Origin of the sequence: Methylobacterium oxalidis, from assembly GCF_007992195.1 — a bacterium.
GTDB classification, from domain to species: domain Bacteria; phylum Pseudomonadota; class Alphaproteobacteria; order Rhizobiales; family Beijerinckiaceae; genus Methylobacterium; species Methylobacterium oxalidis.
This window is the reverse complement of record NZ_BJZU01000003.1, coordinates 1-218755: the sequence shown is the minus strand read 5'-3', so window position 1 is coordinate 218755 and position 218755 is coordinate 1. Positions and strand designations below refer to the sequence as shown.

Here is a 218755-nt window from a genome sequence, read left to right as displayed (position 1 = left end):
CCCTAGCACTGGATGTGGTTGGGGCAGCGCCGAAGCGTCTAGGCCGAGATCTTTTGTTCGGCGCGAGGGCAGGGGGGTTCTCGGGCTGGTCGAAAGCGAAGCGGGAACTCGATGCACGGATCGTAGCGAGCGGCCACAAGGTTCGGCCCTGGCGCCTTCACGATCTCCGCCGCACCGCCGCAACTCGCATGGCAGGCCTCGGCACCCAGCCCCACGTGATCGAGGCCGTCTTAAACCACATCAGCGGCCACAGGGCAGGGGTCGCTGGAATCTACAACCGTGCGACATACGCAGCCGAGAAGCGGGCTGCACTTGATGCCTGGGCGGAGCACATCAAGAAGCTTTGCCAGTGAGAGGACCTGTCGCATTCATGCGGCAGACAAACTCATAACGCCTCATTACATGCATTGAGCCCTAACAAGTTCTGCCCAACGCAGAACCGGAGACGGACTCAATGAACTTGAACGAACTTCCATTAGAGTTGGCGCGCTCGCGCGTCCTGTGCACCGAGGACGCAGCAGCTTACTGCGGCCTCGACATTCAGATGATCCGCAAGATGCTGAAGGCTGAGAAGTTCCCGAAGCCGCTGAAGCTCTCTGAGCGCAAGCAGGGCTGGCGCCTTGGCGATCTTCAAGCCTGGGTCGACAGCCAAGCCGAACTTTCCTGATTCGCATCAACTTCCGCAAATACGAACGGACAATCTCATGAATTCTGACAACGCAATCATCGTCCGCGCCCTCCTCGAAGCTCTCGAGAATGCTGAGGGCACTCCCTTCGGCCAGCCGGGCGAGGCCGCTGAGTACCGCCGCGTGTTGGCCGAGCATTTCGCAGCGGAATCTGCACTGCCGCTGGCACGCTACGACGAGGCGAAAGCGCGACGGGACGCCAAGGCGGAGGACGATGCGTTGAAGCGCGCTGAGTACATTCTCCGCCGCCGCCGCGATCCCAACTCCCCGATCGACCGCGAATTGGAAATCGATCTCGCGATCCCCTTCTAATGACAACGGCCGATGCAGCGGGCGAGCAAAGCTCCCCCTCCCGCTGCGTCGGCCGGTTCATCAGGCCAGGAATCCACGCCCGTGCAAAACATAGGTGTGGAGGCGCAGCACCTCCGTGCGCGATGTCAGATTCGGCCCTAGGGACGATTTAGTCACAGATCCTGACGCCGTGGTTCTGGTGTCGTAGGCGCCCTGAGATGGAAGTGTTTGCGGTCGCCTGTGACTGCCTCAGCGAGCTCGTCGATCGCGTCGAGGATGCCGGACGTCGCTTTGTAGAGCGGGGAGTGGATCGGCGCCTTCGTGAGCACGCGGATGCACTCCTTCCGCCAGCTCTCGGCCTTATCGAGCAGGTCGCGCTGTTCCGCCCCAACGAGGATTCGGTTGCGGCCCACTGCTCACCTCGCTCCCGGTCGAACAAAGCGGGAACGTCGATGAGCAGCCAAGGTTGCGTCGACGAAGCTGGTACGTCGCGAGGCTCTCGAGAAGACCGCGAGTCCGGCGCGAGACTAAGGCCGACAACCCAGCGCCAGAGGGGGAGTAGACCTCGCCGAGCGACAAGATGAAGCCGCCCAGCCTCAACGACAGCGAACGAGCCGGTGTTCGAGTCGTCACGAAATCATGAATACGCAGACGGTTCGGACGCGCCTGCTCCTGCAACCGCGTTCGACCTGGAGCTGCCGTACCGCCTTCAGTTAAGAGAGGCAGCCTAATTCCCCCGCCGGAACACGGCGAAGAACTCGAAGGTGTTGCGTAGGGTCGGGTAGACGCGCTCGAGGCGCAGCTTGATGAACTCGCGCTCGTACAACTCGTTCATCAGCCGGCGGAAGCTGTCGGGCGTGAACATCCAGTAGTGGACGTCGATGTAGGTCTCGAGCGCGGTCGCCGCCTCCTCAAGGCAGTAGCCGAACACCTCCGGCCGCTCCTCGAGGGTCGGGCGCCCGTGATCGTGCATCCAGTGCCGCACCGGATCGTTGTGGGCTGTGGCGAGCCGGTGCTCCAGAACCTTCGTCGGGCAGGCGCGACGCCGCCTCTCAAGGTGGGCGCCGAGCACGTCGATGAGCCGCGACTCCGGGTTGTAGTGGTCGAAGCAGTAGCGCTTGTCCGGCACGATCATGAAGTAGCGCCCGCCCGGCTCGATCCGCTCGTAGGCCTGCTGCATGTGCGTGATGAGATCGGGCTGGTGCTCGATGCAGTGACTGCTGAACAGGTTGGCGAAGGTCCGCGGCACCGAGGAGAGATCGCCGTCGGGATGGAAGTAGTCGATCTCGAGCGGGTGCTTGAGCCGCTCCTCCCAATATTCCCGCTCGTAGGGGATGCTCGTCAGGTGACGGGCCCGCTCGAGCATCTGCTCGCCGTTGAGGACGTCAAAATAGGAGACGTCGTGGCGCGGTCTCGTCAGGCACGGAGACAGGAAAGGACCGACCTCCAGAACCGAGGACATGGTCGGGATCAGGTCTAAGAAATCCCGCCGACTGCCGATTGTCGACTGGCGAAGACCTTCCGGATTGCCATATTTCTCAAAGTACCAATTCGAGAAGCGCTTCCCGACCCGGAGCGTGCGCAGAAACTTGGCCAGTCTCGGCCGGTTGCCGAGAAATATGCTCTGGTCAAACTCCTCCGGAAGGTGAAAGGTCGCGTCCATTACGTAGCCGTCCCATACATCCGCGATAGCCCAGGCTGGTCAGGGCTCCCAAAGAGTGTATGAAAACATACATGGCCGATTCGCTGCCTAGTGCGTGTGACCGTTTTGCATCACTTCTCGCAGGGTCGTGTTGCTGATCTTTTTCCGGCAGCAATCGCCGGGTCGGCCGCCCGTGTTGAGTGCGGGACCCCGGTGGCTACAAGTCCGTAGCGACCGGCATCTCTCTGCGGAGCTTTTTGATCACTCGTTGAGCCGGAACCCTGTCCTTGCACAAACAAGGTCGGTCTTGGCGCGCCACGTGGTGTGGTGGCCCACCGGCCGGAGGATGGTGTGAGATGAACCTCAACGAATTGCCGCTGGAGATCGCACGCTTACGCGTGCTCGGCACCAAGGATGCCGCCTATTGCGGCTTAAACTATGGAATGTGGCTCCGCTTGTCGAAGTCAGGAGAGGCCCCGCAGCCAATCAAGCTGACGGACCGAAAATACGGCTGGCGCCTGGAAGATCTTCAAGCGTGGGTCGAGAAGCAGGCGGAGTCCGCGCAATGACGAAGCACATCCCCGAGGTGCATTTTCTTGGTCAGGGGCGCCAAGCCGTCGCCATCGATTTGGAAACTGCTCTGAACTCAGATGATCTGGATCTAGAGGCGCCTGAACATTCGTGGACGGATGTTGTACAAGCCCGCGCTCTTTTGACCGCAGCTTTGTTTTGCGAGAGTGATTGCTGCAAAAACGAGTACAAGAAATTCGAGGCGGTCGCTTATCGCTCGATCCTGATGAGCCGCTATGAGCAGATAGCAAAAGGATTATTCGAGGAGAGCGAGTACCGGCCGTCGGAACCCGGTCTGCAGCGACTAGCATCTCTTCCTGAAGGTGGATCGATGCCCTTCTAGGTGAGTGCGAGTCGCAAATAACCTGTGACGCTTAATGGAAGAGCCGACCGATAGCAGGCGAGCAATGCTCCCCCTCCGGCTACCGATCGGCTCACCATGATCAGGAGTCCTGAAGTACGAAAAACATAGTTGTGACGGCGCGGCGCCGCCGTGCGCAATGTCACCGCACGAGAAGCCAGCAGAATTGCTGCCATCTCCGCACCATCGAGCGGGCTGGACGGCTCCAGATCGCGGGCGAAATTAATTCACGAAAAAATCCCGTAAATTCGGAATTTCCTGCCGTCAGCAGAGGGGAGAGCCCGGCCGGGAAATTCGGATTTCGGCGGCAGACCGCGGATTATTCGGGAATTTCTCGAGTGCCGGTTTCGCGCCCGAATGGTCGCCCCGCGGCTGTCTCGCTGGCTGGGCACGACCAACGCGAAGGGCACGAGCTGGCGCCCATGATGATCCTGGCGAGGGCAGCCGATCCCACGTCACGTCGACCTCACACAGAGGGGAAAGCACCCCATCACCAAGGGAGAGACACCACACAGCTCACCCACCACCTGGCTCCCATCTCCCGCAGCTCGGGGCCTCCGATCGACGTCCTGCGCCTCGGAGCTCACCTGTCACACTCACAAGGTGGAAAGCCTGCCACATGCGCCTGCCGTCCCCACAAAAGCACGCAATTTAATTTCGCCCAATCAGATTGCGGACAACCATCTCCGCCTCGGCCTCCGAGGTGCTGGTGAGGGGCCTCGCTGGTGGAGGGAGGTGGCTCCGAGGTGCCGGTTCCGACCTACGAGGTTCGTGCAGGCTGGCCCCTGGTCGGCGCATGGTCCTCGAGGGAACCTGTCGACGAGATGGAAGCGGATCGGCGGCCTCGCCAGATGCCCCCACCCGGAGATCGATCCAGATCTGGATGGATGCGAGCGGCGGCCCCTCCCGATGCAAACTCGAAAGGGAGTTCACATCCGGCCAGCCTGATGACCCCTGCTCAAAGTTGAGCATGCATCCGCTCAGCCTGCAGCTCGTTGCTCGGCGATCATCCGCGGTGGGAAAGCGCGTCCCGCCCGGCGACCGGAGTGAAGCCTCGAGCAGGGGCGAAACGTGCCGTGGGTCATATCCGGAGGCGGTCGGACGCCTCGACGGCTTGAATCTACGGCGCCAACTGATACGCGCCACTCAGGTCGCAGCATCATCGCAGTCTGTGAGGCCGAGCAATGCTCCTGCCGATCAGCACCGAGCTCACCGATAGAACATTTCGGCAACACTAGAAACCGCGTCGCCCTTATGGTACAGGCGCGCGGCGAGGTACGGAATCGTTCCGTACACGGATAGACCCAGGAGCGGGATACACGGCCGAATCACCCAGAGCAAGGGAAAAGTTCAGCCGAGATCCACAAACCACAGGAGAAGAGACAACACCCCGCCCCGCGCTTCAACTGCCAGGGAGATCCGCGGAACGGGGTGCCTCAAGATGTCATGAACGAGACGGCATGTAACACGAATCAGCCCGAATCACAAGGGCCCCCAAAGACAAATACGACCTCCGCCGAGCCCGCTGCGGCGAAGGCCAGCCGAGCGAAGGCCTACCGCCTGGGCACGCTCAAGCGCGCGATCCCCGCGATGGCCGCGCTCTACCGTGCGGGGGTCCAGCCAGAGAACCGCACCGAGTGCGTCACCCTCTACATCGGAGCCTCCGTCGAGCGGGCGCAGCTCACCGGGGAGCTGGGCGTCCTCGATCAGGAGCGCATCCACGAAGCCGCCGCCCTGTTCGGTGCCGATCCTGATCTGATCCGCATGCTCTGGGACCGCGCGGCGACGGAGGCCAACGCCAGCCGGGAGGCCTGCCGGACCGCGGCGCAGCCCCGTTTCGAGGCCGGGCATCTCTCCGTCATCGCGCACCGGCCGCTGGTCGACCTCGCCGCGGTTGCGCGGGCCTACGAGAAGACCGAGGCCCGTGACCGCATGCTGTTCGGGCGGAAGTCGATCCCCGGTGCGCCAATGGTCAACGGCAAGTGGCCCATGACGAAGCGCATTCACACCGGCATCCCACCCTGGACGCCCGAGACAGGCACGGCCGAGTACGTGCGGGAGATCCCTGACGGCCCCGGCACCGACCGCTTCACGACGGCCGAGCGCAAGCAGCTCGCGGTCGAGCTGGACGTGAAGACCAAGACGGTACGCGAGAAGGAGCGGGATCTCGACCCGGAGGCCTTCGACGCCTGGGTCGCCAAGCGCCGCAAGGCCACCGCCACCAAGGCGAAGAACGAGGCCGAGAAGAAGGCCCGCGCCGGCCGCCGCAAGCGCAAGCCGGAGATCGCCGCTGCCGTGCGGGCCTACGCCAAGGCCTGCGGGCGCAGCGAGCGGCATGCGTGGCGCCTGTGCCAGGGCATGACGAAGGATGAGATCCTGGCCCTGATCCCGCGCCGGGAGCTGGCCGAGATCGGCCGTCTCGACCGTGTCAGTGATCGCCCCGAAACGCCGGTTTCCGTGTCACGTTCGGTGTCACGTGTCAGTGATAATGTCAGCGATAAGGACCCCGAAAACGTCGCGTTTTTCCATAATTCCACACCTACAGGAGGCCGTAAGACCATGTCACGAACCGGTGCAGCCAAGGCACCAGATGCCGGTGTCACGAAACGCAAGCCGAAGCGTCACGCCAAGCCGCTGCATCCGTGCGAGCGGGCGGCGCTGGCCGCGCACTACCTGGAGCTGACGGGCAAGACCCTGACGGACGAGCTGGTGCGGCAGTGGCGCTGCCGCCGCACGCTGAAGGGCAAGCTGGCCGCAGCCCTCGAGTGGATCGAGGATGATGCCGCCGCGATGTCGGGCGACCCGACCCAGGACGCGCAGCTCGTCGAGACCAGCAACGTGATTCCCTTCCCCGGCCCGAAGTCCAAGGAGGTCGCGCCGCAGCCGATCGAGGCCCAGCGGGAGCCGATCGAGATCCCGTTCTAGCGTCGAGCGACATCACCTTGCGCCGGGGGCAGTGGGAGCTGCCTCCGGTCGAGACCGGCACCACCGTCCGAGATGATCGACGAGGACGAGAGCTGAGGTGAGGCCGCCGCCTTCCCGACGAGCAAGCGACCGTCACCAGCCGCTTCAAGTTCCGGCCCTGGTCCAGCCCGCTCGACATCAGCCCTCACTCGATCCCTCGTCGATCAAACCAACCGGACAGCTCCGGACCCGAGACCAGCCAGCACAGCGCCCGGGACATCGACCAGAGTGAGGCGCTTCGGCATCGGCGACCGCCGACGCCTACGAGCCCAACGACACGCGAGACCGCCGCGAGCTGTTGCTCCATCGCCTGACGGCGAAATGATGCTTGCTGATTTGCGCCCGTGGGGGCGCCCCAGAGCCCCGCTAGCGGCCGACAGCACGGTTCCGGCACCCGAGCACCAGCTGAGCCACCCGTGCCCGTCCTGGGCCGGATTGCGATGCCGTGCCGTCCGGTGCACGACGACGACCAGGCGCCGGCGCTGCCGCAAGTATTCGTCGACAGCCCCACGACAGTCCAAAAGTGATGTAACGAGTTGATATTACAAGCGTTTCCGGGATAGCGATTTGCATGTGGTAGAAGGTTGTGGTAGAACGCTGGGCATGAAACACGCGTACACACACCTCACCCAAGACTACCTTGCCCAGATCCTCCAGTATGACCCCGATACTGGCGTTCTGACATGGCTCAAACGCCCGCTGGAACAATTCAAAAAGACGTCAACTGCCAACAGCTGGAACGCCAAATACGCTGGCAAGCCCGCCCTGACGGCAATCGGCGCGCACGGATACAAGCAGGGCAAGATCGACGGCCAGACCATTCTGGCCCATCGGGCCATCTGGACGCTCATGACTGACGAGAGGCCGCCGATGATCGATCACCGTGACGGCGTGAAGACCAACAACACCTTCAAAAACCTGCGTCCGGCCAGCAAGGTTGAGAATGCCCGCAATCAACGCGGGCGGAACTGCCGTCAACTCCCGAAGGGGGTCGAAGTCTGCCGCGTGGAACGCTACCGGGCCCGGGCCCGCCTTGCCGGCAAGAAAGTCCACCTCGGAATCCACGACACCGTCGAAGAAGCCCGGCTCGCCTACATCAACTTTGCCATCGAGGCGCACGGGGAGTTTTACAACCCTGACGCCGGGGTTTCCCTTCTCAAGACCGCCTGACCTTCCACCACGAGCTGGCCGGACGCCGCGAGCAAGCGGCCAGCACCACCCACCCAGCACCGGGCGAGCTGAGCCCTCCGCGGTCTCTTAGGTGGATCTCGCCCTCGCCGGATGAGCGCGACGGGTCACCTCTAGCTCGTCCCCTCGTCGCTGCAGTCTTTGTAAGTCGAGCCGGCCTGTCCAGACAGCTGCCGGGATGTCTCTGAGTAATTTCCGAGGTGGAGATCGGCTGGCTTCGAGTTGACAAGACTGACTGAAAACGCTAAGCGTATTTGTATCGCTCGAATTGCGATCCTAGCCGCCGCCCATCGGGTCTGGCGGCTTTTTCGTGTCTGCCCCGACATCGCCGAACCCATAACCCCGCCGCGACTGCGCGCCGGGGCTTCTCGTCATGTCCAAACTACAGGAACCGTAATGGCAGCCCTCCTGCCTGAGATTGCCACCACGAAGCTGCCGAAGGGCAGCAACGCCGCCATCGCGCGCGCCGCAGCCCTCTACGACATCAGCCCTTCGCAGTACGTCCGCGCCTGTGTGTGGAACCAACTGCGCGCCGATGGGCTCAGCACCCGCGCCCTCGACACTGTCTCACCCCGCCTCGCCCAGCTGGCCAAGGCTCACGAGGGAGCCGAGGTATGAGCACCGCCCTCACCATTACGCTCGACGAGAACGATTTCCTCGCCCTCGACGCCATCGCCTACGCGGAGAGTCTGGACCCTGCGAGCTACGTGCGCTTGCTCGTCATGGCCGACCTCGCTGCCCGGCTAAGCGCCCAGGCCAATGATCTCGGCGACCTGTACGCTTTCGAGAGCCGCGCCGACCACGACCTCGCCGACCTGCCGTTCGGGGGCCTGTGATGAGTGCCGGCCGCACCATCATCACCTTGGATCTGCCGGACTCGCTCGCCGGCTCCATCGAGGCCCGCGCCGGCCGGGCCGGCATGACCGCCAGCTCCTGGCTTTCAGACCAGCTCGAAACAGCCTTCGGCTCCGGCATCCTCGTTCGCGAGTCCGAGATGAGCCTCGCCCCCCGCAAGCACCGCAAGCGCCGCAGCAAGGCGAGCCGGGAGCGCCACCGGGCCCGCGAGACAGCCCAGAGCGAGGCCTGACATGCGAGACCCCGAAGCCCTGACCGGTCGCGCAGCCCGCGAACGTGCCCGCCTTGAAGCCGCCGAGGAAGCCGCCTGGGCCGCCGCGCCGAAGCCCTCCGCTCCGGTGGAGACTCTGGCCGAGCCGGAGCCCAAGCCCGCAAAACCGTCCCGCCCGAGCGCTGTCCTGAAGCTGAAGTACCAGCGACTCATCCACGAGCGCCGCGCCGCCCTGAAACGCGTGCGCTGGATCATGGATCAGATATCTGCCGAGACGGAGAAGGTCCGCGACATCGAGGACCAGATCGCTCGCGTCCAGGACCAGCTTGCAGGCTTGGAGGACAGCGGAGAACGCGGCCTCACGAGCGACTTCCTCAGCGAGACCCCCAAGCCGAACCGCAAGCCCAAACCCAAGCACCTACGCACGCTCTCAGCCGAGGCCGAAGCCCAGCTCTACCTGGACGAGAGCTTCGCCCCGTTTGTGCGCGTCTGAACCCAGAGACGACCCACCATGACCGAACTCCAGAACAAGGCCGAAGCGCTGGCCGCGATGGCTGCCGCCGTACGCGAAGCTGCGCCTCTGCCCGAAGCACACGCCGAAGTCTCGAAGATCCTCAACGAGCGAGTCCACGTCGCGGACGACGGCTCGACCACCGTCTACGACACGGACGGCAAGTCCCTCATGTTCGACGAGGCGAACGGCTACGCCAACGCCACCCCCGCGACCCTGATGCGGGAGCTGCGCCAGAGCCGGCCCGATCTCTTCGTGAAGACCACGGCTCTGTCCTCGTCGACGAAACCGAGCGGACCCGTCGCTCACGTCAACGGCCGTTTCGCTCCGAAGCACGAGCTGCCGGCGCATGACACCGGCAAGCCGAACCTGACCAAGCTGATGGCCAGCGCCAAAGCCGGCAACGCCGCCGCCCTCGCCCAGCTCCAAGCCCTCACGACCAAGAGCCGATGATGTTCAACAACTCCGCATACCAGACCCACAACGTTCCAGCCGGTGCTATCCCGCAGCGTGGCTGGAAAGCCCGCCGCGCCAACGCCGAGGACCGCCGCGCCGAACGGCTCGACGATCTCAACGACCCTTATCGTCAGGCCATCCGCCGCTGCCGTCACCTGCGCTCGCTCATGCAGTACGTGAAAGCGGACGCCGCAGCCGCCTGGAACGCCGAGAACGGCCCGGTGCCCTGCCCGATCACCGGCAAGCCCGCCGCCATGCACCCCCAAAAGGCCGCCGCCCTCGCTGCCTTCCTCGAGGCCCAGGGCTGGGGTTCCGATCCCATGGCGCCGATCACCCCAACCCGTCCCCTCGCCGAGATCGAGGCTGCGATGAGCGGTGGACTCCTGGCCGAGATCGCCGAGGCTGACGTGGCGCTCGCCGAGCTGGAAGGCCGAGACCCCGCGGTGCCTGCGCCGGCCCCGGTTGCCGCTGCGCCGGCCGCCGAGACCAAGCGCGGACCCAGCCGCTCCCACAAGCCGGAGCCGACCTTCTCCCGCGAGGCCGACGAGGACGCGGACAACGCCTACATCGAGGACTGAGTGATGGTCGGCACCACGTACATCACGAAGCTCTACGATCGGCTCGATAAGATCGCCTTCGACCGCTACGGCACCACGGACGGGGATCTGGTCAACTTCATCATCGACCAGAACCCCGGCCTGGAGCGCCAGGACTTCCTTCTGGAACCCGGTCTCACCATCAACCTGCCGGACCTGCCGGCCAGCATGACGGCGACCATCGAGACCGCACCCGGCCAGATCTTTCTCTGGTCCTGAACGAGCTTCGCGCACCGAGCGGTCAAACCCGGTGCGCGACGGTGGGGCCGGTGCCCTGGGGATGCGCCGCCGGCGCCGCCATCCTCTCAGGCTTTCGCCAGGACGCGTTGCACCTGCACGGCCTGCCACTGGCCTCCGCGAGCGGTCGGGATGCCTTGGGCGTTCAGGGCCGCCGCGATGCCGCTGGCGCTGGTGACACCGGACGCCTGGATCTCGGCGAGGACGTCAGACAGCAGGCCAGCCCGGTCCTTCGCCTTGGCCTGCCGAACCGCAACGGACTTGGCGCGGCCTTCATCCGTCAGGACGCCACCCTCGCCCGGCCGGCGCCCCATCTTGACGCCTCGAGCCTTCGCAGCCTGGAGCGCGGCCTTGGTGCGGGCCGAGATCATCTGCGCCTCGTGCTCAGCGACGGCGGCCAGAATGTGGACCGTCAGCCGGTTGGCCTGCGGGAAGTCCACAGCGGTGAACTCGACGCCCGACTCCATGAGGGCCGAGACGAACGCCACGTTGCGGGCCAGACGATCCAGCTTGGCGATGATCAGCGTCGCGCCGTGGAGCCGGCAGAGCTTCAAGGCTTCGGCGAGCTTCGGCCGATCGTTGCGTTTGCCGCTCTCGACCTCGACCACCTCGGCGACGAGGCTCCAGCTCCCGCCGTTCAGGTAGGACCGCACCGCCGCCTGCTGGGCCTCGAGCCCGAGACCGCTGCGACCCTGCCGGGCGGTGGAGACGCGGTAGTAGGCAACGAAACGACCCTGTGCCATGTCTCGGCCCTCCTTTACGAGACTGGAAACCGACGGTTTCACTAATGTAACAGGCATCGAGGCCGGCACAAGCGGCATCTTCGGGGGTGTCCTCAAAAATGAGGAGACCCAGGGCAGACGCCTCCTTCGGGCGGGGTGTCTCCAGATTTGGAGGGACCCATCGCAGCCGCCTTCCCTGTAGGGTGTCCCCAGATTTGGGGAGACCCCCAGCTCGACCCTCGGCGCGAGGCTCCGGCCCTTAGCTGCCGGCGCTCACCCCCACAACGCGAAACCCCCGCCACTCAGGACGGGGGTCTCGGATTGCTCTCAATGTCTCTGAGCTGAAATCTCAGCTGAGTGCCTGGGCGGCTCAGCCCTCGAGGCCCGCAACCGTCTCGACCGCCAGCACATCGTCGAGGAAGGCGTCGATCATCGCTCGGAGCGCGTCCGCCGATCCCGCCAACACGTCGCTCCCGTGCTCCCGGACGTACTCCAGCACCCGCACCTTGAAGTCCTCGGCCTCGTTCACGAGCGCATTGGCCTTGCTGATCGCTGTCATGGGGCGACTCCCTGTGTTGCTCCGGCTGCAGCCTGGGACAGCGCACACCGCACCGTCAACAAGTATCTGTACGTAGACCGGGGTTGAGGAAGTCTAATTCGACCGGTTGGCCAGAGACTTCGGTTTTTTTGTGGGAGATCGCCCCCGGCCTCGACTAGACCATTTTGGTTGCGCAAAAACAAAATGACCCTTTAGCATTCGAGCCATGCTTGCACGAATTCAAGCGAGCCCCCTTGTTACTTTTGGACCCGGTAACAAAAAATACAAAAGGGGCCTTTTCCATCTCATCACCATCACAACCCAGAACAACCGCGATGCTCACCTGACGAGGTAGAGCAACAGGAACATCATGTCTGAAAACCTAAACCTGAAAATGCACCTGGAGGCGCGGGACGATGCCTCGCCCGCTATTCGCCGCCTCGTGCAGGAATTCAAGGCGCTCGAGACGCAGGCCAAGCGCACCTTCGCAGCCTTCTCCAAGGCGCCGGATCTCGGCCTCGGCAAGATCGAGAAGGCGCTGCAGGGCCAGGCGCAGGCCTTCGCCAAGGTGGAGGCCGCTGCGACCCGCATGTTCTCGCAGGGCACGCGTGAGTCCAGCATCGCCGAGAAGGCTCGAAAGAGCACGATCCGGGACCTCGAGGAGCAGATCCGGCTCACCGACCGTCTGGCCCGTGCTCAATCCTCGGCGAACCGACAGGTCGAAGCCGGGCGCCGGGCCGGTGGCGCAGCTCGTGGCGGTGGCTACGGGGGCGGCTCCAGCTTCCGAGCGGCGGCGGGAAGCGCCCGCAGCATCATCAACACGACCGGCCTCGCTACCACCATCGCGGCGGCTGTCACGGCTTCCGTCACGAAAGGCATTCTGCAGGCGGCCAAGAGCCTCGACACCGCCGTCACCGAGGCGGCTGTGCACGTCTTCAACGAGGACGGAGTCGCGGCCTCGCTGGCGAAGGCGCAGGCCATGCGCGGGAAGGCCATCGGCAAGGCCATCAACCTCGGCATGAAACCCGCAGAATACGTGCAAGGCCTGACGGAGGGCTCACAGGCCGGCATCTCCGATAAGTACCTAGACAAGGCCACCGAGTACGGCGTGAAGCTGTCCAAGCTTCTCGGCACCACCCTGCCCGAGACGATGGAGTCGATGGGCAAGGCGCTCTACTCGCTCGAGGGCCTGGGCCGGATCAAGAACGCCGACGACATCCGCAAGACCTTCAACATGATCGCGGGCCTCGCTGGCCAGACCGCGGCCACCCGGCGCGAGATGGTGAGCTTCGCCAGGACCGGCATGGGTGCCGGCGCCAAGCTGGGCATGTCCTCGGCCGGCACGCTGGCCTTCGGTGCCGCGGCGACCTCTGCCGGTGCCCAGGGCAACCAGGCCTCGCGAGCGCTCTCCGAGATCGCGGGCCGCCTGCCGAAGCTCTCGCTCGAGGCGCGCAACATGCGCCGCAAGGGCAATTTGCAGCCGTCCGACATCGAATTCCTCAACGCTCCGCGCGAGCTAGGCTTCGGCTCCTACGAGGACATCGAGCGCCGGATGCGGGCCGACCCCGACCACTTCCTGTTTCAGCTCCTGGGCTCGTTCAACAAGGTCCAAGACCCAGCCAAGCGGGAGCGGCTTCGCTCCAAGATGCTGGGCAACACGTTCGGCCCGCTATTCGCCAACCTCGGAAACACCGCCGGGCAGAACCTGGGCATGGTGGATCAGGCCAAGAAACTCGAGTCACAGTCCGAAGACGTAGACTATATCACCACGGCCTGGAAGAAGTGGACGTCGGCGCTTGAATTTATGATCAGTCAAATCTCGTCGACGTTTGAGGCGTTGAAAGACGAGATCGGCGACGCTTTGAAGCCGTTTGTCTCTGAGTTCCGCGACTACTTCGTCAACCTGCAGGGATCGTTCGCGAACCTCAAGAGCGTGGTGCAGGCGAGTCTTCGCGGCCTGATCCAGGGCCTGGGCGGCAAGGACGGCTCCCTCGCGGATCTCCTGCGGCAATGGATCGGCGACCCCGGCAAGGCCGGCTTTGACGCATCGAAGTTCCGAGACTTCTTTGCTGGCTTCGGCGAAGGCGTCCGCAGCGTGATCGAGTCCTTCAAGAGCATCGCCACGATGTTTACGGGCGGTGGAGACCCGGCGGCGATGGGTAAGCTCGCCGGCCAGATCCTAGCGCTGTCCGCCGCGCTGGTCGTTCTGAGTCCGGTCCTGGGCACGTTGTCGGCAATCACCTCGCTGGTCACGACTCTGGGCACCCTCGCCGCGGTTGCATCCGGTGGCGCTCTCGCGGCTGGTGTCGCTGCCTTCGCAGCTGCCGTTTCAGCGTTCCTCCTGCTACGCGACCCGAAGAAGGCCATCGTCGACGGCGGCAAACCGGACGGCCAGTGGAACGTGGATGAACTCCTGCCGGGAGTGAAGCCCGAGACCGGCAACAAGGTTCGCGCCTGGGTCGACCCGCCGGCAAAGCCCAAGGCTCCCCAGGCTCCGAAGTACCTCGACGGCTCCACGCCTGTCTGGAAGCAATCGGCTACGGGCGACTGGCACGGCCTGATCCAGAAGGCCTCGCTCTCGGAGAGCGTCGAGGACCTCTCGGAGAACGTGAAGCGGCTGGGCGGTGTGATCCAGCTTGCAGCCCTGTCCTCGCCCGGCTCTGTCGGCTCCGGCTTCACGGGCGGCGGCGCGGCCGGTTCCTACGGCGGATCGGTCGGCGGTGGGGCTCGAGGCTTCGCCAGCTCCGGCGCCTCGGCGATGATCACCAACAAGCCCGGCGCTGCCCTGCCTGGTGGCGCTCTCGGCCGGCGCGGCATCATCGGCGGGCGCAGCGACACCACGCCGGGCGCCGGTCCTGGCGCTGACGTTCCGATCGCCACCCACGGCACCATAGCGGGCCTCGGCAAGCTCGGGACGAGCCAGTACGCCAACATCCTGGGCAAGCGCGAGTCGGGCAACCGCTACGGCATCCGCAACTCCTACGGCTACTCCGGTCGCTATCAGATGGGGGCCGGCGCACTGCAGGAGACGGGCTACTTCCGCTCCGGCCGCAACGGCGACCTGAACAACCCGGCGCTCTGGACCGACAAGGCGCGCGCCGCGGGGGTCAACAACCTCCAGGACTTCCTCGCCAACAAGAACGGCATCCAGGACAAGCAGTTCGTCGAGTACACGAACAAGCATTACCGGGAGCTGGTCGCGGCGGGGGTGATCAAGCCCGGCATGGCCCCGAACGAAGTCGCCGGCTGGCTCGCCGCCGCCCACCTCAAAGGCGTCGGCAGCAAGAAGCGCATGAACGGCGCCATCGGCCTCTACTACGGCCACGACAACTTCGACGCCAACGGCACCTCGGCCTCGTCCTACAAGCGGATGATGGCGGGCATCCGGGGCGGCGACGGTCCGGTCGCAGCCGGCAGCACGACGGCCGGAGACGGCGCAAAGCGCGCGCTCGGCGATGGATTTACCTCGACGGGTTGGCAGAAGCGTGGCCCGTCAATGTCGCCGCCGACGGCAGACGGCCTCGCATCGTCGGTATCGAACACCCCGGCAGGCCGGATGGGTGACGCGATGATGCTCCGCAATCAGCAGCCTGTCGTCGTGCACCAGACCATCCACGGCGGGCAGCACTCGCCCGAGGAGCTGGCGAACCTCGTGCAGCGCCGTCTCAACGAGTCGACACAGCAGCGCTACCACGACACGGATTACAGCATCGCCTAAATCGAGACCGACACCACACGAAGCAAACGGGGCCGCTCCACACCGGGGCGGCCCTTTTTCTATTGATCGAAGGGTCACATGGTAAATACATACACGCCTGTCTATCGTATCGACCGCAACGGCGAGGACATCACGGGCAATTTCAACGACCGCTGCATATCCCTCGAAGTTCGTCTCGCAGCGGGATACGGTGAAGGAGACACTCTCACAATCACCCTCGATGATCGAGACTGGAAAATTTCCAAGCCTACCAACGGCGAGACTTTGAGCATCTATCTCGGGTATAAGGAAACTGGCTTTTCCTATATTGGCACATTCGAGATCAACTCGATTAGCTATGCATGGGCGCCAAAGACCATCTCCATCCACGGGACGTCCGTGAGCTTCATGAACGCGGCCAAGGCTCCGGCCGTGAAGGCGTATGACAGCAAGACACTCGGCGAGATCGTCAGGGACATCGCCAAGAGCGCCGGAGTAGAAGCCGCCGTCTCGCCTGAGCTGGACAGCGTCAAGATCCCCTTCCGCAACTCGTTCGTGTCACCGCTGCACCTTTTGCAGGAGTTGGAACGCACTTTCGGGGCGGTGGCGAAGTTCGGAGAGGGCAAGCTGAGCTTCACGCCGCGGGACACGGGCGATACCGCGTCGGGCCAGGAAACGCCGCTCGTGGTGTTGAACCCCTCGGATATCGCGAGCCTCGAGCTACGCGAGACGAGCCGCGGCAGTCATTCCAAGGTGAAAGCTGCATTCTTCGACAAGACGGAAAATATCAAGAAGTATGTAGAGTCGGCCTCGCCATTCTCTAGTGACGAAAATAGCCCGATCTACACCCTAGGCCCCGTGTTCAACTCGCAGGTTGAGGCGCAAGCCGCGGCCACGTCGAAGATGTCTGACCTTCTGCGTGGTTACGTCGATGGCGGGATCGTGCTGTCGCGCGGCGATCCCTTCATCCGGGATCAGAGCCGCGTATATATCCAGGGCGCCCGCGACGGGATCAACGGCTCATACATCGCCGACATGGTCAGGCACAGCTTCACAACGGCCAACGGCCTCAACACGAGCATGCACATCCACTCGAACGGCACGGGTAACGACTATGGAAGCATCGCCAATGCCGATACCGCAACGCCGTCGACCCCACTTCCCGGCATGCCGACCACGACGCCGCGGACGGGTTCAAGCACCACGACGCCGGATACCGGCCTGAACGGGATCACGCCGGGCAACAACCGGGGAGGGGCGTTTTCATGATCATCCTGGCCCCGGCACCGTGCCCTGGACGCAGCCGCAGAACGCCACGAAAGATCGCGGTGAGTTTAAGTACGTGTGAGCTCACAATCGGCTTGACGCCGTAAGCGAGGCAGCACATCACTGGCGATGTGATGTCGCACGTACCGACCAAATTTGTTGCACCTGACCTTCTGGAGGCAGCTTCGAGCTGGTCGCCGGCGTATTTCACGGGTGCTGCCGCGGTCGCTCTGCGAGCCAGCCTGACCGGTCAAGTGATCAGCGATCTAGGCGGCTGCGTCCTGGAAGGATGGCGTGCGAGCGAGACCCCAGGTGCTCTCGCATACGACCCCCGAGCCGTTACAACGCCGGTCTACCGCCAGACCAACATCGGTCGGCTCCGCTTGCATCTCGGGGCGCAGCACTGGGAGGCGCCGCAGATCACCGGTCGGTGGTGCATCCAGCCGGACGACATCGTCCTGAACAAGGTCGCTCCGATTCGCGCCGCATTCGTGTCGCCGAACGCGAAGCGCCACCCCGTCGATGGCAATTCACTCATCGTCCGCGGGCTCTCGCGCACCCAGGCGGCTTGGGTGGCGCTCTGTCTAAACCAGCCCGGCTACGAGCAGCTCCTGCTCATCGAGGCCGGTGTGCTCCAGCGAGTAGGACTCAGAGCACTCGCGTCGCTGCGCGTGCCTCCAGTGCCGCCGCAGATGGATGGGCTCTCGGCTCGTTTGAGCGATGCGTTGGACGCGCAGATGTTGGTCAGTGAAGCGCTCCATCGCACCCGTGCTGAGGCCAACGAGGCGACGAGCGCCGCCCCAACGCAAGCGCATGATCTCGGAATGGGTGTGTTCTTCACGCCTGATTTGGTGACGATCGACAGCTGGCTGCCTTTTGCCACCGCTTTGCGCTCAGAGCAGGCGGCACTCGATGAGCAGCTCGGCTGGATGGCCATCGGGGAGCTATCGTCGTCGAGCGATCGCACGCGATTGCCTTGTGCTCCCGATGGCGCGCAGGTCCTGCGGCTCCGTGACGTCGGCGATGACCTCTTCGTTGCGTCCGGCGACGCGGGTGACGAGCCCCTCCTGAGCCGCACGCTGGGGAAGCCGCTCGTGCCCGGCGAAGTGTTGCTCTCGACGCTCGGCAGCAGCTTCCGCGCCGCGTATGTCGACGATGACGCTCCCAAGAACACCTTCCCCGTCGACGGTTGGGTGCGCCTGCGCTTCCGCGAGACGCCGGCGGCGTGGGCTCTACTGCTCTCTACTGACGCGCTCCGCTCGCAGGCTGCACGCCTCACGGTGGGCTCGGTGCAGCAGTTCGTCCCGCCCGACGCGCTCCGCTCGCTGCGTGTCCCAGTGCCGACGCGCGAGGTTCGCGAGCGCTGGCAACGCGCGGTTGAACGGCATCACTCCCAGCGACGCTCACTAGACCGAGAGTGGTCGGTGCTCATGAGAGAGCTTTCAGCCGCGATAGACGTGGTCCACCAGCCCTTCGCCACGGCCCGCTCGCGTGCGAACGAGGTCGTCCAATGATGCTGCGCCACGCAGAAGAGCTACTCTCGTTGCTTAAGCGGAAGGCCCTCGTTCTCGACGAGGTGCACGAGCATGTCCGACTTCTGGGAGGCTCTTGGACGCGTGATCAGCTCGAGCTCTTTCTGCTCTGTGCCTCTAGCGTGACGCGCGATGACTCGGGAGTCTTTCAGGCCGTCGCCGCCAGCGCGGATGACGCCCTTCAAACCGCCATCGTAGAAGCTGTGCGCTCGTTCGCCGGGAAGCCGGTGCCTGCCGGCCAGGTGCGCGCGCGGCTACCCCAACACTTCGTGACGTCTGACGAGCAGGTGCTCGCTGTCGCGAGGCACACCACTGGGCTCGAAGTCTTCGGCCCCAAACTCATTCGACCTACCCGGTAAGAGTCAGGTGAAAACGCATGGCACGCCCGAAGAAGGCCTCAACTGAGAATGCAGCAACCGGGACAACCGTCGTTTCGGAGGCAGGCAACCTCCTCAAGTCGATGGTCCACTCACTCGCGAGCGCGGGCTTCGACCAATCGCTCGAACTTAAGGCTACGGAGCCCGGCATGTCTGCCGCTGTCGTCTGGGGGCGCCACGAAGGCGTCGAGACCCCGCGCATCCTAGCGCTTGTGCTGCCAGCTGGCGCGTGGGGCCGGGCCAATGCCGACGAGGTTCAGGTGCTCTCATACTCGCTGCCGTCGCCCGAGACCGTAGCCGACCAGTATCCCCAATTCGCTATCGTTCGTGATGCCGAGGGAAAACTCGAGTCGTTCTTCGACCTGGCGTACCCGCCGCATCAGATCGATAAGCTCCCGAGCCTCAGCGAGATCGTTGACTACAAGCGCATCAAAGCCGACCCCACCTACCGATGGTCGTTGCGCATGTATGACCGCTTGATGAAGGGCTTTAACGCCCTGCACGAGCGCATTTACCAGACGCACAAAGACCGGGTGAACGGCAAGAATGACATCATCGAGGAGGTAGCGAAGCTACTTTTCCTCGAGTCGTTCCGTCTGCACCACGAGGGCGCTCTCACTTTCGACCACGAAGGCAAGAAGATTGACCTGAAGGAGGTCTTCACGTCCGCGCACGTCAAGGCAAATGGCGCGAAGGCGGTTGCTGAGATCCAATCGGCGTTCGAGCACTTCAAGGCGCACCCTGACTACGTCGTCACGGACGACGCAGGCGAGAAGCACCCCATCTTCGACAAGAACGCTCACCTTCGGCTCGCACAGCCGGGCAATTACGATGCAGTGCTCTCACTCATCCAGGACCTTGGCCAGGTCACCGACAATCAGGGCAATGTCGTGAAGAAGCAGGGCACGTTAGCCGACATCGCGGCCGACGTGCTCGGCCGCGCGTTCGACGTGTTCCTGCGCGCCAACTTCGAGTCCAAGGGCGGACTCGGCATCTACCTTACCCCCGCGCCCGTGAAACAGGCGATGCTGGCGCTTGCCTTTCACGACATCAAGGAGGGCACCGAGGATGCCGCGAGCCTTGTAGCACGGGACGGCAAGGGGCGCCCCGGGTTCCGATTCTGTGACCCGGCGTGTGGTAGCGGCGGCTTCCTTTCGGTGGCGCTCAGCCACCTGCGGCGCACGCTCGACGAGATTGGAGGCAAGGCCACGGCGACTGACGAGGCGCGCAAGAAGCTCTTCGCCGAGATGTGCGAGTACAGCTTCGTAGGCGCTGATTCGTCGCCACAGATGGTGATGCTCGCGCGCGTGAATATGGCGCTGCTCGGCGCGCCCAGGGCCCGCATATTCTATACGCAAAACTCGCTGACCAGCCCCCAGCTTGAGCCCGGCACCTTCGACCTCATTTGCACCAACCCGCCGTTCGGTACGCCGAAGTTCAACAAGGGGCAGGATGAGGCGAAGAGGGCGCACGAGGAGGCGATGGCGAGGATCCTCGCGACCTTCCGCTCGGACCTTACTCCGCGCGACGGGCGCGCCGGAGGCTTTGACTACTCGCCAACCGTGACCGGTCTCGCAATGGGCGGTTCGCCGAACAGCAAGAGAGTCTGGAAGGAGGCATCGACCAACACCGATCCGGCGGTGCTCTTCATCGACCGCTGCCTGCAGCTGCTCAAGCCGGGTGGGCGCCTGCTTATAGTCTTGCCCGACGGCGTGCTCTGCAACTCCGGCGACCGCTACGTGCGCGAGTACATCATGGGCACGAAGGACGAGGCCTCGGGCGAGTTCCACGGCGGCAAAGCCGTCGTGAAGGGTGTCATCAGCCTGCCTGCCGACGCCTTCAAGCTCTCGGGCACGGGTGCCAAGACCAGCGTGCTCTACGTGCAGAAGCGCCACGCGCGCAAGGATGACTCTGAGAAGTTCCAGGACGAGCCGCAGAGTGACGTGTTCATGGCCGTCGCCGAGACACTCGGCTATATCGTAAAGAACAACGTCGAGGACTACAGTGCAGGCGTCCAGAACGATTTGGCTGCTATTGTCGGCGCGTACGTGCGGGGGGAGTAAATGTCGGTCGACGAACGACGAGAGACTTTCCACGTTAACCGCATCGCTTCAAGCGATCTAGACGAACGGCTTCTGGCACAGGCTTACCGTCCCGACCTCGTTGCCGCAGTCCGCACGCTTGTAATGAAGGGGGCGAAGCCTCTCTCCAGTGCTCTTGATGGTCGGCTGACTCAGGGACGAACGCCCGAGTACGGCGATGATGGCGAGGCTTGCATTAAGACGAGAAATATCGTCGGGGGATTGGTTGACACCTCCCGCGTCGACCGGGTCAGCTCCAAGTTCGCATCCAACAACAGAGATAGTTGCATCAGCAATGAGACAGTGCTGATGAACCGCTCGGGCGCGGGCAGCATCGGAAGGGTTTCGATCTATCTTGGCGCAATTGGTGTCTTCACAAACGAAGAGCTTTTTAGATTTCGCGTCGTAGCGCCTCACGATCCTGCGTTCATAACTATGTTCTTCGGAACGTCACTCGGCGAGCGTGTTCTCGAACGGGGAGTGAATGGTAGCACCGGACAGCTGAAGCTCGTGCAGGAGCACGTTGAAAGTGTCCCGATTTTGCTGCCGCACCCCGCCGCGCAGCGCTACATCGGCGACAAGGTCCGGCAAGCTGAGCGGCTACGCGAGCGCGCTCGCCGTCTCGAGGCCGAGTTCTGCAACGCCGTTGCCGTTGCGCTGCCTTCGACGTCGGCGACAGCGGGCAAAACTAGCCGCGTGGAGACCAGCGAGCTTGGACGCAACCTAAACCCCGGGGCGTACACGCCGGACCGTCGTGCAGTCCGGGCCGCTATTCGGGGCGCGGGCGGCCGGTCGCTCGACACGTTTGCTGGGGTCGAGAGCCCCACGACAGACAGCTACATCCGTACCACTGCGTATCTCGGGCTTGATGCAATCGACTCGGCAACCTGTAGGCTCAAGCCCTCAACCGCCGAAGCTGAGGCAGTCGTGGGAACGGCGCGCCTTCTTCGTGAAGGTCCGGCGCTATCGCGCTTGCGCCCTTACCTCAACAAAGTCACGTACATCCCACCCTCACTCGCCGGCGGCATCGGCTCGACCGAGTTGCTCCTCGTTCGACCGAAAGCAGGTGTCAATGGCTGGTTCCTCTATGGGGTGCTGAAGCTCGAATCGAGCGTTCGCCAGCTCAACCCCGTGGCGAATGGCTCGACTCATCCCCGTGTCAATCGCGAAGACGTGCTCGATCTCCTCGTACCGTGGCGGGACGATCACGAAGCGCTCGGGGCGAAGCTTCAAACAGCGCAGACCTGTTACTTCGCGAGTTCGGCGCTGACTGCGACCGCGACGGCGCTAGTCGAGCGCCTCATCGACGGCCGAATTACCGAAGCCGACGTAGTCGTCGCCCAGAAGGCACTCGACGGCGGAGATCGAAGTGCTGACCGCGAGATCCTAATGGCGCTCCGCCGAAGTGATGCACCCGACGGCAAGCTGATCATCTCCGACATCGACATCCTCTACCCACTGCTCGACGAGTCGGAGGACAATGACGCATGACCCTCCCGGCCTTCCAGGGGCGCACGCTCGCGCGTTTGGTCGACGACGTGCAAACCCTGCTCGCACAGGGCGAAGCGCCGTCGTCGCCGCTGCGTGCTCTGGAGGTTGTGCGCGCGACGGGTTTGTGGTGCGAGCACGGGGAGCTCGCGGTCGCGAGCCCAGCGATCGTTGCGCTCGTCGACCGGCTGCCGCGCCCCGCAGAGGCATTGACCGCCGTGTTTTCGCTCGTGCCCGAGGTGCGTGAAGCGTGGCTGCGCATCGTGCGGGCGCGCCTCGCCGAGATGGGCGAGCGGCGCGACGTCGCGGCACTGACCGAAGCGGTGACGAACGCAGGCGCACTGGCTGTCGAGTTGGTTCGCGTGAAGACGCCATCGCTTATTCCAACAGCGTTCGGCGAGTTGGAGCGCGCCATCCTACCTGCTCCGGCGCACGAGGCTGCAGCTTTCCCAGTTCTGCTCCGCGCACTGGCCGCGACGACCGCGCTGCAGCCGGACACAACCGCGGCGATGCTGCCCGACATTGCGTTTGACGATCCATCAACGGCATGGCGCGAAGGCCGCCTGTTGCGCCTGCCCACGTCGACCGACGCATCGACGCCGACAGCAGTCTTGAGTGGCGCGCTGGACGGGCACATCGACGACGTCGACGCGATGCGTTGGGCGCTTCATCACCCGTGGGCCTTCCTGCTCGCGCAGATGACTTTCACCAAGGAGGCATGGGAGGCCGAGCGGGTGTCGGGTGGCATCGCCTTCGAGCTCGAACCTGCGCACGCCTCGCTGTTCCAGAGCCCACCATGCGTGGAGGTGGTCGTGAGCTTGCCGAGCGGGGAGGAGGTTCGCTGTGGCTCGCTCGGCGAGCTGACCCAGCGCATTCTAGCCCAGCTCGGCGTGACAGTGCTCGGCCATCGCGTGACGGCAAGCGCCCTGGATGATCGGCTGGCGCTCGTCATAGACGCTGTGCAACAGCACGATGTCTGGCGCTTCGAGCATGGCTCCGGCGCGCGGCGACCGGCATACACCGTTCACCCGGCGTTTTCAGACGCGTGCTATCGCGCCCTTGGCAGCCGTGCCTTCTACCGGCTCGGCTCGCCGGTAACGGCAGCGATCCGGCGCACCGCCGAGGGTTGGGCCCGCGAGCGCATCGTACGCGCTGGCACGGTTGTCGGTGAAGGAGTGGGCGCATGACGCGCACGCTTCACCTGGAACGCCCTGCCTTCTGGACTGAAAGCAGCGATCCCGAATCGTGGTTTCGCGCGCTCGACGCCGTAGCAGCTGCCGTGGACCAGGGGCCGCAGTCCGGAACACCGCGCACTGTCGCGGAGCGCTGCCTTGTTGGCATAACCGCATGGCGCGGAGCGGCCGGACTTTTCGGAGCCTTCCACCGCGGCGGCGTTGTTCGGCTGCCCGGAGTAGGTCTGATTTCGTGCGATAGCGCAGGCCAGTGGGCTCTGAACGACGAGGCACAGGTCCTCTTGCGCCATTGGAAGGAAGACCCGTTGCTCGGGCTCGAGCTCTTGGCGGCGCACCTCGTGCGCGAGAGCCCGTGGCTGCGGCTGCTACTTCTTCGCTTGCAGAGCTGCGACTGGGCTCTTGCGGGCTGGGCCAAGGTGCGCAGCCACCGTGCGGGCCTCAAGGCGGGCGTCTCGCTGCTGCTTCATGCGCAGACAGAACCCGAACGCTGGTTCGAAGGGCTTGAGTCGCGAGTGGCGGCGCGCTGGCTCGCGCGCTTGCAATGCGAGTCCCTTGGCTACACCCCCGAAGTGCTCCTTAGCAAGAAGGGTAAGGACGACCTCTCGCTCACGCCGCTTACCGCGCCGCTGCTTCTGCTCGAATCGGTGGGGTGGCTCACGCGCACCGGCGAACTTCGCCTGCCGAGCGAAGTGCAAGCGGACCTTACCGGCACATTGACGCCAGCGCAGGCGCTTACCCAGCTGAGCAGCGGACGCGCCGATGTGCGCGGCTTCGTCGCCGTCGAGCCGGTGCTTCGCGATCTACTTGCCACCTTCGGCGCGAACCCGCGCGACGTGGACTTCCCACGGTGGATGGACACGCTCATCGACCAGGCCATGCAGCACGGGGCGCTGGAGGTGCTCGCTGCCGAGCCCGGTCAGGCTAGGCATGGTCGTGGCCTACATGCAGATCCGACACGCAAGCTCGTGCGCTGGATCGTCCATCCCGAATTCAGCGACGCCTTCCAGAAAGCATGGGACGCGCTTGAGACGACACCGGAGCTGACTTGATGATCGACAAGGCGAAGCACCAGTGGGCCGCGACTGGCGTCTCGAGCTACCCGCTCACGCACCCCATCGTAGGCCAGGGACGGTTCTTCGAGGCGTTTCGGCACTTCATCCATCTCGTCGACGACGAGGCTGAGAAGTTTGCCCACGTCTTCGCGGTCATCGCGCAGTGGGGCGTCGGAAAATCTCGTCTCGGCTACGAGCTGGTGGCGCAGATCAACGACACCTCTCGCGGCTGGTGGGTACGCGGCGACGATGGCGCCCTTCAGAAGGCTCACCTCTTCCACGACGACAAGGATCGCGACCAGTACCTCGGGCTCTACATCCGCTACAGCCAAGTCGCGAACGATTATAATAACGTGGACAACTGGTTTGCCTACGGTCTTTACAAAGCGCTCTTGCCACTGGCTCGCAGTTCGTTCGACGGCTCGATCCAGGGGCAGATCGCCAAGGAGGCAAGCGATAGGCTGACCGTCGCGGGCTTCGATGCGAAGAAACTCGCCGACGCGCTTGAGGCCACGAAGAACTACTCCGACGCAACACTCTACGAGGATCCCGAGCTAGCGGCTCGGCTCTGCCAAGCCGCCTATTCCTACCTGCAGTCGCTCGGCGTCAAGTACGTACTGGTGGTGCTTGACGAGCTCGAGACGGCCGCCGAAGCAGCGACGTTTGGGCTCGACTCGACCGATATCAAGCACCTCGACGGTCGCGCTATCAAACTGATGGGCAAGGCCATCAAGGAGGAGGATCCGCGCCGCAAGCTCCCGTGGCTTCGCTATGTGGCCCTCTGCTCGCCGGCCATCGGCGACGAGTTGCGGGAAATCCAGTCAACCGCGCGCCGCTTCGAGCTCACTGAGCTATCGTCGAACGCGTTCTCCGACGTGAGCGACTTCGTGCAAACGCTGGAGAGCGACGAGCGACTAGCCGAGTCGTACCCGCAAGGCCTGGTCGAGGCGGCCTACGCCATGAGCGCTGGCAACTTTGGCTGGTTCAACGTCGTCATGGCCAGCATCGACGAGCGTCTGCGCGATAAGCGCGCGCGCGGCGAAACGGACGCGCCGACAGTTGGAGCGATCTTCGACGAACTGGTGCGTGTGTCGGACCGTGTGCAGCGGCACGTGCTCGATCACCATGCGCTCGACATGCTGAAGGTCGACAAGGCGCAGCTCGCACACGCGCGCAACCTTCTGTATGGACAGCTGCCGGTATCCTTCGACAGCTACGCGCCCGAAACGCGCATCGCGCTGCTCACCGCGAAGAACGAGTACGACGAGCCCATCGCCACTCTGTTCCGTCGCGTCGAATGGGACGAACTCGACGCCGCTGAGGCGCTGCGTGTTTCCAAGTTCACGCGCGACCGCAGTATGTGGCGTCTGGGCGGCGTCGATCAGCCCCTCGATCTGCGACAACTGCTGTCCAACCTCGGCACCTACGCTATCCACGAGACGAAGGGGCGCCGTCGCAACGACGGGAAGCACACACTGGTGGTCCCGCTACGCCAATCCGATTTCGTTCACCTTGTATCGCTCCTGTATCCGCACGCCGCTGCTGAAGACGCCGCCCGTGCGCTGTGGCGCCACTTCCTTGGCGACGACCTCGCGCCGGATACCTCGACGCACGTAGGCCCCAGCGTCGAGATGATTGAGCGCCTCGACCTGCGCCACCGTAAACAAGGGCAATCATCGCTCATCTTCCGCGACCCCGACCAAAACACCGCGCACGAGAAGGCGCTGTCTATGATGCGCACGCAGTCCGAGCGTGAGCATGCCCAACAGGTGCTCGTGGGTGCGATGCGCGTCATTGACCAGCACTGGGCCTACGACGCTGCACACGCTGGAATCCGCGACGACTCGCTACGGGTCATCGCCACGTTGCCGGTCACGAAGGGCAAGCAGTTGGGTGGGCTCGTGACGTATGACGGGCTCAAACTGCATCCGAGGGGGCGCGTGCTCTTCGCTTGGGTGAAGAACGACGAGGAGCTGGAGCGCCTCTGCGAGGCAGCGAGCGTTCAGTTCAGCGAGCAGGGTCGCACACCTGTCGTCGCATTCACGTCGTCGCGCGCACTCGTCGACCGAATGAGCAATCCGTCGAGTGCTACGCTCAAGGGCGCCAAGAGCTACCTCTTGCTCTATCAACTCACCTCGACCGAGGAGCACATCCTTCACCAGATCGGTTTGCCCACAAAGGCTTGCGTCGACTTCCGCCTCGACGGCCACGGCTTCACCACAGCCTTTAACAACCGTCTGCAGAGCCTCCTTCGTCCGTTCAACGAGGAGGTCGGACGCTTTCGCCGGGAACTCAACGAGCTTGGTCGGATTGCGTGGCCGCTCCGATCTTCGGGCAAGCTGAAGGAGACAGAGCAGGACCTGCTCATCCAGGCGTGGCGCATCCTCGCCATTGAGAAGCCTGCGCCGGCCACGCTTGCGCACCTTGATGAGAAGTCACGCGTCGACATTGATGCGCTGAAGACATTGCTTGCCAAGCTTGGCGTTACCCTGAAGGCCCGCGCGGCGGGCTACACCGATAGCGAGCGCGCGGGTCTCTTCTCACGCGTCGATGACTCTGCTGAGGCGCAGTTCCCACCATTCCTTGTCAGTACAATTGACCGTGTGCTGGACTACGATTGGAATTTCGCACTTGCCGAGAAAGAGTGGTTTTGGGGCTACACGTGGGAAGGCGTGAAGCCCAAGGACACTTACTTCGAGTGGATGTCCATCTTGTGCGAACTGGGCTTCGCGAAGCCGCAGCCCGGGGCGAATACCAACGACGTCTACACCCCGATCACGCGCGCCGAGCTGCGGGGCGCGATCCAGGAGGCCCATAACTGGCTCAAGAATGACTACGCACAGCTTGTCTCAGAGATGGGAGAGATGTTCGGAAGTGGGCGAGTGAAAGATCTTTTCGCGCCTGAAGGAACTACTGTAGCGCCTGGAACAAAAACACTTACAGCCCGCAAGAAGCTCACTGAGAGCACCTCCGACCTCGACGCACTCGACAGGACAGAGACGAAGACGGCGACAGTCGATAACTATCGCATCGCTGCTCAGAGGCGTCTGCGCATCCTCGGCACTGTCGATTGGGTCTACCGGCGCGATGAATTCCTGGCGATTCAGCAGGACGCTAATGTCAAGACGCTTGACTTCGAGTCCGACGCTGTTCCGCTCTGGCAGCGTATCCGTCGCGCGTCGCTGTTCGTCGATTTCGTGCGGCGCACGGAGACTCGCATTCGTTCGAGAACAATGTCGATGGCGGACGAGATGCGCCTCGACGTAAAATCCCTGCAGGGCTTCCCCATCGCGCTGTTCACTCTTTCTCTCGAGAAGATCGGTCACATTCTGGACGGAGCGCTCGCGACAGCCGCGATGCCGGGCGCGACCGAGTTGGTGCAGGCCAACCAGCCAGGCACGCTCCGGCAGAATCTGCGTGACCTGAAGGTCGCCGACGCGACGGCGCAGCTCGAGAAACTCGCACACGAGGTAGGGATCGATCTAGCGACCTGGGTCGAGCTGCCACTCGTGCAATGTGACGGCCAGATTACCGGCACGTTCCGCGAGCTCAAGTCGGTTTACGAGAAGCTGCAGGCTGATTTCCTCAGCGCCAATGAGCGCATCTCCAAACTTGATACTGTGCTGAAGGGAGAACCGACTGATTTCCGTTATCCAAAGAGCGCACTGACGCTCGACAAGCTCCGGGGGCGCCTAGCATTCATCAAAAGCACGCTGAATGATGTCAAAGGAGAGGAGGTCGATCGGCTTCGCTCAGAGTTCGATGGTCCGGCTCAGTTAGGTAATTTTCAGCCCCTCATGTCACGCGCACGCGGCCTACTTGACGAGCCGCGCAACTCGCTCTCAAATCTTCTTGGGAACGTGATTACGATTGAGAACGCCATCGCCGAATATCGCAGGCGGCTCGTCGAGAGTGCAGAGCTTCAGAAGGTCCATCGGGGGCTCGAAGCACTCGCCCAGGCGACTGGAGCTGCATCGCCGAATCCCCTCTCGCTGAAGGAGGTGGAGGACGTGGGCGCGCTTGCTATGGCGCAGAAGCTCGAGCGCGCTCGCGTCCAGGAGAGCGCTGTTGAGGGGGGAAAGCTGCTCGGCGACGCCGGCATTAGCTTCGAACGCTGGTGCGCCATCGTGGGCGCTCTCGACGCTGGCCATGATCCGGCACTCGAGCCGCAGGAGGCCGAAGCTCTCGTGAAGCGAAACCTCGTGCAGCGCACATATCGGCTCAGGTTGAAGTTATGACTGTCCCTGTGCTCCTGCATGGCACTCTTGCCGCTCACCGCCGAGGAAAGATCCTGCGAGAGGCTATCGCAGCTCAGGAAGCATCGGTGCTCCCCGACGGCCGCGGCGTGCTCGTGGCGTTCGCTGATGCATTTCAAGAAGCCGACGCAAGTGAGCAATCACGCCTCGTCGAGTGGACGCGCGCGCCGGGGCACATGCTACTGCTCGTGCCTCCGTTCGCCCCTGGTATGTGCGAGCTCCCCGTGCCGTGGTGTGCCGAACGACTGGAGAGCGCGCCTCGAGGCGGTGAGGGGCTCGGCACGGTGCTCGCCTCTGAGGTCACGCACAGGCTCGAAGGCAAGCTGCAGACGCCCTCGGTGCCGGGTGCCACCTGGAGCGACCTCAGTGTGTGTGTGGGTACGTACCGCCTCCACCCAGCCGCGGGACTGTTTGCTGTGACCTGCCTTCCGTTGTGGTCATTGGCAGCGCTGGATGTGCCGGACAAGTTGGAATGCTGGATTGAGAGCTTGGTCCAGCTGGCGGGAGAAGAAAAGCCAACCGGTATTGTCACTCATAGCCCGCTATCTCCTGACCACTACGGGCTGCTCGTCTTCCTTCTCAGCAAGCCATTCTCTGACGAGGAGCAGGCCATCGCTGCACTGCGCTCCTCGTCCGTCTTCCAGTACTCGTCTGAGCGGGGGCGGGATCTATTGAGCGAGCTGCAGCTTCGAGGCCTAGTTGCAGGCGCTGTGCCAACGAGCGAGGCAACTGGGCTTGTGATGCAAAGCCCTTATGCGTCCTACGTCATCGGGCTTCGCGAGGCGTCCCTATGAAGACCAACCGAACCCTGGCGCAGACGCTTGCCGTGCAGACGCAGGTACACCTGCCGGGCACTATTGGGCGGTTGCTCAAACAGATCCGCGATCTCGAGCGCGTCGCGCCACTTTTCGTCAAGGCAGGTCTCGTACGTGCTGTCGAACGCCCGAACCCGATCGACACCAGAGCATCGGGCATCGCCACTCACGCCTCCACGACGAGGACAATCGGCGGGTTTCTATACGCAGCTGCGGCAGCACGATGCGATCTGCTCGTCGAGCACAATGCCGTCTCGACCGCGGGCCAAGACAGCGCGTGCGAGATCGACGACATTAACTACGAGAACCAGTCGAAGCGCCTCGCGCTGTCTGCAATGCGGCAGGCTTACGAGCTTGCTGAACGCGCGGTCGCTGAAGAACGCTCACGACTGATCTTCCTCGATACTCCGCTGGTCATGGACCGAGGCATGGTCCCGCCCTCCGATCGCTCCAGCGACAAGGGTTACCAGGCGGCCTACAGAGCTACGCACGATATCATTGAGACGTTCTGGGCTCGGTATCGCGCGCGGCTCTTCCCGTGGAATCCGAGCGGTCCCGTCATTATCGGTCTCGCCTCACAGCGTTTCGGCGCCATCGTTCAGTCGGCGCAGCAAGACCTGCGGCTCCAGGCTGGCCGCAGCCAGATTTTGCCGACCGAGAGGATCGACAGAGACCAGTTCGCTGCGCTCGAGGGGGCGCGCGAGGCGATCCTGGGTGTCGGCGAGCGGCGTTTCGTGCATGGCATTCTCGGCAGCTTCACGAGGACGGCGGCCTTTCGCATGAATGTGCATGCCCCGCGTATGGAGCCCGGCCCCGTCGTTGACCTCGGAATCATCGGTCTTCACTTCCGCGCTGGGCAGACGACGGAGCCGCGCCTGATGCAGCTTGTTGGCGACGCACCCGACTGGACTAGCGAGTCGATCAACGAGGTCGTTGGGCTAACGATGGCCCTCACCGCAGTTGGCGGTACCGCCTCGGCCCCGCTGCCTGTCCAGTTGGCCGAACGCGAGCTGGGCGCCCTCAGTCCGTTCCTCGAACACTACGGCCGAAGCGTCGCAAGTGAGCTCAAGCGGCGCGAGATCGAGAGCATCTGGCTCTCGAATTTTGACCTCGCGACGTAAGGAGCACGATTGATGACGACCCACATCCTTGGCCGACTCGTCGGTAACACTGGCGATCCAACAAACCTTTCCATGGTGCTCAACTCGTCCTTCGCCGGAAGGCGCGGTGAGTTCGTGCGCGTGCGGCATCGCGAGCAGGAAGATGCGGCGCAGACCGACGTACTCGCGCGCATCGTGAGCATCAGCCGCAGCAACGTCCTCTACAACTCGGGGCTCGGGCAGGCCGTGACAGAGTTAGAGCTGCTGCCCGGTGCGCATGTCACGGGCGAGCAGATCCTCGGCAAGCTCGAAGCGATCGGCTACAAAGACCCGGACAGCGGGCAGATCAAGATGCCGCGCCGTGCTCTCGACCCCGGTTCGCCGGTCGAGCCTGTAGACTTCCAGTTCCTCAGCGCATTCTACGAGTTTCAGGAGCACTCCAGCCTGCACATCGGCAACCTCGTCGGCTACGAACGGGGCGCCTCGGCCGTGCCCGTATACCTCGAGGTGAACCGCTTGGTGACAGAGCACCTCGCCGTCCTTGCGATGACCGGATCGGGCAAGTCGTACACCGTGGGCCGTATCATTGAGCGGCTCGTCGCCATTAACAATGGTACCGTCGTCGTCTTCGACCCGCACGGTGAATACGGCCGCGCACTTGCAGGTGCGCAGCTCCATTTCAACGATCGGACCGATGAACTCGACGATCAGCGCGACCGGGTGGCACTGCCTGCAATCCGCGACGCGTTCAAACGGCTGCGCGAGGCCGGCGCGGGCATCTCGGTCTACAGCCCACAGAACCCGTCATTCCGGCAGAAGTACGCGGGCGCCAACCAAGAGCTGGCGCTGCAATTCGATCGCTTCGAGATGGACGACATCAGCGAGATCCTGCCGGGGCTCACGGAGCCGCAGCAGCGCGTGCTTGACGTGGCTATCCGCTACTGGGTCTCTCAAGAGCGTACTATGCCGCGAGATATCAACCGGCTGCGCCATTATCTCGGCGACGGGATCGATGACGTCCGTCAGTGGGACGAACTTAGCCCGGCCGAGGCGACGGCCCTGAATGGTCGGAGCGCGGCGGTCGCGTCGATGAAGCTCTCGCGCGTGCTTCAGGAAGCGCAGAGCTTTTATCACTCAGGCCTTCCGGCAGCGACGGACATCTACGAGATGATCGGCAGACCGACGGACCGCAAGGGCCGCCTCGTGATTGTCGACCTACAGGGCCTCAGCGACACGGCGAAGCAAGTCATTACGGCGCTCATCTCGAGCGAGATTCTTCGGGTGGCTTCGAGCAAGACTGACCGCATCCGCCCCTCCTTCCTTGTCTACGAAGAGGCACACAACTTCGCGCCGGCGGGCGAGTCCGCAGTAAGCCATCGGATCATCAAGAAAATCGCTGGCGAGGGACGAAAATTTGGCGTTGGCTTCGCGGTTGTGAGCCAGCGCCCGTCAAAGCTTGATCCCGACGTTACCTCGCAGTGCAACACTCTGATCGCAATGCGCCTGAAGAATCCGGACGACCAGCGATTTATCGCGAAGACCTCTGACATGGTGAGCGCAGCAGACCTCGATCAGCTTCCTGGGCTGTCGACTGGCGAGGCGCTCATTTGCGGACGCTCGATCCCCGCGCCGCTTCTCGTCCGTGTCGGCACGAAGGCATTGGTCCACGGCGGCGAGTCGCCGGAGGTGCTGAACATCTGGGGGAGGTTTGGTGGTTGAGCTCAATGTCGCGGAGAGTCGACTGACCATTGAAGCTGCGACCTCTCATCTGCCGATGTGGACCGAATGGGGCGTGCACGATGCCGGCCACCTCGTTCACAGCCTCGGCTGCACCTTCCTAACCGCTGTAGGCCGCGATCTCGGATTCGCGTCAGTTTCTGAGGTGCCGGCACCGCGCGAACGCGCGCTCGCTCACGTCGAAGAGGATGTACGATCTGACTCCGTGTGGTTCGACCGCCAAACGCGCCTTGTGTCGCTGCTGGCAGAGTTCGAGCGCTACTCGGGCAAGCAGAAGGATCTCAGTCCAAAGGTCGAGACCCTGCTTCTCGCGCAGCAGAGGTGGGGCTGTGAGAGCGCGACGCTGCTCTTGGCCTACTGGAGCGTCGGGATCGTGACGCTGCCCGACCATGACAACCTGCGTAACATTGTGCGAGGCGGTTTTCGTGCCGCGGGAGGCGTACGCGTTCCGGGAAACCCGGTCGCGCGGCTCCTCTTCTACCAGTTCGTTGTTCGTGTCGGACAGGATGGACGGCTGCGGCTCGAGCACATTCTTCGGCGAGGCCACTGATGACGAGCAAGTTCTTCGTCCCACGCGCCGACCGTCGCCTCGGCGGACGCTACGAGCTGATCGAGTGTCTCGGCGACGGCTCTTACGGCTGGGTGTGGCGGGCCCAGCGCCTCACTGACGGTGCCATCGTTGCGGTGAAGATCCCAAAGGCACAAGGAAAGCGAAACGAGGAGTTGGCTGAAGGCTCCCCGCTCATAGAGCAGTTGCCGCACCCATGCGTGGTCGACGTTTACTGGATGGGCCGCGTACCCCCAGAGCGAGAGTGGTACGTGATCGAGATGGAGTACTTCCCCTCCATCACACTAGCCCAGCTGCTCGACAAGGGCGAGGAAGGCTTTGTGGCGAGCTACGACAAGCTGCTCGGTGTCTTCGAGCAGGTACTTGAGGGATGTGCTCACCTGCATCGCCTGGGCATGTCCCACGGCGACATCAAGCCACAGAACATTCTCGTCTCCGCTGACCGCGCGAAGCTTACCGACTTCGGTTCGAGCGTCCTGCCCGAGGACATGTACGCGCGCACGAGAGAAAACGGGGGCACCATCCTGTACTCCGCGCCAGAGAGTGTAGGAGCGACGATGTTGTCGAAAAATCGAACCTCCGGCTTCCTGTGCGACGTCTACAGCCTCGGCGTACTGCTCTACCATCTCGTAACAGCGCGGCTACCGCACGACACGTTGAGCCAGGTCGCTCGTCATGTTCCCTTCCCGCGTGCACGCGAGGTCAACTCGTCGGTGTCGCAGCCGCTCGACGATTACATTGATCGCTGCCTGAAGCTTGCGCCGGAGGAACGATGGCCCAACATCGACGCTATGCTGGACGCGTTTCGCGCGGTGAGGCGCGCCCAGCTTCAGTTCACTCCAACGCGCATGCTGGCCATACCCCAGGCATTGCGGGAGGATTGGTCCACACAGGCCGTGCGCCTGGTCGAAGCAGGAGACTACCGCGACGCGGAGCTCGTCGCGCGCGCAGAGTTTGAGTCCACGAGAGATGCCCAGGCCTTCCTTCTCATGGTTCAGGCGTCGTACCAGGAGGGCCGGTACTTCGATTGCATTCGCGACCTCGAGGCACGCCCTGATGTCGTGGACTCACCGACTTCCACAGGAGCCGAGCTGCGGCGCCTGGCGCTCTCGACCTATTTGGAAGTCGGCCAGGTGGATCGTGCCCGGGTCTTTGTGGCGCGATGCCTGGCCGAAACGCCCGACGCGCCGGATCTGCTCCTGAAGCATGCGTCGATCCTCGCCCTCGATGCGAAGTACGAGGACGCCGCCGAGCAGCTCATGGATCTAAACCGAAGGATACCGGGAAAACCTGCGATCCTCCGGCGCCTCGTCGCCGTGTTCGAGCAGCTCCGCGATACCGGTAAGGCCGCGGCTTTCCTGCGCGCCTATCAAAAGGCGGCACCCGACGACCCATGGGCAGCCTCGAAGGCCGAGCACTTCCGCGCATTAGGGCTTGCTTGAGGCCGCCAAGTTGACAACTTGCTGGGCAACCTCATCGATACTCGGAGCATATACCTGACCCGGCGGCCCGGCCAACAAGCACGCCACATACTGTGCTGGATACCACAACGTTGTTTTTGGTCCGATTCTGCAGGGGTTCAGTGCGCAGATGCGTTTCTCGAGTAACATCCTCGACGACCTTCTGCGAAAGGTCTATCCAAAGCTTCTCGCCAGCAAGACTCTCATTAAGCCTTCACGGGGCGATGCCCTCGAGTTGGCAGGCGTCTTACTTGAACTAAAAAATCCACGGGCCCGTATCAGTCGGAGCGAAACGCGCGGACGACCATTCAGCTGTTTGGGTGAGCTATGCTGGTATCTCTCAGGGAGCGATAGCCTCGACTTTATCCGCCACTATGTGCCAGCCTATGAGGAAGAGACGGAGGACGGAAGCACAGTTCACGGCGCATACGGCCCAAGGATATTCAACCAGAGAGGTCACAACCAACTTAAAAATGTGGTCGATTTGCTCACAGAGCACCCAGATTCTCGACGTGCCGTAATCCAGTTATTTAATGCCGAGGATATTTCACGTAGACACAAAGAAATTCCATGTACCTGCACGCTGCAGTTTCTGGTACGCGACCGGTGCCTCCATCTATTTGTCACAATGCGCTCAAACGATGCTCACAAGGGCTTGGCTCACGATGTGTTTTGCTTCACGATGATTCAAGAAATTGTGGCCGTTACTTTAGGGTGCAAACTCGGGACATATAAGCATTTCGCCGGCAGCTTGCATCTTTACGAGGAAGATTGGTCGGCCGCTCGGCAGTACCTTACCGAGGGCATTCAATCGACGGTTTCCATGCCATCCATGCCCGCAGGAGACCCTTGGTCTTCGCTTTCGAAGCTGCTGAAGCTGGAAGCAGGTATTCGCAACGGAACGGCTTTACAGCCAGATTGGTGGGATATCGATTCGTACTGGGCTGACCTCGCGCGTCTGCTACAAATCTTTGCAGCCACTGGCGACAAGTCTAATATTGACGCTATCGAATCAAAGATGGCTTTTGACCGTTATACACCTTACATCCGAGCTCGGAAGACGATGAAGCGCCGTTCCACGCGGCGGCCAACTTAGTTTTCCATCCTTTCCTTTCGCTTCTCATCCCGTGGGTGCTCTGCGTGTGGCCGAAATACGAAAAAATCGCGAAACGGTTAAAGACCGCCCTCCAAGAATTTTCAGCAACGGAGCATCCGCTTCCAGGGATCGCTGCCGCAGCAGCAGCGGAAACACTAGCCCTGCAGATGGTGGCGAGCCTGCGGCGCCTCGACTACACCCAGCACCTGCGAAAGCGGCATATCAGCCCGGATCGCGCTGATCCCTCAAGTCCGCTCTTCGATCCCGAGCGGGGCTCAATGTACCTTGCCAGCCAAGGGCAGTTCGATGAGGCGTTTTGGCTCCTCTTTCTTTCTGCCCACTTCGGCAAGCACCGGAAGCACGGTTGGCTCCGGGTGAAGGAGGTCTACTCCGGATTGGGATCAGGACAGTGGACCTGGGCCCGTATCAGCAAAGATCCCGGATCCTTCCGAATTTGGCTGACGGCGCACGCGCACAAGATCGGTGGAGGTTTCAGCAACCATCGCAAGTATGAGAGCCTTCGGGCAGACTCGAAGAAGGGAACCGCGTCGGTTATCGAGAGCTACGTCGAGTGGGTCGGGCCTCATCGATCGCATGCAAAGATGGTTAGGGATCTGGTTCAGGCCGGTGGAAATGACCCTCATAGCATCTTCGATCATTTCTACAGATCGATGAAGGTCTTGCGCTTCGGACGGCTCGGAAAATTCGACTTTTTGGCCTTGGTTGGTCGGCTTGATCTCGCCCCGATTGAGCCAGGCTCGGCGTACCTCATCGGAGCAACGGGGCCATTAAAGGGAGCACGGCTTCTCTTCGGCGGCACGCCGGATGCAAATATCTCTGAGAAGGTTCTCGAAGAGCGGCTTCGTGCTCTTGATGCCAAGCTAAAAGTTGGCATGCAAGTGATGGAAGACTCGCTGTGCAACTGGCAGAAGAGTCCGAAGAAGTTTATTCACTTTTTGGGATGATCTAAGGCTCTTTCGATCTGTTCCCAAGTGTACCTTCTCTTCAGCCAGGAGAACTGCTTGTAGTCTAACATCCCCATTTTCTGGAGCTGACCCACAACAATTCCAGGCGCTATGCTGAGCGAAACTGCAAAGCGCATGATCTCCTCGGAGCGCGCTCGAAGGTCCGCCATCGCTTCGGTGCGCTCTGGGGGGATCAGCACGCCTGCAGAGAACGCGTCAGCCTCAGTCTCCTTCTCCGTATTTTCGGACTCATCACCGTCCACATACGTATGCTCGGGGCCGTGCAGCAGGAGATGGCCAGCCTCGTGAAAGAACGTGAACCAAAAATGGTCATCCGATAGGTGGCGAAAGCTCAGAATTATCATTGCCTTGTCAGGGCTAATGAAGCGCGTCGCTCCGCTGGCTCGACATCCTGATGGAGCTCGGACGATCACCACCGCGACCCCGGCTCGAGCGCAGATAGATTGAAGCCGCGGAAGGAAGTAGGCCGGCTCCTTGGCCCTGGTAAGCTTCCTGACGGCTTCTAGGCTGGAGCGAAATGTATCCGCGTCCCAGCGAGCGCAGGGCACCATAGCTGCCTGCAACTCGCCCTGACGGAGCCAAGCGGCGACGGCACCCAGCTTTGACTCGTACGCTGGTGAGGTTCGGAAGGAGAACGAGTTGCCGAAAGACGTATAGCGTTCGTACCACTCCTGCGGGCTGACCACGTCGAAGAACGATAACGTGGTCTTGGTCGCTTCGTGAGTGTCGGCCGGCTTCTTGATCCAGCCTGCGTCGGCCATGTTCTTGAGCGGAATTGCCTTCAGCCAAGCTTTAATCTCATCGCGTGGCGCGGAAGTGGCCGCCGTCTCGAGCATTCGTTCGAATTGCGATTGGCGTGCCTTCCAAAACGAAACCGACCCTCCGACACTCGCCGCCAGAAGCGCTGCAATGTCTTCGTCGATCGCTGCAGTCCCGGCTAGAAGGCCATGAACCAACGACGTGTCGCATCCCATCCGCTCCGCAACCATCCCTGCCGACAGCGCGCGGCGCGCCATCAGGGCAGACAGCGTATCGCCGGGCTTCGAAAACCAGTCAGCTTGGAAAGCTGCGTCAGCCATGGACGGGCTCGATTCCGGTGATTCTGATGCGAGACACGTTAGCCCAGTCAGTAGCGCCACACGGCAATTTCGGTGTTTTGACGTGGGAAGCGCAGAAGATGATGTCGTAGCCGGCCTGCAGGCGAATGGAACGCTCGGTCGGCGTACGATCGAGGATTTCCCCTGGAAAGAGAGTGGACAGCATTTCGACGTCGTCGGACGCAACCAGATCGGCGAGACGCTGTTCCAGTTCACGCGCGGCAGCCTGACCGATCGCCGCTGTCGCGGCCCGCCGGCGTTCGCAGATGCTGCGCAGCTCAAACGTCTCGAAGGCGAGTTCCAACTGCTCAGAGCCCGGCTCGCCGCCCGGATTGGCGCAAGAGACCGCTACCGGCGCTCAGGCGGCCAAGAGGCCGACCGAGAACGTCATTCCGCGTCCGGATCACGTCGGGCAGGCTCCGAGTTCACAGGATTGTGACCGGCACCTGCCAAGCTAGCCCGGTGCTTACGGATGCTTACAACCGCACAAATTCCGTAAGCAAGGAATTTCAGCAGACTCTGCTAAGTTATTGAAAAAATTGGCGCGCCCGAAAGGATTCGAACCTCTGACCCCCAGATTCGTAGTCTGGTGCTCTATCCAGCTGAGCTACGGGCGCGCTGCGGGCGGGGCTGCGTGCGCTGCCCGGCCGATGAGGGGGGTGTTTAGTGGCTCGTCCGGACCTTGGCAAGCCCCTGCCGGAGCCTTCCGCGCGGCTTCGGATCGGTTCGTCTCGCGCTCACATGACCGAAGAGGTTCGCCCCTCGAAACGGGTCCCCGACGCCGTGCACGACGGGTGTCGCGGCACGGTGATCGAGCGGCTCCGCGGGTCTGCCGGGACAGGTTTCCCGCACCGGCACCGCCGTCAGCGCACCGGTCCGGTGCCGCTTGAACAAAATCTAGGCTCCCCGGCGGGCGCGGAGCACTGGAAATTTGAGACAGGGCCCGCATTATCTCTCAGGCCCTGTGGAAGAATCCTGCCGGTAGCTGGCCCCGCCAAGCCAGGTATCATGGTATGCAGGGCGGCCCGGCCGGAGCGCACCGACGCCTCCGTGCCGTGCCGGCGTGGGCGAACGGCATGGTGTGAATGGTGAACGCGCCGAAGGACAATGCGGGCATGCTCTGGGACTCGCTCCTGCTCGACAACCAGCTCTGCTACGCGCTCTACGCGGCCGCGCACCGCATGACGAAATCCTATCGCCCGCTCCTCGACCGGCTCGGCCTGACCTACCCGCAGTACCTGGTGCTGCTCGTCCTCTGGGAGACCGAGGGGGTCACGGTGTCAGAGATCGGGCGGCGCCTGCGGCTCGATTCCGGGACGCTCACGCCCGTCCTGAAGCGGCTGGAGGTTGCGGGCCTCCTGGTTCGCAACCGGCGCCAGAGCGACGAGCGCGAGGTCGAGATCGGCCTGACGCCCCGCGGACGCTCGCTCCGGGCCGAGGCGGTGCACGTGCGCCAGTCCGTGATGTGCCAGCTGAACCTCACGGAGCCTGAGATCCAGGCGATGCGGGCGGATCTCAATCACCTGATCGAGAACCTGTCGGCGAACGGCTGAGAGCCGGAAGCGCGGCGGCGGTGGCGGGCAGAGCAGGGCGCGGGGCCGCGCGCGACGATCGTCCCGAAAATTCGCTTTGCCGGTTAACTTTCTTCTTGAGAGGCTCCGGCCGGAGCGCATATGGCGACGGGAGAACGGTGACCGGCTTCGCCCCGGCCGCGCGTGACGGTTCGTGCCGGGCCGGTCGCCGAGGTTCCGGCAGCGTTCCCCATCCGAGTTGCGAGGAGGCCCCGATCATCCCGACGCCGTCGAATGTGCCGAGAGGAAGGACGCCGCATCCGCCGGGATCCGGCTCCGTCGGCGCGTGGCTGGCTGCGTACCCGCGATGATGTCGTATCCGGGGGAATCCGAGCGCACCACTCAGCGCCAGATCGGCGCGCTCCCGTTCCGCAAGGGGGCGGACGGCAGCTTCTCGGTGCTGCTCGTGACCTCGCGGGAGAGCCGGCGCTGGGTCATCCCGAAGGGTTGGCCGATGAAGGGCCGGAAGCCCTTCGAGGCCGCGGCGCGGGAGGCCTACGAGGAAGCCGGCGTGATCGGGCATATCGGGAAGCGGCCGCTCGGCTTCTTCATCTACGAGAAGCGCCTGAAGAACCGCGACTTCGTTCTCTGCCAGGTCAAGGTCTTCCCGCTCGAGGTGCGCAAGCAGCTCAAGCGCTGGCCCGAGCAGAACGAGCGCGAGCAGCGCTGGTTCACTCCTCCGGACGCGGCGGACGCCGTCGCCGAGGCGGGCCTCGCCGCCATCATCCGCGCGGCCCTCAAGCGTGACGACTTCAAGCCCGGTTGAGGCATTCCCGCCCGCATGCACGAAGATCGCGTCACTCCGGCGCCCGGCCGATTGCCAAGCCGCCCACGATCCGCTAATGCCCCTCCCGGTCGGACGGGGACGCGCCAGCGCGATCCTCCGAACCGCTCGCTGCGGTAGCTCAGTGGTAGAGCACCTCATTGGTAATGAGGAGGTCGAGAGTTCAATCCTCTCTCGCAGCACCAGCCCGACCACGGCGCCTACACTCTCGTGAAGATCCGTCGCCGCGCCGCGGACGCGTGCCCCCGCGAGGGTTGATCCCGGTCGCCTCCGGTATGGCTCAGCGCGGCGGGTAGGTATGCTCCTCGGCGGGGAAGCGGCCGCTGCGGACCTCCTCCGCGTAGGCTTCTACCGCCGCCTCGATGTGGGCGCGCAGCGAGCCGAACGCCTTCACGAATTTCGGCGCGCGGTCGCTCAAGCCCAGCATGTCCTCGAGGACCAGGATCTGGCCGTCGCACTGGGCCGAGGCGCCGATGCCGATCGTGGCGGCGGTGACGGCGCCCGAGGCGGCGATCGCGCGCGCCACCGGCTCGACGATGCCCTCCATCACGATCGCGAAGGCGCCCGCATCGCTGATGGCGCGGGCATCCTCCAGGAGGCGCGCCTCGTCGCCCGGGGCGCGGCCCTGCACGCGGAAGCCCCCCATCGTGTTCACGGACTGGGGGGTGAGCCCGATATGGCCCATCACCGGGACGCCGCGCCGGGTCAGGAAGGCCACCGTCTCGGCGAAATGCGCGCCGCCCTCCAGCTTGATCGCGCCGGCGCCCGTCTCCTTCAGCACCCGTGCCGCGCTGTGGAAGGCCTGTTCGGGGCTCGCCTCGTAGGAACCGAACGGCATGTCGACGACGACGAGCGCCTTCGTGGTCCCGCGCATCACCGCCTGCGCCTGCAGGATCATCATCTCGAGGGTCACCGGCAGCGTCGATTCCAGCCCGTGCATGACCATGCCGAGGGAATCGCCCACGAGGATCACGTCGCAGTGCCGGTCGAGGATGCTGGCGGTGTGGGCGTGGTAGGCGGTCAGCGCGATGATCTTGCGCCCGTCGGCCTTGAACCTGGCAAGGTCGACGGCGCGCACGCGCCGGGACTGCACGACCTGGGACATCGACTCGAACCCTCGTTCACGCGCGGCGGAGGTGCCGGCGGCCTCCGGCCCCGCGTCGGCAGGCCGTCATCGACGGCCGCCCGCGCCCCCTCGCGACGGCTTATACCCCGCGCGCGCCCGGAAATCTTGCCGGCGCGCGCGAGAACGGTGCGCAGGGTGACAGACCGCGCAGGGGATCAAGCGATGAGATGGCGCAGGGGCGGAAATGCCGCCCGGGAGGGCCTGCGGCATTCGTTGCGGCGACGGCGTTTGGCCTGTCGTCCCGCGGCCCTTTCCGGGCGTTTCCTCCCTAGACGTCGGGCCGCTCCCGGGCGTTGCCTTTTTTCTGCCACAACCGAGGCAGTGTCAATCGAAAGGATCGGATCGCCGGCCTTCAAGATGCTGGTCTCTTAAGCGAAAGCGGCGGAATCCGCGGATCGGGTCGGGGGCGTCAGTAGCGCGTCGTCAGCGCGTTGAGCCAGTCGGGCGAGGCCTCCACGAGCACGGCCTCGGCGCGCTTGTCGAGGCCCGTCAGGACGGCCGCGCCCGCCAGGATCAGGAGGATCCCCAGCGCCGCCTTGAGCCCCGTGCCGGCCCGCATCAGGCGCGCGCGCCAGGCGCCGAGAACCTCCCGCGAGAGAAGGCCGAGGGCGAGCAGCGGGAGCGCGGCCCCGAGGCCGAACACGGCCATGATGGCGGCGACCCGGGGCAGGTCCCGCCCCTGCGCCGCGAGCAGCGAGGCCGCGCCGAGGGTCGGTCCGACGCAGGGACTCCACACCGCCCCGAGGAGCAGGCCGAGGCAGAACTGGCCGCCGGGGCCCTCCGTCGAGAAGCCGCCGAAGCGCGCCTCCGTCCAGTCGCTCACCGGCCCGGCCGCCACGGCGAACCGGGTCTGGAGCGCCGGCAGCGTCAGGACGAGCCCGAGGGCGACCATCAGGCCGGCGGCGGCCTCGCGGAAGAGGTCGCCATCGAGCCCCATCGCGAAACCCACCGTCGCCACGAACAGCCCGATCGCCACGAAGGAGAGAGCAAGGCCGGCGGCAAGCGCGGCCGGTCCGAGGCGGTGCTCGGTCGCGGCGGCGCCGAGCACCAGCGGCAGCAGCGGCAGCACGCAGGGCGAGAGCACGGTGAGGAGCCCCGCGAGGAAGGCGAGGGCGAGGCTGCCGGTCATGGCGTCGGTCCGTTCAGGCCGGGACCCGCCTCAGAGCGTCTTCTCGAGCAGGCTCTCGATCCACTCGGGCTGCGTCTCGCCGACGGAGCGCCCGACCTCGGCCGCTCCCTTGAAGGCGATCAGCGTGCTCTGCTGGCGGGCGTCGAAGCGCCGGAGCAGATCCTTCTGCGTGTCGAAATCGATCTCGAAGACGGCGAGCCTCTTGAAGCGCGGGTCGTCGGCGAGCTTGGCGAGGATGGGCTTCTGCGTGCGGCAGATCGGGCACCAGGGTGCGGCGACCGCGACGAGGATCGGCCGCCCCTCCGCCTGCGCGGCCGCGAAGGCCTCGGCCGAGAAGGGCTGGCCGGCCTCGGCCGTGCCGGGCCCGGCGAGCGCTGCCGCGGCGGCGAGGAACAGGAGGGCGCGTCGGGTCTGCATGCTCGCCTCGTCCGGCCCGGTCAGCGCTGCGGCTCGGCGGCGCGGGCCGCCCAGGCCGGGTCCTGCCGCAGCACGGTGGTGTCGTGCCTGTCCTGCCAGCCCTCGACGCCCTCGGGGAACCAGTGGACGCGGGTGTAGCCCTTCTCGACGAGGCGCTTGCCCGCGTTCCAGCTCCCCCAGCACTCCGGGTGGCAGAAGGTGACGACGGGCTTCGACCTGTCGCCGCCCGTCAGCTCATCGACGCGCCGGAAGAACAGCGCCTCGTCAGCGGGCGGCAGCGGCGCGGCGCCCGCGTTCGGCAGCCAGACGGCGCCGGGAATGGAGCGGTGGGCGGGCAGCCAGGGGCGGTTGGCCGGGAAGCCCTCGGGCTTCCGGTCCATGATCCCGACGTCGATGAGCACGGGCTGCTCGGCCATCAGCGCGTCGAGGGCGCCGATGTCGAGGATCGTGGCGCCCTTGAGCGTCGTCGGCGTGTAGCCGTGCTGTGGCCCGGTCCAGAGCCCGGCGGGCTCCGGCACGTTGACCGGCGAGTCGGCCGGCGTCGCCGCCGCGAGCGCGAGAGCGGCGAAGGCCGCCGCGCCGAGGCGCCGCGCGGGGGAGGGCGGTCGGGTGCCGGCCACGACGCGCGGCCTCAGTTGCTGGGCGATGGCGCGGTGAAGCTGTGCTGCCACTGCCCGCCCTGGTTGTCGGTCGCCGCCACCTTGATCGGCCCGCTGCCCTTCGGCACGAAGGCGAAGTTGATCACGGGGTTCGACGAGATCGAGATGTCGCCGTCCATCGTGAAGACGTTGGCGTCGCCGTAGCTGACGGTGAGCTTGTTGATGTAGCGGGCGGGCGTGTAGTCGCGCGTCACCTGATTCATCTGCATCCCGGAGAAGTTCGGGTGGCGGATCATCAGGGTGGCCTCGACGGGCTTGCCGCTCTGCGCGTCGCCCGAGAACTTCATCTTCATGTCGCCCATGCCGCGCATGGCCTCCTCGTCGCTCATGCCCATCGGGGCCGAGCATCCGCCCGAGGCCTTCACGAACTTGGCCGCCTCGTAGAGCTGGCCGTCCGTGGTCTCGGCCACGGCGTGCACGTTGGTGTAGTTGTTGATGCGCACCCGCAGCTTCAGCTCGCCCGGGTCGGCCGCCGGGCCGAAGGTGAAGTGGGCGGCGTAGGGCGACGGGTTGTCGTCGATGATGAAGTGCACGCCCTTGATCCTGTCCTTCTCGGGCATGGTCAGGGTGATCGGCACCAGGGCCGCGTCCATCGCGCGGGCGGGCGCATCGACCTTGATGAGCGACTCCGTAGGCTCGATCTTGCGGTCGCCGAAGATCGAGGTCGCGATCTCGGTCCAGCGCGCCTGACGCTCGGCATCGGTGTCGGAGGCGCCGGCAGCGAAGCCGGCGGCGGGCACGAGGGCGAGGCCCGTCGAGACGGCGAGCCCGAGGGCGAGCGAGCGAAGGGTCTTCATGGCGTTTCTCCTGCGTCCTGATGTGGCCCCGGATCTATTCCCACTCAAGTTCCTTGAAGGCCTGCGTGACGTTCCGGCCGTTGTAGGCGTCGAACAGGACCCAGCGATCGCGCTCGGATTGGGCGACGGTCTGCACCGCCTTCTCGATCGGCACGTCCTCGGCGATGGCCTTTCGGGTCTCGTCGCGCAGGAGCCCGAGATAGCGCGTGAGGTCGGCGAGCGCGGGCGCCAGATCGACGCTCGCCGGGCCGTGGCCGGGTACGGCCCGCGCCGCGCCCGTCGCCTTCAGCCGCTCCGCCTCCCTGAGCCAGCCGAGAAGGCTGCCGTCGAGGGAGGGGACCCGGTTCACGAACAAGAGGTCGGCCGGGAAGAGCAGGCCGCTTGCCGTGTCGATCATCGAGAGGTCGCAGTTCGTGTGCGCGGTGCCGTGCGCCGTCAGGCGCAGGGTGCGGTCACCGAGGTCGATCTCGGCCCCGTCCGTCACGGCCTGCGTCGGGTAGACGACGCTGCCGGCCTTCTCCGGTCCCAGGATGTCGACGAGGCGCTGGCGGTAATAGTCGCCGCGCGCGTCGAGCGCCGCGCGCAGGGCGTGATGCCCGATGAAGGCCGGCTTGTCCTCGGCGAAGGCCGCGGCCCCGAAGCAATGGTCCGGGTGGACGTGGGTGAGCACGACGTGGCGGATCGGCTTCTCGGTCCGCTTGCGGATCTCGGCGCGCAGCCACGCTCCGTCCGCGAGGCTTCCGCCGGATTCCGTGACGAGCACGCCGTCGCGCCCGACGATGAAGCCGATGTTGGCGATGGCGTCGTCGTTCCGCGCGCTCGCCTCCTCGTGCGGCCCGCACCGCACGTAGATGCCGGGCCCGACCTCGCGCATCTCGAATGTCTCGGCCGCGGCGCGCCCGAGGGTCGGCAGGCAGCACAGGCAGAGGCCGCCGAACACCGCCTCGCGCCGGGAGAGGAGGCCCGTCATCGGTGCGCGACCGAGAGAGCCGGAGCCCGAGGAGCCGGTGCCCGGACGGGTTCGGCGTGCGGTTCCGCCGTGCTCGGCGTCATGCCTGTTCCTTCCGGCCCTTCTCACCAACCATTTAGTAGGTAGATTTCTGCGCGCGTCAATGGGATAACGCCCTCGTGATGGCGGCTGCGGCCGAGAGTTGGCGGACCATGAGAGACACGCGCGCGGAACTCCTGGCCGAGGCCGAGACGCTGGTTCGGGGGCGCGGCTACTCGGGCTTCAGCTACGCCGATCTCAGCGAGGCGGTGGGGATCCGCAAGGCGAGCATCCACCATCATTTCCGCACCAAGGAGGATCTCGGTTTCGCGCTGATGGGCGCCTACGAGGCGCGCTACGACGCCGCGCTCGACGCGATCCTGGCCGGGCATCCGGACGCCGTGGCCCGCATCGAGGCCTACGGGCGCCTCTATCTCGGCGGGGTGGAGCAGGGGCTCGGCTGCCTCTGCGCCGCCCTGGCCACCGAGGGGGAGGCGCTGCCCGAGCGGCTGCGCGCGGCCGTCGTCGGCTTCTTCGACCGGCACATCGCCTGGCTGGAAGCGGTGCTGCGGCAGGGGCAGGCCGAGGGCAGCGTCCGGGCGGCGCTCGATCCCGCCGCGCAGGCCCGGTTCGTCGTCGCGACGCTCGAAGGGGCCCTCATGATGGAGCGTCTGCTCGGCGGGCCCCGCGCCTTCGCGGGCACGCTCGCGGCGCTCTGCGCGAGCCTGCGCTGAGGCTCAGTCGGCGGCTTCCGCCCGGAAGCGGGCGTAGCCCTTCGCGCGCAGGTCGCAGGCCGGGCAGGTGCCGCAGCCGTATCCCCAGGCGTGGCGCGCGCCGCGCTCACCGAGGTAGCAGGTATGGGTGTCCTCGACGACGAGGTCGACGAGCGCCCGGCCGCCGAGCCTCTCCGCGAGCCGCCACGTCTCCGCCTTGTCGATCCACATGAGCGGCGTCTCAAGGAGGAAGCGCCGCTCCATGCCGAGGTTGAGCGCCACTTGGAGCGCCTTGACGGTGTCGTCCCGGCAGTCGGGATAGCCCGAGTAGTCGGTCTCGCACATGCCGCCGACGATGCGGCGCAGGCCCCGCCGGTAGGCCAGAGCCGCCGCGAAGGTCAGGAACACGAGGTTGCGGCCCGGCACGAAGGTGTTGGGCAGCCCGCCCGCCTCGTAGCCGATCTCCGCCTCGCGGGTCAGCGCCGTCTCCGAGACGGCGCCGAGCGCGTCGAGCGAGAGCGTGTGGTCGGGCCCGAGGCGAGCCCCCCAGGCGGGCTCGATCCGCGCGAGGCCCCCCCGCAGCCGGTCGCGGCAGGCGAGTTCGACCCGGTGGCGCTGGCCGTAATCGAAGCCCAGCGTTTCCACGCGAGGGAAGCGGTCGAGCGCCCAGGCGAGGCAGGTGGTGGAATCCTGTCCCCCAGAGAACAGCACCAGCGCCCCGTCGCCGCCCGCGTCCATGTCTCAGTCGCCCTCGTACTCGGCCCAGGACATCGGGGTCTCGCAGACCTTCACCCGCGACAGGCCCGGCAGGCCGCCCTTCGTTCGATGCCAGATCCAGGCCGCGATGTTCTCGGCGGTCGGGTTCTCCAGCCCCTCGATCTCGTTGAGGGTGTGGTGGTCGAGCCGGGCGAGGATCGGCGCGAAGACCCGCTCCATGTCGTAGAAGTCGACGATCCAGCCCGTGTGCGGGTCGACCTCACCCTCGACGGTCAGTTCCACCCGGTAGGAGTGCCCGTGCATCCGATGGCAGCGGTGCGTCTCGGGCACGTTCGGCAGCCGGTGCGCCGCCTCGAAGGTGAAGGCTTGGGTGATCTTCATCTCGTGTCTTCTGCGTGGGTCCGGCCGGGCGCGGCGCGCTCAGGGGATACCGATCATCTTGTGCGTCTGCAGCGACAGCCGCCAGCGGGCGTCCGACCGGCAATAGGCCACCGCGGCCCGCGTGTTCGCCGCGGCCTGCGGCCCGTCCATAGGCTGGAGCCAGCGGTGGGGGAAGTCGAGGCCCGCGAGGTCGGCCGGGTCGAGCCCCGCCTGCGGGAAGACGAGCTTCAGCTCGTGCCCGCTCGTCTGGACGAGGGCGTTGCCCGCCTTGGGGCTGACGCAGATCCAGTCGAGGCCGGGCGGCGCGGCGAGCGTGCCGTTGGTCTCGACCGCGATGGCGAAGCCGCGGGCGTGCACGGCGGCGATCAGCGCCGCGTCGAGCTGCAGCAGCGGCTCGCCGCCCGTGAAGACGACGAAGCGCCCGTGGGCGCCGCCCTCCCAGGTGTGCGCGATTCTCCCGGCGAGGTCGTCGGCGCCCGCGAAACGGCCGCCGCCGGGCCCGTCCATCCCGACGAAGTCCGTGTCGCAGAAGGTGCAGGCCGCCCCCGCGCGATCCTCCTCGCGCCCAGACCACAGGTTGCATCCGGCGAAGCGGCAGAACACGGCGGCACGGCCCGCCTGCGCGCCCTCGCCCTGCAGCGTGTGGAAGAGTTCCTTGACCGCGTACGCCATGGTCTCGTTCTGGAAGGTCCGGCGGCTGTCCGCGGGCCGAGAAAACGCCAATCGCGCCCTGCACATAGGCCGAGACCGGGCGGGATGCCAGCGATGAGCCATGCGCGGGCGCCGGAGCAAACCTGTGGAGGGCGGCGCCCGCCATCCTCTCGCCACGGATCACGCGTTGAAGTCGCGTCCTGGACGGCGCACGCTCGGAGAGCGGGTGGCCTGGGCGGCCCGCAGCCGGCCCCTGCCCACTCGCCGAAGCTTGGCCGTCGTCCTAGCTACCCTGCCGAACGGCGCCGGGCTTCGAGCCCGCGCCGGCCCCTCTCGAGACAGGCCCGATGCCGAACCGAATGCTGACCCGCTTCGTCCGAGGTGTGATCGTCGCGGCGAGCCTCGTCGGGGCGGGTGCCGCCCACGCCGTCACGGCGCCGATGCTCGTGGTCGATGCCGATTCGGGCAAGGTCATCTTCGCGCAAGGCGCGACCGACCCCTGGTACCCCGCCTCGGTCACCAAGCTGATGACCGCCTACGTCGCCCTCGACCTCGTGCGCCAGGGCAAGGTCTCGCTGGACACGCTGCTCACGATCTCGCCCGCCGCGGCGGCCGAGCCGCCCTCCAAGATGGGCTTCAAGCCGGGCACCCAGATCACCCTCGACAACGCCCTCAAGATCATCATGGTCAAGTCGGCCAACGACGTGGCCTGGGCGATCGGCGAGAATCTCGGCGGCTCCGTCGACACCTTCGCCGAGATGATGAACGAGACCGCGCGCCGCATCGGCATGCGCGAGAGCCGCTGGGCGAACCCGAACGGCCTGCCCGACCCCCGCCAGTGGACCTCCGCCCGCGACATGGCGGTGCTCGGCCGCGCGCTCCTGCGCGACTTCCCCGACTCGCGCGGCCTGTTCTCGATCAGCGCCATCCAGTTCGGCCGCTCCGTGATGGCGAACCACAACGGCCTCTTGGGCCGCTACGCCGGCGCCGACGGCATGAAGACCGGCTTCATCTGCTCGGGCGGCTTCAACGTGGTGGCGAGCGCCACCCGCAACGGCCGCCGAATCATCACGGTGGTGATGGGCCAGCCCTCGGCACGGGAGCGCGACCTGAAGGCGGCGGACCTGTTCGATTACGGGTTCGGGCAGACGCCTGGCTGGACGAGCCAGAGCCTCGACGCGCTGCCGCCCTCCAGCATCGCCGCGCCGCCGGACATGCGTCCCTACATCTGCGACAAGCGCAAGCCGATGCCGGTGGACGAGGGCCAGAGCGCCATCACCGCGAGCGCCGCGGCCGCCGGCGCCAGCGCCGACAACGCGAACGCGCAGCTGATGAGCGCGGCGGCGCCTCCGTCCTCCGCGCTCGCCTTCGCCACGCTCAACAGCGCGGCGCTCCGGGCCCGCTCCCTGCCGCCCCGCGCGCCGCTCCAGCCCGTCCTCGTCTGGATCGGCCGCGATCCGGCCGAGAGCCAGATCATGCTGAACGAGCAGGAGGAGGCGGAGAAGGCGCAGCGCCTCGCCGCGCGCGCCGCGAAGCAGGAGGCGGCGAAGGCCAAGCGGGAGGCCGCGCTCGCCGCGAAGGCGGCCGCCCGCGCCGAGGCCAAGGCCAAGGCGGACGTGAAGCCGGACACCAAGGCGGAGGCCAGGGCCGAGGCGAAGCCTGCCCGGGCGGAGCCGAAGCAGGCCGAGCGCAGGCAGCCCGCGCGCGGCGGCGCCGTGCCGAAGGCCGCCACGGCCTACACCTCCGTCGAGACGAAGCCCGCCATCCCGCAGGCCAAGGGCGGCACGAAGCCCCTTGCGGCGAAGCCCGCGGCCGCGAAGCCCCCGGCCGACAAGCCCGCGCAGACGGCGCAGAAGTCGCCCGCCAAGCCCGCGCCGAAGGCGAAGGCGAAGGAGTGATCCCGGGCCGCGCTCCGCGCTGAGCGCGCAGCCCGCCGCGCTTGCGGCGCCTGCCCGCCGCCGCTAGGCCGGTGCGATGACCGACGATCCCCGGCGCCCGGCGCCGATCCCGCTCACGGTTCTCACCGGCTTCCTGGGGGCGGGCAAGACCACGCTTCTCAACCGGCTCCTGCGCGATCCCGCCTTCGCGGACACGCTCGTCATCGTCAACGAGTTCGGCGAGGTCGGCCTCGATCACCTGCTGATCGAGATGGTCGACGACGACATGGTCCTGCTCGGTGCGGGCTGCCTCTGCTGCACGGTGCGGGGCGACCTGATCGGGGCGCTGGAGGACCTCCTGCGCCGGCGCGACAACGGGCGGATCCGTCCCTTCCGCCGCGTCGTCATCGAGACGACGGGCCTCGCCGACCCGGCCCCGATCCTCCACGCGCTGATCTACCATCCGTATCTCGTCCTGCGCTATCGCCTGCAGTCGGTCGTCACGGTGGTGGATGCGGTGAACGGCGCCGCGACGCTCGACGCGCACCCTGAGGCGCTGCGGCAGGTGGCGGTGGCGGACCGGATCGTCCTGACGAAGGCCGACCTCGACCCGGCGGCGGCGGCGGGCCTGCGCGCCCGCCTGCGCGCCCTGAACCCCGCCGCCGCGATCAATCCGCCGGACGTGCCGGCCTCGGACCTCCTGGGGGGGCCCTTCGGCCTCGAGGGCCGGGCCGGCGACCTGCGCGCCTGGCTCGGCGAGGCGGTGCCCGACGTCGCGGCGGAAGCCGCGCACGGCTCCGACGTGAACCGCCACGACGCCGCGATCCGCGCCTTCTCGCTGACCAGCGACCGGCCCGTGTCCCGCGCCGCGCTCGAGATGTTCCTCGACCTGCTGCGCTCCAGCCAGGGAGCGAAGCTCCTGCGCCTCAAGGGGATCGTGGCGGTCGCCGACGATCCGGAGCGGCCGCTCGTCCTGCACGGCGTGCAGCACGTCCTGCACGCGCCGATCAGCCTGCCCGCCTGGCCCGACGACGACCGGCGCTCCCGCCTCGTCCTCATCGTGCGCGACCTCGATCCGGCCTTCGTGGGCCGGCTCTGGGACGCCTTCCTCGGCCGGCCGCGGGTCGACGCGCCGGACGCCGCCGCCCTCACCGACAACCCCCTCGCCATCCCGGGCGGCTGATCCGGAACGGGGCGGGCGCCGCGGCACCGTCCTTGTTCCGTCAGGCCCGGCGGCGCCGCTCGGGCGCCGGATCGTCCCGGATCGGGACGGTGGGCGGGATCGGAACGTAACGATGGCGCAACGTTTCACGGTGATCGCGGGCGGCCTGCTCGCGGCGGAGCCTGCCGCGGCCGATTCCGTCGAGCGAGCGCCGGCCGAGCGGCACTGGCGCATCGACCTGCGGGCGGCCGACTCGATCGATGCGGCGGCGGTCGCCGCGTGGCGGGCCCTTCTGACCCGCAGCGGCGCGGCCGGCGCCGCCTTCTGCGACCCCGACTACCTCCTGCCCGCCGCCAAGCACCAGAGCGGCGGCCGCGCCCTCGTCTTCGCCTGGTCGCGGCGCGGGGACGGGCCCGAGTCGCTGAGGGCCGTGCTGCCGCTCGCGTTCGGCCATCCGCTGTGGCGCGGCGGGCGCGTGACGCCCTGGTCGCCTCCGGGCCTGTCGCTGAAGCCCGCCCACCTCGTCGAGGCGGGCTGCGCCGCGGAGATCGGCGCGGCGCTCGACGCCCGGCTCCGCCCGGACGGGAGACGGCTCGCCTTCGATCTCGCGGAGAGCGCGGGGCTGCCGGCGCCGTGCCTGCGCTTCGAGCTGCTGCCCGGCCGCGCGCAGCGCCCGGCCCGCCGCGCGGTTCCCTCCGGGAGCCTCGTCGGGGTGCGCCCCGCCGATTTCCGCCCGGAGGAGGTGGAGACGATCTCCGAGCCGGCGCGCATCCGCGATGCCGTCGAGAGCTTCCTGGCCCTCGACGCGCGCACGGCCGGCCGGCCGATCGTCGCCGACCCGTCGGAGGCCGCGATGGTGCGCGTGGTGACGCGGCTCTTCGCCCGCCGCAGGGCCGTGCGCGTCGAACTTGCCCGCCGCTCCGGCGAGATCGTCGCCGGCAGCCTGCGCCTGGGTGACGGTCGGCGCGCCGCGCTCTGGCGCAGCGCCCCGGCCGTCACGGTCAGAGAGGGCGGGGAGGGGCGCTGAGTCGCCCCTACTCGTCCTCGCCGAACTTGTCGGCGAGCAGCGCCTCGATCGCGTCGAGGCAGGTCTCGGCGTCCGCGCCGACCGCCGTCACGGCGATGGAGGTGCCCTGTGCGGCGCCGAGCGTCAGAAGGCCCATGATCGAGCGCCCGCCCACCGTCTCGCCGGCGCGCGTCACCGCCACCGTCGCGTCGAAGCGCTCCACCATCTGCACGAACTTCGCGGAGGCCCGGGCGTGCAGGCCGCGCCGGTTGATGATCGGCAGGATGCGCAGGAAGCCGCCCTCGGGAACCGGCGGCCGCTCCTCGTCGTCGGCGTAAGTCTCGGTCATCGGGTTCGTGCGGTCCCTCGTGTCCTGCCGGGTCTCGTGCCCGAACAGGGCCATCTGGTCCGACGCGCGGACTTGTCGAGTCCGGATTCCAACGCGTGCTTCGGAAGACTACTTCCCGGCCAGGACGCGGGAGGCGACGTTGATGTACTTGCGCCCGGCTTCCTGCGCGTGGAGGACGGCGTCGCCGAGGGATTCCTCGTCGCGGACGCTGGCGAGCTTGATCAGCATCGGCAGGTTGATGCCGGCGACCACCTCGACCGCGCCGCCGTTCATGCAGGAGAGGGCGAGATTCGACGGGGTGCCGCCGAACATGTCGGTGAGAACCACCACGCCGTTTCCGGAGTTCACCCTGCCGACCGCCGACATGATGTCCCGGCGCCGGAGCTCCATGTCGTCCTCGGGCCCGATCGTGATGGTCTCGATCTGCTTCTGCGGGCCGACCACGTGCTCCAGAGCGGCCTTGAACTCGGTCGCCAGCAACCCGTGGGTGACGAGCACCATTCCAATCATCGACGCGTTTTCCGACGCCTAGCCAGCGAGGCCGCCATTTTGTGCACCGCACGACGATGCGCAAGGCGGTCGCGACGTTTTGCTCGAAACGACATCACGATCATGCCATGCAAGTCGCCACGGCGCTACGGGGCGCCTAAAACGGTGCGCCCCTCCGTTCACGAGTGCGACCGCGAAGCCACGGCCAGCGCCGCCAGAACGTGGGCAGGCCCCTGACCGGTGGAGCGAAGCGGCGCGCCGAGTATCACGCGTTGCAGAGCAACGCCAAGTAAAACTGCAGGCTCCGCAGGTTCCGGCAGGCGAGGCACCGCGTCTACGCAATCGACCACGAGTCGCAGCACGGCCGCCCGCACGGCCGGGACCTCCCGGAGACCGATCCCGCGAATCTCGATCCGTCCGGCGATGGCCGGGTGCGGCCGGGCGACGAGCCGCCCGTGCCGCAGCGCGACGCGGACGCGATCGTCCCCGACGAGGGCCGCGTGCAGCCCGTCGCGGGACGCGCGGTCGAGGAGGCCGAAGGCGAGGGTCGATTTGCCCGAGCCGGCCTCGCCGCGAATCAGGATGCCCGCGTCCCGGATCACCACGCAGGTGGCGTGAAGCGTCGCCGACGTCGCGGGCCCGCCGGCGGCGCGCGCCGTCACGCGGCGGCGGCCTGCCGGGAGGCGATCGGCAGGCGCACGACGAAGCGGGCGCCGCGCACGGTCGGCTGGCCGTCCTCGTCGGCGGGGCCGGGGCGGTTCTCCGCCCGGATGGTGCCGCGGTGGGCCTGCACGATCTGGCGGGAGATCGAGAGGCCGAGGCCGGAGTTCTGGCCGAAGCCCTGCTCGGGCCGGTCGGTGTAGAAGCGCTCGAAGATCCGCTCGATGGCGTGCTCGGGTATGCCCGGCCCCTCGTCCTCGCAGATCATCTCGACCTCGTTGCGCACGCGCCGGAGCGCGACCCGGACCTTGGCGTCCGAGGGCGAGAAGGAGCGGGCATTGTCGAGGAGGTTGTTGACCACCTGCCCGAGGCGGCTGTCGTGGCCGATGATCGTGAAGGGGTTCTCCTCGGCGGCCGGCGCGTCGATGTCGAGCTGGATCATCGCGTCCTTCGGGCGCCGCCGCTCGTTGGCCACGGAGACGACGGTGGTCAGGAGCTTGCGCATGTCCACCCGCTTCGCCTCGGCGCGGGCGAGCTCCGCGTCGAGGCGCGAGGCGTCCGAGATGTCGCTGATCAGGCGGTCGAGACGCTTCACGTCGTGCTGGATGATCTCCATGAGGCGCCCGCGCGACTCGTCGGTCTTTGCGAGCGGCAGGGTCTCGACGGCGCTGCGCAGGGAGGTGAGCGGGTTCTTCAGCTCGTGGCTGACGTCGGCCGCGAAGCTCTCGATGGCGTCGATGCGCCGGTAGAGCGCCTGGGTCATGTCGCGCAGGGCGCCGGAGAGATGGCCGATCTCGTCGGTGCGGTAGGTGAAGTCGGGGATCTCCTGGCGCGACTTGATGCCCATGCGCACCTTCTCGGCCGCGTCGGCGAGGCGGCGCACCGGGCCGGCGATGGCGCCCGCCAGCAGGATCGACAGCACGACCATCACCAGGGCCGCGACGAGGAAGACCTGGAGCAGGCCGAACCGCTCGGAGGCGATGACCCGGTCGATGGCGTCGCCCTGCGTCGACAGCATCAGGGCGCCGCGGACCGAGCCGGCGCGCTGGATCGGCACGGCCACGGAGACGATCGTCTCGCCGAGCTCGTTCCGGCGCACGATGTTGCCGCGCCCGCCGCCGAGCGCCGCCTGGACCTCGCGCAGCGAGCGGCCGTTCTGCGGGCCGACCTCCTCCTGAGCCCGGGTGCGGTCGCCCACGAGGCCGAACACCTTGCCCTGCACCCAGTCGAACGCCTGCTCGATCAGGCTGCGCTTGTGCGGGCGGATCGGCGCGGGCTCCGGCCGGCTGATGTCGCCGCGGGCGTAGAGGGAGCGGGTGTCGAAGAGGAGGCCGCCCTCCTCGTCGTAGACGCGGGCGCGGTTGCCGGTGGGCGTCACGAGCCGGCGCAGGAGCGGCGCGACCCGCTCCGGGTTGAGCGAGAAGGCGAGGGGCGCCGGGTTGTCCTCCGCGGAGCCGCCCTCGCCGGCCTGCTGCTGCAGGAGCTTGTCCGGGTCGATGCGGATCGTGTCCGTGTCGACGGAGGCCGAGGCCGCGATGGCGCCGGCGATGATCTCGCTCTGGATCAGCAGGCTCTGGACGCGCGCCTGGATCAGCCCCTGCCGGAACTGGTTCAGGTAGAGGAAGCCGAGCAGCAGGACGATGAGCCCGACGAGGTTGAGGACGACGATGCGCCGCGTCAGGCTCGACGAGGCGCGCTGACCGACCGCGTGCCAGAGGGCGCTCGGCCACGTGAGCGGGCCGCGGCGCTCGCCGTCTTCGTCCTGGCTTCGCACGGTGTTCCCGAAGAGGGGTGAGAGCATGATGAGCGGGGTCGCGGGGCGTCTGCCGGCCTCAGCTCTCCTTGAAGCGGTAGCCGACGCCGTAGAGCGTCTCGATCATGTCGAAGTTCGTGTCGACGACCTTGAACTTCTTGCGCAGCCGCTTGATGTGGCTGTCGATGGTGCGGTCGTCCACGTAGACCTGATCGTCGTAGGCCGCGTCCATCAGGGCGTTGCGGCTCTTCACGACGCCGGGGCGCTGCGCCAGCGCCTGCAGGATCAGGAACTCCGTGACGGTCAGCGTCACCGGCTCGCCCTTCCAGGTGCAGGTGTGGCGCTCCGGGTCCATCATCAGCAGGCCGCGCTCCAGCGAGCGGGCGGCGGCGTCCGCCTCGCGGGCCGGCGCGCCCGGGCCCTCCTTGGGGGCGAAGCGGCGCAGCACGGCCTTCACCCGCTCCACGAGGAGGCGCTGCGAGAACGGCTTATGGATGAAGTCGTCGGCGCCCATCTTGAGGCCGAACAATTCGTCGATCTCCTCGTCCTTCGAGGTCAGGAAGATCACGGGAAGGTCGGATTTCTGCCGCAAGCGTCGCAGAAGCTCCATCCCGTCCATGCGCGGCATCTTGATGTCGAAGATCGCGAGGTCGGGGGGCGAGTGGCGCAGGCCGTCGAGCGCCGAGGCGCCGTCGGTGTAGGTCTGGATGCGGTAGCCCTCGGTCTCCAGAGCGATCGACACGGAGGTCAGGATGTTACGGTCGTCGTCGACGAGAGCGATGGTCGGCATGCGCGTTCCCTACTGAACGGAGGTGGTGCGGGCTCGTCCTGACCCGCTTGCCGGCTCCGGCCCCGACGGGGCAGGCAAAGACACGAACGCAACCACGCGCTGGGCGCGGGGTCCGTTTCGCGCGGAAAGGATGGAGCTTTAACGGCATCGCTGGAAAAAAGCGAGCGGCGTTCGTAGCTTGGCCGTATCCGGTTAACAGGTCGCGGGCTCCGGGGGCTCGTGCGGGCCGCGTCCCGCGCTATGATCGTCGGGCAGAGGATGCGCCGGGGACGACGAGATGGACGAGAGCGACGGCACGGGGCAGGGCGGTCGGCGCGGGCCGGCACAGCCGCTGCCCGCGGCGGAGGCGCCGTTCGACGCGGTCGGGCTCGCCCGCACCCTCCTGCGCAGCATCCGATCGGGCGCGCTCGCCACGATCGACACGGCCGACGGGACGCCCTTCGCCTCCCTCGTGACGATCGCCACCGACATCGACGGAACGCCGCTGATGCTGCTGTCGCGACTCTCCGCCCACACCCGCAACCTGCTCGCCGACCCGCGCTGCTCGCTCCTGTTCTCGCAGGGCGGCAAGGGCGACCCGCTCGCGCATCCGCGGCTCACGGTGACGGGCCGCGCCGCACAGACGCAGGAGGTCCGCGCCCGCGAGCGCTTCCTCGCCCGCCACCCCAAGGCGAAGCTCTACGCGGATTTCCCCGATTTCGGCTTCTTCGCCCTCGCTCCGCAGGCCGGTCACCTCAACGGCGGCTTCGCGAAGGCCGCGACGCTGACCGCCGCGGAGCTCCTCCTCGACCTCGCGGGCGCCGAGGCGGTGGTGACCGGCGAGCGCGGCGCCGTCGAGCACATGAACCAGGACCACGCCGACGCGCTCGCGCTCTACGCGGCGGGCGTCGGCGAGGGGGAGGGGGCGTGGCGCCTCACCGGCCTCGACCCGGAGGGCATGGACCTGATGGTGGGCGAGCGCACGGCGCGCGTGCCCTACCCGGAGCCGGTGCGCGACATGGGGTCCCTGCGCAAGTCCCTCGTCGCCATGGCCGCCGAGGCGCGGGCGAAGGCCGGCTGAGGGGCTGAGGCCGCGACCGGCCTCGCCCGACGGGCTGGGGCCGCGCTTGGCGGGCGGGGGCCGCGCTGCTATCTGCGGCACGCACGTTCTTCCGAACATGAGACGGCGCGCCGATCCCTCCCGCCCGCGGGCGCGCCGCGATATGGTTTCTCGATGACCGCGTCCCCTGTACCCAACATCCGCAACTTCTCGATCGTCGCCCATATCGACCACGGGAAGTCGACGCTGGCCGACCGGCTGATCCAGGCCACCGGCACCGTGGCCTTGCGCGACATGAGCGAGCAGATGCTCGATTCCATGGACATCGAGAAGGAGCGCGGCATCACCATCAAGGCGCAGACCGTCCGCCTCGAGTACCGGGCGCAGGACGGCCGGGACTACGTCCTGAACCTGATGGACACGCCCGGCCACGTCGACTTCGCCTACGAGGTCTCGCGCTCGCTCGCGGCCTGCGAGGGCTCCCTCCTCGTGGTCGACGCCTCGCAGGGCGTCGAGGCCCAGACCCTCGCCAACGTCTACCAGGCGCTCGACGCCAACCACGAGATCGTCCCCGTCCTCAACAAGATCGACCTGCCGGCCGCCGAGCCCGACCGGGTGAAGCAGCAGATCGAGGAGGTGATCGGCCTCGACGCCTCGGACGCGGTGCCGATCTCGGCCAAGACCGGGCTCAACATCGAGGCGGTGCTGGAAGCGATCGTCACCCGCCTGCCGCCGCCGAAGGGCGACCGGAACGCGCCGCTCAAGGCGCTCCTCGTCGATTCCTGGTACGACGTCTATCTCGGCGTCGTGGTCCTCGTGCGGATCGTCGACGGCGTGCTCAAGAGGGGCATGTCCATCCGCATGATGGGCGCCGACGCCGTCTACGGCGTCGACCGCATCGGCGTGTTCCGGCCCAAGATGGCCGATATCGGCGAGCTCGGCCCCGGCGAGGTCGGCTTCCTCACCGCCTCGATCAAGGAGGTGGCCGACACCCGCGTCGGCGACACCATCACGGAGGACAAGCGCCAGACCGCCGAGATGCTGGCGGGCTTCAAGGACGTGCAGGCGGTGGTGTTCTGCGGCCTGTTTCCGGTGGACGCGGCCGAGTTCGAGAACCTGCGCTCGGCGATGGGCAAGCTGCGCCTCAACGACGCCAGCTTCTCCTACGAGATGGAGACCTCGGCCGCCCTCGGCTTCGGCTTCCGCTGCGGCTTCCTCGGGCTGCTCCACCTCGAGATCATCCAGGAGCGGCTGGAGCGCGAGTTCAACCTCGACCTGATCTCGACGGCGCCGAGCGTCGTCTACCACCTGCACATGACGGACGGCACCACGAAGGAGCTCCACAACCCGGCCGACATGCCGGACGTGATGAAGATCGACACGATCGAGGAGCCCTGGATCCGCGCGACGATCCTGACGCCGGACGAGTATCTCGGCGGCGTGCTCAAGCTCTGCCAGGACCGGCGCGGCGTCCAGATCGACCTCAACTACGTCGGCAAGCGCGCGATGGTGGTCTACGACCTGCCGCTCAACGAGGTCGTGTTCGACTTCTACGACCGCCTGAAATCGATCTCGAAGGGCTACGCCTCCTTCGACTACCACGTCTCGGACTACCGCGAGGGCGACCTCGTGAAGATGTCGATCCTCGTCAACGCCGAGCCGGTGGACGCGCTCTCGATGCTGGTCCACCGCACCCGCGCCGAATCGCGCGGGCGCGCCATGTGCGAGAAGCTGAAGGACCTGATCCCCCGCCACCTGTTCCAGATCCCGGTCCAGGCGGCGATCGGCGGCAAGATCATCGCCCGCGAGACGATCCGGGCGCTGTCGAAGGACGTCACCGCCAAGTGCTACGGCGGCGACATCTCCCGCAAGCGCAAGCTCCTCGACAAGCAGAAGGAGGGCAAGAAGCGCATGCGCCAGTTCGGCCGCGTGGAGATCCCGCAGGAAGCCTTCATCGCCGCGCTCAAGATGGACAGCTGAGCACCATCCCACCTCTCCCGTTCGGGAGAGGTGGGATGGCGAAGCCGACCGGGTGAGGGGTGCGACCCCTCCGGAAGGACCTGCACCCCTCACCCTGTCCCTCTCCCGAACGGGAGAGGGGACCCGCGCGAGGTCCCGATCGCAGGCCCCATTCTTCTCTCATCTTTTGCCGGCGGCGTCGGCTGTGGCCGTTGCCGCTGCGGCAACGGCCTGCCTTGACGGCGCCGCCGCCTCCGGCATCCTCAACGGCGGAGATCAGTGCCGCAGGACCGCCCGCATGGAGGACTACAAGGCCGACCTCTACCGGCAGCTCCGACTGATCGAGATCGCCACCGGCGAGGCGGCCGGGGCCTGCCTGCCGGACCTGCTCGCCCGCCTCCGGCATCACCGCTCGCGCCCGGCGCGGAACCCGCTCCTCGCGCTCTACCGCCGCTGGCGGATCCGGCGGCTCGCCCGCGCCGTCGACGAGGCGCGCTGGCATGTCGAGCAGGGCCGCCTCGCCCGGACGGGCCGGCTCGCGGGCCGGGGACCGGGAAGCGCCTGACGCTCGATTGATCTCGTCGCGCCGGGATCGGGTCGGGCCGGCGCGTGACAAATCGTTTCCCCTTTTCAGCGATCAGGAACGCAGATTAAGAAAGTCGCACCGGGCGGCGTGCTAAGTCTCGCCGGTCCAAGAACAGAAGCGACGGCGGCGCACGGCCGCACGTCCCGGACGGGTCGGATTTTCGGGGGCACAGCATGAGATTCCAGGCATTATCCGCAGGTCTCGCGGGCGCGGCACTCTTCGTCGGCATGGTCTATCCCGGCGCGGCCGCCGATCGGAAGCTGTTCGAAAAGGTGGGCAAATGGGAGGTCGAGCGCGATCTCTCGATGAGCGGGGCCCATGCCTGCCTCGCGGCCAAGATCTACAAGGACAAGGCTGATGACGACGCCGAGAACGCCGTCGTGCTGAAGCGCGACGAGGGCGTCGTGATCATCTCGCTCGGCTACGAGAACTGGGGCTGGGACAAGAAGGAGGAGGTCGAGGTCGCCTTCCTGCTCGACAAGCGCATGGTCCTCAAAAACTCGAAGTGGACCGGCGACGACACCACCCTGTACACGAGCTTCCCGGATCGCATCCTTCCGGATCTGATCGGCGCCAAGAAGCTCGTCCTGCGCTTCAGCGACGGCGACGCCGACTTCGACCTCGCCGGCCTGCCCGACGCCTACGACGCGTTGAAGCGCTGCGACGCGGCCGCCGCCGCGGCGGCCGATCTCGCCAAGCCCGCCCCGCAGGTCGCTGCGCCTCCCGCGCCGACCCCGCAGGTCGCGACGGCCCCGCAGCCCGCACCCCAGGCCGCAACGCCCGCCGTCGCGGCCCCCGCTCCCCAGGCGGCGCCCGCCGTCGCGGCGGCGCCGGCCCTCCCGAGCAAGGAGCGGGTGGCGGTCTACTTCGTCGCCGGCATGGTGCAGGAGGCGCTCAAGACCTGCGATATCCGCTCGACCGGCAAGCAGCGCGCCGACCTCGACACCAAGGTCGCGGCGATGAAGGCCGAGATGGGGCCGGCCGAGGCCGAGCTCCGCAAGGGCATGAAGGAGGCGCTCGCCGAGAAGCCGTGCCCGAAGGGCGAGGACCTCGCGAAGGTCGAGCGCATGCTGCAGGACCTCATCGACAAGTCGCCCGAGGAGTTCGCCGCGCAGATGGACAAGGAGAGCGCCGCCAAGGAGGCGAAGGCCGGCGACAAGCCCTGAGGGGCGGCAACGCCCGGCGAGGGGAGGGGCCGCCTCAGGTCGACCAGAGTGGGAGTAGCCCTCCCCCCCGCCTTGCCTATAATGCGCCGCAATTCGAGCCCCGCACGAGCGAGCGCATGACGTCCCGCATCCCCGATTTCGCGACGATTCCCTACGAGGCGGCCGCCGCCGGCCCGCCTCCCGCGGCGGGCGAGCCCTGGATGACGCCCGAGGGCATCCCCGTGAAGGGGCATTACGGCCCCGAGGACCGCGCGGGCATCGAGTTCCTGAACACGTATCCGGGCATCGCGCCCTACCTGCGCGGGCCCTACCCGACGATGTACGTCACCCAGCCCTGGACGATCCGGCAATATGCCGGCTTCTCCACGGCCGAGGATTCGAACGCCTTCTACCGGCGCAACCTCGCGGCCGGGCAGAAGGGCCTGTCGGTCGCCTTCGATCTCGCCACCCATCGCGGCTACGATTCGGACCACCCGCGCGTCTCGGGCGACGTCGGCATGGCGGGCGTCGCGATCGACTCGATCTACGACATGCGCACGCTCTTCTCGGGGATCCCCCTCGACGAGATGACCGTGTCGATGACGATGAACGGCGCGGTGCTGCCGATCCTCGCCCTCTACATCGTGGCCGCCGAGGAGCAGGGCGTGCCGCCGCAGAAGCTCGCCGGCACGATCCAGAACGACATCCTCAAGGAGTTCATGGTCCGAAACACCTACATCTACCCGCCCAAGGGCTCGATGCGGATCATCTCGGACATCTTCGCCTACACCTCGGCGAACATGCCGAAGTTCAACTCCATCTCCATCTCCGGCTACCACATGCAGGAGGCGGGCGCGACGAACGACCTGGAACTGGCCTACACGCTCGCAGACGGCGTCGAGTACATCAAGGCCGGCCTCGCCGCGGGCCTGACGATCGACCAGTTCGCGCCGCGGCTGTCCTTCTTCTGGGCGATCTCGACGAACTTCTTCATGGAGGTCGCCAAGATGCGGGCCGCCCGCCTGATCTGGGCGAAGCTCGTGAAGGGGTTCGACCCGAAGTCGGACAAGTCGCTGCCCCTGCGCACGCACTCGCAGACGAGCGGCTGGTCGCTCACCGCGCAGGACGTGTTCAACAACGTCACCCGCACCTGCATCGAGGCGATGGCGGCGACGCAGGGGGGCACGCAGTCGCTGCACACCAACGCGCTCGACGAGGCGCTGGCGCTGCCAACCGACTTCTCGGCCCGCATCGCCCGCAACACGCAGCTCTTCCTGCAGCAGGAGAGCGGCACCTGCCGCATCGTCGACCCGTGGGGCGGCTCCTACTACGTGGAGCGCCTCACCGCCGACATCGTGGCCCGGGCCTGGGAGCACATCCGCGAGGTGGACGAGCTCGGCGGCATGGCCAAGGCCATCGAGGCGGGCATCCCGAAGCTTCGCATCGAGGAGGCGGCGGCCCGCGCGCAGGCGCGGATCGATTCCGGCCGCCAGACGATCGTGGGCGTCAACAAGTACAAGCCGGACGACGAGCGCGCCATCGAGCTCCTGCGCGTCGACAACGGCAACGTGCGCACGCTCCAGATCGACAAGCTGAAGCGCCTGCGCTCCGAGCGCGACGAGGCCGACGTGCGAGGCCGCCTCGCGGCGCTGACCAAGGCCGCCGAGGGCACGGAGAACCTGCTGGCGCTCGCCGTCGACGCGGCGCGGGCCAAGGCAACGGTCGGCGAGATCTCGGAGGCGCTCGAGAAGGCGTGGGGCCGGCACCGGGCGGAGATCCGCTCGATCTCGGGCGTCTACAAGCGTGAGGTGGGTGGCATGTCGCCGGTGGTGGAAGAGGTCCGCAAGCTCGTGGAGGCGTTCGAGGAGAACGACGGGCGGCGCCCGCGCATCCTCGTGGCCAAGATGGGCCAGGACGGGCACGACCGCGGCCAGAAGGTGATCGCCTCCGCCTTCGCCGACCTCGGCTTCGACGTCGATATCGGGCCGCTCTTCGCCACCCCCGCCGAGGCCGCGCGCCAGGCGGTGGAGAACGACGTGCACATCGTCGGCGTCTCCTCGCTCGCCGCCGGCCACCTGACGCTGGTGCCGGAGCTGAAGGCCGCGCTGACCGAGGCGGGGCGCGAGGACGTGATGATCGTGATCGGCGGCGTCATCCCGCCCGGCGACTACGCCGCCCTCTACGAGGCCGGCGCCTCCGCGATCTTCCCGCCCGGCACCGTCATCGCCGAGGCCGCCGTGAAGCTGATCGGCGAGTTGAACGAGCGCCTCGGCTACGTGGAGCGGCAGGCGGCCGAGTAGCCCGCCCGGCCGGCGGTGAACCCCGGCGCGGTCGCGCCCGTTCTCCCCCGACGAGAGTTCGGTGGGAGGATCCTCACATGGTTCGACATGCCTGCGCCGCGGCGCTCGCGCTCGCCTTCGGCTGTGCATCCCCGGCCTGGGCGCAAGGGGAGGCGGGGCAGGCGCCGTTCCTGAGCGCCCGCCCGCCGGGCCTGTTCAGCGCCGCGAAGCTGAAGGGCCTGACCGTGATCGGGCAGGACCACGTTCGCGTCGGCAAGATCGACGACGTGCTCGTGGACGAGGAGGGCCGCGTGCGCGCCGTCGTCATCGATGTCGGGGGCTTTCTCGGCATCGGCGAGAAGCAGGTCGCGGTGCCCTTCAACCTGCTCGCCTGGAACGCGGGCGGCGCCGAGACCTCCCGCGCGACCTCCGTGGCGACCCCGGCGAACGCGCCCTCGGCCGAGGCGGCGAAATCGGCCGGCGCCGAGCGGATGCCGGGTGCCGAGACGAGCGACGCGGCCCTGCCGGCCGTGGAGGAGCGCCGCAGCGGAGCCGAGAACGCCGCCACGGGCTCGACCGCGCGCACGGATGCCGGTCGCGGCCGCGCCACCGTGCCGATCGGCGAGCCGACCGAGGCCGAGATCCGCCTGACGAAGGCGCAACTCGAGGCAGCCCCGGCCTTCGGCAGCGCCAAGTAGCCTCGGGCGGCACCGAATAGCCTTCGGCGGCGCCGAGCAGCCGGCAGCGCGGTCCGCTACGGCGTGTCCGGGAATGGCCCGACCGATCAGGGTGCCTCGGCGGCTTCCAGGAACTTCAGGTCCATCGCCGCCAGTGCGAGCAGCGGCGCCGGCATCGCGACGCCCGACCGGCGCAGGCTCTGCGCCACGTCGCGGCAGCCGCGCAGGTCGTTCGAGGCCGCGGCCTGATCGGCGCGGGAGACGGAATCCGGGTCTGGCCTCGGCGCCGCCGGGGCGCCCGCCGGCTTCGTCTCCGGCTTTGCTTCCGGCTTCGTCTCCGGCTTTGTCTCCGCCTTGGGCCCGGCCCGCGCCTCGGCCTTCGGGGCGGCCTGGCTGTCCTTCTGGCTCTCGCCCTGCGGGCCGGAGGCGCCCGGACCCGCGTTCGGGATCGGGCCGCTCTGCCCGGATTCCTTCTGCGGCGCACCGCTGTCGGCGGGTTTCGGCACCGGCTTGTCCTGCGCGGGCGCCTGCACGGCGGTGGCGGCCTGAGGCGGGGGCGTGCCGGTCGCCTGGTCCTGCGCCGGCGGGTGCAGGAAGGCGGCGAGCTCGGCGCAGAGATTGGCGGGCCTGTCGCCCTGCGCGGCGGCGGTCGCCGCGAGCCCCGGCATGAGAGCGGCGGTGATCCAGGCGATCCGGATCGCCGCGGTGAGGACTGACTTCGTCACGGGCGCCTCTCGTCGCTCGGTCCGCGCCCCGTGCCGCGACGGGCGCCGACGCGAACGGAACGGGCGGGCGGGTTCGGCGTTCCGCGCTCAGCCGGCCGTGCCGCCCGAGGGGAAGCCGTTGTCCCGGCCCCAGATGATCACCTCGGAGCGCTTGTGCAGACCGAGCTTGCGGTAGAGCGCGGCGGTGTGGTTGCGGACGGTGTTGCGGGACAGGCCGAGGCGGCGGCTGATCGCCTCGTCGCTGAGGCCCGAGCAGATCAGCTCCAGCATCTGCCGCTCGCGGAAGGTGAGGCGCACGGCCGGCCCCTCGCCCCGCCGGCCCGGGTGGCGCAGGCTCGCGAGCTTCTCGATCAGCCCGTGGCTGAACCAGGAGGTGTCGGCCATCACCGTCTCGATCGCCGCGAACAGCTCGCGCTCGCCCCGCTTGCGGTCGGTGATGTCCTGCAGCACCACGAGCAGGAACTCCGCGTCGCCGATCGCGACGCGCTCGGCGGAAACGAGACTGTCGAGCTCCTCGCCGTCCTGGTGATTCAGGCAGGTCTCGAACCCTTCCGTCGGTCCCGGCCGCGCGACCAGCGCGGCGAAGTGCTCGCGTGCCGCATCCCGCCTCAGGAGGCCGAAGCCCTGCGGCGTCCGGCCGATCACCGCGTCCTCGCCGTAGCCGAACACCCGCGTGAAGGCCGCGTTGATGCCGGTCACCGCCTGGTCGGAGGCGCGCAAGAGGAGCGTCGGCACGGGGTTGAGGCGGAACGCCGTCTCGAAGCGCTCCTCGCTCTGGCGCAGGGCGATCTCCGCCTTCCGGCGCAGTTCCAGATCCGCGAAGGTGAAGAGCATGCACGGCTCCTCGCCCATCTCGATCGGCTGCCCCGCCACGATGACGAAGCGCGAGCCGCCGTCCGGCAGGTTCAGGCTCGCCTCCATCTGCGGGATGGTGCGGCCCGCCTTCAGGCGCTCGATGGCGAGATCGCGGTTGCGCGCGCCCGCCAGCACGTCGATCTCGTAGACGCTGCGGCCGACGACGTCGTCGCGCAGGTAGCCCGTCATCTCCAGGAAGCCGCTGTTCACCTTGACGTGGCGCAGGTCGGAGAGGCGGCAGATCACGGCCGGGGCCGGGTTGGCGCCGAAGGTCCGCTCGAAGCGCTCCTCCGCCTCGAATTGCGGGGTGACGTTCTGCAGGATCAGGGCGAGGCAGGAGGGCGCGCCGCCGGCGTCCCGCACGACGAGGCTGCGCAGCGAGTGCACGAAGGCGAGGTCGGCGTCGCGCGGGGAGGTCACGTCGACGATCTCGTCCCGGAAGGACTCGCCCGCCATCAACCGGTCCATCGGGTGATCGGGCGGCGAGGCGACGTCGCGGTAGCGCATCCGGTAGATCTGGCGGTAGCCGTCGATCGAGGCGCCGAGCGCGTCGGCGCTCTCGGCGCCGTGCATGGCGACCGCCGCGTCGTTCGCCCAGAGGATGCGCCCGTCGCCCTCGACGAGGATCACCCCCTCCGTCAGTCCGGCGACGATCTGCCGGAGTTCCGACCGTTCGACGGCTTCCGTCACGTGAGTCCCGAGCCTGTTCGAAGCGGAAGGGGCAAATTCGAGCGACAACCGTGGCGGGCGCCCCCGGTTCCGCCGAGCTTGAAATCGTGATGGCTGCGAGCTCGCGACCGCCCCATCGCAGGGCGCAACCGAACCTTCCCGGCCGCACCGCCGTACTGCATTCGCCGGGAAAAGAACAGAAACATTAAATCCCGTTCATGTCGCAACGGAAAGGGCTGCAAGTTGTTCCAAGCATCTCGAACGGAGGAATAGCCCATGCGACTGAAGCTTGCAGGAGCCGCTCTCCTTACCCTCGGCACCGTGCTGGCGACCGGCGGTGCCGCCGAGGCCCGCGACGGCTGCGGGCCCGGGTTCCACCGGGGCCACTACGGATATTGCCGCCCGAACCCGTTCTACCGGCCGATCGTCTACCGTCCGGCCTTCTACGGCTACCGCCGGGTGGGCTGGTACGGGCCCCGCTGGCATCGCTGGGGCGGCTACCGCCGCGTCGGCTGGTACGGGCCCCGCTGGCACCGCTGGGGCGGGTACCGCCCGGTCGGCTGGCACCGGCCCTACGGGTGGGGCTACCGGCACGCCGGCTGGGGCTGGCATCACCGCTGGTGAGATGGCGGGCGGAGTCCGGCCCGTACGGCCCTCCGCCCCGGCCTGAACCGGCGCCGGCATCGAGGCGGCCGAGCGGCTGATCGAACGCCCGGACCGATGGGCAGGTCGGCCGCGAGGTGCTAGATCATGGCCAGGCTTCGCCCCCGCCCCCTCGGCGGCCGCGCGGATGCCCTGGAGCGAGACATGGCCGCGGTAACGTCGGCTCCCGCACAGGCGACCCTGGCGACCACGCCCGCCGGGACGGCTCAACGACGCCTCGCGGCCCTCGTCTGCCTCGTCTTCGCCGCCGCGACCTTCACCCTGGTGCCGGTCGCGGCGCTGCCGATGGCGCCGATGCCGGGCTTCGTGCCCGCCTATCAGGCCGCCCTGATCGGCGTCTACGCGGTGACGACCTACCTGTTCTTCGCCCAGTACCGGCGGACCCGCTCGGTGCCGCTGCTGCTGCTCGCGACCGGCAGCCTCTACACGACGCTCATCGTCTCGGTGCAGCTTCTCAGCTTCCCGAACCTGTTCGGCACCGGCCGCATCCTCGGCACCGGCCCCGACACGACGACGTGGCTCTGGACGTTCTGGCACGTCGGGCCGCCGCTCTTCGCGATCCCCTACGCCATCCTCGAGGGGAGCGGGGGCCGCCGGCCGGTTGCGCCGGAGAGCGCGGCGCGGGTGGGCTGGGGCGCCGTGGCGGCGACGCTCGTCGCGGTCGGGCTGATCACGCTCCTCGTCGCCCGCCACGTCGCGTGGCTGCCGAAATCGGTCGAGGGCGACGACTACCGGCTCCTGACCCTATCGGGCGTCGGACCCTCCGTCGTCGCGCTCACCGTGCTCTCCCTGGCGGTCCTGTGCTGGAGGACGCGCCTGCGCACCGTGCTGCAGCTCTGGCTCGCCGTGTCTCTGTTCCTGCTCGTGCTCGACAATGCGGTGACGCTGGCGGGCGCGGCCCGCGGCACGGTCGGCTGGGTCACCGGCCGGCTCGGCGCGCTGCTCGCCGGCATCATCGTGCTGGCGGTCTACCTGCGCGAGGTCGACTTCCTCTACGCCCGCGCCGAGCGCACCGCCGAGGAGCGCGAGCGGCGGCGCGCCGAGCTGCAGAGCGCGCGGGACAACCTCGCCCTCGCCCTCGACGCGGCCGACATGGGCGACTGGGAGCTCGATCTCGCCACCGGAGCGATCCGGCGGGGCCCGCGCCTCGACCGCATCTTCGGCCACGAGACGGGGCGGGCGGATTTCGGCCTCCCGGACCTGCGCCGCCACATCCTGCCGGAGGACCTGCCCCTCCTCGACGCGGCGCTCGCCGAGGCCGGGCGCGCCGGCCGGCTCGACTGCGAGCTGCGCATCGTCCGGGCCGGCGACGAGGCGGTGCGCTGGCTCGCCCTGCGCGGCCGCACGCGCCTCGACGCGGCCGGCCGCCCGCTCGCCGTCGCCGGCGTCGCGACCGACATCACGGAGCGGCGGCAGGCCGACGAGCGCCTCACGCAGGCGCAGAAGATGGAGGCGATCGGCCAGCTCACCGGCGGCGTCGCGCACGACTTCAACAACCTCCTGACCATCATCGTCGGCAACCTCGACATGATCGTGCGTGCGCCCGAGAATCGCGCCCGCGTCGAGCGCCTCGCGAAGTCCGGCCTGCAGGCGGCGCGCCGGGGCGCGGAGGTCACCGAGAAGCTCCTCGCCTTCTCGCGGCGCCAGGTGCTGCGGCCGCAGACCGTCAATCCGAACCGTCTGCTCAAGGACTTCCAGCCGCTCCTGCGGCGCGCGGTCGGCGAGACCGTGGAGGTGCGGCTCGACCTCGACGCGGCGCTCGACCCCGTCCGGCTCGATCCCGGCCAGTTCGAGAGCGCCGTGCTCAACCTCGCGGTCAACGCCCGCGACGCGATGCCGGGCGGCGGCACCCTCACGGTGACCACCTGCAACGCCACCCTCGACGCGCTGGAGCTCGCGGACCGGCCGGACCTCTCGCCCGGCGCCTACGTTCTCGTCTCGGTGGCGGATACGGGCGTCGGCATGGACGCGGCGACGGCCGCCCGCGCCTTCGAGCCGTTCTTCACCACCAAGGACGTCGGCAAGGGCACGGGCCTCGGCCTCAGCCAGGTCTACGGCTTCGCGCGGCAGGCCGGCGGCCACCTGAAGGTCGAGACCGCCCCCGGCCGCGGCACCGCGATCGCGCTCTACCTGCCGCGCTCCTGCGAGCAGGCCGCGCCCACGCCCTCGGAGGCCGGCCTGCCCCTGCGGCGGGCGGCGAACGGCGAGGTGGTGCTGGTGGTGGAGGACGAGCCGGGCGTCCTCGAGATGGCCGTCGAGAGCCTGGGCGAGCTCGGCTACCGCACGCTCACGGCCGAGCACGCGGCGGCGGCGCTGGAGCGGCTGCGCGGGCCCGAGCGGATCGACATCCTGTTCTCGGACGTGGTGATGCCGGGAGGCATGAACGGGGTGCAGCTCTCGGTGGAGGCGCGGCGCCTGCGGCCGGGCCTGCGCGTGCTCCTCACCTCCGGCTACACGGCCTCGGCCCTGAGCGACCAGGGCGTGCCCCCGGACCTGCCGCTCCTCGGCAAGCCCTACCTGCGCGAGGAACTGGCGGAGAAGCTCCACCTCGTCATGGCGCAGGGGCGGATGAGCGCCTGACCGGCGGCCTCAGATGTAGTGGCGGAAGACGACGCTCGCCGGGGCGTCGGGCTTCTGGCCCGCGTCGGCGCCGAGGTTCCCGCCACGGCAGGTGGCGACCGCGGCCGGCACCACGAGGGCGACGAGGGCGAGCAACCAGCGGAACGGACGGGGAGCGTTCATGCGGGCCTCCTCGGGCAAAGGCGGTTGCGGACCGGACCTCGCGGCCCGGCACGGCCCCTCAAGCCTTCATGCCCCCGGGCGGCCGCGGCAGGAGGTGCTTCACCGCACATGACGCCGCATCTCACCGGCCGGCCCGGCCTCCGAACTCGCGGAAACATTGATCCAAGTTACGCCGCGCCGTTCCGCACTAATACTTTCGATAATCAAGACAAGTTGGTTTTCCCTGCGCTACAACAGTTGCGGGCCATAGACGGCGAACGCCGCGCGAGGGGAACAGATGAGAGTGGCGATCGGCATCGCGCTCGTGCTCGCACTGCTGGGCACGATCCCGTCTCTGTCGCAGGCCCGCCGCGCGCTCCTGTGCGAGGAGACCGTCTCCGTCGGGCTCGGGCAGGGCGAACCGCCGCCGGCCGGCCTGCGGGCGCAGCCGGTGCCGACCCGGACCTTCTCGCTGATCCTGAACCGCGAGATGCTGAACCTGATCTTCGCGGGCCGGACGGAGTTCTACGAGTGCCAGGAGGTGTATTACCGCGGCGAGGGGCGGCGGCGGACCAACACGATCAAGTGCCAGAACGCCACCAACTTCTTCACCCTCGACCTCGCGGGCCTGAACTTCGGCAAGTCGCAGCTGAACCCGGAGGATCAGACCGAGATCCGCTTCAGCTACGGCACCTGCAAGCCCATCTGAGCGGGAGCGCGAGTTGCGCCGCCTCAGTCGAGGATCATCAGTGCGATGCCGTAGGCGAGGATGACGAGCAGCACCGCGGCGACGAGCAGGATGGAGTACCCGCCGGCCTCGCGCTGATCTGACACGTTCGGATCCTCGCCCATCCTGCCGCCGAGAAAGCATCCGTGGACGGATGATCCGTGATGCGCGCGCAGAGTGCCTGCACAAAAGCGGGCTTCCTATCCGCAGGAATCATGGATCCCGGCCCGGCGTGCGTCAGCGTACCCGCGGTCCCTCGCGCGGGCTCAGCAGCCGATGCAGATGTCGCGGACGACGTGGTCGCGCTTCGCGCCGGTGCGCTGGTTCGGCAGCCGCCCTGCGGGCGGGATCGGGTCGGCGGCCGGCGAGACGAGGCCCGCCTTGCGGAAGCCGGCAGGGTGGCCTTGCGCGGGCACGGCCACCAGCGCCATGCCCTGCCAGGGCAGGGTCAGCGCCATGCCGGCGGCGGAAGCGGGGCCTGGCCGCTCGGCCGCGGCAGCCGCGCTCGCCGACAGCGCGAGAAGCAGCGTCGGCGCGAGCCTCAACCGAGAGGAGATCGATCGCAGGATCATGGGCAGGATCATGGGCAGGATCATGGGCCGCCTCCACCGCGATCCCAACGCGCGCGCGGCGCGCCCGGTTCAGCGCGGATCCGCGCGCCCGATCAGGCCCTCGACCGGGACGTCGAGGGCGCGGGCGAGCCGGCAGAGACCGGCGAGATCGAGTCCCGCCCCGTCGCCGCCCTCGACGGCGAGGAGGAGCGCGACGTCGAGATCGGCCAGGAAGGCGAGATCCTCCAGCGTCAGCCCGAGGCCCAGCCGGGCCCGGCGGACGTTGCGTCCGAGCCGTCTCGGAAGATCGGTCGGGACGGGCGCGCTGCCGGGCATGCCCGAGAGATGGGGACGGGACGCCGCGCTTCGGGGAGGGTGCGGCGTCCGGTTCCAGGGCACTTGCGCGACGGCCGCGATTGACAAGGAAAAGTCGAGGACTGCATGCCCTCCTGTAATCAAAGCGAGGAGCGGCAGGTTGGACCTCTCGGCCCATCCCCGGATCGGCAGCTTCCCCGTCGGCGGGGGAGAACTCGGCAGACTGGTTTTCGCCTTCGACTGGGCCTCGACGCCGCTCGGGCCGATCGAGCACTGGTGCGAGTCGTTGCGCACGGCGGTCGGCATCGTGCTGCTGTCGCCCGTTCCCATCGTGATGCTGTGGGGCGAGGACGGCATCATGATCTACAACGATGCCTACTCGGCCTTCGCCGGCGGCCGGCACCCGGCGCTCCTCGGCAGCAAGGTCCGCGAGGGCTGGCCGGAGGTGGCCGACTTCAACGACAACGTCATGCGGGTGGGGCTCGCGGGCGGCACGCTGGCCTACCGCGACCACGAGCTGACCCTCTACCGCCACGGGCGCCCCGAGCCCGTCTGGATGAACCTCGACTACTCGCCGGTGCTCGACGAGGCGGGACGGCCCGCCGGCGTCATCGCGATCGTGGTGGAGACCACGGAGCGGGTCCTGGCGGAGCGGCGCGGGCGCTTCCAGGCGCGGCTCGCCGACGGCCTGCGCGAGCTCGCCGACCCGCTCGCGATCAAGTCCGTGGCCGCCGGCCTCGTCGGCGAGTATCTCGACGCCGGCCGCGTCGGCTACGGCGAAATCGAGGGGGAGGGCGCCGACACCCACCTGCTGATCGCGCGGGACTGGTGCGCGCAGGGCATCCGCTCCATCGCCGGCCGCTTCCACATGCCGAGCTACGCGGGGACCTTCATGGGCGACCTCGCGGCCGGCCGGCCGGTGGTGTTCGACGACATGGAGCAGGATCCGCGCCTCGCCGGCATCGCGGCGGGCCCCGCCCACGAGGCCCTGCAGATCCGCGCCCAGATCGTCGTGCCGCTCGTCAAGGCGGGCCGCCTCTCGGCCGTGTTCTTCGTGCACGCGCCCGCGCCGCATCTCTGGTCGGCGGAGGATGTCGGCCTCGTCTGCGACGTCGCGGAGCGGACCTGGGCGGCGGTGGAGCGGGCGCGGGCCGAGACGGCGTTCCGCGAGGAGAGCCGCACCGCCGAGACCCTCAACCGCACCGGCGCGGCGCTCGCCGCCGAGCTCGACCTCGAACGCCTCGTGCAGATGGTGACGGACGCGGGCGTCGACCTCTCGGGCGCGGCGTTCGGGGCCTTCTTCTACAACCTGACCGACGAGGCGGGGGAGAGCTACATGCTCTACACCCTCTCGGGCGTCGACCGCTCGGCCTTCGCGACCTTCCCGATGCCGCGCAACACCGAGGTGTTCGCGCCGACCTTCTCGGGCACCGGGGTGGTCCGCTCGGACGACATCCGGGCCGACCCCCGCTACGGCCGCAACGACCCGCACCAGGGAATGCCGAAGGGCCACCTGCCGGTCTGCAGCTACCTCGCCGTCCCCGTCACCTCGCGCTCGGGCGAGGTGATCGGCGGCCTGTTCTTCGGCCACCCGCGCCCGGCCCGCTTCAAGGAGCGGCACGAGCGCCTGATGGTCGGCCTCGCCGGGCAGGCGGCCATCGCCATCGACAACGCCCAGCTCTTCCGCGCCGCCCAGCGCGAGCTGGAGGAGCGCCGCCGCGCCGAGGAGAAGCTGCGCGACCTCAACGAGATGCTGGAGCGCCGCGTCGCCGACGAGGTCGCCGAGCGCGTGCGCACCGAGGAGGCCCTGCGCCAGTCCCAGAAGATGGAGGCGGTGGGCCAGCTCACCGGCGGCCTCGCCCACGACTTCAACAACCTGCTCACCGGCATCTCGGGCAGCCTCGAACTGCTGCAGTCCCGCGTCGCGCAGGGGCGCGTCGGCGAGATCGACCGCTACGTCACGGCGGCGCAGGGGGCCTCGCGGCGGGCGGCGGCCCTGACCCAGCGCCTGCTCGCCTTCTCGCGCCGCCAGACCCTCGACCCGAAGCCCACCGACGTGAACCGGCTGATCCACGAGATGGAGGAGCTGATCCGCCGCACGGTCGGCCCCGCCCAGGAGGTCGTGGTGAAGGGCGCGCCCGACGCCTGGCCGACGCTCGTCGACCCGAACCAGCTCGAGAGCGCGCTCCTCAACCTCTGCATCAACGCGCGCGACGCCATGCCGGAGGGCGGGCGCATCACGATCGAGACGACGAACCACTGCCTCGACGCGCGCGACGCGCGGGCGCACGACCTCGCGCCGGGCGCCTATCTGTCGCTCTGCGTCACCGACACGGGCAGCGGCATGAGCCCGGAGGTCGTCGCGCGCGCCTTCGACCCGTTCTTCACGACCAAGCCCCTCGGCCAGGGCACCGGGCTCGGCCTCTCGATGATCTACGGCTTCGTGCGCCAGACCGGCGGCCACGTCCGCATCGATTCCGAGCCCGGCTCCGGCACCACGATCTGCCTCTACCTTCCGCGCTTCCAGGGCGCGCTCGTCGCGGACGGCGCGCCGCCCGAGCGCGCCGACGCGCCGCGGGCGGGGCAGGGCGAGACGGTGCTCATCGTCGACGACGAGCCGAGCGTGCGCATGCTGGTCACGGACGTGCTGGAAGAGCTCGGCTACACGGCGATCGAGGCGGCGGACGGGGCGGCCGGCCTGAAGATCCTGCAATCGCGCGTGCGCGTCGATCTCCTCGTCACCGATGTCGGCCTGCCGGGCGGGATGAACGGCCGGCAGGTGGCCGACGCGGCCCGGGTGACGCGCCCGGGGCTGAAGGTGCTGTTCATCACGGGCTACGCCGAGACCGCGCTCGTCGGCAACGGCTTCCTCGAACCCGGCATGCAGGTGCTCACGAAGCCCTTCGTGATGGAGACGCTCACCGCCCGCATCCGCGAGATGATCGAGGGCTGAGACCGGGGCGCAGCGGGGATCGGCAGTCGATCCACGACGCGAATGCGAGATTAATCCTCGAACACGGAAATTTTTATCGGTTCTCTCAGTCGTCGTGCCGGGCGTGACGATATTGATACAGACAAAGGACAATCGAACCGCAGTCCGGGCAATCTCGGTTGTGCGCCACGAATTTGCGCACACGTGGCGCCCAGGCGATAGGCGGGCCGCACGTTCAACGTCAGGGAGTCGCCACTCCCATCTTCCCTCCAGGGCACCCGTTCCATGATCAAGACGTCGCTCCTCGCCGGAGCCGCCACGCTGGCGCTCGCCGGCATCGCCTCCGCGGCCGACCTGCCGCGCCGCGCCGCGCCGCCGGTCTTCACCCCGGTCCCGGTCTTCACCTGGACGGGCTTCTACGCCGGTCTCAACGTCGGCTACGCCTTCAGCGACGACCAGACGATCCGCACGCTCGGCAACCAGGGCCCCGGCGCCGGCCCGATCCTGCCGCTGCAGAACGGCGGCGCCGGCTCGAACACGGTGCTCAACGTCCAGCTCGCCCGCCGCGCGCCGCTGTTCCGCTCCGAGCAGGAGGGCATCACGGGCGGCGGCCAGATCGGCTACAACGTCCAGCTCACGCCCGGCAGCGGCATCGTGTTCGGTGTCGAGGCCGACATCCAGTACACCGACCTCGACCGGACCCGGACCTACTTCAGCCCGCTCATCGCCCAGAACGGCTTCGTCGCCGACCCGTCGCGCTACCGGCAGAGCATGGACTTCTTCGGCACCGTGCGCGGCCGCCTCGGCTACGCGTTCGACCGGTTCATGATCTACGGCACCGGCGGCTTCGCCTACGGCGACGTCACCTACTCGGCGCAGTTCCTCTCGAACAACGTCGCGCTCGGCAATCCCGTCGCCTACGCGGGCCGCTACAGCGACCTGCAGACGGGCTTCGCCTACGGCGGCGGCATCGAGTACGCGCTCGGCGCCGACAGCTTCCTGAACTTCTTCCGCGCCAGCGCCGTCTCCATGAAGGTCGAGTACCTCCACTACGACCTCGGCTCGCGCAATCTTCTCGTCAGCAGCACGAACCCGGCTACCGGCAACCAGTTCGTGGCCGCCGCCAACGGCTCCTACACCTCCCGCTTCCGCACCGAGGGCAACCTCGTCCGCGTCGGCGTGAACTACAAGTTCGGCTCCTTCTGATCGCCCCGGCGGGCCGGCCCGGCCCGCCCGTTGCCTGCACACCGCACGGCGCCCCGCTTCCTCGGGGCGCCGTTTCTCGTTTCAGTTGTGTTGAAATCTACAGAACATCCGCAGGTTTCAGCCGTTGAGCGTGGCGGTGAGGGGGTTTGCGGATGCGTGACGCCTACAGGTTCGGGATCGAGGAGGAGATGTTCCTGGCGAGCCGCCGCTCCCGCGCGGCGCCGCAGGGCTCGGTCTCGGCCTTCCACGCGGCGGCGCGCCGCCGCCTCGGATCGGTCGAGCGCGAGCTCCTCAAGAACCAGGTCGAGATCTGCACGCCGCCCTCGGAGACCTTCGCGGAGGCCCGGAAACGCCTCGCCGAGTTGCGCGCGGGCCTCGCCGAGGTCGGCCGGAAGCACGGCCTTCTCGTCTTCGCGGCGGGCACGCACCCCACCGCGTCCTGGCCCGAGCAGGAGCTGACCCCGAAGGCGCGCTACGAGGCGATGATGAGGGACCTGCAGATCGTCGGGCAGCGCTCCGTCATCTGCGGCCTGCACGTCCACGTCGAGGTGCCGCGGCCCGACCGGCGCGTCGACACGATGAAGCGGCTGATGCCGTTCCTGCCCGTCCTGCTCGCGATCTCGACCTCCTCGCCCTTCTTCGAGAAGCGGCGCACGGGACTCGCGGGCTACCGCCTGCGCGCCTACGCCGAGTTGCCCCGCACCGGCCTGCCGGAGCTCTTCGACGACGCGGCGGATTTCGACCGTTACGTCGAGGGCATGACGAAGGCCGGCGCCGTGAAGGACCCGACCTATTTCTGGTGGCAGGTCCGCCCCTCCGTGCGCTACCCGACCCTGGAGCTGCGCGTCGCCGACAGCTGCACGCGCCTGGAGGATGCGCTGGCGGTGGCGGCCCTCTACCGCTGCCTCGTGCGCCTCCTCGACCGCGAACCGGACCTCAACGCCCGCATGACCGGCGCGTCGCGCGGCTTCGTCATGGAGAACCTCTGGCGGGTGCAGCGCGACGGCGTGCACGCGACGGTGATCGACGAGGCGAGCCTGCGCGCCGTCTCCGTCTCCAAGGCCCTCGACCGGATCCTCGACCTCACCGCCGAGGATGCGGACGCCCTCGGCTGCGCGGCCGAGTGCGGGCACGCCCGCGCGATCGTGCGCGGCGGCTCCAGCGCGGACCATCAGGTCGCGGCCTTCGAGGCGGCGCTCGCGGCCGGCAGGAGCGAGCGGCAGGCGCTCGGCGCCGTGATCGACTGGCTCGCCGCCGAGACCGCACCGGCCTGATCGGCGCCCGCGCGATCCGGTACGATACCTAACCCATTCAGGCCGCGCCACTTTCTCGCCCCATGCCGCACCCTACCCTGCCCTGGGTGTGGGTGTATGCGTAGCGTAGGAGAGGCGAATGGCGGGCCACACGCAGGAGTTCCTCGCCACCGTGCTGGAGCACGCCTGGACCGAGACCCAGGCCATCCGCGAGACGACCGGCATCGTCGTCGAGCTCCGGCTCACCACCATCGGATTGACCGCCGTCGCCAACGACTTCCTGTGCGGGCGCATGGCGACGGTCTCGTGGAGCGACCTGAAGCGGTCCGACGCGCTGCCCGAGCTGCTTCACCAGGCGATCACGGCGGTGGCCGACCAGCCCCGGCGGGTGCTCCGCCCGGTGCCCGCGCCCGAGCGCGCGGCGCCCGCCCCGCGCGAGGCCGCCCCGGCGCGCGGGCAGGAGGGCCTGCGCGGACGCCGCGCCGCCAATCGCGGCCGGGCCAAGACGCAGCGCCCCGAGCGCAAGCGCTCGCAGGTCTGAGCGCCGCGTCCGCGCGGCCCCGCGCTGGCGGCGTTAACGGTCCCTTAACCCTGACCGGGGATTGTCGGCCCGCGTCCAGAGGCGCCGCCGACGATCCCGCTCCCCGACCCCCGGTCGGGAAGATGCGGGACGATCCGCAGCCCCGCATCGAGGTCGCGAAACCTTCCGCCCCGCGGCCCCTGGGTCTGCGGGGCTTTTCCGTCGTGCGATGGCGGACGGTGCCGCGAGGCCGATTGACCCGCCGGGGGATTGCGGCAGACTACGTAGCGCGGCTCGCCGCACTCTGTGACAGCTCCTCCACCCGCCCGGCCGGCCCCCTCCGCCGCGGCGGGTTTTTTGTGGCCGCCGCCTGCCGGAACCGGCGCATCCTGCCGCCGCTCTCCCCGCGTGACCCGGATCACAGTCCGCCGGCCGCCCCTCGGCCATTCAGGACGGGCGAGCCGAATCCCCGGCTCGGATCCAAGGAGTCACCCCGATGGCACGTATCGTCCCCGTCACCGCCGCGCTCGCGCTCGGCCTCGCCCTCTTCTCCGCGTCCGAGGCGTCGGCCCGCGGGTTCGGCGGCCGCGGCTTCGGCGGCTTCGGCCATCACCACGGCTTCCACCACCATCACCACCACGGGTTCGGGCACGGCTTCGGCTGGGGTCCGCGCTACGTCGCCGTGGTGCCGGCCTATGTCCGGACCTGCCGGGTGAAGCGCTACGTCGACGAGGACGGCGACCTTCTCGTCCGTCGCATCTGCGACTGAGCCCCTCGAACCCCGGGGAGGCGCGCGGCTAGCCCTGCGCCCTCCGCGCCGGCGCGAGCCTGGTGTTTCGGCAGCGCAACAGCAACCGGCACGCCGCTTGCTCGTTGCAGCTTCAAGAACAGCAGATCAGCCGGAGGAAGCGCCACAACGCCAGAGGATCACGGCGCATGCTCTACGGCCTCTACTTCCTGACCTGCCTGTCGGCGAACCCGACCCATTGCGTCACCCGCGTCCACTTCTTCAGCGAAGAGGTGACGACGCCGCAGCAGTGCCTCAACGTCGCGCAGCCGCAGATGGCGCAGTGGCAGCGTACCCACGATCGCTGGCGGGTCGAGAAGTTCCGCTGCGGCAAGCCGCCGAAGGATGACGGGGCGCGGATCTGATCAGAGGATCGCGTAGGTCGACAGGATCAGCGCGAGCCCGAGCGCGATCATCATGCAGGCGAGCCTGTCGACGCGCGGATCCACAAGTCCCCGTTCCATCTCTCTGCCGAACCGATGTGCCTGAAGAGTGTCGTTCCGGCGCTCCTCTACGCGCAGCCGCGGCGGGAACTCAACGGCCCCGCCGCCGAATTCTCTTGATCCCCCGTCTTCTTCGCGCGCCGCTGCCTCGAAGGCTGTGAATCCAGTTGATACGGGCCCGGCGAACCGGCCCGCCCGGCCGCGTCGGTGCGCGCCGTCCGCGCCCGCCTGCTCCCGATGTTGCAGACGTGTGACGCTCGGATTTTAAGCGCGCGGTCAGCATTCGGCCTCACACGACGGTCAGATTTCAGGTGCTAATCGCGGACTGACACGAACCCTCGCCACATTCGCCAGTCCCGCCATGACCACCGCCCTCGACAATCTGATGCTCGAACACCGCGAAGTCGTCGCCGTTGCCGTGAGTTCAGGCCTGTTCCTGGCCGTCGTCCTGCTCGGGGCGCTGCTCATCGCCTGAGCGGGCGGGCGCCGCGCGAGCGGGCAGGGCGGGCCGCGGGCCCGCGCCGACGGAGTGAGCCGATGCCGGCGGCGCGCGCGTCCGTGCAGGCGGAAGGCTCAGGACATGTCCGGATCGTGGTGGCGGAGACGGAGGGATTCGAACCCTCGATACCCATTTCTGGGTATGCTCATTTAGCAAACGAGTGCCTTCAGCCGCTCGGCCACGTCTCCACGGCTCTGGCTCTAGAATTTCGCGCCGGGCCGGTCAACCCGGTTGGAGGCGGGGAGGGCGCGGCCGGGACGCCTGCGCGAAGCCGGGCGGGCGCCGGGCTCAGCCGATGGTCGCGGCCTCCGCGAGGCGCTTGCGCTGGACCTTGCCGTTGGCGGTGCGCGGCAGCGCCGGGAGGAAGCGGACCTCGCGCGGGCACTTGTAGGCGGCGAGGCGCGCCCGGCACCACGCCAGCAGCGCCTCGGCATCCGCGCGCGCGTCCGCGTTCAGGACAACGAAGGCCGCGATGACGCGGATGTCGGCGCGCACCGCGAGCTCCGCCACGCCGACCTCCGCCACGTCCGGGTGCTCGGCCAGCGCGCCCTCGACCTCGTTCGGCGAGACGCGGTAGCCCATCGCGTTCATCAGGTCGTCGTTGCGGCCCTCGAACCAGAGGTAGCCGTCCGCGTCGAGGCGGGCGAGGTCCCCGCCCGCGAACCACGCCCCGCGCAGAACCTGCGCCTCCTCGTCCGGCCGGTTCCAGTAGCCGAGCATCAGGCCGGGCTCGGAGCGGTGGACGGCGAGGAGCCCGGTCTCGCCCGCGGGCAGGGGCTCCGGCTCGCCCTCGACCGGCAGGATCGCCACGCGCCGCCCCGGCTGCGGCCTGCCGGGCGAGCCCGGCCGCACCGGCACGGTCGGGCCGCTCGACACGTAGGTCGAGATCTCGCTCATGCCGAGCGCCTCGTAGAGGGGCTTGCCCGTCGCCCGCGTCCAGGCGTCGAGGAGGTCCGGCGGCAGGGCCTCGCCCGCGGTGACCCCGTGGCGCAGGCTCGAGAGGTCGGCCGACGCGAGATCCGCGTATTTCAGGATCTGCCGGTAGAGGCTCGGCACCGCAGCGAACAGGGTCGCCCCGTGGCGGGCGATCAGCGCGGGCCAGATCGCGGGGTCGCGCGGCCCGTCGTAGAGCACGGTCGTGGCGCCGACCGCCCAGGGGTCGGTGATGCCGACGCCGAGCGTGTAGGTCCAGTTCATGGTGCCGGCGTGCAGCATCACGTCGGGCTCGGCGAGGCCGAGCCAGTGGCGGTGCATCGGGCGGCGGCCCCAGATCGCCCGGTGCGCGTGCAGCACGCCCTTCGGCCGGCTCGTCGTGCCGGAGGTGTAGACCAGCGTCGCCGGGTCGTCCGCCGCCGTGTCGACGTAGTCGGGGAGCGGCGGGCTCGCCTTGAGGGCCGCGACGGCCTCGGCGTCGAGCAGGATGCGCCCGCCGAGGCTCGCCGGGTCGACCGTGAGCCCCGCGCCCGCCACCACGACCGCGGCGCCCGCGTTCTCCATCAGGAAGGCGGCCTCGCCGGCCGTGAGCTGGGGCGAGGAGGGCAGGGCCACGAGGCCCGCGGCGAGCGCCGCGAAGTAGACGAGGACGTAGTCGGCCTCGTTGCCCATCCGGATCATCACGCGGGAGCCCGGTGCGAGGCCGAGCCCGAGGAGGCCCGCCGCGATGCCCCGCACCGCCCGGTCCGCCTCCGCGAAGGTCAGGCGCGTCGTCCGCTCCGGCCCCGCCATCACCAGGGCGGTCTTGTCCGGCCGCAGGCGCGCGTTCTCGGCGAGGCAGTGGCGGGCCGCGTTGAAGCGGGCGGGCGGGCGGCTGTCGTCGGTCACGGGCGGGTCCGGATGCGGGCGTCGCCTCCCTGATCTCCCCGGGTGCCGCCGCCGTCAATCCGGCCCGCGCGCGTCAGGTCCGGCGGCTCTGCGCCCCGCTCTCCCGCTCCTCCAGGCCGCGCAGCACCTTGTCGAGGGTGAGGGGATAGTCGCGGATGCGGATGCCGGTCGCGTTGTGGACCGCGTTCGCCACCGCCGCCCCGGCCCCGCAGATGCCGAGCTCGCCGAGCCCCTTGCTCTTGAGCGGGTTCGCCTTGTCGTCGAGCTCGGGCAGGAACATCGCGTCGAGCGACGGGATGTCGGCGTGGACGGGCACGTGGTACTCGGCGAGGTCGTGGTTCACGAAAGTGCCCGAGCGGCGGTCGATCACGACCTCCTCGGTCAGGGCCGCGCCGACGCCGAAGATCATGCCGCCGATCGCCTGCGAGCGGGCGGTCTTCGCGTTGAGGATGCGCCCGCCCGTGAAGACGCCGAGCATGCGGCGCAGGCGCACCTCGCCCGTGTCCGCGTCGACGCCGACCTCGGCGAAATGCGCGCCGAAGGAGTACTGCGAGTACGTCTTGTTGAGCGCGCCCGGCTTGATCTCGCCCCGCGCCTCGATGCCGTCTCCGGCGAGGTCGGCGAGCGCGGCCGAGCGCTCGGCGCCCGCGATCCGCCCGTCCGCGAAGGAGGCGGAGGCGGGCGCGATCCCGGCCTTCTCGGCGAGCTGCCGGCGCAGGTCGTCGCAGGCGACGTAGAGCGCCGAGCCGGCGCTGCCCGCCCCCCAGGAGCCGCCGGAGCCCGCGGCCTTGGGGTAGAGCGTGTCGCCGAGCTCGATCCGGATGCGCTCGAGGGGCAGGCCCGTCATCTCGCCCGCGATCTGGGCGAGGATCGTGTAGGTGCCGGTGCCGATGTCGGTCATCGCCATGCGGACGGTGAGCGTGCCGTCGCGTTCGAGCCGCACGCTCGCGGACGAGGGCTGGAGCGGGTTCAGCCGGGCCGCGGCCGCCATGCCGAGGCCGACGAGCCAGCGCCCGTCCCGGATCGAGCCCGGGGCGCCGCGCTTCTCCCAGCCGAAGCGGCGCGCGCCCTCGCGCATGCAGGGCACGAGCTGGCGGGTGGAGAAGGGCACCTTCTTCTCCGGGTCCTCCGACGGCTCGTTGCGCACCCGGAGCTCTATCGGGTCGAGCCCGAGCGTCTCGGCGAGCTCGTCCATGGCGCACTCGAAGGCGAGCATGCCCACCGCCTCGCCCGGCGCCCGCATGGCCGAGGAGAGCGGCAGGTCGAGATGGGCGAGGCGGTGGCGCGTCAGCCGATTCGGGGCCGCGTAGAGGGAGCGGGTGACGTTGGCCGAGGTCTCGTAGAAGTCGTCGCCGACCGTGGTGTCGGACCAGGATTCGTGCGCGATGGCCGCGAGCCGCCCCTCGGCGTCGCTGCCCAGGCGCACCCGCTGGATCGTGTCGGTGCGCCGCGTCGAGCCGTGGAACTCCTGCTGGCGGCTCAGCGCGACCTTCACGGGGCGGCCGATCACCCGCGCGGCGAGCGCGGCGAAGACGGCGTCCGCCTGCGGCTGGAGCTTCGCGCCGAAGCCGCCGCCGATGTACTTGCTGACGAGGCGCACGTTCTCCGCCGGCAGGTCGAGCACCGAGGCGAGGGAGACCTGGCCGCGGTTCAGCATCTGGTTCGAGGTGTAGAGCGTGACCCGGTCGCCCTCCCAGCCGGCGATGGTGGCGTGCGGCTCCATCATGGCGTGGGTCTGGACCGGGGTCGTGTACGCGACGTCGAGCTTCACGGCGGAGGCCGCGAAGGCGCCCTCGAAGTCGCCGAGGCTCGAATCGGGCGGGCTCGCCACCTGCTTCGGCACGATCGCGCCCGGCATCGCGGCGCGCAGGTCGAACCGCCCTTCGGCGCGCTCGTAATCCACCGCGACGAGGGCGGCGGCCGCGCGGGCCTGCTCGAAGGTCTCGGCGACCACGAGGCCGATCGGCTGCCCGAAATGGGCGATCTCGGGCCCCCTCAGCACGGGGCCGACCTGCTCCTTCTTCTTGCCCTGGGGCGGGGCGTTCTCGTGGGTCATCACGTAGATGACGCCGGGGGCGCGCCGCGCCGCCGCGGCGTCGATCGCGCGGATGCGCCCCTTGGCGATGGCCGCCTCGACGATCATGCCGTAGGCGGGGTTCCTCAGCTCGCGCGTCTCGTAGGCGTAGGGCGCGGCGCCCGTGACCTTGAGGCGGCCCTCGACGCGGTCGACGCCCCGGCCGACGAGTCCGTCGGGCCTGGCATCGAGGGGCGTCGGCCCGATCGGCTGGCTCATGTCCATGCTGGCGTCCCCCTTCTGCCTCAGGCCCGGGTCGCGTCGGCGACGACGGCGCGGAGCGTCCGCCGCGCGAGCGGGATCTTGAAGGCGTTGCCGCCGCCCTGGCCCTCCTGCCCGGTGGCGCCCGCGAGGGCGGCATCGGCCGCCGCGTCGGCGCGGCCCGAGGCGACGAGGGCCGCCTCCGCCGCCTCGACCCGCCAGGGCTTGTGGGCGAGCCCGCCGAAGGCGAGCCTTGCGCTGCCGACCCGGTCGCCCTCCTTGTCGATCACGGCCGCCACCGAGACCACGGCGAAGGCGTAGGAGGCCCGGTCGCGGACCTTGCGGTAGAGGTGCACGCCCTTGACGGGCTTCGGCAGGCGCACCGCCGTGATCAGCTCGCCCGGGCGCAGGTCCGTCTCGACCTGCGGCGTGTCGCCGGGCAGCCGGTGGAACTCGGCGATCGGGATGCTGCGCGCCTCGCCCTGCGGCCCCACCGTCTCGACCACCGCGTCGAGCGCCCGCATCGCGACGTTCATGTCGGAGGGGTTCGTGGCGATGCAGGCCCCGCTCGCGCCCAGCACCGCGTGGATGCGGTTGAACCCGCCGATCGCCGCGCAGCCGGAGCCGGGCTCCCGTTTGTTGCAGGGCTTCGTCGTGTCGTAGAAATAGTAGCACCGGGTGCGCTGGAGCAGGTTGCCGGCGGTGGTCGCCTTGTTGCGCAGCTGCCCGGAGGCGCCCGCGAGGAGCGCCTTGGCGAGCACCCCGTACTCGCCGCGCACCCGCGGATGGGCCGCGAGGTCGGCGTTGCGCACCAGGGCGCCGACGCGCAGGCCCCCCTCGGGCGTGTTCTCCACCGCGGCGAGCGGCAGCCGGTTCACGTCGATCAGGGTCGAGGGCGTCTCGACCTGCAATTTCATGAGGTCGAGGAGGTTCGTGCCGCCCGCGACGAAGCGGGCGTTCGGCCGCTCGGCGGCGAGGCGCGCGGCCTCCGCGACGCTCGCGGGGCGCTCGTAGCTGAAGGCTTTCATGGCTTGCGCCCCCCTAGAGGTCGGTGCCGGCGGCGTCGCGGATCGCCGCGACGATGTTCGGGTAGGCGCTGCAGCGGCAGAGGTTGCCGCTCATCCGCTCCTGGATCTCGGCGTCGGTGAGCGTCGCCGTCTCCGTCAGGTCCTCCGTCACGTGGCTCGGCCAGCCGGCCTCCACCTCGGCGAGCATGCCGACCGCCGAGCAGATCTGCCCCGGCGTGCAGTAGCCGCACTGGAAGCCGTCGTGGTGCAGGAAGGCGGCCTGGAGCGGGTGCAGATCCTCGCCCTGCGCCAGCCCCTCGATCGTCGTGACGGCGTCGCCCTCGTGCATGGCGGCGAGCGTCAGGCAGGCGTTGATGCGCCGCCCGGCGACCAGCACCGTGCAGGCCCCGCACTGGCCGTGGTCGCAGCCCTTCTTGGTGCCGTTGAGGTCGAGGTGCTCGCGCAGCGCGTCGAGGAGCGTCGTGCGCGTGTCGAGAACTAGGTCGCGCGGCGTGCCGTTGATGGTGAGCCGCACCGGCATCATCTGCGGCGGCGGGTCGTTCGGGCCGGGGGCGGCGGTCGCCGGGCGGGGGAGGCCCGCGGCGCCGAACGCGGCCGCGGCCACGCAGCCCTCCATCATCGCCCGGCGGGTCAGGTCGAACGTCCGGTCGGTCATGTCGCGGCTCACGCCATCGTCGTTGCGAGGCACGGTCAACGCGGGCCGGAGCGTCATCGATCCGCCGGGCGCCCGGACGCGGCGGCGCGTCAAGGGCGCAAGCCTCCCCGGATCGGGTGCGCGGGCGTCAGGTCTCGGCGCCCGCCACCGGGCTTGCGAGGGCCGAGAGGGTGACGCGGTCGGCCCCGACCTCGTCGGCGCTGTAGCCGAGGAGGAGCGCGAGCTGGTCGCGGGCCCGCCAGACACGGCTCTTCACGGTGCCGACGCGGCAGTTCATCGCCACCGCCGCCTCCTCGTAGGTCATGTCCTCGATCGTGACGAGGATCAGCGCCTCGCGCATCGGCGCGGGCAGGCGGTCGAGGGCGGCGCGGGCGTCCTGCAGGTCGAGGTGCCCGGTCTGGCTCGGCACGGTGGCCACCCGCGCGGCGAGGTCGCCCTCGCTGTCGGCGACCTCGCGGGCCTGCCGCCGGTGCTCGCTGTAGAAGGCATTGCGCATGATCGTGAAGAGCCAGGCGCCGAGATTGGTGCCGGGCTCGAACCGCGCCCGGCTGCGCCAGGCCCGCATCACCGTGTCCTGCACGAGGTCGTCGGCGCGGGTCGGGTTTCGGGTGAGCGAGACGGCGAAGCTCTGGAGGCTCGGCAGCGCCTCGACGAGGCCGTCCTTGAAGGCGCGGGCGTTGCGGTCGTCCGTCTCGGCGAGCGCCCGCTCCAGGCGGGCGATGAGCTCGCCGATCCGGTCGGGCGGCGCGGCGGCGGTGAAATCGGCGTAGGCCCGCTTCAGGAGGCCGCCGAGATGGGTGCGGATCGCGGCGGTCAGGGGAGCTGGGAGAAGCGCGGTCGCACCCTGTTCCTTGGCGTCAGGCATCGCTCTCCAATCGACCGTGGACATGACCGGACGGAGGTCCGCCGGGCTCATGTCCGCGATCTTGCCGGGCCGGGAATGGGCTGCCTCAACATAGGTTACCGGACGCCGGAGATTGCGCCGCGCGCTCGCCCGGCGGCCTCCGGCGCGCGACGATCGGCGGGCGACGCCGCGTACCCGCGCCGGACCCGGCCCAACGCGAATGTGTTCCGGACGCGGTCACGCGCACGCGTCGCGGCGTCTACAATGCCGATTCTCGGCCCATCACGGCGGCGCGAAGATGCCAGAGCCAGCGAAGACCCCGCTCATCCCGGCCGCGACCCGATATATCGGTGCCTGGACCGAGATCGCGACCCGGCTGACGGTCAGAAGCAACCTGAACGTCTATCACATCGCGTCCGTGATCGGCCTCACCGCGGCGCATTTCAGCATTCCGCGCGAGCACAGCGAGTTGAGACTGATACCGGCGGCCGCGATACCGATCGTGTCCGCGGTCTTCGTGATGTGGTATCGCCACAACGACTACATCATCGGCGCGCTCATCGCCTACTGCAAGCAGTACGAGCGGATCGACTTCGACAACGAGGTCGCGCTGCCCTTGTGGTTCTACACGCCGCCGAACCGCAAGGGCATCCAGAGCTACGTGACGCGGTTCCGGCTCTGGTCCGACGGGGCGCGCACCACGATCTGCCTCGTCTCGCCGGTGCTGGCGCTCGTGGACATCCACCTGTACCGGTCCGCGAACGAACTCGGCAACGCGCTCGCGATCCAGCTCTTCTGCCTCTTCGCCGGCTGCCTGGGCATCTCGGCCTGGCTCGTCTGGGTCATGATCGGGGTCTCGGGGAAGCGCACGCGCCTCGTCGCGGAATCCGAGTACGACGCCGCGCGCGGGCACTGGAGCCTGCCGGAGATCTGAGCCGCCCCGGACCGACCGATCCTGTTGCGATGCACACAAACACCGCGGCGCAAAAGTGATATGCTCAGTCTCAGCATATCTGGACATCCGGATCTGCGCCGCCTAACTTAGCTTCCGGAATGCTCAAAGTGAGCATAAAGGAGGACGCCATGGCGGCGACCAGTCTCCCCTTCGGGCGCAGCCCCGTCCCCCCGGCGCTCCCGTTGCCGGACATCTACGCGCGGGTGAGCCGGCACGTCCCGGCCATCGAGTGGCCGGCGCTCGCCCCGGACGTCGAGGCGATCCTCCGGCTGAAGCGGGAGCGGAACGCCGTCATCCTGGCCCACAACTATCAGGCGCCCGAGATCTTCCACACGGTGGCGGACATCGTCGGCGACAGCCTCGCCCTGGCGCGCGAGGCGGCGACCGTCGACGCCGACGTGATCGTGCTGGCCGGCGTGCACTTCATGGCCGAGACCGCGAAGCTCCTGAACCCGGCCAAGACCGTGCTGATCCCGGATCTGCGCGCCGGCTGCTCGCTCGCCGATTCGATCACCGCCGAGGACGTGCGCTCCTTGCGCGCCCGCTATCCGGGCGTGCCGATCGTGACCTACGTCAACACCTCGGCGGCGGTGAAGGCCGAATCCGACCTCTGCTGCACCTCGGGCAACGCCGTCGACGTGATCAAGTCGCTGAACGCCCCGCGCGTGCTCATGATCCCGGACGAGTTCCTGGCGCAGAACGTCCAGGCGGCCCTGCCGGAGATCGAGATCCTCACCTGGGCCGGGCACTGCGAGGTGCACGAGCGCTTCACGCCGGCCGACATCCGCGAGGTCCGCGACAGCTATCCGGGCGTCACCGTGATCGCGCATCCCGAGTGCCCGCCGGAGGTTGTGGCCGAGGCCGACTTCTCGGGGTCGACCGCCATGATGATGAACTTCGTCGAGACGAAGCGGCCCGCCCAGGTGGTGCTGGTGACGGAATGCTCGATGGCCGACAACATCGCGGCCGCCAACCCCGACATCGAGTTCATCAAGCCCTGCAACATGTGCCCGCACATGAAGCGGATGAGCCTCTCCAACATCCGCCGGGCGCTGGAGACGATGACCCACGAGGTCACGGTGGCGCCGGAGCTGGCCGACCGGGCCCGCGCGGCGGTGGAGCGCATGCTGGCGGTCAAGGCGCGATGAACGCACTCTCGCGCAACCCGGCCGACCGCGTGGTCGTGGTCGGGGCGGGCGTGGCCGGCCTCGCGGTCGCCCTGCGCCTCGCGCCCCGCCCGGTCACGCTCGTCACCGCCTCGCCGCTCGGCTCCGGCACCGCCACGGGCTGGGCGCAAGGGGGCATCGCCGCCACGATCGGCGCCGACGACGCGCCGCGCCTGCACGCGGCCGACACGGAGGCCGCGGGCGCGGGCCTCACCGAGCCCGACGTGGCGCGCCGGGTCGCGGAGGCCGGCCCCGGCCTGATCGACTGGCTCGTGGAGGTCGGCGTGCCCTTCGACCGGCGCGAGGACGGGGCGCTCGCCCTCGGGCTCGAGGCCGCGCACAGCCGCCGCCGCATCGTGCGGGCCGGCGGCGACGCCACCGGCCGCGCCGTCCTCGACGGGCTCGTCCGCGCCGTCGCCGTCACGCCCTCGGTCGAGGTCGTCACCGCCACGGTGCGCGATCTCCTGCGCGACGAGGCGGGCGCGGTGGCGGGCGTCGTCTGCGAGCGGGACGGGTCCCGCTTCCGGATCCCGGCCCGCGCCGTGGTGCTCGCCACCGGCGGCGTCGGCGGCCTCTACGCCTCGACAACCAACCCGCGCGGCGCCGTCGGCCGCGGCCTCGCCCTCGCGGCCCGGGCCGGCGCGAGCCTGCGCGACATGGAGTTCGTGCAGTTCCACCCCACCGCCATCGCGGCCGGCGGCGACCCGATGCCGCTCGCGACCGAGGCCCTGCGCGGGGAGGGCGCCAGCCTGATCGACGCGCGCGGCGACCGGGTGATGGCGGGCATCGAGGGCGGCGACCTCGCCCCCCGCGACGTCGTCGCCCGCGGCATCTTCCAGGCCCTCGCGCGAGGCGCCACCGTCTACCTCGACGCGCGGGGCGAGCTCGGCGCGCGCATGCCGACGCGCTTTCCCACCGTCGCGGCCCTGTGCGCGGCGGCCGGCATCGACCCGGCGCGCGAGCCGATCCCGGTGCGCCCGGCGGCCCACTACCACATGGGCGGGATCCGCGTGGACGCCGCCGGCCGCAGCACCGTGCCGGGCCTCTACGCCTGCGGCGAGGTCGCCTCGACGGGGCTGCACGGGGCGAACCGGCTCGCCAGCAACTCGCTCCTCGAAGCCCTCGCCTACGCCGGCTGGATCGCGGACGGGCTCGACGCCGGCCCGCCGGGGCCGGTGCTCACCGCCCGCGAATCCGCGCCCCCCGCGAGCCGCCTCGCGGCGGTCCGGCGGGTCATGGAGCACAAGGTCGGCGTGGTGCGCGACGCCGAGGGCCTGACCGAGGCCGTGGCGCGCCTGCGCGCGCTCGCCGAGACGGGCTGCGAGGCGGCCCTGACCGGCCTCCTCATCGCGGACGGCGCCCTGCGCCGCACCGAGAGCCGGGGCGCCCACTGGCGCAGCGACCATCCCGGCATGGAGCCGCCGCGCCACAGCGAGACCCGCCTCGCCGACGTCGAGCGCGCCTTCGAGGAGCCGCGTTTCGCGGAGCTGCTGTCATGAGCGATGCCATCCTGCCCCTGCCGCGGCTCCTCGTGGAGCCGATCGTGCGCGCGGCCCTCGTCGAGGATCTCGGCCGGGCCGGCGACGTCACCACCGACGCGATCGTGCCCGCCGACGCGCGGCTCGAGGGCGTCATCGCCTCGCGCCAGGACGGCGTGATCGCGGGCACCGACGCGGCGGCGCTCGCCTTCGCGCTGATCGACCCCGCGGTCGCGGTCACGGTGGAGCGGGCCGACGGCGCCCGCGTCCGGCCGGGCGATACGGTGATCCGCCTGTCCGGGCCCGCCCGCGCGATCCTCACGGCCGAGCGCGTCGCGCTGAACCTCCTCTGCCGCCTCTCGGGCGTCGCCACCGCCACGGCCTCCCTGGTCGAGGCCGCGCGGCCGCACGGCAAGGCGCGGATCGTCTGCACGCGCAAGACGACGCCGGGCCTGCGCGCGCTGGAGAAGCACGCGGTGCGCGCCGGCGGGGGCTCCAACCACCGCTTCGGCCTCGACGACGCGGTGCTGATCAAGGACAACCACGTCGCGGTGGCGGGCGGCATCGTGCCGGCGATCGAGCGGGCGCGGGCCCATGCCGGCCACCTCGTGAAGATCGAGGTGGAGGTCGATACCCTCGACCAGCTCCGCGAAGCGCTCGCGGTGGGCGCCGACGCCGTGCTCCTCGACAACATGGGCCCGGAGACGCTGCGCGAGGCGGTCGCCCTGATCGACGGGCGCGCCATCAGCGAGGCGTCGGGCCGGATCAACCGCGACACGGTCGGCCCCATCGCCGCCTCCGGCGTCGACCTGATCTCCTGCGGCTGGATCACCCACAGCGCGCCGATCATCGACCTCGGCCTCGACGCGGCCTGAGGCCGAGGGGCCCGAGCAAAAAGAGCGCGCCCTCGTCGTCGGAGGAGCGCGCTCTCGGGAGGTAGCCCGCGGTCTCTGGAAACGGGCGGGGCGATCCTGGACGAACCCCGACGGCCGCGCGAGCGCGCGGGCGACCGGCCGATTTCACCGCACCCCGGTTTGTCTCGTGACCCCATCGGCCGCAGCGCGGCGCGGATTCGGCCCTCGGCGGCCGGCGGCCACGATCGCGACACATTCGGGCCACGATGGCGCGGGCCGGCGCCCGCGCCGCAACCCGTTCCCGCAGCGGTCGGATAATCCCTCCGCCATGCCCCGCTTACGGCAAAGCTGCCACAGTGTTGCCACCGAGTCACGGCGCCCGGTGAAGCGCCGCGGCGCACCCGTTTAGAGCTTGGCTTTACGGGGCCAGCGTTTACCGCTTGGCGACGTGTGGCACGCCATCGTGCCCCTGTTCTCCACACGCGTCCCGACACGATTCGCCCGCCTACGAGAGGCTTCGATGCGCCGTTTCGCCCCCGCCCTCATCGGGTTTGCCTGCGCGGCTGCCGCGTGGGCGTCGCCCGCGCTCGCCTACGAGATCGACCCGCTCACCCGCCAGCCGCTCAACGACGCGCTGACCGTGCGCGTCCGCCCGCAGGCGGTGGCGGTGCCCACCGCCAACGCCTCGCTCAACGCCGCCGACCCGCTCGCCTCCACGGTGCCGCAGATGTCGGCGATCCCGCGCGAGACGGTCGCCTATGGCGGGCCCTACGGCGCCGGCACGATCGTGGTCTCCACGAGCGAGCGCCGCCTCTACTACGTGCTCGGCGGCGGCCAGGCCCTGCGCTACGGCGTCGGCGTCGGCCGGCCGGGCTTCACCTGGGGCGGGGTGCAGACCATCACCATGAAGCGCGAGTGGCCGGATTGGCGCCCGCCGGCCCAGATGCTGCGCCGCCGGCCCGACCTGCCGCGCTACATGAAGGGCGGCCTCGAGAACCCGCTCGGCGCCCGCGCCATGTATCTCGGCGGCACGATCTACCGCATCCACGGCTCGAACGAGCCGGAATCGATCGGCACCGCGGTCTCCTCGGGCTGCATCCGCATGACGAACGACGACGTCACGGACCTCTACACCCGCGCCAAGGTCGGCACGAGGGTGGTCGTGCAGCGCTGAGCGGCCGGCCGGGACAGGTTCACGAGGGCCGGCGGCGACGCCGGCCCTTTCTCGTTGGGCAAGCCCGCTCGGCGGGCGACCCCGGTGCGCAACCGCCCTAGTGGCAGCCGCAGCCGCTGCCGCAGCTTCCGCCGGTCGCGGGCGCGGCGGCCGAGCGCACGACGTCGCGGTCGAGGCCCTTCGCCTCCAGTTCCGCCAGGTATGTCGACCAGCGCGCGTCCCGGTCCCGGCCGAGCGCGTAGAGATAGTCCCAGCCGAAGATGCCGGTGTCGTGCATGTCGTCGAAGCGCAGCTTCACCGCGTAGTTGCCGATCGGCTCCACCGCCAGGATCATCACGTTGCGCTTGCCGCCGATCACCTTGCGCTCGGCCGGCGAGTGGCCCTGCACCTCGGCGGACGGACTGTGCACGCGCAGGTACTCGGCGGGCAGCGCGAAGCGCGCGCCGTCGTCGAAGCCGATCTCCAGGCCGCGCCGGTCGGCGCTGAGGCGGATCTCGGTCGGCCAGCATTCCGTGCTCATCACCATACTCCCTCGCCCTCTCCCGCGGCCGGACCCCTGCGCCCGGAGCCGGTGCGCTTGCCCGGAAACGCGCGAGACCTCATATGCCAAGACATGCTAGGTTCGTCACCGCACGACGCCGAAACCCAGTCCCAGCAGAGCCTTGAGTCCCGTATGTGGGGTCCCCGCACCGACGCGCCCGGAAACGCCGTCGCACCGCTGATCGACCCGTTCCAGCGGGCCATCACCTACCTTCGCATCTCTGTCACGGATCGCTGCGACCTGCGCTGCGTCTACTGCATGGCGGACGAGATGCAGTTCCTGCCCAAGCGCGACCTCCTCACGCTGGAGGAGCTCGACCGGGTCTGCGGCGTCTTCATCGACCGCGGCGTGCGCAAGCTGCGCATCACCGGCGGCGAGCCGCTGGTGCGGCGGGACATCATGCACCTGTTCCGGCGCCTCTCGCGCCATCTCGGCACCGGCGCCCTCGACGAACTGACCCTCACCACGAACGGCACGCAGCTCGGCCGCTTCGCCTCCGAGCTCGCCGATCTCGGCGTGCGCCGGGTCAACGTCTCGCTCGACACGCTCGACCCGGACAAGTTCCGGGCGGTGACGCGCCGGGGCGACCTCGGCGTGGTCCTCGACGGGATCGCGGCGGCCCGCCGCGCCGGCATCAAGGTGAAGATCAACGCGGTGGCGCTGAAGGGCGTCAACGAGGACGAGATCGCCGACATGATCGCCTGGGCCCACGGCGACGGCATGGACATGACGCTGATCGAGGTCATGCCGCTCGGCGAGATCGAGGGCGACCGGACCGAGCAGTTCCTGCCCCTGTCCGTGGCGCGGGCGCGGCTCGAGACCCGCTACACCCTGACGCCGCTGCCCGACCGCACCGGCGGCCCGGCCCGCTACGTGCGCGTCGCCGAGACCGGCGGCCGCCTCGGCTTCATCACGCCGCTGACGCACAATTTCTGCGAGAGTTGCAACCGGGTCCGCCTCACCTGCACGGGCAAGCTCTACATGTGCCTCGGCCAGGAGGACGCGGCGGACCTGCGGGCGGCGCTCCGCGCCTCGCCGGACAACGACCTCGTCACGCAGGCGATCGTCGAGGCGATCTCGCGCAAGCCCAAGGGCCACGACTTCGTCATCGAGCGGGCGAAGCCCGCGGTGCCGCGGCACATGAGCGTGACGGGCGGCTGAGCCCGCCTCAGCCCGCGACGGTCGGCGCCAAAGCCGCCGCGAGGCTTGCGTAATCGCGCAGGTGCACGCCCTCGTGCAGGAAGCCGGGCTTGGCGAAGCCGCCGTGGCCTTCGCGCATCTCCGCGAAGGGGTCCGCGAAGCCGCAGCCGCGCCCGGCCGCGATCGAGCGCAGGCGCTCGGAATAGGCCGCCACGGCGCCCGGATCCCGCCGGACCTGCTCGCCGGGCTCGAGCGGGGGCACCGCGCAGAGGACGACGCGGTCCGCGCTCGCCTGCAGCCGGTCGAGGATCTGCCCGACGGCCTCCCCGAATCCGTCGATCCGCGGCTGCGATCGCGGGCGGCTCCCGGCGAAGATGTCGTTCGTGCCCACGAAGAGGAGCGCGAGGCCGGCCCGTCGCGGGAAGCTCAGCTCGGCGAGGTAGGTCGCGTAGCCCCGCGAGGACAGGCCGCCGATGCCGCCGTTGACGCAGGGCCTCCCGCCGAAGGGCTCCGGCCCGAGAAGCTCCGCGTGGGAATCGCCGGCGAGATAGACGAAGCCGGGCGGGGCCGCGTCGAGGCTCGCCTGGATCTCGGGAAGCCGGCGGGCGATGTGGGCGAGCGCGATGGCGTGGAGCCGCCTGCGCTCGCCGCGGGTGCGGAGCCGGTGCAGCGCGCGGCCGAGCGGCGGCGGCAGGGCGTCGAGCCGCCGGGCGAGGCCCGAGCCGAGGCGCGCCAAACCCGGGACAAAGCCCGAAGCCAGGGCCGAAATCAGCGGCTCCCGCGACCCGGCGGGCGCCTTCGTGACTTCGAGACTGTCCATGGCCGGTCGAATGCTCCTCGAACGCGGGGGCCGCCGCCGATGAATTAGGCGGGGACCTGGGCGTTTCGGCCGCAGGATTATGTTGGTTCCGGGGCGATTGCACCGGTGCCCCGTCATAATCCGGATCGTCTTGCGAAAACCGACCTCGCCTCACTCCTCGACGATGACGCGGTTCGGCAACTCGTCCACGTCGCCGGCGACCGGCGGGCAGGCTTCCGCCAGGATCGCGCCGACCGCGCGCACGGCGGCGACGAGCCCGGCCTCGGTCTCCCCCCGGCGCAGGGCGTCGAGGAGCCCGGCGATGGCGCCGTTCCAGGGGTCGGGCCCGGCCGCGCGCAGGACGCCCTCGTCGGCCACGATCTCGGCGTGGTGCTCGGCCAGCGCCAGGAAGATCAGCACGCCGGTGCGCCCGCGCGTCCGGCTGAGGCCCCGCTGGCGGAAGGCGCGCTGCGCCGCCTCGCGCGCCCGTGCCCGCGCCACCCGCCGCGGCACGAGGCGCATCCGCAGGCCCGGATCGAGCGTCGCGGCCAGGAATGCGAGGACGAGAAGCCCTTGCGCCAGCGCGATGCTGGCGGCGCTCCAACCCGTCAGCAGGATCAGCGGCCAGGGCAGGACCAACGCCGCCACGAGTGCGCCGACCATCACGGTCGAGCGGTACAGCCCCGCGTGATCGCTGACCATCACGACGATCTCGCCCGCCGTGCCGCGCTCGGCCACCCCGACGGCCTCCGCGATCCGTGCCAGCGCCGCGGGCGGGAGCGTCTCCGTCACCCTACCAGTCACCGGATGCGCCTCCCCCGCCCGAGGAGCCCCCGCCGCCCGAGAAGCCGCCGCCGGAGGGACCTCCCGAGACGCCGCCGCTCCAGCCGCCGCCGAACCCGCCCGGGGCGGGGCCGGGGACGATGATGAAGCCGCCGCGCCGCCCGCGCCCCATGCGCGAGACGAGGAAGATGATCACGAGGAGGATGATGACGAACATCACGATCTCGACGGGGCTCGTCTCGTCGCCGCGCACCTCGGCCCGGCGGTGCCACTCCTCGGCGTCGCCCGACAGGATCGACAGCACGGCGTCGACTCCGGCCTCGATGCCGCCCGCGAAGTCGCCGGTCTTGAAGCGCGGGGCCATCGCCGTGGTGATGATCACCTTGGAGAGCGCGTCGGTCAGCGCCCCCTCCAGCCCGTAGCCGACCTCGATCCGGACCTTGCGCTCGTTCGGCGCCACAACCAGGAGTACGCCGTTGTTCGCCTTCTTCTGCCCGAGCTGCCAGTGCCGGAACAGGCGGTTCGCGTAGTCCTCGATCGTCGTGCCCTGGAGCCCCGGCACGGTGGCGACGACGACCTGATTCGAGGTCTTGTCCTCGTAGGCCTTCAGCTTCTCCTCGAGCTTCGTGCGCGCCTCAGGCCCGAGGATCCCGGCTGCGTCCACCACGCGGCCGCTCAGCGCCGGGAAGTCGAGCTCGGCGCCGAGCGCAGGCCAGCGCAGGAGCGGCAGGCAGGCGAGAAACAGCACGCACAGGGCGAGCCCGCGCCCGGCGCGCCACACGGCCGGCGTCCCTAGAACTTCACGTTCGGCGGCCGCTCGGCCCCGGGCGTCGCCGTGAAGGTCTCCATCGGCTTGGCGTCGGGATAGAGGAAGGCCGCGATCCAGCGGCCCGGGATGGTGCGGACCTCGGTGTTGTACTCCTGCACGGCCTGGATGTAGTCGCGCCGGGACACGGCGATGCGGTTCTCGGTGCCCTCGAGCTGCGATTGCAGGGCCAGGAAGTTCTGGTTCGACTTCAGGTCGGGGTAGCGCTCCACCGTGACGAGGAGCCGGCCGAGCGCGCCCGAGAGTTGGTTCTGCGCGTCTTGAAATTCCTTGAACTTCTGCGGGTCGCTCACCGTCGAGGCGTCGACCTTGACGCTGGTCGCCTTCGCCCGCGCCTCGACCACGCTGGTCAGCACGTCCTTCTCCTGCTGGGCGTAGCCCTTCACGGTCTCGACGAGGTTCGGGATCAGGTCGGCGCGGCGCTGGTACTGGTTCTGCACCTCGCTCCAGGCGGACTTGGCCTGCTCCTGCAGGGTCGGCACGCGGTTGATCGCGCCGCAGCCCGACAGGCAGGTGGCCAGGAGCATCGCCGCGATCGCGCCGAGGATGCGCGCCAGGACGGGGGTGCGGGCGACGGCCTCGCCGCTCGGGCCTGACGACATCGTGACTCTCCTCGCGCGGGCGACCGGGCGGCCGAGCTTGGCCTTGCCGCCCTGCGACAGATAGGCACCCGCCGCCCCGAGAAAAGGCCGCGGCGTTCCCAGCGCCGCGCCGGGCGCCATATCGGCCCGGATGCCGCCCGACCCCCACATCATCCGCGTCGTCGATCTGGAGACGACCGGCTCGCGCGCCGGCAGCGACGGCGTGGTGGAGATCGGCTGGCAGGACGTGGAGCGGGTCGACGGCGCCTGGCGGGTCGGATCGGAGCGCGGCGCCCGCTACGTCGACCCGGAGCGTCCGATCCCGGCCCGCACGCAGGCCGTGCACCACATCCTCGACGCGGACGTCGCGGGCGCGCCGACCTGGCTCGCGGCGGCCCCCGGCGTGCTGCGGCCGGCGGGACGCCCGCTCGCGGCCCTCGCCGCCCACCGGGCCGCCTTCGAGCGGCGCTGGTGCCGCGACGCGCTGACCGGTCGCCGTCCCTGGATCTGCACCTACAAGTGTGCGCTGCGCCTGTGGCCGAACGAGCCCTCCCACGCCAACCAGGCCCTGCGCTACGCCCGCCGGCCGGAGGGGCTCGACCACAGGGCGGGACTGCCCGCGCACCGGGCGGGGCCCGACGCCTACGTCACCGCGCATCTCCTGCGCGAGATGCTGCGGGAAGCGTCCGTCGAGACGCTGATCGCCTGGACGCGCGAGCCCGCTCTGCTGCCCAGGGTCACGTTCGGCGAGCACCGCGGACGCCGCTGGGCGACGATGAGCGACGACTACCTGGCCTGGGTGCTCAAGCGCGGCGGCTTCGACGCGGACGTCCGCTTCACAGCCCGCCACGAGCAGGCGACCCGCGCCGCCCGGCAGCCGGAGGCCGCGGCGCAGAGCCTCCTCCTGTGAGCGTACCGGGCCGGGTGGGCTACACGCGGCGGTTGGTCCGGCGGGCGCCCGGCGGTTGACAACGGAGCGGCGGCGGTGCGCTGTGCGGGCCATGGACGGAACGCCCGACGTCGCCTTGCCCAAGCCGCGGATCGCCATCAGCTACTGCACGCAGTGCAACTGGCTCCTGCGCGCCGCCTGGATGGCGCAGGAACTGCTCTCGACCTTCCGCGACGATCTCGGCGAGGTCGCGCTGGTTCCCGGAACCGGCGGCGTGTTCGAGATCGTCGTCGGCCCGGAGGCGATCTGGGAGCGCACGCGCGACGGCGGCTTTCCGGACATCAAGACCCTGAAGCAGCGCGTGCGGGACCGCCTCGATCCCGCCCGCGATCTCGGCCATATCGACCGCTCATGACCGATCACCGACAGCGGCCGGCCCCGGCCCTCGCGCGGATCGCCGCTGGGGGCGGCGAGCGGGTGCCGGCGTGAGACGGGACCTCGAATCCGCGAACCCCGTGGCGGGCGCCGTCGGGCAGCGCCCGCAACGTCCCTCGGGGATCCGCCGGTTCCTCGACCGGCTGGTCCATCGCGGATTCTCGACGCAGGTCTACCTCGTCGCCCTGGTCGTGGCGCTGATCGGGCCGGGCCTGATCTTCACGGCGATCCTGCTGATGCGCTACGCCGCGGCCGAGCGAGCCCGGTTCGAGCAGGACGCGCGGGAGAACGTGCGCGGCATCGCCCTCTCGATCGACCGCGACACGGCCGGGCTCGTCTCGGTGCTGCAGACCCTGGCGACCTCGCCGCGTCTCAAGGACGGCGAGTTCGAGGCGTTCGACGCCCAGGCACGGCTCGTGCGCGACGCGATCGACCTCGACATCGTCCTGCGCAGGCCGGACGGGCAGCAGGTCGTCAACACCGGCCTCAAGCGCAACGCGCCGCTGCCCGTCTCGACGCTGCCCTTCGACAAGGAGATCGCCTCCGGCGCGCAGCGGGCGATGGTCTCGGGCCTGATCGCCGGCAGCAGCCCCGCCCAGGCCACCTACGCGGTCGCCGTGCCGGTCCTCGTCGAGGGCGAGGTCACCTACATCCTGAGCTTCTCGGCACCCGTGAACCGGCTCCAGGCCATCCTCCAGCGGGAGGTGGTCGAGGGCTGGACGACCGGCATCTCGGACCGCGACACCACCGTCCTCGCGCGGATCCCCGAGAACGAGACCATCGTCGGGCGGCCCCGCCTCAGCAGCCTGCGCGAGACGCAGACCGACACGCCCGGCGTCTGGGAGGGCAAGGACCGGGAGCGGCGGCCCGTCATCGTGGTCGAGGCCCGCTCCCGGCTGACCGGCTGGACGGTGGCCGCGAGCATCCCGCAGGCCCTCGTCGACGCGCGGCTGAGGCGCTGGATCTGGGCCTTCGGCGGGTTCGGCCTGCTCGTGCTCGCCACATCCTCGGCGCTCGCCGTCAACCTGTGGTCGCGCGTGTCGCGCCCGCTGCGGTTGCTCGCCGCCTCGGGGCCGGCGCTGGCCCGCGGCGAGGCGATCCCGCGCGTCGCCTCGCCGGTCCACGAGATCCGCCTGCTCGCCGACGTGCTCGCCGACGCCTCGCTGCGCATCCGCACGCGCGAGGAGGAGCGCGACCGGGCGCTCGCCGACACGCGGCGGGGCCTCTCGGACCTGCGCGAGAGCGAGGCGCGCTTCCGCCACATGGCGGATTCGGCGCCAGCCCTGATCTGGATGACCGACGACAAGGCCACCGTCAGCTTCGCCAACATGCACTTCGACCACATGTTCGGCATGCCGGCCTCGGAGCTCGAGGACGAGGGCTGGAAGCGGATCATCTACCCCGACGACCTCGAGAGCTTCGCGGCGACCTTCAACGAGGCGTTCGAGGCCCGCGCCCCGTTCCGCACCGAGGTCCGGGTCGTCGACAGCGAGGGCAACGTGCGCTGGCTGCGCTGCGAGGGCGTTCCCCGCCTCAACGACGCGGGCACGTTCCTCGGCTACACCGGATGCAACGTGGACATCACGGACGCGAAGTTCGCCGAGGAGCACCTGATCCTGCTCATCCACGAGCTGAACCACCGGGTGAAGAACACGCTCGCCACCGTACAGTCGATCGCCGGCCAGTCCCTGCGCCGACTGGAAGGCGAGGAGGCCAAGGCCGCCCGCGCCGCCTTCGAGGCCCGGCTCCTGGCGCTCGCCCGCGTCCACGACGTGCTCACCCGCGAGAGCTGGGAGGGGGCCGAGCTCGGCACCGTCGTGGCGGACGCGATCCGGCCCCTCGACGCCGCGGAGGGGCGCTCGCGCTTCACGGTCTCGGGTCCGGCGCTGCGCCTGCCGCCGCGGCTCGCCCTCTCGATCGCCATGGCGCTGCACGAGCTCGGCACCAACGCCGTCAAGTACGGCGCCCTCTCGAAGGAGGGCGGCACGGTCGGCATCACCTGGTCGGTGCAGCGGGAGGAGGGCGAGACGCGCCTGTTCCTGCGCTGGACCGAGTCGGGCGGCCCGCCGGTGACGCAGCCGACCCGCACCGGCTTCGGCTCGCGCCTGATCGAGCGCAGCCTCGCGCGGGAACTCGCCGGCGAGGTGCAGCTCCTGTTCGCGCCCACCGGCGTCGTCTGCACCATCGAGGCGCCGGTGCCGCCGCCCGGCCTGCTGGAGCGGCGCGGCGGCTCGGTCCACGCGGTGTCGGCGGAGGGCTGACGGCCGCCCCTCAGTTCGGCCGGCGCGACGGCGTCAGCCGGAGCCCCGGCGCCGGGCGCTCCAGCAGCACCTCGCGGCGGAAGCGGACGAGCCGGGCAGGCCGGCCGGCGGTGCCGCTCGTGACGTCCTCCGTCTCCTCGACGAGGCCCTGCTGCGCGACGAGGCGTCGGAAATTCTGCTTGTGCAGCTGCGTGCCGGCCAGGGCCTCGACGGTCCGCTGGAGCTGGAACAGCGTGAAGGTCGGCGGCATCAGCTCGAACACGACCGGCCGGTACTTGATCTTGCCGCGCATGCGCCCGATCGCGGTGGCGAGCACGCGGCGGTGGTCGAAGGCCATCGGCGCGCCGGTCGGGTCGCCCGCCGACGCGGAGCCCGCGTTGCCCCGCGCCTCCGGGATCAGGCCGGCCTCGAACAGGAGCTCGTAGCGCTCCAGCACGCGCTCCTCGTTCCAGGAGCCGCCGCAGAGGCCGAAGGTGAGGCCGAGCCGGTCCTCCCGCAGGCGCCGAAGCTTCGCGTCGGGCGCCTCCGCGGCCCAGGCCAGCAGCTTCGGCTCGATGGCGTCGAGGGCCTTCGGGCGTCCGTTCCGGAAATCCTCGTAAGGAAGGTAGCGGTACCAGTTCTGCCAGGACGCTTCCGCGAGCCCGCCCGGGCGGACCTCGCGCACGAGGGCCAGATAGGCGACCGAGAGCGAGTGGACGCCCTCCGGGCCGCCCGCCTGCCGGTCCCGGTCGCCGAAGGTGTAGAGCTGCTCGACGTAGCCGAGGCGCTGGTGGGTCTGGCGCTCCACCCAGGCGCGCAGGCCGCGCTCGAGGGTCGCGTGCTCGGGGACGAGCGGACCGGCGGGCAGGCCGACGCTGCGGCCCTCCGCCTGGCCCGGCACCTGCACCGTGAGCGCCCGGGGCTCGCCCTCGGTCGCCGCCACGATCACGGCGACGAGGCCGACGGAGGAGGGGCTGGCGACCGGCCGTGAGCCGGCGCTCGCGCGTGTCTCCGCCGTCGTCATGGCAGCGCGTGATCTCCCCTGAGGCGTCCCGGCTCCGAGCGAGGACCGCGTCCGCGACGGCCCGGTCACGCCGCCGCAAACCGTGCGGGAGGCCGCCCACCCGTCGCGACGTCACGTTGCTTTAGCCCGAGACCGCACCCCGCCGTCAACGCGGTGCGGCAATCGCGCGGGGGATGACGGCGGTTAAGCGTCTGCGCTTCCAGAAGGTCTTGCCAAGGGACGCGGCGGGCGCCTAACCCCGTGCTCCGGGCCGGAGAGCCCGAAGGGAGACAGAGAGCCGATGCCCGAACGCTCCGAGACGTCCGGCGCCGCGGGGATCGCGGCCGCGCCAGGGCCGAAGGTCGACCTGCGCGTCTACGGCATCCTCGACGTCGACGTCTGCGGTTGCGATGCGGGCCGCCTCGCCGAGATGGCGGCGGAGGCGGTGGCCGGCGGCTGCACGCTGCTCCAGTACCGCGAGAAGACCATCGACGACGCCCGCGCCGCGCTCGTCCGCATCCGGGCCATCCGCGCCGCGACCGGCGGCCGCGTGCCGCTCCTCGTCAACGACCGGGTCGACCTCGCCCTCGCGGCGGAGGCCGAGGGCGTCCATCTCGGCCAGTCGGACATGCACCCGGCGGATGCGCGGCGCCTGCTCGGCGCCTCCGCCATCATCGGCATCACCCTGAAGACCGGCGCGCAGGCGGACGAGCTCTACCGCCTGCCGGTCGACTACGCCTGCATCGGCGGCGTCTTCGCCACGAAGAGCAAGGACAACCCGGACCCGCCGGTCGGGATCGACGGCTTCCAGCGCATCGCGTTCCGGGCTCGGCTCGCCCGCGGGGCCGGGCTTCCGGTCGGCGCCATCGCGGGGATCGATTCGAGCAACGCGGCGGCCGTCGTGGCGGCGGGAGCGGACGGCGTCGCGCTGATCTCGGCCCTGTTCGGCGCGGATTCCGTCGAGGCGCGGGCGCGCGACCTCCGGGACCGGGTGGACACTGCCCTGCGCAGCAGGGGAGCAGCCGGGTGAGCACGCCGATCGCCGTCACCATCGCGGGCTCGGATTCCGGCGGCGGCGCCGGCATCCAGGCCGATCTGAAGACCTTCTCGGCGCTCGGCACCTACGGGGCGAGCGTCGTCACGGCGCTGACGGCGCAGAACACCCGCGGCGTGCAGGGCATCCACGACGTGCCGCCGGCCTTCATCGCGGCGCAGATGGAGAGCGTGCTCACGGACCTCGCGGTCACCGCCGCCAAGATCGGCATGCTCTCGCAGGGCGACGTGATCGCGACCGTGACGGAAGCCCTCGCCCGCCTCGCGCCGCGGATCCCCGTGGTGCTCGACCCCGTCATGGTGGCGACGAGCGGCGACCGCCTGATCTCGGACGCGGCGATCGACACGCTGCGCCGCCGCCTGCTGCCGCAGGTCGACCTCATCACGCCGAACCTGCCGGAGGCCGCGGCCCTCCTCGGCGAGACCGTGGCGGAGAGCGAGAACGCCGCGGTGGCGCAGGGCCGGCGCCTCCTCGACCTCGGCGCGCGGGCCGTCCTGGTGAAGGGCGGGCACGGCGCGGGCAGCGAGAGCGTCGACCATCTCCTGATGCGGGACGGAACCCTGCGCCGGCTCGCGACGCCCCGCCTGCCCACGGCGAACACGCACGGGACGGGCTGCACGCTGTCCGCGGCGATCGCCGCGGGCCTCGCCCACGGCCTCCCGCTGCCCGAGGCGGTATCCCGGGCCAAAGCCTACGTGACCGCCGCGATCGCCGCCGCCGACACGCTTAGAATCGGCCGGGGGCACGGTCCGGTGCATCATTTCCACGCTCTCTGGGGTTGAGCCCGGAGGGACCGCCCCCCCGTCGCGCGCGGCCGGAAGTCCGTGCAGCGTCCCGTTTCGAGCCTTGCATCGGCGCGCCGATTGCGTTTGAAGTAGCGCACGATCGTTCGTTGAACGGAACGATCCGGGCAGGCGCGGGACGATGCAGGATCAGGCGGAACGGTTGGATCGAGGGCGGTCGAAGGATCTCCTCAGCGGCGCCCAGGTGCTGTCCGGCCAGCTCGGCAAGACGATCCAGCGGTTGCGCAAAGCCTACAACCTTTCCCTCTCGGAACTGGCCGAGCAGTCCGGCGTCGCCAAGTCGATCATCAGCCAGATCGAGCGCAACGAGACCAACCCGACCCTGGCCACGATCTGGCGCCTGAGCCAAGCTCTCGACGTCTCGATCGAGCGCGTGCTCGCCACCGGCGACGAGGAGCCGTTCATCGAGCGCACCTCGCGCGCCGACACGCCGATCCTCCTCTCGGAGGACGGCAAGGTGCGCCTCGCCATCATCGGCTGGATCAAGACGGTCGAGTGGCTGCAATGGTACGACGTCTCGGCGGACCCGGGCGGCGTCCTCGACTCCGATCCGCACCAGCGCGGCTCCGTGGAGTCGCTCTCGGTCATCGAGGGCGTGTTCGAGGTCGACGTCAACGGCAGCGTCCAGCGGGCGCGCGCGGGCGAGACCCTGCGCTACCGCTGCGACCGGCCGCACACCGTGCGCTGCGTCGGCGAGACGCCGGGCCGCGCGACGATGGTCGTGATCATGAAGGCCGCGGTGATGGAGTAGGGGCGGCTCAACGCCCCGAATTCACCCAGCGCACCATCTCGGCGAGCACCTGCGCGAGCGCCGCATCGAGGGCGACGGCGGCGCTGCCCGCGTCCACCTTCGCCACGGGAATCCGCGCCTGGAACACCCGGGCCGCCGCGACCCGGCCTGTCCCCTCCGTGATCAGCTTCGCCGAGAGGTCGACCACCGCCTCTCCGGACCCGGCCGCGATGTCGAAGGCGCGGATCTCGCTGATGAGCTGATAATCGGCCACGATCTTGTCGCCGGGGCGGCTCACGGAACGCAGGCGCCCGGAATTCTCCAGGCTCTGGATCAGCCGGGTCTGGACGAGGCGCGGCAGGCGGTCGGCCCATTGCCCGCCGCCGAGGAAGGAGAGGGCGCCGCCCGGCTCCCGCACGATGATGCGGTCGGCCTCGAAGGGCTGGATGCCCACTGGCTCGGCCACCACGATCGAGCGCGCCGACGCGGCCGGACGCCCCGAGGCCGGCAAGGCCGCGAGGTCGAAGGTCAGGGGCGCGGAGCCGCCGCAGCCGCCGAGGGCAGCCGCGAGGATCGTCGCGCCGAGCGCGAGGGCGGGGGAACGGACCATCATCCGGTGGACCTGGGAATCTCCTGGCGCCGCACGGGTGCGGCGAGGGGAAACTACGGCAAAGCTGTGCTTGTGCCGTGCGGGCGGGCACATCGGCCGGGCGGAATCAGGATTTACCGCCCACCGTTGTATTCGGGCAACGACGGCTTGCCGCCGAAGATGACCTGCGACGGATCCCGCTCGAGGCTCTTCACCGTACGGTTGAGCGTGTTGAGGGTGCGCTGGCCATCCGTGGAGAGAGCCTCGACCTCGCGCCGCCCGGTGCCGCTGAGCCTGTTGAAGCTCGTGGCGATGTTGGCGGTGCGCTTGTCGAGGTTCTCCGAGAGCGTGCGGAAGGCCCGGCCCGCGTCGCGGACGGAGATCGCCGCGTCGCGCACCTCGGAGAAAGTGCTGGTCCCCGCCTCCCCGGAAGCCGAGCCGAGGAAGGTCTCGGCGCCCTTGAGCACGCCGTCGATCCGGTCGGCGGAGGCGTTCAGCTTGGCGGCGAGCGTCCGCGCGTCGTGGAGGCCGGCCTCGATGTCCGGGCTCGCCGCGCTGAGCGCCGCGGAGAAGCGGTCGGCGTTGTCGACGACGCGGTTGACCTTCTGGCCGTCGATCGCCCTCACGAGGCCGCTGATCGAGGGGCCGGCATCGGCGAGCGTCTTCGAGAAGGACTCGACGTTGGCGAGCGTCCGGTTGATCGCGCCCTCGTTGCCGGCCACCACCTTGTCGAGGCGCTGGAGAACGTCGTCGGCGCGTTGGGCGATCTGCTTGGCGGCGGCCAGCATGTCCTGGATGTCAGAGGAATCGGCGAAGATCGTCGGCATCTGCTCGCCCGTGCCGGCCGGCAGCGGCGGCGCGTCGGCGTTGCCGCCGCTCAGCGCGATCACGGAGACGCCGGTGAGAAGCGCCGAATCAAGCCGGGCGCGGGTGTCGGCACGCAAAGGCGTCGAGGGCGCGACGTTGATGAGTGCGATGACCCGGCGCGGATCCTGGGGCAGCAGGCGCACATCCGTCACCTCGCCGACCTTGATGCCGTTGAAAGTGACGCTCGATCCCTTCGCCAGCCCGCCGACGCTGCCCGAGAAGACGATGCGCACTGCCTGCGAGACCTGCCGCGAGGCGCCGCCCTGGAGCCAGAACACGAAGCCGAACCCGGCCACGATCACCGCCAGGGTGAAGGCGCCGATCAGCGCATAGTTGGCACGCGTTTCCATCGGATCAGCGGTGTCCCGGATCGGCGGGGGCGGGGATGTGCGTCAGCGCACGCGGACCTGCCGGACGCGAGCGGCTGTCGTGATCGTGCGCGCGCGGCGGCGACATCCTCTCAGACATGGGCGTGCTCCCGCGCCGCGATCGGCTCGCCGACGACGATCGAGCGGGCGCGCTTGCCGTGGAAGTAGGAGCGCAACCACGGGTGGTCGGAGGCGAGCATCGACTCGATCGGTCCCTCCGCGATGATCTGGCCGTCGCCCAGAGCCGCGATGCGGTCGCAGGCCGTGTAGAGACTGTCGAGGTCGTGCGTCACCATGAAGACGGTCAGTCCGAGCGTCTGCTTCAGGGTGGCGACGAGCTCGTCGAACTCTCCGGCGCCGATCGGGTCGAGGCCGGAGGTCGGCTCGTCGAGGAACAGGATCTCGGGGTCGAGGGCCAGGGCGCGTGCGAGCGCCGCGCGCTTGATCATGCCGCCGGAGAGTTCCGAGGGCAGCTTGTCGGCCGCATCCGGCTTCAGGCCCACCATCTCGATCTTGAGGCGCGCGAACTCGTCGAGCAGGCGCTCGGACAGGTTCAGGTGCTCGCGCATCGGCATCTGGATGTTCTGCTTCACGGTGAGCGCCGAGAACAGGGCTCCCTGCTGGAACAGCACGCCCCAGCGCTGCTCGATGCGCCGGCGGCGCGCCGTGCTCATCCCGTCCACGTTCTCGCCGAACACCTCGATCGTGCCCGAGCGCTTCGGCACGAGGCCGAGGATGGTGCGGGTGAGGACCGACTTGCCCTGACCCGAAGGTCCGACGAAGCCGAGGATCTCGCCGCGCTGGATGTCGAGGTTGAGGCCCTTCAGCACCGTGCGGTCGCGAAAGCCCACGACGAGATCGCGCACGCGGATGATCGCGTCGCCGGTCGGGTCAGGGCTGGTGCGCGCGAGGTCTGACACGTGGTTTAGAAATCGATAGCCGCGAAGAACACCGCGAAGAGTCCATCAAGCACGATGACCATGAAGATTGACTTGACGACTGAGGCGGTGACGTGGCGGCCCAGCGACTCGGCGGAGCCCTCCACCTCGAACCCCTCGATCGTCGCGATGATGCCGATGATCAGCGCCATGAACGGCGCCTTGATCAGCCCCACGGCGACGTGGTGGAGCGAGATCGCCGCCTGAAGGCGGGAGAGGAAGCCCTCGACCGTCATGCCGCCGTAGAGCATCGCGGTGAGCCCGCCGCCCGCGAGCGCGGCCAGCGAGGCGATCAGCGCCAGCATCGGCAACCCGACGACGAGGGCGAGGATGCGCGGGACGATCAGGATCTCGATCGGGTCGAGGCCCATGACGCGCAGCGCGTCGACCTCCTCGCGCATCCGCATCGAGCCGATCTCGGCCGTGAAGGCGGACCCTGAGCGGCCCGCCACCATGATCGAGGTGAGAAGCACGCCGAGCTCGCGCAGGATCAGGAGACCGATCAGGTTGACGACGAAGGTCTGCGCACCGAAGCGCTGGAGCTGGAAGATGCCCTGCTGGGCGACGATTCCGCCGACCAGGAACGAGATCAGGACGATGATCGGGACGCCGCGGAAGGCGACCTGCTCGATCTGGTTGACGAAGGCGGTGCCCCGGAACGTGCTCGGGCGGGCGGCGACCCGCATGCAGGCGACCACGACCTCGCCCAGGAAGGCAAGGCCCGTCACGAAGTCGGTCTTGGCCGCCACCACATAGCGGCCGAGATCGTCGAGGAAGCCGTAGAGGCGGCCGCGCCGCGGTGCGGCTGGTGCCTCCGGTTGGCGCAGGCCCATCTCGCCGAGAAGAATGCGGTGCTCGGGCGCCGCGCCGGCATAGGCGAGCCGCCCGCCCGCGGCCTCGATCTCGCCCCTGGTCCGCTCCAGCACCCAGGCGCCGAGCGTGTCGAGACGCTCGATTCGGCCGAGATCGACCAGCACCGGCCGCCCGGCCGCCTCGGCGGCGATGCGGGCCGCGGCGGCCTCGACGGAGGGCGCCTGGTCGGCCGTCCAGCGTCCGGCCAGCGCGACGCGCCCGCTGCCCGGATCCAGGGTCGCGGTGGCCGCCTCGCTCAGCATCGTGCCGTCCTCGGTCCGCACGAACCCGCGTCTCCCGTTCCCCGTCTTCATGCTGAATGAATGGTTACCATACCGTCTCCGGGCCGGCCGTGCCAAACCGCCCAGCTCCGCGGCGTGCCGAGGGGCACGCGGCCAGGCGGGCTCAGGACCGCGGCGCACCTCCCGCGGCCCGTGCCGCGGCGGCCGCCAGCCCGAGGCCGACGAGCGCGAGCGGGGCCATCAGCGCGAAGACGAGGGCGCCGCCCTCGCGATAGGCGAGGCCGCTGAGCAGCGTCGCGCAGGCCGACGCGAGGGCATTCACGGCGCTCAGCGTCCCCTGCGCCCGGCCCCGCGCCCCGTCCGGGGCGAAGGCGGAGACGGCCGCCATGGCGCCGAGCTGGGTCGCGCCGAAGGTGAAACCGTGCAGGCACTGGAGCGCGACCACGGCCGGCAGCTCGGTCCCGAGGAACGTCATGCCGACCGCGCGCAGGAGGGCCGCCACGCCGCCCATCGCCAGGAGGCGGAAGGGCGTTCGCCAGGACGGAGGCAGGAAGCCGATGCCGGAGAAGAGCACGATCTCGGCGCCGACGCCGATCGCCCAGAGCGTACCGACCCAGGCGGTCGCGATGCCGTGCGCCGTCCAGTGCAGGCTCGCGAAGCCGTAGATCGCCGCGTGGCTCGCCTGGATCGCCGCCGCCGCCGCGATGGCGAGCCAGAGACAGGCCGGGAGGCGCGGGCGCGGGCCCGCCGCTTCGGAGGGCGGAGGCGGCGCGGCCACCGTGCGGCTGGCGAGCGCAACGAGGCTCGCCACCAGGGCGAGCCCCGTCAGGAGCAGCGGGACCGCGACCGCCTCGCCCAGAGCCCCGAGGAGCGCGCCCCCGAGGATGTTGGCCGCCAGGAACGCCACCGAGCCGGAGAGGCGGATGCGCGCGTAGTCGAGGCGCGGCTCGCGCCGCACCGCCGCGAGGGTCAGGTAGTCGATGCTCGGCACCAGCGGCGCGGCCGCGACCGCGTTGAGCACGGTCAGCGCGGCGAGGAGCGGCCAGCCGAGGGCGGCGCCCGCCGGCATCAGCCCGTAGGTGAGGGCGACGCCGAGGCTGCCGGCGATCAGGAGCGCGCGCGCCGCCACGCCGCGGTCGATCAGGCTCATCAGGGGCGCCGTCGCCACGATCCGCGTGGCGATCGGCAGCGCTAGCAGGAGGCCGATGACCGAGGCGTCGAGACCGAGGGCGCCCAGCCAGAGCGGCAGGAACGGCATCGCGATGCCGATCTCCACGAAGACCACCGCGTAGAGGAGCGACAGGCGCAGGGCGCCGGTGGAGGCGGGATGGGACAACGGCAACGTGAACGGATCGGGGTCGGGAGCGGCGGCACCGTAAGCGCGCGTTAAACACGCCCTGTCACATTGGGCCGGCCTGAACCAGGGCAGGGACCGCGGGGTCCTGAGAAAACCCGAGGTTTTGTTCGATGTCAGGGTCCCAATCGCTCAGCACGATCGAGCCGTCCGAGTACGACCTGATCGAGGCGACGATGAGCGAGAGCGCCCGCGGGCGCTGGTTCCTCAGCGAGTATGCGCGCCGCAACCGGAGCGCCGACACCGACATGCTGCTCGGCGCGATCGGCCGGCTGGAGAGCGCGGTCACGGGCGAGCGCGGCCTCGACGGGGTAGGGCGCCTGCGTGGCGACCTGATGGAGATGGCGAGCGCCATCGCCCGGACCAAGGCCGAGATCGCCGCGATCAGCGCTCCCGACCAGGACCAGACCCACCTCAGCGTCGCCTCGGAAGCGCTCGACGCGATCGTGCGCGCGACGGAGCGCGCCACCTCGGACATCCTCGGCGCCGCCGAGGAGGTGCAGGAAGCGGCTTGGACCCTGCGCGAGCGCGGTGCGGACGCCGCGATCTGCGACGAGCTCGATCGCCGCGCGACGCAGATCTACACGGCCTGCTCGTTCCAGGACCTGACCGCCCAGCGCACCAGCCGCATCGTCCACACGCTACGCTACCTGGAGGAGCGCCTGATCGCGATGATCGGGATCTGGGGCGACGACGGCCTGGAGATCCCGCCGGCTCCGGGCGCGCAGGGCCACCGCCCGGCCATCGAGTCCGCGGCGGTCGATCTCTGCCAGAGCGACGTTGACCGCTTCATCGACATGGCGGGTGCCGACCCGGTCGAGGCTCAGCGCGCCCCGGTTCCCGCGGCGATCCCGCTCCACGAGGATCTCGCCTTCCTGCCTTCCGAGGAGCCGGCCGCGCCCGTCGGCGAGGGCTGGGACCGCGACGGCTCCGCCACCGACCTCGAGTTCGGGCCGGCCGAGAGCGAGGCCGCCGAGCCCGCGCTCGTCCAGGCTTTAGCGGACCTTCAGGCGGGCTCGGTCCTTCGGGAGAGCACCGACCTTCAGGAGAACACGGACGCGGACGAGGGTCCGGAGGCCGAGCCGCAGTTCGACCTGCGGCCCCCGCTCGCCCTCGTCGCGGCGGCGCCCGCGCACGCACCGTCGTCGGCCGAGCCGGATGCCGAGGACGTGTTCGCCTTCGACGACATAGACGCGCTGAGCATCGAGGCGAAGCTCCGGCTGTTCTCCTGAGGCCGCGCGGCCGCAGATCGCGCGCGGTCGGAACCGTGGCCGCTTGCACGGTCGCGCAGGGCGATTAAGTCCGGTGCACGATCCGCGCCAGCCCGCATGGCCCTCCGGCGCGGAGCATCAGCACCCGGCCCGCACGCCTCATGCCCCTTCACCTGATCAAGCTCTGCGTCGGCCCGAGGACGATCGAGGATCTCCTGGCGCGGCAGGACGCGTATCGCAGCGAGGCCCTGCGGACGGGCACGGATCCCGCGCCCTTCCACACCACGCGGATGATCCCGAAGCGGCACCGGGAGATCGTCGGCGCCGGCTCGATCTACTGGGTGATCAAGGGCACGCTGTCCTGCCGCCAGGGTATCACCGCTATCGAGCCCTTCACGAGCACGGACGGCATCGCGCGCTGCCGCCTCGTCTTCGATCCGCGCCTCGTCCCCGTCAGCCCGCGCTCCTACCGGCCGTTCCAGGGCTGGCGCTACCTGACGGCGAAGGACGCTCCCGCCGATCTCGACGCCGCGGGCGCCGGCGATCTCGCCGAGATGCCCGAAGCGCTCCGTCGCGAGCTCGTCAGCCTCGGGCTCCTGTAGGCGCCGACGCCGCCCGCACGGGGCGCCGCCGGCGTTCAAGACGGGTCCAGCCCGGACCTCAGGCCCCCTCGAAGCGCCCGCTCGCGTGCGCGAGCATCGTGTAGACCTTGCCGGTCTCGGAGGTGAGATAGGCGTCGGCCCGCTTCGAGTCGCGGTCGTTCTTCGAGACGTCCCCGAGAAGGCGCTCGAACTCGCTGACGTAGCGGTCGACCGTCCGGCGGAAATCCGCGTCTCCGCGGTAGCGCCGCTGCAGCTCGGTGAAGGTCTGCCGGCCCTGCGGCGTGTAGATGCCGGGCTCGAACAGGTTCGGCTCGCCGCGCCGGTAGCGCTCCCAGAGCTCCACCGCGGTCCTGTGGTCGATCATCCGCGCGATGTCGGTCGAGATCGATTCGAGCGTGGTGCGGCTGCGCTCGCTGCCCACCTTGGCCGCCTCGGCCTGGACGTTGCGGGCGGCGGGCGCCTCCTCCTCGTCGAGGGAGGCGCGAGTGAGCAGGTCGGAGAGCCAGCCGCGCTTGTCGCCCGCGGCGGCCGGCCGGGTCGGGGTCCCGCCCGGCCGCGCGGCCGGGGTCTCGGCGCGGGCGGTCGGCGTGGCGGGCCGGGAGCCGACAGGCTGCGGAGCGCTCGCCGCTGGAGCGGGCGCCTTCGCGGGTGCCGCCGCGGCGGGCGGCGCGGAGGCCCGCACCGTCGCGGCCGACGAGCGGCCCGCCTCGGCCACCCGCCGCTGCTCGGCGGCCTGTGGCTGGACGACGTCGACCGAGCGGTTCGAGCGGGAGACCAGGGCGGACAGCTCGTTGAGGGCCTTGATCTGATCGGAGACGACGCGGCGCATCTCGCTCGTCGCGTCCTGCGTCTCGCGCGGGATCTCCAGCACGCCCCGCTGCAGGTCGCCGCGGGTGGCCTCCAGCTCGGAGCGGATGGTCGTGGCCATCTCCCGCATGCTGGCGACGGTTTCCCCGAAGCGGGCCTGCGACTCCTCGAAAACGGCCCGCATCTGCTGCGAGGCGGCCTCGATCGCGGAACGGACGGCCTGCGCGGTGCGCTCGCTCTCGGTGCCGGCGCCCGTGCGCAGCCGCTCGAACTCGCCGGTCACGGTGGCGCCCGCCTGCTGGGCGGCCTGCGAGAGGTTGGCGCCGACGCTGCGGGCGCGCTCCTCGGCGGCGCGCAGGGTCTCCTCGATCATCTGGCCGAAGCGGGCCGTCTGCGCCTCGAGGTCCGACGAGCGGCCCTCGATGGCGGCGAGCGCCGCCGTCACCGCACCCTCGCGGCCCGACAGGGTCTCGGCGAGCCGGCCCTCGACGGTCTCCAGCGTGCCGGCCGCCTCGGTGAGCGTGCGGACATGCGCGCCCGCCCGCTCCGCCAGCGTCCGGCCCTGGCTGTCGAGGGTCGCGGCGAGCGCGGAAGCCTCCTTGAGCGCGCCTTCCGACACGTCCCGGAGGGCGGCGACCTGCGCCGAGACGCCCTCGCTCGCGCGGCTCGTCTCGCTGGCGATCTCGGCGAGGGCCGCCTCGATCTGCTGCACGCGGCCGGCGAGCCCGCCCTCGATCGCGCCGAGATTCTCGCCGGCACCCGCGACGAGGTCCTTGAGCGCGTCGTTGGCCTGCTCGATGCGGGCGAGGACGCCGTTGAGGTCGCGGCGCAGGCGATCGTTCGTCTCGGAGAGCCCGGTGACGGTGCGGGCGGCCCCGTCCTCGATCGCGGCGCGCAGAAGCCGGGCCGACTCGCTCGACTGCGCGACCAGCTCCTCGGTGCGTGCCCGCAGGGCCTCGACCAGCGGCGTTCCGGTCTCGGCGAGCGCGCGCTCGATCGCGTCGCTGCGCTCGGCCAGCGCGTCGGCCAGATGAAGGACCGGGCCGTCGATGACGGCGCGCAGGCGCTCGACGTTGCTGCCGAGCGTCTCGGCCACGGCCTGGCCGCGATCGTCCACATGCGTCACGAGCTCGCCGCCGCGCTCCTCGATCGCGCGGACGATCCGCTCGGCGCTCTCGGCGAGGCGGAGCGACAGGGCCTCGCCGCGGGAATCCACCAGGGCGCCGAGTGCCGTCGCGCGGCGCTCGAAGCCCTCCGACATCTGGCGGTTGCGCGCGTCGATGAGCGCCGCGACCGCGTCGTTGCGCTGGTCGAGCGCGGCGCCCAGGGCCGTGGTGTGGGCCTCGGCCAGGGCCGCGTGGTTGCGGGCCCGCTCGTCGAGGGCCGCGGCCATCGCGACGATCCGCTCCTCGACCAGGGCCGCGAAGGCGTCGTGGCGGTCGTCGAAAGCGGTCGCGAGGGCGTCGCCGCGGGAGGCGACGAGCGTCGCGAACGTCTTCATCCGGGTGTCGATGCGGCTGGTGAAAGCCTCGCTGCGGGAATCCACCGCCTGGGTGAGGGCACTGCCCTGCGACTCGATGGTGCGGGCGAGCGCCGCGGTGCGGCCCTCGACCAGACCGTCGAGCTCGCGCAGCCGCTCGTCGAACAGGGCAGTCAGCGCCTGGCTGCGGGCGTCGACCTGCTCCGAGAAGGCGGTTGTGCGGCCGTCCACGATCCCCTCGAGCTCGCGCAGGCGCTCGTCCAGGAGGCTGGCGAGCGCCTGGCCGCGGACGTCGACCTGCTCGCGGAAGGCGCCGGTGCGGCTCTCCACGACGCGGTCGAGGGCGTGGAGCACCTCGTCGAACAGGGTGCGCAGCCCCTGCGTGCGGGCATCGACCGTCTCGGCGAGCTGCAGGCCGCGCCCTTCCACCACCGCGTCGAGGTCGCGCAGGCGCTCGTCGAACAGGCCGCCGAGATGCTGCGTGCGGTCCGCCAGCGCGCCGGCGGCATGGCCGAGCGTCGACTCGATGGTCTGGACGAGGGTCCGGCCGCGCTCGTCGAGGGCGTCGTGCAACGGGCCGAGGCGCCCGTCGAGGCTGTCGCTGAGGGTGCGGGCGTGCTCGTCGAGGAGACTGCGCATCTCGCTGGTGCGCGCGTCGAGGAGGCCGTGGACGGTCCGCACGCCCTCGTCGAGGAGCGCGCTGATGTCGGAGGTGCGGCTGTCGAGGGTGCGGCCGAGGCGGCCCTCGCCGTCGCCGAGCATGCGGTCGGCCTCCGCGATGGTCTCGCGCAGCTTGGCCAGCACGCTGTCACCGCGGCTCTCGATGAGCTCGGCGAGGGAGGTGCCGCCGCGGTCGAACAGGCGGGCGAGCTCTGTGACGCGGCCGCCGATGGCGCCGAACACGATCCGGCCCTTCTCGTCGAGCTCGTTCGACATCGCCGCCGTGCGCTCGTCGATGAGCCGGCCGAGGTCGTCCGCGCGCTCCGAGAAGGCGGCGCGGATCGCGCCCGCCTGCGCGCCGAGCAGGGTGTCGGCCTCGCCGGCACGGGTCTGGATCAGGTCGACGAGCTCGCGGGTGCGGCCGGCAAGCTCCTCGTCGACGGCGCGGGTGCGCGCCTCGATCAGGCGGATCGCCTCGAAGGCCTGCGCGCCGAAGGTCTCGTCGATCAGGCGGCTGCGCTCCTCGAGCGCGGTGCCGATCGCCTCGAGCCGCGCCAGGACGCCGCTGTCGAAGCGGTCGGCTCCCTCGTCGAGGCGGCGCGCGAGGTCCCGCGTCTGCCCGTCGAGACGGTCGCTGATCTCGGCCGTGCGGGCGGCGAGGGCGTCGCCGAGCCGCGCCGAGCGGGCCGCGATGTCCTCGGCCATGGTGTCGGCCCGCGCGTCGAGGGACTGGACGATGTCGCGCCCGCCCTCGGCCATGATGCGCGCCATCTCGCCGGTGCGCACGATGAGCGCCTCGTTGAGGGCGGTGGCGCGGGCGCCGAGGTGGCCGTCGATGTGGGTGACGAGGTTGGCGAAGGTCTCGCCGATCTCCTGCGAGCGCTTGGTCGTGCGCTCCTCCAGGGCGCCGAGATGCGTCTCGACCACCTCCCGCGCCTCGCGGGCGCGCTCGGCGATGCTCTCGGCCACCGCCTTGCCCTGCACGGTGATGACGCGGTCCATCTCCTCCAGGCGACCGGTGACCACCTCGCTGAGGGAGTTTGTGTCGCGGGAGATGCGGTCGGCCAGGATGTCGCCGCGGGCGATCGTCTCCTGCAGGGCAGCGAGCCGGCTGCCGAGCACCTCGTCCATGGCGCGGGCGCGGTTCTCCGCGGTCTCGGCGAAGCTCGCCCCGGTCTGGTTGAGGGCGTCCGCCACGCGCGCGCCCTGGCTCGCCACCGCCAGCACGATGTCGCGCCCGGTCGTGGCGAGGCGGGTGTGGGCCTCCTCCGCGTGCTGGCTGATCAGGTCGGTCATGCCGCGGCTGTGCGTGCCGAAGGCGCTCTCGACGTCGCCGATGCGGATGGTGAGATCGGTGCCGAGCGCTTCCGCCGCGCGGGCGATCGTGCCCGTGGCCTCCTCGGCGCGCTGCGCGAGCGCGGTCTGAAGCTCGTCGAGCGTCCGGCGCAGGGCCTCCAGTGACGCCTCGACCCGGCCGCCCATCTCGCCGTGCAGGCCCTCGGCCTGCGTGCGGAAATCGGCGAGCAGGGCGACGGTGCGGGTTTCCAGGGCGCTGGTGCCGCTCTCGGAGGCGGCGCGGAGCGCGTCCGTCGCCTCGGTGAAGCGGGCCACGAGCGCGGCCGCGCGCTCGGAAGCCTCGCCGCTCGCCTCCTCGGAGACGCGGCGCAGGTGCGCGGCAGCCTCCTCGGTACGCCCGGCCAGCGCCTCGGCGGTCGCCGCGAGCCGGCTCTCGAAGATCTGCACCGCCTCGACCGTGCGGGCCTCGAGCTCGCCGGTCGCCCCGGCCGCCGAGCGCCGCAGCGCCTGGGCGGCTTCCGCCGTGCTGGCGCCGAGCGCGACCGTGGTCTCCTCCGCGCTGCGGCGGATCGTGTCCGCGGCCTCCTGGGTGCGGCCGCCGAGATCGGCCGTCAGGCCGTCGACGGTGGCGCGCAGCGTGCCGAGCGCCGCGTCGGCATTCGACTCGAAGGTCGCGCTGAGCGCCGCGAAGGCACCCTCCAGGGCCTGCGTGGCAGCCCCTGTCCGCGCGGCGACGAGGCCGCCCACCTGCTCGCCCGCGGCGTTCAGGCTGGTCTCGAGGGTGGCGCCGTGCACCGTGATCGTCTCGTGCAGGCGGTCCGCCACCGCCTCGATGCGCCCGGCGAGCGCGCCGCCGCGATTGTCCATCGTCTCGGCGAGGCGCTCGACGGAACCGACGAGGTCGTCGCGCAGGCCCGTGGCCCGGTTCGAGAAGCTCTCCACGATCCCGCTCGCGGCGAGCGCCAGCCCGGCCTGGGTCTCGCGGCCGCGGGCCTCAATCATGTCGGAGACACCGGCGCCCGCCGCCTCGATCTCGGCGCGCAGGCCCGCGCCGCGGCTCGCGAGGTCGTCCGTGAGGGCACTGCCGGTCGCCGCGAAATGCGCGCGCAGACCCTCGCCGATCTCGGCGAAGCGAGCGGTGATCTCACCGCCGGTGTTGGAGAAACGCTCCGTCAGCTCGCTCCCGCGCGACAGGAAGGCGTCCTCCAGTCCCTTCGCCGAGCGCTCGAAGCTCTCGCGGACCGCGCCGCCCTGGCGGTCGAGCGCCTCGATGACGCCGCTGCCGGTCTCCGCGAGGGTGCGGGCCACCTGGCCGGCATTGTCGGCGAGCGTCGTCGTCAGGAGGCCGCCCGTGCGCTCGAAGGCGCGCGTCACCTCGTCGGCGCGCCGCTCCAGCGACTCCGTCAGGCTGTTGCCGACCTCGTTGAGGCTGGTGCGGACACCCTCGCTGGTGCTGACGAGGCGCTGGATCAGGTCGTCGCCGCGGCCGGACATCACCTCCACGACGCGGTCGCCCGCATCGCCGAGCGCGGTGGTGATCGCGTCGCCGCGGTTGCCGAGCGCGCTGGTGATCGCCTCGCCACGGGCATCGAGGGCGCTGGTGACGCGCTCGCCCGCGCCCGTCATCGCGGTGACGATGCGCTCGGCGGCGCCCTCCAGTTCCTGGCTGAGGCTCTGGTGCGTGCCCGTGATGGCGCCGCGCACGCGCTCGGCGTTGGCGACGATCGACTCGCGCTGGGCGACGAGCTCGTCCACGAGCGAGCGGATGCGGATCTCGTTGTCCGAGTAGGCGCGCTCCAGCGTGGCGATCTCGCCGCGCACCAGGGTCTCGAGCTCGCCCGCGCGGGCGAGCGCCCGCTCGACGCCGTCGCCCACCGCCGCCACCTCGCGGCGCACGGTCTGCGACATGGTCAGCACCGCGTCGGTGGAGAAGCTCTCCGGCTCCGCGAGCCGCACCGCCACCTCGCCGACCGCGCGGGCAACGAGGCGCATCTCCTGCGCGCGCACGGCCAGCATCGCCGTGATGAGGAAGAGCAGGATCGGCCCGAGCACGGCGGCCGCGCCCACCGTCGCCTGCAGCGCCGTGAGCCCCACCAGGAAGCCCTTGAGGTCGCCGCCCGACTGGCTCCAGGCCAGAAGGACGAGGCTGTTGAGCCACAGGAAGGCGGCGGCGGCGGCGATCAGGTAGGGCTTGCGCGAGGGGCGCACCCGCAGCGTCTGCTGCAGGATGCCGATGTTGCGGCGGTCGTCGTTGGCCACGAGGGAGCGGTCCGGCGGGAGCAGGCCGCCCTCGCGGTGCGGCCGGTTGCGGTCCGGCGGCGGCACGTCCGAGGCGAGGGGCTCGTCGAAGCTGAGGCGGGGCGGGGCCTGGCGGCCGTTCGGCTCGTCGAGAGGATCGGTGTCGCCGACATCGGGCAGGCGCGGCTCCGTCCGCTTCTCGGCACCGGGCGTCAGGAGGTCGAGGTTGAGCGCCTGCTCGATCGCAGACAGGGCCGCCTCGGCCGGGTCCTTCAGCTTCTTCTCGGTCGCCATGCAACGCCTCGCCACGCGCAGTCCCGCGCAACCGGCCGCGTCCGGAAGCGGAGACAGAAATTCCCGTTTACCAAGGAAGTTTAGACCTCGGCGGCGGGCCGGGATACCCGAGCCGGGGAACCGCTCGAAAAAACCTTAACGAAATGGTTACCAAGCGACGGGCGGCTCCGCCGAGACCGCTTTATCCCATGTCGCCACAGGGCTTAAACGGTTGAGACCGCCACGGGCGCGCCTGTGGATAGCAGGAGCCGCCGGTACGGTGCAGCACGGATCCGCCATCGATCGCGTCCATCTAGACGCCCAGACCTTCGGCGACGGGGCCCTCGCCGACGAGTTGCTCGACCTGTTCGCGGGGCAGTGCCGAAGCCTGTCCCCCCGCATCAGGGATGTTGTGGCCTCGCCCGCGGAGCGCGCCGACGCGGCGCACACCCTCAAGGGCTCGGCCCTCGGGGTCGGCGCGGGGGCGGTGGCGGAGGCCGCGTCCCGGATCGAGAACGGGCTGCGGCGCGGCGGTCCGGTCGAGCCCGCCGACCTCGCCGCGCTCGCGGCCGCGGTGGCCGCGGCGCTCGCGGAGATCGAGGGCGCCCGGCGCGGGTGACGCGCCTGCGGCAAAAGGCGACCCGGCGCGGTTTTCGGGAACGGGCGCGGCGTTCCGACGTATGGGGCATGAAATTCCGTTCTCGGTGCGCGCGCGCTTGCATTCCGCCGCCGGCACCGCCAAGCAGGCGCCGCCGCACGACCGATGTTGACCGCTGCACGAGCCTGGAGCCAACGATGCCGAAGATCACCTACGTCGACCATGCCGGCACGGCCCGAACGGTCGAGGGCAGCGTCGGCGCCACCGTGATGGAGACGGCACTGCGAAACAACGTTCCGGGCATCGACGCCGAGTGCGGCGGTGCCTGCGCCTGCGCGACCTGCCACGTCTACGTGAACGAGCCCTGGGCGGAGGTGGTCGGCACCGCCGAGGACATGGAACGCGACATGCTCGATTTCGCGAGCGACGTGCGCGACACCTCCCGCCTCTGCTGCCAGATCCGCATCACCCCCGAGCTCGACGGGCTCAGCGTCACCACCCCGGCGCGGCAGGGCTGAGGCCCGTCGACCTCGGGGCCAAGCTTCACCGCACCAGGGCGCGCATGGCCTCGTCGAGCCCCTCCAGCGAGAGCGGGAACATCCGCTCGGAGAAGATCCTCCGCACCATCGCGATCGACTGCGTGTAGGCCCACTGCTCCCGCGGCACCGGGTTCAGCCAGACCGCCTTCGGGAAATGGTCGAGCACCCGCTGAAGCCAGACGGCACCCGCCTCCTCGTTCCAGTGCTCGACCGAGCCGCCCGGCATCGCGATCTCGTAGGGGCTCATCGAGGCGTCGCCGACGAAGACCACCCGGTAGTCGGGCGGGTAGGTCCGGATCACGTCGAGGAGCGGCGTGCGCTCGTCGTGGCGCCGCCGGTTCTCGGTCCACACCGCCTCGTAGGGGCAGTTGTGGAAGTAGAAGTGCGCGAAGTGCTTGAACTCCGAGCGCGCGGCCGAGAACAACTCCTCGGCGAGCTCCACGTGCCAATCCATCGAGCCGCCGACGTCGAGGAAGAGCAGCACCTTCACGGCGTTGCGCCGCTCCGGCCGCAATCTCACGTCGAGGTAGCCCTGCCGGGCCGTCTCCCGGATGGTGCCGTCGAGGTCCAGCTCCTCGGCCGCGCCCGTGCGGGCGAAGCGGCGCAGGCGCCGGAGCGCCAGCCGCATGTTGCGGGTACCGAGCTCGACGCCGTCGTCGAGGTCGCGGAACTCGCGCTTGTCCCAGACCTTCACGGCGCGGAAGTTGCGGTTGCCCTCCTGCCCGATGCGTATGCCCTCCGGGTTGAACCCGTAGGCGCCGAAGGGTGAGGTGCCGCCCGTGCCGATCCACTTCGAGCCGCCCTGGTGCCGGCCCTTCTGCTCGGCGAGGCGCTGCTTCAGCGTCTCGAACAGCTTGTCCCAGCCGAGCGCCTTCAGTTCCGCCTTCTCGGCCTCGGTCAGGTACTTCTCGGCGAGCTTGCGCAGCCACTCCTCGGGAACGGCGGCGGGCTCCACCGCCTCGCCCAAGCTCTCGACCCCTTTGAAGACGGAGCCGAACACGCGGTCGAACCGGTCGAGGTTGCGCTCGTCCTTCACGAGCGCGGTCCGGGCCAGGAAGTAGAACTCCTCGACCCGCTTTTCGGCGAGGTCGCGCTCCAGCGCACCGAGCAGCGCGAGGTACTCGCGCAGGGTGACCGGAACCTTGGCCTCGCGCAGGGCCGTGAAGAAGTGCAGCAGCATCGGGCGAGATCGACCGATGCGGGCCGCGAGGTCAAGCCGGCGTTCCGATCCGGGACGCGGCCGGGATCGATTCAAGCAGAAGTGGTACTTTGTCGGTTCTAGGACAGACGGAGCTGACGCAACGGGCAAGCTGAATCCTGGGTATAAGTCCGGATTCCTGTTGATATGTAGTCGAGACTCCATCGTTGACGTGCCTCGACTGTCATCGAAATCAACACGGAGGCGGGCACAGTTCCTGCACGGAAGGATCCCGTAACGGTCGGCTCTAACAGGAGAAGCGTCATGGCCGTCGTCTTGCGCTCCCTGAGCGATTTCAAGCGCTTCCTCGGGAAGCCCGGCGCGACGATTCAGATCGTGCAGAACACGTTCATGGACCGGCAGCCGGAGGCCGCGCGCGAGGCCTACCGTGCCAAGGGCATGTACGAGCCGCGCACCGTGCAGGCGCTCTCCCGCAAGGCGGCGGTCTTCGCCGTGAAGGGCCACCCGACGACGGTCTGGCTCTACTGGGACAAGGGCGTCCGGCGCTGGCGCTTCTCCGGCGACACCGTGACGGTGCCCCTGGATACGGCGATGGGCCCGCCCGACGCCATCGTCTACCGCTGCACCTTCGCCCCGGGCTTCGAGCCGCCGGACCGGCGGGTGCGCGTGCGGCCCCCGCGCGAGGACGGCGCGCAGGCCCATCCCTGAAGGCGAGGCTCACGCCCGCTTGCTGACGGTGCCCGGCTCTTCCTTCTGGGGCGCCTCGCGCGCCTCCACCGACTTGCCCACCGTGCGGCGGGCCCGGAAGGTCGGGCGCGTCTCCGATTCCTTGCGCTTGAGCATCACCCGGTACTCGTCGCGCCGCTCGTGGATCGAGGCGATGACGAGCCCCATCGGCACGCCCACATCGACGAGAACCGCCTCGGAGAGCTGGAGCGAGGCCTCGATCGTCTCGGGCACCGCGTCGTCCACCCCGAGCTCGTAGAGCGCGGTGGCGTGGCGCGCGTCGCGGGCGCGGGCGACGATGGTGAGGTCCGGCCGCTCTGCGCGCGCCGCCTCCACGACCGCCTCGACGGCGCGCGGATTGTCGAGGGTGACGACGAGGGCCCGCGCGGTGGCGATGTCGCAGCGGCGCAGCAGCTCGGGGTTCGCGGAATCCCCGAAATAGACCGGGTTGCCGAGCCGCCGCTGCTCGGCGACGCGGGCGGCGTCCGAATCGAGGGCGAGGTAGGGGATCTTGTGGCGCGCCAGCATCTCCCCGACCATCCGCCCGACCCGGCCGTAGCCGGCGATGATGACCCGGTTCTGCATCTTGTCCGGCGGCGGCTCGGCGCGGGCGCGGCCGAGATTGGCGCCGGCCATGCGCTTGCCCGCTCGGCGCCCGAGGGAGGCGAGCGCCGGAATCGCCACCATCGACACCGTCGTCACGATCAGCGCCGCGCTGCCGACGCTGTCGGGGACAAGGCCGGCCGCCACCGCCCCGCCGACGAGGACGAAGGCGAATTCGCCGCCCGGCGCCAGCAGGAGCGCGGTCTCGAGGGCGACCGGACGGCTGACCTTCATGACGGGAGCGGCGAGCATCACCATCGCGGCCTTGATCACGAGAAGCGCGACCGCGAGGCCGAGAATCGTGCCGGGCGCGGCCAGGAGCTGGGCCGGATCGATGTTCATCCCGACGGAGACGAAGAACACGCCGAGCAGGAGGCCCTTGAACGGGTCGATCGTCGCCTCGATGGCGCGGCGGTACTCGGTCTCGGCGAGCAGCAGACCCGCCACCAGCGCGCCGAGCGACATCGACAGCCCGCTCGCGGCCGCCGTCAGCGCGGTCGCCACGATGGTGAGGAGGCAGGCCGCCATGAAGAGCTCGGGCGAGCGCGTCCGTGCCACGAGCTGGAAGAGCGGGCGCAGGGCGAGGCGGCCCGCCACGACGATGACCACCAGGGCTACGGCCGCCTGCCCGAGGGCGAGGGCGAGCGCGCCGCCGACATTCGTCCCGTCACCCCGCCCCAGCACGGCGATGGCGAACAGGATGGGCGCGACGGCGAGGTCCTGGAACAGCAGCACCGCGAAGCTCGCGCGGCCGGCCGGCGTGTTCAGGCGCTTCTGCTCGGCCAGCACCGGGAGCACGACGGCGGTGGAGGAGAGCGCCAGGGCAAGGCCGACGATGACCGCGGCCGCGAGCGGTACCCGCAGCCCGTAGAGGATCGTGCCGATCACCAGGGCCGAGGAGAGCACCTGGATCGAGCCGAGGCCGAAAACGAGGCGGCGCAGCGTCCGCAGCCGCTCCCAGGACAGCTCGATCCCGATCATGAACATGAGGAAGATCACGCCGAACTCGGCGAGGTGCGACATCTCGGTGCGGTCGCTGATGGTGACGTGCGAGAGCCAGTGCACGTCGTCGGCGAGCCGCCCGAGGCCGAACGGACCCAGCAGCGCCCCCGCGCCGATGAAGCCGAGCACCGGGCTGATGCGCAGCCGGTGGAACAGCGGCACCACCACGCCCGCTGTGACGAGGAAGAGGATCGCTTCCTTGTAGGAGCCGGCGTGAACCTCTGGCATCGGCCGTCCGGGGCCTCTCGTGCGGCGGTGTCGCGGGCCGCCCAGCAGGAGCGATGCCACGATCATCGGAGTGTGAGGGGGTGCGGGCAACACTTATCCGCGCGGCCCGCCTCAAGCGGGCATCACACGGCGGGGCCCGCCGCGCAACACGTTGCCCGCGGCCGGCGCGGACGATGGTCCCGGCAGTGCGGCTTTTCGGCAACCAGCGTACGCTTGGCCGTGGATAGCCCTGACGCAACGCAAAAACGGCACATTTCCCGCACACCCCAGGCGATTAAGGAAGTGTTAAGCTCAACCCCCCGTGGGGAAGCGCGGAACCCGAGTGCCCATGTTCAGGCTGTCCAAGTCGCTCCCGAGCCGGGACGTCCAGCGCGAGCACCGCGACTGGCTCCTCGAATCCGAGAAGTGGCGCCACGCCCGCCACGTCGACCGGGGCTACCGCATCAAGTGGGGCTATGTCGGGATCGCCTACCTCGTCGAGGCGATGGTGATCGGCGCCTCGCTCGCGGGCGCCTGGCTCTTCGCGGGTGTCTACAGCGACGGGGACAACCACAGCTTCTACTTCATGCTGCTGGCGCCGCTCGTCTACGCGGCCGTCGAGCTCTGCCGGGTGCCGCTGGGCATCCTGGCGCGCACGCAGCGATCCAATTTCGTGCGCGGGCTCGCCATCATCGGCATCATCTTCGCCGCCGGCGTGACCACGAAGTCGGTCTCGCAGCTCGGCGAGATGATGTTCCATCCCCGTCTCATGGAGGCGGCCCGCACCAAGACGGCGCTGAAGGACGCCCAGGCCGACCGCGCGAGCCTCGACACCCGGATCGCGGCCGCCGACGCCCGCGTCGCCCAGTACACGACCGAGCTGGAGCAGATCGAGAAGCGCTCCACCGACAACGCCGCGCAGCTCGCGGGCTTGCCGGCGCAGCGCTGCGAGAAGGTGTTCGGCACGAACAGCAAGGGCGTGCGCTACCAGAACCTGAAATGCGTCACCGACCCGCGCGTGGCGACCCTCTCGGCGAGCGTCGCCAAGGCCGGCGCCGACCGCACCGCCTTGACGAAGGACCTGGAGGAAGCGCGCAAGGCCCGCGCCCAGCTCGACCGCGGCTCCGCCGACCGGCGCGTGGCGGACGCCGAGCAGGCCTACCGGCAGGCGGTCAACCGCTCGCAGCTCCACTCCTTCACGGCGATGGTGTACGGCGTCGACCCGATCGAGGTGACGGATGCCCAGGTCCACGCCTTCCTGCGCATCTTCGTATTCGTGCCCGCTCTCTGCGCCGCCTTCGCCTCGACGATCCTGGCGCTCTGCGCGGTCTCGGTGCGCAAGACCTTCATGGACGAGGACGACCTCGGCGCGAGCGTGAACCCCGAGGCGACGAACTACATGCTGGCGCCCTTCGCCGAGGGCATCGTGCGCGAGGTGAACGCCTCGCTGCAGAAATCCGTGAAGGACGCCGTCGCCTCCGGCGCGGCGATCCCCCTCGAGCGGCGCCCCGGGCCGGTAGCGAACCCGGCCGCGGGCACAGCGGGAGCCGGCGCATGAGCTATCTCGCCCCGGGATCACCCGAGAACGTCGCGCTCGCCCAGCACGTGAACGGCCGCCTGCGGGCGGAATCGCGCATCGTGGCGGCGCGCGCCTTTCTATTCCGTGCGGCCGGCGCCGGCCTGTTCGCGGCGCTCCTCGGCATCGGCGTGGGCGCCGCGGCTTACGGCTACGCCTATATGAACCAGTTCGACTCCGCGGCCGAGCGCATCGCCGCCGCCATGCAGACGGCGCTCTCGGACGTGACGCTGAAGACCAAGGGCGAGGTGACGCTCACCGACAACACGCTGCGCGTCGAGGGCCTGCCGAAGGGCGGCAACGGCGTGCCGACGCCGACACAGGCGCAGCTCGGGCAGGACGCGACGCCCGCCTCGAAGGCGCCGGTGAACACCACCTTCACGGTGTTCAAGCAGGTGCCCTACCTCGACGGACAGATCGTCTCCGGCTGGAACTTCCGGGCGAACGAGGACAAGCCCTTCCAGCAATACTGCTACTTCTCCCGCCGCTCGAACGAGCCGAAGGGGCAGGTCGAAATCAAGATCGACCTCGCCATGGACGGGAAGGTGCTGCCGCAGCCCCAGAAATCGGACGTCAATCTCGCGATCCTGGCCACGAACTGCGTCTGGCACGACGGCAAGTCGCTCTAGCCGCTGGCGGCATCCGGCTTGCAGGCAGGCTGTCCGCCGCGTAACCGGGCGGCTCCCGCCCGCAGCCGCGAGACGCCGATGCGCTTCACCGGAACCGAGTCCTACGTCGCGACGCAAGACCTGACGACCGCCGTCAACGCCGCGATCGTGCTGGAGCGCCCGCTGCTGGTGAAGGGCGAGCCCGGCACCGGCAAGACCGTGCTGGCCGAGGAGATCGCGCGCGGCCTCGGCGCGCCGCTTCTCACCTGGAACGTGAAGTCCACCACCAAGGCGCAGCAGGGCCTCTACGAGTACGACGCCGTCTCGCGCCTGCGCGATTCGCAGCTCGGCGACCCGCGCGTCTCCGAGATCAGCAACTACATCCGCCGCGGCAAGCTCTGGGATGCGTTCACGGCGCCGGAGCGGCCGGTGCTCCTGATCGACGAGATCGACAAGGCGGACATCGAGTTCCCGAACGACCTGCTGACCGAACTCGACCGGATGGAGTTCCACGTCTACGAGACCGGGCAGACGGTGCGGGCCGCGCGGCGGCCGATCGTGATCATCACCTCGAACAACGAGAAGGAGCTGCCGGACGCGTTCCTGCGCCGCTGCTTCTTCCACTACATCAAGTTCCCCGACGCGGAGACGCTGCAGCGGATCGTCGAGGTGCACTATCCCGGCATCAAGCACCGACTCATGGAGGAGGCCCTGCGCGTGTTCCTGGAGGTGCGCGAGGCACCGGGCCTCAAGAAGAAGCCCTCGACCTCGGAACTCCTCGACTGGCTGAAGCTCCTCGTCTCGGAGGATATCGGCCCCGAGGAACTGCGCGAGCGCGACCCGCGCCGGCTGATCCCGCCGCTGCACGGGGCGCTCCTCAAGAACGAGCAGGACGTGAGCCTGTTCGAGAAGCTCGCCTTCATGATGCGCCGGGAGGGCAGAGGCGGCTGACGGGCGGAGCCCTGGCGAACGCGGCGCGTCGGCCCAGATAGGGGGCTGCCCCTCGGATCCCGCGGACAGCCCGCCATGCAAATGAAGAAGCTCGGCCGCACCGGCCTCGACGTCTCCGCGATCTGTCTCGGCTGCATGACCTACGGCGTGCCCGAGCGCGGCCCCCATCCCTGGACGATGGGCGAGGAGGAGAGCCGGCCGCTGATCAAGCGGGCGCTCGACCTCGGCATCAACTTCTTCGACACGGCGAACTTCTACTCGGACGGGACCAGCGAGGAGATCGTCGGCCGGGCGCTGCGCGAATACGCCGACCGCGACGCGATCGTGCTGGCGACGAAGTGCTTCTTCCCGCTCAAGAGCCAGCCGAATGCCGGCGGTCTCTCCCGCAAGGCGATCTTCTCGGCGATCGACGCCAGCCTGAAGCGGCTCGGGACCGACTATGTCGACCTCTACCAGATCCATCGCTGGGACTACGAGACGCCGATCGAGGTGACGCTGGAGGCGCTCCACGACGTCGTGAAGGCCGGCAAGGCGCGCTACATCGGCGCCTCCTCGATGTTCGCCTGGCAGTTCGCCAAGGCGCTCTTCACCGCCGACCTGAAGGGCTTCACCCGCTTCGCCACGATGCAGGACCACTACAACCTGCTGCACCGGGAGGAGGAGCGCGAGATGCACCCCCTCTGCGCCGACCAGGGCGTGGCGCTGCTGCCCTGGAGCCCGCTCGCCCGCGGGCGCCTGACGCGCGACTGGGACGCGACGACGCGGCGCCAGGACTCCGACGATTATGGCCGCACCCTCTACGGCGCCGCCGAGGACGCGGACCGGGCGATCGTCGCCCGGGTCGCCGAGATCGCGGCGGCGCGCGGGATCAGCCGCGCGCAGGTCGCGCTCGCCTGGGTGGCGGGCAGGCCCGGCGTCGCCGCGCCGATCATCGGCGCCTCGAAGCCCGCCCATCTCGACGACGCGGTGGCGGCCCTCGACGTCGACCTGAGCGCCGACGAGGTGCGCTCGCTCGAGGACCTCTACGTCCCCCATCCCGTCGTCGGCTTCAGCTAGAGGGTCACCCGTGCGCCGCCTCATCCTCCTGCGCCACGCCAAGTCCGACCGTCCGCCCGGTATCGGCGACCTCGACCGCCCCCTCAACCCGCGCGGGCGCGAGGCGGCCCCCTTCATGGGCCGCTACCTCGCCGAACAGGGCCTCAAGCCAGACCTCGCACTCGTCTCGCCCTCGAAGCGGACGCAGGAGACCTGGGATGCCGCCGCGGCGAGCCTCGGGGCGGTGCGAACCGAGACGGTGCGGGCGATCTACGAGGCACCGGCCTCGTCCCTCCTCGCGGCGATCCGCGAGGCCGACGAGGCCGCCGCAAGCCTGATCCTCGTCGGTCATAACCCCGGCATGCAGGATCTCGCCGTGAAGCTCGCCGGCCACGGCGAGCCTGGTGCGCGCCGGCGGCTGCGGACGCAGTTCCCGACCGCCGCCGTCGCGGTGATCGATTTCGACGTCGGCGCTTGGTCCGAGGTCGGGCATGGCGGCGGCCGCCTTGAGCGCTTCGTGACGCCGAAGGAGCTGCGGGCTGAATTCGACGATTGAAGCGGCGGCGCCCGCGACGCCTCAGGCGCTGAGCGCCTCGGGCTCGTCGCCGGCGTCCTCCAGGGCGGGGGTTCCCGGCATGAAGGCGTCGAAGGCGGCCCAGAAGTCGGAACGGATCGCCTCCCGCTCGGACAGGATCTCGTGGCGCGCGTCCGCCAGGACCAGGATGTGCCCGGCCTTGAGGCGGGCCGCGAACCGCTCCGTCTGGGCGGTGCCGCAGACCGGGTCGGCGCCCGCCGCGACGATGAGCGTCGGCACCGTGATGCGCGGCGGCACCCGCGGGTCGCGCAGCCGCGCCATCGCCCGGAAGGCGCTCGCGAGCCAGGCGATGGTCGGGTCGCCCACGGCTCCGGCGCCGACCGAGGTGGCGGCGGCGGCGTTGCGGGCGTAGCGCTCAGGGTCGCGCGAGAGGCGGTTGCCGGCATACGGCTTCGAGGCGATCGAGATTGCGGTGCCGAACGGCACGAAGCGGCCGCCGAAGCCGAGGCGGTGCAGGGCTCGGGCGAGCACCGAGACGCCGGCCGGCCAGCTCACCATCCGGATCGAGAGCATCGGCGCCACGGTGACGAGGCGGGAGAACGGGAGCCAGCCCTCCAGCGAGCCCGTGAAGGCGACGCAGCCGCCCATCGAGTGGGCGAGGCAGAGGTGCGGGCGCGGCATCAGCGGAACGAGAACGCTCTCCGCTATGGCGAGGATGTCGAGACGGTAATCGTCGAAGCGGGCGACGTGGCCCTTGTGCGGGTTGTCGACCTCACGGCCCGACTCGCCCTGCCCGCGCCAGTCGAAGGCGACGACGCAGAAGCCGCGCTGCCGCAGGTCGCCGATCGTCTCGTAGTACTTCTCGATGAACTCCGCGCGGCCCTGCAGCAGGCAGACCGTGCCCTTCACGCTGCGCGTCGTCGGCCGCCAGTAGGCGGCGCGGAGGTCGCATCCGTCCGCGGTGCGCACGGGCACGAGGATGCCGCCGGGGGGAACGGGGTTTCCGGGCGTGGAACGCAGGGTCAGCATCGATGCGGGGCCGGTCACGAGAGAGAAGAACGGAACTCAAAAATTTTGCACGGTGGCAGCATTCGGGGCCTTGAAGCACGGCCGGAGCCCGCCGATATGCAGTCCGTACCGGCCATCAGGCGGTACGAGACCGGTCCGGCCCACGGGCGGACCTTGCAGACAGCATGTTGCTTCTTTCGGAGAATATGTGATGCGTCAGTTCGATCTTGCTCCCCTCTACCGTTCGACTGTCGGCTTCGACCGTCTCTTCTCGGCCCTCGACCAGTTCGTCGGCGCCGAGTCGGTACCGAGCTATCCGCCCTACAACATCGAGCGCACCGGCGAGAACGCCTACCGGATCACGGTCGCGGTCGCCGGATTCACCGAGGCCGATCTCTCGATCGAGGTCAAGGAGAATGCGCTGACCCTGAAGGGAGAGCGCAAGGCCGACCAGGCCAAGCGCGTCGAGGTGCTGCACCAGGGCATCGCCGCGCGCGGCTTCGAGCGCCGGTTCCAGCTCGCCGACTACGTGCAGGTGACGGGCGCGGTGCTTGAGAACGGCCTCCTCCATATCGATCTTGTCCGCGAGATTCCGGAGGCGAAGAAGCCGCGCCAGATCCAGATCGCCGCCGGTCGCCCGGCCGAAGCCCCCGCGATCGAGGGTCAGGTGCAGCAGGCCGCGTGATCGCAGCCCGATCGGAGTAGGAGCGCCCCGGCCAGCTGCCGGGGCGTTTTCGCGTGCCGGCGTCAGTAATCGCCGAACCAGTCGCTGCGGCCCGGCTCGAAGCAGGTGTACCCCACGAAGCATTGCGGGTTCGTCCGCGTCGGCGCGTAGGCCGCCTTCGTGTACTCGGTGGGCGCGCAGAACGTCCGGTCGCGCACGAAGCGGTCGTAGGTGGGCCCGCCCGTGCCGAGCACGATGCCGCCCGCCCGGGCGACGATGCTCTGGGCCTGGGGGCAGGTCAGGTCGGTGGTGGACTGGCGCTGGGCGTACGCGGCGGTGCTGGCGAGCCCGGCAGCGAGCGTGAGAAGGGCGAGGCGGGTCATCGTCGGATCCCTCGGGATGGCGCGACGAGAACGCGCGTTCCGCCTCCGCGGCTCCCGCCGCGCCCGGGCGCCGCGATGTCGCGACCCGCTTTCGTGCGGTCGCGCTCACGGACGGCTCAGAGATCCCCGAAGGCGAGCTGACCCTGGTTCGCCGCGCGGCGCGGGGCGCCCCCGTCCTTCTCGCGCTTGGCCGCCTTGGCCGGCCGCGACGCCTTGCGCGGGCGCGGGTCGCCGCGCATCCGGGCGAGGGCCCTGTCGCGCGCCACCGCCTCCGGCGCGTGCGGATCGTCCGTCAGCCACTTGCCGCGCTTGATCACCTCGTTCACGCGGCCCTGGTTGACCCCGACCTTGAAGGCGATCTCCTGCTGGGTCATGCCGGTCGAGGCGTGCAGGTCGAGGATGGCGCGGGCAAGGTCCGGCGTCATCTTCTGGCCGGTGAGCCGGCGCGCGGGCTTCACGGTGCGGGTGGCGCGGTCGCGCTCCCGCAGGCGCTCCAGGAGGGCGAGCGCCATGTGCATGCCGTGCTCGCGCAGGGCCTCCTCGAATTCCTTCAGCGTCGCCATGGCCGCTTCCTCGCGGGGCGCCGGGTGGAGAGGCGCACCCGGGAATCGTGGGGCGCGGGGTCGGGCCTGACAACCCGCAGCCGGATTCATCCACCGCAAAAACCCGCGGCGCTGGCCTGCGCCGCCGCCCTCGGCTACACCGCGCCCTTCGCGAGGCGCGGCACGAGGAGTTCGTTCGAGCATGATCAGCCCCATCCTGACCGTCTCCGGCGGCGCGGCGCCGGGTGGCCGCTCCCTCGTGGAGGCCCTGGAGGACGGGGCGGTGCTGATGTTCCCGGACCTCGCCTTCCCGTTCAGCGACTTCGAGACACGCTTCGTCGAGCGCCCCTTCGCGGACGGCAAGGCCAAGAACGTGAGTATTCGCGGCGAGGCGGCGGCCCTCAAGGGGGCGGCCGGCACGCCGGAGGAGCAGGAGGCGCTCCGTCAGGTCCTGATCCGCTACCGCGCCTTCGCGCAGGGGCTGATCGACCGCCACCTGCCCGAGTACACCGGCCGCATCACGCTCGCCGGCACCTCCTACCGGCCCTTCGACGTCGACCGGCGCAAGCTGAGCTGGCGGCGCGACGACACGCGCCTCCACGTCGACGCCTTCCCGTCGAACCCGATCGGCGAGAAGCGCATCCTGCGCGTCTTCCGCAACATCAACCCGAGCGGCCAGCCCCGCCGCTGGCGGGTCGGCGAGGATTTCGGCTCGATGGCGGAGAAGTTCCTGCCGCGGCTGCCGGGCTACTCGCCGCTCTCGGCGCGCCTCCTCGCGGGCCTGCGCATCACCAAGGCCCGGCGCTCGGAGTACGACCACCTGATGCTCCACCTGCACGACGCGCTGAAGCAGGACATGGCGTACCAGGAACGGGCGCCGCAGGCGGACGTCGAGTTCCTGCCGGGCCAGACCTGGGTGACCTTCTCGGACCTCGTCATGCACGGCGCCATGGGCGGGCAGTACATGCTGGAGCAGACGGCCTACCTGCCCGTGGCGGCGCAGGCCCACCCGGAGAAGAGCCCTCAGCGCATCCTCGCGGCCAAGCTCGGCCGCCCTCTGCGCTGATCACCCGAGACGGAGCAGGAATGATGATTCTCGAGATCGCGCAGATCGACGTGAAGCCCGGCTCCGAGGCCGAGTTCGAGGCCGGCATCGAGCGGGCCTCCGCCATCTTCAAGGCCGCGAAGGGCTGCCGTTCCTTCGCGGTGCGCCGCTCCGTGGAGAAGCCGCAGCGCTACCGCCTGCTGATCGAGTGGGAGACCCTGGAGGCCCACACGAAGGATTTCACCGGCTCACAGGCCTGGATGGATTACCGCGCGATGGTCTCGCCGTATTTCGAGAACCCGCCGAGCGTCGAGCACACCGAACTGACGCTGCGGGCGTTCTGAGCCCGGAAGGCGCGGTGACAGCGCCGGCCCGAACCGCTACGCCATGTCGGAGCCCGTCCGAGACCCGAGCCTCCGCCGCACCATGACCCAGCGCCCCCTCCGCATCGGCACCCGCGGCTCCCCGATGGCGCTCGCGCAGACCGGCATGGTCCGCGACCGGATCGTCGCGGCCAATCCCGGCCTCGAGACCGAGATCGTCGTCATCACGACGGTGGCCGACAAGGTGCTGGACCGGCCGCTCTCCGAGATCGGCGGCAAGGGCCTGTTCACCAAGGAACTGGAGCAGGCCCTCTTCGCCGATCAGATCGACGTCGCCGTCCACTCCATGAAGGACGTGGAGACGTGGCTGCCCGAGGGGCTGGTGATCGCCTGCATCCTGGAGCGGGACGATCCGCGCGACGCCTTCCTGTCGCCGCACGCGGCGGGCTTCGCGGACCTGCCGGAGGGCGCACGCGTGGGCACCTCGTCGCTCCGCCGGGGGGCCCAGGTATTGATGCGCCGGCCAGACCTCAAGATCGTCCCCCTGCGCGGCAACGCGAATACCCGGATGCGCAAGCTCGAATCGGGTGAGTGCGACGCGACGCTGCTGGCGCTCGCCGGCCTGCAGCGCCTCGGGCTCGAAGGGATGGCCCGTAGCATCCTCCCGGTCGACGAGATGCTGCCGGCGGTGGCGCAGGGGGCCCTCGGCATCGAGTGCCGGGAGGCGGACGCCGATGTCCGCGCCCTGCTGGCGCCCGTCGCCTGCGCCCGCACCACGACCGCGATCGCGGCCGAGCGCGCGCTGCTGGCCGAGCTCGACGGTTCCTGCCGCACCCCGATCGCAGCGCTGGCGCAGATCGACGGCGAGACGCTGCGCCTCGACGGCCTGCTCTTCCTGCCGGACGGAAGCGCGCACTGGGGCGTCTCGCGCACGGGCTCCGTCTCGGACGCCGAGGGTATCGGGCGCGAGGCCGGCGCCGACCTCAAGACGCAGGCCGGCGCCACCTACACCCAGCACCTGCAGTAGGCGCCCTCAGGCGACGCTGCGCTCGATCTGCTCCTCGTCGCAGATGACGCCCGCCGTCCCCTCGAACTCGGCCGCCGACGCGCCGGCGGGGGACGCGAGAGCCGGCCGCGCGCTGTCCGGCGCGAAGGTCGCGAGGAAGCAGCGCATGACGTGGCGCACGCCCGCATCCGTGACGCTGCGCTGGTCCTCGGCGTAGTAGCGCCCGGCATTCACGTTGCTGGTGATCAGGTCGAAGGAGGGGAAGTAGACGAGGCGGGGGTCGCCCGCCGCGCAGACCTCCCCGGCGGCCGCCCGCAGCACCGCCTTCGAGTAGGTGTTCGAGATCATCACGTGCTGCGGCAGGTAGGTCGCGATGAGCGGCACCGGCGAGACTGTCAGGATGACCCGCGCGGCCGGGTTGACGCTCCAGAGCCGGTCGAGGAGGCCGCGCAGATCCGCCGTCACCTCGGCCGCGCCAACATTCACGAACTCGTAGAGGTCCGGGTCGAAGCTGCCACCCGCGACACCCGGCGCCAGCGGTAGGGCGGCCCCGTCCGCGCGGTAGCGGAACCCCTCGGTCAGCCCGAGAGTGACGACGAACACGTCGAGCGTCTCGAACATCCGGCGGACCTCGGCGAGGTGCGCCTCGCGTGAAGCGGACACGGCCGCGGGGCTGTCGAAGCCGCCCGGCTCGATGGTCGGACGGAACGGGTCGACGTAGCGCCCGTCGGGCCGCTCCCAAACCGTCAGTTCCGGCTCGAAACGGCCGAAGGCGCGGTCGAAGAGCTGCGTGAACTGGCGCGTAAGGTAGAGGTTGCCGTAGCGCGCCGTATAGGTGCCGAACTGCCGGGCCTCGGCCTCGGCGGGGCTGAGGCCGCCGGGTGCCGCCTCTGTCACGTGAAAATTGAACCCGGCGGAGCGCAGCGCCTGCGCCACGCGCTGCGCGAAGCAGGAGCCCGCGGTGGCGACCCGGTCGGTCCGGGCGATGGTGAATGCGCCGTGCGGGCGCGGATCGACCGCGAAGGGCGCGACGTTCGCCACCGCCTTGCGCCAGAATTGCTCCGCCGGTAGATCGCTGTAGGGGTTCGATGCCATGCCCCGACCTTTCCCAAACACCTCGGGCGGCCCTATCCCGGCGCGCGGCGGCACTGGAAAAGCCGCACTTCCGGAAGACCGTCCGCAAGCCCACGCGGATCCCGCTCACAGCCCCGGCGCGCACCTTGGACCTCACGACCCTGCATCGGCGCGCGCTCCGAGCCGTCGGCTTATCGGCCCCATCCTGGGCGAAGCCGTGGCGGGCGCGCGAGCGCGAGGACGGCGGCCGCATCGGGCCCAAGATCGCCGTGATCGGGAATTGTCAAGCTCGCGCCGTCGCGCAGGCCATGCGCCTGCTCGCGCCGACGAGCCCTGTGCGCTTCATTCAGATGGCGTGGCTCAAGCGTGAGCACGGCCATCTCGACAATCTCGCCCGCACGCTTTCCGGCTACGACCACGTCTTCGCGCAGCACTTCCCCGAGGGCCTGATCCCGGGCGGCGACGTCTACGCCCTCCACACGCGCGAGCCGAGGCTCGTCCTGTTCCCGACGATCGTGTTCAACGCCTTCCACCCGGACACGGTCTATGCCGGCAACCTCGCGCACCTCGCGGCGCTGAAGCTCGCCCCGTCGCCGATGGGGCACTACCACTCGGCCATCGCGCTGACGGCGCACCGGCTCGGCCTGTCCGTCCCCCAGACCCTGACGCTGTTTCGCGAGGACGTCTTCGCCCTGCTCGGCTACCTCCAAGCCTGGGATTCCTCCGTGCGCGACCTCCTCGCGAGCGCCGCGCAGGTCGGTTTCTCCCTGGAGCGGGAGGTCGGCCGCTGGGCCCGCGGCGGCAGCTTCATGCACGTCATCAACCATCCGAAGGGCGCGGTGATCGACGACATCGCGCGCCGCCTCCTCGCAGAGCACGGCCTGCGGCCGCAATCCGTGTCGAGCGTCGACTATCTCGGCGACGATCTCGCCCGCGACGTCGTCTGGCCGGTCTATCCCGAAGTGGCCGAGGCGTTCGGCTTCACCGGCTCGTACCTGTTCAAGCGCAAGCCCCGCGGCGGCAACTTCCCGCCGCTCTTCGACCTCCCGACCTTCTTGGGCGAGAGCTTCGCCATCTACGACCGGCACACGCCCGAGCAGCTGCACTGCGCGCGGGTGGAGGCCTGGCTTGTGACGCCCGAGATCCGCGCCGTCTTCGAGGCGGCGAAGGGCGCCTGAGCGGCGCGCGGCGCACCTGTTGCAGCCGCAACACAGGCGGCCCGCGAACGCACCGCCGCGAGGGTCAACGCCGCAGCGGCGCCCCATTCTCGGAGCGACACAGCCGGGCCCGAGAGCCGCGGACGTGCGCGGAGACACATCCGCAGCTTTCGATCGATGTTCGATACGCACCGTCAAGGTTGACGGAACATTCGCTTAACCCGGCCGGCCTAGAACAATGACCATCACGACCGCGGAGACCGCCTCGAAGACCGCAGCCGGCCTTCGGCCCCGCCCGAGGAGAACGACCATCATGCTCAAGACCGCGCGCACCCGCGTGCTCCCGCTCGCCGCGGTGCTCGCTGCCGCGCTCAGCGTCGCAGCCTGCAGCAACGACAAGGACCTCGCCGACGCCTCGGCCTTCGGGGCTGGCGCGGCGACGCCGGGCAGCGCTCAGGATTTCGTGGTGAATGTCGGCGACCGCGTGTTCTTCGAGTCGGATTCCACCGACCTGACGCCGACCGCCACCGCCACCCTCGACAAGCAGGCCGCGTGGCTGCAGCGCTACCCGCGCTACACGTTCCTGATCGAGGGCCACGCCGACGAGCGCGGCACCCGCGAGTACAACTACTCGCTCGGCGCCCGGCGCGCCCAGGCGGTGAACGACTACCTCGCCTCCCGCGGCATCGCGAGCGGGCGCATCCGCACGGTCTCGTACGGCAAGGAGCGGCCGGTCGCGGTCTGCAACGACATCTCCTGCTGGTCGCAGAACCGCCGCGCCGTCACGGTGCTGGACCGGGGCGCCGGCTCCTGAGGCAGCGGGCGACAAGCGCTAAGCTCGTGCTCCCCCGCACTTTTGCCGCGGGGCGGCGCATCTGATAGTGCGGGCGCGCCGCGCGGATGACGCGGCGCACCATCGCTGCAACGATCGGCTCACGCCATGCTTCGCCGCCTTCTCCTCGCGCTCTGCCTCAGCCTTTCCGTCGGCCTGCCGGCGGCCGCACAGGACGCCTCGGAATTCGTGGTGCGGCTGAACCGGCTGGAGAACCAGTCGCGGATGATGGCCGGGCAGATCGAGACGCTCCAGTACGAGAATCGACAGCTCAAGGAGCAGCTGCGCAAGTTCCAGGAGGACGTCGAGTACCGCCTCCAGGAAGGCAAGGGCGGGGGCGCCAAGCCCGCGGGCGGCGGCGCCGTCAACGGCGGCAACCCCGGCACGCCCAAGCCCCAGAAGCGCGGCGACGCCTTCGACCCCGAGCAGAACCCGGGCCGGCCCGGCGCGCCGATGCAGCTCGGCACGACGACGCCCTCCGCCCCGGTCGCGGCGCAGGCGGCCCCGGTTCCGGCCGCTGGACCGTCGCGCCTGCCGGCCGGCGCGATCGACGAGGCCGAGGAGGCCGAGGGCGACCTCGATGCGGCGGGCCCCGGCGCGCCGGTGGACCTCACCCCGCCCTCGCGGATCGGCACCACCGGCGCGCTCCCGCCCGCCGTGCGGCCGAAGGCCAGCGTGGCGGCGACCGGCAGCGGCGACGCCAAGGCCGATTACGAGGTGGCCTACGCCTACATCCTCCAGCGCCAGTACGAGCAGGCCGAGATGAGCCTGCGCCAGTTCATCCAGTCGCACCCGCGCGACGGGCTCGTGCCGGCCGCCACCTACTGGCTCGGCGAGAGCTACCTGCAGCGCAACCGCAACCGCGAGGCGGCCGAGCAGTTCCTGAAGGTCTCGACCGACTATGCCCGCTCCGCCCAGGCGCCGGAGGCCATGCTGAAGCTCGGCGCCTCCCTCAACGCGCTCGGCGCGCGCGAGCAGGCCTGCGCGACGCTGGCCGAGCTGGAGCGCAAGTTCCCGAGCGCCTCCGCCAACGTCCGCCAGGGCGTGACCCGCGAGCAGAAGCGCGCGCGCTGCGCGGCGTGAGGCGGGCGCGGGCCGCCGGGCGGCCGTGAGCGCGAGCGCCTCCGCCGACACGCTCCGCGCGAGGATTGCCGGCGCCCTCGACCCCGTCCTCTCGGAGCCCGGCACGGTCGCCGTCCTCGCGGTCTCGGGCGGGCCCGATTCCACGGCCTTGATGCACGCCGCCGCCGGCAGGGCGCCGGGGCGGCTCCATGTCGCCACCGTCGATCACCGGCTGAGGCCGGAATCCGGCGTCGAGGCCCTGCGCGTCGCCGCGACCGCGGCACGCCTCGGCCTGCCTCACCGCACGCTCGTCTGGGACGGCGCGCGGCCGGCGACCGGCATCCAGGCCGCCGCGCGGACGGCGCGCTACGCTCTGCTCGCCGCCTTCGCCCGGGAGATCGGTGCCGGCTTGATCCTCACCGGTCATACCCTCGACGACCAGGCCGAGACGGTCCTGATGCGCCTGATCGCGGGCAGCGGCCTCGGCGGCCTCGCCGGGATGCGGGCCGCGCGGCCGCTGGGCCCGGGCCTCGTCCTCGCGCGTCCCTTCCTGGGGATCCCGAAGGCCGACCTCGTAACGTGGTGCGAGGCGGAGGGCATCGCCTACCTGCGCGATCCCTCGAACACGGACGAAACCTTCACCCGCGCCCGCCTCCGCAGCCTATTGCCGCGACTGAAGCGCGAGGGCCTCGACGCCGGCCGCCTGGCGCGCCTCGCCGAGCGGGCGGCGCGCGACGAGGCGGCCCTGCAGCGGGCGGCGGCGGAGGCTCTCGCGGCAGCGAGGCGCCCGGCGCCGACCGGCGGGCTCCGCCTCGACGGGCGAGCCCTGGCCTCCTGCCCGGACGCGGTCGCGCTCCGGGCGCTCGACCGCGCCCTCGACGAGGCGGGCGGGGAGGGGCCCCGCCGGCTGGAGCGATTGGAGCGGCTGGTGCTGCCTGTCATCCTACCCGCCCTGCGGGGCGGCTGGCCCGTACGGCGCACGCTCAGGGGGCTCGTCGTCGCGGCGACGGCCGCCGGAGACGTGATCGTACGGGCAGCCCCGCCCCGCCGTGGCGGGACCGCGAAATCCGTCGCAGCGGAGACGCCGCCCGAGTTACTTGGCAAGGGTGGCCCCGCCACCTACATTGGCCCGGAGTGCGAGGAAGGTCCCACCGCTGCGGCCGAGGGATCCAGGGCAGGGGGCCAGCACTCGCCAAGGATTGATCGATGAACCCGAACTTTCGGAATTTTGCCCTTTGGGTCGTCATCTTCCTCCTCGTCCTCGCGCTCGTGACCCTGTTTCAGAACCCGGGTCATCGCGGCGGCGGGAGCGAGATCGCGTACAGCCAGCTCCTCAATGACGCCGATGCCGGCAAGATCCAGTCCGTGGTCATCTCGGGCCAGGACGTGAGCGGCACCTACGTGGGCGGCGGCAACTTCACCTCCTACGCGCCCAACGACCCGAGCCTCGTCTCGAAGCTCCAGGGCAAGGGCGTTCAGATCACCGCGCGCCCGCCTTCCGACAACACGCCCTGGTTCATCCAGCTCCTCGTGAGCTGGCTGCCGATCCTCGTGTTCATCGGCGCCTGGATCTTCCTCTCGCGCCAGATGCAGTCGGGCGCGGGACGCGCCATGGGCTTCGGCAAGTCGAAGGCCAAGCTCCTCAACGAGGCGCACGGGCGCGTCTCCTTCGAGGACGTCGCCGGCGTCGAGGAGGCCAAGGAGGACCTGCAGGAGATCGTCGAGTTCCTGCGCGACCCGCAGAAGTTCCAGCGGCTCGGCGGCCGGATCCCGCGCGGCGTGCTGCTCGTCGGCCCGCCCGGCACGGGTAAGACGCTGATCGCACGCGCGGTCGCCGGCGAGGCGAACGTGCCGTTCTTCACGATCTCGGGCTCCGACTTCGTGGAGATGTTCGTCGGCGTCGGCGCGAGCCGCGTGCGCGACATGTTCGAGCAGGCCAAGAAGAACGCACCCTGCATTATCTTCATCGACGAGATCGACGCTGTCGGCCGCCATCGCGGCGCCGGCCTCGGCGGCGGCAACGACGAGCGCGAGCAGACGCTGAACCAGCTCCTCGTGGAGATGGACGGCTTCGAGGCGAACGAGGGCGTGATCATCATCGCGGCCACGAACCGACCCGACGTGCTCGACCCGGCGCTGCTGCGCCCCGGCCGCTTCGACCGTCAGATCATGGTGCCGAACCCGGACGTGACCGGCCGCGAGCGCATCCTGCGCGTTCACGTCCGCAAGGTCCCGCTGGCGCCGGACGTCGACCTCAAGACCATCGCCCGCGGCACGCCCGGCTTCTCGGGCGCGGACCTGATGAATCTCGTCAACGAGTCGGCGCTGCTGGCCGCCCGCCGCGGCAAGCGCATCGTCACGATGCACGAGTTCGAGGACGCGAAGGACAAGGTCATGATGGGCGCCGAGCGGCGCACCCTCGTGATGACCGAGGACGAGAAGCGGCTCACCGCCTACCACGAGGGCGGCCACGCCATCGTGGCGCTGAACGTTCCGGCGACCGATCCCGTCCACAAGGCGACGATCATCCCCCGCGGCCGCGCGCTCGGCATGGTCATGCAGCTCCCCGAGCGCGACAAGCTCTCGATGAGCTACGAGCAGATGACCTCGCGCCTCGCGATCATGATGGGCGGCCGCATCGCCGAGGAGATGATCTTCGGGCCCGAGAAGGTGACCTCGGGCGCGCAGTCCGACATCGAGCAGGCGACGCGCCTCGCCAAGATGATGGTCACGCGCTGGGGCTTCTCGCCCGAGCTCGGCACCGTCGCCTACGGCGACAACAACGACGAGGTCTTCCTCGGCATGTCGATGGGCCGGCAGCAGACCGTCTCGGAATCGACCGCCCAGAAGATCGACGCGGAGGTCCGCCGCCTCGTGGAGCAGGGCCTCGAGGAGGCGCGCCGCATCCTCGGCGAGCGCAAGGACGATCTCGAGGCGCTGGCGCAAGGACTCCTCGAGTACGAGACGCTGACCGGCGAGGAGATCCGCAACCTCATCAACGGCCGACCGCCGGTGCGCGACGGCGGCGACGTGCCGCCGACGCCCGCTCGCGGCTCGCCGGTGCCGAGCGCCGGGCGCGGACGTCCCCGCGAGAACGACGGCAGCCTGGAGCCCCAGCCCCAAGCCTGATGCCTGCAGGCGGCAAGCGACTGACGGAGGGGCGTCCCATTCGGGGCGCCCTTCTCGTTTGGCCGCATGGTCGCCGCCTTTGCGGATCATCCGGACGGCGAGGCGGATAGTTACGATTCACTACCACCGAATCTCGTCGCCCGGCCCGGCGCGAAAGCTGGTAGGTTGGCGGCCAAGATATCCGTGGATGAGGCGGAGACGCAGGTGCGCAAGTACTTTGGGACGGACGGCATCCGGGGCCGCGCCAACGGGGTGATCACGCCGGAACTGGCGCTGAAGGTGGGCCAGGCGGCCGGCCTCGTGTTCCAGCGGGGCGACTACCGGCACCGGGTCGTCATCGGCAAGGACACGCGGCTCTCGGGCTACATGATCGAGACCGCGCTCGTCGCCGGCTTCACCTCGGTCGGCATGGACGTGCTGCTGCTCGGCCCCATGCCGACGCCCGCCGTCGCCATGCTCACGCGCTCCATGCGCGCCGACCTCGGCGTGATGATCTCCGCCTCGCACAACCCCTACGAGGATAACGGCATCAAGCTGTTCGGCCCCGACGGGTTCAAGCTCAGCGACGAGGTCGAGCGCGCCATCGAGGCGCTGATCGACGGCGAGCTGCACAAGCGGCTGGCGAGCTCGCGCGATCTCGGCCGCGCCAAGCGCATCGAGAGCGTGCACGCCCGCTACATCGAGTTCGCCAAGCGCACGCTGCCGCGCCACGTCACCCTCGACGGCCTGCGCGTCGTGGTCGATTGCGCCAACGGCGCGGGCTACCGGGTCGCGCCCGAGACCCTGTGGGAGCTCGGCGCCGAGGTGATCTCGATCGGCGTCGATCCGGACGGCTTCAACATCAACCGGGACGTCGGCTCGACCGCGCCCTCCGCCCTCGTCAGCAAGGTGCGCGAGCTGCGCGCCGACATCGGCATCGCGCTCGACGGCGACGCCGACCGCGTGATCATCGTGGACGAGAAGGGCCACATCGTCGACGGCGACCAACTCATGGCGGTGGTCGCCCGCTCCTGGAAGGAGGACGACCGGCTGACCCAGCCGGGGCTCGTCGCCACCATCATGTCGAACCTCGGCCTGGAGCGCTATCTCGGCGGCATCGGACTGAGCCTCGCCCGCACGGCGGTGGGCGACCGCTACGTGCTGGAGCACATGCGCGAGCATGGCTACAACCTCGGCGGCGAGCAGTCCGGCCACATCATCATGTCGGACTACGCGACGACCGGCGACGGGCTGGTGGCGGCTCTCCAGCTCCTCAGCGTGGTCAAGCGCCAGGAGCGTCCGGTGAGCGAGGTCTGCCACTGCTTCGACCCGCTGCCGCAGATCCTCAAGAACGTGCGCTACGGCTCGGGCGAGCCGCTCCGCCAGGCGGCGGTGGTCACCGCGATCGAGAATGCCCGCGAGCGCCTGGGCAATTCGGGCCGCCTGGTGATCCGGCCGTCCGGCACCGAGCCGGTGATCCGCGTGATGGCCGAGGGCGACGACCGCAGCCTCGTCACGGAGGTCGTCGACGAGGTCGTCGATGCCGTGACCCGCGTGGCGGCCTGACGCGTCAGGCCGGCTCGTAGGCGGCGACGAGATCGCGCGGCGCCGTCGCCCGCCACGCGGCGAGGAGCGCGCCCCGCAACGTCTCCTCGTCGGCCTCGGGCAGGTCGAGGTTCGTCCAGCCGCGGCGCCCCCAGGCCCCAGGCACGGGGGCGAACAGGTCGGGCTCCGCCTCGGCCAGCATCGCCTGATGCGCCGGCGTCAGGCGCAGCACCGTGCGCTCCTCCTCGACCCAGAGCGTCGCGTAGATGCGGCCGCCGACGCGGAAATCGGGATTGCCCATATGGGCGCCCTCCACCGTCCCCGGCAGCATCAGGCAGAGCGCGCGAACGTCCTCGGCGAGCACGGCGCAACTCAGCCGCGCGGTTCCGCGGATTCGGGCCAGGACACCCCCGCATGCTCGCGGATGTCGCCCGGCGCGCTGCCGGTATCGGCGTCGGACACCCAGTCCTCAGGCTCGACCACCGCTTCGACGGTGTCGTCGGGATATTCCGCTTCGAGGAAGAGGCGTGCCTCGCCCTCGGCCGCCGCGCGAACCGTGACGAGGGGGCGCTCGCCCTGCGGCGACCGGATCCTAGCGATGAACAATCGCGTCATGCTTCATCCCGTGGCGAGGTAGTTGGGGCGGCTCGATCCCGCGAAGGGCAACGCGCGAGAGCGCGGTTCGTCACAGTTGCGTCGCGGGGCCCCTTTCACAACGCTAGGTTTGCACCGGCGCGGAGACGCTTCGGCAAGGATAAGATTTAACGTTAAGCGCGGTTTAAGACGTTTCGGCCAGAGTCGCTCCGTCATCCGAGCCGGCACAGCAAGCTTCCGGCACACGATCGAGTGAAGGAAAACTTATGGCCCGCTCCAAGCTTCATGCCTTGGCGCGCTCCCTCACGCTCGTCGCGAGCGTCGGCGCGCCCTGCCTCGCCCAGGCCGCGGATCTGCTGCCGCCCCCGCCGCCCCCGCCGCCGCCCCCCGTCGAAGTCGGCGGCGGCTGGTACCTGCGCGGCGACGTTGGCGTGAGCGCCTACACCAGCTCGCAGTTCGCCGCCTACGGCGAGAAGGGCACGGGAGGCTACATCGACGACACCTATCACGACCGCGGCATCGGCAGCGGCGCGTTCGGCGGCATCGGCATCGGCTACCAGTTCAACCCGTTCTTCCGCGGCGACATCACGGGCGAGTACCGGTTCTCTAACGAGCTGCGCACCTCGCGCCGCTTCCAGACCGAGAACGGCTACACCGATCTCGACGGCAACGCGGTCTCGCTGCGCAGCCGCTACGACGACGACACCCAGGCCCGGTTCGACGCGGCGGTGGTGCTGGCCAACGCCTACTTCGATCTTGGCACGTGGTACGGCGTGACCCCGTTCGTCGGCGGCGGCGTCGGCGTTTCCTTCAACCATCTCTCCGGGGCCAAGACGGACGCGCGCGAGACGGCGCCGACCCTGAGCTACCAGTACAATTGCGCGGCCGGCTGCTTCACGGGCTACGCCGTGCCGGACGGGAACGGCGGCTACGTCTACGGCACCCGCACCGACCGCTACGATTACAAGGACAAGACCAAGGCGAGCTTCGCCTGGGCCCTCCACGCCGGTCTCGCCTACGACGTGACCTCGAACTTCAAGGTCGAACTCGCCTACCGTTACCTGAACCTCGGCACGGCCAAGACCGGCCTCGGCGAGACCTACTGCTGCTCGTCCATCGGCGGGTACAAGGTGAAGACGCTCGAGGCGCACGACGTGAAGATCGGCCTGCGCTACCTCCTCGGCGGCGTCGTGGCGGCCCCGCTGCCGCCGCTCATGGCCGACTACCAACCCGCGCCCGGCCCGCTGGTGCGCAAGTACTGAGCCTCGCAGACACAACCCGGACGTCTGGGCAACGGCGCGGATCGCATCCGCGCCGTTCTCGTTCGTGCGGCCGGCCGATGCTCGAAGCTGTCCGATCCGAAATCTCGGCAAGATCTGCCGATCGGCAGATCTTGCCAGCAGAGCCATAGCGAAACCTCGGCTGGATCGAGGCTGATCTTCCCGGATGCGCCCCGTCGATCTTCGGTTGACCTTTCCCGGACACAGCAATACCCCACGCCGCAACGGAACATTAAGGTTACCGCGGTATCAATGCCTCAGGGGAGCGGCACGGTGAGTCGTTCTGTCGCCCTGAGGAAGAATTCGATGCGTACCGTCACCGTTCCCGTGCTGGTGGCCCTCGGCCTGTTCGGCCTCTCCGCGGCCCAGGCGGCCGATCTCGACTACGGCGTGCTGCGCGGCCCGGAATACGAGCCCGCCGTGCCGCTGATCGACTGGAGCGGCATCTATTTCGGTGCCCATGCCGGCTACACCTCGGCGAGCCACTCCTACGGCGGCGTCTTCCAGCCGGCACTCGCCGACTATTTCCGCCGTACCGTCATCGAGAGTGAATTCAACGTCTCGTCGCTGCTGACCACGGGCTCGCGCCGCGTGGACGGGACGAGCTTCGGCGCCTTCGCAGGCTACAATTTCCAGTTTGACGAGACAGTGCTCGGCTTCGAGGTCGACTACACGCGCTTCGGCAAACAGAGCAGCAGCTACAACGACATCGCCCGGCTGATGACGACCAGCAGCGGGATGCTCGAATCCGTATATGTGGCCGGCACGTCGACGACGAAGATCGAGGATTACGGCACGATCCGCGGTCGCGCCGGCTACGCGATGGGGAACTTCCTGCCCTTCGTCACCGGCGGCTTCGCGATCGGGCGGGCAAACATCACGGACGCGGTCACGGTCCAGAACTACGGATACAACCAGACCACCTATCTGGCGAACCAGCAGCTCACGTCAGGCAGTCCCGCCTACGTGACGAACCACGGCTACGCCGCCTTCAACCAAAACTATCCGGGCAACCGGTCGACGCCGGCCGGGCAGGGGGTGCAGACCGTGCCGAGCGCGCCGACAGCGCTCGCCGCCGTCGCAAAGACCAAGACGGTCGGCGGTATCACGCTCGGCGCGGGCCTCGAATACGCGCTGACCCAGAACCTGCTGCTGCGCGCCGAGTACCAGTACGTGCTCTTCAACGATTTCGACGGGCACAAGGCGAACCTGAACACGGTCCGCGGCGGCGCCGCCGTGAAGTTCTGATGGCCTTGAGAATTCTGCGCACGAAGGAGGGCGGCATGGCGAACGGTCCGCGCAGCTTGGGCGCCGCGGCGCGCCTCGTCGGCGGCGGCGCCGTGCTGCTGCTGGCGGCCTGCCTTCCGGCCGCGGCCGGCGGCGCGCCCGGCGGCTACCGCTCGGCCGAGCGTCACGGCGCGCCGCGCCTGCACCGCCGTCACGCGCGCCCGCACCTGCCGCCGGAGATCGCCTACCGCGACCCGCGGCTCCTCCCACCCACGATCATCCGCGCCTACATGCCCCGCAACCACGCGGTGCCGCTGTACAACGAGCCGCCGGCACGCTTTCCGCAGCCCTGAGAGCCTCAGCTGTCGAGCTCGCTGTCCCAGTAGAGATAGTCGAGCCAGGTGTGGTGATACTGCCGGTGGTCGAACTCGGGCTGCCGGTGGTGCAGCTCGTAGCGGGTCGGCCGGCGCGGCTCGGTGAGCAGCGGCATCTCCGCCTCGGCGGGCGTGCGGTTGGCCTTGCGCAGGTTGCACGGCGAGCAGGCCGAGACGACGTTCTCCCAGCTCGAGAGGCCGCCGCGCGAGCGCGGCACCACGTGGTCGAAGGTCAGGCCGCCCGAGGGCAGGCGCAGGCCGCAATACTGGCAGGAGAAGCCGTCGCGCAGGTAGATGTTGTAGCGCGTGAAGGCGGGGGACCGGGCCAGCGTCACGTAGTTCTTGAGCGCCACGACGCTCGGCACCCGGAGCGAGCGGCTCGGCGAGCGCGCCTCGACGTCGTAGCTCGCCACCAGCGTGACGCGGTCGAGGAACAGGGCCGTGAAGGCGTCCTTCCAGGACCACAGCGAGAGCGGATTGTAGGAGAGCGGCCGGTAATCCGCGTTCAGGACGAGGGTTTGAAGGTCCATCATCGGCGCTACTCTCGGAACGGCTGATGCAGGGGACAACGCGCGGGAGTCGGCCGGCGCGCTGCCCCGGGAGGGCGAAAGATCGCGATCCTCCGTCTCGCGCCGGCTCCGGGCTCGCGGATGCTGAGGATCGGCGCCACGATCGGCGGAAGCGTTCGAAGATCGGGGGACGGGGCAGGGATCGGCCGCTCACGGCGACCGCGCTGGGCGGCAACGCCCAGATCCTGGCGGGGCTGAACGCGGTCCGGCGTCAGCGCCACCTCCTCGCTACGAGACGAAAAGGCCCTGTCCATCGGGGCTTAGTCTAATATCAGCGTGACACGCTTGTGAAGGTTTGCCGCCCACCCGCGACGACGCACCCACAGGCACGGCTCGCGCGGAGGTTTGATCGCCCCATGCGCGCCCCCGGGTGGGCAGGGCCGGCCTTTCGCATTATGGATCGGCCGCAACGATCAACGCCGCTCCGCGACGCCGCCACCCGCCGTCGCGCCGCTTCCCGCCTCATCCGGCCCCGGGGCCGCGAGGCCGTGCCCGTGCCGGACCGACACGTCCCGGCGCGCGGCGCGCACCCGTGAAAGGATGCTCATGCATCGACGCCTGCCGACCCGCAGCCCGCGCCTCACGGCCATCGCCGCCCTGCTCGCCGCCGCGCTGCTCGCGCCGGTCCCGGCCACCGCGCAGCAGGCCACGCCCGCCGCGCCAGCCGAGCAGGCGAAGCCGCAACCGGGCGCGAAGGAGGCGGCCAAGCCGTCCGAGACGAAGCCCGGCGAGGCGAAGCCGGCGGACGGCAAGGCCGCCGAGCAGAAGCCCGCGGACGCCAAGCCCGCAGAAGCGAAGCCCGCTCCGCCGAAGCCGGAAATGTCGGAGGCGCTGAAGGCCGTGCGGGCGAAGCTCGACGCGGCCAAGGCCGACCTGACCCAGCGCGAGAAGGACCTCGGGCGCCCGAACCTCACCGCGGTCGACCTCGCCCGTGTGCGCGAGGGCATCACGCCGGTGGCCGACGAGATCCGCACCATCGTCGACCGCCTCGACCAGCCGCTGGAGTCCGCGCGCGAGCGCCTGACCCAGCTCGGGCCCAAATCGAAGGATGTCGAGGAGAGCGCCGAGGTGGCGCAGGAGCGCGTGGAGCGGGAGGCGGCGGTCGCCCGCATCGACGAGACGCAGCGCCTCGCCCGCTCCCTCCTCGTCCAGAGCGACCAGCTCGTGGACCGGATCTCGAACAAGCGCCGCGAATCCTTCACCAGGGGCCTGTTCGAGCGCTCGCAGGGTCTCCTCACCCCGACCCTCTGGACGAAGGTCGCCGCGGACATGCCGCGCGACCTCCGGGCGCTCCAGAGCGCCCTGTCCGACATCCTGCTGCTGTTCGGCCGCAACGGCACGCTGCCGAACCTGCTCCTGCTCGGCATCGCCTTCGGCGTCTCGGTGGCGCTGTATTTCGGCCGCCGCAACATCGCCCCGCGCTTCGGGCGACGCGACCAGACGCAGGTCGACCCGACGCGGCGCCAGAGGTTGCTGGGCGCTTGGCGCGTGATCCTGCTCGGCACCGTGCCGGCCGTGGTCGGCAGTTATGCCGTCTACTACGCCCTCGACGCGACGGACCTGCTGCCGTCCCGCCTGCTGCCGGTCGCGGGGGCGATCCTCGGGGGCCTCGCCTTCATCGCCTTCGTCGAGGCGCTCTGCGACGGGCTGCTCTCCCCGGACAAGCCGTCCTGGCGCCCGGCCCCCGTGAGCGACGCCGCCGCCTTCCGGGTCCGGCGCCTCGCGGTCGGCATCGCCACCGTCATCACGGTCACCAAGTCCATCGAGGCGCTCAACTCGGGGATCTCGGCGGCCCTGCCGATCTCGATCGCCACCCGCGGCATCGGCGCGCTCGCGATGGTGCTGATTCTCGCGATCGGCCTGCACCGCTTCGCCGACCGCGAGGAGGAGGAGGAGGCCTGCCTCGGCCCCTACGTGCCGACCCGCACGACGACGGGCATCGGCGGGCCGGCGCGGCTGCTCGGATGGGTGGCGGTCGTCGTGATCGGGGTCGCGGCGCTCGTCGGCTACGTCGCCTTCGCCGCCTTCCTGATCGACCAGCTCGTCTGGACGGCGAGCCTGCTGGTTCTGCTCTACCTGCTGATCCAGAGCGCCGACACCTTCATCGGCGGCTCGCTCAGCGACGATACGCGCCTCGCCACGACGCTCCAGGCGAATACGGGCCTGCGCAAGCGCTCGCTGAACCAGATCGCGGTGCTGACCACCGGCGCGACGCGGGTGGTGCTGATCCTGCTCGTGGCGCTCCTCGCGCTCGCGCCCTGGGGCCTCGACTCGACGGACGTGCTGACCTCGGTGCGCACGGCGTTCTTCGGCTTCAAGGTCGGCGACGTCACGATCTCGCTGTCCTCGATCACCTTCGGCATCGGGATCCTGATCCTCGGCATCCTGATCACCCGGGCCGTGCAGCGCTGGCTGGAGAACACCTACCTGCCCGCCACCGATCTCGACGCGGGGCTGCGTAACTCGATCTCGACGGTGAGCGGCTATTTCGGCTTCCTGCTCGCCCTGGCGCTCGCCTTCTCCTACCTCGGCCTCAGCCTGGAGAAGCTCACGATCGTGGCCGGCGCGCTCTCGGTCGGTATCGGTTTCGGCCTGCAGTCGATCGTCAACAACTTCGTGTCCGGCCTGCTGCTGCTGTGGGAGCGGCCCATCCGCGTCGGCGATCAGGTGCTGATCGGCGACAGCGAGGGCATCGTGAAGCGCATCTCCGTGCGCTCCACCGAGATCCAGACCTTCGACCGCTCGGCGGTGATCGTCCCGAACTCGAACCTGATCTCGGGCGTGGTGAAGAACCGCGTCCGCGGCGACCGCACGGGGCGCGTCACCATCACGGTCAGCGTGCTGCGCAACCAGGACCCGGTCCGGGCGGCGGAGCTCATCGTCGGGTGCGCGCGGGCACATGCGGACGTGCTGAAGGAGCCCGAGCCGCGGGTGGTGTTCCGCAAGATCGGCGACCCGTTCCTCGAATTCGAGCTGATCGCCATGATCTCCGACGTCAGCCTCGGTCTGAAGGTGCAGACGGACTTGAACTTTGCGGTGTTCAAGACCTTATCCGAGGCCGGCTACATCCCGCCGCTCGGGCCGGGCTCCAGCATCGTCACGGTGCAGGGGCTCGACGGCATGCAGGACGCGCTGGGCGAGATCGCGAGCCGGTTCGTGCGCCCGACCCCGGAGCCGGAGACGGCCGCGGCGGTCGAGCGGGCTCCGGCCGCGCCGGAGGAGCCCGAGCCGGTCCGGTCCGCGACGCCGCGGGACCTGAACCGGCGCAGCGCGGGCAAGGCCGGCTGAGGCGGGGCGACGAGAAGAGGACGAGACGACGTGGGACGGTTGGGTTTGATCGGGTCGGCCGCGGCGCTCCTCGGCGCCGCCTGCCTCGGCGGTTGCGCGGGCGAGCCGCAGGCGACGTCCGCGCTGCCGAGCCTGTACTGGCCGATGACCACGAACACCGCGCAGCTCGACGTGAATGCGGCCCGGGACATGATCTCGGCCTACCGGCGCGGGCGCGGCGAGGCCCCGCTCACCCTCGACCCGGAACTGCAGCGCCTCGCCGAGACCGAGGCGGCCGCGATGGCCGCCGCCGACCGGCCGAGCAAGGCCCAGACCGTCAAGGTCGCGGTGGAGCGCCTCGGCTACGACAAGGCGAATGCCAACCTCTCGGCGGGCTACCATACCCTGGCCGAGGCGTTCTCGGGCTGGCGCGACAGCGCGCCCCACAACGCCGTGATGCTCGACGCGAACGCGACGCGCATGGGCATCGCCACCGCCTACGCGCCGAACTCGAAGTACAGGGTCTACTGGGCGCTGCTCGTCGCGAAATAGCGGCGGGACGGCCGGGGCCTCAGGGCAGACCGCGCCCGGCCGGCGTGGGGGGCGCCTCCTTGAGGAGCGTCACCGTAACACGGCGGTTGGCCGGCAGGTACGGGTTGTCCGGGAACAAGGGCTCGGTGTCGGCCTTGCCGCTCACCGAGGCGAAGCGGTCGTCGGGGATGCCGGCGCCCGCCAGGATCTCGCGCACGCTGATGGCGCGGTTGGCCGAGAGCTCCCAGGGCGGGGCAGGGGGCCTGTTGCCCGGCCGGTCGCTCGCCGTGAAGCCGGTCACCGCGATGCGGTTCGGCAATTGCCGCAGGGCCGGAGCGAGCTTCTCGAGGAGGCGCCGCGTGCGGTCGTTCGGCCGGCTCGATCCTTCCGGGAACATGGAGCGCCCGTCCTGGTCGACGATCGTCACGTCGAGACCCTTGGCCGTCGGCGCGATGATGATGTTCTTGGAGATCTCGGCGACCTCCGGCATGTCCTGCAGCGCCTGCCGCAGCGAGGCGGCCGCGAGCCCGAAATTCTCCACCTCTCCGCGGTCGGAGAGGCCGTTCTCCGCGGTCTGGTCGATGCGCGGCGGGGTGGTGCGGTCGCTCGCGCGCTCGGGCGGCACGTCGCGCAGGTAGCGCACCCGGTCGGCGGTCGGCAGGCCGGTCTGCTCGATGATCCCGGCGAAGCGCGATTCCTTGTTGACGCCGAAGGCGTCGCGCATCGAGCCTGCCACCGCCTGCATCTTCTTCTGATCCTGCGTCGAGTACGCGGCGATCATCACGAAGAAGCTCATCAGGAGCGCCATCAGGTCGGCGAAGGTCACGAACCAGCCGTGGCCGCCATGCGCGCCGCCGCGCTTCTTCTTGGCCACCGGGCGGCCCTCCTAGCGCGCGGCCGCGCTCACGCGGCGGCCTCGCTGAGTTCCTCGCGGTGGTTGTGCGGCAGGTAGGCGATCAGCATCTCGCGCACCAGCGAGGAGCTCTTCTGGTCGCGGATCAGCAGGATGCCGTCGATGATGAGCGAGCGGGAGACGTCCTCCTCCTCGAGCTTGACGTGCAATTTGTCCGCGAGCGGCAGGGTGATCATGTTGGCGATGAGCGCGCCGTAGAGGGTGGCGAGCAGCGCGGTCGCCATGGCGGGGCCGAGCTTCGAGGGGTCCGACATATTGGCGAACATCGTCACCATGCCGAGGATGGTGCCGATCATGCCCCAGGCCGGAGCGCAGTCGCCGAAGGCGCGGTAGATCTTCGAGCCCTCGTCGAGATGCATCAGGAAGTTGTCGCGGTCGCGCTCCATCGTGTCGCGGATGAACTCGCGGTCGTAGCCGTCGGCGATGTAGCGCGCGCCCTGGGCCAGGAAGGGGTCGGAGATCTCCATGTTCTCGAGCGCCATCGGGCCGCTCTTGCGCACGACGTCGGCGATCTTGGTGATCTCGTCGATGAGCTCGCGCGGCTTCACCGAGCGCATCGTGAAGGCGAAGCGCAGGCCCATGGGCAGGCCGTGCATGATGGTGGAGAACGGGAAGCGCATCATCGTGGCGGCGGTGGCGCCCCCGAAGATCACGATGACCGCGTGCTTGTCGAAGTAGGCGGCGAAGTTGCCGCCGTCGATCATGATCAGCACGAACACGACGGCGAAGCCGCCGAGCAGGCCGACACCGGTTGCGAGATCCATGACGACGATGCCTGACGGCGGGATGCGCCGTCCCCTGGGGACAACTTCCTGCCCATCAGTAGGGAATCGGGCTGAACGAACCGTAAAAGCCGGGGTGGCGCCCTTTACCCTGCGGCGCGCGCTTTGAGCGGATTCGCGGGATCCGCGTCATGCGCCGTTCAGGCAGGATCTGCCATAAGCCACTCTGCCCGGGAGGCTTTCCGGGCCGCGGACGGCGAAGGACCCGGATCACACGGGCCGCGCCGGGAGGTAGCTGGAGCTGGGGATGTCGATGTTTCGTCTCTACGGACGGGTGATGGGCCTCCTCGGCCCGGACAGGGGCCTCGCGATCGGCCTCGCGGTGGCGAACGTGGCGCTGGCGGTGGCCGCCTTCGCCGAGCCGCTGCTGATGGGCCGGATCATCGACCAGCTCACGCATCTCAGCCGCAACGGCAACGCCTTCGCGACCCTCGTGCCGCTGATCGCGGCCTGGGTGGCGTTCGGCTTCTTCACGATCGTGGCGGGCGTCGCCATCGCCCTGCACTCGGACCGGCTCGCCCACCGCAGCCGGCTTTCCACCATGGCGAACTACTTCGAGCACGTCCTCGACCTGCCGCTCGCCTTCCACTCGGCCAACCACTCGGGCCGCGTCCTCAAGGCGATGCTGGAGGGCACGAACGGCATGGCCTGGCTCTGGCTCGGCTTCTTCCGCGATCATTTCGCGGCGCTCGTCTCGCTCGGGGTCCTGCTGCCGCTGACGCTGTTCGTGAACTGGCAGCTCGGCTCGATCCTCGTCGTCCTGGTCGTCGTCTTCACGGCGCTCACCACCTTCGTGATGCGCCGCACCGAGGCGCTGCAGGGCGAGGTCGAGCACTACCATTCGGGCCTCGCCGCCCACGCCTCGGACGCGCTCGGTAACGTCGCTGTCATCCAGTCCTTCACCCGCGCGAAGGCGGAGAAGGAGGCGATGCACGGCATCATCCGCAACCTGCTCAACGCTCAGATCCCGGTCCTGTCGTGGTGGGCGCTGGCGGCGGTGGCCACGAAGGCGTCGGCGACGATCACCATGACGGCGATCTTCATCACCGGCATCGCGCTCTACCAGGCCGGCTCGACCACGGTCGGCGAGGTGGTGGCCTTCATGAGCCTCGCGACCATGCTGGTGGCCCGCCTCGACCACGTCGTCTCCTTCGTGAACGGCCTGTTCCAGCAGGCGCCGAAGATGGCCGAGTTCTTCGAGATCCTCGACACGGTGCCGGCCGTGCGCGACCGCCCGAACGCCAAGCCCATCGCCCGGCTCGACGGCGAGGTCACCTTCGAGGATGTCGGCTTCTCCTACGACGGCCGCCGGCGGGCGCTCGACGGCGTGTCCTTCACGGCCCGGGCCGGCGAGACGGTGGCGCTCGTGGGCACCACGGGCTCGGGCAAGTCGACGACGCTCGGCCTGCTGCACCGGACCTTCGACCCCGACGCGGGCGCGATCCGCATCGACGGCACCGACATCCGCGACATCGGCCTCGCCTCCCTGCGCCACAACATCGGCGTCGTGTTCCAGGAGCCGATGCTGTTCGCCCGCTCGATCCGCGAGAACCTGCAGGTCGGCCGCCCCGACGCCACGGACGCCGAGATGCTCGACGCCCTGGACCGCGCCCAGGCCAGCGAGTTTATGGCCCGCCAGCCCGACGGCCTCGACACCGTGATCGGCGAGCGCGGCCGCTCGCTGTCGGGCGGCGAGCGCCAGCGCCTGTCCATCGCCCGCGCGCTCCTCAAGAATCCTCCGGTGCTGATCCTCGACGAGGCGACGAGCGCCCTCGACGCCGCCACCGAGCGCAAGCTCCAGGGCGCACTGGAGGCGGTGATGGAGGGCCGCACGACCTTCGTGATCGCCCACCGTCTCGCCACGATCCGCAACGCCGACCGCATCCTCGTCTTCCACGAGGGGCGCATCGTGGAGGCGGGCACCTTCGACGCGCTGGTGGCGGAGGGCGGTCGCTTCGCCGATCTCGCCCGGGCCCAGTTCATGGCCGCCGAGGCCGTGGCGGAGGAGATGCCGCTCGCCGCTTGAGGGCCGCTCCCGAAGGCTCACAAAACGGCCCGCCTCCCTTCGGGGAAGCAGGCCGGGCAAGGTGGAAACATCGCATGGAGCATGAGGCAAAGTCACGGAACCGTCATTCGGTTCCGGCCTCCGCGCCCGCAACCGTACAAGGGTGAATTCCGCCGGTGCTCACAACATGGCCGAGCGCTCCTGCCGCGCCTGCATCCGGGCCTGGAGGCGCCGGCGCTTCGCCGCGATCACCGTGCCGTTGATCTCGCCGCCGAACAGGAACATCGCGGCCAGCCAGTAGAGGAAGACGAGGAACACCATCGCGGTGGCGAGGCCACCGTAGGTCGAGGCGTAGGCCGAGGAGAACCGGTCGAGGTAGAAGCCGAAGCCGAGGCCGGCCAGGAACCAGAGGCCGAGCGTCACCGCCACGCCGGGCAGCACAGACCACAGGGAGCGCCGCCCCGCAGCCACGAATTTGTGCGCGATGACCAGCACGGTCATGATCAGGAAGGCGGTGACGCCGATCCGCCCGATCGCCACGGTGAGGCTCAGCGGCTCCAGCCCCGGCGCAACGTTGAGAAGGTTGCGCCAGATCAGGGGGCCGAGCACCACGAGGAGCGCGAAGGCCAGCATCGCGAAGGCGCCGCAGACCACGTAGCCGATCGATTCGAGGCGGGTCAGCCACCAGGGCCGCATCTCGCGAAGCCCGTAGGCGCGGTTGAGCCCGACCCGCAGGCTCTCGACCCCGGATGACGAGAAGTAGAGGGCGAGCACCGCGCCGATGGTGAGGACGCCGCCGCGCTGCTCGGTGAGCACGCGGTGCATCTCGTTCACGATGGGCTTGGCCACCTCCCTCGGCCAGGCGTCGAAGATCAGCACCCCCGCCTCGTCGGCCAGCGACTTCGTGCCGAACACGCCCGCCAGCGCGGCGAGCAGGATCAGGAACGGGAACAGCGAGGTCAGCATCGACAGCGCGATGTGGCTCGCGATCGCCCAGCCGTCGTGGGCGACGAAGCGCTGCGCGGCGAGGCCCGCGACGGCGAGGCTGGTGCGGAGGCGTGGCACGAACAGGTCCGGTTGACGGCGCAGCAGGCTTTCGGTGCGCGTTACGGACGATGCGCACCGCATCCGTCAAGCGTTACCACCTGCTCCGACGCGCATCACCGGATGCGCGGCAAACCCGCGAGGCTGTCGAGCCGCGTGACGAGGATCGCGAGTTCGCTCTGGCGCGCGATGCCGAGCTTGGCGAAACAGGAGCGCAGATGGACCCGGACCGTGCTCTCCGCGATCTGGAGGCTGGACGCGGCGGCGCGCGGAGACAGGCCCCGGCCCACGAGCTGGGCGAGCCGGGCCTCGGCGGCGCTCAGACCCAGCTGGACGAGCAGCTCCACGATGTCCGGCCTGATCGGCGCGAAGATGTCGTGCAGGAGTATCAGTGCTCCGCCGCGCCGCGAGCCGACGAGCGAGAGTGCGACGTCCACGAAGCGGAGCGGCACGGCCTCGACCAGAAGCGGGCGCCCGTCCGCGAGGGGCCGGAGCAACATGCCGGTGTCCCCCGGCCCGATGCCGCCGGGCAGAGCCGAGGCGAGCAGGCGTGCGAAACGGGATCGATCCCGTGAGGAGAGCGCATGAAGGCGCCGGTCGCCGTCCAGCCGCAGGTAGGTGCCGAGGAAGCCGTGAGCGTTCGAGTTGATGTCCCGGGCTCGGCCTGACGCGTCGAGGACGATCGTGCCGAACCTGAGCCCTTCGAGCCCGGCGGCCAGGCCGGCGGCGTGATCGCGCGCGTCGGAGAGCACCCCGCTCAATGTGAAGGCGCGCGCGACGTGCGGCGTCATCGCCCGCAGGCGCTCGATGTCCTCGGCCGTGTGAAGTCCTGCTCGATCGTCCTTGAAGGCGCTGATGGTGTAGGATCTCCCATCGTGCGGATCGACGAAGAAGCAGGCCGCGAAATCGCCCATCCGATGCGGCCGGCAGAAATCCTGGAAGAACGGAAGCGAAAGCCTGTCCTCAGGACTGATCAGATCGCTGTCCCGCACGACGGCACCCGGCCGGATCGTCAAGCTCCGTGACCGAAGGTTCCAGGGGTCGAGCTCCCACCAGACCGAGGCATAGGCCGCGTTGGCCTCCGCGAGGGACTCGGACGCGAGGCAATCCGTGGCCCGCCGCTCGTCCTGTGGGACCACCGCCGCTCCGCGAGCTCCGAGACAAAATGCAACCTTAGCGAGAAGTTCCGGCCAGAGTTCCAGGCTGAGCGCGGCTGCGTAACAAGTCTCGACCAGAAGTTCGTAATCGAACTCGATCATGCCGTCTGGCCCGATCCAAGGTGGAATTTGCCTGATCTAGCAACGCCTGGCTGTTGCAAAATTGCACGTATCGCGAGCACGGACCAGGGGGCAGCAAACGTCGAAGCGCGGCGATGGGCATCGCCGCGCCGGTCTCGGTCCCGAGGGATCAGTTGGTCTCGCCGTGAAGCGAGTCCTGCCATCTGATCGCGAGATCGGCGTTCAGCGCGGCCGGAGAGAGGGGGGCTGCCGAGGAAACACCGATCGCACCGGCTTGAAGCGGCGGGGCGATGTGGCGGAGCGTGAACTTCCCGCCGTGATGCTTGTACAGGTGACCGGCCTGCGAGGGGGTGCTGTACCCCACTGCCAGCGGTAAGAGGAACATCGCGATTCCAAATTCCGATCTGCACATGACGACCTCCCTGCCTGATATCGGCGAGGAAATCAGTATCTGTGCGTGAAATCCCGCCGTAATACCCTGTTTGTGGTAGAGTAGATCAGATTAGACCGGCGCTGGCGTTTCACGAGGCCGAGCCGCCACGCACTCGGGTCCGGAGGCGGCGCCCGGCGGCTCGCATGGCTGGCCTCCGCATTCGGCGATTGCCTCGGCGGTTCTCGCGTGGTGCATGGCGCCGCAAGCATGGCGCCGCCGCGTGATCGAAGCCGATGCCGAACCCCGCAATTCCGAGTCTCTTCGTCGTCATCTGGGCCACGGGCTTCGTCGCCGCCCGCTTCGTGGCGCCGTACGCCGAGCCCCTGACCTTCGTGGCGATCCGGGTGACGGGGGTCGCCCTGGTGCTGGCGGCGCTCGCAGCGGCGACGGGCGCCTCCTGGCCGCAGGGGCGCACGGGCTGGCGCGACGCCCTCGTGGCCGGCGTGCTGATGCAGGGCGTCTACGTGGCCGGCGTGTTCTGGTCCGTCCACCGCGGCCTGCCGGCCGGCATCGCCGCACTCGTCGGCAGCCTCCAGCCGCTGCTCACCGCCATGCTCGCGCGGCCCGTCCTCGGCGAGTTCGTGAGCCCGCGCCGCTGGCTCGGCATCGGCGCGGGGTTCGTGGGGGCCGGGCTCGTCCTCGCGCCCAAGATCGGGGCGGCCGGAGCTTCCGGCATCCCGCCGGTGGCGCTCGCCGCCTGCCTCGGGGCCATGGCGGCGATGACGCTCGGCACGCTCTGGCAGAAGCGCACGGCCGCGGGCGCCAACCTCGTCACCAATGCCTCCGTCCAGTTCGTCGGCGCGGCGATCCTCACGATCCCGATGGCGCTCGCCTTCGAGGACGGACGGATCGAGAACGTGCCCGCCTTCTGGCTCGGCCTGTCGTGGTCGATCCTCGTGAACTCGGTGGCCGGGATCCTGCTCCTGCTCTGGCTGATCCGGCGCGGGGCGGTGGCGGGCGTGGCCTCGCTGCTCTTCCTGGTGCCCCCGGTCTCGGCCGCGATGGCGTTCGCCCTGTTCGGCGAGACCCTCAGCCCGGTCCAGTTCGCCGGCATGGCCGTCGCCGCGGCCGGCGTCGCGATCGCCAGCAGAGCGTGATGAGGCGGCCAAAAGTATAATGAATTCAGTCACTCGAAGAGGGGGAGAGCGGCATTAAACCTCTACTGCGCGGGCGCGCCTGCCTATAATGAACCCCAGACTTCACGTTACGAGAGACCGCCAATGTCAGCCTCACCCGCCCTCACGCCCGCGCCGCAGGACCTCGTCACGCTGAGCCGCGACGCGGCCGAGGGAGCCAAGAAGCTCGTCGCCGAGGCGACGCGCCGTGTCCGCGCCCGCGTCCTCTCGTCGGACGGCAAGCTCGACGCGGCCAAGCTCGAGGCCGAGCAGCACGCCGCCCACGGCCTCGCCTGGCTCGCCACCTACGGTGAGGCGGTGCGCGAACTCGCCCACTACGCCGCCAACCTTCAGGAGGCCGGCCGCCTCGGCGAGACCGAGACGCTCCTCGTGCGGATCGGCATGGGCGAGTACCTCGACCAGATGTTCGGCGGCATCCCGATGAGCCAGGGCGAGATGGTGCGCCCGACCTCCTCGCTCGGCCTCTCCGGCCGTGAGCTCGCCCAGTTCCGCACCTCCGCCATCGAGGCGATGATCGCGGAAGGCAACACGCCGGAGAACCGCGCCGCTCTCGTCGCCAGGATCCGCGACGGCGGCGGCTCCGCCACGGTGGGAGATTCGGGCCTCGACGAAGACATGGAGGCGATCCGCTCCGAGATGCGCCGCTTCGGCAAGGCCGAGGTGGTGGAGAAGGCGCAGGAGTGGCACCGCGAGAACGCCTACATCCCGATGGAGATCATCGAGAAGATGGCCGAGCTCGGCGTCTTCGGCCTGACGATCCCCGAGGAGTACGGCGGGATGGGCCTGCCGAAGATCTCGATGTGCGTCGTCTCGGAGGAGCTGTCGCGCGCCTATATCGGCGTCGGCTCGCTCGGCACCCGCACGGAGATCGCGGCGGAGCTGATCCTGTGCGGCGGCACCGAGGAGCAGAAGCAGCGCTTCCTGCCCAAGCTCGCCTCGGGCGAGATCCTGCCGACCGCCGTGTTCACCGAGCCGAACACCGGCTCCGACCTCGCGAGCCTGCGCACCAAGGCGGTCAAGGACGGCGACGCCTGGAAGATCTCCGGCAACAAGACCTGGATCACCCACCCCGTGCGCGCCGACATCATGACGGTGCTCGTGCGAACCAAGCCCGAGGAGAAGGGCCACCGGGGCCTCTCGATGCTGATCGCCGAGAAGCCGCGGGGCACGGATGCGGACCCCTTCCCGGTGAACGGCCTGTCCGGCGGCGAGATCGAGGTGCTCGGCTACCGCGGCATGAAGGAGTACGAGCTCGCCTTCGAGAATTTCGAGGTGCCGGCGTCGAACCTCCTCGGCGAGGTCGAGGGCAAGGGCTTCGCCCAGCTCATGCAGACCTTCGAATCGGCCCGCATCCAGACCGCGGCCCGCGCCATCGGCGTGGCGCAGTCGGCCCTCGACGTGGGCCTGCGCTACGCGGAGGAGCGGGTGCAGTTCGGCAAGGCGCTGGTGAACTTCCCGCGCGTGGCCGACAAGCTCGCCATGATGGCGGTCGAGATCAACATCGCCCGCCAGCTCACCTACTTCTCGGCCCGCGAGAAGGACGAGGGCAAGCGCTGCGACCTCGAGGCCGGCATGGCCAAGCTCCTCGGCGCCCGCGTCGCCTGGGCGGCGGCCGACAACGCCCTGCAGATCCACGGCGGCAACGGCTTCGCCCTGGAGTACACGGTGAGCCGCATCCTCTGCGACGCGCGCATCCTCTCGATCTTCGAGGGTGCCGCCGAGATCCAGGCGCAGGTCATCGCGCGGCGCCTGCTCGAAGCGGCCTGAGGCGCATCACGGCCCGAACATGACGAGAGCCGGAGCCCACGGGGCCCCGGCTCTCCTCGTTTCGGATGACCGGGTGTGGCCTACTTCGTGACCTTCACGGAGACGGGGTCGCTCGACGGGAAGGTCTCCTCCAGGGCCTCGTCGAGGCGCTCGTTCATCGCTTCCTGGCGGTTCGCCGGGTTCGCCTTGTCGTCGGGCTTCGGGCTGTCCTGCCGGAAGCCGGGCTTGCCCTGCCCCTCGGGGGGCTTCGTCGTGGTCTCGGCCATCGTGGCACTCCCGTGTCGCGGAGGCACCGTCGCCGGTGCAGATGCTCGTCAACGCGAAGCGGCGGCGGGTGTTTCCGCTTCCAGGAGGCTCGCGCCGGGTTCCGGGCGTCGGGCTCAGGCCGGCGCCACCGCTCGGCCGCGCGGGGCGGCGCCTCGGGCGAGGCGGGCGGCCGCGGCCTCCCGCATCACGGCGTCGTAGACGGTCGCGAGGCGGTCGAGATGCGCGTCGAGGGTCAGGGGCGCGGCCCAGTAGCGGTCGTGCGCGGCCCGTCCCATCCGGTCGGCGAGCTCGTCGTCGGCGAGGCGGCGCAGGTGCGCGGCGAGCGCGTCCGCGTCGCCGGATCGGAACCAGAAGCCGGTCTCCCCGTCCTCGACCGCCTCGCGCCCGGCGCAGGCGTCGCTGACGATCACCGCCGTGCCGCAGGCGAGCGCCTCGTAGACGGTGAGGGGCTGGCCCTCGTACCAGACGCTGGGGAAGATGAGGGCCCGCGCCGCCCGCAGGCGCGCCTGAACGGCCGCCGCATCGTGCCAGCCGAGCATCGTCGCCTCCGGGTAGCGGGCGGCGAGCTCGGCCGCCTGATCCCCATCGCCCAGGAAGACGGGGCGGATGCCCGCCCGCCGCGCGGCCTCCGCGAAGATCGGCGCGCCCTTCTCGGTGGAGATGCGGCCGACGAACAGGAAGGCGCCGCCGGCCTTCGGCGAAGCCGGCGCGTCCGGCACGGAGATCGGGTTGGCAATTCGGTGGAAGACCGTCTCGCGGGGCAGGTGGGGCGCGGCGGCCCGCTCCTGCAGGTCGCTGATCGTGACGACGTGGCGGAACAGGTCGGGCAGCCGCGCCACGGTCTCGAGGCCGAGATGGCGCACGACGCGCAGGAGCTTGCGCGGATAGGAGCGCGCGTCGCAGTTCGTGGTCAGGCAGTCCCGCGACATCGGCGTGCGGTGGCAGATGCGGGCGGCCGGGTACTCGTAGAACCCGCCGTTCGGGCAGACGAGGAAGAACTCGTGCATCGTGTAGAGGAGCGGCAGCCCGCTCTCCCGGAGCGCGATGCCGATCGAGGGCGAGAGCGCTTTGGCGAAGGCGTGGACGTGCACGATCGTCTCGCGCGGGTCGACGCGCCCCAGTTCCTCGGACAGGCGCCGGGCGGCCTCGCGATTCCAGATCGCCTGTACGGCGAAGGCGAGCTTGCTGCGGGCCGTCGAGATGTCGGGCTGGTTCAGGCAGACGACGCGGATCCCGGCCGCCTCCAGCCTCGGGTCCGGCGGTCCCACGGCGGCGAACAGGGTGACGCGGTGGCCGCGGCCCGCGAGGCCGAGCGCCGAATCGATCGCGACCTTGGCCTGTCCGCCGTTGATGAACGCGTGGTCGGCGACGAGTACGACGTGCAAGGCTGAACCATCCCGGCGCCGAACGATATCCCCTCATTTACCGGACGGCAGTTGATCGCGCGTAAATTGCGGTCCGCCGGGTCGTCGGATCCGCGAGCATCGGACCGGACCCGGGGCCTCCCCATGCACGTCGTCATCCTGGCCGAGTTCGCCGGACCGAGCGGGGGCGCCGAGAAGGTCGCCGTGGAATCGGCGCGCGGCCTGGCGGAAGCCGGCCTCGAGGTGACCTTCATCCAGGGCGTCGAGGGTCCGGCCGACCCGCTTCTGGACCATCCGCGCCTCAGGCGCGTCGCTCTCGAGCTTCCCGACGTCTGGAGCCGGCCGGCCCTCACGGCCGCGACGGCCGGGATCTGGCACCGGGCGGCGGCGGAGCGGCTGGCGTCCGCGCTCGACGGCCTGCCGACCCGGCCCGACTGCCTGCACCTTCACCAGTGGACGCGCTCGCTCTCGCCGAGCGTCTTCCCGCTCCTCCTCGGCACGGGCGCGCCCGTGGTGGTGACGCTGCACGACTACTTCCTGGCCTGCCCGAACGGCGTCTATTACCGCTTCGACAGGGGCGAGCCCTGCGCCCTGAGGCCGCTCTCCACACCCTGCCTCACGGCGCCCTGCGACGCGAAGAGCCGCGCGCACAAGCTCGTGCGCGTCGCCCGCACGGCGGCGCTGCGGCGGGCCGCCGGGCGCAACCGGCTGCATCTCGTGCACGTCTGCGACGCGACGCTCGCCCGCATGGGGCCGATGCTGGCGGAGTTCGCCGCGAGCCATCACCGCATCGACAATCCGGTGAGCGTGGTGCGTGGGGAGCCGGCCGAACCGGCCCGCGGCGACGCGATCGCCTATGTGGGCCGCATGACCGCCGAGAAGGGTGCCGATCTCGTGGCCGAGGCCGCGCGCGCCGCCGGCCTTCCCGCCTTCTTCATCGGCTCCGGCCCCCTCGAGGAGAGCCTGCGCGGGCGCCCCGGGATCGAGCTTCTGGGATGGCGCAGCCCCGCGGAGGTGCAGGCGATCCTGCGCGCCCGCGCCCGGGCCGTCGCGGCGCCGTCGCGCTGGCTGGAGACCGGCCCGCTCACCGTCTACGAGGCGCTCGCCGCCGGCATACCGGTGGTGGCCTCGGACAGGTCCGGCGCGGCCGAGAAGGTACGGCACGGCGAGACCGGGTTCGTCGTCCCGCCCGAGCCCGCGGCGCTGACCGAGGCGTTCCGCGCGCTGCGGGACGACGCGCGGGTCGGTGCTCTCGGCCGCGCGGCGCACGCGCGCTACTGGTCGGCGCCCCTCACGGTCGCCGCACATTGCGAGGCGCTCGCCGCTCTCTACGCGCGTGTCCGGCAGCGAGGGTTGTGTGCAGCGCAGCAGCCGGAGCAGCGGGACGCGGCCGACCGGATCCCTACCGGCGCCGCGGCTGCGGAGTGCACGGGGGCAGCCAGGCTATAATCCCCGGTCGCCAGGCGATGTCCGGAATGCTCGACCGGAGTCGGTACCCTTCATGACAATCGCGTGAAGTGCATGCAGAATACTGACAGGCCGACGCGGCCGCATTTGACGGGCCGGTGCCTCGCGCCCTAAGTTGTGCGTCTTCGCGTCGTTCAGCTTCTAGAGAGTTGATGCCCCTCGGACGATGTTCGAGCCGGCCGCGCGGGGCGTGTTGACTTCTATGCTGCAATGCAACATAAGTCCGGTCGTTGACGGCGGCCGAGTGCGCCGCCCAGGACGCGAGACCTGCGAGGAGACGACATGACGACCCAGACCTTCGAGATTCCGAGCGAGCTGCGCGACTTCGCCGAGAAGTCTGTCGATCAGGCGCGCACCGCGGTCGGCACGCTGATGAGCAACGCCCTCAAGGCGACCGATCAGGTCCAGTCTTCCAGCCAGACCTTCCAGTCGACCATGCAGGCCGCCGTCGCCAAGGGCTTCGACCACGCTCAGACCAACGCCAACGCGACCTTCGACTTCGCTCAGAAGCTCGTGCGCACCAAGGACCTCCGCGAGGCTTTCGAGCTGCAGTCGGAGTTCATCCGCAGCCAGTTCGCCACGCTGCAGGCGCAGGCCAAGGATTTCGGCACGCTCGCCCAGAACGCCGCCCGCTGATCGCGGACGCGACCGGCCCGGCTCCCGCCGGGCCGGGCCACGACCCCGCTCGACCGGGCGGGTACAACCTCGAATCGCCTCGACGAGGCCCCGTGACTTGGTCGGCCGGAGGCTGACGTCGGCCCTTCCGCTCCCGGAGCGCGGAGGCGGGGGTCGCAGGGTTTAGGAGAGGAGAGACATGGTGACTCGGCGTACACAGCAGCCTTCCCGCACGGCCCGGCGCAGCGCGCCGCGAGCGGTGGCGAGCGCGACGACGGACAAGGGTTCGGTGAAGTCCGCGCTGCCGAAGGACGAGCAGTCCAAGCCTGAGGCCAAGAAGGTCGAGGCCGCAGCCAAGCCCCCGGTGGCGAAGCCCGCCGCGGCCGCCAAGCCGGTCGAGCCGCCGAAGGCGCCCGCCAAGGCCGCTCCGGAGAAGCCGGCCGCCCCGGCGAAGCCCGCCGCGCCCGCGCCGGCCAAGGCCGCCGAGACGGTGGCCGCCGCCGCGAAGCCGCCGGCCGCCAAGCCCGCCGCCGAGAAGAAGCCGGAGACCGCGCTCCTCAACAGCGTCGCGCCGGCCACGCTCGCGGCCAAGGCCGTCGTGCAGAGCGTCGAGAAGTCTGTCGGGGCGCCTCCTGCCGAGGCCGCCAAGAAGGCGGTCGACGCCGCCGTCGACCTGGCCGAGAAGTCCCCGCCCGTCGTGGCGGCGAAGGCCGCCGAGACCGTGCGCACCGAGATCCGCAAGGAGGCCAGGAAGGCCGCCGAGGCCGCCCCGCCCTCGCGCAAGCTGCCCTTCGAGTTCCTCAACGTCAGCCTCTCGGCGCCGACCATCGACCTCAGCGGCATGAACGCGACGGTGCTCGCCTTCATCCGCAACGAGAGCGCGGCGGCGATCAGCCACCTCCAGGCGCTCGGCACGGCGAAGTCGCCGGCCGACCTGATCCGGCTCCAGGTGGCCGAGATGCAGCGCGTCGCCGACGCCTCGCTGACCTGCTGGAGCGATCTCGCCCGCAAGGCGAGCCGGATGGTCGAGCAGCCGAAGCAGTGACGGAGGGGCCGTCCGGCCCTCCCGCGCGATCGTCCCGGGCGCCAGCGCCCGGGCACTTGGCCTTTTCGCCGCCCGATCCTTCGATGCGGTGCGATCCAGACTCTCGCGCGCCGCAATTGGCGGCGCTAAATAGCCCCGGACAGCCGCCCTGGACCCTGCGCCCCGGCCCGCCTCGCGGTGCCGGTCGAGGCGGGTCGGGGCTGGCCCCTGCCATCCGGGAGCCCTGCATGATCCGTTCGCCCGTTCCGCTCGCCCTCGCCGGCGCGGTCGCGCTCGTCCTCTCCGCCGCGCCGGCCTCCGCGCAGATGATGAAGACGCCGGAGGGCGCGCCCACGAAGGCGGCCCCGCTCACCCGGAGCGAGGTGCAGCTCTCCTTCGCACCGGTGGTGAAGCGGGCGGCGCCCTCGGTGGTGAACGTCTACGCCTCGCACGTCGACAAGCGGCCGCAGGCGCGGGCGAGCGCGATGGACGAGTTCATGCGCCGCTTCTTCGGCGAGCCGGGGCGTGGCCGCGGGCCGGGCATGCCGGGCGAGCGGGCGCAGCGCTCTCTTGGCTCCGGCGTGATCGTCGACGATTCGGGCCTCGTCATCACCAACAACCACGTCATCGACAACATGAACGAGGTGCGCATCGCGCTCGCCGACCGGCGCGAGTTCGAGGCGACGATCGTGCTGCGCGATCCGCGCACCGACCTCGCGGTCGTCAAGATCAAGAACCCCGGCAACGCCCTCGTCTCGATGCCGTTCGGCGATTCGGAGACCCTGGAGGTGGGCGACTTCGTGATGGCGATCGGCAACCCGTTCGGCGTCGGCCAGACGGTGACGCAGGGAATCGTCTCGGCGCTCGCCCGCACGCAGGTCGGCTCCTCGGACTACCAGTTCTTCATCCAGACGGATGCGGCGATCAACCCGGGCAATTCGGGCGGCGCGCTGGTCGACCTGCAGGGGCGCCTCGTCGGGATCAACACCGCGATCTACTCGCAGTCCGGCGGCAGCCACGGCATCGGCTTCGCGATCCCTGCCGGCATGGTCAAGGCGGTGGTGGAGACCGCCAAGGGCGGCGCCAGCACCGTGCGCCGGCCCTGGCTCGGAGCCCGCGTCCAGAGCGTGACGACCGACATCGCCGAGAGCATGGGGCTCGACCGGCCGACCGGCGTGCTCGTGGCGAGCCTGCAGCCGAAGAGCCCGGCCGAGGAAGCGGGCCTGAAGCGCGGCGACCTGATCCTCTCGGTGGACGGCCAGAACGTCGACGATCCGGAGGCGTTCGGCTACCGGTTCGCGCTGAAGGGCACGTCCGGCGAGACCAAGTTCGGCGTGCTGCGCGGCACCGGCCGGACGGTGGTCACCGTCAAGCTCGGGCAGGCGCCCGAGACGCGCCCGCGCGACGCCCTGAAGGTGCGCACCCGCTCGCCGTTCCTGGGCGCCACCCTCGTCAACACCTCGCCGGCCGTCGCCGAGGAGCTGCAGGTCGACCTGCCGGGGGAGGGCGTGGCGGTGCAGTCCGTGGACGACGGATCCTTCGCGAGCCGCGCCGGCCTGCAGAAGGGCGACCTGATCGTCGCCATCAACGGGGTGCCGATCGCGAGCACCAAGGATCTCGACCGCGTCACCCGCAACACGCTGAACATGTGGGAGGTCTCGATCAACCGTGGCGGCGAGGTGCTGACCTCGGTGTTCGGCGGCTGAGGCCTCAACCCCAGGGGCCGCGCCCGGTCCGGGAGGCGTCGCGGAAGCCGCCGGACCGGGCTGCCAGGCCGCCGATCTCGCCGGCGAGCTGCTGGAGCGCCGCGACCCGGTTGGCGGTGGCCGGGTGCGTCGAGAACAGGTTGTCGATGCCCCGGCCCGACAGCGGGTTGACGATGAAGAGCGGGGCGGTGGCGGGGTGGCTCTCCGCGGACGGGCTCGGCACCTGCGCGACGCCCGCCTCGATCCGCCTGAGCGCCGAGGCCAGCCAGAGCGGGTTGCCGCAGATCAGCCCGCCCTCCCGGTCGGCGGCGTATTCCCGCGAGCGGCTGATCGCGAACTGCACGATCATCGCGGCGATCGGCGCGAGCAGCGTGGTGCCGATCATAACGAGGGGGTTGGGGCGCGAATCACCCCGGCCGCCGAACAGGAAGCCGAACTGTGCCAGCGTCGCGATGGCGCCGGCGAGCGTCGCCGAGACCGTCATGGTGAGGGTGTCGCGGTTCTTGATGTGGGCAAGCTCGTGCGCCATCACCCCGGCGACCTCCTCGCGGCTCAGGGCGGCCAGAAGGCCGGTGGTCGCGGCCACGGCGGCGTTCTGCGGGTTGCGCCCGGTGGCGAAGGCGTTCGGCTGCGGGCTGTCGATCAGGTAGACGCGGGGCATCGGCAGCCCGGCGCGGCCCGCGAGATCCCGCACCATCGCGTGAAGGTCCGGCGCCGCCCGGGCATCGACCTCGCGGGCGTCGTGCGCCGCGAGCGCCAGCGCGTCCGAGCGCCAGTAGGCGTAGAGGTTCGTGAGCGCCGCGACCCCGAGCGCGACGGCCATGCCGCGGCCGCCGCCGAGCACGAGCCCGACCGCGCCGAACAGGGCCGTCAGGCCGGCGAGCAGCATCGCGGTCTTGAGGACGTTCATGGGTCGGGAGCCTCCGCGGCGGACGCCCCTGAGGTGGGATCGCGCAGGGCCGGCGGAAAGGCCCCGCTTCGGGCCCGGCCGCGAACGCAGGTGGACCGCGCCGCCCGCGGGCTTGCGGAGGAGGGCGGCCGGGGTGTTGATGGCGCGATGTCAGACCTCTTCGCCTCGGCCGGGATCGAGACGGACGCGCAGCGCTCCGATGCCCCGCGCCCCCTCGCCGACCGCCTGCGACCGCAGACCCTCGCCGAGGTGGTGGGGCAGGAGCACCTGACCGGACCCGACGGGGCGCTGACGCGGCTGCTGCGCTCGAACAGCCTCGGCTCGCTGGTCTTCTGGGGGCCGCCCGGAACCGGCAAGACCACCGTGGCGCGCCTCCTCGCCCGCGAGACGAGCCTGCATTTCGAGCAGATCTCGGCGATCTTCTCCGGCCTGCCCGACCTGCGGAAGGTGTTCGAGGCCGCACGCAAGCGGCGGGCGACGGGGCAGGGGACGCTGCTCTTCGTCGACGAGATCCACCGCTTCAACCGCGCCCAGCTCGACGCCTTCCTGCCCGTGATGGAGGACGGCACGGTGACGCTCGTCGGCGCCACCACCGAGAACCCGTCCTTCGAGCTCAACGCCGCGCTCCTGTCCCGGGCGCGCGTGCTCCTGTTCCGAGCCCTCGACGAGGCGGCCGTCGCCAAGCTGCTGGTGCGGGCCGAGGCCCTGACCGACCGGGCGCTGCCCCTCGACGAGGAGGCCCGCGGCGTGCTGGTGCGGATGGCGGACGGGGACGGGCGGGCCGCCCTCACGCTCGCCGAGGAGGTCTGGCGCTCGGCCGGGCCCGGCGAGACGATCGACGCCGAGACCCTGCAGGCGATCATCCAGCGCCGCGCGCCGATCTACGACAAGGCGCAGGAGGGCCACTACAATCTCATCAGCGCGCTCCACAAGACGGTGCGCGGCTCGGACCCGGACGCGGCCCTCTACTATCTCTGCCGCATGCTGGACGGGGGCGAGGACCGCCTCTTCATCGCACGCCGCCTCGTGCGGATGGCGGTGGAGGATATCGGGCTCGCCGACCCGCACGCGCTCGCGGTCGCCAACGCCGCCAAGGACGCCTTCGACTTCCTGGGCAGCCCGGAGGGCGAACTGGCGCTGGCGCAGGCCACGATCTATCTCGCCTGTGCGCCGAAATCGAACGCCGTCTACACGGCCTACAAGGCGGCGACGCGGGTGGCCAAGGAGGCGGGCTCGCTCGCGCCGCCGCGCACCATCCTCAACGCGCCGACGAACCTCATGCGCCGGCTCGGCTACGGCGAGGGCTACCGATACGACCACGACGAGCCCGACGCCTTCTCGGGCCAGGATTACTGGCCGGAGCGCCTCGGCCGCCAGCACTTCTACGCGCCGACGGACCGAGGCATGGAGAGCCGCTACGCCGACCGCCTCGCCCACTGGGAGGGCTTGCGCGGTCAGCGCCGGGACGAGGAAGCGTGATCGACGTCCTCTGGAAGGGGCTCGTCGGGGGCCTCGTGACGATGGCGATCGTGCTCGCGTCGCGGCGCGGCAACGTGCTCCCGGGCATCCTGCCGCTGGCGCCGACCTTCGCGATCATCGCGCTGCTCGCGGTCGGCGCGAAGGGCGATGCGGCGGGCTTCCGCGCGGTTTGCCTCGCGGGTGCCAAGACGATCCCTGCCTACCTCGTGTTCCTGGCCGCCGCGTGGTGGCTCGGCGACCGCCTCGATTACCGCCTCGCCATCCTCGGCGCGCTGGCGGCCTGGCTCGTCGCCGCAGGCCTCATCTTCTGGCTGCCGCGCTGGCTCTGATTCGGCTGGAACGCTTGGCGGACGAGCGGCCCGCGCTCCGTCACGGTCAGGCCCGACGCCTCGGGCCCGCGCTCGACCCCACGTCCGCGAGCGCCAGAGAAGAACGAATTTATATCATTATCATCGCGATCGCAGCATCCATCAGGAATTTGAACGAAAGCGAACGATATAATTTTGCTCAAACGATCGATCAAAAGCTCTCGGGCAGAAATAAAAAATTAATATCCTATTGTCGGCATCACTGCACTGTGATTTTCTCGCCTGCCGACAGCGGTGTTCGATGGCCCGGGCTCTGGGCAAGCGTGCTCCCGCGCGTAATCTGAGTGATTACTTTGGCTATGGTCTGCCAATCCCCTATCAGCCTCCGCAGAGCCGCGCGGTACGCAGTTCACGCCTCGAAGCGCTCGATGCGGCAGGGGACCGGGCGGTGAACGCTGCACGCCTTGCCTTCTCGTCGTCCGAGATGCTTCGGATGCTGGAGGGTCTCGGGCTCACCGGAACCTGGAGCTGGTGCTTCGGTTCCGGCAACCAGACCTGGTCGCTCGGCCTGCATCGGATCCTCGGCCTCGAACCGGGCAGCGTACGCCCGAGCTACGCCCTGTTTCTCAGCCTCGTCCACCCGGAGGATCGGGCCGAGATCGAGACCGTCGCTGACGTCTCGAGGGAGGGGTTGTTGCGCGACCACAGGGTCCGAGCGATCCGCCCGGACGGATCGATCCGCCTCCTGTCGACCCGGGGCGAGATCTACATCTCACCGACGGGGCGGCCCCTCGGCGCCGCCGGCACGGTGCTCGACGTGACCGAGGAGGACCGCTTGGCGCGGGCGCAGGCCGCCGAGCGCCGGCGTCGCTGGGCCGTCTTCGAGCAGACCCGCTGCTTCCAGTTCTCCCGGGCGGTCGAGGGCGTGTTTCAATACCCGGCGGAACTGCTCGCCCTCACCGGGTTCACGCAGGAAGAACTCGTGGACGACGGCTACATGCGCGTCGTACCGGAGGAGCGCGAGCATTGGCGCAGCGTCGGCTTCGAGAACTGGACAGCCGGAACCGCCTACTCGATGACGCCACTCGTGCCCTTCGCCGATGGCCGGCGCGAGCGGCTCATGGCCGTGATGGTCCCGGTTCGGAACGCGCAGGGCAAGATCGTGGAGTGGAGCAACTTCACGAGGCCCGCCTCCGGAACCGGCGCGCCGATCTGGGACGGGGCGCTCCTCGGCCTGGAACAGGCCGTGCGGGGGCACCACCTCCGGGCGGCCCGCGCCCTCCTGTGCTGGACGATGCAGGACCTGGCGCTCGCGAGCGGTCTCTCCTATACGACGACCCGGCGCCTGGAGGAGGATGCCGAGGCACCGTCCGCCGCCTCGCGCCACCGCGTGATCGCGGCGCTTCGGGCGTCCGGCATCCACTTCACGCTGACGAATTGCAATCAGATCGCCGTCTTCCGGCGCTAGAACCCACGACGCCCGAGGTTTGCGGGTGCGATGCGAGGGTGCGCGGCTTCGGGTCGTCGGCGGATCGCAGCGCGCTCGAACATCGCGGCAGGGACGCGGCGCACGGAAGGCGTAGACGCGCGGGCGCCAAACCGCTAGGCCGGCCGGCCCGCGATTGATCCCCGATCCCAGCCGGAGTTGCTTCCCCGATGGCGGCCTGCGGCCTCGATTTCGGCACGTCGAACACCACCCTCGGATGCTGGCGCGGCGGCCCGCGCCTCGTCCGGCTGGAGGGCGAGCACGTCACGATCCCGAGCGCGATCTTCTTCGCGCCCGGTCGCGAGCCCGAGATCGGCCGCGCCGCGATGGCGGCCTACGTCGAGGGCGTACCGGGCCGGCTGATGCGCAGCCTCAAATCCGTGCTCGGCTCCACGCTCATCGAGGAGACCACCCCGGTCGGGAGACAGCGGCTGCGCTTCCGCGACGTCATCGCCCGCTACCTCGCGGGCGTGAAGGCGCGAGCCGAGGCGGAGACCGGCTCTGCCCTCGATAGCGTGGTTCACGGGCGCCCGGTCCACTTCGTCGACGACGACCCGGAGGGCGACCGCAAGGCCGAGGACGCGCTGCGCCAGATCGCCGAGTCGATCGGCTTCCGGCACGTCTCGTTCCAGTACGAGCCGATCGCCGCGGCGCTCGACTACGAGCAGGGGATCGCGCGCGAGGAGCTCGCTCTCATCGCCGATATCGGCGGCGGCACCTCGGACTTCTCGATCGTCCGCCTCTCGCCGGAGCGCCACGCGCGGGCGGAGCGGGCCGCCGACATCCTCGCCAACGACGGCGTGCGCATCGGCGGCACCGACTTCGACCGGGTGCTCAGCCTCGGCACCGTGATGCCGCTCCTCGGCCTCGGCAGCCCGATGCGGCGGGGTGACCTCGCCGTGCCGAACGCCTATTTCCATGACCTCGCCACGTGGTCGAGCATCAACCGGCTCTACAACCCGAAGACCCTGCGGGAAATCGAGGAGACGCGGCGCGACGCGGGCCGGCCCGAGCTCCTCGGGCGGCTGCAGGCCGTGGTCGAGGGCGAGCGCGGCCACAGCCTCGCGACGGCGGTGGAGACCGCCAAGATCGCGGCCTCCGAGACCGGCACGGCGCGGCTCGAGCTCGGCTTCGTCGAGGGCGGGCTCGCCGCCGAGATCGACCGGGACGGGCTCGTCCGCCACACGGGCGACCTCGCGCGGCGCATCGCGGAGCGGGTCGGGCGCTGCCTCCGGCAGGCCGGCGTCGGGGCGGAGGCGATCGACGCGCTCTTCCTCACCGGCGGCTCGACCGGGTTGCCGCACGTGCGGGCCGCGCTCACCGCCTGCCTGCCCCGTGCCCGCGTCGTCGCGGGCGACACCTTCGGCTCGGTCGGCACCGGCCTGACGCTGGAGGCGGCGCGGCGCGCGGCGTGAGGTTCCGGTTTGTCGCGGTGGCGGACGGGTGCTAGATCAGCCCGCCCCGCGCCGGCGACGCCCCGCGGGGAGAATCTGCGCCCCGGCAATGAGATAGGGTTCAGGCCGAGACCGGCCTCGTCCCGAGCGGCAGGACCATGACAGGAAAGCCCCCCCATCGCGGCGGCCCGAAGGGCGGAGGGCCCGGCCGCGCCCGCGGCCCCGGCGGCCCGGGCAAGCCGCGCGCCGGCGCCCCGAAACGGCCGGAGCGCGCGCGGACCGGTCCGCGGGCGAGCGCCCTCGACGCCGCACAGCGCGCCGCGCGCCTGCGCGGCGAGGACGTCTCCGAGCGCTCGCCCTGGGATTCGTCCGAGGGCGCGGCCGAGCGGCCGGCCCGCGCGCGACCCGAGCGTGGCGGCGCCGCTTCCGCCGCCAGCCCGCGCGGCGAGCGCCAGACAACGTCGCGCGGCCCGCGCTCGACGACATCGCGCGGCGAGCGCCCGCAGGCGCCGCGGCAGGCGCCACGGGAGGAGCGCGCCGAGGAGGTCCGCGCCGCGCGCGGTCCGCGGCGCCAGCCCTCGCGCGAGGCGCCCCCGCCGGGCGCCCCGACCCGCCGCCAGCAGCGGGAGGCGGCGACCGCGACGCTCGCGAGCGGCGTCCAGACCCTGACCGTCGAGGCGGACGAGGCGGGCATGCGCATCGACCGCTTCCTCACCGCGCGCTTTCCCCAGCTTCCCTTCGCGCGCGTCCAGAGCATCGTCCGCAAGGGCGAGCTGCGGGTGGACGGCAAGCGCGCGAAGCCCGGAGACCGGCTGGAGCCCGGCATGAGCGTGCGCGTCCCGCCGCTCAAGCTCGACCAGCCGGGCGAGCGCCCGCGCAGCGCCGTCCGCGACCGCGACGACGCCGCCTTCCTGCGCTCGCTCGTCCTCTACGAGGACGCCGACATGATGGTGCTCAACAAGCCGTTCGGCCTCGCGGTGCAGGGCGGCTCGGGCACCGTGCGCCACGTCGACGGCCTGCTCGACGCGCTGACCGAGCCGGGCGGGCAGAAGCCGCGGCTCGTCCACCGCCTCGACAAGGACACGGCGGGCTGCCTCATCGTCGCCAAGACGCGTCTCGCGGCGGCGACGCTCGCCAAGAGCTTCCGCTCGCGCGCGGCGCGCAAGGTCTACTGGGCGCTCACGGCCGGCGTGCCGCGGATGCGCCAGGGCCGCGTCTCCACCTACCTCGCCAAGGAGGAGCCCACCGACGCGGATGCCCGCATGCGCATCGCCAAGCACGGCGAGGAGGGGGCGAGCCACGCGCTCACCTACTACGCGGTGATCGACCAGGCGGCGCAGAAGGTGTCCTGGATCTCGTTCAAGCCCGTGACGGGCCGGACGCACCAGCTTCGCGCGCACGCCGCCCATATCGGGCACCCGATCGTCGGCGATCCGAAATACTTCGCGGTCGAGAACTGGGCCCTGCCGGGCGGCATCCAGAACCGCCTGCACCTCCTCGCGCGCAGAATCGTGATCCCGCATCCGCGCACCGGCAGGCCGGTCGACGTGACGGCGCCGCTCCCGACCCACATGGCGCAGAGTTGGAACCTGCTGGGCTTCGACGCCACCCGCTACGACCCGATCGTCGAGGCGCCAGAGGATTGAGCCGGCCGTCCGGCCCCCTCCAGCGCCCGCAGGCCGGCCGACCGCCTGCCGCGGCGCGACGACGAGGCCCGCCGCGGTGCCCGTACGCCGCCTTGGCATTCCAGGCGGGCACCTTATTCTCTCGCTCGGCTGCGGGCCGCATCAGCGACTCGCGGACCCGCGACATCCGCCGCTCGGAGAGGCCGTGAGAATCATCGTCTGGAAGCGCGCGGCGCTGGCGCACGTCGCCGGTCTCGGCCTCGTCGGTCTGGCCTGTGCCGTCTGGCCCGCGGCGGCGGCGCAGCCGACCGTGCAACCGCCGGCAGCGGCGCCGGCGCGCAACGCGAACCCGGCGCCCGCGGCGCAGCCGGCAGCCGCGCCGCAGGGCAATGCCGCCCCGCGGGTGGGCGAGCGGCGGCGGCGCAATTCCTACGCGGCCTGCAATCGAGTCTCGAACCAGCGCGGCCTGCGCGGAGGCCCTCGGCGCCGCTTCCTGATCCGCTGCCGCCTTGGCTACGAGCGCACGCGCCCGGCCCAGGGCGCGCCTGCCCAGAACCCGCAGCCCCCGGGCGCGCAGCCGCCGGCCCGGCGGCCATGAGCGCGGCGGTCGCGCGAGACTCTGCCACCGGGACGCTGGCCGCATCGCGGCCGCGCGGCCGGCCGTGAAGCTCGTCGTCTTCGACGTCGACGGCACGCTCGTCGACAGCCAGCACCTCATCGTCGCCGCGCAGGGCGTTGCCTTCGCCGAGCACGGCCTGACGCCGCCGAGCCGCTCCGTGGCGCTGTCGGTGGTGGGCCTCTCGCTGCCGCAGGCGTTCCGCCGCCTCGTCGGCGAGGACGGGCCGATCGCGACCCTGGCCGAGAGCTACAAGCGAGCCTTCAACGCGCTGCGGCACGATCCCGAGCACGAGGAGCCGCTGTTTCCCGGCATAGCGGATCTCCTCGTGCGGCTGCGCGACCGCGACGACATCCGGCTCGGCCTCGCCACGGGCAAGTCGCGCCGCGGCGTCGAGCACCTGATCGCCGCTCAGGGCTGGCAGGGCTGGTTCGCCACCACGCAGACCGCCGACGACGCCCCCTCGAAGCCCGATCCGACCATGCTGCGCCAGGCGATGGCCGAGGCCGACGTGCCGCCCGAGCGCACGGTGATGATCGGCGACACCAGCTTCGACATGGCGATGGCCGTGGCGGCGAGGGCGGCCGCCATCGGCGTCGCCTGGGGCTACCACCCGGCCGGTGCGCTCTATGGTTCTGGGGCGGTGACCGTCGTCGAATCCGCCGCGGCGCTCGGCGATCTTTTCTCGGGTCCGCTGGCGGAGCCCGAGGAGGGGACCATCGCGGAGGAGATCGCCCGCGGCGGCTAGGACCGCCGGCCTCGCGCAGGTCCGGCGGATGCACTATCTCGACGCTCATGAGCGATCCGAAGAGCGGCCCCGCGGCGGGCGACGACATCACCCGCGACTGGCTCGGCGAGCCCACCGACGCCGCGGCACCGGACCCGATGCGGGCAGCGCGCGGGCCGGCGAAGCCCCTGCCGAAGCGGTTCTACCGCGAGGCCGGAATCGGCGAAGGGGAGAGCGGCTTTCGCCTGACCCTCGACGGGCGCCCGGCCAACACCCCGGCCCGCAACCCGCTCGCCGTGCCCGGCCGCGACCTCGCCGAGAGGATCGCCGGCGAGTGGCAGGCGCAGGACGAGATCATCGACCCGGCCCGGATGCCGGTGACGCGCCTCGTCAACACCGCGATCGACGGGGTGGCGCCGCGCCGCGCAGCGGTGATCGACGATCTCGCCGCCTATGCCGGGACGGACCTCCTCGCCTACCGCGCGGACTCGCCCGAGCGCCTCGTGGCCGCGCAGACCGCGGCCTGGGACCCGATCCTCGACTGGGCGCGGGAGGCGCTCGGCGTCCGCCTCATCCTGAGCGAGGGCGTCATGCACGTCACCCAGCCCGAAGCCTCCGTCCAGGCGCTGCGGCGGGCCATCGAGGCGGCCGACGGGCCGTTCCGCCTCGCGGCGCTCCACACCATGACGACGCTGACCGGCTCGCTCCTGATCGCGCTCGCCGTGCTCCGCGGCCACCTGACGCCCGACGAAGCCTGGGCGGCCGCGCACGTGGACGAGACCTACCAGGCGAGCGTCTGGGGCCGCGACGCCGAGGCCGAGGCGCGGCTCGCGCTCCGACGCGCCGAGTTCGATGCGGCGGCGCAGGTCGCCGCGCTCGCCCGATAGGGGCGTTTTCGCCGACGAAACTCTCGTGCTAAGGGGCCTGACCCGGAGAACCGCCAAGCCTGTGCGGCTCAACGGAATTCTGTATTCGATTCAGCCCGAGGCCGTGACTTCATGAAGGACATTCTCGAGAAGCTTGAGGAGCGGCGCGCGCAGGCTCGCCTCGGCGGCGGCGAGAACCGCGTCGTCGCGCAGCACAAGCGCGGCAAGCTGACGGCGCGCGAGCGCATCGAGCTCCTCCTCGACCACGGGTCGTTCGAGGAGTTCGACATGTTCGTGCAGCACCGCTCGAGCGATTTCGGGATGGAGAAGCAGAAGATCCCGGGCGACGGCGTGGTGACGGGCTGGGGCACCATCAACGGCCGCACGGTCTTCCTGTTCTCGAAGGACTTCACGGTCTTCGGCGGCTCGCTCTCGGAGGCGCACGCCCAGAAGATCGTCAAGGTGCAGGACATGGCGCTCAAGATGCGCGCCCCGATCATCGGCATCTTCGACGCCGGCGGCGCCCGCATCCAGGAGGGCGTCGCGGCGCTCGGCGGCTACGGCGAGGTCTTCCGCCGCAACGTGATGGCCTCGGGCGTGATCCCGCAAATCTCGGTCATCATGGGCCCCTGCGCGGGCGGCGACGTCTACTCGCCGGCCATGACCGACTTCATCTTCATGGTCCGCGACACGAGCTACATGTTCGTGACCGGACCCGACGTGGTGAAGACCGTGACCAACGAGGTCGTCACCGCGGAGGAGCTCGGCGGCGCCAAGGTCCACACCACCAAGTCCTCGATCGCGGACGGCTCGTTCGAGAACGACGTCGAGGCGATCCTGCAGATCCGGCGCCTGCTCGACTTCCTGCCCGCCAACAACATCGATGGCGTGCCCGAGATCGAGAGCTTCGACGACGTCGACCGCCTCGACAAGTCCCTCGACACCCTGATCCCGGACAACCCGAACAAGCCCTACGACATGGGCGAGCTGATCCGGCGCGTCACCGATGAGGGCGACTTCTTCGAGATCCAGGCGGCCTACGCCCGCAACATCATCACGGGCTTCGGCCGCATCGAGGGCCGCACGGTCGGGTTCGTGGCCAACCAGCCGCTGGTCCTCGCGGGCGTGCTCGACTCCGACGCCTCGCGGAAGGCGGCGCGCTTCGTGCGCTACTGCGACGCCTTCTCGATCCCGATCGTCACCTTCGTGGACGTGCCGGGCTTCCTGCCCGGCACCGCGCAGGAATACGGCGGCCTGATCAAGCACGGCGCCAAGCTCCTCTTCGCCTACAGCCAGGCGACCGTGCCGCTCGTCACGATCATCACCCGCAAGGCGTTCGGCGGCGCCTACGACGTCATGGCCTCCAAGCACGTCGGCGCCGACATCAACTACGCTTGGCCCACCGCGCAGATCGCCGTGATGGGCGCCAAGGGCGCGGTGGAGATCATCTTCCGGAGCGAGCTCGGCGACCCGGAGAAGATCGCGGCGCGCACCGGCGAGTACGAGGACCGCTTCCTCTCGCCCTTCGTGGCGGCCGAGCGCGGCTACATCGACGAGGTGATCATGCCGCACTCGACCCGCAAGCGCATCGCGCGGGCGCTGGGCATGCTCCGCACCAAGAAGATGGAGCAGCCCTGGAAGAAGCACGACAACATCCCGCTCTGACGCGGGGCGGATCCGGGCGGGCCGCGGCGGCGCGGCCCGCCCGGGCGCGATCAGTTGATCATGTCGGCGTCGGCGGTCGCGGCCGGCGCGCCGCTCATCCGATCGATGGCGACGACCGCCATCATGTGCCCGTTCTTCAGCTTGAGCACGTTGAAGGACTTGCCGGTGCCGCGCTGGGTCGCCGTGGCGACCTGCATCTCGGTCGCGCGGAACGGCGACAGGTCGAAGTCGTGACCCCAGGCCATGAAGGTCGTCTGCGCGAACGCGCCGCCGATCCCGGCCATGATCAGCGTCGAGGTGAGGGCGAGCGTCTTCAGCATTCCGGTTCTCCTGTCATGTCGATTGATGGTGACGGAAGGTTGGATGCATCCGAGCCCGTTTTCGCGGCGGTTCATCTCCGGTTACGGCGGCGGCGCCTTCCGGCGTGCGGCGAGGCTCACCGCGGCGCGAAGATCGTGATGTTCGAGTTGATCTGGTAGGCGGCCGTCGGCTCCGTGTTGACGAAGCGCAGGCGGATCGGGCTCTCGCCGAGCGCCGCGCCGAAGCTCGCGGTCACTGGGACCGGGAAGCAGCGGTCGAGGGCCTCGAAAGCGGCCTTCTCGTAGGCCTCCTTCGCGTGCTTCTCGCCGACGAGGCGCCGCGCCGTGACGAGCGGGGCGCCGCGGATCGCGCCGCGCTTGTCGAGCCCGAACCGGAAGGCGATGACCGAGCCCTCGGTGGCGTCCGGCACCTGCCAGCACCGCGCCAGCGCGGTCCGCAGCATCGACCAGTTGTTGACGGGCTCGCGCTCCTCCCGCTTCTCCGCGGGCTTCTCGGTGCGGTCCGGCTCCGCCGGCGGCTGGGCCCGCGCCGGCCCGGCGGGACCCGTCAGCAGAATGAGGAAGAGGGCAGCTTTCAGCTGCGGTCGGCGGATTCGATCACGGCGCATAGGGTGAGGGGACCCTTCTCCGCTTGGCTCACCGAACAGGTAACGCGCACGCCGCCGGCGTCGACGTTGCTGTGGCGCAGGCGGCTCGCCGCGTCGCGCGCGCGGTGGGCGGCCGCCTCGATCACCCCGGCCGCGACGCCCGTCACCGCCTGGCCCGCGCGCCCGAACAGGGCGTAGTAGGAGTCCGGCGGCGTCTCGCCCCGGAACTGCGCGCCGACCGAGGACGGGTGCGAGCCGCCGCAGGCGAGGGTCAGCGTCGTGTCGGCTCCCAGCGTGAATGTCGCGTAGTCGAGGCTGCGGTTGCCGACCTCGGCCCGCGTCTCCGCGGTGACGCGGCCGATCAGGTCGCCGCAATCGTCGGCCAGCGCCGGCCCGCAGGCGGTGACGAGGAGGAGGGCGAGGAGCGCGCGCATGGCGCCAGCCTAGCGCATTTTCCGCGCCGGTGCGGGAGAACGGGCGTGAGGCGTGTCGCCGCCTCAGGCGGAGCCCGGCTGGCGGCCCGCGACCGCAGGAGCGGTGCCGAGTTCCAGAAGCACGATCTCCGGCGGCACCCCGAGCCGGACCGGCACGCGGCTGACGCCAAAGCCGCCGGACACGATCATGTGGCGCCCGCCGAGCGTCACGTGGCCGTAGGCGAAGTCGTTGCCGTGCACCGAGGGGATCACCGGCGAGTACCCGAACAGGCGGATCTGGCCGCCGTGGGTGTGTCCCGCGAGCGTGAGCGAGACGCGGTCCGGCACGTCCACGAAGATGTCGGGCTCGTGCACCATCAGCAGCACGGGCGCCTCGTCGGTGACCTTGGCCAGCGTTCCCGGCAGGTCGTCGCGCCCCCGCGCGTCGCCCCAGAGCACGTAGGGCTCCTGGTCCCCGAGGCCGGCGAGCCAGAACGGGTGCCCGTCCTTGGTGAGGCGCAGGGCCTCGTTCTCCATCACCGGGATGCCGACCGCCTCGAGCTCGCGCCACGCCTCGCAGGTGTCGGTGCGCCGGCGCTGCGCCTCGTGGTCGTCCCACCAGTCGTGGTTGCCGAGGATGGCGTGGACGCCGAGCGGCGCCCGCAGGCCCGAGACCACCCGGGCGAAATCCGAGAGCGGCACCTTCCGGCGCGCGACGCGGCCGGCCGGATAGTCGCCGAGCATCAGGATCAGATCGGGGGCGAGGGTGTTCGTCGTGTCGACGATCTCGGCGATGCGGTCGAGCGGCATGTAGGGCTCGCCGACGTGGAAATCGGCCAGCACCGCGACGCGCAGCGAGAGGCCCGGCGTCCAGCGCGGCAGCACGGGCGCGTAGCGGGTGACGACGAGGCGGTAGAGGGGCTCGATCCCGAAGGCGTAGACGCCGGTCGATCCGACGAGCGCCGTGGCGCCCCCGAGCCCGGCCAGGAACTGCCGGCGACTCGGCAGGATCAGCATGCGGATGTCCTCGCTCGACAACCGGGCTCGATCGTCCCGGCCGCGGCCGCGAAGCCTGTGCCAGCCGATTTCGACGCTTTGACGGCGGGGAGAGCGCACCACGCCCGGTGCGGCGCGCTCCCTCCGCGGAAGGATCAGGCGAGGGGGGCGTCCTCGTGCAGCAGCGCCAGGATGCCGCGGCGCTGGGTGCGCTGCGCAGCCTTCTCGGCGGCGGGGGCCTTGACGCGGACGGCAGCGGCGAGGGCGGGCAGAGCGAGGGGGCGGAAGCTCTCGGCGTCCCGGCCCGCGTCCGTCTGGCGGCGTCCGGTCTCGGTCGCTGCGGTCGGGGTCTCGCTGGAGGGGTACATGGTTCTGGGTCCTGTCTGAGCACGCGTGGATGAGCGGTTGCGTCACCGTTCTGGGCAGTGATCGCGACGATGCCTGGGCACCTTTGCGGCCTCCGCGGGACATTCCGCGGGCTGCCACCGCCTCATACAGGGGCAGTCAAACTGAATGGCGCATTAAGGAATGACCAATCTTCGCGCGAGACGGCGCGGAGAACAACTGAGTGTCATGTGAATACAAAACACAATCTGCGCGTGCCCGGCGGCGCGGCTCACGGGCCCGGAGGCGGCATCGCGGTCAGCCCCTCCGCGGCGATCCAGGCCTGCGTCCGGTCGAGGGCGCGGGTGAGGCGGTCGAAGAGGGCGTCGATCTCGTCGCGGGTGATCACGAGGGGCGGGCAGACGGCGATGCGGTCGCCCGCGAGGAAGCGCACGATCAGCCCCTCGCCCTGCGCGAAGGCGACGCAGCGGGCGGCCACCCCGGCCTTGGGGTCGTACTGGCACCTGTCGGACTTGTCGGCCACGATCTCGATCCCGCCGATCAGGCCGAGGCCGCGCGCCTCGCCGACGAGCGGGTGCTCGGCGAGCGCCGAGAGCCGCGCCTGGAAGTGGGGCGCCTTCTCGCGGACTCCCTCGATGATGCGGTCGCGCCGGTAGATCTCGATCGTCTTGAGCGCAACGGCGCAGGCGACCGGATGGCCCGAATAGGTGGTGCCGTGCCCGAAGGTGCCGATCTTGGCGCTCTCGGCGAGCATCGCCCGGTAGAGCGGCTCGTCGATGCTGACGCCGCCGAGCGGCAGGTAGCCGGAGGTCACCGCCTTGGCGAAGGAGAGGGTGTTCGGCCGGATCCCCAGGCTCTCCGAGCCGAACCACGTGCCGAGACGGCCGAAGCCGCAGATCACCTCGTCGGCGATCAGGCGCACGTCGTGCCGCTCCAGCACCGGCTGGATCGCCTCGAAGTAGCCCGCCGGCGGCACGATGGCGCCGCCCGCGCCCATCACCGGCTCGGCCACGAAGGCGGCGACCGTTTCCGGCCCCTCCCGCTCGATCAGCGCCTCAAGCCCCGCGGCGAGGCGGGCGGAGAAGTCCGTCTCGCTCTCGCCGGGCTCGGCCCCCCGGTAATGGTGCGGGCAGGGGGCGTGGATGAAGCCCGGCAGCGGCAGGTCCCAGTCCGCGTGGTTGGCGGGCAGGCCCGTCATCGAGGCGGTGGCGACGGTGACGCCGTGGTACCCCTTCAGGTGGGAGATGATCTTCTTCTTGGCCGGGCGCCCGAGCGCGTTGTTCATGTACCAGACGAGCTTGACCTGGGTGTCGTTCGCCTCCGAGCCCGATGAGGTGAAGAACACCTTCGAGGTCGGTACCGGCATCAGTTCCTTCAGCGTCTCGGCGAGCTCGATCGCCGGGTCGTGGCTGCGGCCGGAGAACAGGTGCGAGAAGGGCAGGCGGGAGAGCTGCTCGCTCGCGGCCTCGATCAGCTCCTCGTTCGAGTAGCCGAGCGCCGTGCACCAGAGGCCGGCCATGCCCTCGATGTAGGGGCGCCCGTCCGTGTCGTAGACGTAGACGCCGTGGCCGCGCTCCAGCACGAGCGGGCCGGTCTCGCGGAAGCTCGCGAGGTTCGTGTAGGGGTGGACGAGGGTTTCGACGTCGCGGGCCGCGAGGTTCGAGCGCATGGAGCCTTTCCGGACACGGTCGGGGAGTTCTGCCACACTACCGGCCCGTTGCCACGGCACAAACCCGAGATCGGCGCGGCGCCCGGACGCTGCCGCCGCACCACGGACCCCGCGAGATGCTCGACCCCGCCACCATCGTCGCCGCGCCGGCCCCGGGCCGCGCGTGCGGAACCTGCACCCTGTGCTGCAAGGTGTACGACGTTCCGGCGGTCGAGAGCGCGGCGGGCCAGTGGTGCCGCCACACCCGGCAGGGCAGGGGCTGCGCCATCCACGCGACCCGGCCGGACCATTGCCGCGCCTTCCACTGCCTCTGGATGACGGAGGGCTGGCTCGGCCCCGAGTGGAAGCCCGAGCGCGCCAAGATGGTGCTGAGCCTCGATCCGGTCTCGCGCCACATGAACGTGCAGGTCGACCCGGGCCAGCCGAACGCGTGGCGGCGCGAGCCTTATTATGGACAGCTCAAGCGCTGGGCCGTCGCTTCGCTCCCCCGCCAGCGCCACGTCCTCGTCCACCTCAACAAGTCCACCACCGTGGTGCTGCCGGACCGCGACGTCGCCCTCGGCGAGTTCGGGCCGCAGGACCGGCTGGTGATCCGCGAGCGGCCGGGGCCGGGCGGCCTCGCCTTCGAGGTCGAGAAGGTCCGCGCCGCCTGACCCGGGGGTTGCACGCCTCCGCACGACGAGCCGGAGGTTGTGCCGAATCGCACCTCTTAACCCTCGGGCAACCATACCGGGTGATAGTCGGGATCCGGCCATCCTGCGCCCGAAAAGCGCCGCGACGATCGCCGGGCGTGGCTTTCCGGTACGGGTCGGTTCGGCGTGGGTACGAGACGATTTCGACGCAGATCGAGCCTGCACTGGCTCGGAACGGCGGTGACGCCCTGGCTGGCCGGCCTCGGCCTCCTGGTGTCCTTCACGGCGACGGCGGGCACCGAGAGCACGATCGGCTCCAGCCTGCTGCCGGAGCGCGACGCCCGCCTCGCGCCGGCGCTGCCGGGCGGCACGCTCCTCGTGGGCGGCACCGGGCTCCACGACGGCACCGGCAACCTCCTGGCGATCGCCCGCGCCGATGCTCCGCTCTCGGCGACCCGCGTCGGCGACGAGCCGCTGCGGGCCGAGATGAAGGCGCAGGCCCGGGTCTTCCCGGTGGTGCAGCGCGGGTCCAAGGGCGACGCCGCCCTCTCGCCAGGCGCGAGCTTCGAGCGCAGCGCCGCGGCCCTGCGCGACAGCGGGACCTCCCTGGTCTTCGCCAATTTGACGAGCTCGGTCGCGGGCGTCCTCAGCGTGGGCTCCGCCACCTGGAACCCCGACCTCGAGCCGGATCTCGGCTTCGTGCCGGTGCCCGACCTCGGCCTGACGACGGGGGCGGGCAGCGCCGCCTCGACCGGCGCGGGCAGCGCCGACGCGACGCCGGCCGAGCGCCACGACGGCTCGACCCCGGCGATCCCACGCGCCGTCGCGCTCTCCTCCACGACGCCGGCCCCGGCCGACGCGACGCCGATCGAGGTGGCGGCGGCGAGCCTCGCGCTGCCCGGCTTCAGCTTCCGGGCGGACCGCCCCGATCCCGGCAAGCCGGCGGCGGAGCCGGATTCCGCCCGCCACCGCTACGCCGACCTGATCGTGCCCGAGGCGATGGACAAGGAGCAGCGCTGCCTCGCCGAGGCCGTCTACTTCGAGGCCCGCAGCGAACCGGAGGAGGGCCAGGCCGCCGTGGCGCAGGTGGTGCTCAACCGCGTCAAGAGCGGGCTCTACCCGGGCAACGTCTGCGGCGTCGTCTACCAGAACCGGCACCGCTACATGGGCTGCCAGTTCTCCTTCGCCTGCGAGGGCAAGTCCCTGCGCATCACCGACGCCGGCTCCTGGCAGACCGCCACCCGCATCGCCAGCGCGGTGATCGAGGGCCGGACCTACCTGAGCGAGGTCGGCAACGCGACCCACTACCACGCCGACTACGTGCGGCCCGGCTGGTCGCGCCGGCTGCGCAAGATGGACGTCATCGGGCGGCACATCTTCTACCAGCTCAAGCGCGGGCAGACCTGACCAGGATTCGGCCAGTTAAGCATAACGAGCGCGGAATCGATCAGGCCGATCTACTTAGGTAGATTGACCGCTGCGTAGTCCTAAGCGAGGGTTAATTTTACCCTACCCCGCGATAGATCTTGCTTGTCCTGCAACTTGACGGCCTCCTGCACGTCGAGAGGTGCGCACGCCAGCGTACCGTCCCGCCGTACAGCGTACATTCGAGGAAGCCGTCATGACCGCGCCGGTCACCCGTCTCACGTTCCTGATCACAGCGCTCGCGGGCGCCTTCCTCGCCGCGCCCGCCCAGGCCGGGGGCTGCTACGGCACCGAGTGCTACCGCCGCGTGTCCACCCCGCCGGTCTTCGACACCGTCTCCGAGCAGGTGCTGGTGCGCCCGCCCCGCACGATCTACCGCACCGTCCCGCCGGTCTTCGACACCGTCTCCGAGCGCGTCCTCGTGGCGCCGGGCGGCCGGGTCTGGCAGACGCGCCGCGGCCCCTACGGCGAGCTGATCGGGTGCTGGGTGACGACGCCGCCGCAATACGCCGTCCGCCAGCGCCGCGTGATGGTGCAGCCGCCCCAGACCATCCCCGAGACGATCCCGCCGGAATACGCGAGCGTCTCCCGCCGCGTCCTCGTCGAGCCGGCCCGCAGCGGGTGGGTCCCGGTCGGGGGCGGATACGGGCCGGGCCCCGGCTACGGCCCGGGTATCGGCGGCCCGCTGGTCGGCTCGATCCCCGACGCGTTCGGCATCACGGGGGCGAGCTCGGCCGACATCGGCGTCGGCCTCGGCTTCTCCCGCGGCAGCATCTACGACGGCTACTGAGCCGCGCTCTTGAATCGCGACCGTGCCGCCACAGGTCTCGGGCACCGGTGGAGGCGCGGGCACGATGTCGACGTTCAAGGCTTGGGTGGTCGATAAGGGCGAGGGCGGGCAGAGCCTGTCCTTCCGGGATTTCGACGAGGCCGACCTGATGGACGGCGACGTCACGGTCCGCGTCACGCACTCGACCCTCAATTACAAGGACGGTCTGGCCATGACCGGCAAGTCGCCGGTCGTGCGCCGCTTCCCGATGATCCCGGGCATCGACTTCGCCGGGGTGGTGGAGTCATCCGGCCATCCCGAGTACGAGCCGGGCGACGCGGTGGTCCTCACGGGCTGGGGCGTCGGCGAGACGCATCTCGGCGCCTACGCCGAGCGCGCCCGCGTAAAGGGCGACTGGCTGGTGCCGCTGCCCGGGGGCTTGAGCCCGGCTCAGGCCATGGCGATCGGCACCGCCGGCTACACGGCCATGCTCTGCCTCATGGCCCTCGACCATCACGGCGCCCGCCCCGACCAGGGACCGGCGATCGTCACCGGCGCCTCGGGCGGCGTCGGCTCGGTGGCGGTGGCGCTTCTCGCCCGAGCCGGCTGGCACGTCATCGCCTCGACCGGGCGCGACGGCGAAGCCGATTACCTGCGCGGCCTCGGCGCCGCCGAGATTCTCGACCGGGCGGAACTCTCGGGGCCGCCCAAGCCCCTGGCGAAGGAGCGCTGGGCGGCCGGGATCGACGCGGTCGGCTCGACGACGCTCGCCAACGTGCTGGCGATGACGCGGGCCGACGGGGCGGTGGCCGCCTGCGGCCTCGCCCAGGGCATGGACCTGCCGACCTCGGTGGCGCCCTTCATCCTGCGCGGCGTTTCGCTGCTGGGCATCAACAGCGTGACGACGCCGCAGCCGAAGCGCCGCGAGGCCTGGGCCCGGCTGGCGCGCGAGCTCGATCTCGGCAAGCTCGCGGCCATGACCACGACGGTCCGCCTGCCCGACGTGGCGGGCCTCGCCGAGGAGATCCTGGCCGGCCGGACGCGCGGACGCACGGTGGTCGAGGTTGGCTGAGAGCACTCTTCCGGCCGGCGGCGGCCGGGACGGAACCTGAACTGTTCCCGGTGCATTGCTTTTTTCATGAGCATCGCATTCGTTCGTGAGCGTGAGGGCGGCGAAGCCTTCGAGGACCTGCCGGACCGGCCGATCTCGCCGCACCCCAATTTCGTGACGCCCGCCGGGCTCGCGCAGATCGAGGCCGAGGTGAAGCGCCTGCAGGCCGAGGCCGCCAAGCTCACCCCGGAGGACAAGGCCGACAACGCGCGCGTCTCGCGCGACCTGCGCTACTGGACCGCGCGCATGAACTCGGCCCAGCTCGTCGAGAAGGTCGCCGGCGACACGGTGCATTTCGGCTCGACCGTCTCGATCGAGCGCGAGGACGGCACCCGCCAGACCTTCCACATCGTGGGCGAGGACGAGGCCGACCCGAACAAGGGCTCGCTCTCCTACGTGGCGCCGCTCGCCCGCGCGCTCACCGGCAAGAGCGTCGGCGACGTGGTCGAGGTGAACGGCCACGAGGCGGAGATCCTCGAGATCAGGTAGCCGGCGCGCCCGCGAACAGGCCGCGCAGGGCCGCGATCTCCTCGGCCATGTGGTCCATGAAGGCCCGCACCCGCGGCGCGTGGCGCAGGTCCGGGTGCGTCAGCAGCCACAGGGCACTGGCGAGGTCCGGCTCCACGCCCGAGAGCCGCACGAGCCCGGGCCGACCGTCCCCCTGCATGCAGGGGAGAGGGCCGATCCCGATGCCGGCCTCCACCGCGTCGGCGAGGCCGAGCACCGTGTTGAGCTGGAGGCGGACCCGGCCGGTGCCGGCGCGGGCCCGCACGAACCGGGCGTGCCGGCCCCCGCCGACGCCCTCGCTCGGCGAGACCCAGTCGCGGTCCTCCAGCGTGCTCGGGCCGCACGCGGGTCCGTAGATCGCCCAGGCGACGTCCGCGAGGCGCCGCCCGACGAGGGTCGGCGGCGGCCCGTCGCTCGCCCGCAGCGCGACGTCGGCGTCGCGGCGCGACAGGTTCAGCGCCTCCTCCGAGACCACGAGGTCGAGCCGGATCTGCGGGTAGCGCGCGCAGAAGCGTCCGAGCATCGGCATCATCACGCCGGAGACGAAGCTCGCGGCCGCCGTGACGCGCAATTCGCCTGCCGGGGCCACCCCCTTGCCCGCCATCGCCCGCGAGAAGGTGACGACGTCCTCCTCCATGCGGGCGGCGGCGCGCGCCATCGCCTCGCCGGCCGCGGTCGGCACGTAGCCGGCGCGGCGGCGCTCGAACAGGCGCGCGTCGAGGCTCGCCTCGATCGCCGCGAGGCGCCGGAACGCGGTGGAGTGGTTGATGGCGAGCGCCTCCGCGGCATGCGTGAGGCCGCCGCGATCCGCGATGGCCTTCACGAGCCGGAAGTCGTCCCAGTGCAGCGCCATCCGTCGCGGCCTCGCTCGAGCTTGCAGATCCGCAAAGATGATCTTGCAGGCGAGGGCATTTCGGCAAGGGTGCGAGGCACGATATCGGTGCCGTAGCGGCACGGCTGCGGGAATCTCCCCGCGGCGGCGCCCCACTCTGGCTGAAGGAGATCGACGATGGCGAAGGTTCTGGTGCTGTACTACTCGTCCTGGGGCCACGTGGAGCAGCTCGCCCACGCGGTGGCCGAGGGCGCCCGCGAGGCCGGGGCCGAGGTGACCGTGAAGCGGGTGCCGGAACTCGTGCCCGAGTCGGTCGCCCAGCAGTACCATTACAAGCTCGATCAGGCGGCCCCGATCGCGAGCCCGGACGAACTCGGCGACTACGACGCGATCATCCTCGGCACGCCGACGCGCTACGGCAACATGGCGGCGCAGATGAAGCAGTTCATCGACCAGACCGGCAGCCTCTGGGCGCAGGGCAAGCTCGTCGGCAAGGTGGGCTCGGCCTTCACCTCGACGGCCTCGCAGCACGGCGGCCAAGAGACGACGCTGACGAGCATCCATACGGTGCTGCTGCACCACGGCATGGTGATCGTCGGCCTGCCTTACGCCTTCGCGGGCCTCAACGGGGTCGAGGCGGTGAAGGGCGGCACGCCCTACGGCGCCACCACGATCGCCGACGGCGACGGAAGCCGGCAGCCGAGCCAGGTCGAGCTCGACGGGGCTCGCTTCCAGGGCCGCCACGTGGCGACGATCGCGGGCAAGCTCGCGGCCTGAGCGCCGCCGTGGCAGCGCGCAAGAAAAAAGGCTCGGATTGCTCCGAGCCTTGAAAGGAAAAAGGCCATTGGGGGCTGAACTGGCCTTCGTGACCCATCAACGGGGTAGGCGCGGCGTTGGTTCCGCGCCTCACAGAAAAATTTCTACCGAGGTGCCGCGGCCCGATTCAACCGGTCGTTGATGGCCTCGCCGAGGCCCGTCATCGGGATCGGCGCGACGGCGATCACAGCCGCGCCGGAGGCGTCGAGGTCGCGGAGCGCGGCGAACAGGCGGGAGGCCGCCTCGGCGGCGTCACCGCGCGGGCTCAGGTTGATCGCGGCGCGCGCCGCGGCGATGCCCGGCACCGGCTCGGGCCCGAACAGGAGCGCGGCTTCGCCGGGCTCGATGCGCCGCGCGTCGAGGCGCACACGGGCCCGCGGCGCGTAGTGGGAGGCGAGCAGGCCGGGCCCGACCGGGCGCGCCGCGGCGTCAGCCTCCGCGTCCGCCACCTCGCATCCCAGAACCTCGCGGATCGCCTCGCGCGGCACGCCGCCCGGCCGCAGCAGGCGCGGCGCGCCGCCGAGGCAGGCGACCACAGTGGATTCGAGCCCGACCGGCGTCGCGCCCCCGTCGAGGATTGCCGCCACGCGCCCGTCGAGGTCGCCGAGCACGTGCCCGGCGCTCGTCGGGCTGACCCGGCCCGATCGGTTGGCCGACGGCGCCGCCACGGGTCGCCCGACCCGGGCGAGGAGATCCTGCGCCAGCGCGCTCGCCGGCACCCGCAGGGCGAGGCTCGGCAGGCCGGCCCGGGCGAGGTCGCAGACGGTGGTGCGTTCGTGCGCCGGCACCACCAGGGTCAGGGGGCCCGGCCAGAACGCCTCGGCGAGGCGCAGGGCGGCGCCATCGAAGTCACCCTGCGCGCAGGCCGAGGACGCATCGGGCAGGTGGGCGATCAGCGGATTGAGGCGCGGCCGCTCCTTGGCGGCGAAGATCTGGGCGACCGCAGCGGGATCGGTGGCGTCGGCGCCGAGACCGTAGACCGTCTCGGTAGGGAAGGCGACGAGCCGGCCCGCCGAGAGGAGCCGCGCTGCCTCGGCGAGGCCCGCCTCCTCGGCCGCGAGGCGACGGGTCGCGGGCTGGGACGCCACGGCAGGGGTCCCGGCAGGCATTGACCCGAGATCGTTCATATATAAACTATCTCCGACCGTGACGGGGCGCGCCGTTCGGGCGTATGTCGGCGGGCGACGCGTGCGGGCCTATCGTCGTCGGGCCGCCCGCGTCAAACGTCGACGCGGACAGCGCCGCACGAGACGGCGCGGGAGGGGAGTGACATGAGCTATCGCGCACCCGTGGCCGAACTGGCCTTCACGCTGCGCCACGTGGCCGGGCTGGAGGCCGTGCTCGCCGCCAGGCAGAGCGATCTCACGCCCGAGGACGCGCGGGCGGTGCTGGAGGAGGCCGGCCGCCTCGCCGGCTCCGTGCTCGCGCCCCTGAACCGGGTCGGTGACCGCCATGGCACGCCGCTTAACGACGGCGCCGTCACGACCCCGCCCGGCTGGCGCGAGGCCTACCGCACCTTCGCGGAGGGCGGCTGGAACGGGCTCAGCGCGCCCGAGAGCCACGGCGGCCAGGGCCTGCCGCTCCTCCTCAACGCTGCCTGCACCGAGATCTGGAACGGCGCCAACCTCGCCTTCAGCCTGTGCCCGCTCCTCACGGCCGGCGGCATCGAGGCGCTGGAGAAGCACGGCTCGGAAGAGCTCAAGGCCGCCTATCTCGACAAGCTTGTCTCGGGCGAGTGGACGGCGACCATGAACCTCACCGAGCCGCAGGCGGGCTCGGACCTCGCCCTGCTGCGCACCCGCGCCGAGCCGAACGGCGACGGCAGCTACCGGATCACCGGCGCCAAGATCTACATCACCTACGGGGAGCACGACCTCACGGACAACATCGTCCACCTCGTGCTCGCCCGCCTGAAGGACGCGCCCGCCGGCACGCGCGGCATCTCGCTGTTCCTGGTGCCGAAGGTCCTGCCGGACGGCAGCCACAACGATCTGCGCTGCTCGGGAATCGAGCACAAGCTCGGCATCCACGCCTCGCCCACCTGCTCGATGGCCTTCGGCGACCGGGGCGGCGCCACCGGCTGGCTGATCGGCGAGGAGAACCGCGGCCTCGCCTGCATGTTCACGATGATGAACAATGCCCGCCTCAACGTCGGCCTGCAGGGGGTGGCGGTGGCCGAGGCCGCCACCCAGAGGGCGCTCGCCTACGCGCAGGATCGGCGCCAGGGCAAGGCGCCGGGCGCCGAGGCGGGCGGCGGCGCGAGCCCGATCATCGAGCATTCCGACGTGCAGCGGATGCTGCTCACCATGAAGGCCACCACGGCGGCGGCCCGCGGCATCTGCTACCTCACCGCCGCGGCCCTCGACGCCGCCCGCGGGCCGGAGGGGCAGGCCGCCCTCGACCGCGCCTCCCTGCTGACGCCGGTCGCCAAGGCGTTCTCCACCGACATCGCCAACGAGGCGACCTCGCTCGGCGTGCAGGTGCACGGCGGCATGGGCTTCGTGGAGGAGGCCGGCGCCGCCCAGTACATGCGGGACGCGCGCATCCTCGCGATCTACGAGGGCACCAACGGCATCCAGGCGCTCGACCTCGTGGGCCGCAAGCTGCCGCTCAACGGCGGCGCCACGGTGCGGGCCCAGATCGCGGCGATGCGCGAGGTCGCCGAGAGCGTGCTGAAGGACGGCCATCCGGGCTTCGGCCACACCGCGGCGCGCCTGCGCGCGGCGATCGAGAGCCTCGACCGGGCGACGAGCTTCGCGCTGAGGGCGCTCGGCTCGAACCGGCCGGAAGAGGCGCTGGCCGGCGCGACGCCGTACCTGCGCCTGTTCGGCCTCGCGCAGGGCGGCGCCTGCCTCGCCAAGGCGGCGCTCGCGGCGAGCGCCGCGCTGCGGGCCGGCGAGACCGACCCGGCCCATGCGGGCCGCATCGCGCTCGCCCGCTTCTTCGCCGAGAACCTCGCCACCGCCGCCGGCGGCCTGGAGCAGACGGTGCTCGACGGCGGCGGCTTCGTGCAGGACGCCAAGCTCGCGCTGGCGGGCTGACCGCAACCCCCGGATGGGACGACCCTCATGAGCGAGCACGTCAGCGTCACGGATCACGGCCCCGTTCGGGTGATCCGCATGGACCGGCCGGAGAAGAAGAACGCGCTCACCGGCGCCATGTACGAGCCCATGCGCGAGGCGCTCCTCTCCGCCGACGCGGACGGGTCCGGCATCGGCGCGGTGCTGTTCGCGGGCGGGACCGGCGTGTTCACTGCCGGCAACGACCTCGCCGACTTCGTGGCGATGGCGGACAGGCCCTTCTCCGAGTCGCCGCCCTTGCGCTTCATCCGGCAGCTCGCCCGCACCCGCACGCCGATGGTGGCGGCGGTGGACGGGATCGCGGTCGGCGTCGGCACCACGCTGACGCTGCACTGCGACCTCGTCTACGCGAGCCCGACGGCCCGCTTCCGGATGCCCTTCGTGGAGCTCGGCCTCGTGCCGGAGGCGGCGTCGAGCTACCTCCTGCCGCGCCGCGTCGGCACCCTGCGCGCCACCGAGATGCTGATGCTCTCGGAAGCCTACGACGCGGACACAGCGGTCGGGCTCGGCCTCGCCAACGCGGTCATCCCCGCAGACATGCTGGAGGAGCACGCGATGGCGCAGGCGGTGCGCCTCGCCGCCCTGCCGCGGGGCGCGCTCGCGGCCACGCGCCGGCTGATCCGCGGCGACCAGGCGGCGGTCGAGGCGGCCTTGGAGGCCGAGGCCGTGGCCTTCGACGCGCAATTGCGCTCGGCCGAGGCGCAGGACGCGTTCCGGGCCTTCTTCGCGCGGGGCGCCGCGAGGCCCAAGACGGACGCGGCCGCGTGAGCGGGCCCGACCTCCGCGGACGGGTCTGCCTCGTCGCGGGGGCCTCGCGGGGCGTCGGGCGCGGCCTCGCGCGCGGGCTCGGCGAGGCGGGGGCGACCGTCATCGTCACGGCCCGCTCCAGCGAGACCGGCGCGCGCACGGAGATGCGGCCGGAGGCGATCGAGGACACCGCCCGCGAGGTCGACGCGGCCGGCGGGCGCGGCCACCACTACCTCTGCGACCACACCAGCGAGCGGGCGGTCGACGAGATGGTGCACTGGACGCTGCGCCGCTTCGGCCGGATCGACGTGGCGGTGTCCAGCGTCTGGGGCGGCAACGAGGGCTACGACGGCACCCGCTACCCGGACGGGGCGGCCTGGGGCACGCCGTTCTGGCGCCGCTCGGCCGAGCCCTTCGGGCGGTTCCTGGAGACCGGCCCCCACGCGGCGCTGCTCCTCGCCCGCGCGGTGGCGCCCGCCATGGTCTCGGCGCGCAGCGGGCTCATCGCCCTCGTCTCCTTCGGCACGGAGGAGGGCTATCTCGGCGACCTCTTCTACGACCTCGCCAAGGCCGCGACGAACCGGCTCGCCCTCGGCTTCGCGGAGGAGTTGCGGCCCCACGGCGTGACGGCGCTCGGCCTCTCGCCGGGCTTCGTGCGCACCGAGCGGGTCCGCGACCTCGGCCAGGACGGGCGGGCCACCGAGAGCCCGCTCTACGCCGGCCGCGCGCTCGCCGCGCTCTGCGCCGACCCGGACGTGGCGGTTCGGGCCGGGCGGGTCCTGCACGCGGGCGATCTCGCGCACGAGTACGGCTTCACCGACGCGGACGGCACGAGGCCGCCGCGCTTCCGGGTCGGCCAGCAGAACTGAGAAGGGGGAGGACGCGATGGACGGATCACTGAAGGGCAAGACGCTGTTCATCACCGGCGCCTCGCGGGGCATCGGCCTCGCGATCGGCCTGCGCGCCGCCCGCGACGGGGCGAACGTCGCCATCGCGGCCAAGACCGACGCGCCGCACCCGAAGCTCGAGGGCACGATCCACACCGCCGCCGCGCAGATCGAGGCGGCCGGCGGGCGGGCGCTGCCCCTCGTCGTCGACGTGCGCGACGAGGACAGCGTGGCGGGCGCCGTCGCGCGAACCGCCGAGACCTTCGGCGGCATCGACATCGTGGTGAACAACGCGAGCGCGATCTCGCTGTCGCGCACGCCGCAGACCGAGATGAAGCGCTTCGACCTGATGCATCAGATCAACACGCGCGGCACCTACATGGTCTCGAAATACGCGATCCCGCACCTGGAGAAGGCGTCGAACCCCCACATCCTGATGCTGTCGCCGCCCCTCGACATGCAGGAGAAGTGGTTCGCGCCCCACCTCGCCTACACGATGGCGAAGTTCGGCATGTCGCTCTGCGTGCTCGGGCTCGCGGGCGAGCTGCGCCGCGCCGGCATCGCGGTCAACGCCCTCTGGCCGCGCACCACGATCGCGACGGCGGCGGTCAACAACCTGCTCGGCGGCGAGGCCCTGATGCAGGCGAGCCGCACGCCCGAGATCATGGCGGACGCTGCCCACGCCCTGTTCCTGATGCCCTCCCGCGAGGTCACTGGCCGCTTCCTGATCGACGACAGCTTCCTGGCCGAGACCGGCGTCACGGACTTTTCAAAATACCGCGTCACACCCGGCGTTCCCCTTGCGCCGGACTTCTTCGTGCCGGATGCGAGCGTACCGCCACCGAACGCGTTCGCCTGAGAGACCACGTGATCTTCATCCACCAGCCGGCCGCCGGCGCCGGGCAGATCCTGCTCGATCGCCGGCCCCTCGACCTTCAGGACCCGATCCCCGACGACACCGTCTGGCTCGACATGATCCGCCCGACCCGGGAGGAGGACCTCAAGGTCGAGGCCTTCATGGGCATCCAGGTCCCGACCCGCGAGGAGATGAAGGACATCGAGCCCTCGGAACTCCTCTACGTGGAGGAGGGGGCCCGCTACATGACGGGCCGGGTGCTCAGCAAGGTCAGCGATTCCGAGGATCCGGGGCTCGCCGGCATCACCTTCATCCTGCGTGAGAACCGCCTCGTCACCGTGCGCTACGAGGAGCCGCAGGCGTTCCGGATGTACACGCAGCGCGCCGGCCGCACGACGGGCAACGGCCCCTCGACCACCACGTCGGGCGAGACCATCCTGGCCGGGCTGATCGAGGCGGTGATCGACCGCGCCGCCGACGTGCTCCAGCTCCAGGGCGAGCGGATCGACCGGCTGTCGGGCAAGATCTTCGAGGTGCAGGACGATCCGAGCGTGCGCAACACCGCCCTTCAGGACACGCTGCGGGCGCTCGGGCGGCACGGGGACCTGATCTCGAAGCAGCGCGAGAGCCTCGTCTCGATGGAGCGCATCCTGCTCTCGCTCTCGGCGACCTACCGCACCAACAAGGCCCCGCGCGAGCTGCGCGAGGACGTGCGCTCGACGCTTCGCGACCTCCAGTCGCTGGAGGAGCACGCGACCTTCCTCTCGACCAAGATCCAGTTCCTGCTCGACGCGACGCTCGGCCTCGTGAACCTCGAGCAGAACAACATCATCAAGCTGTTCTCGGTCATGGCGGTGGTGTTCATGCCGCCGACGCTGATCGCCTCGATCTACGGCATGAACTTCAAGGCGATGCCGGAGCTCGAATGGCATTTCGGCTACCCGATGGCGGTGATGATGATGGTGGTGGCCGCGGTGCTGCCCTACGTCTTCTTCCGCTGGAAGAAGTGGCTCTGATCCCGCCCGGATCCTGCAGGCCCGGGTTGTGAACACGCCTCGCTTGGCTCTCCCCGGTGCTGCGGATAGACACGGAGATCCCGCCCGCGGATCCGCGTCCGCGCGCAGGCGAGACCAGCAGCGTCGAGACCGGATGGCATGAGTGGGACGAGTGGGATCGCCGACAAGGCGAAGATCGGGATCGACGGCCTCGACGACGTGCTCCTCGGCGGCTTCGTGCGGGACCGGCTGTACCTTCTGGAGGGCAGTCCCGGCACCGGCAAGACCACGGTCGCCTTGCAATTTCTCCGCGAGGGTGCGGCCCGCGGCGAGTCGACCCTCTACATCACCCTGTCGGAGACCGAGGAGGAGCTGCGCGAGACCGCGGTCTCGCATGGCTGGACGCTCGACGAGAACATCGAGATCTTCGAGCTGATCCCGCCGGAGAGCCTGCTCGACGCCAACCAGCAGCAGAGCCTGCTCTACTCCTCGGATCTCGAACTCGGCGAGACGACCCGCCAGATCTTCGACACCGTCGATCGCATCAAGCCGCACCGGATCGTGCTGGACAGCCTGTCCGAGATCCGCCTGCTCGCGGGCTCGTCGCTGCGCTACCGACGCCAGATCCTGGCGCTGAAGCACTATTTCGCGCGCCACGCCATCACGGTGCTGATGCTCGACGACCTGACCGCGGACAGCCTCGACAAGACCGTGCACAGCGTCGCCCACGGCGTGATCCGTCTGGAGGAGCTGGCGCCCGAGTACGGGGCGCAGCGGCGTCGCATGCGGGTGATCAAGTACCGCGGCCAGAACTTCCGCGGCGGCTTTCACGACTTCACGATCCTCACGGGCGGCGTTCAGGTCTTCCCACGCCTCGTCTCGCTGGAGCACAAGACCGGCTTCGAGCGGGGCCGCCTCCTCAGCGGCATCGCCGAGCTCGACTCGCTCCTGGGCGGCGGCGTGGAGAAGGGATCGAGCGCGCTCATCCTGGGGCCGGCCGGGACCGGCAAGTCGCTGTTCGCCGTCCAGTACGTCCTGGCCGCGATCGCCCGCGGCGAGCGGGCCGCGATGTTCATCTTCGACGAGGAGATCGGGCTTCTGTTCGAGCGCACGCGCCAGTTGGGCTACGACCTGGAGGGCTTGCGCGACGACGGCAGGCTGCTGATCGAGCAGGTCGACGCGGCCGAACTCTCGCCGGGCGAGTTCGCCCACAGCGTCCGCACCCTCGTCGACCGGCACGGGGTCAAGACGGTGGTCATCGACAGCCTCAACGGCTACCAGGCCGCGATGCCGCACGAGAATTCCCTGGTGCTGCACGTCCACGAGCTGCTGCAGTACCTCAACCGCCAAGGGGCGACGACCTTCCTCACGGTGGCGCAGCACGGCCTCGTCGGCGACATGCAGACGCCCGTCGACGTCACCTACCTCGCGGACGCGGTGATCCTGCTGCGCTACTTCGAGGCGTTCGGCCGGGTGCGGCGGGCGATCTCGATCGTCAAGAAGCGGGCCGGCGCTCACGAGGACACGATCCGCGAGTACCGGATCAGCGGCAGCGGACTGACCATCGGCGACCCCCTCGAGGGATTCCAGGGCGTCCTGCGCGGCATCCCGACCTTCGTCGGCACGGAGAGGGACCTCGACCGGCCGAATCGCGGGGAGGGCGCGTGACGCGGCCCAACAACCCGCATTCCGAGCGGGCCCTGATCCTCGCACCGCTGGGGCGTGATGCGGCCATCGCGGCCTCGCTGCTCGGCGAGGCGAACATCCCCTCGGTGATCTGCGCCAACCTGCAGGAGCTGCACCGCGGCCTCGTCGAGGGCGCGGGCCTCGGTCTCCTCACCGAGGAGGCGGTCCGCACCGCCGATCTCGGGCCGATACGCCAGTGGATCGCCGCGCAGCCCCCCTGGTCGGACCTGCCCTTCATCCTCCTCACCGGGCGGGGCGGCGGACCGGAGCGGAACCCGGCCGCGGCGCGCCTGTCCGAGATCCTCGGCAACGTCACCTTCCTGGAGCGGCCCTTCCATCCGACCACGCTGATCAGCGTGGCCCGCACGGCCCTGCGCGGACGCCACCGCCAGTACGAGGCGCGGGCACGGCTCGAGGAACTGCGCGAGGGCGAGAGCCGGCTGAAGACGGCGCTCACCGCCGAGCAGCGCGGCGCCGAGCACCAGCGGCTGCTCATCGACGAGCTGAACCACCGGGTGAAGAACACGCTGGCCACCGTGCAGTCGATCGCCACGCAGACTCTGCGCAACGCCGAGACCGGCGACGAGGCCTACGCGTCGCTGGAGACGCGTCTCCTCGCCCTGTCGCGCGCCCACGACGTGCTGACCCGCGAGAGCTGGGAGGGGGCCGACCTCGTCGAGGTGGTGGCGCAGGCCATCGCCCCCTATCGCGGGCGCGGGACCGAGCGGTTCCGGATCTCGGGGCCGGACGTGCGCCTGTGCCCGAGGATGTCGCTCGCCATCGCCATGGCGATCCAGGAACTGGCGACGAACGCGGTCAAGTACGGGGCACTGTCCAGCGAGTCCGGGGCAGTCGAGATCGACTGGAGCGTGCGCAATGGTTCGGTGCCGCCGCGCCTCGCCTTCCGCTGGAGCGAGGTGGGTGGGCCGACCGTGCGCCCGCCCAAGCGCCGGGGCTTCGGCTCCCGCCTGATCGAGCGCAACCTCGCCCGCGATCTTGACGGAGCGGTGGAGATCCGGTTCGAGCCGGCCGGCGTCGTCTGCACGGTGGACGCACCGATCGCCTGAGGCGCGGACGGAAGGGCTGAGGCGAAGGTCTCGGGCGAAGGGCTGAAGCGATGTGCGGACGGTTCTTCATCTCGCAGGCCCCGGAGATCTTCCGGGAGTTCTACGGCTACCCGGAGCGGCCGAACTTCCCGGCCCGCTACAACGTGGCCCCGACCCAGCCGGTGGCGATCGTCCACGCGGAGGGCGGCGAGCGGCATTTCCGGCTCGTCCGCTGGGGCTTCTGGCCGGGCTGGCTCAAGGACCCGAAGGGCTTCCCCCTCGTCATCAACGCCCGCGTCGAGACGATCACCGAGAAGCCGATCTTCCGGGGGGCTCTTCGCCATCGCCGCTGTGTCTTCCTGGCGGACGGGTTCTATGAGTGGCGGCGGGAAGGCAGCGGCCGCGCCGCCGTGAAGACGCCCTACATGATCCGGCGGGCGGACGGGGCGCCGATGGCGCTCGCCGGATTGTGGGAGACCTGGGCCGGCGCGGACGGGTCCGAGATCGACACGGCCGCGATCGTCACGACGGGCGCCAACGGCACGATGGCGGCGGTGCACGACCGGATGCCCGCGATCCTCGCGCCCGAGACGATCGAGCCCTGGCTGGACACGCGGGGCGTCGACCCGGGGCCCGCCGCAGCCCTGTGCCGGCCCTGCCCGGACGCGTGGCTGCGCCTCGACCCCGTGAGCGCCCGCGTCAACGACGCGCGCCACGACGACCCGAGCCTGATCGAGCCGGTCGGCCGGCCCCAGCCCGCCGCGCCGAAGCCGGACCAGCCGCCGCCGCGCTCCAGCGACGAGGACGCGCAGGGCGCCCTCTTCTGAGGCGCCGTCAGTTGCAGCCCTGGCAGATGCTGCGCTCGATCCGGTCGTCGGCGGAGCGCTCCCGGCGCTGCTCGGCCGCGCTCGGCACCTCGCCGGGCCCGAGCGAACCCGGCGGCTTGGTGACGCCCTCGGAGTTCGTGTAGGGCGCCGTGATCGTGGAGCGGGGGCCGCCGCCGGTGCCCGTGCGGTCCGGCGCCGTGTTGGCCTCCTGGGCCAGCGGCATGCCCGTCGGGGCGAGGACGAGACAGAGCCCGACGGCTCCGCGGGCGAGGCTTCGAGCAAGCATGGCTGTCTCCTTCGCCCGCAGAACGCGGCGGCGGGCGTTTGGTTCAGGGTCCGGGACCGTACCCTTCAGCGCCGGCGCCTCATCGCCGGGCGGCGGAAGACGCCGACGAGCTCGACATGGCCCGAATAGGCGAACTGGTCGACGGGCGTGACGCGCTCCAGCGCGTAGCCGCCCGCCACCAGCGCCGCGGCATCGCGCGCGAAGGTCCCCGGATCACAGGAGACCATGATCACCTGCGGCACGCGGCTCTGCGCGAGCTGCGCGGCCAGAGCCTGAGCGCCCGCCCGCGGCGGGTCGAGCACCACGGCGTCGTAGGCGTCGGCCTCGTGGGCGAGGAGCGGCCGGCGGAAGAGATCGCGCCGCTCCACGCTCACGCGGCGCAGGCCCGTGGCGGCGCGCGCGGCCCGGTCGAGGCTCGCGAGCGCCGCCGCCTCGCCCTCGACCGCGTGCACCTCGGACCGGCGCGCGAGCGCCAGGGTGAAGGGGCCGCTGCCCGCGAACAAGTCGGCGACGCGCTTCGGCCGCCCCTCCAGCGCGTCGAGCACGAGGTCCGACAGGATCGCCTCACCGGTCTGCGTCGCCTGCAGGAAGCTGCCCGGGGGCGGCACGCGCGGCAAGCCGGCCGAGAGGATCGCGGGCTGGCGGCGCTCCACCACCGTGTCGCCGTGAAGCGCCAGGCGGGCGAGGTCGAGCTCCTCGGCGAGCCGCACCAGGGCGGCGCGGACGCCCTCGCTCACCGGGCCGTGGCCGCGGATGTCGACGTCGAGCCCCGCGAGCGTCGCCGTCACCGCCACGTCGAGCGGCTTGCGGCCGTGGCCGAGAGGCGCCGAGAGCCGGCGCGCGACCTCGGGCGCCCCGTGCAGGGCCGGCACGGTGATGGGGCAGTGGTCGATCGCCACCAGGGCATGGCTGCGGGCCGCCATCAGGCCGGCCTCGGCCCGGCCCTCGACCGCGCGCACGTGCAGGGTGATGCGCCGCCGTCCGGGCGCGGCGGCGTCGCGCAGGGGCTCCGGCTCGAGGTCGAGGCCGGCCTGGGAGAGCGCGCCCGTCACGAGGCCGCGCTTCCAGCCGGCGTAGGGCACCGGCGCGAGATGCTGCACCGCGCAGCCGCCGCAGCGCCCGAAATACGGGCAGAACGGCGCGATTCGGTCGGGCGAAGGCGCCTCCACGGCCACGAGCTCGGCGCGCGGCCCGGCACGCCGGATCGCGACCTGCTCGCCCGGCAGCGCGCCCGGCACCGGCGTCCCGTCCTCGGCGATGCCGTCGCCGCGTGCTCCGAGATGCCGGATCGTGACGGTAACGGCCTCGCTCACGCTGCCTCTCCCCGGCGCCCACCGATCAGGAACTCGCGGTTGCCGTCGCCGCCCTCGACCGGGGAGGGGACGAGGCCGAGCACCGCGACGCCGAGCCCTTCGAGGCAGGCCCGCACCTCCGCGCAGACCGCCGCGTGCACGGCCTCGTCGCGCACGATGCCGCCGCGGCCGATCCGCTCGCGGCCCGCCTCGAACTGCGGCTTGACGAGAGCGGCGAGGCGCGCGTCCGGCGCGAGGAGCGGCACCAGGGCCGGCAGGACGAGGCGCAGGGAGATGAAGCTCACGTCGACCGTCATCAGGTCCGGCGGCAGGGGGATCGCGCCGCGGTCGAGGCCCCGGGCGTCGGTGCCCTCCAGGCTCGTCACCTGTGGGTTGTCGCGCAGCGCCGGGTGGAGCTGGTCGCGCCCGACATCGACCGCGTAGACGTGGGCGGCACCGCGCCGCAGGAGCACGTCGGTGAAGCCCCCCGTCGAGGCGCCGACATCGAGGCAGACGAGGCCGCGCGGGTCGAGTCCGAAGGCGTCGAGGGCGGCCGCGAGCTTCACGCCGCCGCGGGAGACGTAGGGGTGCGGCGCCCGCGCATCGATTCGCGCACCCGCCGCGATCCGGTCGGAGGCGCGGGCGACGGGCCGGCCGTCCGCGCTGACGAGGCCGGCCTCGATGGCGGCCTGCGCCCGGGCCCGGCTCTCGAAATGCCCGCGCTCCACGAGTAGCCGGTCGGCCCGCTGCCGCTCCCCCGTCATGTCGTCCGGATGTTCCCGCACAGAGTGTGGTCAAAGCGCCACCGGAACCCTGGGTTCTAGCGGCGGGCCCTGTCGAAGGGCGAGCCCGGCGCCTAACTAGCTCAGCGTGGAGAGGAGAGCCATCACATGAAGCATCTGCCGCTGCTCGCGTGCCTCGCGAGCCTGACCCTGCCCACGATCGCCGCCGCCCAGACCGCCGAGACGCCCGCCAAGCCGGCCGCGCCGCAGACGTTCGAGAGCGAGATCAAGAACAACAAGGGCGAGTCGATTGGGACGATCAAGATCCGCGACGGATCGAACTCCCTGGTGATGCGCCTGGCCATCAAGGCCGGCGGCCTGCCGCCCGGCTGGCACGGCATCCACTTCCACGCGGTGGGCGACTGCTCGGACACCGAGAAGTTCGAGAAGTCGAAAGCGCACGTGAATCACGACCAGAGCAAGCACGGCCTCCTCAACCCGGACGGACCGGACGAGGGCGACCTGCCGAACGTCTATGCCAACGCCGACGGCTCGGTGAACGCGGAGGTGTCGAGCGAGACCCCGCTGACGGGCGAGGGCGGCCTCAAGGACGGCGACGGCTCGGCCCTCGTCATCCACGCCAACGAGGACGACCACGCCTCGCAGCCGATCGGCGGCGCCGGCGCGCGCGTCGCCTGCTCGGTCATCAAGTAGGGCGCCGCCTCCCGGGTCCGCGCGGGCGGGCCCGGGAGCGCGGTGCGGCGCTCAGGCGTGGGCGAGCCGGGGCTTGGCGCCGAGCGCCTCTTCCACGGTGCCGTCCCCGTCGAGGTAGCCGTGGCGCTTCGGGTTCGGCATGATGATCGAGGCGACGAAGGCGATCGCCAGCATCGCCGTCACGTACCAGAAGAAGCTCGCCTCGATCCCGTTCTCCTTGAACCAGAGCGCCGCAAACTCGGCGGTGCCGCCGAATGTGGCGTTGGCGAGCGCGTAGGAGAGGCCGACGCCGAGCGCCCGCACGTTGGTCGGGAACAGCTCCGCCTTCACGATGCCGCTGATGCCCGTGTAGAAGCTGATCACGGTGAGCCCCAGCGTGATCAGCGCGAAGGCGAGGTAGGGGTCCTTGTTGCCACCGAGCAGGGTCATCAAGGGCACCACCATCAGGGTGCCGAGCCCGCTGTAGAGCAGCATGTTCGCCTTGCGGCCGATCCTGTCGGACAGCGCCCCGAAGATCGGCTGGATCAGCATGTAGACGAGCAGCACGGAGGTCATCACCTGCGAGGCGGTGGTCTTCTCCATGTGCGCGGTGTTGACGAGGTATTTCTGCATGTAGGTCGTGAAGGTGTAGAAGCTCAGCGACCCGCCGGCCGTGTAGGCCAGCACCACGCAGAAGGCGCGCCAGTGCTTGCCGAGCTCCTTGAAGGTGCCGGCCTGCTCGCGGTCCGCGTTCTTGTCCATCGTCTCGGCGAGCGAGCGCCGCAGGTAGAGCGCCACCACCGCCGCCAGCGCGCCGATGAAGAACGGGATGCGCCAGCCCCAGGCCCGCAGGTCGGCTTCCGTCAGCATCGCCTGGAGCGAGACGAGCACGAGCGAGGCGAGGAGCTGCCCGCCGATCAGCGTCACGTACTGGAACGAGGCGTAGAAGCCGCGCTTCCCCTTCACCGCCACCTCGCTCATGTAGGTGGCGCTGGTGCCGTACTCGCCGCCGACCGAGATGCCCTGCACCATGCGGGCGAGGAGCAGCAGGATCGGCGCGGCCGCGCCCACCGTCGCGTAGGTCGGCAGCAGGCCGATCGCGAGGGAGCCCGCGCACATCATCAGGACCGAGATCACCATGGAGGTGCGCCGCCCGAGCCGGTCGGCGATGCGGCCGAACAGCCAGCCGCCGATCGGCCGCATGAAGAAGCCCACCGCGAAGATGCCCGCCGTCTGCAGGAGCTGGCTCGTCCGGTCGCCCTGCGGGAAGAAGGCCGGCGCGAAGTAGAGGGCGAAGAAGGCGTAGCAGTAGAAGTCGTACCACTCGACGAGGTTGCCGGAGGACGATCCGACGATGGCCATGATCCGGCGGCGGCGGTCGGCGGCATCGTCCTGCGCGGACGGCGCGATCCCGATGGAGTCAGGCAAGGACTTGTCCATGGGCGGATCCTCTGCGGCCTTCTGTGGTGATCGCTTCCGGTGGAAAATCTCGGGGCCGCCGTCCGCACGTTTAGCGGCTGGCATCTCATCCGAACAGGCGGTCGGGCTGCCGCGGGGGTTCGGGAGCGCGCGGAGCGTCACAGCCGGGCGCGGCGGCGCCGCGCGGGCTTCGCGTGCGGAGGGGGTTCGGCCCGGCCGGACCGGGGAACGGTTTCCTTCACCTTCTCGTTGCGGGCCTGAGCTGACGCCAGGGCGGCGTCGCCACAACGGGAACGGAACAACGCCATGAGCAAGCTCTTTCGGAGCACGGTGACGGCTGCCGTGCTGGTTCTGGGCGCAGCGACGGCCCTCGCGCAGGGCGGGGGCGCGGGCGGCGGAGGCGGCGGCGCCGGCGGTGGTGCCGGCGGCGGCGCGGGCGTCGGGGGCGGTGGTGCCGGCGGCGGAGCGGCGGGCGGTGGTGCCGGCGGCGCGGGCGTCGGCGGTGGCGGTGCCGGCGGTGGCGCGGGCATGCGCGGCGGTGAGGCCGGCGGCGCGGGCGGCGGCGCGGGCACGCGCGGCGGCGAGGGCGGAGCCGGCGGCGCGAGCACCCGCGGAGCGGGCGAGGGCGGCCGCGAGGGCGGCGCGGCCGGCCAGCGCGGCGGACGCGAGAATGGCGGGGCGGCGCAGCGCGGGACCGAGCCCGGCGGCCGGGACGCCGCCGGCGAGCGCGGCGGACGCGAGGGCTCGGGCGAGCGCGGTGGCCGCGAAGGTCGCGACGGCGCGGGCGAGCGCGGTGGCCGCGAGGGTCGCGACGGTGCCGCCGAGCGCGGCGACCGGGACGGCCGCGGCGGTGCGGCAGACCGCGACGGGCGCGGCGGACGCGAGGGCGCGACGGAGCGCGGCGGCGCGGCGAGCCGCACCGAGGCGCGGGGCGCGGTCAGCCGCCTCGACACGCGCCAGCGCACGGAGTTCCGCCAGTCGATCACCCGGGTCGGCGTCTCGCCGGTGCGGAACGTGAACTTCAGCCTCAACGTCGGCACGGCGATCCCGCGCTCGGTGACGCTGCACACGCTCCCGCCCGCGATCCTGACCCTGGTGCCGGCCTATCGCGGCTACCGCTTCATCCTGGTCGAGGACGACGTCGTGATCATCGATCCGGACACCTACGAGATCATCGACGTGATCCCGGCCTGACCGGGCTTCGGGGGCGGCGCTCGCGCGTCGCCCCTCAGCGCCCGCCGTCGAGGAGCTTCGAGACGACGCGGGCCGTGTAATCGACCATCGGCACGATGCGGGCGTAGTTCAGCCGCGTCGGGCCGATCACCCCGACGACGCCGACGATCGTCTGCGAGCCGTCCCGGAAGGGCGCGGCGATCATCGATGAGCCCGAGAGCGAGAACAGCTTGTTCTCGGAGCCGATGAAGATGCGCACGCCCTCGCCGCCCTCGGCGCGGGCGAGCAGGTCGATGACGTCCTTCTGCGTCTCCAGGTCGTTGAAGAGCAGGCGGATGCGCTCGAGATCCTCCACGGCGCGGAGGTCGTCGAGCAGGTTCGCCTGGCCGCGCACGATGAGCTGGCGGGCGTCCGACGGACCGACCGTGGTGGCGAGCCCCGCATCCACGAGACGCTCCGTGATGGCGTCGAGCTCGCGCTTCATCGCCTGCCGCCCGGCCTCGATCTCGGCCCGCAGCACGCTCAGAGTCCGCCCCTGCAGGCGCGCGTTGAGGAAGTTCGAGGCTTCCTGGAGCGCGCTGGCGGGCAGGCCCGCCGGCAGGTCGAGGAGGCGGTTCTCGACCGAGCCGTCGTCCGAGACGAGGACGACGAGGGCGCGGTCGCGGTCGAGCCGCACGAACTCGATGTGCTTGAGGTGGACGTTCTGCTTCGTCGTCACCACGACGCCGGCGCCCCGCGAGATGCCGGAGAGCAGGGTGGACGCCTCGGCGAGCGCGGATTCGAAGGTGTGGCGGGAGGCGGCGGCGCGCATCTGCGCCTCGATCAGCGCCTGCTCCTCGCGGCCGACGTCGCCGAGCTCCAGCATCGCGTCCACGAAGAAGCGCAGGCCCTGCTCGGTCGGCAGCCGGCCGGCCGAGGTGTGCGGCGCGAAGATCAGGCCCGCATGCTCGAGGTCGGCCATCACATTGCGGATCGATGCGGGCGATAGCGCCATCGGCAGGATGCGCGCGAGGTTGCGCGAGCCGACCGGCTCGCCCGTCGACAGGTAGCTCTCGACGATCTGCCGGAAGATCTCCCGGGCCCGCTCGTTCATCGCGGCGAGCGCCTGGAATTGCTGCGGGGAGGAGAGGGAGCGGGGAGGTTCTGTCACCGGGGGAGGTCCTGTCGGACGATTGTGTCGCCCCGATGCCGCCGGATCAACCGCGGCGCGGCGCCTTTGCCGGGGCGGTCGGTCGCAGAGGCCGGCATCGCGCCGATGATCCTGCCGGTGTTCGCCTTCGCCATGGCACGCGTGAGCAGCGCACGGTCCTCTCGTAGCCGGCCCCGTCGCGGCCTGCCGAGCGGGGTCCTGTTACAAGGTGTTGCCCCCGAACGTATTTGCAATGGCGCCCGCCGCGGCGCGTCTCGGATCAGGGCATCGCGGCGGAGGCCGCTCCGCGGAGCGGCGGCATCGGGTCGGGTTGCCGCCTCCGCCGGGCCGGCCTATGAGCGCAGCCCTGGCATCCGACAGGACAGGGAGAGAGGCGATGCGGCCCTCGAAGCGCGCGGCCGACGAGTTGCGCAAGGTCACGCTCGAGCGCGGGGTGTCGCGCTACGCCGAGGGGTCCTGCCTCGTCAGCTTCGGCGAGACGAAGGTCCTGTGCACCGCCTCGCTGGAGGAGCGCGGGCCGCCGTGGCTGCGCGGCTCGGGCAAGGGCTGGGTCACGGCAGAGTACTCCATGCTGCCGCGCGCGACCCACGATCGCACCCGCCGCGAGGTGACGTCCGGCAAGCCGTCCGGCCGCACGCAGGAGATCCAGCGGCTGATCGGCCGCTCGCTGCGCGCCGTGACGAACCTGCCGGCCATCGGCGAGCGCCAGATCACCGTCGATTGCGACGTGATCCAGGCGGACGGGGGCACCCGCACCGCGGCCATCACCGGCGCCTGGGTGGCGCTGAGCGACTGTTTCGCCTGGATGCAGAAGCGCTCGATCATCTCCGTGAACCCTTTGCGCGACCACGTCGCGGCGATCTCCTGCGGCATCTACCAGGGCACGCCGGTCCTCGACCTCGAATACGCCGAGGATTCGGCGGCCGAGACCGACGCCAACTTCGTCATCACGGGTTCGGGCGGCCTCGTCGAGGTGCAGGGCACGGCCGAGGGCAAGCCCTTCTCGGAGGCCGAGCTCCTGGAGCTGCTGCGGCTCGCCAAGGGCGGCGTCGGGCAGCTCGTCGCGCTCCAGAAGCAGGCGCTCGCGGGAGGCGCGGCGTGAGCCATCGCCTCCTCACCGGCCGCCTCGTCATCGCGACCCACAACGCGGGCAAGCTCGCGGAGATGCGCGAGCTGCTCGCCCCCTTCGGCATCGAGGCGGTGTCGGCGGGCGAGCTGAGCCTGCCCGAGCCCGAGGAGACGGGCACGATGTTCGCCGAGAACGCGGCCATCAAGGCGCTGGCCGCGGCGGAAGCCTCCGGGCTGCCCGCCTTCGCCGACGATTCGGGCCTGTGCGTCGACGCCCTCGACGGAGCACCCGGCCTGTTCTCGGCCCGCTGGGCCGGCCCGAAGAAGGATTTCTCGGGCGCGATGGCCCGCATCCTGGCCGAGCTCGACCGGCGCGGCGCCACCGACCGCCGGGCCCACTTCGTCTCGGCCCTCGTCCTCGCCTGGCCGGACGGCCACACCGAGCTGGCCGAGGGCCGCGTCTTCGGCGACCTCGTGGAGCCACGCGGCGCGGCCGGGTTCGGCTACGACCCGATGTTCCGCCCGGACGGGTTCGACCGAACCTTCGGCGAGATCTCGTCCGAGGAGAAGCACGGCGTCGACTGGCGGAGCGGCGCGGCCCTCTCGCACCGTGCCCGCGCCTTCGTGAAGCTGGCGGAAGCCTGCCTGCGGCGGGTATGAGCGGGCTCGCGCCTCCCCTGAGCGGCGACGCGTCCGGCGCGGAGCGTCGTGCGGTCGGCCCGGTATCCGCGCCGAACCTCGGCGGGGAGGGCGCGATCGACCATCCGACGCGCGACGTCGGCTTCGGCGTCTACCTGCACTGGCCGTTCTGCGCCTCGAAGTGCCCGTACTGCGACTTCAACAGCCACGTGCGGCAGGCGCCCGTGGACGAGGCGCGCTTCCTCGCGGCCTTCCGGGCCGAGATCGCGCACGCCGCCGCGCGCACCCCGGGGCGGCGCGTGTCGAGCGTCTTCCTGGGCGGCGGCACCCCCTCGCTGATGCAGCCCGCCACCGTGGCGGGCCTCATCGAGGCGATCGAGGCCCGCTGGGGCACGACGGAGGACGTCGAGATCACCCTCGAGGCGAACCCCACCAGCGTCGAGGCCGGCCGCTTCCGCGGCTACCGGGCGGCGGGGGTCAACCGCGTCTCGCTCGGCGTGCAAGCGCTGGACGACGCCTCCCTGAAGAGCCTCGGGCGCCTGCACACGGCGGAGGAGGCGCTGGCCGCGGTGCGCACCGCCCAGGCCCATTTCGAGCGGACCTCCTTCGACCTCATCTACGCGCGGCCCGCACAGACGCCGCGTGCGTGGCGGGCCGAGCTCACGGAGGCCATCGCGCGGGCGGCCGAGCACCTCTCGCTCTACCAACTCACCATCGAGCCGGGCACGCCGTTCTACGGCCTCGCCAGGGCAGGCCGCCTCACGCCGCCGGACGAGGAGGCCGCGCGCGCCCTCTACGACGTGACGCAGGAGGTCTGCGACCGGGCGGGCCTGCCGGCCTACGAGATCTCGAACCATGCCCGCCCCGGCGCGCAATCGCGCCACAACCTGCTCTACTGGCGCTACGGCGAGTACGCGGGCATCGGCCCCGGCGCGCACGGGCGCCTCGTCACGGCGGCGGGGCGGGTCGGCACCGTGACCGAGCGCGCGCCCGAGGCGTGGCTCGCCCGCGTCGAGGCGGAGGGCCACGGCATCGCGGAGACGGAGGCGCTCGCGCCCGACGACGAGGGCGACGAGTTCCTGATGATGGGCCTGCGCCTGAGCGAGGGGATCGACCCGGCCCGCTACGCCGCACTCAAGGGGCGCCCGCTCGACGCGAGCCGGGTCCGTGCCCTCGTCGGCGACGGGCTGCTGGCCGCCCGTCCCGGCGGCCGCATCGCCGCCACCGCCCGCGGCGCGCCGGTGCTGAACGCCCTCGTCGCCGCGCTCGCGGCCTGAGCGCCCGCGATGGCGATCCCGGCCATCCTTCCGGCGGGCACCCTGGGCCTCGTCCTCGTCGCGGCCTTCCTGCACGCGGCCTGGAACACGCTGCTGCGGGCGGGGACGGACCGGATCTGGTCCATGGCCACGATGAACCTCGCCATCGGGGCGCTCGGGCTCCTGGGGCTCGCCCTCTACGGCCTGCCGCCGGCGGGGCTTCCCTTCGCGGTCGCCTCGGGCGTCATACACCTCGCCTACAACCTCCTCCTCGTCGCCACCTACCGCAGCGGCGATCTCGGCCAGACCTACCCGATCGCCCGCGGCTCCTCGCCGGCGATCGTCGCCCTCGGCGCGGCCCTGACGGCGGGCGAGCATCCCGGCCTCCTCCCGAGCCTCGGCATCGGCCTCGTCAGCGCCGGCATTCTCGCCCTGGCCTTCGCCCGCGGGGGCCTCGGGCGGGGAAGCCTCGCCGCAGCGCTCGCCACCGGCTGCACGATCGCGGCCTACACGCTCGTCGACGGGCTCGGCGTGCGGGAAGCGGGCGACTGGCGCAGCTACACGGCGGCGATGTTCAGCTTCCACCTCGTTCTGCCCGGCTGGCTCCTCCTGCGACGGGGCGGCGGCTTCTTCCGGGTACCGGCCGGCGAGGCGCTGAAGGCGCTCGGCGGCGGCGCCATCTCGTTCGCGGCCTACGCGGCGGTGATCTTCGCCCTGCAGCACGGCGCGATGGGGGCGGTCTCGGCCCTGCGCGAGACGAGCGTCGTCTTCGCGGCCCTGCTCGGCCGGGCCTTCCTCGCGGAGCGGCTCACCGCGGGGCGCGTCCTGTCCTGCCTGGTGATCGCGCTGGGCGCCGCCCTGATCGGCGCCGGCTGACCGGAGCGCGGCCTCAGGTGCCCGACTCAGGTGCCCGACTTGCCGAGCGTCCGCGGGGCCGGGCTCACCACCGTGGCTGCGTTGTTGCGGATCTCGTAGACCGCGAGCGCCCGGTCGCTGGTGCCCTCCGGCCGGAAGCGGAAGGTGCCGTCGACGCCCGAGAAGCCGGCGCCGTTCGTCAGCGTCGATTCGGCGAAGCGCTGCGACCCGTACTGGCGGCTGAGCGCCGCCGTCAGCGAGACGGAATCGTAGGCGAGCGAGGCGACCCGCGGCGGGCTCGACCCGTAGCGGGCCTGGTAGCGGCCCGCGAAGCCGCCGAAGCCCGCCCGGTCGGCGGACGCGAACCACGCGCCCTGAAGCGCCGGCAGGGCGAAGACCCGCGGCTCGTTCCAGACGGCGGTGCCGAGGGGCCGGACCCGGCCGGGCGAGAAGCCGGCCTTCGTCAGAGCGGGCGCGACCGCGGCGAGCCCGTCCGGCGTCTCGGGCAGGAACAGGGCGTCGGCCTGCACGGCCGGCCCGGTGATGACGCCGGCGAGGCGCTGGATCGCGGGTTCCGGCGCGCCCGGCGCGTAGCGCTCGATCGCCGCGAGCCGCGCGCCCTTGCGCGCCACCGCCTCGCGGAATTGCGCCTCGACGGCGTTGCCGTAGCTGTTCTCCGGAATCATGGCCGCGAAGGAGCGCTTGCCGGCCGCCACCGCCTCCTCGACGACCCGGTCGACCTCGGATTGCGGCAGGAAGCTCAGGAGATAGACGCCCTTGGCCGCCACCGTCGCGTCGGTGGAGAAGGCGATGACCGGCTTGCCGGCCGCCCGCGCCGGGCCCGCGGCGGCCTGGACGTTCGCCGCGAAGAGGGGGCCGAGCACCAGTTCCGCGCCCTCGCCGATCGCGCCCTGCGCGGCCTCGCGGGCACCGTCCGGCGTGCCGCGGTCGTCCCGCACCAGGATCTGCAGGTCCGGCTGCTGGAACTCCTCCATGGCGAGTTCGGCCGCGTTGCGCATCGCGGCGCCGAGGGCGGCGCCCTGGCCGGTGAGCGGCACCACGAGGGCGACCTTGACGGTGCCGGTGCCGATCCGGCCGGGGGTCGCCACGGCGGGCGCGGCGCCCGGCTCGGGCGGCGCGGTGCGGGCCGTGCGCGGGCCGTCCGGTCCGCCGATGCAGGCGGAGAGTGCGACGAGCGGCAGCATCGCCGCGGCGATGCGGGCGATGGGGGTGCGCTGCGGGCGGGATCGCGCCATCCGTGCTGTCCTCCGCGGTGGCCGGGCATCAAGGGATAGGACGCATGCGGACAAAGCAATAGTGCGCACAAGCCACGGAGCATTCCGCCGGCACCGCGGCCCGTGGCAATGTCCACAGCGATGACACAGCGAATCGACAGGTCCGGCCGCCGCCCCGAATCCGGGACGGCACGGGCGCCCGCCACCTTCACGGCCTTCGGCCTCGCCGCGGAGGCGGAGCCGATCGAGCCGGGCCTGCACATCGTCGCGACACCGATCGGCAACCTGCGCGACGTGTCGTTCCGGGCGCTGGCGACGCTGGCGGCCGCCGACTCGGTGCTGGCCGAGGATACCCGCGTCACCCGCACGCTGCTGATGCATTACGGGATCACGACGCCGCTGGTCGCCTATCACGAGCACTCGAACGCGGCCGTGCGCGAGCGGATGGTGGCGCGCATGCAGGCGGGCGAGGCCCTGGCCCTGGTCTCCGACGCGGGCACCCCGCTCGTCTCCGACCCCGGCTTCAAGCTCGTCCAGGCCGCGATCGAGGCGGGGCTTCCCGTCACGCCGATCCCCGGCCCCTCCGCGGTGATGACCGCGATCGTCGCGGCGGGCCTGCCCACCGACCGATTCTTCTTCGAGGGCTTCCTTCCGCAGAAGTCGGGAGCGCGGCGCAACCGCCTCGCGGCGCTGGGCACCATCCCCGGCACGCTCGTGCTGTTCGAGTCGCCCCACCGCCTGCCCGAGATGCTGGCGGACGCCGCCGAGACGCTCGGCGCCACGCGGCCTGCCGCCGTCGCCCGCGAACTGACGAAGCTCTACGAGACGATCCGGCGCGGCACGCTCGGCAGCCTCAGCACCCTGTTCGCCGAGGAGGGGCCCCCGAAGGGCGAGGTCGTGGTGGTGATCGGCGCGAGCCCCGAGGAGGCGCCCTCCGAGGACGCCGACGCCGCCCTGGACGCGGCCCTGATCGCGGCGCTGGAGCGGCACTCGATCAAGGACGCGGCGAGCCTCGTCGCCGACGAGACCGGCCAGCCCCGCCGTGTCGTCTACGCCCGCGCCCTCGCGCTCGCCCGGCGCGGGACCGATGCGCCCTGACGATCCGCGGGCGCGGCGGCGCGCCACCTATCGGGCCGGATTGCGAGGCGAGGCCCTGGCCCTCGTGGCGCTGATGCTGAAGGGATATCGGCCGCTCGCCCGCCGCTTCTCGGCCGCGGGCGGCGAGATCGACCTCATCGTCCGGCGCGGCGGCACGATCGCCTTCGTGGAGGTCAAGGCCCGCGCGAGCCTCGTCTCCGCGCAGGAGGCGATCGGCGACCGCAAGCGCCAGCGCTTCTCGCGGGCGGTGCGGGCCTGGATCGGCCGCAACCCGCATCTTGCCGGCCTGACCTTCCGGGCGGACGCGGTGTTCCTGGCGCACGGAGCCTGGCCCGTGCACCTCGCGGACGCTTTCCCGATCGAGGGTCTGTAGAGAGCGGCCTCAGCGCCGCGCCGCGCTGATCGCGGAGATGAGCGTGCGCTTGAGGTCCGCCTGGCTGAAAGGCTTCTGCACCACCGGACGGTCGCGGAACGGCTCGCGGATGCCGGCGCCGCCGTAGCCCGTGGAGAAGACCAGCGGCAGGTCGCGCTTCACGATCGCCTCGGCCACCGGATAGATCGGCTCGCCCGCGACGTTGACGTCGAGAATCGCGACCTCGAAGGTCTCTCCCTCCGCCATCTCCAGGGCGGTGGCGAGGCGCGCCGCAGGACCGACCACCGTGCAGCCGAAATCGAGCAGCATGTCCTCGAGCAGCATCGAGATGGCCGCCTCGTCCTCGACGACGAGCACCCGGGCCCCGTTGAGGAGATCGTCGTTAGCTTCCGCACTCACGCCGGATGGTCTTCCCTTGGATTCGTCCCGGGGGCGGGACGCTGCCTGCGAAGGTCGTATCTGTGTCGAGAAACGCAATGCCTCCCGTAGCGAAAGCGCGGAGAGGCACCCGGGGCGCGGCCCGGAGCCGTTCGAGCCGTCGCCCGTAACGCCGGGCGTGTCAAGCGCTCGCGGGGCCTCGCGGCCCAAGCTTCGCGACGCGATGTTACGCCCTGATACATTTTCCCGCGCCGGTGCTGCAACCGTGCATCGCTGGGGCGCGGCTCAACCGCCGGTTTTAAGATGTTCCTGAGATCCGCGGGCCTGCCTCGCCGGGGCCTCCTCGCTGGCGCCGCCGGCCTCGCCCTCCTGCGCGCGGCCCGCGCCGGCGAGGGGCGGCCGGTCGTGGTCGCCTCGAAGAGCGACACCGAGGGCGCGCTCACGGGCAGCATGATCGCGCTCTGCCTGGAGGATCTCGGCATCCCCGTGGAGCGCCGCCTCGGGCTCGGCCCGACCCTGATCGTGCGCACCGCGCTCCTGGCCGGCGAGATCGACGTCTACCCCGAGTACACGGGCAACGGCGCCTTCTTCACGGGCACCGAGTCCGACCCGGTCTGGAAGGAGGCCGCGGGCGCCTACGAGACGATCCGCCGGGCGGATGCGGCGCGCGGCCTCGTCTGGCTGCCCCGGGCGCCCGCCAACAACACCTGGCTCATCGCCGTGCGCGGGAGCCTCGCGCGCCGCGAGAACCTCGTCAGCATGGCGGATTTCGCGGGCGCCGTGCACCGCGGCCTGATCCGGCTCGCGGCATCGACCGAGTTCGTGGAGAGCCCCGCCGCCCTGCCGTCCTTCGAGGCCGCCTACGGCTTCGCGATGCCCTTCGACCGCATCGTCAGCCTGCCGGGCGGCGACACCGCGGTGACGGCCCGCGCGGCCGCGCAGGGTATCAGCGGCGTCAACGCCGGCATGGTCTACGGCACCGACGGCGCCCTCGACGCCCTCGACCTCGCCGTGATGACCGACCCGAAGGGCGCGCAGATCGTCTACGAGGTGGCGCCCGTCGCCCGACAGGCCGTGATCGGGCGCTACCCGGCGATCCCCGGCAAGCTCGGGCCGGTCTTCGCCGGCCTCGACGCGGCGACGTTGCGCCGCCTCAATGCCCGCATCACCGTGGACGGGGAGGTGGCCGAGGCGGTGGCGAGGCGCTTCCTGCGCGAGAACGGCCAGATCGGATGAGCGGCCTCGTGCCGGGCAGCGCGGGGGAGGGCAGCACCGCGCCCCCGCCGTCCCGCCTGCGGGCCGTGCGCCGGACGGCGCGCGTCGGCGCGCCGCTCGGCGCCGGCCTCCTTCTCGCCGCGCTCTACGGGCTGCCCGTGCTCGCGCTCGCGAAGAACCGCCTCGCCCTCGGCGAGCCGGTCTTCGCCGCGACCGCGCTCGGGCCCGAGGCCCACAGCGCGGCGGCCCTCGTCGTGGCGGCGGCCCTGATCGTGCGCGCGCACCCCTCGCGCCGCGTCGCGCTCGCCGCGGCCGCTCTCCTCGCCACCGCCCTCGTCGTGCTCGTGGTCGGCCTCGGCGGCGCGGCCGCCGACCTCCTGGCGGGCCGGCCGCCCGCCGCGCGCGCGAGCCTCGCGAGCGGCGCCTGGACGGTGCTGGCGCTCCTCGGCGCCGGCCTCGCCCTCTCGGTGCGCCGGGCGGCCCTGCCGGGGCTCGGGGCCGCGCTCTGCGCCGCCCTCGCCGTGCTGATGGTCGTCGCGTGGCGGCAGGGCATCCTCGACGCGCTCTCCCTCGCCGTCGAGCTCCGGGCGCGGCGCGGCGTGATGGCCGCGGCGATCGGCGAGCACCTGGTGCTCGCGGCCGGCGCGCTCCTGCTGGCGAGCGTCGGCGCCGTGCTTCTCTCCCTGTGGCGGCGGGGCCAGGGCCTCGTCGGGGGCGGTCTCTCCGCCGTGCAGGTGGTGCCGGCGGTCGCCCTGCTCGGCGCGCTGGTGGCGCTGCTCTCGGGGCTCCTGCGCGCGCTTCCCGCGTTGCGCGACCTCGGCATCGGGGCTCTCGGGATCGCGCCGGCAATCCTCGGCGTGGCGGCCTACCTGCTGCTGCCGCTCTGGCGCGGGCTGAACCGGGCCCTGCAGGCGCCGGACCCCGCCACCCTCGACGCCGCCGCCGGCCTCGGCCTGACCCGGGCCCAGACGCTGCTGCGGGTACGTCTGCCGGTCGGCGCCCCGACCCTGATCGGCGCCCTGCGGGTGGCCAGCGTCCAGAGCATCGGGCTCGCGACGCTCGGCGCCCTGATCGGGGCGGGCGGCCTCGGCCGCATCGTCTTCGACGGCATGGCGCAGTTCGCGCCCGACCTGATCCTCCTCGGCGCCATTCCCATCGTCGCCCTGTCGCTCACGGCGGAGCTCGCCCTCGGCCGGGCCGAGACGGCGGCGCGGAGGCGGCGCGGATGAGCCGCCTGCGCAGCCTCCGTCCGGCGCTCGGCGCCGCCGCGTCCGGGCTCGCCCTCGGCGCGCTCTGCCACCCCGCCCTCGCCTCCGCCCTGGCCGCTCTGCTCGGGGAGGCGCCGCGGCGCGCGCTGAGCCTGCCGCATCTCGGGGCGCTCGCCCTCAACCATCTCGCCCTTGCGGCGGCCGGGCTGGCGCTCACGGCCGGCCTCGGGGTCGGGCTCGGCATCCTCGCCACGCGGGAGGCGGCCGCGCCCTGGCGCGGCGGCATCGACGGCCTCGCCGCCGCCGCGCAGGCGGTGCCGCCGGTCGTGGTGGTGGCGCTGGCGCTGCCGGTCCTCGGTTTCGGCGGCCCCCCGACGCTCCTCGCCCTCGTCTTCTACGGGCTGATGCCGGTCCTGCGCGGGACGGCCTCGGCGATCGAGGCGGTCCCGCCCGAGGCGCGCGAGGCCGCCCGTGCCCTCGGCCTGACCCGCGGGCAGGTCCTCGCCCGCGTCGAGATCCCGCTCGCCGCGCCGGGCATCGTGGAGGCGCTGCGCACGGCGCTCGTCCTCGCGGTGGCCACCGCGGCGGTCGGCGCGCTCGCGGGCGCCTCGACGCTCGGCACGCCGGTCGTCGCGGGTCTCCAGAACCAGAACATGGTGCCGATGCTTCAGGGCACCGCCGGCACCGCCTCGCTCGCCTTCCTCTGTGACGCGGCGATGCTGGCGGCGGCCGCTCTCGTCAGGCGATGAGCGCTGCCGCGCCGACCCGCTCGGTCTCGAGCCGCATGGTGGTGCGGAAGAGCGGGCCGCGCTCGGGGGAGCGCACGGTGGCGACGAAAAGCTGCGGCTTGCCGTCCGGCAGGGTGGCGAGCGCCACGTCGTGGAGGACACCGGTCACCGCGAGGCGGGCGGCCTCGTCGTTCTCCAGCACCACGCCCTCGGGATCGCGGGCGGCATTGCCGCAGATGTCGATGTCGAAGAAGTAGCGCGGCATCGCCTGTGCCCCCCCGAACCCGACGCGGATGTCCCGGTTCCGGCACAGAGCTTCGCCACGGAGAGCGGGCGCGCATTAACCCAGGTCATAGCGGCGGCGGGCAGGCGCGGTTCTCGCACGGAATGCGGGGGGAAACCGGGGCGGTGATTCGGGGTGGGGAGGCCCCGCTACTCGTCCTTGAAGCTCACGGTGGCGCCGCGCTCGACGTGCAGGGCGAGGTCGCGCGCATCCCAGTTCGTGAGCCGGATGCAGCCGTGCGACTCGGTCTTGCCGACCTTCTCCGGGTCCGGCGTGCCGTGGATGCCGTAGGAGGGGATCGAGAGGTCGATCCAGACGACGCCCACCGGGTTGTTCGGTCCCGGCTTGATCGTGAACGTCTCCTTCGATTTCACGCCGGCGAACTGGTACTTCGGGTTGTAGGTGTAGGTGGGCTCGAAGGCGACGCCCTTCACCTTGGCCTCGCCGCTCGGGGCCGGCTTCTCCTCGCTGCCGATCGAGGCCGGGTAGTAGGCCAGCAGCTTGCCGCCCTTGTCGAAGGCGCGCACGTCCCGGCTCGCCTTGTCGACCTCGATGCGGCTGACCTTGGGCGCCTTCGGCAGTTCCTTCCCCTTCAGCTTGCCGCTCTCCAGCGGCGGCACGGCGGCCACCGCGATCACCGTGCCCGGCTTGTCGAAGGCGGCGTCGGGGTTGAGGGCGCTGAGGAGGTCGCGGCTCATGTGGAAGCGCTCGGCCAGCATCTCGCGCGGGTTCGTGTAGCCGAGGGTCTCGAGGTCGGCCTGGTCCTCCATCTTGGCCGGGATCTTCTCGGCGAAGGGGCCGCGCACGTCGTCCTCGGTGATGGTGTACTCCGTGATCACGGCCTCGGCACCCGTGGCCTGGAGCTTCTCGAACAGCTCCGGCGTCAGGCTCTTCGTCTCGGGCAGGTCCTGCGCCTTGGCGTAGGCGGCCAGCGCGCCCCGGTAATTGTCTCCGTCGCGCCCGTCGATGGCGCCGGGCGAGAAGCGGGCGCGGTCGAGCAGCACCTGCGCCTTCACGATCAGGGCGTCCGGGTCGTCCTTGCGGGCTTCCTTGCGGGCGCCCTTCTTCTGCGGCTTGCCGGAATCCTTCGCCTCCGGCGCGGCGGCGTTCACCGCCTCGTGGGTGAGGGCGGGAGCCTCGTCCTTCTTCGGGGCGGCGAGGCCCGGCGCCGCGACGCACAGGAGACTGATCAGCGCGGCTCCCGCCCGCACCGCGAAACCACTCGACATGACGCACCATCGCTCCGGGAGCTGCAGCGCTCCGGGCGGTAAATCCTCAAGGCGCTCAGAGCGTTCCGGCGCTCATTGGCACAACCGGTGGCCGCTGCTGCGCTCGCGCTCGTCGAGGTGCAGATGGTTGGCGTGGGCGGCGTCCGAGCCCGGCCCGAGCACGGTGCGGAAGAAGCCGCAGGCGCGCGAGCGGGCGGCGGCGAGGAAGCGCGCCTCGGGCGTGCCCGCCGCGGCGGCGGTGACGGGGATCGCGGTCCGCCCCTCCACCGAGAAGCTCATCACGTCGATGCCGTTGGCGTAGGCGTGCTCGCTCAGCTTCGCGTCCCGATCGTGGTTCTGGCCGCGGCACTCGTAAGAGGTGCCGATGGCGATGGCCTTGAGCGGCGCGCCGAGTTCGGACTCGGCGGCCGCCTGCACCTCGGTCGCCCAGCGGACGAGCGCCTCGGCCGCGCCGCAGACCAGGGTGGCCGACTGGGGCAGCGCCACGCCCTCGAGCGCGGTCAGCTTGACGGGGCTCGCAGCGCCGCACTGCCCGTTCTCGATGCGCGGCAGCGCCTCGAAGCTGGCGCCGAGGCGCTTCAGCCGGACCCGGCAGGCGCCGTCGTCGGGGGCCGCCACCTTGAGGGCGAGGGCCGCCTCGCCCGAGAGTTCCGGCGGCCGGGCCGGCGGCAGCGGCGGCGGGGCAGGGGGAGGGGCAGGGGCAGGGACCGGCGCCTCCGCCGCGGGGGCGGGCTCGGGCGCGGCGGGCTTCGGCTCGGGATTCAGCTCCGGCGGCCGCTCCGGCGGCAGCGGCGTCTCGGGGGCAGGGGCGGGCGCGGCGGCAGGGGCGGGCGCGGCGCTCTTCAGGTCCTGCGGGCGCTCCGGAGGGAGCGGCACCGCGGCGGGCTCAGCCCTCGCCTGCGGGGCCGCCGCCGTGGCAAGGAGGAGCAGGAGGGCGAGCTTCGCGCCGGGGCCGGCGCGGCGCGGCGAACCTTCGGATCGAACGGGGTCACGACGCGCGCGCATGCCTGACACATCCCCTCCCGCCGGCACGCGCGAGACGCTGACATGCGCCGGTCATCCCCTCACGATCGAGGTGTTCGGCCACACCGGCAAGGACGAGGATGCAACGCGCACGATCATTCTGCTCCACGGGGCCGAGGGCGCCGGCCCCGGGCGGCCGGTCCGCGGGGAGGCCGCCGCGCTGGCGCGGGCGGGCTTTCGCGTGGTCCTGCCCCACTATCTCGGGCGGACCGGCCAGGAGCGGGCGGGCTTCAGCGAGATCGCCCGGCATTTCGCCGCCTGGCGGGAGAGCCTTCAGGCGCTGGTGCAGCAGGTCGGCGCGTGGCGGCCCGGGCCGATCGGCCTGTGCGGGCGCTCGCTCGGCGGCGCGCTCGCCCTCGCGCTGGCGCTGGAGGCGGGCGGCGTCGCGGCCCTGGCGGTGCGCTCGGCCTTCATCCCGCCGGAGATCGCGGGCCGCGCCCTCGCGCTGCCGCCGATCCTCGCGCAGCACGGCGGCCGCGACGCGCTGGTGCCGGCGAGCCACGCGACCCGCCTCGCCGCGGGCACGGCCGCCGCGGGCGGCCTCTGCCGCCTCGCCCTCTACGCGGACCAGGCCCACACGTTCGACGCGCGCAGCGAGGCCGCCGCGACCGCGCTGGCCGTGGCTTTCCTTCGCGAGCACCTGCCGGCGTGACCTGCGCCCGGCGGCTTTGCAGCGCGCCGGGCGCCCTCCTATCTTGGCGCCGACCCGCCCGGCGCCGATCCGTTCGGCGCCCGCAACCGAGACCCCGGCCACACGAGGACCGCCCATGTACGCAGGACAGAGCGCAGCCGGGCTGCCGGGACTCGAGCCGACGAACCCCTTCGCGGCGCCGGCCTGGGACACGCCCCACGGCCTGCCGCCCTTCGAGCGGATCCGGCCCGAGCACTACCTGCCCGCCTTCGAGGCTGCGCTCGCCGCGCACGAGGCGGAGATCGCGGCGATTGCGGGCGACGCTGCGCAGCCGAGCTTCGCCAACACGGTCGGCGCGATGGAGCGGGCGGGCCAGCCCCTCGACCGGGTCGCCTCGGTCTTCTTCAACCTCACGGGCAGCCACACCGACCCGGAGCTTCAGGCGATCGAGCGGACGATGGCGCCGCGCCTCGCCCGGCACGGCAGCGCCATCTACCTCAATCCGGCCCTGTGGGCGCGGATCTCCGCGGTCGATCCGGCCTCCGAGGCGCTGAGCGAGGAGGAGCACCGGGTGCTCGACCGCTACCGCACCCGGTTCCGGCGCGCGGGCGCCGATCTCGGCCCCGACGCCAAGGCGCGGGTGGCCGAGATCGCGGCCCGCATGGCCGAGCTCGGCACGCAGTTCAGCCAGAACCTGCTCGCCGACGAGAGCGGCTTCGAGCTGCCCCTCGACGGCGAGGAGGACCTCGCCGGCCTGCCGCCCTTCCTGCGGGCCGCCGCCGCGAGCGCCGCCGCCGAGCGCGGCGGCCGGCACGCGCACGTCGTCACCCTGTCGCGCTCGCTGATCGAGCCCTTCCTCGTCTTCTCGACCCGGCGCGACCTGCGCGAGCGCGCCTACGAGGCCTGGACCCGCCGCGGCGAACTGGGCGGCGAGACCGACAACCGGGCGATCATCGCCGAGATCGTGGCTCTGCGCGCCGAGCGCGCCCGCCTCCTCGGCTTCGAGAGCTTCGCCCATTTCAAGCTCGACGACACGATGGCCGGCTCGCCCGACGCGGCGATGGAGCTCCTGCGCGACGTCTGGGCGCCGGCCCGCCAGCGGGCGGGGGCCGAGCGCGAGCGCCTGCAGGCGCTGATCCAGGAGGAGGGCGGCAACTTCGCCCTCCAGGCGCATGACTGGCGCCACTACGCGGAGAAGCTGCGCCGCGCCGAGCACGACCTCGACGAGAGCGAGGTCAAGCCGTACCTGCCGCTGGAGGGCATCATCGCGGCGGCCTTCGACACGGCGAGCCGCCTGTTCGGCCTGCGCTTCGAGGAGCTTCCCGACGTCCCGCGCTACCACCCGGACGTGCGGGCCTGGCGCGTGGCGAACGCGGACGGGAGCGAGGTCGGCCTGTTCCTCGGCGACTATTTCGCGAGGCCCTCGAAGCGCAGCGGCGCCTGGATGAGCGCCTTCCGCTCGCAGGAGCGGCTCAACGGCACCGTCACGCCGATCATCGTCAACGTGATGAACTTCGCCCGCGCCCCCGCCGGCGAGGCGACGCTCCTCTCCTTCGACGACGCCCGCACCCTGTTCCACGAGTTCGGGCACGCCCTGCACGGCCTCCTGTCGGACGTCACCTACCCGCTGCTCTCGGGCACGGCGGTGGCGGGCGACTTCGTGGAGCTGCCCTCGCAGCTCTACGAGCACTGGCTGGAGCAGCCCGAGGTGCTGCGCGAGCACGCCCGCCACCACCGCACCGGCGAGCCGATGCCGGAGGCGCTGCTCGAGCGGCTGCTGGCGGCCCGCACCTTCAACCAGGGCTTCGCGACCGTCGAGTACGCCGCCTCGGCGATCGTCGACATGACGCTCCACCTCTCGGCGGCGGGCGAGGACGGGCTCGACGTGCCGGCCTTCGAGGCGGACGCCCTGCGCCGCATCGCGATGCCGTCCGAGATCGGCATGCGCCACCGCTCGCCCCACTTCGCCCACATCTTCTCGGGCGACGGCTACGCGGCCGGCTACTACAGCTATCTCTGGTCCGAGGTGCTCGACGCCGACGCCTTCGACGCCTTCCGCGAGGCCGGCGACATCTTCCACCCGGAGGTCGCCGCGCGCCTGCGCCGCTTCGTCTACGGCGCGGGCAACCTGCGCGACCCCCGCGCCGCCTACACGGGCTTCCGCGGGCGCCTGCCGAGCATCGACCCGCTCCTGAGGAAGCGCGGCCTCGCGGCCTGAGCCCTCCTCTCCGTTAGAGCGCGACGCCGACCGCACGCCGCCCCGACCCGGGGCGGCGCGCCGGCCCGTGCCCGCGGCGCCGGGGCCGTCCGGTCCCCGCGATCCACCCGGCGTTAACGCTGTTGGCGAATCTGTTCCGTTGCGGCGTTACCCCCACCAGTGTAGCTTAACAAAAGGTAACGCAATTCCAGACACTTCACAGCTTGTGCGCCGTGCCTCCGAATCATACGCAAGATCAGGCACGTGCCTCGACTCTGCGCGTCCGCTTTCCACCGTGCCGGAGGCCGGTTTTGCCTTTCCCCGCAAGTCCCACTGTTAGGAGAACCGTAGCGAATTGTTGATAGGCTGCGTCAGTCGGCAAAAGGCTGCGGTCTAGGGCTTGACTCTGCTGATGATCTGCGCCTCGCACGTGTCTGGGGCGTCAAGCGTGGTGTTGCGTACGCTCCGGTCGGCGGTCCTCCGCCCTCGGCGCGAGGAGAGCGAGAATGCGTGTGGATGGCAGCTTGGCGGACGGCGGCAACGGGGATAACGGCTCGAGTGGGCAGGAAATCTCCGCCGCTTGGTCGCGCGTGAAGCGGCGCCTGCGGGCGGAGCTCGGCGAGGACGTGTTCGCGAGCTGGTTCGCCCGCCTGGAGCTGGAGGAGGTCGCGGGCGGCACGGCCCGCCTGACGGTGCCCACCCGCTTCCTGAAGAGCTGGATCGAGTCCCACTACCTCGACCGCGTCCTGAACACCTTCCGCAGCGAGGCCGAGGTGGTCCAGCGGATCGAGGTCTCGGTGCGCGGCCCCGCCGCCCCGGCCCGTCCGGTCGCCCCGGGCGCGGGCAAGCCCAACCCGACGAGCGGCCCGCTCGCCCGCCTTCACGCCGCGGGCGCGCCGGCCCCCGTCCCCGCGCCGGCGCCCGAGCCCGAGAGCGCGGTCCGCGGCGAGCCGGCGGACCTCAACGGCGCCCCTCTCGACGTGCGCCTCACCTTCGCGAGCTTCGTGGTCGGCCGCTCCAACGCCCTGGCGCACGCCGCGGCCGAGCGCGTGGCCCGCCACGACGGCGAGGGCGCGCTCTACAACCCGCTCTACTTCCACGCGGGCGTCGGCCTCGGCAAGACGCACCTCCTGCACGGGATCGGCCACGCCGCGCGCGACGCCGGCCGCCGGGTGATCTACCTCACCGCCGACCGCTTCATGTACGGCTTCGTCAACGCCCTGAAGACGCAGAACGCGCTCGCCTTCAAGGAGCGCCTGCGGGCGATCGACCTGCTCATCCTCGACGACGTGCAGTTCATCCAGGGCAAGTCGATCCAGGCCGAGTTCGGCCACACCATCAACGCGCTGATCGACGCCGGCCGGCAGGTCGTCGTCGCCTCCGACCGGCCGCCGACCGAGCTCGAGGCCCTCGACGAGCGCGTGCGCTCGCGCCTCGCGGGCGGGCTCGTGGTGGAGATCGGCTCGCTCGACGAGCAGCTGCGCACCTCGATCCTCGCCGCGCGGCTCGCCGCGGTTCGGGCGAGCCACCCGAACTTCGAGGTCTCGCCGACGGTGGCGGCCTACGTCGCCAAGGCGATCACCGCGAACGGGCGCGACCTCGAGGGCGCCGTCAACCGCCTCCTGGCCCACGCGACGCTCACCGGCACCGCCGTGACGCTGGAGACCGCCGAGACCGCGATCCGCGACCTCGTGAAGAACCGCGAGCCGAAGCGCATCAAGATCGAGGATATCCAGAAGCTGGTGGCCTCCCGCTACAACGTCTCGCGCTCCGACATCCTGTCCGAGCGGCGCACCGCCGCGGTGGTCAAGCCGCGGCAGATCGCGATGTACCTCTCGAAGGTGCTCACCCTGCGCTCCCTGCCCGAGATCGGCCGCCGCTTCGGCGGGCGCGACCACACCACGGTGCTGCACGCCGTGCGCAAGATCGAGAAGCAGATCGGCGAGGACGCGGTGCTCGGCGACGAGGTCGAGCTCCTGAAGCGGATGCTGCAGGACTGACGCCCCGCACCGACAAGGCGCCCCACCTCTCCCGTCCGGGA

The 218755-nt window shown here is 70.6% G+C and carries 209 protein-coding genes and 3 tRNA genes; 132 read left to right on the top strand and 80 right to left on the bottom strand.

Annotated elements, in window-relative coordinates; all coding sequences use genetic code 11:
* The 3 genes from MOX02_RS31835 to MOX02_RS01630 form a co-directional block, all read left to right on the top strand.
* Positions 1–353, top strand: a 353-nt coding sequence (locus MOX02_RS31835; protein ID WP_147023969.1) for a site-specific integrase, incomplete at its 5' end; no start/stop codon positions are given.
* 101 nt (positions 354–454) lie between these two features.
* On the top strand, positions 455–667 hold the full coding sequence (locus tag MOX02_RS01635; RefSeq protein WP_147023968.1) for a helix-turn-helix transcriptional regulator: 213 nt from the start codon (positions 455–457) through the stop codon (positions 665–667).
* Positions 668–704: 37 nt separating this feature from the next.
* Positions 705–998, top strand: a complete 294-nt coding sequence (locus tag MOX02_RS01630) for a hypothetical protein (RefSeq protein WP_147023967.1) — start codon at positions 705–707, stop codon at positions 996–998.
* Positions 999–1150: 152 nt separating this feature from the next.
* On the opposite strand, the gene MOX02_RS01625 is transcribed toward MOX02_RS01630, so the two are convergent.
* Entirely contained in the window at positions 1151–1390 is a 240-nt protein-coding gene (locus MOX02_RS01625; protein WP_147023966.1) for a hypothetical protein, read from the bottom strand.
* A gap of 314 nt (positions 1391–1704) precedes the next feature.
* The gene (locus MOX02_RS01620) at positions 1705–2439 is read right to left on the bottom strand and encodes a class I SAM-dependent methyltransferase (RefSeq protein WP_147023965.1); all 735 of its coding nucleotides are present in this window, start codon (positions 2437–2439) and stop codon (positions 1705–1707) included.
* 536 nt (positions 2440–2975) lie between these two features.
* Here MOX02_RS01620 and MOX02_RS01615 point away from each other — a divergent pair.
* The 11 genes from MOX02_RS01615 (at position 2976) to MOX02_RS01565 (ending at position 10550) form a co-directional block, all read left to right on the top strand.
* Positions 2976–3188 (top strand): helix-turn-helix transcriptional regulator, encoded by a 213-nt coding sequence (locus MOX02_RS01615; RefSeq protein ID WP_147023964.1) that lies wholly within the window; start codon positions 2976–2978, stop codon positions 3186–3188.
* A complete protein-coding gene (locus tag MOX02_RS01610; protein ID WP_147023963.1) occupies positions 3185–3532 on the top strand; it encodes a hypothetical protein in 348 nt (115 codons plus the stop codon). The genes MOX02_RS01615 and MOX02_RS01610 overlap by 4 nt, the downstream gene beginning before the upstream one ends.
* A gap of 1608 nt (positions 3533–5140) precedes the next feature.
* Positions 5141–6475 carry a hypothetical protein gene (locus MOX02_RS01605; RefSeq protein WP_147023962.1) on the top strand — a complete coding sequence of 445 codons (1335 nt, stop codon included), beginning with the start codon at positions 5141–5143 and terminating at the stop codon, positions 6473–6475.
* Between the two features lie 642 nt (positions 6476–7117).
* A complete protein-coding gene (locus MOX02_RS01600; protein ID WP_147023961.1) occupies positions 7118–7684 on the top strand; it encodes an HNH endonuclease in 567 nt (188 codons plus the stop codon).
* A gap of 414 nt (positions 7685–8098) precedes the next feature.
* Positions 8099–8320, top strand: coding sequence for a hypothetical protein (locus tag MOX02_RS01595; RefSeq protein WP_147023960.1), 222 nt, complete (start codon positions 8099–8101; stop codon positions 8318–8320).
* Positions 8317–8538, top strand: a complete 222-nt coding sequence (locus MOX02_RS01590) for a hypothetical protein (RefSeq protein ID WP_147023959.1) — start codon at positions 8317–8319, stop codon at positions 8536–8538. Before MOX02_RS01595 ends, MOX02_RS01590 begins: the two co-directional genes overlap by 4 nt.
* Positions 8538–8789, top strand: coding sequence for a hypothetical protein (locus tag MOX02_RS01585; RefSeq protein ID WP_147023958.1), 252 nt, complete (start codon positions 8538–8540; stop codon positions 8787–8789). Before MOX02_RS01590 ends, MOX02_RS01585 begins: the two co-directional genes overlap by 1 nt.
* Position 8790: 1 nt before the next feature.
* Positions 8791–9261, top strand: coding sequence for a hypothetical protein (locus MOX02_RS01580; RefSeq protein ID WP_147023957.1), 471 nt, complete (start codon positions 8791–8793; stop codon positions 9259–9261).
* A gap of 18 nt (positions 9262–9279) precedes the next feature.
* Positions 9280–9732: a hypothetical protein gene (locus tag MOX02_RS01575; protein WP_147023956.1), complete on the top strand. Its 453-nt coding sequence runs from the start codon at positions 9280–9282 to the stop codon at positions 9730–9732.
* A complete protein-coding gene (locus MOX02_RS01570; protein ID WP_147023955.1) occupies positions 9732–10313 on the top strand; it encodes a hypothetical protein in 582 nt (193 codons plus the stop codon). The genes MOX02_RS01575 and MOX02_RS01570 overlap by 1 nt, the downstream gene beginning before the upstream one ends.
* A gap of 3 nt (positions 10314–10316) precedes the next feature.
* Positions 10317–10550 (top strand): tail protein X, encoded by a 234-nt coding sequence (locus MOX02_RS01565; RefSeq protein ID WP_147023954.1) that lies wholly within the window; start codon positions 10317–10319, stop codon positions 10548–10550.
* Positions 10551–10636: 86 nt separating this feature from the next.
* Here MOX02_RS01565 and MOX02_RS01560 read toward each other — a convergent pair whose 3' ends face one another.
* Both MOX02_RS01560 and MOX02_RS01555 read right to left on the bottom strand, forming a co-directional pair.
* A complete protein-coding gene (locus MOX02_RS01560) occupies positions 10637–11311 on the bottom strand; it encodes a recombinase family protein (protein WP_147023953.1) in 675 nt (224 codons plus the stop codon).
* A gap of 349 nt (positions 11312–11660) precedes the next feature.
* A complete protein-coding gene (locus MOX02_RS01555; protein ID WP_147023952.1) occupies positions 11661–11849 on the bottom strand; it encodes a hypothetical protein in 189 nt (62 codons plus the stop codon).
* A gap of 349 nt (positions 11850–12198) precedes the next feature.
* Here MOX02_RS01555 and MOX02_RS01550 point away from each other — a divergent pair, with 349 nt between their 5' ends.
* From MOX02_RS01550 to MOX02_RS01480, 15 genes are all read left to right on the top strand, one after another.
* Entirely contained in the window at positions 12199–15546 is a 3348-nt protein-coding gene (locus tag MOX02_RS01550) for a phage tail tape measure protein (RefSeq protein ID WP_147023951.1), read from the top strand.
* A 78-nt stretch (positions 15547–15624) separates the two neighbouring features.
* Positions 15625–16794, top strand: a complete 1170-nt coding sequence (locus MOX02_RS01545; RefSeq protein WP_147023950.1) for a hypothetical protein — start codon at positions 15625–15627, stop codon at positions 16792–16794.
* A gap of 131 nt (positions 16795–16925) precedes the next feature.
* Entirely contained in the window at positions 16926–18305 is a 1380-nt protein-coding gene (locus MOX02_RS01540) for a restriction endonuclease subunit S (protein ID WP_147023949.1), read from the top strand.
* Between the two features lie 394 nt (positions 18306–18699).
* Complete coding sequence (locus MOX02_RS01535; protein ID WP_147023948.1) at positions 18700–20763, top strand: N-6 DNA methylase; 2064 nt, start codon at positions 18700–18702, stop codon at positions 20761–20763.
* A complete protein-coding gene (locus MOX02_RS01530; protein WP_147023947.1) occupies positions 20764–22272 on the top strand; it encodes a restriction endonuclease subunit S in 1509 nt (502 codons plus the stop codon).
* A complete protein-coding gene (locus MOX02_RS01525) occupies positions 22269–23456 on the top strand; it encodes a hypothetical protein (RefSeq protein WP_147023946.1) in 1188 nt (395 codons plus the stop codon). The genes MOX02_RS01530 and MOX02_RS01525 overlap by 4 nt, the downstream gene beginning before the upstream one ends.
* Positions 23453–24511: a hypothetical protein gene (locus tag MOX02_RS01520; RefSeq protein WP_147023945.1), complete on the top strand. Its 1059-nt coding sequence runs from the start codon at positions 23453–23455 to the stop codon at positions 24509–24511. Before MOX02_RS01525 ends, MOX02_RS01520 begins: the two co-directional genes overlap by 4 nt.
* Positions 24511–28752 carry a hypothetical protein gene (locus MOX02_RS01515; protein ID WP_147023944.1) on the top strand — a complete coding sequence of 1414 codons (4242 nt, stop codon included), beginning with the start codon at positions 24511–24513 and terminating at the stop codon, positions 28750–28752. Before MOX02_RS01520 ends, MOX02_RS01515 begins: the two co-directional genes overlap by 1 nt.
* 86 nt (positions 28753–28838) lie before the next feature.
* On the top strand, positions 28839–29564 hold the full coding sequence (locus tag MOX02_RS01510) for a hypothetical protein (RefSeq protein ID WP_147023942.1): 726 nt from the start codon (positions 28839–28841) through the stop codon (positions 29562–29564).
* Entirely contained in the window at positions 29561–30706 is a 1146-nt protein-coding gene (locus MOX02_RS01505; protein ID WP_147023940.1) for a hypothetical protein, read from the top strand. Before MOX02_RS01510 ends, MOX02_RS01505 begins: the two co-directional genes overlap by 4 nt.
* 12 nt (positions 30707–30718) lie before the next feature.
* A complete protein-coding gene (locus tag MOX02_RS01500; protein ID WP_147023939.1) occupies positions 30719–32404 on the top strand; it encodes an ATP-binding protein in 1686 nt (561 codons plus the stop codon).
* Positions 32397–32972 (top strand): hypothetical protein, encoded by a 576-nt coding sequence (locus tag MOX02_RS01495; RefSeq protein WP_210250363.1) that lies wholly within the window; start codon positions 32397–32399, stop codon positions 32970–32972. The genes MOX02_RS01500 and MOX02_RS01495 overlap by 8 nt, the downstream gene beginning before the upstream one ends.
* A complete protein-coding gene (locus tag MOX02_RS01490; RefSeq protein ID WP_147023937.1) occupies positions 32972–34432 on the top strand; it encodes a serine/threonine-protein kinase in 1461 nt (486 codons plus the stop codon). The genes MOX02_RS01495 and MOX02_RS01490 overlap by 1 nt, the downstream gene beginning before the upstream one ends.
* A 148-nt stretch (positions 34433–34580) precedes the next feature.
* Positions 34581–35546, top strand: a complete 966-nt coding sequence (locus MOX02_RS01485) for a thymidylate synthase (RefSeq protein WP_147023935.1) — start codon at positions 34581–34583, stop codon at positions 35544–35546.
* Between the two features lie 44 nt (positions 35547–35590).
* Complete coding sequence (locus MOX02_RS01480; protein ID WP_238179224.1) at positions 35591–36511, top strand: alpha-glutamyl/putrescinyl thymine pyrophosphorylase clade 3 protein; 921 nt, start codon at positions 35591–35593, stop codon at positions 36509–36511.
* Here the strand turns inward: MOX02_RS01480 and MOX02_RS01475 are convergent.
* The 3 genes from MOX02_RS01475 to MOX02_RS01465 all read right to left on the bottom strand — a co-directional run bounded on the left by MOX02_RS01475 (position 36496) and on the right by MOX02_RS01465 (position 38246).
* Complete coding sequence (locus tag MOX02_RS01475; protein WP_147023934.1) at positions 36496–37611, bottom strand: ImmA/IrrE family metallo-endopeptidase; 1116 nt, start codon at positions 37609–37611, stop codon at positions 36496–36498. The genes MOX02_RS01480 and MOX02_RS01475 overlap by 16 nt on opposite strands.
* Positions 37604–37933: a hypothetical protein gene (locus MOX02_RS01470; protein WP_147023932.1), complete on the bottom strand. Its 330-nt coding sequence runs from the start codon at positions 37931–37933 to the stop codon at positions 37604–37606. The genes MOX02_RS01475 and MOX02_RS01470 overlap by 8 nt, the downstream gene beginning before the upstream one ends.
* A gap of 236 nt (positions 37934–38169) precedes the next feature.
* A tRNA-Arg gene (locus MOX02_RS01465) sits at positions 38170–38246 on the bottom strand.
* A 498-nt stretch (positions 38247–38744) separates the two neighbouring features.
* On the opposite strand from MOX02_RS01465, the gene MOX02_RS01460 reads away from it, so the two are divergent.
* The 3 genes from MOX02_RS01460 to MOX02_RS01450 all read left to right on the top strand — a co-directional run bounded on the left by MOX02_RS01460 (position 38745) and on the right by MOX02_RS01450 (position 40169).
* Entirely contained in the window at positions 38745–39182 is a 438-nt protein-coding gene (locus MOX02_RS01460; protein WP_174804865.1) for a MarR family winged helix-turn-helix transcriptional regulator, read from the top strand.
* 325 nt (positions 39183–39507) lie between these two features.
* Entirely contained in the window at positions 39508–39966 is a 459-nt protein-coding gene (locus tag MOX02_RS01455; RefSeq protein ID WP_147023929.1) for an NUDIX hydrolase, read from the top strand.
* A 128-nt stretch (positions 39967–40094) separates the two neighbouring features.
* Positions 40095–40169: transfer RNA gene (locus MOX02_RS01450), tRNA-Thr, on the top strand.
* Between the two features lie 95 nt (positions 40170–40264).
* Here the strand turns inward: MOX02_RS01450 and panB are convergent.
* From panB to MOX02_RS01420, 6 genes are all read right to left on the bottom strand, one after another.
* A complete protein-coding gene (panB, locus tag MOX02_RS01445; RefSeq protein ID WP_147023928.1) occupies positions 40265–41089 on the bottom strand; it encodes a 3-methyl-2-oxobutanoate hydroxymethyltransferase in 825 nt (274 codons plus the stop codon).
* 430 nt (positions 41090–41519) lie between these two features.
* Positions 41520–42239 carry a cytochrome c biogenesis CcdA family protein gene (locus MOX02_RS01440; RefSeq protein ID WP_147023926.1) on the bottom strand — a complete coding sequence of 240 codons (720 nt, stop codon included), beginning with the start codon at positions 42237–42239 and terminating at the stop codon, positions 41520–41522.
* 30 nt (positions 42240–42269) lie between these two features.
* Complete coding sequence (locus tag MOX02_RS01435) at positions 42270–42656, bottom strand: thioredoxin family protein (protein ID WP_147023925.1); 387 nt, start codon at positions 42654–42656, stop codon at positions 42270–42272.
* Positions 42657–42676: 20 nt separating this feature from the next.
* Positions 42677–43276 (bottom strand): rhodanese-like domain-containing protein, encoded by a 600-nt coding sequence (locus tag MOX02_RS01430; RefSeq protein WP_147023924.1) that lies wholly within the window; start codon positions 43274–43276, stop codon positions 42677–42679.
* 11 nt (positions 43277–43287) lie between these two features.
* A complete protein-coding gene (locus MOX02_RS01425; RefSeq protein ID WP_147023922.1) occupies positions 43288–44112 on the bottom strand; it encodes a quinoprotein dehydrogenase-associated SoxYZ-like carrier in 825 nt (274 codons plus the stop codon).
* A 34-nt stretch (positions 44113–44146) separates the two neighbouring features.
* Positions 44147–45082 (bottom strand): quinoprotein relay system zinc metallohydrolase 2, encoded by a 936-nt coding sequence (locus tag MOX02_RS01420; RefSeq protein WP_147023921.1) that lies wholly within the window; start codon positions 45080–45082, stop codon positions 44147–44149.
* 191 nt (positions 45083–45273) lie between these two features.
* Here MOX02_RS01420 and MOX02_RS01415 point away from each other — a divergent pair, with 191 nt between their 5' ends.
* Positions 45274–45834 (top strand): TetR/AcrR family transcriptional regulator, encoded by a 561-nt coding sequence (locus MOX02_RS01415; RefSeq protein ID WP_147023920.1) that lies wholly within the window; start codon positions 45274–45276, stop codon positions 45832–45834.
* A 3-nt stretch (positions 45835–45837) separates the two neighbouring features.
* Here the strand turns inward: MOX02_RS01415 and queC are convergent, their stop codons facing one another.
* Genes queC through queE form a run of 3 tightly spaced genes read right to left on the bottom strand, consistent with a single transcriptional unit; the run spans position 45838 to position 47583 of the window.
* Positions 45838–46551 carry a 7-cyano-7-deazaguanine synthase QueC gene (queC, locus tag MOX02_RS01410; RefSeq protein WP_147023918.1) on the bottom strand — a complete coding sequence of 238 codons (714 nt, stop codon included), beginning with the start codon at positions 46549–46551 and terminating at the stop codon, positions 45838–45840.
* A gap of 3 nt (positions 46552–46554) precedes the next feature.
* Positions 46555–46911: a 6-carboxytetrahydropterin synthase QueD gene (gene queD / locus MOX02_RS01405; protein WP_147023917.1), complete on the bottom strand. Its 357-nt coding sequence runs from the start codon at positions 46909–46911 to the stop codon at positions 46555–46557.
* A 39-nt stretch (positions 46912–46950) separates the two neighbouring features.
* Positions 46951–47583, bottom strand: a complete 633-nt coding sequence (gene queE / locus MOX02_RS01400) for a 7-carboxy-7-deazaguanine synthase (protein ID WP_147023916.1) — start codon at positions 47581–47583, stop codon at positions 46951–46953.
* A 326-nt stretch (positions 47584–47909) separates the two neighbouring features.
* Here queE and MOX02_RS01395 point away from each other — a divergent pair, with 326 nt between their 5' ends.
* The 3 genes from MOX02_RS01395 (at position 47910) to MOX02_RS01385 (ending at position 51628) form a co-directional block, all read left to right on the top strand.
* Positions 47910–49460, top strand: a complete 1551-nt coding sequence (locus MOX02_RS01395) for a D-alanyl-D-alanine carboxypeptidase family protein (RefSeq protein WP_147023914.1) — start codon at positions 47910–47912, stop codon at positions 49458–49460.
* 76 nt (positions 49461–49536) lie between these two features.
* Complete coding sequence (locus MOX02_RS01390) at positions 49537–50622, top strand: CobW family GTP-binding protein (protein ID WP_147023913.1); 1086 nt, start codon at positions 49537–49539, stop codon at positions 50620–50622.
* 112 nt (positions 50623–50734) lie between these two features.
* Complete coding sequence (locus MOX02_RS01385) at positions 50735–51628, top strand: GNAT family N-acetyltransferase (RefSeq protein WP_174804864.1); 894 nt, start codon at positions 50735–50737, stop codon at positions 51626–51628.
* 7 nt (positions 51629–51635) lie between these two features.
* Here MOX02_RS01385 and MOX02_RS01380 read toward each other — a convergent pair whose 3' ends face one another.
* The 5 genes from MOX02_RS01380 to MOX02_RS01360 form a co-directional block, all read right to left on the bottom strand.
* Positions 51636–51956, bottom strand: a complete 321-nt coding sequence (locus tag MOX02_RS01380; protein ID WP_147023986.1) for an HPr family phosphocarrier protein — start codon at positions 51954–51956, stop codon at positions 51636–51638.
* Positions 51957–52064: 108 nt separating this feature from the next.
* Positions 52065–52466 carry a PTS sugar transporter subunit IIA gene (locus MOX02_RS01375; RefSeq protein WP_109887322.1) on the bottom strand — a complete coding sequence of 134 codons (402 nt, stop codon included), beginning with the start codon at positions 52464–52466 and terminating at the stop codon, positions 52065–52067.
* Between the two features lie 158 nt (positions 52467–52624).
* The gene (locus MOX02_RS01370; RefSeq protein WP_147023912.1) at positions 52625–53107 is read right to left on the bottom strand and encodes an HPr kinase/phosphorylase; all 483 of its coding nucleotides are present in this window, start codon (positions 53105–53107) and stop codon (positions 52625–52627) included.
* On the bottom strand, positions 53104–54906 hold the full coding sequence (locus tag MOX02_RS01365; protein WP_147023911.1) for a sensor histidine kinase: 1803 nt from the start codon (positions 54904–54906) through the stop codon (positions 53104–53106). The genes MOX02_RS01370 and MOX02_RS01365 overlap by 4 nt, the downstream gene beginning before the upstream one ends.
* 31 nt (positions 54907–54937) lie before the next feature.
* Positions 54938–55648 (bottom strand): response regulator transcription factor, encoded by a 711-nt coding sequence (locus MOX02_RS01360; protein ID WP_147023909.1) that lies wholly within the window; start codon positions 55646–55648, stop codon positions 54938–54940.
* 277 nt (positions 55649–55925) lie between these two features.
* On the opposite strand from MOX02_RS01360, the gene MOX02_RS01355 reads away from it, so the two are divergent.
* The 6 genes from MOX02_RS01355 (at position 55926) to MOX02_RS01330 (ending at position 63354) form a co-directional block, all read left to right on the top strand.
* Positions 55926–56708 carry a HugZ family pyridoxamine 5'-phosphate oxidase gene (locus tag MOX02_RS01355; RefSeq protein ID WP_147023908.1) on the top strand — a complete coding sequence of 261 codons (783 nt, stop codon included), beginning with the start codon at positions 55926–55928 and terminating at the stop codon, positions 56706–56708.
* Positions 56709–56861: 153 nt separating this feature from the next.
* Positions 56862–58667, top strand: coding sequence for a translation elongation factor 4 (gene lepA / locus MOX02_RS01350; RefSeq protein ID WP_147023906.1), 1806 nt, complete (start codon positions 56862–56864; stop codon positions 58665–58667).
* Between the two features lie 277 nt (positions 58668–58944).
* The gene (locus MOX02_RS01345) at positions 58945–59211 is read left to right on the top strand and encodes a hypothetical protein (RefSeq protein WP_147023905.1); all 267 of its coding nucleotides are present in this window, start codon (positions 58945–58947) and stop codon (positions 59209–59211) included.
* Between the two features lie 194 nt (positions 59212–59405).
* Positions 59406–60398, top strand: coding sequence for a hypothetical protein (locus MOX02_RS01340; protein WP_147023904.1), 993 nt, complete (start codon positions 59406–59408; stop codon positions 60396–60398).
* A gap of 116 nt (positions 60399–60514) precedes the next feature.
* Positions 60515–62677, top strand: coding sequence for a methylmalonyl-CoA mutase (gene scpA / locus MOX02_RS01335; RefSeq protein ID WP_147023902.1), 2163 nt, complete (start codon positions 60515–60517; stop codon positions 62675–62677).
* A gap of 77 nt (positions 62678–62754) precedes the next feature.
* Positions 62755–63354: a PRC-barrel domain-containing protein gene (locus MOX02_RS01330; protein ID WP_147023901.1), complete on the top strand. Its 600-nt coding sequence runs from the start codon at positions 62755–62757 to the stop codon at positions 63352–63354.
* Positions 63355–63440: 86 nt separating this feature from the next.
* On the opposite strand, the gene MOX02_RS01325 is transcribed toward MOX02_RS01330, so the two are convergent.
* Both MOX02_RS01325 and MOX02_RS01320 read right to left on the bottom strand, forming a co-directional pair.
* Positions 63441–64058: a hypothetical protein gene (locus MOX02_RS01325; RefSeq protein ID WP_238179222.1), complete on the bottom strand. Its 618-nt coding sequence runs from the start codon at positions 64056–64058 to the stop codon at positions 63441–63443.
* A gap of 87 nt (positions 64059–64145) precedes the next feature.
* The gene (locus tag MOX02_RS01320; RefSeq protein WP_147023900.1) at positions 64146–65603 is read right to left on the bottom strand and encodes a helix-turn-helix transcriptional regulator; all 1458 of its coding nucleotides are present in this window, start codon (positions 65601–65603) and stop codon (positions 64146–64148) included.
* Positions 65604–65858: 255 nt separating this feature from the next.
* Here MOX02_RS01320 and MOX02_RS01315 point away from each other — a divergent pair, with 255 nt between their 5' ends.
* Both MOX02_RS01315 and MOX02_RS01310 read left to right on the top strand, forming a co-directional pair.
* Positions 65859–66206 carry a GCG_CRPN prefix-to-repeats domain-containing protein gene (locus tag MOX02_RS01315; RefSeq protein ID WP_147023898.1) on the top strand — a complete coding sequence of 116 codons (348 nt, stop codon included), beginning with the start codon at positions 65859–65861 and terminating at the stop codon, positions 66204–66206.
* A 183-nt stretch (positions 66207–66389) separates the two neighbouring features.
* Positions 66390–68825: an MASE4 domain-containing protein gene (locus tag MOX02_RS01310; protein WP_147023897.1), complete on the top strand. Its 2436-nt coding sequence runs from the start codon at positions 66390–66392 to the stop codon at positions 68823–68825.
* Between the two features lie 9 nt (positions 68826–68834).
* Here the strand turns inward: MOX02_RS01310 and MOX02_RS30925 are convergent, their stop codons facing one another.
* Positions 68835–68987 (bottom strand): hypothetical protein, encoded by a 153-nt coding sequence (locus MOX02_RS30925; protein WP_170267604.1) that lies wholly within the window; start codon positions 68985–68987, stop codon positions 68835–68837.
* Between the two features lie 277 nt (positions 68988–69264).
* Here MOX02_RS30925 and MOX02_RS01305 point away from each other — a divergent pair, with 277 nt between their 5' ends.
* Positions 69265–69675 (top strand): hypothetical protein, encoded by a 411-nt coding sequence (locus MOX02_RS01305; protein ID WP_147023895.1) that lies wholly within the window; start codon positions 69265–69267, stop codon positions 69673–69675.
* A gap of 284 nt (positions 69676–69959) precedes the next feature.
* On the opposite strand, the gene MOX02_RS01300 is transcribed toward MOX02_RS01305, so the two are convergent.
* Both MOX02_RS01300 and MOX02_RS01295 read right to left on the bottom strand, forming a co-directional pair.
* The gene (locus MOX02_RS01300; RefSeq protein WP_147023894.1) at positions 69960–70289 is read right to left on the bottom strand and encodes a hypothetical protein; all 330 of its coding nucleotides are present in this window, start codon (positions 70287–70289) and stop codon (positions 69960–69962) included.
* A gap of 45 nt (positions 70290–70334) precedes the next feature.
* Positions 70335–70580, bottom strand: a complete 246-nt coding sequence (locus MOX02_RS01295; RefSeq protein WP_147023893.1) for a helix-turn-helix domain-containing protein — start codon at positions 70578–70580, stop codon at positions 70335–70337.
* 139 nt (positions 70581–70719) lie between these two features.
* Here MOX02_RS01295 and MOX02_RS01290 point away from each other — a divergent pair, with 139 nt between their 5' ends.
* The 6 genes from MOX02_RS01290 to MOX02_RS01265 all read left to right on the top strand — a co-directional run bounded on the left by MOX02_RS01290 (position 70720) and on the right by MOX02_RS01265 (position 77622).
* On the top strand, positions 70720–73512 hold the full coding sequence (locus tag MOX02_RS01290; RefSeq protein WP_170267601.1) for a GAF domain-containing protein: 2793 nt from the start codon (positions 70720–70722) through the stop codon (positions 73510–73512).
* 264 nt (positions 73513–73776) lie between these two features.
* Positions 73777–74697: an outer membrane protein gene (locus MOX02_RS01285; RefSeq protein WP_147023892.1), complete on the top strand. Its 921-nt coding sequence runs from the start codon at positions 73777–73779 to the stop codon at positions 74695–74697.
* Between the two features lie 152 nt (positions 74698–74849).
* Positions 74850–75971 (top strand): carboxylate-amine ligase, encoded by a 1122-nt coding sequence (locus MOX02_RS01280; RefSeq protein ID WP_147023891.1) that lies wholly within the window; start codon positions 74850–74852, stop codon positions 75969–75971.
* Positions 75972–76089: 118 nt separating this feature from the next.
* Positions 76090–76491, top strand: coding sequence for a hypothetical protein (locus tag MOX02_RS01275; RefSeq protein WP_147023889.1), 402 nt, complete (start codon positions 76090–76092; stop codon positions 76489–76491).
* 475 nt (positions 76492–76966) lie between these two features.
* Positions 76967–77239 carry a hypothetical protein gene (locus tag MOX02_RS01270; RefSeq protein WP_147023888.1) on the top strand — a complete coding sequence of 91 codons (273 nt, stop codon included), beginning with the start codon at positions 76967–76969 and terminating at the stop codon, positions 77237–77239.
* Positions 77240–77406: 167 nt separating this feature from the next.
* Positions 77407–77622, top strand: a complete 216-nt coding sequence (locus MOX02_RS01265) for a hypothetical protein (protein WP_147023886.1) — start codon at positions 77407–77409, stop codon at positions 77620–77622.
* Positions 77623–78295: 673 nt separating this feature from the next.
* Here MOX02_RS01265 and MOX02_RS01260 read toward each other — a convergent pair.
* From MOX02_RS01260 to MOX02_RS01235, 6 genes are all read right to left on the bottom strand, one after another.
* Positions 78296–78387, bottom strand: a tRNA-Ser gene (locus tag MOX02_RS01260).
* Between the two features lie 100 nt (positions 78388–78487).
* Positions 78488–80020 (bottom strand): class I adenylate-forming enzyme family protein, encoded by a 1533-nt coding sequence (locus MOX02_RS01255; protein WP_147023885.1) that lies wholly within the window; start codon positions 80018–80020, stop codon positions 78488–78490.
* 73 nt (positions 80021–80093) lie between these two features.
* A complete protein-coding gene (locus MOX02_RS01250; protein WP_147023883.1) occupies positions 80094–82319 on the bottom strand; it encodes a xanthine dehydrogenase family protein molybdopterin-binding subunit in 2226 nt (741 codons plus the stop codon).
* 20 nt (positions 82320–82339) lie between these two features.
* The gene (locus MOX02_RS01245) at positions 82340–83323 is read right to left on the bottom strand and encodes an FAD binding domain-containing protein (RefSeq protein ID WP_147023881.1); all 984 of its coding nucleotides are present in this window, start codon (positions 83321–83323) and stop codon (positions 82340–82342) included.
* A gap of 13 nt (positions 83324–83336) precedes the next feature.
* Positions 83337–83978: an aldehyde dehydrogenase iron-sulfur subunit PaoA gene (gene paoA / locus MOX02_RS01240; protein WP_147023879.1), complete on the bottom strand. Its 642-nt coding sequence runs from the start codon at positions 83976–83978 to the stop codon at positions 83337–83339.
* A 127-nt stretch (positions 83979–84105) separates the two neighbouring features.
* Positions 84106–84843 carry a sigma-70 family RNA polymerase sigma factor gene (locus MOX02_RS01235; RefSeq protein WP_147023878.1) on the bottom strand — a complete coding sequence of 246 codons (738 nt, stop codon included), beginning with the start codon at positions 84841–84843 and terminating at the stop codon, positions 84106–84108.
* A gap of 277 nt (positions 84844–85120) precedes the next feature.
* Here MOX02_RS01235 and MOX02_RS01230 point away from each other — a divergent pair, with 277 nt between their 5' ends.
* From MOX02_RS01230 to MOX02_RS01210, 5 genes are all read left to right on the top strand, one after another.
* Positions 85121–85756 (top strand): hypothetical protein, encoded by a 636-nt coding sequence (locus tag MOX02_RS01230; protein ID WP_147023876.1) that lies wholly within the window; start codon positions 85121–85123, stop codon positions 85754–85756.
* 149 nt (positions 85757–85905) lie between these two features.
* Positions 85906–86925 carry a quinolinate synthase NadA gene (gene nadA, locus MOX02_RS01225; RefSeq protein WP_147023875.1) on the top strand — a complete coding sequence of 340 codons (1020 nt, stop codon included), beginning with the start codon at positions 85906–85908 and terminating at the stop codon, positions 86923–86925.
* A complete protein-coding gene (locus MOX02_RS01220) occupies positions 86922–88442 on the top strand; it encodes an L-aspartate oxidase (RefSeq protein WP_147023873.1) in 1521 nt (506 codons plus the stop codon). Before nadA ends, MOX02_RS01220 begins: the two co-directional genes overlap by 4 nt.
* The gene (gene nadC / locus MOX02_RS01215; RefSeq protein ID WP_147023872.1) at positions 88439–89296 is read left to right on the top strand and encodes a carboxylating nicotinate-nucleotide diphosphorylase; all 858 of its coding nucleotides are present in this window, start codon (positions 88439–88441) and stop codon (positions 89294–89296) included. Before MOX02_RS01220 ends, nadC begins: the two co-directional genes overlap by 4 nt.
* 499 nt (positions 89297–89795) lie before the next feature.
* A complete protein-coding gene (locus MOX02_RS01210) occupies positions 89796–90449 on the top strand; it encodes a L,D-transpeptidase (RefSeq protein WP_147023870.1) in 654 nt (217 codons plus the stop codon).
* Positions 90450–90546: 97 nt separating this feature from the next.
* Here the strand turns inward: MOX02_RS01210 and MOX02_RS01205 are convergent, their stop codons facing one another.
* On the bottom strand, positions 90547–90969 hold the full coding sequence (locus MOX02_RS01205; RefSeq protein WP_147023869.1) for a gamma-butyrobetaine hydroxylase family protein: 423 nt from the start codon (positions 90967–90969) through the stop codon (positions 90547–90549).
* A gap of 153 nt (positions 90970–91122) precedes the next feature.
* Here MOX02_RS01205 and moaA point away from each other — a divergent pair, with 153 nt between their 5' ends.
* Positions 91123–92151, top strand: coding sequence for a GTP 3',8-cyclase MoaA (gene moaA / locus MOX02_RS01200; RefSeq protein WP_147023868.1), 1029 nt, complete (start codon positions 91123–91125; stop codon positions 92149–92151).
* 7 nt (positions 92152–92158) lie between these two features.
* Here the strand turns inward: moaA and MOX02_RS01195 are convergent, their stop codons facing one another.
* From MOX02_RS01195 to MOX02_RS01180, 4 genes are all read right to left on the bottom strand, one after another.
* A complete protein-coding gene (locus MOX02_RS01195; RefSeq protein WP_170267598.1) occupies positions 92159–92950 on the bottom strand; it encodes an SGNH/GDSL hydrolase family protein in 792 nt (263 codons plus the stop codon).
* Between the two features lie 150 nt (positions 92951–93100).
* Positions 93101–93733 carry a TPM domain-containing protein gene (locus tag MOX02_RS01190; RefSeq protein WP_147023866.1) on the bottom strand — a complete coding sequence of 211 codons (633 nt, stop codon included), beginning with the start codon at positions 93731–93733 and terminating at the stop codon, positions 93101–93103.
* Entirely contained in the window at positions 93723–94493 is a 771-nt protein-coding gene (locus MOX02_RS01185) for a TPM domain-containing protein (protein ID WP_147023865.1), read from the bottom strand. Before MOX02_RS01185 ends, MOX02_RS01190 begins: the two co-directional genes overlap by 11 nt.
* A gap of 11 nt (positions 94494–94504) precedes the next feature.
* Entirely contained in the window at positions 94505–95140 is a 636-nt protein-coding gene (locus MOX02_RS01180; protein WP_147023864.1) for a LemA family protein, read from the bottom strand.
* A 130-nt stretch (positions 95141–95270) separates the two neighbouring features.
* Between MOX02_RS01180 and MOX02_RS01175 the strand changes: the two genes are divergently transcribed.
* The 3 genes from MOX02_RS01175 to MOX02_RS01165 all read left to right on the top strand — a co-directional run bounded on the left by MOX02_RS01175 (position 95271) and on the right by MOX02_RS01165 (position 98704).
* Positions 95271–96029 carry an exonuclease domain-containing protein gene (locus MOX02_RS01175; RefSeq protein ID WP_147023863.1) on the top strand — a complete coding sequence of 253 codons (759 nt, stop codon included), beginning with the start codon at positions 95271–95273 and terminating at the stop codon, positions 96027–96029.
* Between the two features lie 91 nt (positions 96030–96120).
* Positions 96121–96423, top strand: a complete 303-nt coding sequence (locus MOX02_RS01170) for an Rdx family protein (RefSeq protein WP_147023862.1) — start codon at positions 96121–96123, stop codon at positions 96421–96423.
* A gap of 142 nt (positions 96424–96565) precedes the next feature.
* Positions 96566–98704 (top strand): sensor histidine kinase, encoded by a 2139-nt coding sequence (locus tag MOX02_RS01165; protein WP_238179228.1) that lies wholly within the window; start codon positions 96566–96568, stop codon positions 98702–98704.
* 10 nt (positions 98705–98714) lie between these two features.
* On the opposite strand, the gene MOX02_RS01160 is transcribed toward MOX02_RS01165, so the two are convergent.
* Complete coding sequence (locus MOX02_RS01160; protein ID WP_147023861.1) at positions 98715–99707, bottom strand: NUDIX hydrolase; 993 nt, start codon at positions 99705–99707, stop codon at positions 98715–98717.
* A 280-nt stretch (positions 99708–99987) separates the two neighbouring features.
* Here MOX02_RS01160 and thiE point away from each other — a divergent pair, with 280 nt between their 5' ends.
* The 3 genes from thiE (at position 99988) to MOX02_RS01145 (ending at position 102294) form a co-directional block, all read left to right on the top strand.
* The gene (gene thiE / locus MOX02_RS01155) at positions 99988–100716 is read left to right on the top strand and encodes a thiamine phosphate synthase (RefSeq protein WP_147023860.1); all 729 of its coding nucleotides are present in this window, start codon (positions 99988–99990) and stop codon (positions 100714–100716) included.
* Complete coding sequence (thiD, locus tag MOX02_RS01150; protein WP_147023859.1) at positions 100713–101522, top strand: bifunctional hydroxymethylpyrimidine kinase/phosphomethylpyrimidine kinase; 810 nt, start codon at positions 100713–100715, stop codon at positions 101520–101522. The genes thiE and thiD overlap by 4 nt, the downstream gene beginning before the upstream one ends.
* A gap of 142 nt (positions 101523–101664) precedes the next feature.
* On the top strand, positions 101665–102294 hold the full coding sequence (locus tag MOX02_RS01145) for a helix-turn-helix domain-containing protein (RefSeq protein WP_147023858.1): 630 nt from the start codon (positions 101665–101667) through the stop codon (positions 102292–102294).
* 7 nt (positions 102295–102301) lie between these two features.
* Here the strand turns inward: MOX02_RS01145 and MOX02_RS01140 are convergent, their stop codons facing one another.
* From MOX02_RS01140 to MOX02_RS01120, 5 genes are all read right to left on the bottom strand, one after another.
* On the bottom strand, positions 102302–102883 hold the full coding sequence (locus MOX02_RS01140; protein WP_147023982.1) for an ABC-type transport auxiliary lipoprotein family protein: 582 nt from the start codon (positions 102881–102883) through the stop codon (positions 102302–102304).
* Positions 102884–102996: 113 nt separating this feature from the next.
* Positions 102997–104079: an MlaD family protein gene (locus MOX02_RS01135; protein WP_147023857.1), complete on the bottom strand. Its 1083-nt coding sequence runs from the start codon at positions 104077–104079 to the stop codon at positions 102997–102999.
* A 110-nt stretch (positions 104080–104189) separates the two neighbouring features.
* Positions 104190–105017, bottom strand: coding sequence for an ABC transporter ATP-binding protein (locus MOX02_RS01130; protein ID WP_238179220.1), 828 nt, complete (start codon positions 105015–105017; stop codon positions 104190–104192).
* A 5-nt stretch (positions 105018–105022) separates the two neighbouring features.
* Positions 105023–106150, bottom strand: coding sequence for an ABC transporter permease (locus tag MOX02_RS01125; protein ID WP_147023980.1), 1128 nt, complete (start codon positions 106148–106150; stop codon positions 105023–105025).
* 142 nt (positions 106151–106292) lie between these two features.
* Positions 106293–107465, bottom strand: coding sequence for an MFS transporter (locus MOX02_RS01120; RefSeq protein ID WP_147023979.1), 1173 nt, complete (start codon positions 107463–107465; stop codon positions 106293–106295).
* A gap of 131 nt (positions 107466–107596) precedes the next feature.
* Between MOX02_RS01120 and MOX02_RS01115 the strand changes: the two genes are divergently transcribed.
* Positions 107597–108715, top strand: coding sequence for a hypothetical protein (locus tag MOX02_RS01115; protein WP_147023856.1), 1119 nt, complete (start codon positions 107597–107599; stop codon positions 108713–108715).
* Between the two features lie 140 nt (positions 108716–108855).
* Entirely contained in the window at positions 108856–109296 is a 441-nt protein-coding gene (locus MOX02_RS01110) for a DUF1489 family protein (protein WP_147023855.1), read from the top strand.
* A gap of 58 nt (positions 109297–109354) precedes the next feature.
* Here the strand turns inward: MOX02_RS01110 and MOX02_RS01105 are convergent, their stop codons facing one another.
* Positions 109355–116071: an apolipoprotein A-IV repeat region-like domain-containing protein gene (locus tag MOX02_RS01105; RefSeq protein ID WP_147023854.1), complete on the bottom strand. Its 6717-nt coding sequence runs from the start codon at positions 116069–116071 to the stop codon at positions 109355–109357.
* Between the two features lie 259 nt (positions 116072–116330).
* Between MOX02_RS01105 and MOX02_RS01100 the strand changes: the two genes are divergently transcribed.
* Together MOX02_RS01100 and MOX02_RS01095 are read left to right on the top strand one after the other, a co-directional pair.
* Positions 116331–116669 carry an Hpt domain-containing protein gene (locus MOX02_RS01100; protein WP_147023853.1) on the top strand — a complete coding sequence of 113 codons (339 nt, stop codon included), beginning with the start codon at positions 116331–116333 and terminating at the stop codon, positions 116667–116669.
* A gap of 176 nt (positions 116670–116845) precedes the next feature.
* Positions 116846–117166 (top strand): 2Fe-2S iron-sulfur cluster-binding protein, encoded by a 321-nt coding sequence (locus MOX02_RS01095; protein WP_147023852.1) that lies wholly within the window; start codon positions 116846–116848, stop codon positions 117164–117166.
* A gap of 25 nt (positions 117167–117191) precedes the next feature.
* Here MOX02_RS01095 and MOX02_RS01090 read toward each other — a convergent pair whose 3' ends face one another.
* Entirely contained in the window at positions 117192–118367 is a 1176-nt protein-coding gene (locus tag MOX02_RS01090; protein WP_147023851.1) for a vWA domain-containing protein, read from the bottom strand.
* Positions 118368–118649: 282 nt separating this feature from the next.
* Between MOX02_RS01090 and MOX02_RS01085 the strand changes: the two genes are divergently transcribed.
* Positions 118650–119054 (top strand): hypothetical protein, encoded by a 405-nt coding sequence (locus MOX02_RS01085; protein WP_147023850.1) that lies wholly within the window; start codon positions 118650–118652, stop codon positions 119052–119054.
* Between the two features lie 9 nt (positions 119055–119063).
* Here the strand turns inward: MOX02_RS01085 and MOX02_RS01080 are convergent, their stop codons facing one another.
* Positions 119064–120905, bottom strand: coding sequence for a cation:proton antiporter domain-containing protein (locus MOX02_RS01080; protein WP_147023849.1), 1842 nt, complete (start codon positions 120903–120905; stop codon positions 119064–119066).
* A gap of 328 nt (positions 120906–121233) precedes the next feature.
* On the opposite strand from MOX02_RS01080, the gene MOX02_RS01075 reads away from it, so the two are divergent.
* The 5 genes from MOX02_RS01075 (at position 121234) to MOX02_RS01055 (ending at position 125610) form a co-directional block, all read left to right on the top strand.
* A complete protein-coding gene (locus MOX02_RS01075; protein WP_147023848.1) occupies positions 121234–122442 on the top strand; it encodes an ATPase in 1209 nt (402 codons plus the stop codon).
* Positions 122439–123089, top strand: coding sequence for a hypothetical protein (locus MOX02_RS01070; RefSeq protein WP_147023847.1), 651 nt, complete (start codon positions 122439–122441; stop codon positions 123087–123089). Before MOX02_RS01075 ends, MOX02_RS01070 begins: the two co-directional genes overlap by 4 nt.
* 78 nt (positions 123090–123167) lie before the next feature.
* The gene (locus tag MOX02_RS01065; RefSeq protein ID WP_147023846.1) at positions 123168–124019 is read left to right on the top strand and encodes an AAA family ATPase; all 852 of its coding nucleotides are present in this window, start codon (positions 123168–123170) and stop codon (positions 124017–124019) included.
* Between the two features lie 75 nt (positions 124020–124094).
* Positions 124095–125075 (top strand): aldo/keto reductase, encoded by a 981-nt coding sequence (locus tag MOX02_RS01060; protein ID WP_147023845.1) that lies wholly within the window; start codon positions 124095–124097, stop codon positions 125073–125075.
* A gap of 10 nt (positions 125076–125085) precedes the next feature.
* Entirely contained in the window at positions 125086–125610 is a 525-nt protein-coding gene (locus MOX02_RS01055; protein ID WP_147023844.1) for a SixA phosphatase family protein, read from the top strand.
* 21 nt (positions 125611–125631) lie between these two features.
* On the opposite strand, the gene MOX02_RS01050 is transcribed toward MOX02_RS01055, so the two are convergent.
* Positions 125632–126618, bottom strand: coding sequence for an alpha/beta fold hydrolase (locus MOX02_RS01050; RefSeq protein WP_147023843.1), 987 nt, complete (start codon positions 126616–126618; stop codon positions 125632–125634).
* A gap of 190 nt (positions 126619–126808) precedes the next feature.
* Here MOX02_RS01050 and MOX02_RS01045 point away from each other — a divergent pair, with 190 nt between their 5' ends.
* On the top strand, positions 126809–127282 hold the full coding sequence (locus MOX02_RS01045) for an Hsp20 family protein (protein ID WP_147023842.1): 474 nt from the start codon (positions 126809–126811) through the stop codon (positions 127280–127282).
* A gap of 62 nt (positions 127283–127344) precedes the next feature.
* On the opposite strand, the gene MOX02_RS01040 is transcribed toward MOX02_RS01045, so the two are convergent.
* Together MOX02_RS01040 and MOX02_RS01035 are read right to left on the bottom strand one after the other, a co-directional pair.
* Positions 127345–127644, bottom strand: a complete 300-nt coding sequence (locus MOX02_RS01040; protein ID WP_147023841.1) for a hypothetical protein — start codon at positions 127642–127644, stop codon at positions 127345–127347.
* A gap of 116 nt (positions 127645–127760) precedes the next feature.
* Positions 127761–128207, bottom strand: coding sequence for an RNA polymerase subunit sigma-70 (locus MOX02_RS01035; RefSeq protein WP_147023840.1), 447 nt, complete (start codon positions 128205–128207; stop codon positions 127761–127763).
* A 181-nt stretch (positions 128208–128388) separates the two neighbouring features.
* Between MOX02_RS01035 and kdoO the strand changes: the two genes are divergently transcribed.
* From kdoO to hemC, 3 genes are all read left to right on the top strand, one after another.
* Entirely contained in the window at positions 128389–129252 is an 864-nt protein-coding gene (gene kdoO, locus MOX02_RS01030; protein ID WP_147023839.1) for a Kdo hydroxylase KdoO, read from the top strand.
* Between the two features lie 23 nt (positions 129253–129275).
* A complete protein-coding gene (locus tag MOX02_RS01025; RefSeq protein WP_147023978.1) occupies positions 129276–129575 on the top strand; it encodes an antibiotic biosynthesis monooxygenase family protein in 300 nt (99 codons plus the stop codon).
* An 82-nt stretch (positions 129576–129657) separates the two neighbouring features.
* Positions 129658–130581, top strand: a complete 924-nt coding sequence (gene hemC, locus MOX02_RS01020) for a hydroxymethylbilane synthase (RefSeq protein WP_147023838.1) — start codon at positions 129658–129660, stop codon at positions 130579–130581.
* Positions 130582–130587: 6 nt separating this feature from the next.
* On the opposite strand, the gene MOX02_RS01015 is transcribed toward hemC, so the two are convergent.
* A complete protein-coding gene (locus MOX02_RS01015; protein ID WP_147023837.1) occupies positions 130588–131655 on the bottom strand; it encodes a GSCFA domain-containing protein in 1068 nt (355 codons plus the stop codon).
* A 125-nt stretch (positions 131656–131780) separates the two neighbouring features.
* On the opposite strand from MOX02_RS01015, the gene MOX02_RS01010 reads away from it, so the two are divergent.
* The 6 genes from MOX02_RS01010 (at position 131781) to glmM (ending at position 139359) form a co-directional block, all read left to right on the top strand.
* Positions 131781–132812, top strand: a complete 1032-nt coding sequence (locus MOX02_RS01010; protein ID WP_238179218.1) for a WcbI family polysaccharide biosynthesis putative acetyltransferase — start codon at positions 131781–131783, stop codon at positions 132810–132812.
* A gap of 292 nt (positions 132813–133104) precedes the next feature.
* Complete coding sequence (gene pal / locus MOX02_RS01005; protein WP_147023836.1) at positions 133105–133605, top strand: peptidoglycan-associated lipoprotein Pal; 501 nt, start codon at positions 133105–133107, stop codon at positions 133603–133605.
* 126 nt (positions 133606–133731) lie between these two features.
* Positions 133732–134706: a tol-pal system protein YbgF gene (ybgF, locus tag MOX02_RS01000; protein ID WP_147023835.1), complete on the top strand. Its 975-nt coding sequence runs from the start codon at positions 133732–133734 to the stop codon at positions 134704–134706.
* A 25-nt stretch (positions 134707–134731) separates the two neighbouring features.
* Entirely contained in the window at positions 134732–135895 is a 1164-nt protein-coding gene (gene tilS, locus MOX02_RS00995) for a tRNA lysidine(34) synthetase TilS (protein WP_147023834.1), read from the top strand.
* A complete protein-coding gene (ftsH, locus tag MOX02_RS00990; RefSeq protein ID WP_147023833.1) occupies positions 135892–137814 on the top strand; it encodes an ATP-dependent zinc metalloprotease FtsH in 1923 nt (640 codons plus the stop codon). Before tilS ends, ftsH begins: the two co-directional genes overlap by 4 nt.
* Positions 137815–138018: 204 nt before the next feature.
* A complete protein-coding gene (glmM, locus tag MOX02_RS00985; protein ID WP_147023832.1) occupies positions 138019–139359 on the top strand; it encodes a phosphoglucosamine mutase in 1341 nt (446 codons plus the stop codon).
* Positions 139360–139363: 4 nt separating this feature from the next.
* Here glmM and MOX02_RS00980 read toward each other — a convergent pair whose 3' ends face one another.
* Entirely contained in the window at positions 139364–139714 is a 351-nt protein-coding gene (locus MOX02_RS00980; RefSeq protein WP_147023831.1) for an MmcQ/YjbR family DNA-binding protein, read from the bottom strand.
* Positions 139711–139953 carry a hypothetical protein gene (locus MOX02_RS00975; RefSeq protein WP_147023830.1) on the bottom strand — a complete coding sequence of 81 codons (243 nt, stop codon included), beginning with the start codon at positions 139951–139953 and terminating at the stop codon, positions 139711–139713. The genes MOX02_RS00980 and MOX02_RS00975 overlap by 4 nt, the downstream gene beginning before the upstream one ends.
* Before the next feature lie 245 nt (positions 139954–140198).
* Here MOX02_RS00975 and MOX02_RS00970 point away from each other — a divergent pair, with 245 nt between their 5' ends.
* The 3 genes from MOX02_RS00970 (at position 140199) to MOX02_RS00960 (ending at position 142792) form a co-directional block, all read left to right on the top strand.
* Positions 140199–141194 carry an outer membrane protein gene (locus MOX02_RS00970; protein WP_147023829.1) on the top strand — a complete coding sequence of 332 codons (996 nt, stop codon included), beginning with the start codon at positions 140199–140201 and terminating at the stop codon, positions 141192–141194.
* A 324-nt stretch (positions 141195–141518) separates the two neighbouring features.
* Positions 141519–142460, top strand: a complete 942-nt coding sequence (locus MOX02_RS00965; protein WP_147023828.1) for an outer membrane protein — start codon at positions 141519–141521, stop codon at positions 142458–142460.
* Positions 142461–142495: 35 nt separating this feature from the next.
* Positions 142496–142792, top strand: a complete 297-nt coding sequence (locus MOX02_RS00960) for a hypothetical protein (RefSeq protein ID WP_147023827.1) — start codon at positions 142496–142498, stop codon at positions 142790–142792.
* A 5-nt stretch (positions 142793–142797) separates the two neighbouring features.
* On the opposite strand, the gene MOX02_RS00955 is transcribed toward MOX02_RS00960, so the two are convergent.
* Complete coding sequence (locus MOX02_RS00955; RefSeq protein WP_147023826.1) at positions 142798–143346, bottom strand: HNH endonuclease; 549 nt, start codon at positions 143344–143346, stop codon at positions 142798–142800.
* A 449-nt stretch (positions 143347–143795) separates the two neighbouring features.
* Positions 143796–143930, bottom strand: coding sequence for a hypothetical protein (locus MOX02_RS32620; RefSeq protein WP_280525303.1), 135 nt, complete (start codon positions 143928–143930; stop codon positions 143796–143798).
* On the opposite strand from MOX02_RS32620, the gene MOX02_RS00950 reads away from it, so the two are divergent.
* Complete coding sequence (locus MOX02_RS00950; RefSeq protein WP_238179216.1) at positions 143929–146670, top strand: DUF3772 domain-containing protein; 2742 nt, start codon at positions 143929–143931, stop codon at positions 146668–146670. The genes MOX02_RS32620 and MOX02_RS00950 overlap by 2 nt on opposite strands.
* Positions 146671–146715: 45 nt before the next feature.
* Complete coding sequence (locus tag MOX02_RS00945; protein ID WP_238179214.1) at positions 146716–147201, top strand: CAP domain-containing protein; 486 nt, start codon at positions 146716–146718, stop codon at positions 147199–147201.
* 19 nt (positions 147202–147220) lie between these two features.
* On the opposite strand, the gene MOX02_RS00940 is transcribed toward MOX02_RS00945, so the two are convergent.
* Both MOX02_RS00940 and MOX02_RS00935 read right to left on the bottom strand, forming a co-directional pair.
* Positions 147221–148054 (bottom strand): OmpA/MotB family protein, encoded by an 834-nt coding sequence (locus tag MOX02_RS00940; protein WP_147023824.1) that lies wholly within the window; start codon positions 148052–148054, stop codon positions 147221–147223.
* A gap of 29 nt (positions 148055–148083) precedes the next feature.
* The gene (locus MOX02_RS00935) at positions 148084–148857 is read right to left on the bottom strand and encodes a motility protein A (protein ID WP_147023823.1); all 774 of its coding nucleotides are present in this window, start codon (positions 148855–148857) and stop codon (positions 148084–148086) included.
* Positions 148858–149122: 265 nt separating this feature from the next.
* Between MOX02_RS00935 and MOX02_RS00930 the strand changes: the two genes are divergently transcribed.
* Positions 149123–150901 (top strand): glucan ABC transporter ATP-binding protein/ permease, encoded by a 1779-nt coding sequence (locus MOX02_RS00930; RefSeq protein ID WP_147023822.1) that lies wholly within the window; start codon positions 149123–149125, stop codon positions 150899–150901.
* Positions 150902–151060: 159 nt separating this feature from the next.
* Here the strand turns inward: MOX02_RS00930 and MOX02_RS00925 are convergent, their stop codons facing one another.
* The 3 genes from MOX02_RS00925 to MOX02_RS00915 all read right to left on the bottom strand — a co-directional run bounded on the left by MOX02_RS00925 (position 151061) and on the right by MOX02_RS00915 (position 153547).
* On the bottom strand, positions 151061–151945 hold the full coding sequence (locus MOX02_RS00925; protein WP_147023821.1) for a YihY/virulence factor BrkB family protein: 885 nt from the start codon (positions 151943–151945) through the stop codon (positions 151061–151063).
* A 95-nt stretch (positions 151946–152040) separates the two neighbouring features.
* Positions 152041–153063, bottom strand: a complete 1023-nt coding sequence (locus MOX02_RS00920) for a helix-turn-helix transcriptional regulator (RefSeq protein WP_147023820.1) — start codon at positions 153061–153063, stop codon at positions 152041–152043.
* Positions 153064–153331: 268 nt separating this feature from the next.
* Positions 153332–153547, bottom strand: coding sequence for a hypothetical protein (locus MOX02_RS00915; RefSeq protein ID WP_147023819.1), 216 nt, complete (start codon positions 153545–153547; stop codon positions 153332–153334).
* 281 nt (positions 153548–153828) lie between these two features.
* Between MOX02_RS00915 and MOX02_RS00910 the strand changes: the two genes are divergently transcribed.
* Complete coding sequence (locus MOX02_RS00910) at positions 153829–154692, top strand: DMT family transporter (RefSeq protein WP_147023818.1); 864 nt, start codon at positions 153829–153831, stop codon at positions 154690–154692.
* Positions 154693–154815: 123 nt separating this feature from the next.
* Positions 154816–156498: an acyl-CoA dehydrogenase family protein gene (locus tag MOX02_RS00905; protein WP_147023817.1), complete on the top strand. Its 1683-nt coding sequence runs from the start codon at positions 154816–154818 to the stop codon at positions 156496–156498.
* An 80-nt stretch (positions 156499–156578) separates the two neighbouring features.
* Here the strand turns inward: MOX02_RS00905 and MOX02_RS00900 are convergent, their stop codons facing one another.
* Both MOX02_RS00900 and MOX02_RS00895 read right to left on the bottom strand, forming a co-directional pair.
* A complete protein-coding gene (locus MOX02_RS00900; RefSeq protein ID WP_147023816.1) occupies positions 156579–156764 on the bottom strand; it encodes a hypothetical protein in 186 nt (61 codons plus the stop codon).
* Positions 156765–156878: 114 nt separating this feature from the next.
* Entirely contained in the window at positions 156879–158150 is a 1272-nt protein-coding gene (locus MOX02_RS00895; protein WP_147023815.1) for a glycosyltransferase family 4 protein, read from the bottom strand.
* Between the two features lie 123 nt (positions 158151–158273).
* On the opposite strand from MOX02_RS00895, the gene MOX02_RS00890 reads away from it, so the two are divergent.
* The 4 genes from MOX02_RS00890 (at position 158274) to MOX02_RS00875 (ending at position 162941) form a co-directional block, all read left to right on the top strand.
* Positions 158274–159578 carry a glycosyltransferase gene (locus MOX02_RS00890; protein ID WP_147023814.1) on the top strand — a complete coding sequence of 435 codons (1305 nt, stop codon included), beginning with the start codon at positions 158274–158276 and terminating at the stop codon, positions 159576–159578.
* Between the two features lie 300 nt (positions 159579–159878).
* The gene (locus tag MOX02_RS00885) at positions 159879–160232 is read left to right on the top strand and encodes a phasin (RefSeq protein ID WP_147023813.1); all 354 of its coding nucleotides are present in this window, start codon (positions 159879–159881) and stop codon (positions 160230–160232) included.
* A gap of 178 nt (positions 160233–160410) precedes the next feature.
* Positions 160411–161256 carry a hypothetical protein gene (locus MOX02_RS00880; protein ID WP_147023812.1) on the top strand — a complete coding sequence of 282 codons (846 nt, stop codon included), beginning with the start codon at positions 160411–160413 and terminating at the stop codon, positions 161254–161256.
* A gap of 227 nt (positions 161257–161483) precedes the next feature.
* Positions 161484–162941: a Do family serine endopeptidase gene (locus MOX02_RS00875; protein WP_147023811.1), complete on the top strand. Its 1458-nt coding sequence runs from the start codon at positions 161484–161486 to the stop codon at positions 162939–162941.
* 4 nt (positions 162942–162945) lie between these two features.
* Here MOX02_RS00875 and htpX read toward each other — a convergent pair whose 3' ends face one another.
* Positions 162946–163851 carry a zinc metalloprotease HtpX gene (gene htpX / locus MOX02_RS00870; RefSeq protein ID WP_147023810.1) on the bottom strand — a complete coding sequence of 302 codons (906 nt, stop codon included), beginning with the start codon at positions 163849–163851 and terminating at the stop codon, positions 162946–162948.
* A 147-nt stretch (positions 163852–163998) separates the two neighbouring features.
* Between htpX and MOX02_RS00865 the strand changes: the two genes are divergently transcribed.
* The 9 genes from MOX02_RS00865 (at position 163999) to MOX02_RS00825 (ending at position 174017) form a co-directional block, all read left to right on the top strand.
* Positions 163999–165330 (top strand): replication-associated recombination protein A, encoded by a 1332-nt coding sequence (locus MOX02_RS00865; protein WP_147023809.1) that lies wholly within the window; start codon positions 163999–164001, stop codon positions 165328–165330.
* Entirely contained in the window at positions 165327–165659 is a 333-nt protein-coding gene (locus MOX02_RS00860) for a GlpM family protein (RefSeq protein ID WP_238179208.1), read from the top strand. The genes MOX02_RS00865 and MOX02_RS00860 overlap by 4 nt, the downstream gene beginning before the upstream one ends.
* A 427-nt stretch (positions 165660–166086) precedes the next feature.
* Positions 166087–167106 carry a PAS domain-containing protein gene (locus tag MOX02_RS00855; RefSeq protein WP_170267591.1) on the top strand — a complete coding sequence of 340 codons (1020 nt, stop codon included), beginning with the start codon at positions 166087–166089 and terminating at the stop codon, positions 167104–167106.
* Positions 167107–167294: 188 nt separating this feature from the next.
* Entirely contained in the window at positions 167295–168539 is a 1245-nt protein-coding gene (locus MOX02_RS00850; RefSeq protein ID WP_147023807.1) for an Hsp70 family protein, read from the top strand.
* A 137-nt stretch (positions 168540–168676) separates the two neighbouring features.
* Positions 168677–170164 carry an RluA family pseudouridine synthase gene (locus MOX02_RS00845; protein ID WP_147023806.1) on the top strand — a complete coding sequence of 496 codons (1488 nt, stop codon included), beginning with the start codon at positions 168677–168679 and terminating at the stop codon, positions 170162–170164.
* 184 nt (positions 170165–170348) lie between these two features.
* Positions 170349–170741, top strand: coding sequence for a hypothetical protein (locus MOX02_RS00840; protein ID WP_238179209.1), 393 nt, complete (start codon positions 170349–170351; stop codon positions 170739–170741).
* A 64-nt stretch (positions 170742–170805) separates the two neighbouring features.
* Positions 170806–171507 (top strand): HAD-IA family hydrolase, encoded by a 702-nt coding sequence (locus tag MOX02_RS00835; RefSeq protein ID WP_147023805.1) that lies wholly within the window; start codon positions 170806–170808, stop codon positions 171505–171507.
* A gap of 47 nt (positions 171508–171554) precedes the next feature.
* Positions 171555–172373, top strand: a complete 819-nt coding sequence (locus tag MOX02_RS00830; RefSeq protein WP_147023804.1) for an ATP12 family chaperone protein — start codon at positions 171555–171557, stop codon at positions 172371–172373.
* A 111-nt stretch (positions 172374–172484) separates the two neighbouring features.
* Positions 172485–174017, top strand: coding sequence for an acyl-CoA carboxylase subunit beta (locus MOX02_RS00825; RefSeq protein WP_147023803.1), 1533 nt, complete (start codon positions 172485–172487; stop codon positions 174015–174017).
* A gap of 50 nt (positions 174018–174067) precedes the next feature.
* On the opposite strand, the gene MOX02_RS00820 is transcribed toward MOX02_RS00825, so the two are convergent.
* From MOX02_RS00820 to MOX02_RS00795, 6 genes are all read right to left on the bottom strand, one after another.
* Positions 174068–174337, bottom strand: coding sequence for a hypothetical protein (locus MOX02_RS00820; RefSeq protein ID WP_147023802.1), 270 nt, complete (start codon positions 174335–174337; stop codon positions 174068–174070).
* A gap of 116 nt (positions 174338–174453) precedes the next feature.
* Positions 174454–174945 (bottom strand): UCP034077 family protein, encoded by a 492-nt coding sequence (locus MOX02_RS31990; RefSeq protein WP_238179210.1) that lies wholly within the window; start codon positions 174943–174945, stop codon positions 174454–174456.
* Entirely contained in the window at positions 174912–175358 is a 447-nt protein-coding gene (locus MOX02_RS00810) for an ABC transporter ATPase (protein ID WP_147023801.1), read from the bottom strand. The genes MOX02_RS31990 and MOX02_RS00810 overlap by 34 nt, the downstream gene beginning before the upstream one ends.
* A 63-nt stretch (positions 175359–175421) precedes the next feature.
* A complete protein-coding gene (locus MOX02_RS00805) occupies positions 175422–176354 on the bottom strand; it encodes a metallophosphoesterase (RefSeq protein ID WP_147023800.1) in 933 nt (310 codons plus the stop codon).
* Between the two features lie 134 nt (positions 176355–176488).
* Positions 176489–176701 carry a hypothetical protein gene (locus MOX02_RS00800; RefSeq protein ID WP_147023799.1) on the bottom strand — a complete coding sequence of 71 codons (213 nt, stop codon included), beginning with the start codon at positions 176699–176701 and terminating at the stop codon, positions 176489–176491.
* Between the two features lie 248 nt (positions 176702–176949).
* Complete coding sequence (locus MOX02_RS00795) at positions 176950–178347, bottom strand: aminotransferase (RefSeq protein ID WP_147023798.1); 1398 nt, start codon at positions 178345–178347, stop codon at positions 176950–176952.
* 116 nt (positions 178348–178463) lie between these two features.
* On the opposite strand from MOX02_RS00795, the gene MOX02_RS00790 reads away from it, so the two are divergent.
* The 5 genes from MOX02_RS00790 (at position 178464) to greA (ending at position 182773) form a co-directional block, all read left to right on the top strand.
* The gene (locus tag MOX02_RS00790; RefSeq protein ID WP_147023797.1) at positions 178464–179000 is read left to right on the top strand and encodes a hypothetical protein; all 537 of its coding nucleotides are present in this window, start codon (positions 178464–178466) and stop codon (positions 178998–179000) included.
* Between the two features lie 231 nt (positions 179001–179231).
* On the top strand, positions 179232–180386 hold the full coding sequence (locus MOX02_RS00785) for a cell wall hydrolase (protein WP_147023972.1): 1155 nt from the start codon (positions 179232–179234) through the stop codon (positions 180384–180386).
* Between the two features lie 214 nt (positions 180387–180600).
* Entirely contained in the window at positions 180601–181194 is a 594-nt protein-coding gene (locus MOX02_RS00780) for a hypothetical protein (RefSeq protein ID WP_147023796.1), read from the top strand.
* A gap of 64 nt (positions 181195–181258) precedes the next feature.
* The gene (gene acuI, locus MOX02_RS00775) at positions 181259–182245 is read left to right on the top strand and encodes an acrylyl-CoA reductase (NADPH) (protein WP_147023795.1); all 987 of its coding nucleotides are present in this window, start codon (positions 181259–181261) and stop codon (positions 182243–182245) included.
* 66 nt (positions 182246–182311) lie between these two features.
* The gene (gene greA / locus MOX02_RS00770; protein WP_147023794.1) at positions 182312–182773 is read left to right on the top strand and encodes a transcription elongation factor GreA; all 462 of its coding nucleotides are present in this window, start codon (positions 182312–182314) and stop codon (positions 182771–182773) included.
* On the opposite strand, the gene MOX02_RS00765 is transcribed toward greA, so the two are convergent.
* On the bottom strand, positions 182766–183644 hold the full coding sequence (locus MOX02_RS00765; protein ID WP_174804863.1) for a LysR family transcriptional regulator: 879 nt from the start codon (positions 183642–183644) through the stop codon (positions 182766–182768). The two genes, greA and MOX02_RS00765, sit on opposite strands and share 8 nt — an antisense overlap.
* Before the next feature lie 156 nt (positions 183645–183800).
* On the opposite strand from MOX02_RS00765, the gene wrbA reads away from it, so the two are divergent.
* On the top strand, positions 183801–184400 hold the full coding sequence (gene wrbA / locus MOX02_RS00760; RefSeq protein ID WP_147023793.1) for an NAD(P)H:quinone oxidoreductase: 600 nt from the start codon (positions 183801–183803) through the stop codon (positions 184398–184400).
* Positions 184401–184543: 143 nt separating this feature from the next.
* Here wrbA and MOX02_RS00755 read toward each other — a convergent pair whose 3' ends face one another.
* Positions 184544–185566 (bottom strand): L-threonylcarbamoyladenylate synthase, encoded by a 1023-nt coding sequence (locus MOX02_RS00755; protein ID WP_147023792.1) that lies wholly within the window; start codon positions 185564–185566, stop codon positions 184544–184546.
* Positions 185567–185710: 144 nt separating this feature from the next.
* Between MOX02_RS00755 and MOX02_RS00750 the strand changes: the two genes are divergently transcribed.
* From MOX02_RS00750 to MOX02_RS00715, 8 genes are all read left to right on the top strand, one after another.
* Positions 185711–187480, top strand: a complete 1770-nt coding sequence (locus MOX02_RS00750; protein WP_147023791.1) for an acyl-CoA dehydrogenase family protein — start codon at positions 185711–185713, stop codon at positions 187478–187480.
* 27 nt (positions 187481–187507) lie between these two features.
* Entirely contained in the window at positions 187508–188287 is a 780-nt protein-coding gene (locus tag MOX02_RS00745; RefSeq protein WP_147023790.1) for an enoyl-CoA hydratase-related protein, read from the top strand.
* Positions 188284–189135, top strand: a complete 852-nt coding sequence (locus MOX02_RS00740) for an SDR family NAD(P)-dependent oxidoreductase (protein WP_147023789.1) — start codon at positions 188284–188286, stop codon at positions 189133–189135. Before MOX02_RS00745 ends, MOX02_RS00740 begins: the two co-directional genes overlap by 4 nt.
* Before the next feature lie 16 nt (positions 189136–189151).
* On the top strand, positions 189152–190012 hold the full coding sequence (locus tag MOX02_RS00735) for an SDR family oxidoreductase (protein ID WP_147023788.1): 861 nt from the start codon (positions 189152–189154) through the stop codon (positions 190010–190012).
* An 8-nt stretch (positions 190013–190020) separates the two neighbouring features.
* A complete protein-coding gene (locus tag MOX02_RS00730) occupies positions 190021–191025 on the top strand; it encodes a magnesium transporter CorA family protein (protein WP_147023787.1) in 1005 nt (334 codons plus the stop codon).
* Between the two features lie 138 nt (positions 191026–191163).
* Positions 191164–192672: an ATPase domain-containing protein gene (locus MOX02_RS00725; RefSeq protein ID WP_147023786.1), complete on the top strand. Its 1509-nt coding sequence runs from the start codon at positions 191164–191166 to the stop codon at positions 192670–192672.
* Positions 192669–193757, top strand: a complete 1089-nt coding sequence (locus MOX02_RS00720; RefSeq protein WP_147023785.1) for a sensor histidine kinase — start codon at positions 192669–192671, stop codon at positions 193755–193757. Before MOX02_RS00725 ends, MOX02_RS00720 begins: the two co-directional genes overlap by 4 nt.
* Positions 193758–193807: 50 nt before the next feature.
* Positions 193808–194563 (top strand): SOS response-associated peptidase, encoded by a 756-nt coding sequence (locus tag MOX02_RS00715; protein ID WP_147023784.1) that lies wholly within the window; start codon positions 193808–193810, stop codon positions 194561–194563.
* A 7-nt stretch (positions 194564–194570) separates the two neighbouring features.
* Here the strand turns inward: MOX02_RS00715 and MOX02_RS00710 are convergent, their stop codons facing one another.
* From MOX02_RS00710 to MOX02_RS00700, 3 genes are all read right to left on the bottom strand, one after another.
* The gene (locus tag MOX02_RS00710) at positions 194571–194849 is read right to left on the bottom strand and encodes a hypothetical protein (protein ID WP_373866703.1); all 279 of its coding nucleotides are present in this window, start codon (positions 194847–194849) and stop codon (positions 194571–194573) included.
* 65 nt (positions 194850–194914) lie between these two features.
* Positions 194915–196162, bottom strand: coding sequence for a class I SAM-dependent RNA methyltransferase (locus MOX02_RS00705; RefSeq protein ID WP_147023783.1), 1248 nt, complete (start codon positions 196160–196162; stop codon positions 194915–194917).
* Complete coding sequence (locus tag MOX02_RS00700; protein WP_147023782.1) at positions 196159–196905, bottom strand: TlyA family RNA methyltransferase; 747 nt, start codon at positions 196903–196905, stop codon at positions 196159–196161. Before MOX02_RS00700 ends, MOX02_RS00705 begins: the two co-directional genes overlap by 4 nt.
* A gap of 126 nt (positions 196906–197031) precedes the next feature.
* Here MOX02_RS00700 and MOX02_RS00695 point away from each other — a divergent pair, with 126 nt between their 5' ends.
* A complete protein-coding gene (locus tag MOX02_RS00695; RefSeq protein WP_147023781.1) occupies positions 197032–197577 on the top strand; it encodes a superoxide dismutase family protein in 546 nt (181 codons plus the stop codon).
* Between the two features lie 51 nt (positions 197578–197628).
* Here the strand turns inward: MOX02_RS00695 and MOX02_RS00690 are convergent, their stop codons facing one another.
* Positions 197629–198996, bottom strand: coding sequence for an MFS family transporter (locus MOX02_RS00690; protein WP_147023780.1), 1368 nt, complete (start codon positions 198994–198996; stop codon positions 197629–197631).
* A 285-nt stretch (positions 198997–199281) separates the two neighbouring features.
* Here MOX02_RS00690 and MOX02_RS00685 point away from each other — a divergent pair, with 285 nt between their 5' ends.
* Positions 199282–200169 (top strand): DUF1236 domain-containing protein, encoded by an 888-nt coding sequence (locus tag MOX02_RS00685; RefSeq protein ID WP_147023779.1) that lies wholly within the window; start codon positions 199282–199284, stop codon positions 200167–200169.
* Positions 200170–200203: 34 nt separating this feature from the next.
* Here MOX02_RS00685 and hrcA read toward each other — a convergent pair whose 3' ends face one another.
* Positions 200204–201241, bottom strand: coding sequence for a heat-inducible transcriptional repressor HrcA (gene hrcA / locus MOX02_RS00680; RefSeq protein ID WP_238179907.1), 1038 nt, complete (start codon positions 201239–201241; stop codon positions 200204–200206).
* A 433-nt stretch (positions 201242–201674) separates the two neighbouring features.
* On the opposite strand from hrcA, the gene rph reads away from it, so the two are divergent.
* Genes rph through MOX02_RS00660 form a run of 4 tightly spaced genes read left to right on the top strand, consistent with a single transcriptional unit; the run spans position 201675 to position 205137 of the window.
* The gene (rph, locus tag MOX02_RS00675; protein ID WP_147023777.1) at positions 201675–202400 is read left to right on the top strand and encodes a ribonuclease PH; all 726 of its coding nucleotides are present in this window, start codon (positions 201675–201677) and stop codon (positions 202398–202400) included.
* Positions 202397–203026, top strand: a complete 630-nt coding sequence (rdgB, locus tag MOX02_RS00670) for an RdgB/HAM1 family non-canonical purine NTP pyrophosphatase (protein ID WP_147023776.1) — start codon at positions 202397–202399, stop codon at positions 203024–203026. Before rph ends, rdgB begins: the two co-directional genes overlap by 4 nt.
* Positions 203023–204282: a radical SAM family heme chaperone HemW gene (hemW, locus tag MOX02_RS00665; RefSeq protein ID WP_147023775.1), complete on the top strand. Its 1260-nt coding sequence runs from the start codon at positions 203023–203025 to the stop codon at positions 204280–204282. The genes rdgB and hemW overlap by 4 nt, the downstream gene beginning before the upstream one ends.
* Positions 204283–204291: 9 nt before the next feature.
* On the top strand, positions 204292–205137 hold the full coding sequence (locus MOX02_RS00660; protein ID WP_147023774.1) for an EamA family transporter: 846 nt from the start codon (positions 204292–204294) through the stop codon (positions 205135–205137).
* A gap of 26 nt (positions 205138–205163) precedes the next feature.
* On the opposite strand, the gene MOX02_RS00655 is transcribed toward MOX02_RS00660, so the two are convergent.
* On the bottom strand, positions 205164–206372 hold the full coding sequence (locus tag MOX02_RS00655) for a penicillin-binding protein activator (protein ID WP_147023773.1): 1209 nt from the start codon (positions 206370–206372) through the stop codon (positions 205164–205166).
* Positions 206373–206492: 120 nt separating this feature from the next.
* Here MOX02_RS00655 and rsmI point away from each other — a divergent pair, with 120 nt between their 5' ends.
* A complete protein-coding gene (gene rsmI, locus MOX02_RS00650) occupies positions 206493–207449 on the top strand; it encodes a 16S rRNA (cytidine(1402)-2'-O)-methyltransferase (RefSeq protein ID WP_147023772.1) in 957 nt (318 codons plus the stop codon).
* Positions 207439–207822 (top strand): YraN family protein, encoded by a 384-nt coding sequence (locus MOX02_RS00645; protein WP_147023771.1) that lies wholly within the window; start codon positions 207439–207441, stop codon positions 207820–207822. Before rsmI ends, MOX02_RS00645 begins: the two co-directional genes overlap by 11 nt.
* 9 nt (positions 207823–207831) lie before the next feature.
* Here the strand turns inward: MOX02_RS00645 and MOX02_RS00640 are convergent, their stop codons facing one another.
* The gene (locus tag MOX02_RS00640; RefSeq protein WP_132254116.1) at positions 207832–208221 is read right to left on the bottom strand and encodes a response regulator; all 390 of its coding nucleotides are present in this window, start codon (positions 208219–208221) and stop codon (positions 207832–207834) included.
* Between the two features lie 282 nt (positions 208222–208503).
* Between MOX02_RS00640 and MOX02_RS00635 the strand changes: the two genes are divergently transcribed.
* The 3 genes from MOX02_RS00635 to MOX02_RS00625 are packed head-to-tail and all read left to right on the top strand — an operon-like array spanning position 208504 to position 211372.
* On the top strand, positions 208504–209436 hold the full coding sequence (locus tag MOX02_RS00635; RefSeq protein WP_147023770.1) for a glycine betaine ABC transporter substrate-binding protein: 933 nt from the start codon (positions 208504–208506) through the stop codon (positions 209434–209436).
* Positions 209433–210644 carry an ABC transporter permease subunit gene (locus MOX02_RS00630; RefSeq protein WP_147023769.1) on the top strand — a complete coding sequence of 404 codons (1212 nt, stop codon included), beginning with the start codon at positions 209433–209435 and terminating at the stop codon, positions 210642–210644. Before MOX02_RS00635 ends, MOX02_RS00630 begins: the two co-directional genes overlap by 4 nt.
* Positions 210641–211372, top strand: coding sequence for an ABC transporter permease subunit (locus MOX02_RS00625; RefSeq protein ID WP_147023768.1), 732 nt, complete (start codon positions 210641–210643; stop codon positions 211370–211372). The genes MOX02_RS00630 and MOX02_RS00625 overlap by 4 nt, the downstream gene beginning before the upstream one ends.
* On the opposite strand, the gene MOX02_RS00620 is transcribed toward MOX02_RS00625, so the two are convergent.
* The 3 genes from MOX02_RS00620 to MOX02_RS00610 form a co-directional block, all read right to left on the bottom strand.
* Positions 211362–211616 carry a DUF6894 family protein gene (locus tag MOX02_RS00620; RefSeq protein ID WP_147023767.1) on the bottom strand — a complete coding sequence of 85 codons (255 nt, stop codon included), beginning with the start codon at positions 211614–211616 and terminating at the stop codon, positions 211362–211364. The two genes, MOX02_RS00625 and MOX02_RS00620, sit on opposite strands and share 11 nt — an antisense overlap.
* A gap of 167 nt (positions 211617–211783) precedes the next feature.
* Positions 211784–212863, bottom strand: a complete 1080-nt coding sequence (locus MOX02_RS00615; protein ID WP_147023766.1) for a L,D-transpeptidase — start codon at positions 212861–212863, stop codon at positions 211784–211786.
* 72 nt (positions 212864–212935) lie between these two features.
* Positions 212936–213868, bottom strand: coding sequence for an extensin-like domain-containing protein (locus tag MOX02_RS00610; RefSeq protein ID WP_147023765.1), 933 nt, complete (start codon positions 213866–213868; stop codon positions 212936–212938).
* Here MOX02_RS00610 and MOX02_RS00605 point away from each other — a divergent pair.
* The 3 genes from MOX02_RS00605 to dnaA all read left to right on the top strand — a co-directional run bounded on the left by MOX02_RS00605 (position 213867) and on the right by dnaA (position 218714).
* A complete protein-coding gene (locus tag MOX02_RS00605) occupies positions 213867–214538 on the top strand; it encodes an alpha/beta fold hydrolase (RefSeq protein ID WP_147023764.1) in 672 nt (223 codons plus the stop codon). The two genes, MOX02_RS00610 and MOX02_RS00605, sit on opposite strands and share 2 nt — an antisense overlap.
* A gap of 115 nt (positions 214539–214653) precedes the next feature.
* Entirely contained in the window at positions 214654–216735 is a 2082-nt protein-coding gene (locus MOX02_RS00600) for a M3 family metallopeptidase (protein WP_147023763.1), read from the top strand.
* Positions 216736–217220: 485 nt separating this feature from the next.
* Entirely contained in the window at positions 217221–218714 is a 1494-nt protein-coding gene (dnaA, locus tag MOX02_RS00595; protein ID WP_147023762.1) for a chromosomal replication initiator protein DnaA, read from the top strand.
* Positions 218715–218755 lie beyond the last annotated feature (41 nt).

Excerpts from the sequence above, each read along its gene's own strand:
- MOX02_RS01045 (WP_147023842.1), top strand. The coding sequence starts at position 126,809 with ATGCGTCAGTTCGATCTTGCTCCCCTCTACCGTTCGACTGTCGGCTTC.
- MOX02_RS00865 (WP_147023809.1), top strand. The coding sequence starts at position 163,999 with ATGTCAGACCTCTTCGCCTCGGCCGGGATCGAGACGGACGCGCAGCGC.
- MOX02_RS01455 (WP_147023929.1), top strand. The coding sequence starts at position 39,508 with ATGATGTCGTATCCGGGGGAATCCGAGCGCACCACTCAGCGCCAGATC.
- MOX02_RS01080 (WP_147023849.1), bottom strand. The coding sequence starts at position 120,905 with ATGCCAGAGGTTCACGCCGGCTCCTACAAGGAAGCGATCCTCTTCCTC.
- kdoO (WP_147023839.1), top strand. The coding sequence starts at position 128,389 with ATGATCAGCCCCATCCTGACCGTCTCCGGCGGCGCGGCGCCGGGTGGC.
- MOX02_RS00810 (WP_147023801.1), bottom strand. The coding sequence starts at position 175,358 with ATGCGCGCGCTCCTCGCCCTCCTCCTCGTCACCGCCTGCGGGCCGGCG.
- MOX02_RS00910 (WP_147023818.1), top strand. The coding sequence starts at position 153,829 with ATGCCGAACCCCGCAATTCCGAGTCTCTTCGTCGTCATCTGGGCCACG.
- MOX02_RS01575 (WP_147023956.1), top strand. The coding sequence starts at position 9,280 with ATGACCGAACTCCAGAACAAGGCCGAAGCGCTGGCCGCGATGGCTGCC.
- MOX02_RS01035 (WP_147023840.1), bottom strand. The coding sequence starts at position 128,207 with ATGGCGACGCTGAAGGAATTCGAGGAGGCCCTGCGCGAGCACGGCATG.
- MOX02_RS00965 (WP_147023828.1), top strand. The coding sequence starts at position 141,519 with ATGCGTACCGTCACCGTTCCCGTGCTGGTGGCCCTCGGCCTGTTCGGC.
- MOX02_RS01295 (WP_147023893.1), bottom strand. The coding sequence starts at position 70,580 with ATGCCCGGCAGCGCGCCCGTCCCGACCGATCTTCCGAGACGGCTCGGA.
- MOX02_RS01140 (WP_147023982.1), bottom strand. The coding sequence starts at position 102,883 with ATGGTCCGTTCCCCCGCCCTCGCGCTCGGCGCGACGATCCTCGCGGCT.
- MOX02_RS01250 (WP_147023883.1), bottom strand. The coding sequence starts at position 82,319 with ATGGACATGAGCCAGCCGATCGGGCCGACGCCCCTCGATGCCAGGCCC.
- MOX02_RS01145 (WP_147023858.1), top strand. The coding sequence starts at position 101,665 with ATGCAGGATCAGGCGGAACGGTTGGATCGAGGGCGGTCGAAGGATCTC.
- MOX02_RS01220 (WP_147023873.1), top strand. The coding sequence starts at position 86,922 with ATGAACGCACTCTCGCGCAACCCGGCCGACCGCGTGGTCGTGGTCGGG.
- MOX02_RS00735 (WP_147023788.1), top strand. The coding sequence starts at position 189,152 with ATGGACGGATCACTGAAGGGCAAGACGCTGTTCATCACCGGCGCCTCG.
- MOX02_RS01505 (WP_147023940.1), top strand. The coding sequence starts at position 29,561 with ATGAAGACCAACCGAACCCTGGCGCAGACGCTTGCCGTGCAGACGCAG.
- MOX02_RS01365 (WP_147023911.1), bottom strand. The coding sequence starts at position 54,906 with ATGCTCTCACCCCTCTTCGGGAACACCGTGCGAAGCCAGGACGAAGAC.
- MOX02_RS01550 (WP_147023951.1), top strand. The coding sequence starts at position 12,199 with ATGTCTGAAAACCTAAACCTGAAAATGCACCTGGAGGCGCGGGACGAT.
- moaA (WP_147023868.1), top strand. The coding sequence starts at position 91,123 with ATGTGGGGTCCCCGCACCGACGCGCCCGGAAACGCCGTCGCACCGCTG.
- MOX02_RS01085 (WP_147023850.1), top strand. The coding sequence starts at position 118,650 with ATGGCCGTCGTCTTGCGCTCCCTGAGCGATTTCAAGCGCTTCCTCGGG.
- MOX02_RS01360 (WP_147023909.1), bottom strand. The coding sequence starts at position 55,648 with ATGCCGACCATCGCTCTCGTCGACGACGACCGTAACATCCTGACCTCC.
- MOX02_RS00745 (WP_147023790.1), top strand. The coding sequence starts at position 187,508 with ATGAGCGAGCACGTCAGCGTCACGGATCACGGCCCCGTTCGGGTGATC.
- MOX02_RS01605 (WP_147023962.1), top strand. The coding sequence starts at position 5,141 with ATGGCCGCGCTCTACCGTGCGGGGGTCCAGCCAGAGAACCGCACCGAG.
- MOX02_RS00660 (WP_147023774.1), top strand. The coding sequence starts at position 204,292 with ATGGCGATCCCGGCCATCCTTCCGGCGGGCACCCTGGGCCTCGTCCTC.
- ftsH (WP_147023833.1), top strand. The coding sequence starts at position 135,892 with ATGAACCCGAACTTTCGGAATTTTGCCCTTTGGGTCGTCATCTTCCTC.
- MOX02_RS01560 (WP_147023953.1), bottom strand. The coding sequence starts at position 11,311 with ATGGCACAGGGTCGTTTCGTTGCCTACTACCGCGTCTCCACCGCCCGG.
- MOX02_RS00950 (WP_238179216.1), top strand. The coding sequence starts at position 143,929 with ATGCATCGACGCCTGCCGACCCGCAGCCCGCGCCTCACGGCCATCGCC.
- MOX02_RS01280 (WP_147023891.1), top strand. The coding sequence starts at position 74,850 with ATGCGTGACGCCTACAGGTTCGGGATCGAGGAGGAGATGTTCCTGGCG.
- MOX02_RS01235 (WP_147023878.1), bottom strand. The coding sequence starts at position 84,843 with ATGCCTGACGCCAAGGAACAGGGTGCGACCGCGCTTCTCCCAGCTCCC.
- MOX02_RS00875 (WP_147023811.1), top strand. The coding sequence starts at position 161,484 with ATGATCCGTTCGCCCGTTCCGCTCGCCCTCGCCGGCGCGGTCGCGCTC.
- MOX02_RS00800 (WP_147023799.1), bottom strand. The coding sequence starts at position 176,701 with ATGTACCCCTCCAGCGAGACCCCGACCGCAGCGACCGAGACCGGACGC.
- MOX02_RS01210 (WP_147023870.1), top strand. The coding sequence starts at position 89,796 with ATGCGCCGTTTCGCCCCCGCCCTCATCGGGTTTGCCTGCGCGGCTGCC.
- MOX02_RS00885 (WP_147023813.1), top strand. The coding sequence starts at position 159,879 with ATGACGACCCAGACCTTCGAGATTCCGAGCGAGCTGCGCGACTTCGCC.
- ybgF (WP_147023835.1), top strand. The coding sequence starts at position 133,732 with ATGCTTCGCCGCCTTCTCCTCGCGCTCTGCCTCAGCCTTTCCGTCGGC.
- htpX (WP_147023810.1), bottom strand. The coding sequence starts at position 163,851 with ATGAACGTCCTCAAGACCGCGATGCTGCTCGCCGGCCTGACGGCCCTG.
- MOX02_RS00905 (WP_147023817.1), top strand. The coding sequence starts at position 154,816 with ATGTCAGCCTCACCCGCCCTCACGCCCGCGCCGCAGGACCTCGTCACG.
- MOX02_RS01475 (WP_147023934.1), bottom strand. The coding sequence starts at position 37,611 with ATGGCTGACGCAGCTTTCCAAGCTGACTGGTTTTCGAAGCCCGGCGAT.
- MOX02_RS01500 (WP_147023939.1), top strand. The coding sequence starts at position 30,719 with ATGACGACCCACATCCTTGGCCGACTCGTCGGTAACACTGGCGATCCA.
- MOX02_RS00795 (WP_147023798.1), bottom strand. The coding sequence starts at position 178,347 with ATGCGCTCGAACCTCGCGGCCCGCGACGTCGAAACCCTCGTCCACCCC.
- MOX02_RS00610 (WP_147023765.1), bottom strand. The coding sequence starts at position 213,868 with ATGCGCGCGCGTCGTGACCCCGTTCGATCCGAAGGTTCGCCGCGCCGC.
- MOX02_RS01435 (WP_147023925.1), bottom strand. The coding sequence starts at position 42,656 with ATGCAGACCCGACGCGCCCTCCTGTTCCTCGCCGCCGCGGCAGCGCTC.
- MOX02_RS00645 (WP_147023771.1), top strand. The coding sequence starts at position 207,439 with ATGCGCCCTGACGATCCGCGGGCGCGGCGGCGCGCCACCTATCGGGCC.
- panB (WP_147023928.1), bottom strand. The coding sequence starts at position 41,089 with ATGTCCCAGGTCGTGCAGTCCCGGCGCGTGCGCGCCGTCGACCTTGCC.
- MOX02_RS00655 (WP_147023773.1), bottom strand. The coding sequence starts at position 206,372 with ATGGCGCGATCCCGCCCGCAGCGCACCCCCATCGCCCGCATCGCCGCG.
- MOX02_RS00725 (WP_147023786.1), top strand. The coding sequence starts at position 191,164 with ATGAGTGGGACGAGTGGGATCGCCGACAAGGCGAAGATCGGGATCGAC.
- MOX02_RS00825 (WP_147023803.1), top strand. The coding sequence starts at position 172,485 with ATGAAGGACATTCTCGAGAAGCTTGAGGAGCGGCGCGCGCAGGCTCGC.
- MOX02_RS01205 (WP_147023869.1), bottom strand. The coding sequence starts at position 90,969 with ATGAGCACGGAATGCTGGCCGACCGAGATCCGCCTCAGCGCCGACCGG.
- MOX02_RS00755 (WP_147023792.1), bottom strand. The coding sequence starts at position 185,566 with ATGAACGATCTCGGGTCAATGCCTGCCGGGACCCCTGCCGTGGCGTCC.
- thiE (WP_147023860.1), top strand. The coding sequence starts at position 99,988 with ATGCCCGAACGCTCCGAGACGTCCGGCGCCGCGGGGATCGCGGCCGCG.
- MOX02_RS01025 (WP_147023978.1), top strand. The coding sequence starts at position 129,276 with ATGATTCTCGAGATCGCGCAGATCGACGTGAAGCCCGGCTCCGAGGCC.
- MOX02_RS01075 (WP_147023848.1), top strand. The coding sequence starts at position 121,234 with ATGTTCAGGCTGTCCAAGTCGCTCCCGAGCCGGGACGTCCAGCGCGAG.
- MOX02_RS01050 (WP_147023843.1), bottom strand. The coding sequence starts at position 126,618 with ATGCTGACCCTGCGTTCCACGCCCGGAAACCCCGTTCCCCCCGGCGGC.
- MOX02_RS00695 (WP_147023781.1), top strand. The coding sequence starts at position 197,032 with ATGAAGCATCTGCCGCTGCTCGCGTGCCTCGCGAGCCTGACCCTGCCC.
- MOX02_RS01270 (WP_147023888.1), top strand. The coding sequence starts at position 76,967 with ATGGCACGTATCGTCCCCGTCACCGCCGCGCTCGCGCTCGGCCTCGCC.
- pal (WP_147023836.1), top strand. The coding sequence starts at position 133,105 with ATGCTCAAGACCGCGCGCACCCGCGTGCTCCCGCTCGCCGCGGTGCTC.
- MOX02_RS01610 (WP_147023963.1), top strand. The coding sequence starts at position 3,185 with ATGACGAAGCACATCCCCGAGGTGCATTTTCTTGGTCAGGGGCGCCAA.
- dnaA (WP_147023762.1), top strand. The coding sequence starts at position 217,221 with ATGCGTGTGGATGGCAGCTTGGCGGACGGCGGCAACGGGGATAACGGC.
- MOX02_RS01265 (WP_147023886.1), top strand. The coding sequence starts at position 77,407 with ATGCTCTACGGCCTCTACTTCCTGACCTGCCTGTCGGCGAACCCGACC.
- MOX02_RS01345 (WP_147023905.1), top strand. The coding sequence starts at position 58,945 with ATGGAGGACTACAAGGCCGACCTCTACCGGCAGCTCCGACTGATCGAG.
- MOX02_RS00915 (WP_147023819.1), bottom strand. The coding sequence starts at position 153,547 with ATGTTCCTCTTACCGCTGGCAGTGGGGTACAGCACCCCCTCGCAGGCC.
- lepA (WP_147023906.1), top strand. The coding sequence starts at position 56,862 with ATGACCGCGTCCCCTGTACCCAACATCCGCAACTTCTCGATCGTCGCC.
- MOX02_RS01525 (WP_147023946.1), top strand. The coding sequence starts at position 22,269 with ATGACCCTCCCGGCCTTCCAGGGGCGCACGCTCGCGCGTTTGGTCGAC.
- MOX02_RS00685 (WP_147023779.1), top strand. The coding sequence starts at position 199,282 with ATGAGCAAGCTCTTTCGGAGCACGGTGACGGCTGCCGTGCTGGTTCTG.
- MOX02_RS01065 (WP_147023846.1), top strand. The coding sequence starts at position 123,168 with ATGCGCTTCACCGGAACCGAGTCCTACGTCGCGACGCAAGACCTGACG.
- MOX02_RS01040 (WP_147023841.1), bottom strand. The coding sequence starts at position 127,644 with ATGACCCGCCTCGCCCTTCTCACGCTCGCTGCCGGGCTCGCCAGCACC.
- MOX02_RS01540 (WP_147023949.1), top strand. The coding sequence starts at position 16,926 with ATGTCGCACGTACCGACCAAATTTGTTGCACCTGACCTTCTGGAGGCA.
- MOX02_RS00710 (WP_373866703.1), bottom strand. The coding sequence starts at position 194,849 with ATGCTTGCTCGAAGCCTCGCCCGCGGAGCCGTCGGGCTCTGTCTCGTC.
- MOX02_RS01390 (WP_147023913.1), top strand. The coding sequence starts at position 49,537 with ATGACCGACGATCCCCGGCGCCCGGCGCCGATCCCGCTCACGGTTCTC.
- acuI (WP_147023795.1), top strand. The coding sequence starts at position 181,259 with ATGTCGACGTTCAAGGCTTGGGTGGTCGATAAGGGCGAGGGCGGGCAG.
- MOX02_RS00935 (WP_147023823.1), bottom strand. The coding sequence starts at position 148,857 with ATGGATCTCGCAACCGGTGTCGGCCTGCTCGGCGGCTTCGCCGTCGTG.
- MOX02_RS01570 (WP_147023955.1), top strand. The coding sequence starts at position 9,732 with ATGTTCAACAACTCCGCATACCAGACCCACAACGTTCCAGCCGGTGCT.
- MOX02_RS00955 (WP_147023826.1), bottom strand. The coding sequence starts at position 143,346 with ATGATGGACCTTCAAACCCTCGTCCTGAACGCGGATTACCGGCCGCTC.
- hemW (WP_147023775.1), top strand. The coding sequence starts at position 203,023 with ATGAGCGGGCTCGCGCCTCCCCTGAGCGGCGACGCGTCCGGCGCGGAG.
- MOX02_RS01580 (WP_147023957.1), top strand. The coding sequence starts at position 8,791 with ATGCGAGACCCCGAAGCCCTGACCGGTCGCGCAGCCCGCGAACGTGCC.
- nadA (WP_147023875.1), top strand. The coding sequence starts at position 85,906 with ATGGCGGCGACCAGTCTCCCCTTCGGGCGCAGCCCCGTCCCCCCGGCG.
- MOX02_RS01530 (WP_147023947.1), top strand. The coding sequence starts at position 20,764 with ATGTCGGTCGACGAACGACGAGAGACTTTCCACGTTAACCGCATCGCT.
- MOX02_RS00900 (WP_147023816.1), bottom strand. The coding sequence starts at position 156,764 with ATGGCCGAGACCACGACGAAGCCCCCCGAGGGGCAGGGCAAGCCCGGC.
- MOX02_RS00830 (WP_147023804.1), top strand. The coding sequence starts at position 171,555 with ATGAGCGATCCGAAGAGCGGCCCCGCGGCGGGCGACGACATCACCCGC.
- MOX02_RS01595 (WP_147023960.1), top strand. The coding sequence starts at position 8,099 with ATGGCAGCCCTCCTGCCTGAGATTGCCACCACGAAGCTGCCGAAGGGC.
- MOX02_RS01070 (WP_147023847.1), top strand. The coding sequence starts at position 122,439 with ATGAGCTATCTCGCCCCGGGATCACCCGAGAACGTCGCGCTCGCCCAG.
- MOX02_RS01090 (WP_147023851.1), bottom strand. The coding sequence starts at position 118,367 with ATGCTGCTGCACTTCTTCACGGCCCTGCGCGAGGCCAAGGTTCCGGTC.
- MOX02_RS00880 (WP_147023812.1), top strand. The coding sequence starts at position 160,411 with ATGGTGACTCGGCGTACACAGCAGCCTTCCCGCACGGCCCGGCGCAGC.
- paoA (WP_147023879.1), bottom strand. The coding sequence starts at position 83,978 with ATGACCGACCGGACGTTCGACCTGACCCGCCGGGCGATGATGGAGGGC.
- MOX02_RS01415 (WP_147023920.1), top strand. The coding sequence starts at position 45,274 with ATGAGAGACACGCGCGCGGAACTCCTGGCCGAGGCCGAGACGCTGGTT.
- wrbA (WP_147023793.1), top strand. The coding sequence starts at position 183,801 with ATGGCGAAGGTTCTGGTGCTGTACTACTCGTCCTGGGGCCACGTGGAG.
- MOX02_RS01380 (WP_147023986.1), bottom strand. The coding sequence starts at position 51,956 with ATGACCGAGACTTACGCCGACGACGAGGAGCGGCCGCCGGTTCCCGAG.
- MOX02_RS00850 (WP_147023807.1), top strand. The coding sequence starts at position 167,295 with ATGGCGGCCTGCGGCCTCGATTTCGGCACGTCGAACACCACCCTCGGA.
- nadC (WP_147023872.1), top strand. The coding sequence starts at position 88,439 with ATGAGCGATGCCATCCTGCCCCTGCCGCGGCTCCTCGTGGAGCCGATC.
- queD (WP_147023917.1), bottom strand. The coding sequence starts at position 46,911 with ATGAAGATCACCCAAGCCTTCACCTTCGAGGCGGCGCACCGGCTGCCG.
- MOX02_RS01585 (WP_147023958.1), top strand. The coding sequence starts at position 8,538 with ATGAGTGCCGGCCGCACCATCATCACCTTGGATCTGCCGGACTCGCTC.
- MOX02_RS01095 (WP_147023852.1), top strand. The coding sequence starts at position 116,846 with ATGCCGAAGATCACCTACGTCGACCATGCCGGCACGGCCCGAACGGTC.
- MOX02_RS00615 (WP_147023766.1), bottom strand. The coding sequence starts at position 212,863 with ATGTCGAGTGGTTTCGCGGTGCGGGCGGGAGCCGCGCTGATCAGTCTC.
- MOX02_RS01110 (WP_147023855.1), top strand. The coding sequence starts at position 108,856 with ATGCCCCTTCACCTGATCAAGCTCTGCGTCGGCCCGAGGACGATCGAG.
- MOX02_RS01015 (WP_147023837.1), bottom strand. The coding sequence starts at position 131,655 with ATGGCATCGAACCCCTACAGCGATCTACCGGCGGAGCAATTCTGGCGC.
- MOX02_RS01195 (WP_170267598.1), bottom strand. The coding sequence starts at position 92,950 with ATGGACAGTCTCGAAGTCACGAAGGCGCCCGCCGGGTCGCGGGAGCCG.
- hrcA (WP_238179907.1), bottom strand. The coding sequence starts at position 201,241 with ATGAACGAGCGGGCCCGGGAGATCTTCCGGCAGATCGTCGAGAGCTAC.
- MOX02_RS00970 (WP_147023829.1), top strand. The coding sequence starts at position 140,199 with ATGGCCCGCTCCAAGCTTCATGCCTTGGCGCGCTCCCTCACGCTCGTC.
- rsmI (WP_147023772.1), top strand. The coding sequence starts at position 206,493 with ATGACACAGCGAATCGACAGGTCCGGCCGCCGCCCCGAATCCGGGACG.
- MOX02_RS00630 (WP_147023769.1), top strand. The coding sequence starts at position 209,433 with ATGAGCGGCCTCGTGCCGGGCAGCGCGGGGGAGGGCAGCACCGCGCCC.
- MOX02_RS00625 (WP_147023768.1), top strand. The coding sequence starts at position 210,641 with ATGAGCCGCCTGCGCAGCCTCCGTCCGGCGCTCGGCGCCGCCGCGTCC.
- MOX02_RS01310 (WP_147023897.1), top strand. The coding sequence starts at position 66,390 with ATGGCCGCGGTAACGTCGGCTCCCGCACAGGCGACCCTGGCGACCACG.
- MOX02_RS01105 (WP_147023854.1), bottom strand. The coding sequence starts at position 116,071 with ATGGCGACCGAGAAGAAGCTGAAGGACCCGGCCGAGGCGGCCCTGTCT.
- MOX02_RS01440 (WP_147023926.1), bottom strand. The coding sequence starts at position 42,239 with ATGACCGGCAGCCTCGCCCTCGCCTTCCTCGCGGGGCTCCTCACCGTG.
- MOX02_RS01425 (WP_147023922.1), bottom strand. The coding sequence starts at position 44,112 with ATGAAGACCCTTCGCTCGCTCGCCCTCGGGCTCGCCGTCTCGACGGGC.
- MOX02_RS00635 (WP_147023770.1), top strand. The coding sequence starts at position 208,504 with ATGTTCCTGAGATCCGCGGGCCTGCCTCGCCGGGGCCTCCTCGCTGGC.
- MOX02_RS32620 (WP_280525303.1), bottom strand. The coding sequence starts at position 143,930 with ATGAGCATCCTTTCACGGGTGCGCGCCGCGCGCCGGGACGTGTCGGTC.
- MOX02_RS01275 (WP_147023889.1), top strand. The coding sequence starts at position 76,090 with ATGGCGGGCCACACGCAGGAGTTCCTCGCCACCGTGCTGGAGCACGCC.
- MOX02_RS01630 (WP_147023967.1), top strand. The coding sequence starts at position 705 with ATGAATTCTGACAACGCAATCATCGTCCGCGCCCTCCTCGAAGCTCTC.
- MOX02_RS01245 (WP_147023881.1), bottom strand. The coding sequence starts at position 83,323 with ATGAAAGCCTTCAGCTACGAGCGCCCCGCGAGCGTCGCGGAGGCCGCG.
- MOX02_RS01555 (WP_147023952.1), bottom strand. The coding sequence starts at position 11,849 with ATGACAGCGATCAGCAAGGCCAATGCGCTCGTGAACGAGGCCGAGGAC.
- MOX02_RS01385 (WP_174804864.1), top strand. The coding sequence starts at position 50,735 with ATGGCGCAACGTTTCACGGTGATCGCGGGCGGCCTGCTCGCGGCGGAG.
- hemC (WP_147023838.1), top strand. The coding sequence starts at position 129,658 with ATGACCCAGCGCCCCCTCCGCATCGGCACCCGCGGCTCCCCGATGGCG.
- MOX02_RS30925 (WP_170267604.1), bottom strand. The coding sequence starts at position 68,987 with ATGAACGCTCCCCGTCCGTTCCGCTGGTTGCTCGCCCTCGTCGCCCTC.
- MOX02_RS00750 (WP_147023791.1), top strand. The coding sequence starts at position 185,711 with ATGAGCTATCGCGCACCCGTGGCCGAACTGGCCTTCACGCTGCGCCAC.
- MOX02_RS00600 (WP_147023763.1), top strand. The coding sequence starts at position 214,654 with ATGTACGCAGGACAGAGCGCAGCCGGGCTGCCGGGACTCGAGCCGACG.
- MOX02_RS01355 (WP_147023908.1), top strand. The coding sequence starts at position 55,926 with ATGGACGAGAGCGACGGCACGGGGCAGGGCGGTCGGCGCGGGCCGGCA.
- MOX02_RS31990 (WP_238179210.1), bottom strand. The coding sequence starts at position 174,945 with ATGCGCCGTGATCGAATCCGCCGACCGCAGCTGAAAGCTGCCCTCTTC.
- MOX02_RS01170 (WP_147023862.1), top strand. The coding sequence starts at position 96,121 with ATGGACGGAACGCCCGACGTCGCCTTGCCCAAGCCGCGGATCGCCATC.
- greA (WP_147023794.1), top strand. The coding sequence starts at position 182,312 with ATGAGCATCGCATTCGTTCGTGAGCGTGAGGGCGGCGAAGCCTTCGAG.
- MOX02_RS01180 (WP_147023864.1), bottom strand. The coding sequence starts at position 95,140 with ATGTCGTCAGGCCCGAGCGGCGAGGCCGTCGCCCGCACCCCCGTCCTG.
- MOX02_RS01340 (WP_147023904.1), top strand. The coding sequence starts at position 59,406 with ATGAGATTCCAGGCATTATCCGCAGGTCTCGCGGGCGCGGCACTCTTC.
- rph (WP_147023777.1), top strand. The coding sequence starts at position 201,675 with ATGCGGCCCTCGAAGCGCGCGGCCGACGAGTTGCGCAAGGTCACGCTC.
- MOX02_RS01330 (WP_147023901.1), top strand. The coding sequence starts at position 62,755 with ATGGTTCGACATGCCTGCGCCGCGGCGCTCGCGCTCGCCTTCGGCTGT.
- queE (WP_147023916.1), bottom strand. The coding sequence starts at position 47,583 with ATGGCGTACGCGGTCAAGGAACTCTTCCACACGCTGCAGGGCGAGGGC.
- MOX02_RS01485 (WP_147023935.1), top strand. The coding sequence starts at position 34,581 with ATGCGTTTCTCGAGTAACATCCTCGACGACCTTCTGCGAAAGGTCTAT.
- MOX02_RS00690 (WP_147023780.1), bottom strand. The coding sequence starts at position 198,996 with ATGGACAAGTCCTTGCCTGACTCCATCGGGATCGCGCCGTCCGCGCAG.
- MOX02_RS01490 (WP_147023937.1), top strand. The coding sequence starts at position 32,972 with ATGACGAGCAAGTTCTTCGTCCCACGCGCCGACCGTCGCCTCGGCGGA.
- MOX02_RS01545 (WP_147023950.1), top strand. The coding sequence starts at position 15,625 with ATGGTAAATACATACACGCCTGTCTATCGTATCGACCGCAACGGCGAG.
- MOX02_RS00780 (WP_147023796.1), top strand. The coding sequence starts at position 180,601 with ATGACCGCGCCGGTCACCCGTCTCACGTTCCTGATCACAGCGCTCGCG.
- MOX02_RS01420 (WP_147023921.1), bottom strand. The coding sequence starts at position 45,082 with ATGACGGGCCTCCTCTCCCGGCGCGAGGCGGTGTTCGGCGGCCTCTGC.
- MOX02_RS01060 (WP_147023845.1), top strand. The coding sequence starts at position 124,095 with ATGCAAATGAAGAAGCTCGGCCGCACCGGCCTCGACGTCTCCGCGATC.
- MOX02_RS00715 (WP_147023784.1), top strand. The coding sequence starts at position 193,808 with ATGTGCGGACGGTTCTTCATCTCGCAGGCCCCGGAGATCTTCCGGGAG.
- queC (WP_147023918.1), bottom strand. The coding sequence starts at position 46,551 with ATGGACGCGGGCGGCGACGGGGCGCTGGTGCTGTTCTCTGGGGGACAG.
- MOX02_RS01520 (WP_147023945.1), top strand. The coding sequence starts at position 23,453 with ATGACGCGCACGCTTCACCTGGAACGCCCTGCCTTCTGGACTGAAAGC.
- MOX02_RS01395 (WP_147023914.1), top strand. The coding sequence starts at position 47,910 with ATGCCGAACCGAATGCTGACCCGCTTCGTCCGAGGTGTGATCGTCGCG.
- MOX02_RS01115 (WP_147023856.1), top strand. The coding sequence starts at position 107,597 with ATGTCAGGGTCCCAATCGCTCAGCACGATCGAGCCGTCCGAGTACGAC.
- MOX02_RS00765 (WP_174804863.1), bottom strand. The coding sequence starts at position 183,644 with ATGGCGCTGCACTGGGACGACTTCCGGCTCGTGAAGGCCATCGCGGAT.
- MOX02_RS01175 (WP_147023863.1), top strand. The coding sequence starts at position 95,271 with ATGCCGCCCGACCCCCACATCATCCGCGTCGTCGATCTGGAGACGACC.
- MOX02_RS00845 (WP_147023806.1), top strand. The coding sequence starts at position 168,677 with ATGACAGGAAAGCCCCCCCATCGCGGCGGCCCGAAGGGCGGAGGGCCC.
- MOX02_RS00820 (WP_147023802.1), bottom strand. The coding sequence starts at position 174,337 with ATGCTGAAGACGCTCGCCCTCACCTCGACGCTGATCATGGCCGGGATC.
- MOX02_RS00975 (WP_147023830.1), bottom strand. The coding sequence starts at position 139,953 with ATGACGCGATTGTTCATCGCTAGGATCCGGTCGCCGCAGGGCGAGCGC.
- MOX02_RS00890 (WP_147023814.1), top strand. The coding sequence starts at position 158,274 with ATGCACGTCGTCATCCTGGCCGAGTTCGCCGGACCGAGCGGGGGCGCC.
- MOX02_RS01615 (WP_147023964.1), top strand. The coding sequence starts at position 2,976 with ATGAACCTCAACGAATTGCCGCTGGAGATCGCACGCTTACGCGTGCTC.
- MOX02_RS01230 (WP_147023876.1), top strand. The coding sequence starts at position 85,121 with ATGCCAGAGCCAGCGAAGACCCCGCTCATCCCGGCCGCGACCCGATAT.
- scpA (WP_147023902.1), top strand. The coding sequence starts at position 60,515 with ATGACGTCCCGCATCCCCGATTTCGCGACGATTCCCTACGAGGCGGCC.
- MOX02_RS01590 (WP_147023959.1), top strand. The coding sequence starts at position 8,317 with ATGAGCACCGCCCTCACCATTACGCTCGACGAGAACGATTTCCTCGCC.
- MOX02_RS01305 (WP_147023895.1), top strand. The coding sequence starts at position 69,265 with ATGAGAGTGGCGATCGGCATCGCGCTCGTGCTCGCACTGCTGGGCACG.
- MOX02_RS01515 (WP_147023944.1), top strand. The coding sequence starts at position 24,511 with ATGATCGACAAGGCGAAGCACCAGTGGGCCGCGACTGGCGTCTCGAGC.
- MOX02_RS01600 (WP_147023961.1), top strand. The coding sequence starts at position 7,118 with ATGAAACACGCGTACACACACCTCACCCAAGACTACCTTGCCCAGATC.
- MOX02_RS01160 (WP_147023861.1), bottom strand. The coding sequence starts at position 99,707 with ATGACGACGGCGGAGACACGCGCGAGCGCCGGCTCACGGCCGGTCGCC.
- MOX02_RS00790 (WP_147023797.1), top strand. The coding sequence starts at position 178,464 with ATGCTCGACCCCGCCACCATCGTCGCCGCGCCGGCCCCGGGCCGCGCG.
- MOX02_RS00960 (WP_147023827.1), top strand. The coding sequence starts at position 142,496 with ATGGCGAACGGTCCGCGCAGCTTGGGCGCCGCGGCGCGCCTCGTCGGC.
- MOX02_RS00930 (WP_147023822.1), top strand. The coding sequence starts at position 149,123 with ATGTCGATGTTTCGTCTCTACGGACGGGTGATGGGCCTCCTCGGCCCG.
- MOX02_RS01285 (WP_147023892.1), top strand. The coding sequence starts at position 73,777 with ATGATCAAGACGTCGCTCCTCGCCGGAGCCGCCACGCTGGCGCTCGCC.
- MOX02_RS01620 (WP_147023965.1), bottom strand. The coding sequence starts at position 2,439 with ATGTCCTCGGTTCTGGAGGTCGGTCCTTTCCTGTCTCCGTGCCTGACG.
- MOX02_RS01460 (WP_174804865.1), top strand. The coding sequence starts at position 38,745 with ATGCTCTGGGACTCGCTCCTGCTCGACAACCAGCTCTGCTACGCGCTC.
- MOX02_RS01565 (WP_147023954.1), top strand. The coding sequence starts at position 10,317 with ATGGTCGGCACCACGTACATCACGAAGCTCTACGATCGGCTCGATAAG.
- MOX02_RS01315 (WP_147023898.1), top strand. The coding sequence starts at position 65,859 with ATGCGACTGAAGCTTGCAGGAGCCGCTCTCCTTACCCTCGGCACCGTG.
- MOX02_RS00700 (WP_147023782.1), bottom strand. The coding sequence starts at position 196,905 with ATGACGGGGGAGCGGCAGCGGGCCGACCGGCTACTCGTGGAGCGCGGG.
- MOX02_RS01135 (WP_147023857.1), bottom strand. The coding sequence starts at position 104,079 with ATGGAAACGCGTGCCAACTATGCGCTGATCGGCGCCTTCACCCTGGCG.
- MOX02_RS00805 (WP_147023800.1), bottom strand. The coding sequence starts at position 176,354 with ATGCTGATCCTGCCGAGTCGCCGGCAGTTCCTGGCCGGGCTCGGGGGC.
- MOX02_RS01375 (WP_109887322.1), bottom strand. The coding sequence starts at position 52,466 with ATGATTGGAATGGTGCTCGTCACCCACGGGTTGCTGGCGACCGAGTTC.
- MOX02_RS01125 (WP_147023980.1), bottom strand. The coding sequence starts at position 106,150 with ATGCTGAGCGAGGCGGCCACCGCGACCCTGGATCCGGGCAGCGGGCGC.
- MOX02_RS01535 (WP_147023948.1), top strand. The coding sequence starts at position 18,700 with ATGGCACGCCCGAAGAAGGCCTCAACTGAGAATGCAGCAACCGGGACA.
- MOX02_RS00605 (WP_147023764.1), top strand. The coding sequence starts at position 213,867 with ATGCCTGACACATCCCCTCCCGCCGGCACGCGCGAGACGCTGACATGC.
- MOX02_RS01300 (WP_147023894.1), bottom strand. The coding sequence starts at position 70,289 with ATGATCCTGCCCATGATCCTGCCCATGATCCTGCGATCGATCTCCTCT.
- MOX02_RS01635 (WP_147023968.1), top strand. The coding sequence starts at position 455 with ATGAACTTGAACGAACTTCCATTAGAGTTGGCGCGCTCGCGCGTCCTG.
- MOX02_RS00620 (WP_147023767.1), bottom strand. The coding sequence starts at position 211,616 with ATGCCGCGCTACTTCTTCGACATCGACATCTGCGGCAATGCCGCCCGC.